The sequence below is a fragment of the Pectobacterium aquaticum genome (genome assembly GCF_003382565.3).
GTDB lineage: Bacteria > Pseudomonadota > Gammaproteobacteria > Enterobacterales > Enterobacteriaceae > Pectobacterium > Pectobacterium aquaticum.
Genome location: NZ_CP086253.1, coordinates 1265525 through 1496210 on the forward strand (window position 1 = coordinate 1265525; position 230686 = coordinate 1496210).

The window sequence follows — 230686 nt, forward strand, 5'->3', positions numbered from 1 at the left end:
AATGTTCCCGGATCGGTGCTGGCAGCAAATAGTGATGTGAGTGCGACGGTCACCACGCACGATGCCGTGGGCAATGTCACCATCGCCAACACCAGTCACGCTTACGATGTGGACACCGTTGCACCAACAGCCTCTATCAGTATCGACAATGTCACGCCGGATAACATCATTAACGCCAGTGAATCCGGTCAGACGATTGCGGTGACAGGTCAGGTGGGTAATGAAGTCAATGCGGGCGATACGATTACTGTCAACGTCGGTACCGAGACGTACCAGACCACGGTGAATGCCGATGGTAAAACCTGGAGCGTGAATGTTCCTGGTTCTGTTTTAGCCGCGAATGGCGATATCTCGGCGACCGTGACCACGCGCGATACCGTGGGCAATGTCACTACCGCCAATACCAGTCACACTTACGGTGTGGACACCGTTGCACCAACAGCCTCTATCAGTATCGACAATGTCACGCCGGATAACATCATTAACGCGACCGAATCCGGTCAGACCATTGCGGTGACGGGTAAAGTTGATAACGACGTCAAAGCGGGCGATGCGGTTATGGTCAAGGTCGGTACCGAGACCTACCAGACGACCGTCAATAGCGATGGTAAAACCTGGAGCGTGAATGTTCCTGGTTCTGTTTTAGCCGCGAATGGCGATATCTCGGCCACGGTCACCACGCGTGATACCGTGGGCAATGTCACCATCGCCAACACCAGCCACGCTTACGATGTGGACACCGTTGCGCCTATGGCGTCGATTACCATCGATAACGTCACGTCGGATAACATCATTAACGCGACCGAATCCGGTCAGACCATCGCCGTGACGGGTAAAGTTGATAACGACGTCAAAGCGGGTGATGCGGTTACGGTCAACGTCGGTACCGAGACGTACCAGACGACCGTCAATGCCGATGGCAAGACCTGGAGCGTGAATGTTCCGGGATCGGTGCTGGCCGCAAATAGTGATGTGAGCGCGACCGTGACCACGCGTGATACCGTGGGTAACGTCACCACCGCCAATACCAGTCACACATACGGCGTCGATACGGTTGCGCCGGTGGCGTCGATTACCATCGATAACGTTACGTCCGATAACGTGATTAACGCCAGTGAATCCGGCCAGACGATTGCGGTGACGGGTCAGGTCGGCAATGAAGTTAAAGCGGGCGATGCGATTACCGTCAACGTCGGCACCGAGACCTACCAGACGACCGTCAATACTGATGGCAAAACCTGGAGCGTGAATGTTCCTGGTTCTGTTTTAGCCGTGAATAGTGATATCTCGGCAACGGTCACCACGCGCGATACCGTGGGTAACGTCACCACCGCCAATACCAGTCACACATACGGCGTCGATACGGTTGCGCCGGTGGCGTCGATTACCATTGATAACGTTACGTCGGATAACATCATTAACGCGACTGAATCCGGCCAGACCATCGCCGTGACGGGTAAAGTTGATAACGACGTGAAAGCGGGCGATGCGGTTACGGTCAAGGTCGGTACTGAAACGTACCAGACGACGGTGAATGCCGATGGCAAAACCTGGAGCGTCAATGTTCCGGGATCGGTGCTAGCAGCCAATAGCGATGTGAGCGCGACCGTGACCACGCGTGATACCGTGGGTAACGTCACCATCGCCAACACCAGTCACGCTTACGATGTGGACACCGTTGCACCAACAGCCTCTATCAGTATCGACAATGTCACGCCGGATAACATCATTAACGCCAGTGAATCCGGTCAGACCATCGCCGTGACGGGTAAAGTTGATAACGACGTCAAAGCGGGTGATGCGGTTACGGTCAAGGTCGGTACTGAAACGTACCAGACGACGGTGAATACCGATGGCAAGACCTGGAGTGTGAATGTTCCTGGTTCTGTTTTAGCCGCGAATGGTGATATCTCGGCGACCGTGACCACCCGCGATACCGCAGGTAATGTCACCACGGCGAACACCAGCCACGCTTACGATGTGGACACCGTTGCACCGGTGGCGTCGATTACCATCGATAACGTCACGTCGGATAACATCATTAACGCCAGTGAATCCGGTCAGACCCTTGCGGTGACGGGTCAGGTGGGCAATGAAGTTAACGCAGGCGATGCCGTTACGATTAAAGTCGGCACCGAGACGTACCAGACCACGGTGAATACCGATGGCAAAACCTGGAGCGTGAATGTTCCTGGTTCTGTTTTAGCCGCGAATGGTGATATCTCGGCGACCGTGACCACGCGCGATGCCGTGGGCAATGTCACCATCGCCAACACCAGTCACGCTTACGATGTGGACACCGTTGCACCAACAGCCTCTATCAGTATCGATAATGTCACGCCGGATAACATCATTAACGCGACCGAATCCGGCCAGACGATTGCGGTGACGGGTCAGGTCGGCAATGAAGTTAAAGCGGGCGATGCGATTACCGTCAACGTCGGCACCGAGACCTACCAGACGACCGTCAATACTGATGGCAAAACCTGGAGCGTGAATGTTCCTGGTTCTGTTTTAGCCGCGAATGGTGATATCTCGGCGACCGTGACCACGCGTGATACCGTGGGCAATGTCACCACCGCCAATACTTCTCACACTTACGGTGTGGACACCGTTGCACCAACAGCCTCTATCAGTATCGATAACGTCACGTCCGATAACGTGATTAACGCGGCCGAGTTCGGCCAGACGATTGCGGTGACGGGTAAAGTTGATAACGACGTCAAAGCGGGCGATGCGGTTATGGTCAAGGTCGGTACCGAGACCTACCAGACGACGGTGAATACCGATGGCAAGACCTGGAGTGTGAATGTGCCGGGATCGGTGCTGGCCGCGAATAGCGATATCTCGGCCACGGTCACCACGCGTGATACCGTGGGCAATGTCACCACCGCCAATACTTCTCACACTTACGGTGTGGACACCGTTGCACCAACAGCCTCTATCAGTATCGACAATGTCACGCCGGATAACATCATTAACGCGACCGAATCCGGTCAGACCATCGCCGTGACGGGTAAAGTTGATAACGACGTCAAAGCGGGTGATGCGGTTACGGTCAACGTCGGTACCGAGACGTACCAGACGACGGTGAATGCCGATGGCAAAACCTGGAGCGTGAATGTTCCTGGTTCTGTTTTAGCCGCTAATGGTGATATCTCGGCGACCGTGACCACGCGTGATACCGCAGGTAATGTCACCACGGCGAACACCAGCCACGCTTACGATGTGGACACCGTTGCACCGGTGGCGTCGATTACCATCGATAACGTCACGTCGGATAACATCATTAACGCCAGTGAATCCGGTCAGACCCTTGCGGTGACGGGTCAGGTGGGCAATGAAGTTAACGCAGGCGATGCCGTTACGGTTACCGTCGGTACCGAGACGTACCAGACGACGGTGAATGCCGATGGCAAAACCTGGAGCGTCAATGTTCCCGGTTCTGTTTTAGCCGCGAATGGCGATATCTCGGCGACCGTGACCACGCGCGATACCGTGGGTAACGTCACTACCGCCAATACTTCTCACACTTACGGTGTGGACACCGTTGCACCGGTGGCGTCGATTACCATCGATAACGTCACGTCGGATAACGTGATCAATGCCAGCGAGTCCGGCCAGACCATCGCCGTGACGGGTAAAGTTGATAACGACGTGAAAGCGGGTGATGCGGTTACGGTCAAGGTCGGTACTGAAACGTACCAGACGACGGTGAATACTGATGGCAAAACCTGGAGCGTGAATGTTCTGGGATCGGTGCTGGCCGCAAATAGTGATGTGAGCGCGACCGTGACCACGCGTGATACCGTGGGTAACGTCACCACCGCCAATACCAGTCACACATACGGCGTCGATACGGTTGCGCCGGTGGCGTCGATTACCATCGATAACGTCACGTCGGATAACATCATTAACGCCGGTGAATCCGGCCAGACCATCGCGGTCACTGGTCAGGTGGGTAATGAAGTGAAAGCTGGTGATGCGATCACCGTTACGGTTGGCTCCGAGACTTATCAGACGACGGTGAATACCGATGGCAAGACCTGGAGCGTGAATGTTCCCGGTTCTGTTTTAGCCGTGAATGGTGATATCTCGGCGACGGTCACCACGCGTGATACCGCAGGTAATGTCACCACCGCCAATACTTCTCACACTTACGGTGTGGACACCGTTGCACCGGTGGCGTCGATTACCATCGATAACGTCACGTCGGATAACATCATTAACGCGACCGAATCCGGCCAGACCATCGCCGTGACGGGTAAAGTTGATAACGACGTCAAAGCGGGTGATGCCGTTACGATTAAAGTCGGCACCGAGACCTACCAGACGACCGTCAATACCGATGGCAAAACCTGGAGCGTGAATGTTCCTGGTTCTGTTTTAGCCGCGAATGGTGATATCTCGGCGACCGTGACCACGCGTGACACCGTGGGCAATGTCACCACGGCGAACATCAGTCACGCTTACGATGTGGACACCGTTGCACCAACAGCCTCTATCAGTATCGACAATGTCACGCCGGATAACATCATTAACGCCAGTGAATCCGGTCAGACGATTGCGGTGACAGGTCAGGTGGGTAATGAAGTCAATGCGGGCGATACGATTACTGTCAACGTCGGTACCGAGACGTACCAGACCACGGTGAATGCCGATGGTAAAACCTGGAGCGTGAATGTTCCTGGTTCTGTTTTAGCCGCGAATGGCGATATCTCGGCGACGGTCACCACGCGCGATACCGTGGGCAATGTCACCACCGCCAATACTTCTCACACTTACGGTGTGGACACCGTTGCACCAACAGCCTCTATCAGTATCGACAATGTCACGCCGGATAACATCATTAACGCCAGTGAATCCGGCCAGACCATCGCCGTGACGGGTAAAGTTGATAACGACGTCAAAGCGGGCGATGCGGTTACGGTCAAGGTCGGTACTGAAACGTACCAGACGACGGTGAATACCGATGGCAAGACCTGGAGTGTGAATGTTCCTGGTTCTGTTTTAGCCGCGAATGGTGATATCTCGGCGACCGTGACCACCCGCGATACCGCAGGTAATGTCACCACGGCGAACACCAGCCACGCTTACGATGTGGACACCGTTGCACCGGTGGCGTCGATTACCATCGATAACGTCACGTCGGATAACATCATTAACGCCAGTGAATCCGGTCAGACCATCGCCGTGACGGGTAAAGTTGATAACGACGTCAAAGCGGGCGATGCCGTTACGGTTACCGTCGGCACCGAGACCTACCAGACCACGGTGAATGCCGACGGTAAAACCTGGAGCGTGAATGTTCCCGGATCGGTGCTGGCAGCAAATAGTGATGTGAGTGCGACGGTCACCACGCACGATGCCGTGGGCAATGTCACCATCGCCAACACCAGTCACGCTTACGATGTGGACACCGTTGCACCAACAGCCTCTATCAGTATCGACAATGTCACGCCGGATAACATCATTAACGCCAGTGAATCCGGCCAGACCATCGCGGTCACTGGTCAGGTGGGTAATGAAGTGAAAGCTGGTGATGCGATCACCGTTACGGTTGGCTCCGAGACTTATCAGACGACGGTGAATGCCGATGGCAAAACCTGGAGCGTGAATGTGCCGGGTTCTGTTTTAGCCGCGAATGGTGATATCTCGGCGACCGTGACCACCCGCGATACCGCAGGTAATGTCACCACGGCGAACACCAGCCACGCTTACGATGTGGACACCGTTGCACCGGTGGCGTCGATTACCATCGATAACGTCACGTCGGATAACATCATTAACGCCAGTGAATCCGGTCAGACCATCGCCGTGACGGGTAAAGTTGATAACGACGTCAAAGCGGGCGATGCCGTTACGGTTACCGTCGGCACCGAGACCTACCAGACCACGGTGAATGCCGATGGCAAAACCTGGAGCGTGAATGTGCCGGGTTCTGTTTTAGCCGCGAATGGTGATATCTCGGCGACCGTGACCACGCGCGATGCCGTGGGTAACGTCACCATCGCCAATACCAGTCACACATACGGCGTCGATACGGTTGCGCCGGTGGCGTCGATCGCTATCGACAATGTCACGCCGGATAACATCATTAACGCCAGTGAATCCGGTCAGACCATTGCGGTGACAGGTCAGGTCGGCAATGAAGTTAACGCAGGCGATGCCGTTACGATTAAAGTCGGCACCGAGACCTATCAGACGACGGTGAATGCCGATGGCAAAACCTGGAGCGTGAATGTTCCAGGTTCTGTTTTAGCCGCGAATGTCGATATCTCGGCGACGGTCACCACGCACGATACCGTGGGTAACGTCACCACCGCCAATACCAGTCACACTTACGGTGTGGACACCGTTGCACCAACAGCCTCTATCAGTATCGACAATGTCACGCCGGATAACATCATTAACGCGACCGAATCCGGTCAGACCATCGCCGTGACGGGTAAAGTTGATAACGACGTCAAAGCGGGTGATGCGGTTACGGTTAAAGTCGGTACCGAGACTTACCAAACGACGGTGAATACCGATGGTAAAACCTGGAGCGTGAATGTTCCTGGTTCTGTTTTAGCCGCGAATGGCGATATCTCGGCGACCGTGACCACGCGCGATACCGTGGGTAACGTCACCACCGCCAACACCAGTCACACTTATGGTGTGGACACCGTTGCGCCTATGGCGTCGATTACCATCGATAACGTTACGTCCGATAACGTGATTAACGCCAGTGAATCCGGCCAGACGATTGCGGTGACGGGTCAGGTCGGCAATGAAGTTAAAGCGGGCGATGCGATTACCGTCAACGTCGGCACCGAGACCTACCAGACGACCGTCAATACTGATGGCAAAACCTGGAGCGTGAATGTTCTGGGATCGGTGCTGGCCGCAAATAGCGATGTGAGTGCGACTGTCACCACGCGCGATACCGTGGGCAATGTCACCACCGCCAATACTTCTCACACTTACGGTGTGGACACCGTTGCACCAACAGCCTCTATCAGTATCGATAATGTCACGTCGGATAACATCATTAACGCTACCGAATCCGGCCAGACCATCGCCGTGACGGGTAAAGTTGATAACGACGTCAAAGCGGGCGATGCCGTTACGGTTACCGTCGGCACCGAGACCTACCAGACCACGGTGAATGCCGATGGCAAAACCTGGAGCGTGAATGTGCCGGGTTCTGTTTTAGCCGCGAATGGTGATATCTCGGCGACCGTGACCACGCGCGATGCCGTGGGTAACGTCACCATCGCCAACACCAGCCACGCTTACGATGTGGACACCGTTGCGCCTATGGCGTCGATTACCATCGATAACGTCACGTCCGATAACGTGATTAACGCCAGTGAATCCGGCCAGACCATCGCCGTGACGGGTAAAGTTGATAACGACGTGAAAGCGGGTGATGCGGTTACGGTCAAGGTCGGTACTGAAACGTACCAGACGACGGTGAATACCGATGGCAAGACCTGGAGCGTGAATGTTCCCGGTTCTGTTTTAGCCGCGAATGGTGATATCTCGGCAACGGTCACCACGCGTGACACCGTGGGCAATGTCACTACCGCCAATACCAGTCACACTTACGGTGTGGACACCTTTGCACCAACAGCCTCTATCAGTATCGACAATGTCACGTCCGATAACGTGATTAACGCGACCGAATCCGGCCAGACCATTGCGGTGACCGGTAAAGTCGGCAATGAAGTTAAAGCGGGCGACGCGATCACGGTTAAAGTCGGTACTGAGACCTACCAGACGACCGTCAATACCGATGGCAAAACCTGGAGCGTGAATGTGCCGGGATCGGTACTGGCCGCCAATAGTGATGTGAGCGCCACCGTGACCACCCGCGATACCGCAGGTAATGTCACCATCGCCAACACCAGTCACGCTTACGATGTGGACACCGTTGCGCCTATGGCGTCGATTACCATCGATAACGTTACGTCCGATAACGTGATTAACGCCAGTGAATCCGGCCAGACCATCGCCGTGACGGGTAAAGTTGATAACGACGTCAAAGCGGGTGATGCCGTTACGATTAAAGTCGGCACCGAGACCTACCAGACGACGGTGAATACCGACGGTAAAACCTGGAGCGTGAATGTTCCGGGATCGGTGCTGGCCGCAAACAGTGATGTGAGTGCGACGGTCACCACGCGTGATACGGCGGGTAACGTCACCATCGCCAACACCAGTCACGCTTACGATGTGGACACCGTTGCACCAACAGCCTCTATCAGTATCGACAATGTCACGCCGGATAACATCATTAACGCCAGTGAATCCGGCCAGACCATCGCGGTCACTGGTCAGGTGGGTAATGAAGTGAAAGCTGGTGATGCGATCACCGTTACGGTTGGCTCCGAGACTTATCAGACGACGGTGAATGCCGATGGCAAAACCTGGAGCGTGAATGTTCCTGGTTCTGTTTTAGCCGCTAATGGTGATATCTCGGCGACCGTGACCACGCGTGATACCGTGGGCAATGTCACCACCGCCAATACTTCTCACACTTACGGTGTGGACACCGTTGCACCAACAGCCTCTATCAGTATCGATAATGTCACGTCGGATAACATCATTAACGCCAGTGAATCCGGCCAGACCATCGCCGTGACGGGTAAAGTTGATAACGACGTCAATGCGGGCGATGCGGTTACGGTGAAAGTCGGTACCGAGACCTATCAGACGACGGTGAATGCCGATGGCAAAACCTGGAGCGTGAATGTGCCGGGATCGGTGCTGGCCGCAAATAGTGATGTGAGCGCGACCGTGACCACGCGTGATACCGTGGGTAACGTCACCACCGCCAATACCAGTCACACATACGGCGTCGATACGGTTGCGCCGGTGGCGTCGATTACCATTGATAACGTTACGTCGGATAACATCATTAACGCGACCGAATCCGGTCAGACGATTGCGGTGACCGGTAAAGTCGATAACGACGTGAAAGCCGGTGATGCGATCACGGTGAAAGTCGGTACCGAGACCTACCAGACCACGGTGAATGCCGACGGTAAAACCTGGAGCGTGAATGTTCCTGGTTCTGTTTTAGCCGTGAATAGTGATATCTCGGCAACGGTCACCACGCGCGATACCGTGGGTAACGTCACCACCGCCAATACTTCTCACGCTTACGATGTGGACACCGTTGCACCAACAGCCTCTATCAGTATCGACAATGTCACGCCGGATAACATCATTAACGCCAGTGAATCCGGTCAGACGATTGCGGTGACAGGTCAGGTGGGTAATGAAGTCAATGCGGGCGATGCGATTACAGTAAAAGTCGGTACCGAGACCTACCAGACGACGGTGAATGCCGATGGCAAAACCTGGAGCGTGAATGTTCCGGGATCGGTGCTGGCCGCAAATAGCGATGTGAGTGCCACGGTCACCACGCGTGATACCGCAGGTAATGTCACCACGGCGAACACCAGCCACGCTTACGATGTGGACACCGTTGCGCCTATGGCGTCGATTACCATCGATAACGTCACGTCCGATAACGTGATTAACGCCAGTGAATCCGGTCAGACCATTGCGGTCACCGGTCAGGTCGGCAATGAAGTTAACGCAGGCGATGCCGTTACGATTAAAGTCGGCACCGAGACCTATCAGACGACGGTGAATGCCGATGGCAAAACCTGGAGCGTGAATGTTCCGGGATCGGTGCTGGCCGCCAATAGTGATATCTCGGCAACGGTCACCACGCGTGATGCCGTGGGTAACGTCACCACCGCCAATACTTCTCACACTTACGGTGTGGACACCGTTGCACCAACAGCCTCTATCAGTATCGACAATGTCACGCCGGATAACATCATTAACGCCAGTGAATCCGGCCAGACCATCGCCGTGACGGGTAAAGTTGATAACGACGTCAAAGCGGGTGATGCGGTTACGGTTAAAGTCGGTACCGAGACTTACCAAACGACGGTGAATACCGATGGTAAAACCTGGAGCGTGAATGTTCCTGGTTCTGTTTTAGCCGCGAATGGCGATATCTCGGCGACCGTGACCACGCGCGATACCGTGGGTAACGTCACCACCGCCAACACCAGTCACACTTATGGTGTCGATACGGTTGCACCAGACATTGATATTACGAATTTCGCGGATAACGATGGCTATGTCAGCCAAAGTGAGTCAGAAAACACCGTAGTTAGCGGCACGAGCAACGAGAAGAAGGTCGATCTGGTCTTTACCGACGTGAATGGTAAGTCGGTTACGCTGCATGACGTGCCCGTGACGAACGGAAAATGGCAGACGACTGTCGATCTAAGTACGTTAGCGGAAGGCAAGATTACCGCAGGGGCGACGGCAACCGATGCGGCAGGTAATCAGGCGCATGATAACAGTCAGGCTATCATGGATATTACGCCGCCAGCCGCACACAACAACACGGTGTCTGGTACGGAAGACACGCCGCTGCACATTGGCTGGAGCGATCTGGGTGTATCGAGCGATACCACAAGCATCGTGATTTCGTCTCTGCCGCCTGCTGCCGCTGGCACGCTCTATTTTAACGATAGCGGAAGTTGGAAAGCGGTCACTGCTGGACAATCCTTTACGGTTGGCAATACCGATCTGCGCTTTACGCCCGCGAATAATGTCTCAGGTGCAGCGCTGGGTGACATTGCTTATCGGCCTGTCGATAGCGCAGGGAACACGGGCGATACAGCCGTGTTGCACATTGGTATTACGCCAGTGGCGGATGCTCCGACGGTGACGCTTTCGGTGACATCCGGTGATACGACGCCAACATCGACGATTATTCAGGTAAACGGCGGCAGTAATAACCCGAACGGGTTTGATGTTCAGGATGGCAAAATCGTCAAAATTGGTTCGGATGTCCGCGTTTGGTTAAGCCCGGGGGATACGGCACCGAAATCGGATCATCCTACTGATCAAATCAAATATTACGGTAAAGATAATGGGAATGGTAACCCTAAAGGAACGGGTAACTATACCGATATCTTTGTGGTACACGATGGTAGCGGTTACTGGCAGGACGGCAATTGGCGTTCTCTCAATGCGGTTCAGGGGAATCTGGATACCATTTTTTCTGGGACAGATTCCGATTATGTCTTTATCCAAGGTACGAAAACGCAAGGATATGGTAGTACGGTTGGTACCAATAATAACGCTAGCAGCAATATCAATACGCTAGAGAATGTGTCGGTAACCTATAAAGGAACAACGTTACTTCAAGGTAGCAATCACCTTGATGGCATTATTTATGGCGATGGGACCGTAGTTGCTGCAAACAGTGGTCGTACGACGACGAAAACGTCTACGGAGGCTGGCGCGCAGACACATACGTTGGATGTGTCTGCGGCCCTGACCGACATCGATGGCAGTGAAACCCTGTCAGGGATTACGCTCACAGGGATCCCGCAGGGAACGGTGCTGACTGACCACATTAACAATGTGAAATACACCGTTGGCGACGATGGATCGTACCTCATCAAGAACACCAATAATGTTCAGACGCTGGCTGGCAAGATTACGCTCGACGTACCTGTTGATGCAGGTAAGTTCAACGTGGTTGCACAGGCAACATCGACAGAAATTGCCAACCACGATACGGCGACTGGCTACTCTACTGAAGGTATTGAGCAGTACGGGATGAGTGTCGGTACGATCGGCGATGACAACATGCTCGGTACACCTAGCCACGATGTGATGGTCGCGGATGTCTCTGGGTTGCAGATCATTGAAGGCAAGAATTACAACATTGCCTTTGTGGTCGATTCCTCCGGCAGTATGTCGTCAACGGATATCGAGAATACGCGTACATCCTTGAGCAACGTGTTCAAAAGTCTGATCAATAGTGCTAGCGGCGTAAACTCCGGTACGGTAAACGTTTTTCTGGCTGACTTTGATACGCAGGTGGGTAAAACCGTATCCGTAAACCTGAATGATCCCAATGCACTGGATAATTTGGCCGCCGTATTGAATTCAATGGTTGGCGGATCGGAGAAAGGCGGTGGAACCAACTATGAAGACGTGTTCAAAACGACGGCTAACTGGTTCCAAAGCGATGTGGTGAAAAAGAATGTGGGGAATAACCTGACGTATTTCATTACTGACGGCGAGCCAACGTTCTATCAGAAGAATGAAGCCGATGTCGTGAAAGTAAGTGACTGGAACCAAACGCTGAATATCGATAGTTTCGCCTACAAACCAGGGCAGTCCTACGCTATGGATGTCCGCGGTGCTGTGCGTGAAGTGATTGATAGTAAAGGGAACGTCTATCAATATGCCTTGAGCGATAACAGTAATAAAATTGTTGGGACGGTCATTGGGCAAGTACACGCGCAGGGGGATGGAACGTATCAAATATCCTCGTTGGGCGGCGTCGGTAATAACAGCAGCTATTGGGCGCAGGACTACCGCGGTAACTGGTACTGGGTTGATAATTCAGGCAACCGCGATGTTAGCAATACCAATGCGACTGAGGCTTTCAATTTGCTGAAGAAGCAGTCAGCGATTGAAGCGATCGGTATTGGTGCTGATTTAAATGGCGATACGCTGAAGCGCTATGACTCCGACGGTGTGGTTCAGGATCACATTGATCCTGCTAATCTTAATAAAGCGATTCTGGGCAGCAGCGAATCAATACCTGCGGGCAATGACCAACTGAGTGGCGGGTTGGGCAATGACATTCTGTTTGGCGATGTCGTGTCATTCCCTAATATCGACGGCAACGGAATCACCGCCTTGCAGAACTACATCGGCAAGCAGTTAGGTATGCAAACCGGTGTGCCGACAGCCAAAGCTATGCATAGCTATATTGCAACGCACAGCGCGGAATTTGATTTGTCATCGGCGAAAGATGGTAATGACATACTCAATGGCGGCGACGGAGATGATATTCTCTTCGGCCAGGGAGGAAACGACACCCTCTATGGTGGGGCGGGGAATGACCTGCTTTACGGCGGCAGCGGAGACGACATCCTGATTGGCGGCGCGGGGGGCGATACGCTCATCGGCGGAGCGGGTGCGGATACCTTTAAGTGGCAGGCTGGCGATATCGGCAACGATGTGATCAAAGACTTCAATGCTAAAGAAGGTGACCGGATTGATTTAAGCGATCTGGTTGGCGAACTGGAGGAAGGTACCGATATCAGCCGCTATATTCGCATCACCGATAATCATGGTTCACCGACGATTGAAGTGAGCACGGCGGGGAACTTTACGGCGGATAAAGGCGGAACGGTTGCAGTGTCGATTACGTTGGAACACTATAACGGTGCATTGCCGTCGCTTGAAAGTCTGGTCAGCAAGCCAGAACCGTCTAGCTGACTAAAAGGGGGGGCCTGCCCGGCTCCTTTCTTTATCAAAAACGTAAAAGGTCTCCGAACATGTTTTATATCCAGCGCGACAGTGATGGTCACCTGATGAAGGTAGAAAAGAGTCCTTTTCCTGAAATGAACGGCGAACTGTCCGATGATTCGCGTGAGGCGCAGGCCTGGTTCCGCAGTCATCAGGCCGCGATGTCCAGCCTCCAGCAACTGCGGCAAAGCGATCTGGAAATGGTGCGCGTGCTGGAGGATTTAATTCAGGTTTTGATTCAGAAAGGCGTGGTCAGCATTACTGATTTCCCTCAGGCGGCACAGCTGAAGTTGATCAACCGTGCGCAGGCGCGTGAAGCCTTGAATGGCGGGTTGAACAAGCTGATTGGCGACGACGAAGAGACGATGTTTTAATGACTTACTGTTTTAAAGACTCGCTGTTTTAAAGATTCACTGTTTTAAAAACATAACGCTTTAAAAACATGATGCTTTGAAGAAGAAATTATCCCTTAACGTCCCATTCAGCCGTTTCCGGCTTCTCACTATCGTAGTGAGAAGCCGGGGTCGTTAAACGCGGTTAGCCAAAATAACGCGGTTAGCCAAAATAATGTTACATCAGATTCTGACCGCTGGCACCGGTTCACCCAGCAGCCGTCCCATCGCGCCCTGTAATCCCATCTCCTGAAGCACTTTCAGCTCACCTGCGGTTTCAACACGTTCGGCGATAAGTGGCAGGGCAATACTGTTGGTGGCGCGATACAGCGCTTCGATAAACATTTGTTTATCGTCCTCCTGATCGATATTGCGGATGTAGCTGCCATCGACTTTCAGGTAAGCCAGACCCCATTGCGATAGGTTGCCGATCATATTAAAGCGCCCGCCAAAATGCTGTAGCCCCAGCGCACAGCCATGTTCATTCAGCAGCTTGATTAAGGCTTCCAACTGTGAGCTGTCTGGCAATTGGTTCTCATCCAGCTCCAGAATCAGTCGGCTGGCGACGTCAGGCTGATGCTTCAATGGGGCAAGCAGATCGGCGAGCAGATGAAGATTCAGAACCGTGGTGCCGGACAGGCTCAGCGCCAGATTGCCGTCGTGCTGGCGAAGATAGTCCAGCACTTCACGCAGCATCGTTTGATCCAGACGCGTATCCCAGCCAAAGCGTTGGATCCACGGCAGGAAGCGGCCTGCTGCGATACTGTTTCCTTGCTCATCCTGAATGCGCGCCAGTACCTTATGATGCAGCACCTGGCTGGGATCGTCACAGGCGACGACTGGTTGCAGGAAAAGCTGCAAGCGTTCCTGTTCCAAAATGGGATCGAGCAGGTTAAACCATCTATGGCGATCGGTTTCGACCTGTTCGGCACTGGCGGACGGTATGTCGTGAGGCGCGGTGCTATCGGTATTGCTTTCGGCTCGCGTGAGCACTTGATCGCCCTGAATAAACAGGGATTGCGCGGTGTCTCCGGTGCGGAAAGGCACCATGCCGAATTGGGCGACAGGGGAGACATCGGTTTCGCCTGTTAGATACAACGTTTCGATGTTGCGCGTCAGTTCGCCAATCAGCGCATAGGCTTCTTTATCGACCAGCCCTGGGCAGAACAGCGCAAATTCCCCACCGCGGATGCGTGCCAGAAGGCTCTCCGCATTCGTATGCTGCTTTTGCGTGTTACGCAGGATATGCCCGACAGAGGCTAATAGTGCATCGGTACGCTGGCCGCCCTGCCGCTGATTCATCCCCGCCAGATCCTGAACGCGAATCATGATAAGAAAACCGGGGGCGGTTTCTTCATCGGCGAGTTTATCGTTGAACTGCATGTCAAACGCGCGACGGTTATTCAATCCGGTTTGAGGATCCTGATAGGCTTCCTGACGTAAGCGCTCGCTCCGCTCCGCTTCCTCTTCGAACAGCGTTTTGAGCTTGCTGACCATCAGGTTCATCGCCTGTGCGACGCGGCGAAATTCGGGCGTATTGGGTAAATCTGGCTGGCTAAGGAATTCACGACGGGTAATCGCCAGCGACTGGTCGACGATATAATCGAGCGGACGTAGCTGGCGGCGCAGGAACAGCGCACCGAGGAACACGCCCAGCGTGCCACAGCCGAGCAGCCACAGGAAGGTGGCCGTGCTGCTGCGCCACAAACGGGTGACTGCGAACATCGGATGGCTGACGACTTCCACTTTTGCCGCCTGTTCCCAGCCGCGCATCACGATAGCTTCGCCCGCGCCGGGTTGCAGGTTCACCAACCGGACAAACCAGCGCGGGACGTCAGGGATATCCGGCGAGGCGGTACGTTCCAGCGTGACGTTGCCGGTTTTTAAATCCCGCACGCGAATACTGGAAAAATAGCCGCTGTCGAAAATCGAGCTGACCATCAGCTCTACCATCGCCGGATCATCAATATTTGGCGTCAGGGAAAGCCCCAATGCGGTGGCAGCATCCTGCGCGTGAGAGTGAAGCTGGTTATTGTACTGTTCACGCGAATTTTCCAGGCTGACGAAAAAACTCCCGCTGAAAATAATTAGCACAAACAGGCAGATGGCTATCAGTAGTTGTTTGTATAGAGACATAGCCTACCTTTACTCCTCAATTGAAAACCCTTCGGCACGCATTTTGGTTAATACATCCTGCCAGCGTGAAAGTCGTTTACTGTCGCCGACGCGTTTGTTGCTGCCGCTGGCACTCGGCAACCAGAGGCCTCCGCCATTAAAGGCGTACACCGGAACTAAATCAGTGCGCTCTGTCGCGGGTTGGATCTTGTCGGTCAGATTATCCAGCACCAGCGGAATCGAGGTTGGCGTGGGATAATAGGTCACTACCATATGCGCTTTATTCAGACGCAGGGCTTTAACATAGGTAATGCGTAATTTGTCCGCTGAGACGCCTAAATGGCGCAGCGTAAAATACTTGGCAAGCGCATAATCTTCGCAGTCTCCTGCACCTTTGCGCAGCGCTTCAATCGGCGTAGCCCAGTAATCTTCCTGATTCCAGACGACAATATCATCGCGAAACAGCATACGGTCATTGAAAAATTGGTTCACGCTACTCAGCAGCGCCTTTTCCTCTTTGTTGAGGGAATTGGCCAACAGCGTCTGCCATTCATCTATTCGGCGGCGAGCATCGGGCGTAGCCGGGCCATAAAGCTGCTCGGTTCGCTGATTAATGGTAATAAAATCCCAGTCCGCACGTAGGGAACCCGCCAGCAGAAACAGCAGACAGCTAATAAAGAAAAGCGTGTAACTGGAGAGTCTGAACCCGGGGAGCCGCACTGAGGTTTCTCTGTTTACTTTGCGAGATGCATGTGGAGGGTGAATTCGATGCAGAATAGCGTACTTTCATAGGTCTCAAAAGCAGTATAGTGGTGAAAAGGGGTGTTTGTCATAGGCGTGTAGAAAGCGCTGGCATAAAGCATGAGGTAGCAGAATGCGTTCAGATGTGATGGATGGAGAGAATCTTAATTTAGGGAAGCTGGTTTCCGAAACGCGAAATCCGGCAACGATGGCGCTGGATCAGCTCTCTACGCTGGAGATGATGCACGCGTTTAATCAGGAAGATCGGAAAGTGCCTGAAGCCATTGCGCGGGTTTTACCCGCGATTGCTGAGGCTGTCGATCTGGCGACGGCATCGTTGCAGGAGGGTGGGCGGCTGATTTATCTGGGCGCGGGGACCAGCGGCCGTTTGGGCGTGCTGGATGCCTCAGAGTGCCCGCCGACGTTTGGTGTGCCACACGGGCTGGTTATCGGGCTGATTGCTGGTGGGCCGGGCGCGTTACTTAAGGCAGTTGAAGGTGCGGAAGACGACCCTGCACTCGGTGAGGCGGATTTAAAAGCGCTGGATGTCACCGCTGCCGATATGGTTGTTGGCCTTGCGGCATCAGGCCGAACGCCGTATGTGATTGGCGCATTGCGCTATGCGCGTGACGTTGGCTGCCGGACGGCGGCGATCTCCTGTAATCCGCATTCACCCATTGCACTGGAAGCGCAGGTGGCGATTTCTCCGGTGGTTGGCCCGGAAGCGTTAACGGGGTCGACGCGGTTGAAGTCAGGAACGGCGCAAAAATTGGTCCTAAATATGATTTCTACTGGCGCAATGGTTAAGCTGGGGAAGGTGTACCAGAATTTGATGGTGGATGTGAAGGCAACCAACGTGAAGCTGTTAGACCGGGCTTGCCGCATCGTTGTTGAAGCAACGGGAGCCGAGCGGGAGCAAGCGCAGCAGGCGCTGGTGCAGGCGGATAATGAGGTTAAGCCTGCAATTCTGATGCTTCTGGCTAACATTGACGTGGTAGCGGCGCGTGAGCGCCTGAAACAGCACAACGGTTATCTGCGTGAAGCGCTAATTGGCGGATAAGATCATCTCGGGGTAAGTTGGGAGAAATGTTTTGAGTGATAAGCGAGAGCAACGCATTGTTTTTTTTGATCTGGATGGCACGTTGCATCAGCAGGACATGTTTGGCAGCTTTTTGCGTTTTTTACTTCGTCGGCTGCCGTTAAATCTCGTTCTGGTTGTCTCGCTATTACCGATTATCGGGCTGGGGCTACTGATTCGCGGTCGCGCGGCCCGATGGCCGATGAGTTGGCTGCTGTGGGCGATTACGTTTGGCCGTGATGAAGACGAATTGGTTCAACTGGAAAAGCAGTTTGTCAGCGCGTTTCGTCATGATGTCATCCCGTTTCCGCAGGTTCAGCAGCGGCTGAAAACCTATCTTGAAGACAGCGAGGCGCAGGTCTGGCTCGTGACCGGATCGCCGCAGCGGCTGGTGGAACAGGTCTATCATGATTCGCCTTTTCTGCCCGGCGTTCGCCTGATGGGAAGCCAGATTACGCGCCGCTACGGCGGCTGGGTATTAACGCTGCGCTGTCTCGGACATGAAAAAGTGACACAGATGGAGCAGCGTCTCGGTGCACCGCTCAAGCTCTACAGCGGTTACAGCGACAGCAAACAGGACAATCCACTGCTCTATTTCTGCGAACACCGCTGGCGAGTCACCCCCGAAGGTAGCCTGCAACAGCTGGAATGATTTTTTCACCCTTTCATCTGATTTTTCATCTCTTCATATAGATAGGTATAATGCGCCGCCAAAATATGAATGTTCGAGAGAGTAAACGTGGACAACCTGCGTAACGATGAATACTGGATGCGCTATGCATTAACGCTAGCTCAGCGTGCTCAGGATGAAGGCGAGGTGCCGGTTGGAGCGGTGCTGGTGCTGGATAATGAAGCGATCGGCGAGGGGTGGAACCGGCCGATTGGGCATCACGATCCTACCGCGCATGCTGAGATTATGGCGCTGCGGCAGGGAGGGCTGGTGTTGCAGAACTACCGCCTGCTAGAGACAACGCTGTATGTCACGCTGGAGCCGTGCATCATGTGTGCGGGTGCGATGATACACAGCCGTATTGGCCGTTTGGTTTACGGTGCGTCAGATGAGAAAACGGGGGCGGCGGGCTCGCTGGTGGACATTCTGCGCCACCCCGGCATGAATCATCAGATCGTGATTGAATCGGGCATTCTGGCTGATGAATGTTCTGCAACGCTCAGCGCGTTCTTCCGTCTGCGCCGTGAACAGCATAAAGCCCAGCGTGCCGCAGAAAAAAGCGAGAAAAACGCCGCGCAGGAGTAGCGGCGTTTTATGCAGGTTTATTCCGGCACCTTATTGATAGGAACCGCCGGATAGCCTTTCGCGATCTGGGTTTGTTGCTGCGCTTTGGTTTCTTTTTCTATCAGATAACCTTCCAGACTCACCATATAACGCCGAATGTTTTCCACGTAGTTATAGGCTTCGTGTCCGCGCGCGTAGCCGTAGGTGGTTTGCGTGTAATAGCGCTTCTGGCTTAGCATCGGCAGGCGCATCTTCACATCGACCCAACTGTCGGGGTTACCTTTCTGTTTTTCGGTCAATTTACGTGCATCAAGCAGATGGGCGTATCCCATATTGTAAGACGCCAGCGCAAACCAGATTTTTTCATCTTCTGGGATGGTGTCCGGCATTTTCTGCATCATGTGCGACATATATTGCGCACCGCCGCGAATACTTTGCTCAGGGTCGACTCGATCGGTGACGTTCAGGCTTTCTGCCGTGTTGCGCGTGAGCATCATCAACCCGCGCACGCCGGTAGGGGAGGTCGCCAGCGGGTTCCAGTGTGACTCCTGATAGGAGATGGCAGCCAGCAGCTTCCAGTCGATATCGGTGGCGTATTTTTCAAATAGCGGCCGCAGATCCGGCAGCGTTTCATCAATCGCGCTCAGGAACGTGGTGGTATCGACATAATCAAATTCGCCAACGTGGCCGAGATACTTCTCCTCCAAACGCGCGAGCGTACCGTCTTCGACAATCTGGCTGAAGAAATCCAGCAGCGCGGCGGACAGGCTGTCATCGTGTGAGCGTCGCATATACCAGGTAACCGGCTCTTCGTCGCTGAGATCGAAGGTGACGGCGAGCTGCGGATGAATTCGCTGCATTAAGCCGATGGTGACCGAATCACCCAGCGTATAGTCCAGTTTGCCGTCGGCAACCTGCTTCAGTAAGTCCTGCGTGCTCTGATCGGAAGCCGATTCCCAGCTTAGCTGCGGGTATTTTTCTGCTTTTAGATCGCGCAGGGTAGCGGCGTGGGCGGAACCGGATGTGACGACGAGGCGGCCTTGCAGTTTATCCAGCGTTTTTGGACGGGGTGAACCGAGGCGGTACACCATCTGTTGTGAAATGGAATAGTAGGTTGGGCCGGCACGGAAACGTTCCAGACGCTCGTGGTTGTAGATCAGCCCAGCTGCCAGCAGGTCGGCATCGTCACCGTCCAGATCGTCGAACAGTTCGTCAAGGTTCTTGCGTGACGAGACCACCAGCTTGACGCCGAGGTAATCGGCGAACCGTTTTGCCAGTTCATAGTCCAGACCTGTCGGGGATCCGTTGCTCACGGCATAAGTCAGCGGTGAGTTGATTGTGCTGATACGCAACTCACCGCGTGAGAGGATCTGCCTGAGCTGTACATCCTGACTACTGCGCCAGGGAATACTAGGCCATAGCGCTAACGCCAGCAGTAACGTGATAATCCCGATGAAAAAATAATTTAATTTTAACGGCTTCAAATAGTTATCTCTCGGCGGCCGTGTGGCCAGGCTGTCTGTAACGGCAGTTTTTTTATACGTCATTTCCCAGAGTGGGGGCATTTTGCTTAACAAACCGCCAGTGTGCAACTTTTATTGATTTGGTCACCGATTAATCATTCGCCGGACGCGAAGTGAAATTATCGCCACGCAAACGGTTTCGTCCGAGGGAAGGATTCTCTATAATATGCGTGTTTCCCCCCTGTTGTGCCCCATGGCTGTATCGCAGCCAGTGCATCGAAGACGAGAGAACTTTAGATTATGGAAATACTGCGTGGTTCACCTGCTTTATCGGCTTTTCGTATTAATAAATTGCTGGTCCGCTGCAAAGAGCACGTTTTGCCGGTCAGCGATATCTATGCTGAATACGTACATTTCGCCGATGTCAGCGCCCCGTTGAACAACGATGAACAGGCCAAACTGACACGTTTGCTGAAGTATGGTCCTTCTCTCGCGGAGCACGAGCCGCAAGGCCATCTGTTACTGGTCACGCCGCGCCCCGGCACCATTTCGCCGTGGTCTTCCAAAGCAACGGATATCGCCCATAACTGTGGGTTAAGCAAAGTACTGCGTCTGGAGCGTGGTCTGGCTTTCTATATTCATGCGCCGACGCTGAGCGATGAACAGTGGCAGCAACTGGGGGCACTGCTGCATGACCGGATGATGGAAAGCGTATTTAGCGACCTGAAACAGGCTGAAGCGCTGTTCTCTCATCATCAACCTGCTCCTTTCAAGCGTATCGAAATTCTGCTGCAAGGACGTCAGGCACTGGAAGAGGCGAACATCCGTCTGGGACTGGCATTGGCAGAAGATGAAATTGACTATCTGCTGGAAGCCTTCACCAAACTGGGCCGCAATCCTAACGATATCGAACTGTATATGTTCGCCCAGGCGAACTCTGAACACTGCCGCCACAAGATTTTCAACGCTGATTGGGTGATCGACGGCGTTACTCAGCCGAAGTCACTGTTCAAAATGATCAAAAACACCTTTGAACACACTCCCGATCACGTTCTCTCTGCCTATAAAGATAACGCCGCCGTCATGGAAGGTTCCGCCGTCGGCCGTTTCTACACCGATCCCAACGGGCAATATACTTACCATCAGGAAGATGCTCATATCCTGATGAAGGTTGAAACGCATAACCACCCAACCGCCATTTCACCGTGGCCGGGCGCAGCAACGGGATCCGGTGGTGAAATCCGTGACGAAGGCGCGACAGGCCGTGGCTCCAAGCCAAAAGCCGGTTTGGTGGGTTTCTCTGTATCGAACCTGCGCATTCCTGGCTTTGTCCAGCCGTGGGAAGAAGAAGAGTTCGGCAAGCCAGAGCGTATTGTCAGCGCGCTGGATATCATGACCGAAGGCCCATTGGGCGGCGCGGCATTCAATAACGAATTCGGCCGTCCTGCACTAACGGGCTATTTCCGTACGTATGAAGAGCGTGTTGATAGCCACAATGGCACAGAACTGCGTGGCTACCATAAACCGATCATGCTGGCGGGCGGCATTGGTAACATCCGCGCCGATCACGTCAAAAAAGGCGAAATTAGCGTCGGTGCCAAACTGATTGTACTGGGCGGACCGTCCATGAATATCGGTCTGGGCGGCGGTGCCGCCTCTTCTATGGCATCGGGTCAGTCTGATGCGGATCTGGATTTTGCTTCTGTACAGCGCGATAACCCAGAAATGGAGCGCCGCTGTCAGGAAGTGATCGACCGCTGCTGGCAATTGGGTGAAGCCAACCCGATTCTGTTCATCCACGATGTTGGCGCGGGCGGTCTGTCTAACGCCATGCCGGAACTGGTGAGCGACGGTGGCCGCGGCGGTCGCTTTGAACTGCGTGATATTCTGAACGACGAGCCGGGCATGAGCCCGCTGGAAGTCTGGTGTAATGAATCGCAGGAGCGCTACGTTCTGGCCGTTGCGCCAGAGCAGTTGGCACAGTTTGATGAAATTTGCCGCCGTGAACGTGCGCCTTATGCGGTGATTGGTGAGGCGACGGAAGAACTGCATCTGACGATGAACGATCGTCACTTCAACAACCAACCTATTGACTTACCGCTGGATGTGCTGCTGGGCAAAACGCCGAAGATGCTGCGTGACGTTGAGCGCAAGCAGGTAGAAGGCACGCCGCTACAGCGTGATGAAATCTATCTGGCAGAAGCGGTCGAGCGCGTGCTGCATTTGCCTGTTGTCGCCGAAAAAACCTTCCTGATCACCATTGGTGACCGCTCTGTGACTGGTATGGTGGCACGCGATCAGATGGTCGGTCCGTGGCAGGTGCCGGTGGCTGACTGTGCGGTGACCACCGCCAGCCTTGATAGCTATTACGGCGAGGCCATGTCTATCGGTGAACGTGCGCCCGTTGCGCTGCGTAACTTTGCGGCCTCCGCGCGTTTGGCGGTGGGTGAGGCGCTGACGAACATTGCGGCCACGCATATTGGCCCGCTGACTCGCGTGAAGCTGTCCGCTAACTGGATGGCAGCAGCAGGCCACCCAGGCGAAGATGCCGGCCTGTACGATGCGGTGAAAGCCGTGGGTGAGGAACTGTGCCCAGCGCTGGGTCTGACGATTCCGGTGGGTAAAGACTCTATGTCGATGAAAACCCGCTGGCAGGAAGAGGGCGAAGATCGCGCGGTAACCTCGCCGATGTCGCTGGTGATCTCTGCGTTTGCCCGTGTGGAAGACGTGCGTAACACGGTAACGCCACAGCTGCGTACCGGACAGGATAATGCGCTACTGCTCATCGATCTGGGTGCAGGCAATAAAGCACTGGGCGCGACAGCGCTGGCGCAGGTTTATCGTCAGTTGGGTCGTAAGACGGCAGATGTGCATAGCCCAGAGCAACTGGCAGGCTTCTTTAACGCCATACAGCAACTGGTCGCGGACAAAGCGCTTCTGGCCTACCACGACCGTTCAGACGGCGGCCTGCTGGTTACGCTGGCAGAGATGGCGTTTGCTGGCCATTGCGGCGTGACTGTTGATATCGCGTCTCAGGGCGAGGATACGCTGGCGACGCTGTTTAACGAAGAGCTTGGCGCAGTCATTCAGATTCCTGCTGCCCGTCGTGCGGAAGTGGAAGCGGTTCTGGCGCTGCACGGTTTGGCGGACTGCGTGCATTACCTCGGTCATGCTGAAGAAGGCACGCGTTTCACCATCAATCAGGGTGCAGAAGCGATCTATCAGGAAAACCGTTCAACGCTGCGTCGCTGGTGGGCTGAAACCAGCTGGCAGATGCAGCGCCTGCGTGATAACCCGCAGTGTGCCGATCAGGAACATATCGCCAGACAGGATGATAACGATCCTGGCTTGAACGTGTCGCTGACCTTCGATCCGAAGGACGATATCGCTGCACCTTATATCGCTAAGAATGTCCGCCCTAAAGTGGCGGTCCTGCGTGAGCAGGGTGTGAACTCTCATGTCGAAATGGCGGCGGCGTTCGATCGTGCGGGCTTTGATGCCATCGACATCCATATGAGTGACCTGCTGGCGAATCGCCGTAACTTGCAGGATTTCCAGGCGCTGGTGGCGTGTGGCGGCTTCTCTTATGGTGACGTGCTGGGCGCGGGTGAAGGCTGGGCTAAATCCATTCTGTTCAACTCTCGCGTACGTGATGAATTCGCTGAATTCTTCCTGCGTCCACATACGCTGGCACTAGGCGTATGTAACGGTTGCCAGATGATGTCCAACCTGCGTGAGCTGATTCCGGGCGCCGATCTCTGGCCGCGTTTTGTCCGCAATAAATCCGATCGCTTTGAAGCGCGCTTCAGCCTGGTCGAAGTGGAGAAAAGCCCGTCGCTGTTCATGAATGATATGGCCGGATCGCGCATGCCAATTGCCGTTTCACACGGTGAAGGTCAGGTTGAAGTTCGCGACGATGCCCATCTGGCGGCGATTGAAGAACACGGTCTGGTGGCGCTGCGTTATATCAACCACTACGGTCAGGTAACCGAGAACTATCCAGCTAACCCGAATGGTTCGCCAAACGGTATTACGGCAGTCACCAGCACCAGTGGTCGGGCAACCGTCATGATGCCACACCCTGAACGCGTGTTCCGTACCGTCAGTAACTCCTGGCACCCAGAAGAATGGGGCGAGGATGGTCCGTGGATGCGTATGTTCCGCAACGCGCGTAGACAGCTGGGCTAAGTTAAGGTCAGCCAGAGAAAGGGGCTGATGTTGGCAAATGTTAGGCTGAGGTCACTGATATTCTATGGTTATTCTCAGCAGCGTTGGTCAAATCAAAACCACTGCGCATAGGCAATTTAGATAAGCATAGCGCGGGCAATCCATGATTCCATTCTTATTTGAGGTGGAATCATGTTGCATATTTTAAGTTTTAAAAAAATTATGGTAATTCTCCTGCTTTGCATAGCGAAATTGCCAAGGTGATTTTTATCTATTTGAATAATCTGTATATATTGCACAAGGATAGGCAATATGGACAACCCGATTCAGTGGCTAGATCCGTTCAACGACGAATACCAAAATGGAATGGTTTACCGCAAATTTATTTTATGCGGCAAGTTGTATGGTGTCGGTTTTCAAGAACTATCAACTTCCGCTGATCTGGAAGCGAAGCAAATTAATTTACAGCATGCATTCCCCCGATTCGACTTCCCGCTTAACTCAGGGGTATGGGTGGTTTTGTTTGATGCCATTGATCCAATAACAGATGAGCTCCTTGGCTTTAGGCACGTTCAGCTCGAAGGATTAGCGGGAGGGCGTGTGCTGTTCAACGTTGCAAGTATAATTTATGACCATTATACTATTTGTAACGCAGGTGTTTATGTTTTCAGCGCAGCTGAAGACCGTGAACATGAACGGGGTACCGATCTGGCAGTCATTTATTCTCGTGCTCTCGGTCTTCAGGGGCACCGAAAAGGTATGCTATTCGGCAAGTTTGTTGGATGGAATGCATACACAGATGTTGATGCTGGAGGAAGAAGCTATGTCGTCACAACTGAAAGTTACTAATTTGCACAATGCTGCGGTAGAGCGTCTCTCGCTTGAAATGGCTAAGCACTTGCAGGCAGCTGTGGGACGAGATGTGAGAGACAAACTTGCATCCGGCGAAATTAAAATAGTTAATGGTCGCTATGTTGCTGTTGATGACAGCTTGAAGGTTAAACGAGCTTCCGTCTTTGGTGCCCAGCCAAAGAAAACCCAACATAAAGTCTGCTAAATGAAGCCCCGAAAGGGGTTTCTTTTTTGGTGCGTTGGTCAAGAAGATATCTTTTTTACGTCTGTTTTCTCAGTTTGTCGTTTTTTTGCGACGAACAAACTTTTCAGTGTCTCTAATTGGTGACGTTTAACTGTTTGATTTATATGAATGGTGTGATGATGTCATAAAGCTGTCTGTTTTTAGCGACATAAAGCGTCTCTTTTACGAGTATTTTCGTTATTTGTATTCTGGATTATGTCTTTCTTAGCGATGATTAAAATAAAAATCGTTAATAATCAGTATTTTGATTTTAATTTTTTAAAATTGGCATGCTAAATGCTATTAATAAGCGTTGCTCATTCAACTGGTTATGATTGCGTTGCTAACTGGCAAACATTTTCGCTCATAACATCTGGAATGATGCCAAAAGAAAGGGTGCCTATCGTCCACCAGACCGATAACAGGGCGTGAAAACGAACGTTATCAAGCATCGGGCGACACGTTGAGTGAGGCACCGCCTATTCAGTTACGCGGCCAGAGGGAGCGATTTTTCTGGCCGCGTGACGTTTCATACCCGCCGCCTCTCCCCCAGAGAATCTCCCTGATTGCTTTTTACGGCGCTACTTTTTACGACGTTACTTTTTTACGTCGTTACATGGATATTCATACCGTATTGCGAAGCGTTGCGCATGCCGCAAGGGAAAACATTGAAGTTTTATAAGACTCAGTTAGCATCAGAGCGGATTCGATAGGTAACGAGATGATTTCTTTGAAACGATGGCGTTTATTCCCGCGTTCCCTGCGGCAATTAGTAATTATGGCGTTCTTGTTGGTTTTGCTGCCGCTGTTGGTGTTGGCCTATCAGGCTTATCAAAGCCTGAACATGTTGAGCGAACAGGCGGCGGAGATTAACCGGACAACGCTGACGGATGCCCGGCGCAGTGAGGCAATGACCAGCGTCGCGCTGGCGATGGAGCGTAGCTACCGCCAATACTGCGTATTGGACGATCAGACGCTGGCGACGCTTTATCAGAATCAGCGTAAACAGTATTTGCAAATGCTGGATTCTCACGCGCAGGTCCTGCCCGATCCCCGTTATTACCAGACGCTGCGTCAACTCCTTACTCAGCTCGGCGAAATACGCTGCCATAATAGCGGCCCGGAACAAACGGCATCTAGCCTGCTGGAAGGGTTCTCCCGCGCTAACGGGCAGATGGTGCAGATGACGCGTGACGTCGTTTTCTCCCGTGGGCAGCAGCTTCAGCAGGCTATTTCTGAACGCGGTCAGTTCTTTGGCTGGCAGGCGCTGCTCTTGTTTCTGGTCAGCGTGCTGCTGGTGGTTCTCTTTACTCGGATGATTATCGGCCCCGTTAATGGCGTCGAACGAATGATTAACCGCCTGGGGGAAGGGCGCTCGCTGGGCAATACCAGTACCTTTAAAGGGCCACGTGAAATTCGGACGCTGGCGCAGCGCATTATCTGGCTGAGCGAGCGTCTGTCCTGGCTGGAGTCGCAGCGACATGAGTTTTTACGCCATATCTCCCACGAACTGAAAACACCGCTGGCTAGCCTGCGGGAAGGCACTGAATTGCTGGCCGATGAAGTGGTTGGTCCGCTGACTACCGATCAGAAAGAGGTCGTCGCTATTCTTGATAGCAGCAGCCGCCACCTGCTACAGCTGATCGATCAACTGCTGGACTATAATCGCAAGCTGGCGGATACGCCGACCGAGCTGGAGCGGGTTGAAATCGAAGAAATCGTTGATATTGTCGTGGCCTCTCACAGCTTGCCCGCCCGTGCCAAAATGATTTACACCGATGTGACGCTGGCCGTTGAGCACTGTTGGGCGGAAACGACGCTATTGATGCGAGTGATCGATAATCTCTATTCCAATGCGGTGCACTACGGTAAGGAATCCGGTAACATTTGGATTTATAGCCGTCAGATTGGCAATCGCGTTCAGATTGATGTTGCCAACAGTGGTACGCCCATTCCCGATGCCGAGCGGAGCATGATTTTTGAGCCCTTTTATCAGGGCAGCCATCAGCGCCGTGGCGCAGTCAAGGGGAGTGGGTTGGGATTGAGCATTGCGCGTGATTGCATTCGTCGTATGCGTGGTGAGCTTAGCTTAATTACCGTGGACTATGCTGATGTGTGTTTCCGCATTGAGCTGCCCTTATTGTCCGATAATGAATAAAGTCCGAGAATGAATAAATAATGAATGTAGGATTTATGAAGGGATGGCCGGCGAGTAGAGGATTTTTCCGTCTGTTGAAAGTGGTGGTCATGTCGTCACCGCTCGTTTTGGCCGCGTGTAATAGCCATGTGAGCAGCGGCTCGGCGTTGCTTGAGGCAGAGGCGATACCGCCGAAAGAGCAGGTTGCCGATTTCCGTATCGCGCCATGCGAGCATCTGTGGAAGATAGACGATCGTGAATCCATGAACAACGCGCTTTATTGGCTGCGGGCGATGGACTGCGCAGGGCGTTTGACGCCGTTCCAAGCCCGTGAAGAAGCTGGGCAGGTTGCGGCTGATAGCTGGGACAGCGTGTTTAAGCAAGGCATTCTGCTGGATAATGCTGGTATTACTCAGGCTGAACGCCGTCAGGTGCTGGAACTGATTAATTTATATCGTCTTGCTTTCCCAGCGGCGCTGCGCCCGCTGATGCAAACCTGGCGTGACAGACAAACGCTGTTTCTGGCGCTATCGGATGAACGCCTGCGCTATAAGCGTTTGCAGGAATCCAGCGACAAACAGCTAGATGCCCTGCGTGTCCAGCAAAGTCACCTGCAATATCAGTTAGAAACGACCACGCAGAAACTGGAAAATTTGACGGATATTGAGCGTCAACTGTCGTCTCGTAAGCAACTGTCGGGGGAAATGCCGGATAACTACGGCGATCGTCGCGGTAGCTCCGGTGTGAATAGCGGTAGTGCAAATAAAGACGGTTCGCGCAATTCGGCAACGAAGGAGTCAACAAGACAATGACAGCCCGAAAAACGGCGAGTTTGTTGCTCGTGGATGATGACCCCAGCCTGCTGAAACTCTTGGGCATGCGTCTGACCAGTGAAGGATTTAGCGTGATGACGGCGGAGAGCGGCCAGGAGGCGCTGCGGCTGTTAACACGCGAGACGTTCGATCTGGTGATCAGCGATCTTCGTATGGATGAAATGGATGGCATGGCGCTGTTTGCCGAAATACAGCGTTATCAGCCAGGGATGCCAGTGATCATTTTGACCGCTCACGGTTCCATTCCCGACGCGGTCGCGGCTACGCAGCAGGGCGTATTCAGCTTCCTGACGAAGCCCGTTGACCGCGATGCGCTCTACAAAGCGATAGACGAAGCGCTGGCATTGTCCGCCCCCGCAGGCGATGAAAGCTGGCGTGAAACCATCGTGACGCGCAGCCCGATTATGCTGCGTCTGCTGGAGCAGGCCAGAATGGTCGCGCAGTCGGACGTCAGCGTGCTGATTAACGGTCAGAGCGGGACTGGGAAAGAGGTGCTGGCTCAGGCGATTCATGCAGCAAGCCCGCGAGCAAAGAACGCCTTTATTGCGATTAACTGCGGCGCGCTGCCGGAGCCATTGCTAGAATCGGAGCTGTTCGGCCATGCGAAAGGAGCCTTTACCGGTGCGGTTAGCAGCCGTGAAGGGCTTTTTCAGGCAGCAGAAGGCGGCACGCTGTTTTTAGATGAAATCGGCGATATGCCGCTGTCCTTACAGGTTAAGCTGCTGCGTGTTCTGCAGGAGCGAAAAGTCCGCCCGCTGGGTAGCAACCGCGATTTGGACATTGATGTGCGGATTATTTCCGCCACACACCGTGATTTGCCGAAGGCGATGGAGAAGAGCGAATTCCGCGAAGATCTCTATTATCGGCTCAATGTGGTAAATATGAAGCTGCCAGCGCTGCATGAACGTGCCGAAGATATTCCGATGCTGGCAAACCATCTGCTGCGTGAATCCGCCAATCGCCACAAGCCTTTTGTGCGCACTTTCTCAACCGATGCAATGAAGCGCTTGATGACGGCAAGCTGGCCGGGTAACGTGCGTCAACTGGTGAATGTCATCGAACAGTGTGTGGCGCTGACCAGTGCACCGGTTATCAGCGATGCGCTGGTTGAGCAGGCGCTGGAAGGTGAAAACACTGCCCTGCCAACGTTTGTTGAAGCACGACATCAGTTTGAGCTTAACTATTTGCGAAAACTATTACAGATCGCAAAAGGTAACGTGACGCAGGCCGCGCGAATGGCCGGGCGTAACCGAACGGAATTTTATAAACTGTTGGGCCGCCACGAGCTGGATGCCAACGATTTTAAAGACTAGCGCTGAGAGAGCCGTGCGGGTGTAGATTGTCCGCCTGAGTTCTGACATGCTGTCCACTTGCTGATGCTCGGCTTTGGCCGCAACATAGATAACACAAAGGTTCCTCCATGAAGAAAATTGATGCGATTATTAAGCCGTTCAAACTGGACGATGTGCGTGAAGCGTTAGCTGAAGTGGGCATCACAGGGATGACGGTAACGGAAGTTAAAGGCTTTGGTCGTCAGAAAGGCCACACCGAGCTGTATCGTGGCGCAGAATACATGGTCGATTTTCTGCCAAAAGTAAAAATCGAAATTGTCGTGTCAGATGACATCGTTGATACCTGCGTGGAAACCATCACGCAGACCGCGCAGACGGGTAAAATCGGCGACGGTAAAATCTTCGTCTTTGATGTGGCGCGTGTTGTCCGTATCCGTACCGGTGAAGAAGACGAAGAAGCGATTTAATCGTTCGCTTCCCCGCCAATACCGCCTAGAAGCCAGCCTTTGTCAATCAGGCTGGCTTCATCACATTTACTTCCCTTTGGGCGCGGTAGGCACCCAACCCGCCAATACCTTGTCTGCGGTGTATTCTGCTGCTTCCGCATTGCTTAGCTGACGGCGCTGATCGTTTTTCTCTGCACCTGCGCCTTTGGATTTATACTCGAAAAAGCGCGAATCCTGTGGATAGAACCAGATTGTCGCACCTTGTTTATCTTTACCGGACATTTTGTCCCAGCCATAGATATGATCATCCATGCTGGTGTTCAGGAACACCGTTTGCCCGATGGCGTTAGGATTGGCATAGCGTCCATCTGGAAAGGTCGTTGTTGGGTGCCAAGGTCGACCCAGTCCATAACTTTTTGCGGGGACGTCTTTCTCTTTAATCACTCGGCTATTGGTAATGACCAATCCATATTTTTGCTTAATATCCGTGCTGGGTGCGGTGAGATAGCCAAGCGGCTGACCTTTCACATCGGTACGGTTGCGTGAGACAATGTCGCAATTGTCAAATAATGCAGTGCCGTCGCCAAAGATGAAGTCAACGGTTCCGCTGATTCGGCATTGTGAGAAGAAGCTGCGTCCGCCTTTCACATATAACGTGTCCTGGTACCCGACCAGGCTGACATCATGAAACCATGCACGATCGCTATTTTCGGCAACCAGCAGTGCAACGGCCTGCGAGTCTTTTAGTTTAGTTGGATCGTCGCTGGCTTTAGCCTGATTGGCGGGGTAATCGAAATCATTGCGGATGGTCAGCGAACGGGCACTGAAGTCAGGCGCATCGACTTTCACCGTGTTGCTGCCGTAAGTTCCCCATTTGCTGCCATCGGGTTTGAGCGTCCCGGCTGCGGTGTTTGCCGCGATCACGGTGCCGTTACGGCTTTCTCCCTTTAGATGAATGTTGGGGCGCGTAATCGTCAGGCGCTCATGGTAGACACCATTTTTCACATAGATAACAAATGGCGAACTGTCCGCCGGGGCGCTGGCAATCGCTTCAGTAATAGTTTTGTAGGCCTTGGCGTCCTCTGAGTTGGCGGAAACCAGCGCATTGTAGTCGGCTGCCTGTGCTAACGACAAAGGGGCGGAAATTAGCATGGCTAAGGTCAGCGTCTTGCAGAGGTGTGAAGTGTCTATCATGTCCATAGTCCTTTAATTGGTATAGGGAAGGGTACATCACGTGCGGCGGTGAAGTACACCGCGCGCGATTCGGTCTTATCGTTTTACCTGACTGATAACTACTTGTGTTTGCTGGCCGTTTTTTCTGCCAGCGACGCTAAAGCGGGTTCCTGCCGAATGGCATCAGCGACAATCCCTGCCACGGCGATAGCGCCTTTTTTCTGAAAATGGGTGGTATCTGGTTTGCTCAGGCTACCCGCCTGATCGCGATAAAAAGGGTATTGCTTAGGATCGATCACCAGCCAGTACTGTTTCCAGTGGTCGCTGTTGCCCTGATTCGCCAGCGCGATAGTGGCTGGCTCAACGTCCAGTAAAATTACCTTGTTATCTACTGCCGTATTCTTGATGGTCTGACTGTAATCGCCGATGAACGCGTAGCCGTTATCTGCATTTTGCTTGGTGAAGTGGCTATGTACCGCTGGCGTGCCATCTTTGCCTTCAGCTGTTTTCACTCGGGTGGTCGGGGTAAGCAGAACTGGTGTGAGTTTGTGCTGGCGGGCAAAAGTGATGTAGCGCTCCAGCGATGTCTGGAACGACATATCGGCTTTCCCCTGCGGGGCCTGCTTTTTCCCTGCGACATCGTTCGGGTAAGTACAGAGGTTAGCGACATCCGCCGGGCCACGTACCGCTTTCGCCCCGTTGCAGTTTTGATCGTTGTGTCCCATTTGGATAAACAGGAAATCACCTTCCTTCATCAGCGGCTGCATCTGGCGGAACCAGCCTTCGTAGAAATAGTCGCGTGAGCTACGGCCTGAACGTGCGCCATTGACGACTTTCACACCGCTATTTTTACTGAACTGTTGTTCAAAAACCTGTCCCCAGCCCATGCGAGGGAAGCGCCCCTTTTCATAGGTGGCGGCTGTCGAGTCGCCGACGATAAAGATTCGAGTTTGTGCTTGCTTAATCGCATCCAGATTCTGACGTGCAGCGCGATAATCCAGTGGTTCATAGTCGCCTTTGTCATTCAGGCCAACAATCGGGTGAAATGCGCTGTCAGTCAGCACGGTGTGGCCGGAGTAACCCGTATTGTTGTGATAATTGCGGTTATGGTTAATGACGCTGACGATTTTGGTGACGGCATCCTGCTGAGTCGCGGGGTAAGTCAGAGGATCGAAACGCTTGGGCGCACTGACGCCCACCTGTTTTAGCGCGTCATTAAAGCCTGCATGAAAATCGGCGTAGGCTTTTTTCCATGCGGCGGCGTCCAGCTTCGGTGATGCCGTGTCGTCCGTTAGCTGCTGTGGACCAATGTAGCCTGCTGCCACCGCAATATCTGAGGTAATGCGGTCAGTCAACGGGTTGATATTGGCAATATTCTCTTTACCGTCATGCAATGATGGGGCGACAGCAGACAGGCAAATTGCACGAGAAATATTATTTAGCAGGCAGTTATTGCCGCCAGATTCGACCGCTAAAAGACGTAACGGCGGTGTGAGGCCAGAGATATCAAGGTGATATTTTCCTTGCTCATCCGTCTGTGTCTGCCTCTTCTGTCCCTGCTGATCTCTGATAATGATGGTGGCAGGCAGATGAATATTCCGTACAGTGACATGACCGGATAAGCCGGTTTTTTCACCCAGCGTTGAACCGGACAGTAAGTTAACGCTGTCCGGTGCGGTGGTCTGGTGTGCCGCGGCGGGCGTTTTAGCGTGTACCAGTGTGAAAGGGGCGGAAAGTATCAGAGCTAAAGCTACACTTTCTGAAAAACGTTTTGCCATGGTCAGACATATCCCTTGTTGGTTAGTCGAAAACGGTTAATGAACCCAGGCGTTATCAAAGGAAGGTCGCTGTTTTTTTATCGCTCTTATCACGGCCTTTAGCGAGAACGTCGGGCTTTTATTGTGCACCCAAGCCGATTCAAGGGCGATGCCTAAACGAAGCTTGTTTGGTGAAATAACCATTCATTAAAAGTGAAATGTTATTTTAATAATGTCTTGTTTTTTGTGACCCACCTCTTTTTTAGCGGAGCACTGCCGTATTGGCATAGAGATTTGTGATCAATAAGCTGTTTTATACCCGTCATACTTCAAGCTGCTTGCGCGTTGGCCGCCCTTACTCACCCCAGTCACTTACCTGAGTAAGCTCCTGGGGATTCGTGCAGTTGCCGCCTTCACGCAACTTGAATTATTTAGGGTATGTTCTGGTGGTTTTCTGAAAGATGAAAAAAAGGCCGCAAAAGCGGCCTTTGGGTTTGATCCGTCACCAATAAGGGTTAGACGACTTTATGTGGACCAAAACATTCGTAATGCAGTTGCTCAGCGGGGATACCCATCGCCAGCAACTGCTGTGCGATAAACTGCATGAAAACCACAGGGCCGCACAGGTAATAGTGCATATCAGGCGTGGTTAATTCCTCTTTTAACGAGGCCAACTGCATTAGCCCGCTGTGATGATAATCTTCTCGCAAGCGATCGGCCTGCTGCGGTTCCCGATACCAAATGTGATGCTGGAACTGTGGTAGTGATTGGCCTGTTTGTTTGATTTCATCCGCAAACGCATGCGCTGTGCCATTTTCTGCTGCGTGCAGCCATAACACCTTCGCCTGATGATCCTGCTGCTTGAGCGTATGCAACATGCCCAGCATCGGGGTTTGCCCCACGCCGCCGGAAATCAGGGCAACCGGCGTAGCAGCGGGGATATCAAGGAAGAAATCGCCATGCGGCGCCGCCAGATGAATGATGTCGCCTTCACGCGCGGTATCATGCAGATAGCCGGAAACGGTGCCCTGTGCTTCGCGTTTAACCGCAATTCGGTAGGACTTTCCATTCGGCGCATGCGTCAGAGAGTATTGGCGAATCTCCTGATTGGCAAAACTGTCATGCTTGATGTAAACCGCCAGATATTGGCCCGGCTGAAAATCCGCAATAGGCTGGCCGTCGGTGGGTTCCAACGTGAAGCTGGTAATCACCGAGCTCTGCGGCTGCTTGTTCACAATACGGAAAGGTCGCACACCGCTCCAGCCGCCGTTTTTCGCTTCGGTGCTGCGGTAGATATCGCCTTCGCGCTGGATGAAGACATTCGCCAGCACGCCATAGGCTTTACCCCAGGCATCCAGTATGTCCTGACCGGGGCTAAACAGTTCATCCAGCGTGGCCAATAAATGATTACCGACGATCTGATACTGATCGGCCTGAATGTTAAAGCTGGCATGCTTCTGGGCGATGCGCTCAACCGCAGGCAGCAGCGCGGCCAGGTTTTCAATATTCGTTGCATAAGCACAAATGGCATTGAACAGCGCTTCACGCTGATCGCCATTGCGCTGGTTGCTCATGTTAAAAATATCTTTGAGCTCAGGGTTATGCGTAAACATGCGATCGTAAAAATGTGCGGTCAGTTTCGGGCCGGTTTCCGCCAGCAGAGGAATGGTTGACTTAACGATGGCGATAGTTTGGTTATCCAGCATGGTGACTCCTTATTTATTGGCATGACTTATAAGTTGTATTTTATATGCATCTTATTGAGTTTGTCCGCTGCTGTAAATTACCTTTTTGGTGGTAGGGGTTTTTAGGCGGAGCCAAAGGGAATAACATGAAGAAATAGCAGGTTGAGAATGAAGAAAAATCCGTTTACCACTGCGCAACAGATGTTTGCTGAAGCCTTGTGCTGCCTGTAGCTAATCGTTTGCGTAAAAACCTCTGTCAAGACCTATCTTCATTAGGGAAAAACGGTTTACACTATACGCCATTCGCCAAAAGGGTAGCCCAATTCCCAAATGGGCCATTAATTCCCAGTATATTTATGTTAGCTGAGTCAGGAGATCCGGATGTTAAAGCGTGAAATGAACATTGCCGATTATGATGCCGACCTGTGGCAAGCAATGGAGCAAGAAGTGGTGCGTCAGGAAGAGCACATTGAACTGATTGCGTCAGAAAACTACACCAGCCCACGCGTTATGCAGGCTCAAGGGTCTCAGCTGACGAACAAGTATGCTGAAGGTTATCCGGGCAAACGTTACTACGGTGGCTGTGAGTATGTTGATATCGTTGAGCAACTGGCGATCGACCGTGCGAAAGCGCTGTTCGGTGCAGATTATGCCAACGTGCAGCCGCACTCCGGCTCTCAGGCGAACTTTGCCGTTTACACCGCGCTGCTGCAGCCGGGCGACACCATTCTGGGTATGAACCTGGCACACGGTGGTCACCTGACGCACGGTTCTCCGGTTAACCTGTCGGGCAAACTGTATAACGTCATTCCTTACGGCATCGACGAAAGCGGCAAGATCGACTACGACGAAATGGCTGAACTGGCGCGTACGCATAAGCCAAAAATGATCGTTGGCGGTTTCTCCGCTTACTCTGGCGTGGTTGACTGGGCGAAGATGCGCGAAATCGCTGACAGCATCGGTGCTTACCTGTTTGTTGATATGGCGCACGTTGCCGGTCTGATTGCAGCCGATGTTTACCCTAACCCAGTTCCTCATGCCCACATCGTGACCACCACCACGCACAAAACGCTGGCTGGCCCACGCGGTGGCCTGATTCTGGCGAAAGGCGGCGACGAAGAGCTGTACAAAAAACTGAACTCAGCTGTTTTCCCTGGTGGTCAGGGCGGCCCGTTGATGCACGTTATCGCGGGTAAAGCGGTGGCGCTGAAAGAAGCAATGGAGCCTGAATTCAAGGTTTATCAGCAGCAGGTCGCGAAAAACGCCAAAGCAATGGTTGAAGTTTTCCTGTCGCGTGGTTTTAACGTCGTTTCTGGTGCAACCAGTAACCACCTGTTCCTGCTAGATCTGGTGAGCAAAAACCTGACCGGTAAAGAAGCGGATGCTGCGCTGGGCCGTGCAAATATCACCGTGAACAAAAACAGCGTGCCTAACGATCCGAAGAGCCCGTTTGTGACTTCTGGTATCCGTATCGGCACGCCAGCGGCAACCCGTCGCGGCTTTAAAGAAGCGGAAGTGCGTGAACTGGCTGGCTGGATCTGTGATGTGTTAGACAACATCAACGACGAAGCGACCATTGAACGTGTGAAACAGAAAGTTCTGGATATCTGCGCCCGCTTCCCAGTTTACGCATAATTCGGCATTTTCTCTGACATCACTGTCGGAACACTTCCCAAACGCCAGCCTGAGTGCTGGCGTTTTTTATGGCGGCCATCCTTGGCCGCCACCCTTACGGGCCGTCGCAAGCGACGTTGAAAAACGTTCCCTACGTTTTTTTATGGCGTGCCATCCTTGGCCGCCACCCTTACGGGCCGTCGCAAGCGACGTTGAAAAACGTTCCCTACGTTTTTTTATGGCGTGCCATCCTTGGCCGCCACCCTTACGGGCCGTCGCAAGCGACGTTGAAAAACGTTCCCTACGTTTTTTTATGGCGTGCCATCCTTGGCCGCCACCCTTACGGGCCGTCGCAAGCGACGTTGAAAAACGTTCCCTACGTTTTTTTATGGCGTGCCATCCCTTGCCGCCACCCTGCGGGCCATCGCAAGCGACGGTGAATAACGCATTGCACCGCCGTGTGCACTCTGACACAGTAACCGGCAAAAAAGAGTAGCCAACAAAAAAGTGCCGAAGCTAGGGGAGTTCGTCATCGAAAGGGAGGAATCATGGTTTTGCAATCGACGCGCTGGTTGGCGCTGAGCTATTTCACCTACTTTTTTTGCTATGGTGTTTTTTTGCCGTTTTGGGGCGGATGGCTGAAAGGCGAGGGGCTGTCCGCTGAGTCGATCGGCATGCTGTTGGGTGCGGGGCTGGTGGCGCGCTTTGTCGGCAGTCTGGTCATCACGCCCAGCGTGAAAGATCCGTCCAAATTGATTACGATGTTACGTGGGCTGGCGTTGCTGTCACTGGCGCTGGCCGTCGGTTTCTGGCTCGGGAATGCCTGGCTGTGGCTGATGATAGTGATGATCGGGTTTAACCTGTTTTTCGCACCGCTGGTGCCGCTGACCGATGCATTAGCCGCGACCTGGCAGCGGCAGGTCGTGATGGATTATGGCAAGGTGCGCGTCTGGGGCTCGATCGCGTTTGTTATCGCTTCTGCGGCGACGGGGGAACTGGTCGCTATCTGGGGACACCCCGCGATTCTGGCAATCCTCAGCGCGGGGTTGGTTGTGATGCTAGTAGGCATGCTGCTTCGCCCCAGCGTGATGCCGCAAGCGGCAACGTCGACAGCCCAATCGGTCAACGTCACACCGTGGAAAACGTTGCTGACCGAACCCGCGGTATGGCGTTTTCTGCTTTGTGTGTCCCTGTTACAGGGAGCACACGCAGCTTACTATGGTTTCAGCGTCATTTATTGGCAGGATTCGGGCTATTCCGCCTCGATTATCGGCTATCTCTGGTCGTTAGGCGTGGTTGCGGAGATTGTCATCTTCACTTTCAGCCAGCGCCTGTTCCGACGCTGGAGTGCGAGACAGCTTCTTTTGCTCTCGGCCTTATGCGGCGTGGTGCGCTGGGGCTTGATGGGCGCGACAGTGGCTCTGCCGTGGCTGATTGTGATACAGATATTGCACTGTGGAACCTTCACCGTCTGTCATCTGGCCGCTATGCGTTTTATCGCGGCACGCGGCGATGGGGACGTATTGCGGTTACAGGCGGTGTATTCCGCGTTGGCAATGGGCGGGAGTATTGCGGTGATGACGATGGTGTCCGGTTTCCTGTTCGAACACCTGCAGGGCAGCACGTTCTGGGTGATGGCGCTGCTGGCGGTTCCGGCCCTGTTTATTCGGCCTTCTGTCAGCCACCATACTGCTGTCGAAAAGGCGTAAGAAATGGCGTGTACTGTCAAGATAACGTAGTGTGGTAAAAATAATGTTACATTATAACGCTTTGAAACGGTGGTGCGGACAGATAACGTTGCTGATGCTAGGTTTGGCATTCGGCCAGCCCGTTTTCGCTCACCCACACAGTTTTATTGATATGCAGACGACAGTTGAGAGCCAGAACGACAACATCACCGGTTTACGTATGCTGTGGACGATGGATCCCATCACGTCTGCCGACCTGTTGTATGATGCAGGGAAGGCGAAGAAGGACTCTGAAGTCTGGAAAAAGCTGGCGGCGGAAGTGATGGCGAATGTGTTAGGGCAGCACTATTTCACCGATATTTATCGTGATGGTCAGCCCGTGAAATATGCGCCGATGCCAACCGAATATCACCTTTCCCGCAAAGGCAATCAGGCGGTACTGGAATTTGTGCTGCCGCTGGCGCATCCACAGCCGCTGGCGGGCAAGCCTTTGCTGATTTCTACTTACGATCCTACCTACTTTGTCGATATGTCCTACCAGAATGACAAGGCCGTTACGCTCGCTCCTGCGCTTGCTTCACGTTGTAAAACTTCGCTCGTCACGCCGGAACCTAACGCTGAACTGCAATCCTATGCGCTGTCGCTGGATAAGAACGATGCGCCGGATGAAGACATGGATCTGGGGAAACAGTTTGCACAGCGGGTGACGTTGCAATGTCAGTGAACCTCGGCTCACTGCCGCGTCAGCGTTCGTTGTTGAGCCGATTGCGCGATCTGTGGCCATTGTGGCTGTTCTTGGCGCTGCTGGCCTCGGCGCTGCATTACATCGTGGGATACTGGCCGCAAATTGTGCTGCAAAGCGCGATCTGGCAGAAATCGCTACATCAGCAGATGTCGCATCTGTTGCAGATGGTGGAACAGCAGCCGCATCAGGCGGGGCTGAGCCTGATGATGTTCAGTCTGGTCTATGGCGTGCTTCATGCTGTCGGGCCGGGGCACGGTAAAGTCGTTATTATGACCTATCTGGCGACGCATCCGTCGAAGCTGAAAAGCAGCCTGAAGTTGACGCTTGCCGCGTCGCTGGTTCAGGGGCTGATGGCAGTCGCGCTGGTGACCATGGTGTTAGGGATTTTGCAACTGTCGAGTCGAACGTTGCATAACAGTAGTTTCTGGATGGAAAAGGGGAGCTTCGTGCTCGTTGCGGGACTGGGGCTACTGCTCTGTTTCCGCGCGTTGAAACAGCTGTATATCGTCCTTGTTCGGCAGCCTAAGCCCGCGACGATTTTGCGCGTGACGCCTTTACACGTAGATTCTTTGAATGCAACCCAGCTTAACGTACCGACCGATAGACGTATGGCGCTTCGCCCGATGCCTATGCTTTCCTCTTCTCCTCATCAGCACGATGCCGACTGCGGCTGCGGGCACCGCCATCTCCCGAGCAATGAGGAACTTGAGCGCGATAGCAACTGGCGTACGCGGCTGATGATTGTGTTGGCGATGGGGATGCGCCCGTGCTCAGGTGCTATTCTGGTGCTGCTTTTCTCTAAAGTGATCGGCGTGTATTGGTGGGGAGTGGCCTCTGCGCTGGTAATGGCTGCCGGAACGGCGATCACAATCTCTGCGCTGGCCGTGTTGGTTTTTTACTGCCGTCGCGTGGTTGAGCGCTTAGGTGCAAACCGCGTATCACCCGTGTGGCAGCGTGCAACGTTTTCTCTTCTGGCTTTTGCTGGCGGGCTGATTTTAGTTGGCTCTGGCGTCCTGTTTTACCTCAGTGCACAGCCCGCGATGATGGGCGGCATTCGGCCCTTCTCCGGCTGATTTTTCCTTTTATTAACGCTGCGCTAAAAACCCATTGCTTCTGATAATCACGGCAGGATATCATTTAAATAATGATAACTATTATCATTTGTAACCATAATCGCAGAAGGGAATAAGAATGAAGAAATGGCTGTTTTCAGTCGTTGCTCTGTTGGGGCTGAGTGCGAGCGTTGTCGCCAGCGCTAACCCGATTGTTATTGAAGACGTTAGTGGCAGGAAGGTAGAAATCAAATCCGAAGTGAAGCGGATTATCTTAGGGGAAGGTCGACAGATTTATCTGCTGGCTGCCTTTGATACCGAGGCTCCGTTCCAGCGCGTAGTGGGCTGGCGTGACGATTTGCCGAAAGCCGATTACGACGGCTATTTGGCTTACGAAAAGCAATACCCAGAAATTAAAAAGCTGCCGACCTTTGGCGGAGCGAAAGACGGCACCTTCAACGTCGAGCAGGCATTGACGCTGAAGCCGGATTTGGTGTTGATGAATCTGGAATCAAAAGCGGCGACGGATGAAGGCAAGTTGATTGAGAAGCTCAGTTCGCTGGGCATTCCGGTGGTGTTCATCGATTTCCGCGAGAAGCCGTTTGAGAACGCAGAAAAAAGCATTCACATCATGGGCCAACTGGTTGGCAAACCACAGCGTGCGGAAGAGATTATTAAGTTCCGTCGTGAGCAGATTGAGCTTGTCACCGATCGGTTGAAGAACTATCAGGGTCCACGTCCGAAAGTGATGATCGACCGCGCGGGCGGCTATGATGAAGAGTGCTGCATGTCATTCGGTGATGAGAACTTTGGCCGCATGGTTGAAGCCGCTGGCGGTGATAACATTGCCAAGAACATCATCCCCGGCACCTTTGGTACGCTGAACCCCGAGCAGATTATCAGCTCTCGCCCGGATGTGGTGGTGGTGACCGGAGCTAACTGGAAAAACTACAACACGGCGAATGGCTGGGTTGGCGTTGGACCAGGTGCCGATCAGAAGGAAGCGCTGCAACGTTTGCAAAAACTAATGGAACGCTCAGCATTCAAAACGCTGCCAGTAGCGACCGATGGCAACGCCCATGCCATCTGGCATCAGTTCTATGACAGCCCGTATCAGTTTGTGGCGATTCAGGTATTAGCAAAATGGATGCACCCGGAGCTGTTTAAGGATATCGATCCTGATGCAACGTTCCGTACCTTCCATGAGAAGTTCCTGCCGCTGCCCTATCAGCCAGGTTACTGGGTCACGCTGCCAGCGAAGAAATAACACTGCCAGATAATAAAAAGCACTGGGCTCTATGGCTCAGTGCTTTTCTGTACTGATTTCATCATCCTGCAAGTAGCCTGTACATTGGCTGTGTTATTTGGAGGGCTAAACCTCTCTCCGCTCATCCCGAGCTTGATTTTTTGAGCATTCAAAGCGAACACGTTTTCCCTTTCTGTTTATCGAATGTCGAATTTTTAGATTTTTTAACTATCATTAATTTTACTTTAATAGCCAATAATCATTAGTACGAATTTATTAAATGACATTTGCGGTCAATACTATAAAGCTGCTTGCTTCTCTGGCGATAATGGATGTGGTGGCGATATCTCAGATTCTGGTTCGATATAACGTGTCGGAATAACCATTCCGTTCTTTACGCATATTTGAATCAGGAAAAATACGCGGTATAAAATTTAAAAACGGAGTGGCTATGAATATCACACAACGCTTGCTACTGATATTCTCGTTAATGTCCTTAGCGTTGATCTCGTTGGTCATCGTTACATTGTCATTATTATCAGGCTTTCAATCTCGTGCTGAATATGTTCAGGAAAATACGATCCCGAGTTTCAAATACATAAGTCAACTAGTCGAAAAAAGTAACTCATTGGTACTTTTTTTGTATCGTCACCAAACCATCTCAGAAAATGACAAGCTCAATGCCATTGAGCAGGATATAACGAAAACTTCTGAAGAAGTAAAAGCGCTTAATGATTATTACCTGAAAAATCTTTCGTCGAATGAAGAAGATACTCGGGTGTCAAATCAGGCAGCGGATATAATTGGAAAAATACAGTCGTCACTTCCCGCTTTTTTTGCTGCATCGCGCTCAAACCAAAAAGAAGACTCTCTTAAGCTTTTACAGGGAATGGGGGGGCCAGGGGAGGCTGTTCGCAATTTAATCGCAACTTATCGCGAACAGTTTAACCTTAATGTTCGAATCGGGGATGAGTTGCGTAAGCAGAATGTGGCCGCTTACGAGAAGTCATGGATCGGTCTATTATCGAGTTCGATATTGATTGTCTTATTGATCGGCTTTTTCGCGGTAAGAACGATTCTGGGCATTAGAAAAAGTCTGAACGCCATGAGCCAAACGATGGAAAACGTGAGCCATAGTCTTAACCTGACAATACAGGCAGATGAACGACGTAAAGATGAGGTAGGAAATACGGCCAGAGCCTTCAATAGCCTGATCCACCGAGTCTCATCTGCATTGGCTGCCGTGAGTGCATCGTCGCAGTCGGTAAGCAGTGCGGCGACGCAGATTGCGGCGGGGAATGAAGATTTGTCATCCCGAACTGAAGAACAGGCTGCTTCGCTGGAGCAAACGGCTGCGAGTATGACGGAACTTGCGGAAACGGTGCGTCAGAATGCGGAGAACACACAACAGGCGAGTCTGCTGGCGGGGAATGCTAGCCGGATTTCGATCAATAGCGCGGATTCCGTCAGCACCATGCTGAATACAATGGAACACATTCGTACTAGCTCAGGTAAGATCACCGACATCATTGCGCTTATCGAAGGCATTGCATTTCAGACCAACATTCTTGCCCTGAATGCGGCGGTAGAAGCGGCACGCGCTGGTGAACAAGGCCGCGGTTTCGCCGTGGTTGCGGGAGAAGTACGCACACTGGCACAGCGGTCATCTACGGCAGCGCGTGAAATCAAGGACTTAATTGATGCCTCAAATTCGCTGGTATCGGAAGGTGTGGATCAAGCGAGTGATGTAGGAAAAAATATGTCGGCGATGAAAGACGCCATCCAGCAGGTGACCGACTTAGTGAATGAAATCGCGGCGGCAACGGAAGAGCAAAGTAAGGGAATTAACTTAGTACATCAGGCAGTTAATCAGATGGATGATGTGACTCAGCAAAATGCTTCATTGGTGGAGGAGGCCTCTGCGGCGTCGCAATCGTTACAAGAACAAGCCAATACGTTGAGCCAATTGGTCGGACAATTCATTGTAGGACAGGAATCTTCCTTGGCGCACTCTTCAGCGCCTGTGCCACTAGGAATACTCGCGCCGCGTCTCTCGTCCGTGAAGAAAAAAAGTTCTGCTGCTCAGGATGAAGCGGACTGGCAACGCTTTTAATCCTTCACACTGCGTGCGCTATAAATGATAAGCACGGCTTTTGGGCATGGTGAATCGAGAGCTGTCTTATAAGTAAGATGAGAACAAGCGGAGACGGTGAGGGGACTCACCGTCTAGTCGTACAGAGAAAAGCTTAGATGGTCGGTTCGCTGACCAGCCCGTCGATAATCACCTGCGGCACGCCCTGCGAACAGCGCTCGATGCGTCCGCGTACGCCATAGACCGCTGACAGGCTTTCAGGGCTAATCACCTCGGCCGGTGCGCCATTGGCAATCAAATTACCGTTTTGCAGCATCAATACATGGTCGCCATGACGCAGCGCGATGTTGATGTCATGCACCACCACGACGGTGATGATGTTGCGCTTGCGCGTTTCCTTGCGTACCAAATCCATCACGTGGAACTGATAGTTCAGATCGAGTGCGCTAAGCGGTTCGTCCAACAGGAGCAGCGAAGGTTGACGGATCAGCGATTGTGCTAACCCCACCAGCTGTTTCTGTCCGCCGGAGAGCTGATCGAGATAGCTCAACGCCAGATGTTCAATGCCTAACTGACGCAGCAGGCTCATCACTTCATCCTGCTTTTCGGCGTTGTGCATGCCGCCGGACGCGCGCTGTGCGACGATAATCGATTCCAGCACGTGCAGGTGAACGCCTGCGGGCAGGGACTGCGGCAGATAAACGACTTTTTCCGCCCGCTGAGCGAATGGCAACGTCATCAGGTTGGTGTCATCCAACCACAGTTCACCTTCGGACGCGTTCAGACCTGCCATTGCACGCAATAGCGTTGATTTGCCGCTGCCGTTGGGGCCGAGCAGCACGGTAATTTTCCCGCGCGGCAGCTCTGGGACGGACAGATCGCGAATCACCTGACGCTTGGGGTAACCGGCGCGAAAGTGGGAAAGGCGTAATCCAGAAGCGGTTTGCTGGTTCATACGTTTCCTCTGTGGCGCAGGATGATACTCAGGAAGAAGGGAACGCCAACCAGTGATGTGACGATCCCGACTGGTATAATGACGCCGGGGATGAGGTTTTTCGAGGCAACGGATGCCATCGACAGCACCAGCGCGCCAGTTAACGCGCTGGCAGGCAGATAGAAACGGTGGTCTTCACCGAAAATCATACGTGCGATATGCGGAGCAACCAGACCGATAAAGCCGATGGGGCCAACAAACGCGACCGAAATGGCGGACAAAATACTGATGCGCAGCAGCGTCGCCAGACGCAGGCGGCGGACGTTAATGCCAAAACTCACGGCGCGATCTTCACCCAACCGCAGCGCGGTCAGTTTCCATGAGCTCATCAGCGAAATTGGCATCACGATGATGAGCACCAGCAGCAGGATGCCTAATTTTTCCCACGAGGCACGAGCCAGGCTGCCCATCGTCCAGAACACCAGACCTTGCAGCGTGTCTTCGTTGGCGATGAACTGGAGCATGGATACCAGCGCGTTGAAGGTGAACACCAGCGCGATACCGAACAGCACGACGCCGGAGGTCGCGACCTGCGTCCAGCGCGTAATGCCATCAAGCAGCAACGCTGCCAGCAGCGCAAAGATAAAGGCATTTGCGGAGATAAACCACTGAGCCGGAATACCGGGGATGCCGATACCGAGGACGATAGCCAGCGCAGCGCCGAATGCGGCGGCGGAAGAAACGCCGAGCGTAAACGGACTGGCCAGCGGGTTGTTCAGGATCGTTTGCATTTCTGCACCGGCCAGACCAAGTGACAGCCCGACCACGATAGCCATCAGTGCGTAAGGCAGACGAATATCCCAAACGATCACGCGCGTACCGGCATCGGCGCTGGCCGGATCGGTCAGCGTCTGCCAAAGCACATCAAGCGGCAGCCCTGAAGGCCCCATCGTGAAATCCAGCAACAACGAGCCGATGATGATCAACAGCAGTATCGCCATAACACCCACGCGGCGTCGAAGGATGCCGCGATAGTTGTCCATAATGGTGTTGGCATCTGCGGCAGTATTGCGGATACTCGGTTCAATGGTTGTACTCATGAAAAATTACTCACCTTGTTTCCAGGCAAAGATAAAGTCACTGTCAGGCAGCGAGGTAAAATTCTGAATGATATGGTGATACGTGTCATCAGGATTCAAGCTGGAAAACGCCTGAGGATAAATGTCCTTTGCCAGATATTCCATACCAACAATGTTGTAAGGATGGTTGTAGAAATGGTGGTAAACGCCGTAAACGTGTTTCGCCTGAACGGCTGGAATTTGGCTGATGCCAGTGCGGTTTAGCAGCGTAGTGGCCTGATGACGAACGTCTTCTACGCTGGCGCCATAGCCTAACGGCAGTACCTGACTGTTACCACGCTTAGAGCCTGTCATAATGTAGACGTCAGGTTTCATGCTGATAATTTTTTCCAGCGAGACAAAGCCTGACGCGCCTGGCAGTAAATCCGAACCAATATTTTTCGCGCCGACCGCTTCAATTAATCCGCCCCAGCCGCTGTTGCTGTGTGTGAAGCAGCAGGAGTCTGAGTTGCCAGCAATCGGTTCAATAAAGACGTTAGGTTTCGGGGTGATTGCAGCGGTTTTCTGCTGAATAGCATCGAAGTGTTGACGATAGAAATCGGTATACGCTTTGGCATTGGCTTCCCGGTTCAGCACTTTACCCAATAGGTCGATGCTGGGGGCGGTATCTTTAGCCGGATTCACTTCATAATCGACGAACAGTACCGGAATATTCAGCGCGCTGAGCTTGTCGATCACACCGCTTTCCGTCAGTGCTGCCTTGGCACGCAGCTGGGCAATCATCAAATCCGGCTGTTTTGACAGCACGCTTTCCAGATCGACGTTGCCTTTGTCACTGAAGCCCATATCCAGAATGCCAACGGACTGAGGCCATTTCCCTTTCAGCATATCCCAGGTTGCGGTGTCCTGTTTTTTCGCCAGATTGTTCCAGGCGACCAGACGCTGAAAGGGATTATCGCGATCAAGCAATGCCATCGTCATAATATCGCGCCCATCTTGCAGGATGATGCGCTGTGGCTCTTGTTTAATGGTGACACTTCTTCCGTCGAAATCAGTGACGGTAAGCGGATATTGGGTGGCATAGCTGAAAAGCGGGGTGGTGAGGAGTGCAGTCAGAAAGAGTGATCTTACTGATTTTCTTAACATGGTGGCGATCCTAATTCACGATTTATCGGTGTAATGAGTTTGATAATTATTATCGTATAAGGATAAACAATGCGTATACAGGATTCATATGTAAAGAAAAATAACAACTCCGGCCCAATGTCGTTTTTATGGGGGTGGGCCGGAGTGGGTCGGGATTAGCGTTTCAGCGCGTCGCTCAGTTCTTCACGGATGGTACCCAGAATAGATTTCACCACGCGCGGGTTACCTGCAACCAGATTGCCGGATGCCAGATAGTTATGGCCGCCAACGAAGTCTGTCACGATCCCGCCAGCTTCACGAACCAGCAGCTCGCCACCGGCAAAATCCCACGGCTTCAGGCCGATTTCAAAGAAACCGTCAACGCGACCTGCGGCCACATAGGCCAGATCCAGTGCAGCAGAACCCGTACGGCGGAAATCCGCACAGTGGGTGAACAGCGCGCCGATGACGTTGATATAGCTTTTGCTGTGTTGTTTTAATTTGAAAGGGAAACCTGTTGCCAGTACGGTGCCTTCCAGATCGCGGGCAGTGCTGCTGCGCAGACGGTAGCCGTTCAGCTGTGCACCTTGACCACGGGTCGCGGTAAACAGTTCATTACGCATAGGATCGTAAACGACGGCAACTTCGGTACGGCCTTTAATGCGGACCGCGATAGAAACAGCGAAGTGGGGTAAACGTTTGATGAAGTTGGTGGTGCCATCCAGAGGATCGATAACCCATTGTACTGCCGGATCTTCGCCAACTAGCTCGCCACATTCTTCACCAATAATGGTGTGCTGTGGGTAAGACTTACGGATGACTTCAACGATCAGACGTTCTGCATCCCGATCAACGTTGGTCACAAAATCGTTGCTGCCTTTCTGGCTAGCTTCGACGGCGTCTGGCGTTTCATAGTTTTTGGCAATTAAATTACCGGCTTTACGCGCAGCGCGTATAGCGATGTTGAGCATCGGATGCATGGTATCGGTCCACTGGAATGTTAAAGAACGGAAAGCGGCGCAGAGTATAGCAGGAGAAAAGTCAAATAGCGAAGTTTGTGTTAGAGTACGGCGGTTTCCTTTTCGCACGACTTCCTTTCGCACAATAGAGTACATATGTTAGACAATATTCGCATTGTTCTGGTTGAAACGTCGCACACTGGCAATATGGGGTCAGTGGCCAGGGCGATGAAAACCATGGGATTAAGCAAACTTTATTTGGTCAACCCATTGGTGAAGCCTGATTCGCAGGCAATTGCGTTGGCGGCAGGCGCCAGCGATGTTATCGGCAATGCCACCATTGTGGAGTCGTTCGATCAGGCGCTCGAAGGATGTGGTCTGGTCGTTGGCACCAGCGCACGGTCTCGAACCTTACCTTGGCCGATGCTGGAACCGCGTGAGTGCGGCGTTCGCAGCGCGCAGGAAGCGGAACACGCGCCGGTCGCGCTGGTGTTTGGGCGTGAACGCGTGGGGCTGACGAATGAAGAGCTTCAGAAATGCCATTATCACGTGGCGATTCCTGCGAACCCGGAATACAGCTCGCTCAATCTGGCGATGGCGGTACAGATCATTGCTTATGAAGTGCGCATCGCGCATTTGGATCGCTTACAAGCCGACCAGCCGGAACACGAAGAGTCACCGTACCCGCTGGTCGACGATCTGGAGCGGTTTTATCAGCATCTTGAACAGACGCTGCTGCAAACCGGATTTATCCGACCAGCACATCAAGGGCAGGTGATGAACAAACTGCGTCGCCTGTTTACCCGCGCCAGGCCTGAAAGTCAGGAACTGAATATCCTGCGTGGGATACTGAGCTCGGTACAAAAAACACACGACGAATAATACTTGAGTGTTTTACTCGGTTAAATAGTTGACTAAAACACTCAGGAATGTCAGACTCGCGATATGTTCTGCCAATACATGTTTTCATAATACATGTTTTATCTACAGGTACCACTATCATGAGACTGACATCCAAAGGCCGTTACGCCGTTACCGCCATGCTCGATGTGGCTCTGCACTCCCAGGAAGGACCGGTTCCATTGGCGGATATTTCTGAACGCCAGGGTATTTCGCTGTCTTATCTGGAGCAGCTGTTTTCACGCTTGCGTAAGAACGGACTGGTTGCCAGCGTTCGTGGCCCGGGCGGCGGTTACCTGCTGGGTAAAAATGCGAATGAAATCGCTGTTGGTATGGTTATTTCGGCCGTCGATGAATCCGTTGATGCAACGCGTTGCCAGGGGCGCGAAGGCTGCCAGGGTGGCGATCGCTGCCTGACGCACACGCTGTGGCGCGATCTGAGTGACCGTATTACCGACTTCCTGAATAACATCACGCTGGATGAGCTGGTGAACAATAAGGAAGTGCTGGATGTGGCGGATCGTCAGGATGCTGACACGCGCCGCACCGCCAATGGACGTATCCAGGAAACGATTAACGTTAACCTGCGCGCCTGATACACCTTCAACGTGACGAGCACCCTTACTCGTCACGTTTTGCCTTTCCGATAGCCGCATAATCCTGACCACATTACCCAATGTGGCGTTGGCGTTAGTCCGACTATCACGGCGTGTTCTGACGATAATGTGTTCCGACGATAAATTGTTCCGGCTATAACATCGTCAGATTTTTTGCATTGGCCCGAGAGGTTGCGGGTATAAACAGCCTGTCAATAAAACAAAACGCATTGTACGTTTTGAAGTGATGTACGGAGTTTATGAGCAATGAAGTTACCTATCTATCTCGACTACTCAGCTACCACGCCGGTTGACCCGCGCGTCGCTGAGAAAATGATGCAATGTTTGACGTTGGACGGTACGTTCGGTAATCCGGCTTCCCGTTCCCACCGTTTTGGCTGGCAGGCGGAAGAGGCGGTTGATATCGCCCGTAACCAAATTGCTGAGCTGGTCGGTGCCGACCCGCGTGAGATCGTCTTCACGTCAGGCGCGACCGAAGCCGATAACCTCGCAATTAAAGGTGTTGCCAACTTCTATCAGAAGAAGGGCAAGCACATCATCACCAGTAAGACCGAACACAAAGCCGTACTGGATACCTGCCGTCAGCTTGAACGCGAAGGCTTTGAGGTGACTTATCTGGCTCCGCAGCGTAACGGTATTATCGATCTGGCTGAACTCGAAGCGGCAATGCGTGAGGACACCATTCTGGTTTCCATCATGCACGTCAATAATGAAATCGGCGTTGTGCAGGATATCGCTGCTATCGGTGACATGTGCCGTAGTCGCGGTATTGTGTTCCATGTCGATGCCACGCAGAGCGTAGGCAAGCTGCCTATCGATCTCAACCAGTTAAAAGTGGATCTGATGTCTTTCTCCGGCCATAAAATTTATGGGCCGAAAGGGATCGGGGCACTGTATGTTCGTCGTAAACCCCGTATTCGTCTCGAAGCGCAGATGCACGGCGGCGGGCATGAGCGCGGTATGCGTTCTGGCACTTTGCCTGTGCACCAAATTGTCGGTATGGGTGAAGCCTACCGCATCGCAAAAGAAGAGATGACTGCAGAAATGGATCGCCTGCGTGCGCTGCGCGACCGTCTGTGGAACGGTATTAATGATATTGAAGAAGTCTACCTGAATGGTGATATCGAGCAGGGCGTGCCCACTATCCTGAACGTCAGCTTCAACTATGTTGAAGGTGAATCGCTGATTATGGCGCTCAAGGATCTGGCTGTGTCGTCCGGTTCTGCCTGTACGTCGGCCAGCCTGGAGCCCTCCTACGTGTTACGTGCGCTGGGCATGAATGATGAGCTGGCACATAGCTCGATCCGTTTCTCGCTGGGACGTTTTACCACCGAAGAAGAGATCGACTACACCATCGAGCTGGTGCGTAAATCCATCGGTCGTCTGCGCGATCTTTCTCCGCTGTGGGAAATGTTCAAGCAGGGCGTGGATATCAGCAGCATTGAGTGGGCGCATCATTAATTCACCAGAGCGGGGACGACTATCATGGCTTACAGCGAAAAAGTAATTGATCACTATGAAAACCCACGTAATGTGGGTTCGTTTGACAACGCCGATCCGTCTATCGGCAGCGGCATGGTCGGCGCGCCAGCGTGCGGCGATGTGATGAAGTTGCAGATAAAAGTCAACAATGAGGGTATCATCGAAGATGCCCGCTTCAAGACATACGGTTGTGGTTCTGCCATTGCCTCCAGCTCGCTGGTCACCGAGTGGGTAAAAGGCAAATCGCTGAATGAAGCTGAAGCGATTAAGAACACGCAGATTGCCGAAGAGCTTGAGCTACCGCCAGTGAAGATTCACTGCTCCATTCTGGCGGAAGACGCTATCAAGGCAGCGATTGCGGATTACAAAAGTAAACGCGATGCGCAGTAATCTCTGCGGCTGAACTCGTCGGGGCAGCGTTTCTTGCGGTGCCTGATTCCGTCGAGGTGGCGAACGATCGAGGTAACAGTATGTCGATTTCTCTGAGCGAAAGTGCGGCACAACGCGTGAGCGCTTTCATCGCAAACCGGGGCAAAGGCCTTGGGCTGCGTCTTGGCGTACGGACATCCGGCTGTTCCGGTATGGCGTATGTGCTGGAGTTTGTTGATGATTTGAACGACGGTGATACGGTCTTTGAAGACAAAGGCGTCAAAGTCATCGTGGACGGCAAAAGTCTGGTCTATCTTGACGGAACCGAATTGGATTTCGTCAAAGAAGGGCTGAACGAAGGCTTTAAGTTCAATAATCCGAACATTTCCGGCGAATGTGGTTGCGGCGAAAGTTTCAACGTCTGACCCCTCTTGGGTAGTGAACGTGCGATCGATTAATGGCCTGCGCTGCTACCCAAAACTCCCAGAGTACCACTATGGATTACTTTACGTTATTCGGGCTGCCCATTCGCTATGATGTGGATGGCGGCCTGCTTGCATCCCGTTTTCAGGATTTGCAGCGGCAGTTCCATCCTGATCGTTATGCTGCTAGCCCAGAGCGCGAGCGCCTGCTGGCGGTGCAGCAGGCGGCGACGATCAATAATGCCTATCAGGCGCTCAAGCATCCGCTGAAACGCGCGGAGTATATGCTGTCGCTGCACGGTTTTGATGTGAACAATGAACAGCATACGATGAAGGACACGGCATTCCTGATGGAACAGCTGGAACTGCGCGAAGAGTTGGAGGCGATCTCACAGCGATCCGATGCGGATGAGGCGCTGACGGCCTTCGCGGAGCGGTTGCAGGCAACGATCGTTAAGCGCCGTTCGCATATGCGTGATGAACTCGATAATGAGACGTGGACAGACGCCGCGGATACCGTGCGCAAGCTACGCTTTTTAGACAAGCTCCAGCAACAGGTTGAAGAACTCGAAGAACAATTGCTGGACAGATAACTGGTTAATCCGGCGGGAAACCCGATGGTGATTACCATACCGGTTTTTTCGTCAGCCAATTGATGGAAGCTCAATATGGCCTTATTACAAATTAGTGAGCCCGGTCTTAGCGCCGCACCGCACCAGCGCCGTCTGGCTGTCGGTATTGATTTAGGCACCACCCATTCTCTTGTTGCTACCGTACGCAGCGGCGAAGCGCAGACGCTGGCGGATAGCGATGGACGCGACCTGCTGCCGTCGGTTGTCCACTATCGTCACGATGGTCACAGCGTTGGCTGGCACGCGCGCGACAATGCTGCCTACGATCTGGAAAATACCGTCAGTTCAGTTAAGCGCCTGATGGGGCGTTCTCTGGACGACATTCAGCAGCGCTATCCGCATTTACCGTATCACTTTCATGACAACGATAACGGCCTGCCGCTGATTCAGACCTCGGCTGGCAATCTCAATCCTGTACAAGTCTCGGCGGATATTTTGTCCGCGCTGGCTGCGCGTGCGGAAGCGGCGTTAGGCGGCGTGCCGGATGGCGTGGTGATTACCGTTCCCGCCTATTTCGATGACGCACAGCGTCAGGGCACCAAAGATGCGGCACGTCTTGCTGGGCTGCACGTATTGCGCCTACTGAACGAGCCGACCGCGGCCGCGATTGCCTACGGGCTGGATTCCGGTAAAGAGGGCGTGATCGCCATTTACGATCTGGGCGGTGGAACCTTTGATATTTCCATTCTGCGCCTGAGCCGTGGCGTCTTTGAAGTGCTGGCAACGGGCGGCGACTCTGCATTGGGCGGTGATGATTTCGATCATCTGCTGGCGGAGTGGCTGCGTGAGCAGGCGGGTATTCACGATCGCGACGATCGCCAGTTGGATCATGCCTTTCGTGATGCGGCAGTGAAAGCCAAGATTGCGCTAAGCAGCGCCGAGACGGTACGCGTGGATGTCGCGGGCTGGCAGGGCGATATCACCCGTGAACAGCTTGATGCGCTGATTGCTCCTCTGGTGAAACGCACGCTGTTGTCCTGCCGTCGTACGTTGAAAGATGCAGGGCTGACGGCAGAAGACGTGCTGGAAGTCGTGATGGTGGGCGGATCGACGCGTGTTCCGCTGGTGCGCGGGCAGGTGGGAACGTTTTTTGGCCGCTCGCCGCTGACGTCGATCGATCCGGACAAGGTTGTAGCTATCGGCGCGGCGATCCAGGCGGATATTCTGGTGGGCAACAAGCCAGACAGCGACATGCTGCTGCTAGATGTGATCCCCTTGTCGCTGGGGCTGGAGACGATGGGTGGGCTGGTGGAAAAAATCATTCCGCGCAATACCACGATCCCGGTTGCCCGCGCACAGGAATTCACCACCTTCAAAGACGGCCAGAGCGGCATGATGATCCACGTCTTGCAGGGCGAACGCGAAATGGTGGCGGATTGCCGCTCGCTTGCGCGCTTCTCGCTGCGCGGCTTACCGCCGCTGCCTGCCGGTGGGGCTCACATTCGCGTGACCTTTCAGGTGGATGCGGATGGCCTGCTGAGCGTGACGGCGATGGAGAAATCGACGGGCGTTGAGGCATCCATTCAGGTGAAACCGTCATACGGCCTGAGCGATACAGAAATTGCCACGATGATCACCGACTCGATGCTGAATGCGAAGGAAGATGTCGGCGCGCGTCGTCTGGCAGAGCAAAAAGTGGAAGCGGCACGCGTGCTGGAAAGCTTGCAAAGTGCGCTGGTGGCGGACGCCGAGTTATTGAGCCATGAGGAAAAAGGCGTCATTGTCGCGGCATCCGAACACCTGCATACGATGATGCAGGGAAGCGATCCCGTGGCAATTGAAGCTGCGATTAAAACAGTCGATCAACAAACCCAGGAATTCGCCGCTCGTCGCATGGATGCCTCTATCCGTCGCGCGCTGGCAGGCCATTCTGTGGATGAGGTGTAACATGCCTAAAATAGTTTTTTTACCGCATCAGGATCTGTGCCCTGAAGGGGCGGTTTTGGAAGCGGAACGCGGTGAAAGCATTTTGGAAGTCGCCCTGCGTAACGGTATTGACGTTGAGCACGCCTGCGAGAAATCCTGTGCTTGCACCACTTGCCACTGCATCGTGCGCGAAGGCTTTGACTCGCTGGCAGAAAGTACAGAAGAAGAAGACGACATGCTGGATAAGGCCTGGGGTCTGGAGCCGGAAAGTCGTCTGGGCTGTCAGGCGCGTATCGCTGGGGACGATCTGGTTGTCGAGATCCCGCGCTATACGATCAACCACGCACGCGAGCATTGATCTGAATAAGGAGAAACCGCGATGGGATTAAAATGGACAGACAGCCGGGCTATCGGTGAAGCGCTTTACGACCAGTTTCCCGATCTCGATCCGAAAACCGTACGTTTCACGGACATGCACCAGTGGATCTGCGAATTGGATGAATTTGACGATCGACCGGACGCTTCCAATGAAAAAATTCTGGAAGCGATCCTGTTGGTCTGGTTAGATGAAGCAGAATAGAAAGATTACGGGCTGCCTTGGGTGGCCCGTTTTATTCTCGTGCCAAAATTCGTAACATTTGCATGTCATGATGCACCGTTTATTTATCTGCAAACTGAGTATTTATAAGCGAGAGCGTTTATATACCCTAAATAATTCGAGTTTCAGGAAGGCGGCAAACGAAGGAATCCCGATGAGCTTACTCAGGTAAGTGATTCGGGTGACTGAATGCAGCCAACGCATATGAAACTTGAAGTATGACGGGTATAAACACGCATTGATAAGCAGAATGTCTGCAAATATGAACATCACCTGCAAACATGAAACGTGGCAGGAATACCTATTATCGGAGAAGCACTATGACGAACAATACCATGCTGATTTCACTCTCCACTCAACCTGCTGACGCGCGCTGGGGAGAAAAAGCGACGCTGAGTGTGAATGAGCAGGGTTTTACCATTCATGCAGGGGCGTCCCTGAACGGTAAAGCTGCACTGGCGGTGATCCAACGTGCTGCCCGTAAAATTGATGGGCAGGGGATTAAACACGTTAAGTTAGCGGGTGAAGGCTGGGATCTGGCAAACAGCTGGGCATTCTGGCAGGGATATCGCGGGCCGAAAGGGCAAAGAACGGTTGAATGGGCGGAACTGAACGACGCCGACAAGAAAGAGCTGAACGCTCGCCTGAAGATTGTTGACTGGGTGCGTGACACCATCAACCTGCCTGCTGAAGATTTGGGGCCAGAGCAACTGGCGACCCGCGCAGTCGATCTGCTGTGTGATGTAGCCTGCGATGCCGTTAGTTACCGCATCACCAAAGGTGAAGATCTGCGTGAGCAGAATTATGCCGGTCTGCACACGGTGGGTCGTGGTTCTGAACGTCAGCCGGTGCTGCTGGCGCTGGACTATAACCCAACGGGCAATCCGGATGCGCCAGTGTTCGCTTGCCTGGTAGGTAAAGGTATTACGTTTGATACCGGCGGCTACAGCCTGAAACCCAGCAGCGCCATGGATTCCATGAAATCGGACATGGGCGGCGCGGCCACCCTGACGGGCGCACTGGCGCTGGCGGCGGCGCGTGGTTTGCAACAGCGCGTGAAGCTGTACCTGTGCTGCGCTGACAACATGGTGAGCGGCAATGCATTCCGACTGGGCGACATCATTCGCTACCGCAACGGTAAAACGGTTGAAGTCATGAACACCGACGCGGAAGGGCGTTTGGTGCTGGCGGATGGCCTGATCGATGCGTCGGAGCAGAACCCACAGTGGATCATCGACTGCGCAACGCTGACGGGCGCAGCAAAAACGGCGCTGGGCAATGACTATCACGCGCTGTTCAGCTTCGATGATGAGCTGGTGGCGGCATTGCAGGAAAGCGCGACAGAAGAAAACGAGCCGTTCTGGCGCTTGCCGTTGGAAGAGTTCCATCGCAGTCATCTGCCGTCCAGCTTTGCGGATCTGAACAATATTGCCAGTGGTGCACACACGGCTGGTGCCAGCACGGCAGCGGCTTTCCTGTCGCACTTTGTGAAAAATTACCAGCAGGGCTGGCTGCACATTGACTGTTCCGCGACGTACCGTAAAGGCGCGGTAGAGCAGTGGGCGACGGGCGCAACGGGGCTCGGCGTACGCACGCTGGCTAACCTCTTGCTGAGCAACGCCAAATAGTTGGTTCAGGTCTTAAAGCGTCGGTTTTTAACGTAATCATGTTGAGGAAAGTATGGAGTTTTCGCCACGTAATAAACTGGAAGAAGTGTTGATTCTGGCTGCAACGGAACCCGCGCATCGTCCTGAGTTTTTCAGTGAACTGATGGAAGCCACGGTGTTTGTGCTGGGCACTACCGATGACGGGGATGAATCCGGTGAGGTGGTGTTGCACGCGGGCAGTAATGTGAACATCCAACACTGGGAAAAAGACGATGGCTCATCCGCTATTCCTTTCTTCTCTTCTCTGGAAGCATTACAGAGCGTGATTACGGAAGAAGCGCCTTTTCTGGCGCTGCCGACGCGTTCGCTGTTTGAAATGACGCAGGGCGTCACGCTGTTCCTCAATCCTAAGCTGCCGTATGGCAAAGAGTTTTTGCCGCAGGAAATTGAACATATTCTGTCTGGCGAAGGTAACGGCTTTGTTCAGCAACGCGTTGTTGAAGAAGAGATGCAGGTCATACTGAGTCAGCCAGCCGAGATGCCCGCACAGATGATTGATTCTCTAACGCAGCTGTTTACCAAACATCGCCATGTAAAACGGGCGTTTTTGGCGCAGATTCAGGAGCCGGGTGAAGAGCAACCGCACCTGCTGATTGGTATTGATGCCGATCAGGATGAAGAAACTATCATCCGTGAAGCGGGCAGCGTCGCCAGTGACACATTACCGGACGAGCGTCCTGTCGACCTGTGTCTGGTGAAAGAAGGCGAGCCGGGCATCAGCCACTACATGATTAAGCATTCCACGCCGTTCTACGAGCGCAAGTGGGGGAGTTTCCTGAGGGAGTTTAAGGCCACCGGCAACGCCTGATACCCGTCATACTTCAAGCTGCTTGTGCGTTGGCTGCCCTTACTCACCCCAGTCACTTACCTGTGTAAGTTCCTGGGGATTCGTGCGGTTGCCGCGTTACAAGGCTATAAATGAGCCTTGCCCTAGCGGGCCAACGCATAGCGTTGTTCAAAACGTTAACGTTTTGCCACGCAACTCGAATTATTTAGGGTATATAAGTTTGATACAGGCAACGGCGGATTACGATTTTTCCGCTGTTGCCTGCAATAGCAGTAAATCGATCAGCATCACCAGATTCGATTCAAATGAGCTAATCTCACCGGCTTCCGCCGCATAGTGAACCGCATCATCGTAGAGCCGGAAGTGCAAATCGGCTAACTCGCCTAATGAATTCAACGACGCGCGGGTAAATGCGATCACCTTCATGCCAATGTTTTTGGCGATACGCGCCTTATCCAATACCTGCTCGGTTTCCCCACTGCGGGAGATGGCGATAAACACCTGATATTTCGGCGCGTTATTGAGAAAAATGCCTCGGCTATCTCCTAACCCAGAGGAGAAGGCATCTTTCCCCAGCACCTGGAGTTTCTTCGCCAAATATTCGGCAAACAGATGGGAAAACCCCGCGCCATAGAGGAAAAAGTGGCTTTCCTGCCGCAGGATAGCGCTGAAAGCGGCGCTATCCTGATGGCTAATGTAGGCAAACGTGCGCTGGTAATTGTCGATAAAATGCTGGAAAGCATCAGGAAGAGAAGCGTCATTGGGCGTAACGACAGGCGAGGGGGCAAGACGCGGATGATCCGTGAGCAGCGTTTTGCAGTGATAAATGAATTCACTGTAGCCGCTAAAGCCGATTTTCTGGCACAGCCGCATGATCGTCGCCGTGGAAACATAGGTTTTCTGCGCCAACTCCCGTACCGTGATTTTGCCTATCAGTGATGAATGTTCGGCGATAAAAGCCAGCACGCGGTATTCCGCGCGCGTCAGCACCTGACCGTGCTGCATTAAGGATGCCAGCCGATTATCCACCTACTACTCCTGACCAACAGGCGGCAAAACACCGAGCGGGATTAATCACGCGCAATAGGGACATCATCGCGGCTACCCCAATCGCTCCACGAACCATCGTACAGCGTCACATTCGGGACATTTAACTGCGTCAGCGCCAGTACGATGACAGAGGCCGTGACGCCGGAGCCGCAGCTGGCGACGATGGGACGAGTGAAATCCACGCCGTGCTTATGAAGAATGGTTGCCAGTTCTGCATTGGGTTTTAGCGCACCATGGCTCACTAAATCGGTCCACGGCACGTTCAGGCTGTTGGGAATATGGCCGCGATGCAGGCCGGGGCGTGGCTCATCCACTTCAGCATTAAAACGCGGAGCGGGGCGGGCATCGACAATCTGTTCTGATTTATCCCGACAGATGGAAAGCACGTCATCGCGTGAGCGAATGGCGTTTTCATCCAGTGTAGCGTGGAACGTGGTTGGCTTTGGTGTCACATCGCCCTGTTCCAGCGGTAGGTTCTGTGCTGTCCAGCCCGCTAGACCCCCGCTCAGGATTGAAAGGGATGTCGCACCGAAGGTGTGCAGCATCCACCACGCACGCGGCGCGGAGAAGAGGTTGCCTTCATCGTAAATCACCAAATGCTGCTGGTTATCGATCCCCAATTTGCCCATTGCGTGTGCGAAGTCTTCGCGCGTTGGCATCATATGTGGCAGGTCGGTGCTGTGATCGGATAGCGTTTCAATATCAAAAAAAACCGCGCCAGGCAGATGACCGGCGCGGTATTCAGCATGAATATCACGGGTGGCGTTGCCCGGAGGCAACATGCGGGCATCGATGAGCGTGATGCTGCTGTCATTCAGGTGGCTGGCAAGCCAGTCTGCGGAGACAAACCGTTCATGAGAAACGGGCAAATCAGAAGACGATGCTGACATAGATCCTCCACGTTGGGGCCGACGAATTCGACCCCGAATCTATCATTGATATGCAATGATAGATTCATTGTCAGCGATTTTCCCTCATCCGACAAGTCGCAGATTATTGGGCGATACCGTCTCTATATGCTTGTTTTAATTGCGGCCAGTAATCCTGATTGGCTTCAATCATCTCGTCCAGAATGGCTTTGGCGTGCTGCATGGTTGGCACGGTACGGTTCAGGGTAAATGCCTGCAAGGCCTTCTCGTAGCTGCCTTCCAGCGTGGCTTCAACCAGCAACTGTTCCGATGCCAACTGCTGCTCCAGCAAGGCGCGATGGAACTGCGGAACATTCCCCATTCGCACCGGCTCTGGCCCTTGTGCGGTGATATAAGCGGGCACTTCTACCATCGCATCGTAAGGCAGATTGGCGATAGCGCCTTGGTTTTCGACGATCACCAGATGGCGCTGGCGGAGATCGAACGCCAGCGAGCAGGCGACATCAACGATGAACGAACCGTGCACGCCAACGTGGAACGCATCCGACAGAATACCGGTTTCCTTGTAGCTGGCCGCTGCGGCAAACAGCTTCTTCTCACGCCCGTCCATCACTTCATTGGCGCGCGTGTAGTCAGGATCCTGATGCTCCACGATCTGATTCGGCATCAGGTAGTACTGCAAATACGGATTCGGCACGAATTCCGGGAAATGATCCATGATTGGTTTGATATTGCGCCAAGTTTTCACCCATGACGGATCGGCGTGCTGCGGATCGGTATCGGCGGCATCGGCGGTCAACAGGCCGTAGCGGGCGATATGCTGGCGCAGTTCCGGCATACGATCGACACCGTCGACCAGCACGCGGGTAAACCAGCCAAAGTGATTCAGCCCGAAATAGTCCACGGTGATGTCGTGACGATCGACGCCCAGCACGGCGGCGATATTACGCATCGCAGCAACCGGCATGTCGCAGATATTCAGCACGCGGGCGTTAGGACGCAGACGACGAACGCCTTCGGCAACAATCGCGGCAGGGTTGGAGTAATTGACGATCCACGCCTCTTTATGCGCATAGCGCTCAACCAGATCGATCAATTCGGCCATTGGCAGAATAGTACGCAGGCCGTAGGCCAGCCCGCCGGGGCCACAGGTTTCCTGCCCGACGACGCCGTGGCGTAATGGGATTTTTTCATCCTGCTCGCGCATTTTGTACTGGCCGACGCGCATCTGGGCAAAGACAAAGTGGGCGCCGCTAAACGCGGTCTCCGCGTCGGTTGTGACGGTAAAGACGATGCTGTCACTGTGGTCGCGAATCACCTTTTCCACCACCGGCGCGATGATGTCCTGCCGCGGGCCATCGATGTCATACAAACGAATCTCTGCCAGCGGGAAATCCGCGAGACGTACCATCAGACTCTTTACGATGCCTGGGGTATAGGTGCTGCCGCCACCGGCAATCGTCAGAATAAATGGGGGTTTCGTCATGGTGAGTCTCCTGTTAAAGCGCGTTTTCAACTGCTTCGCGTATCGTTTTGACGTGAAGTCCGTAAACCACCTGTACGTTGTTACCCTGTCGGATAACGGCTTTCGCACCGGTGTTCTTAAGCTGTTGTTCGTCTACCAAAGCGGGGTCGATGAGCGTGACCCGCAGGCGGGTGTAGCAGTTATCCACCACCTCGATATTAGGTTTGCCACCCAACCCGGCGATGATGGTGGCACCAACAAGTTGGGCATCGCCTTTCACCGCATCCTGCGTTTTTGTCGGATTCTCTGTCTTGGACTGATATTCGGTTTTGGAATAAAGCCGCGTCTCTTCCTCATCGATTTCACGCCCTGGTGTTGGCATGTCGAAGTACAGAATCAGGAAGCGGAAGACGAAGAAGTAAATCACCGACATAGTCAGCCCAACCACGATGTACATCGGCCAGTTGGATTTCTCGATGCCCAGCGGCAGGTTATAAAGCAAGAAGTCGATGACGCCGTTGGCACCAATCGCATGCACACCCATGATGGAGAACAGCATCATCCCTATGCCGGTGAGTACGGCGTGGGCGGCAAACAGCATCGGAGCGACGAACAGGAAGGAAAACTCCAGCGGTTCGGTGACGCCCAGTAAGAAAGAGGTAAAAGCGGCCGGAATCAGAATGGCTTTGGCGGCCAGCCGTTTTTCTGGCTTCGCTGTCACGTACATCGCCAACGCAGCAGCTGTCAGACCAAACATTTTACTGATACCGCGCGCATCCCAGACCACGGTAGAACTCAGCTGTTTGACGTCCTGACAGGCCATTTCAGCAAAATAGATGTTGCGTGCGCCCTGATACAGCTTGCCGCACACCTCTGCGGTTCCGCCCAGTTCGGTGTACAGGAACGGGGTATAGACCAGATGATGCAGCCCGGTGGGGATCAGCACGCGTTCGAGAAAGCCATATATCGCGATGCCAACAGGGCCAGCGCCTTTGATAGCGAAGGCTAGCCAGGTAATGCCGTGCTGAGCAAACGGCCACAGGGTGCTCATCGCAAAGCCCAGCGCAATCGCCAGCGGAATCACCAGAATGGCGACGAAGCAGTGGCCGGAATAGATCGCCATCACGCCGTTAAACTGTTTACTGGAATAGCGGTTATACAGATAGCCTGCGAATCCACCGATCAGGATACCAGCGAAAACGCCCATTTCGAGCACCTGAACGCCCAGCACCATGCCTTGCCCGGCGGGACGCATTTCTGCGGCAGGCACGAGCTTGCCCTGTAATTGCAGCGTGATGTTCATGGCATTAATGAAGATGATAAACATCACCAGACCAATCAGCGCAGCGTAGCCCTTATCGCGTTTCGCCAGCCCGATCGGGATCCCGACGGCGAACACCAGCGCCAAATTAGCCAGAATCGCCACGGCAGATTTGGAAACCAGTTGACCAAAATCCTGAATCAAGGGGTGATTAAGTAAAGGGACGTAGCCCGCTAAATTGCCGTTACCGAACACATTCCCAAATGCGATGAATAACCCGACAATCGGGAGTATCAGCACCGGCCCATACAGGGACTTGCCGAAATTTTGCAATGCATTGACCGCTCTTTTCATTATCAGCCCTCTTACTGGCCATTATGGTGGGTACAGCAGCAAGGCTAGCAGTGAATGACAAAGAGATTCCAGTTATCTTATTGTTTTAAAAACAAATAACCTATAACGTTACAAGTAACCTTCAGAACTGTGATCGCCGATGATTTGTTACATTCCGTACTGGGCGGTGGGAAACGAAAAAGCACGAGGCGTAATCGTTAATGAAGAGAGGGTGAGAGGTAATATTTTTTTTAATAAAATGTTATCTCCTTGGTAGGCAACAAAGGCCGCTACCCCTATAATTTGCGCCACTTTCACTGGCCGGGTATACAATTCTTATAATCCGGCTGTAATCTGACAGTTTAGTTAATGAGGTCAATATGACGATAGAACGTACCTTCTCCATCGTAAAACCTAATGCGGTTGCTAAAAATGCCATCGGTGCGATTTACGCACGCTTTGAAAGCGCAGGTTTTACCATTGTTGCCGCTAAAATGCTGCGTCTGAGCCGTGAGCAAGCGGAAGGTTTTTACGCTGAGCATAAAGGCAAGCCGTTCTTTGATGGCCTGGTCGAATTCATGATGTCTGGCCCGATCATGGTGCAGGCGCTGGAAGGTGAAAACGCTGTTCAACGTAACCGCGACATTATGGGTGCCACCAACCCGGCAAACGCACTGGCGGGAACGCTGCGTGCTGATTACGCGGACAGCTTCACGGCGAACGCGGTACACGGTTCTGACTCTATCGAATCTGCTCAGCGTGAAATTGCTTATTTCTTCAGCGATGACGAAATTTGCCCGCGCGCGTAATGTTGCGTGTGATAAACAGGTTAGCGCGTGTGATGTTGCTTCTTTTTCGTTGCGTTAGTGTGCAGTGTCGACGTAATGACACAGAAAAAAAGCGGTGATGGTAGCTTACCTGTTTTAAACTTTGTACAATGCTGCGCCCCAGATGAGCCTGCACTTATCCGGGGCGTTTCTTTGGTCATTACCATCGAATTCAACCTTCTTTTTAGCGCCATAACGTGTAATAACGAGGCCAGGATTGACAATGTCTAAGCAAATCGCGTCTGAAACCGTCTTGTCTGAAACGACGGCATCTAACACCACCGCATCTAACACTACCGTATCCGAGCAAACCGTGTCTGAATTCTCTCCGGCGTCCGCTGATGTCTCTCAATCCGTCAAAGTCAGTGCGGAAAAAATCAACCTGTTGGATCTTAACCGCCAGCAAATGCGTGACCTCTTCATGTCGATGGGAGAGAAACCGTTCCGCGCCGATCAGGTCATGAAGTGGATTTATCACTACTGCTGTGATGACTTCAACCAGATGACGGATATTAACAAAGTCTTCCGCAGCAAATTGCAGGAGATCGCTGAAATTCGCGCCCCTGAAGTAGTGGACGAGCAGCGCTCTTCCGACGGCACCATCAAGTGGGCGATTCTGGTGGGCGGTCAACGGGTTGAAACGGTTTATATTCCAGAAGAAGATCGCGCCACGCTGTGTGTATCGTCTCAGGTAGGCTGTGCGCTGGAGTGCAAATTCTGTTCAACGGCGCAGCAGGGCTTTAACCGTAACCTGCGCGTATCGGAAATCATCGGTCAGGTGTGGCGTGCGGCGAAGATCATCGGTGCGTTTAAAGTTACTGGTCAGCGCCCGATTACCAACGTCGTGATGATGGGCATGGGTGAACCGCTGCTGAACCTGACTAACGTGGTGCCAGCGATGGAAATCATGCTGGATGACTTCGGCTTTGGTTTATCTAAGCGCCGTGTGACGCTGTCCACGTCAGGCGTGGTGCCTGCGTTGGATAAACTGGGCGATATGATCGATGTTGCGCTGGCGATTTCTCTGCATGCGCCGACTGACGACATCCGCAACGACATCATGCCGATCAACAAAAAGTACAATATCGAGACGTTTCTGAGCGCGGTACGTCGCTATCTGGAAAAATCCAATGCGAATCAGGGACGTGTTACCGTTGAGTATGTGATGTTGGATCATATCAATGACGGCACCGAACACGCGCATCAACTGGCGGAATGCCTGAAAGATACGCCGTGCAAGATCAACCTGATTCCGTGGAACCCGTTCCCTGGCGCGCCGTATGGCCGCAGCTCAAACAGCCGCGTTGACCGTTTCTCCAAGGTACTGATGGAATATGGCTTCACGACGATCGTACGTAAGACTCGTGGGGATGACATTGATGCTGCCTGCGGTCAGTTGGCGGGTGAAGTCGTAGACAGAACCAAACGTACACTGAAGAAGAAAATGGCCGGTGAACCTATCGCGGTGAAAGCGGTCTGATAACAAATGGGCGCGGGTTAACGTGGAAGCGCTAACCCGACGTCGTCCGCTGAGCTAATTTGCAGGGCAAAAGTAAGCAAATTGCGAGGCGCGCCGCGTTGTTGTCAGGTCTGACTGCCACCCTGTTCATATTCAGGTAACCTCGCTGGTCAGGATGTCTGGCAAAGACGACAAGGCGAGGGCGCAGGGATGGCAAAGCCACTATCACAGGGCTTTTCTTTATTGCAGGGAATGTTTTTATCACAGGGAACGCATTGGCTGAGTAGCCTGTTCGCGGTGCTGTTGCTGGTGGGGTGTGTGAAATCGCCTCAGGAGACGACAAATCCGGCGGTCGCCCAAACCCGCTTGCAGTTGGGGTTGACCTATCTGGCGCGCAATAATCTGGATTCGGCTCGGCAGAATCTTGAGAAGGCGGTAGCGATTGCTCCGCAGGATTATCGAACACAATTGGGGATGGCGCTTTACGAGCAACGGATAGGTGAAAACCGTCTGGCTGAACAGCGTTATCAGCATGTGTTGAACATGGCGCCGGAAAATGGCAGCGTCATGAATAATTACGGTGCGTTTCTGTGTAGTTTAGGGCAGTATGTAGCGGCTCAGCGACAGTTTAGTGCGGCTGCACAACTTCCTGATTACAGTCAGGTTGCTGATGCGTTGGAAAATGCGGGATACTGCTTTTTCAATGCCGGACAGACTGAAGACGCGCGCAATTTATTGAGTCGGGCGCTGAAGTATGACCCGACGAAAGGCAGTGCCTTGCTGGCGGAAGCAAACCAACAGTTTGCTTCCGGGAAAAATGAGCAAGCGCGGCTGCTGCTTGATGTTTATCAGCATAGTCTTCCGGCCAGTGCCGAAAGCTTATGGTTACAGATTCGTTTCGCCGCGTTAGCGGGCCATGATGGCGATAAAGAACGTTATGGCAACGTGCTGGCGCGAAGTTTTCCACAATCTAAACAGTACCAGCATTTCTTAGCTAATGAATACTGAAGCCACCCAAGATAAAACAGAAGCAAAACTACCCGGCGAACGTCTGCGTGAGGCGCGTGAACGCCTTGGGCTCACTCAGCAAGCGATTGCTGAGCGTTTGTGCCTTAAAATCACCACCGTTCGCGATATTGAAGACGGTACGACGCCTGCCGATTTAGCGCCGACCTTTCTGCGCGGCTATATCCGCTCTTATGCCAGGCTGGTTCATTTACCCGAAGATGAACTGCTTCCCATCGTGGATAAGCAGACCATCCCTAAAACGATCTCCGTCTCGCCGATGCAGAGTTTTTCGCTGAAAAAAAGCCGCAAAAAGCGTGATGGCTGGTTGATGACAATCACCTGGCTGGTCGTACTGGTTGTTCTGGGGCTAACGGGCGCATGGTGGTGGCAAAACCATCAGGCTCAGCAGGCGGAAATCAACAGTATGGTCGATCACGCCAGTTCGATGCAGGCACAGACGGAAGGGCAGTCCGTTCCACTGGTGGACAACAGCGTAGCGCAGGAAACGGCGGCGACGGACTCTGCAGCGGCATCTTCTACGCCAGTTGATCTTTCTGCTACTGCCGCGGCGACACCTTCAATGCCTGCTTCTGCAACTGCACCGTCCAGCCAATCTTCTTCACACGCGAACGCCGCACAGCCACAGGCTGCGGGCAATGTTCTATTGGGTGCTGGGGCCATTGCACCCGCTGCGGGTACGGTAGCGCAAAGCAATCTGGTCTCTGCGCCTCATGCTGTGGTGATGACTTTCACGGCCGATTGCTGGCTGGAAGTGACGGATGCCAGCGGTAAGAAGCTGTTCAGCGGTATGCAGCGTAATGGCGGTACACTGAATCTGGATGGTCAGTCACCCTATAAACTTAAAATTGGTGCGCCTGCTGCGGTACAGATTCAATTTCAAGGTAAGCCAGTCGATTTAAGCCAATTTGTGCGTAGCAGTCAGGTTGCACGTCTGACGCTGACCGCAGAATAACGTGTTGTTCAGGTAAGACTGCAATGTTGGAGATGAAGTAATGCATAACGCTGCACCCATAACCCGCCGAAAATCAACACGGATTTACGTCGGCAAGGTGCCTGTTGGTGATGGTGCGCCGATTGCGGTGCAATCCATGACCAACACCCGAACCACCGACGTTGAGGCTACCGTTAACCAAATCAGAGCGTTGGAACGTGTTGGCGTCGATATCGTCCGCGTTTCTGTGCCAACCATGGACGCGGCTGAAGCTTTTAAGCTTATCAAACAGCAGGTGAATGTCCCGCTCGTCGCCGACATCCACTTTGACTACCGTATCGCGCTGAAAGTTGCGGAGTACGGCGTCGACTGTCTGCGCATCAACCCCGGCAATATTGGTAACGAAGAGCGCATTCGCTCGGTTGTCGACTGTGCGCGTGACAATAATATCCCGATCCGCATTGGTGTTAACGGTGGCTCGTTGGAAAAAGATTTGCAGGAAAAATACGGTGAGCCTACGCCGGAAGCGCTGCTGGAATCGGCAATGCGCCATGTCGATATTCTTGATCGCCTGAACTTCGATCAGTTTAAAGTCAGCGTCAAAGCGTCGGATGTTTTTCTCGCGGTGCAATCCTATCGTCTGCTTGCTGCGCGTATCGATCAACCGTTGCACCTCGGCATCACCGAAGCGGGTGGCGCACGTAGCGGTGCGGTGAAGTCGGCTATCGGCCTCGGTCTGCTGCTGTCTGAAGGTATTGGCGACACGCTGCGCATCTCGCTGGCGGCCGATCCGGTTGAAGAAGTGAAAGTTGGCTTCGATATCCTGAAGTCACTGCGCATTCGTGCGCGCGGAATCAACTTCATTGCTTGCCCGACCTGCTCTCGCCAGGAATTTGACGTGATCGGTACGGTGAACGCACTGGAGCAAAGACTCGAAGATCTTATCACGCCGATGGATGTCTCAATTATTGGCTGCGTGGTGAATGGCCCCGGTGAAGCGCTGGTGTCGACCATTGGCGTCACGGGTGGACACAATAAGAGCGGCTTCTATGAAGACGGCGTGCGGCAGAGAGAGCGCTTCGATAACGAACAGATGATCGATCAGTTAGAAGCCAAGATCCGCGCGAAAGCCTCCATGATGGACGAAAATCAGCGTATTACCGTCAATCTGGTAGATAAGTAACTCTGACGGCGTGACGGTCTGCCGTCACCCGCCTAATTCACGATTCCTGAACCCGATGGGGAGGCCCCGCATTGAAGATGCGACGACAATCCCTCTATAATCGGGTTTATTTTTTGAAAAACGCATAGAGAACTGACGTGGCAAAAAATATTCAAGCCATCCGTGGCATGAACGATTACCTGCCAGCCGAAACGGCATTGTGGCAGCGTATTGAAAACAGCCTGAAACAGGTGCTCAGCGGCTATGGCTACAGCGAAATCCGCACCCCGATTGTTGAGCAGACATCGCTGTTTAAACGCGCTATTGGTGAAGTAACCGATGTCGTCGAAAAAGAGATGTATACCTTTGACGATCGCAATGGCGAGAGTTTGACGCTGCGCCCTGAAAATACCGCATCTTGTGTTCGCGCCGGTATTGAGCACGGTATTCTCTATAATCAGGAACAGCGGCTGTGGTATGTCGGCCCAATGTTCCGCTACGAGCGTCCGCAGAAAGGGCGCTATCGTCAGTTCCATCAGTTGGGCTGTGAAGTGTTTGGTCTGCAAGGGCCGGATATTGATGCCGAACTGATCCTGATGACGGCCCGCTGGTGGCGTGTGCTGGGCATCGCCGATCATGTGAAGCTGGAACTGAACTCGATCGGTTCATTAGACGCGCGTGCGCGCTATCGCGAAGCGCTGGTGGCGTTCCTCGAACAGCATAAAGATCAGCTGGATGAAGACTGCCTGCGTCGGATGTACACCAACCCGCTGCGCGTTCTGGATACGAAAAATCCGCAGATTCAGGTGTTGCTGAATGACGCCCCGGTGCTGACGGACTACCTGGATGACGAATCGCGTGCACACTTTGAAGCGCTGGGTGAACTTTTAACGCAGTCCGGTATCCCATATACCGTTAATCCACGTCTGGTTCGCGGTTTGGATTACTATAACCGCACCGTATTTGAGTGGGTAACGACCAGTCTGGGCGCGCAGGGCACGGTCTGTGCCGGTGGGCGTTATGATGGTATGGTGGAACAACTGGGCGGGCACGCGACGCCAGCGGTTGGTTTTGCAATGGGTCTGGAGCGTCTGGTTCTGCTGGTGCAGTCTGTGAACCCGGATTTCAAAGCACAGCCGAATGTGGATGTTTATCTGATTTCTTCCGGTACAGGAACGCAGGTTGCGGCAATGCAGCTGGCGGAGAAATTACGTGACGCGCTGCCGCAGTTGAAACTGATGACCAACTACGGTGGTGGCAACTTTAAGAAGCAATTCGCCCGTGCTGATAAATGGGGCGCACGCGTTGCATTAGTATTAGGCGAAAATGAAGTGGCGGCTGGTCAGGTTGTGGTTAAAAACTTGAGCAATGGCGAGCAGGATACATTGGCACAGGCCGACGTCGCATCGCGGCTGGCAACGTTACTGGATTGAGGAGAGAGACACCGTGGAAGTCTATACCACAGAGAATGAACAGGTTGATGCACTACGTCGTTTCCTCGCGGAGAACGGAAAGGCGTTAGTTGTCGGTGTTGTGCTGGGCGTTGGCGCACTGGTTGGCTGGCGTTTCTGGCAAAGCCATCAAAATGACAGCGTGATGGCGGCATCGGCATCTTATCAGCAGGTGACGGAGCAATTGGCCGAAGGCAAAGTTGAAGCGATTGCTTCAACTGAGAAATTTACGGCTGAGAATAAAAACGCCTATGGTGCGCTGGCTTCTCTGGAACTGGCTCGTCATTATGTTGATCAGAAAGATTATGCTAAAGCAGCACAGCAGTTGGTACAGGCGCAGTCGCAGACTAAAGATGCCGACCTGCTGGCCGTGGTGAATCTGCGTCTGGCGCGGGTTCAGCTACAGGAAAACAAAGCGGATGACGCGCTAAAAACATTGGATGCCATCAAACTGGAAGGCTGGGCGTCACAGGTTGCGGAAGTGCGTGGTGATGTCCTCGTGAGCAAAGGGGATAAGCAGGCTGCGCGCGATGCCTACAACAAAGGGTTGTCTTCCAATCCATCGCAGGCACAGCAAGCGTTACTGCGTATGAAACTGAATAACCTGTCCAGCTAAGAGGAATTCCATGCAATTGCGTAAAACACTTTTGGTAGGACTGGTTTCTGTTGCCCTGCTGAGCGGATGCTCGCTGTTTAACAGCGAAGAAGATGTTGTCACTATGTCTCCACTGCCGCAGGTGGAAAACCAGTTCACGCCAACCAAGGTGTGGAACAGCTCGGTTGGGAGCGGGATTGGTGAGTTTTATTCCAATCTTCGCCCCGCATGGCAGGATAATCGCGTTTTTGCTGCCGATCGTCGTGGCACCGTGAAAGCGATGGATCTGAGTGACGGCAAAGAGATTTGGCGCGCGGATCTGTCAGAGAAGACCAATTTCTTCTCCCGCAATAATCCAGCGCTGCTGTCTGGCGGCGTAACGGTTTCTGGTAACCATGTCTATGTCGGAAGCGAAAGAGCGCAGGTTTATGCGCTGAATGCGGAAGATGGTACGCCAGTATGGCAGACCAAAGTGGCTGGCGAAGCGTTGTCTCGCCCTGTCGTCAGCGACGGTGTCGTGCTGATTCACACCAGCAACGGCATGTTGCAGGCATTGAATGAAGCAGATGGCGCAATCAAGTGGAGCGTCAACTTAGATATGCCGACGCTGTCTCTGCGCGGCGAATCTGCACCGATAACCGCATTTGGTGCGGCGATTGTGGGGGGGGATAACGGTCGTGTAAACGCCGTGATGATCAATCAGGGCCAGCTCATTTGGCAACAGCGTATTTCACAGCCGAGTGGCGCAACCGAAATCGATCGTCTGAACGATGTCGACACGACGCCAGTTGTCGCGGGCGAAGTGGTTTACGCGCTGGGTTACAATGGCAACATGACCGCGCTGGATCTGCGTTCTGGTCAGGTTCTGTGGAAGCGTGAACTGGGTTCAGTGCATGATTTCATCATTGATGGTGACCGCATCTATCTGGTCGATCAGGACGATCGCGTTGTTGCATTGAATACCAACGGCGGCGTGAGCCTGTGGCGTCAAAGCGATCTGTTGCACCGCAACTTAACGGCTCCAGTGCTGTATAATGGTTATCTGGTTGTCGGCGATACCGAAGGGTATCTGCACTGGTTGAATACGGCGGATGGTCGCTTTGTGGTGCAGCAAAAAGTGGATAGCTCGGGCTTCCTGAGCAAGCCTGTGGTTGCCAGCGATAAACTGCTGATTCAGGCGAAAAACGGTGATGTCTACGCGTTCACTCGTTAAATAACCCGTATTGATTTGGAGCACAGCGTTTTGGGGTGTGCTCGTATAACGGCTCCTGACATTATCAGGGGCCGTTTCGTCTTTTTATCGTCAGCGAGTATTTCGCTGTAACGTATTGAAATATAAGTAATGAGGTTGTAACAATGATACCTGTCGTCGCGCTGGTCGGGCGCCCGAATGTGGGGAAATCCACGCTATTTAACCGCTTAACGCGCACTCGTGATGCATTAGTGGCGGATTTTCCAGGGCTGACTCGTGACCGCAAGTATGGTCGTGCAGAAGTGGAAGGGCATGAGTTTATTATCGTCGATACCGGTGGCATCGACGGAACAGAAGACGGTGTGGAAACACGTATGGCGGGTCAATCGCTGGTCGCGATTGAAGAAGCGGATATCGTGCTGTTCATGGTGGATGCTCGCGCGGGGTTGATGCCTGCGGATGAAGGCATTGCCAAGCATTTGCGCAGCCGTAAAAAAACCACGGTGCTGGTCGCCAATAAAACCGATGGCCTTGACCCAGATACGGTTACGGCGGATTTCTACTCGCTCGGAATGGGCGAAGTGTACGCGATCGCGGCGTCTCATGGCCGTGGCGTGACGTCACTGCTGGAAACGGTTTTGCTGCCGTTCGTCCAGGATGAAATAGAAGAGCCGGTTGAGTTAACCGAAGAAGAAGAGAACGCGGCTTACTGGGCTGCTTTAGAAGCGGAAGATAAGGCCAGCGCAGAAGAAGCAGAAGACGATTTCAACCCTGAAGATTTGCCGATCAAACTGGCGATTGTCGGGCGTCCGAATGTGGGCAAATCCACGCTGACTAACCGTATTCTGGGTGAAGAGCGCGTGGTGGTGTATGACATGCCGGGTACGACGCGTGACAGTATCTACATCCCGATGGTGCGTGACGAACGTGAATACGTTCTGATTGATACTGCCGGGGTACGTAAACGCGGTAAAGTAACGGAAACGGTAGAAAAATTCTCCGTGATCAAGACGTTGCAGGCGATTGAAGATGCCAACGTAGTGCTGCTGGTTATTGATGCGCGCGAAGGCATTTCCGATCAGGATCTCTCGCTGTTGGGCTTTATCCTCAATAGTGGGCGCTCACTGGTGATTGTGGTGAACAAGTGGGATGGCATGTCGCAGGAAGCGCGTGAGCAGGTGAAAGAGACGCTGGATCTGCGCCTCGGCTTTATCGATTTTGCCCGCATTCACTTTATTTCTGCGCTACACGGTAGCGGCGTGGGTAACCTGTTTGAGTCGGTCACCGAAGCCTATTCGTGCGCGACTCGTCGCGTCAGTACGGCGATGTTGACCCGTATCATGCAAATGGCATCAGACGATCACCAGCCGCCGCTGGTGCGCGGTCGCCGCGTGAAGCTGAAATATGCGCACGCCGGTGGTTATAACCCGCCGATTGTGGTGATCCACGGGAATCAGGTGAAAGACCTGCCGGATTCCTACAAGCGCTACCTGATGAACTACTATCGTCGTTCGCTGGAAGTGATGGGCACGCCGATTCGTATTCAGTTTAAAGAAGGGGAAAATCCCTTTGCGGACAAGCGCAACACGCTGACGCCAAACCAGCTACGCAAGCGTAAGCGGCTGATGTCGCATCTTAAAAAAAGTAAGTGATTTATTAACGGGGCGAATAGCGATATTCGCCCCGTTTTATCAGAAAAGAAACCAATAATAACCAAGGAAAGCCATGTCTTGGGAAACCTGGAGTTTTGCGTTCAACGTCACGATGCCCAATTTGCTGATGTTGTTTATGGGTATCGCATTGCGCAAACTCAATCTGCTAAATGATGCGTTTTGTGATACGGCAATGCGGGTGGTGTTCAACGTTTCTCTTCCCTGTCTGCTGTTTTTTAGTGTTGCCAGTAATCAACAGTCTTTTGTAAGCCAGTGGCCGCTGGTGGTTTATGGCACAGTCGGAACATTGGCAACATTTCTGCTTCTGGAGCTTGCGGCGACGAGGCTAGTTAAGGATCCGAAAGAACGTGGCATCTTCGTACAAGGCGGGTTCCGGTCGAATACTGGCGTGATGGGGCTGGCTTTTGCCATGAGTGCCTATGGCGATGAAGGCATTGCTATCGGCTCGTTGTATTTGATGGTGACGGTCATTATGTTTAACGCGCTGTCTGTCATTACGCTGACGCGCAGCTTGCAGCGGCAATCGCCCGAACAGAAGATTCCGGTAAGCCAACTGCTGCGGGGGATTGTGACAAACCCGCTGATTATTGGTCTACTTCTGGGGGCTGCCTATGGACAAAGCCAACTGCCGATGCCGGGCGTGATTAAACAAACGGGCGGTTTTATTTCCGCCATGGCGCTGCCGCTGGCGTTACTCTGTGCTGGTGCCAGTCTGGAATGGCGTAGTATGTTCCGTTCGTCCAATGTTGCCGTGCTTTCTTCTGTGGCGAAGGTATTCGTTGTGCCTGGGTTACTCACGCTGGGCGGATGGCTTGTTGGTTTCCGCGGTGTTGAGCTGGGAATCATTTTTCTGTTTTCTTCAACGCCCACCGCAGCTGGCAGCTATGCGATGACGCGGGCGATGGGCGGAAACGCGACGCTTGCGGCTAATATCATTGGGCTGACAACGGTAGGGGCCTTCTTTATGATTGCGCTGGGGCTCTACTTTTTACGTTCACTGGGCGTGATTTAGCGTCTGACCATCATGCGTTATTGGTAGCAACATGGAGGAAAAAATGGATGCGCTTTGTCCTGGCTGTCACCACGTGATGCTGTGGCAGCCTGATGGTTCGTTTTTATGTGAGGACTGCCAATTACATTATCTGCGTGAGGCTGTTTGCCCTGAATGTAAGCACTCGCTACAGGAACTGAAAGCCTGCGGTGCGGTGGATTATTTTTGCCAGCAGCACGGGATGATTTCCAAACGGCGAGTCGTGTTCAGCTACGCACCTGTCGATTAAATCCATTATTACTTAATCAATGGTTACTCCTGTACGCCATTGCGCCACAGCTCAGTTAGCTCCGGTGGCGCACGGTCTTCGGGGATCAGCAGGATGACATCGGTATAGTGATTCTGTTGCGGTTGGCTGTAGCTGATGTGGATACGGTAATAGAATTGGTCGCCGTGCCCTGGGCCGTCGGGTTCGCCGGGTTCGCGAGCCTGAGGAAAGGCATGACGGATCGCGTTACAAACCCGCTCCCGTTCGGATGGCGGTACGCTGGCGAGCGCGAAGCGTCGCGGCCCCGCCAGCTTTGGGATAAAGGCAAATCCCCCTTCACGCGCCAGCTCAATGATGGCATCGTCGTTGAGTGCCGGCAGCGTTTTCATAAGAACGCCTGCCGGATCTCTACCCCGACTGTTTCCCACGACTGCCGGACGATATCGGCAACGGTGTGGTTAAAACGTTTAGCGGCATGTTGAAGGGTGTAGCGTGCGAAAATTTCGAAATCCGCATTTTGCGGCAGCGTTTTATCACACAGCGTGTCGTACCAGATGCGACCCGCTTTTTCCCATGAATAGCCGCCCAATGCGATGGCTGTCAGATAGAATGCTCGGTTGGGGATGCCTGAATTCAAGTGTACGCCGCCGTTGTCTTCGCGCGTGTTCACATACTCGTTCATGTGATAGGGCTGGGGGTCGATACCGAGCAACTCATCGTCATACGCCGTGCCCGGATGTGACATCGACCGCAGCCCCATGCCGTGAATACCGTCAGCCAGAAGCTCGGCACCGATAAGCCAATCGGCCTGCTCTGTGGTTTGCCCCAAATGATACTGCTTGACCATGGAGCCAAAGACATCGGACAGCGATTCATTGAGCGCACCGGACTGGCGGAAATAGATCAGCCCCGCTTCGTTTTCGGTGATGCCGTGAGTGAGTTCATGTGCGACCACATCAAGCGCAATCGTGAAGCGATTAAAGATTTTGCCGTCGCCATCTCCAAACACCATCTGCTGCCCGTTCCAGAAGGCATTCTGGTAATCCTGACCGTAATGGACTGTGCCAGCCAGCGGCAGCCCTTCGGCGTCCAGTGAGTTACGTTGAAAAATCTTCCAGAAGAAGTCGTAAGTGACGCCTAGGTAGCTGTAGGCCTCATCGACGGCGATATCGCCGTTGCTGGGTTGACCTTCAGCGCGCACCAGCTTGCCGGGCAATTGTTGTTGCTGTTCGGCATCATGAATGCTGCGATTTGCCTGCCCGGCGGGTAATTTCTCATGGGGTTCCGGGCGCGGATGGTGGCTGACCATTAATGACTGAACGTGCATCAGCGTCTGTTGCGCGCAGTGGCGCTGTTCGTCTGTGCCGTTTGCGATAATGCGATGCAAAATGTAAGGGGGGATCACGCTACAAATCGGTCTGGACTTCATACCTCATCTCCTTGAAAACGCTCATCAGGGGTAACACAGACGATCAACAAAGCTCACTGTTTTTTATCCACTTCCTTTCACCACGTGGAGGCTGATAACCCATGCAGTGAAAACGGTGAATGTATACCCTAAATAATTCGAGTTGCAGGAAGGCGGCGACGCAGGGAGTCCCCGGGAGCTTACATCAGTAAGTGACTGGGGTGAGCGAGGAAAGCCAACGCACATGCAGCTTGAAGTATAACGGGTATTAAGTTAGTGAGCTGGGAATGAGTATAGTTCAGATGCCGGGGGTAAGAATGGGGGAACGCTGTTTTTTTAGGACCAATCCCCATTCACGTATTTTATGCTGTTCGCGTTATTTTGGCGTCGGGGATGAGGATTTTCGCCGCTTTTTCGCGGATTCTGGATTCGGAGCTCGCGTCGTGACCTGGCTTTCTACCCAGCCGTCCTGCAAACGGGTTTTCAGCGTTTCGCCGAGGGAAATTTGCGCAACGTTTTTCAGCACTTTACCATCCGGGGCGGTGGTGATGTTATAGCCACGTGCCAGCGTCGCCAGCGGGCTAACGCCTTCCAGCCGCGAACAGGCGATGCCTAGCTTTTGCTTGTTCTGATTCAACTGACGTTCTACAGCGCTTTGCATCTGATAGCTAAGCTGCTGCAAACGCTGCTGCGCACGATGAATGCGGGTTTGCGGCTGCTGTTGCATCAGACGCTGTTGTAAGCGTTCACTTCGGCGCGAGGTCTGCCGAAGCTGCTGCTGCATGGCGTCATCCAGCCGTTGGCGCAGTTTAACCAGCTGTGCCTGCTGGCGCGCCAGTCGCAGCTGCGGATGTTGCTGCTGCAAACGGTGGTGCAGACGGGTAAAGTCCCGATTGCGCTGGGCAAGGTAATAATCCATCGCCATTTCCAGACGCTGGCGCTGGGACTGTATCTGGCGCAATAGCTCCAGTTGGTTACGACTCACTAACTCGGCAGCGGCCGACGGCGTGGGGGCACGCAGGTCACCGACGAAATCGGCGATGGTGACATCGGTTTCATGGCCGACGGCGCTGACGATAGGAATGCGGCTGGCGAAGATAGCGCGGGCGACCCGTTCGTCATTAAAGCTCCACAGATCTTCCAGCGAACCGCCGCCGCGCCCGACGATTAATACGTCACACTCATCCCGCTGGTTAGCCAGTTCGATGGCGCGAACAATCTGTAGCGGTGCTTCTGCGCCTTGCACCGACGTGGGGTATACGATCACCGGCAGCGACGGATCGCGGCGCTGCAACACCTGCAGAATATCGTGCAGGGCGGCACCGCTGGCTGACGTAATCACACCGACTTGTTTGGCGGGAGAGGGCAGAACCTGCTTAAACTGTTGGTCGAACAGCCCTTCGGCGGCGAGACGCTGCTTGAGCTGCTCAAACTGCTGCTGTAGCAGGCCATCGCCAGCGGGCTGCATGCTTTCTGCTAGTAGCTGATAGTCGCCGCGGGGTTCATATAGCGTGATGCTCGCCCGAATCAGCACTTGCTGACCGTTTTGCGGGCGGAACGTCACTTTGCGGTTGCTGGTGCGGAACATCGCACAGCGCACCTGCGCACGTTCGTCTTTTAGCGTGAAATACCAGTGGCCGGATGAGGGCTGAGAGAGGTTGGAGATTTCGCCGGAGAGCCAAATCTGGCCCATTTCCATTTCCAACAGTTGTCTAACCGTCTGATTCAGGCGGCTAACGGTAAAAATTGCAGAGGAGGGAAATTGAGACATTGTGAGCCAGATCAAATTTTAAAACAGTCACTTAATTGATCGATACTACCTACCTGAAACAGGTAATCAAGCATTTTAGTAAAATAATGCTGGAGGCAACCGATTACGCTCTGTATAATGCCACGGCAATATTTTATCTATTCTTACATCCACCTTGGTGAGATATTGCCCATGCTACGTATCGCTAAAGAAGCACTGACGTTTGATGACGTCCTCCTGGTTCCTGCTCATTCTACTGTTCTGCCTAACACTGCCGATCTGTCCACGCAGTTGACGAAAAACATCCGCCTGAATATTCCTATGCTGTCCGCAGCGATGGATACCGTTACCGAATCCGGCCTGGCTATTGCGCTGGCGCAGGAAGGCGGTCTGGGCTTTATTCACAAAAATATGTCCATTGAGCGTCAGGCTGAAGAAGTTAGCCGCGTGAAAAAACACGAAAGCGGCGTGGTGGTTGATCCACAAACCGTGACGCCAGAAACCACTCTGCGTGAAATGAAAGCGCTGACCGAGCGCAACGGCTTCGCTGGCTATCCTGTTGTGGCAAAAGACAACGAACTGGTCGGTATCATCACCGGTCGTGACGTGCGTTTTGTTACCGATTTGGAAAAACCGGTTAGCGCATTCATGACGCCAAAAGAACGTCTGGTCACGGTCAAAGAAGGCGAAGCGCGTGATGTCGTGCTGCAAAAAATGCACGAAAAACGCGTTGAAAAAGCGCTGGTGATTGATGACCAATTCCACCTGATCGGTATGATCACGGTAAAAGATTTCCAGAAAGCAGAACGTAAACCGAACGCGTGTAAAGACGCACACGGTCGTCTGCGCGTAGGCGCGGCAGTTGGCGCAGGTGCAGGTAATGAAGAGCGTGTTGATGCCCTGGTTGCTGCGGGTGTTGACGTTCTGCTGATCGACTCCTCACACGGCCATTCCGAAGGCGTATTGCAGCGCATTCGTGAAACACGTGCTAAATACCCGAACCTCGACATCATCGGCGGCAATGTGGCAACGGGCGCAGGTGCAAAAGCGCTGGTTGAAGCGGGTGTTAGTGCAGTGAAAGTGGGTATCGGCCCTGGCTCTATCTGTACGACCCGTATCGTGACGGGCGTGGGTGTACCGCAGATTACGGCTATCTCTGATGCGGTTGAAGCGCTGGAAGGCACAGGAATTCCTGTCATTGCCGATGGCGGTATCCGCTTCTCCGGCGACATCGCTAAAGCCATCGCAGCAGGCGCGGCGTGTGTCATGGTCGGTTCGATGCTGGCGGGTACGGAAGAATCCCCAGGTGAAATCGAACTGTATCAAGGCCGTTCATTCAAATCTTATCGTGGTATGGGTTCACTGGGCGCAATGTCCAAAGGCTCATCAGACCGTTACTTCCAGACCGATAATGCCGCCGACAAACTGGTGCCGGAAGGTATCGAAGGCCGCGTAGCCTATAAAGGCCGCCTGAAAGAGATCGTTCACCAGCAGATGGGCGGCTTGCGCTCCTGTATGGGCCTGACCGGTTGCGCGACTATCGATGCACTGCGCACGCAGGCTGAGTTTGTACGCATCAGCGGTGCTGGCATTCAGGAAAGTCACGTTCACGACGTTACCATTACTAAAGAGTCACCGAACTACCGTATGGGTTCATAAGGTGATTTAACGCAATAAACCCTGTACTATTTCGCGCCGCTCTGCCTTTACATAAGGCTGGGCGGTTAGCTGGGTTTACTTTTCGCTTTTGTCTTTTGCTTTTTGGAACATGCTCCTCATGACTCAAAACATTCATCAACACCGCATTCTTATTCTGGATTTCGGCTCACAGTACACGCAACTGGTTGCACGTCGCGTGCGTGAACTGGGCGTTTATTGTGAACTGTGGGCATGGGATGTCACGGAAGCACAGATTCGTGGGTTTAATCCGAACGGGATCATCCTGTCCGGCGGCCCAGAAAGCACCACCGAGTTTGGCAGCCCGCGTGCGCCAGAATACGTTTTTAATGCTGGCGTACCGGTATTAGGTGTGTGCTATGGCATGCAGACGATGGCGATGCAGTTGGGGGGCCACGTTGAGGGTTCCAACGAGCGTGAGTTTGGTTATGCGCAGGTAGAAGTGAAAACGGATAGCGCGCTGGTGCGTGATATTCAGGATGCGTTGAGCGCCGCTGGCGCACCGCTGCTGGATGTCTGGATGAGCCACGGCGACAAAGTAACGGCGATCCCAGAAGGGTTTGAAACCGTTGCCAGCACCGATACCTGCCCGTTTGCCATCATGGCGAACGAAGAGAAACGTTTTTACGGCGTGCAGTTCCACCCAGAAGTGACGCACACCCGTCAGGGCCAGCGCATGCTGGAGCGTTTTGTTCTTGATATCTGCCAGTGTGAAGCGCTGTGGACGCCAGCCAAGATTATCGACGATGCGGTGAACCGTATTCGTGAGCAGGTAGGCAACGATCACGTGATTCTGGGTCTGTCTGGCGGCGTGGATTCTTCCGTTACTGCGATGCTGCTGCACCGTGCGATTGGCGATCGTCTGACCTGCGTGTTTGTCGATAACGGCCTGCTGCGCCTGAACGAAGCCGATCAGGTGCTGGAAATGTTCGGCGATCAGTTTGGTCTGAACATTGTTCACGTGGCGGCGGAAGAGCGCTTCCTGAGCGAACTGGCGGGTGAAGATGAGCCGGAAGCCAAGCGTAAAATCATTGGTCGCGTGTTCGTTGAAGTGTTCGATGAAGAAGCCAGCAAGCAAGAACAAGTGAAATGGCTGGCGCAAGGCACCATCTATCCAGACGTGATCGAATCCGCGGCGTCTGCCACTGGCAAAGCCCACGTGATCAAGTCACACCACAACGTGGGTGGCCTGCCGAAAGAGATGAAGCTGGGTCTGGTTGAGCCGCTGAAAGAGCTGTTCAAAGACGAAGTACGCAAGATCGGTCTGGAACTGGGTCTGCCGTACAACATGCTGTACCGTCATCCGTTCCCGGGCCCAGGTCTGGGCGTGCGCGTGCTGGGTGAAGTGAAGAAAGAATACTGCGACCTGCTGCGTCGTGCGGATGCGATCTTCATCGAAGAGCTGCACAAAGCCGATCTGTACAACAAGGTCAGCCAGGCATTCACCGTCTTCCTGCCGGTTCGTTCCGTGGGCGTGATGGGCGATGGCCGTAAATACGATTGGGTTGTCGCGCTGCGCGCGGTAGAAACCATCGACTTTATGACCGCGCACTGGGCACACCTGCCATACGACTTCTTAGGCCGCGTCTCCAACCGCATCATCAACGAAGTCGACGGCATCTCCCGCGTCGTTTATGACGTATCGGGTAAGCCACCGGCCACGATTGAATGGGAATGATCTCGCGTCCGTAATAGCCGGCACTGACAGGCATTAAACATAGCTAAGCCCGCGTAATTTCGGGCTTTTTTTATGTTTGGTAATGATTGGCAAATTTTGGCATCACCAAGCACCACGTTTGTATGGCATGGTAGAGGGTACGACCTAATCCGAGCGGCTGAATGAAGCAAAGAACGTGATCGAAGCGGGGAAGGGATCAGCAAAATCCGGTGATTATTGGTAAGATTAAAATCTTTCTTCAGACTCTGCCATTTTTTCCAGTATCACGATCTTTGTTATTGATACGAAAAGCGACTGAAATAAGGTATAAAGCCGCATGAAAATCCCAAGCAGACTCCAACCTCTGGTCGACGATGGTCTGATCGACGTTGTGCTCCAACGCCTGAAAAGCGGCAAGGAAGCGGATGTTTACACTGTTTTATGTGGTGACAACATTCAGTGTGCCAAAGTTTACAAAGAAGCAATGCAACGTAGCTTTAAACAGGCAGTGCAGTACCAGGAAGGGCGTAAATTCCGTAATACGCGTAATGCCCGTGCAATGCAAAAAAACTCAAAATTTGGACGCAAGCAACAAGAAGAATCCTGGCAAACGGCGGAAGTCGATGCATTGTTCCGTCTTGCTAATGCCGGTGTTCGCGTACCACAACCCTATATTTGCATTGGTGGTGTGTTATTGATGGAGCTGGTCACTGATGGTGAAGGCGCTGTTGCTCCACGCCTTAGCGATGTGGCTCTGACGGAAGAAAGCGCAATTGCTGATTTCGATACCATGATCCGCAATATCGTTCGCATGTTGTGTGCAGGCATTGTACATGGTGATTTATCGGAGTTTAACGTGCTGCTTGATGCGCAAGGACCGGTAATTATCGATTTGCCACAAGCAGTGGACGCCGCCGCCAACAACCTTGCTGAATCAATGTTTGCACGTGATGTTAATAACATCACCGCTTACTACGGTCAGTTCGCGCCACAATTATTGCAAACACGGTATGCTAAAGAAATCTGGATGTTATATGAAGACGGAAAATTAACACCAGAAACAGCGCTAACCGGTCTCTTCGTCGAAACGACGCATGAAGTGGATATGGGTTCAGTGATTGATGAAATCATTGCAGCTGAAGATGAGTTCTACGAACGTCAGCGGGCAAGAAAGGAACGCGCTGATGAATAATTGTTGGAGCAACATAAGTCGTTGATGGCATTTTCAGGGATACAGTGAAAACTGAATTCGGGTTATCCACCTAACGCCATTTATAGCCCATTTTGAATGGCGGCGGTTTCTTACTAAAGACACCCGCCACCTAAGATGCAATTAATCTACCTGTTGCGAAATACGATTAAGCTTAGCGATCTGCTCGCGTGACAATACGAGGTCTGCTGCCGCAAAATTCTCTCGGAGGTGTGTCGCAGATGATGTTCCAGCGATGACCAAAATGTTAGGAGAGCGCTGCAGTAGCCATGCTAATGCAACCTGCTTTGGTGTCGCTCCGGCTTCGTTAGCCACTTGCGAAAGGATCGACGATTGCAGCGGCGAAAACCCACCCAGTGGGAAGAAGGGAACATAGGCCACCCCTTGTGCTGCCAGAGCATCAATGAATTCATCGTCGTCACGCTTGACCAAATTATATTGATTCTGAACACACACGATTGTCGTTATCGACTTGGCTTCGGCGAATTGCGTGGGTGAGACATTACTCAGGCCAATGTGACGAATCAGGCCTTGGCGCTGAAATTCAACAAGCGTTTCCACTGATTCGGCTACCGATCGATCGTCCGGCCCTTGTACGCCGCCCAGTCGCAGATTGACAACATCGAGCGTTTCCAGACCGAGGCTGGTGAGATTCTCATACACGGCACGTTTGAGCCCATTCGGCGTAAGATCGGGTACCCAAGATGCATTGCCACCACGCACGAAACCGACTTTGGTAACGATCGTCAGGCCACCGGAATAAGGTGACAACGCTTCGTGGATGAGTTGGTTGGAGACGCTCGGACCATAGAATTCGGCTGTGTCGATGTGATTGGCACCCAGAGCGATCACTTCGCGCAGTACTGCCAGAGCGGCGTCCTTGTCGCGTGGTGGACCCCAGACGTGCGGGCCGGGTAATTGCATGGTGCCATAGCCCATTCGCTTCAGATTCAACGATGTGCCGATAGGGGTAAACGTGCCACCAAGGTGAGATGTGTTCATGAAGTTATCCTAATGTGCGTTGGTGAGTTTTATTGTGAAAGAACGATGATCTTGCCCCGTGCGTGACCGTAGATCTGGCGATCCCAGGCTTCGTCAAAGCGATCGAAGGGAACGGCACGGTCAATGATCACTTTCAAGTTTCGGTTAGCGATCGTTGTGACGAGATCGTCTAGGCGATCGGCGAAGGGCTTGGCGTAGAAGATACTGGCTGTTACTCCATGTGCCCGTGCCTCTTCCTCGTTGGGCGGCATGACAGTGGAAACAAGACGGCCTCCCGTGCGGAGGACTTTGTAGGATCGGCTTTGAGTCTCGCCGCCTACGAGGTCGAGAACCATATCGACATTTGTTGCTAGGCTGGTGAAGTCCTGCGAGCGATAATCAATGACCTCGTCGGCTCCCAGACCTAGAGCAAGAGTAAGGCCACTGCCAGACGCGGTCGCAATGACGTGCGCTCCAGCCATGTGGGCGAACTGGACAGCAAAGCTGCCAACGCCGCCTGCGCCAGCATGGATCAGTACCGTCTCACGAGCTGTCAACTTGCCACAGGAGAATAGGGCGTGCCATGCGGTGCTCCCAGCCGTCGGAATCGCACAGCCCTGCGCGGCCGATAGGTTTTCTGGTAGCGGCACGCATGCGCTGGCGGGCGCGACCGCAAAATCGGCAAGACCGCCTCCTGAACCAGCATCAACCCAGGCAATCACTCTGTCGCCGATGTTCCATTGTGTAACATCAGCTCCTACGCACTCAATCGTCCCAGCGAAATCTGTACCGAGCGTGATGGGTATAGTGATATCGAAGAACTGGCGGGCAACCCCTGACGCCACGAGTATATCAAGAGGATTGACGGCAGTTGCCTCCACACGCACAAGCACGTCGTTTTGACCGATATCAGGCATGGGGATGTCTTCTCTGCGAGGCGCTTCTGTGAAACTGTGAATGCGTATGGCTTTCATATGCGATTTCCAACGTTGGGAAAAGGAGGTATCGGTGATATATTTGCGCACCGAGTGCAAGTAAATATATTGCACTAAGTGCAAATATTCAAGTCCCAGATGTGCGAGAGCCCTACCATGGAACACGAGTTGAAACGCAAAGACGGCGTGCGCGAAAAGAAGCGCCGCGAGATGTACCACCGCATCACTGAAGTAGGCCTGAAGTTGTTCGCAGAGAACGGCTATGAAGCCACGACGCTTGATGCGATTGCCGAAGCATCGGGCATCGCCCGAAGAACCTTCTTTAACTACTTCTGCTCTAAGGAAGAAATCATCTTGGCTTGGCAAAATGCGCTGCCGGGTGAGCTACATGCGGAGATACTGCAGCAGGGTGTGGCAGCATCGCCAATCGCGACCATTCAAGCGGCGCTGGTTAGTCAGACGGTAAATATGCGTCCGGATGTCGCGGTATTGATTGGCAGAATTGTGCAGTCGACCGAACAGCTCCAATTGGGCAATCAGGCTAAATTTCTGCGAATGGAGCAAGCAGCCTATGAGGCCCTGTGCGAGCTGTGGCCAGATGTTGCCAGCCGATTCGGCTTACGCCTTGCAGCCATGATTGGTGTCGGGGCAATGCGGCTTTCGATCGACGTATGGGTTGCCGAAGGATGTCAGAGGTCACTAGTTGAGCACCTTGAGGCGAATTTTGCTTGTCTTAAAACCGAACTGGGCGTTTGCTGAGTGCTAGGATAGCTCAGAGCAAAAAGCCTATTAAACCCGCGTAACTGCGGGTTTTTTTACGCCTGACTACGTGATTGTGCTATTTCGCCCACTCCGCCACGCGCTTCAACAACACGGTGTAATGCTGTCAGGAATGCCGCGATGCCACCTTCCTCATAAATATCCTCTAGTGCTGTCTGGAGGTATATTTCTGCGTATTCAGGGCTTTCTCGTAGTTCCGCAACCATTGCATCATCGTGGCTAATGGCTTTTTCGAATGTAGTGGATTGGGTGATGATTGTCATGATGTTACCTCGTTTGATAATCCCACCAGTATTGACTGTTTTATATAACTAGTTATTTTTCATTATTTTTTCTTTGTGTCGATTTCGAGTAAGAGGCTTTATTACTACCGTCCTGATAGCGTTTTGCGGTGTACAAGATGGTCTCCTTGTAAGTCCTCAATCCATTGGGTTTGTAACTTAAAAACGACAACGTTGCAAAGTAGTTTCATTGGATTGGTGTTTCGGGATTAGACAGATTTAAGTGGTGACAAATTATCCAACCACAAACGGTGGCGCAATCTTTTTCTGTACGGTAAAATTACGTACAAAAGGAGGTCGCTATGACTACTACTGCTCGTTTAGATCTTCGGTTGAATGCTCACGATAAAGAACGCATCACTAAGGCTGCCGCATTACGTGGTATAGCTGTTTCTGCATTTGTGCGTGATGCGGTGTTGCGTGAAGCGGATACCGCCATTGCCGCAGATACCGCTGTTACGCTTTCTGAGCAAGAATCTCGCCGCTTTTTGGCTGCGTTGAATCAGCCGTTTTTGCCTAATGATCGTTTGCATAAAGCGATGGAAGAGGCTGCCAATTTGATGAAACGCTAACCTATGGCTCTGATATTTTCATTGTTGGACGGCCGCCGCCATGACCGTTCAAGTTTTTCTTGTGGTGTTTTGGCTCTTGATGACTATCTACAAAAGCGAGCCTCGCAACATCAGTGTGATGGAATCGCTACGACTCATATCCTGCTCGATGAGTCGCAGCCTACCTGTATTCTGGGCTACTGCTCATTGTCCGCAGCACACTTATATTTGCACGAACTCAGTGAAAATGACCGTAAGCGACTGCCTGGATATCCGGTGCCTGCTATGCGTATGGGACGTTTGGCGGTATCGACTGCTGAACAGAAGAAAGGTTACGGACAACTTTTGTTGGGGCATGCTGTGAATATGGCGTTGTCTGTGCGTGATACGATGGGCGTGCGAGTGCTGGTTGTTGATGCGAAAGATGCGCGGGCTGCTGCTTTTTATGAGGAGTACGGTTTCCGAAAAACAGCTAGCGAAGCGTTAACGTTGTATCTACCAATATCGAACGGCTAGGTGAGTGCAATTATCCCCACGGAATATGAAGTGACTCATACTGCTACTTCCTGGTATATAGGCCTGCCTGTAGAAATCTAATCCCCCGCGTTTCCCCTAAAACGCGATAGCGCTTTAGCGAGTCATAAGCTAACACCTTAAATGTGTGACTCATCGTCCGTGGTTTTACAAGCGACTAAAGGCGATCCTACCCACACGGAAATCAAAAGGGTTTTTGATAGGTGGAGGGGAATGGAATGAATCACACTGACTGGCACCCGGCGGATACTGATAGCCCAGCGCTATGGGCTATCAGTATGGAGAATCGAGCATTAATACTGAGTGTTAACGCTTTTCCTGTTGCTTCAAAATTCCCGCCTTAAGCACATCCACCTCTTCGCCGTTAATCGTAGCGGAAATGACCTGAAATTTCAGAACGCTGAACTGGTAAAAACCGGATTGGTGCATCGGTATGAGTGCAGATTTGCGGGACACGATGTATTGCTCTCCAATCGTTCTGGCATCGAGGCTATTTGCCCCAAACACAGGGAAAGCGAGCGTTTCTTCGGTGGATGCGCCCTCGCTGTTTTTGAATTGCAGCGTGGCGCGAAAATTGGCGACTTCGCCTAATTTATTCGTATTGATAGAGAAATTAAGCTCGTATTTATAGGGATTATTATTTCCACCGTATGGGCTAAATAACTATATGGACACCGACCCAGTGCTTAACCTAACTGCCAACTGGTAGTAAACTGGCCGCATGATTTTTTGACCGATTTTCACTGTGGGCATTCGCTCACATGCGTATCGATTCCGTTCCCTCTTTTCAGTGAGCTATCTGAGCTATGACGTACCTCAAATTTTTGGGGATTGGGTTTATTTGTGTACTGTTGCTGTCTTTTTGGCAGAGCTGGGCGCAGTCGACGCGTAACGGCGAAACGTTTAATGGGCAAAATTGGTGGTCTGCCAAACGTGATTCTTCCGGCTTGGCGCCGAACCCTGTGCAATTTCGCCAGACTGCTATCGTGCAGGTTTATGCTGCGCCGACTTATGGCTGGCGCGGGTTGGTAGCGGTACATCCGTGGATCATTTTCAAGAAAGCAGGGGAAACCCAATATCGGCGCTATGAAGTCGTGAGCTGGGGAAGCGAGAACGTCGTCCGTCTTAACCGTTCGGTAGCCGATGCGTATTGGTATGGCGCGAAACCGAAGCTGCTGGTGGAGCACCGTGGTGACAAGGCGGGAGCCATGATCCCGCAGATTGAGGCCGCGATAAAAAGTTATCCGTGGCCGAATACCTACCACGCCTGGCCGGGGCCGAACAGCAATACGTTTCTGGCGCACATTGGCCGTGAAGTGCCCGCGCTCAAGCTGGATATGCCCGCTAATGCCATTGGCAAAGATTACCGCCCGATCACGCGACCGGTTGGGCTGTCGCCGTCGGGAAGCGGTGTGCAGATCTCACTGCTGGGCGTGTTGGGGATCACGGTGGGCATTGAAGAGGGGATCGAGGCCAACATTCTGGGGTTGAACATGGGCGTGGATATGAACCCGCCCGCGCTGCGTTTACCCTTTGTTGGCCGCCTCGGCTATGAAAAAACGGGTAGCGAAGAAGGCTGAGGCTCGCGCTTCACCTTTACGCGCCGCATTGCCGCAGATGTGTCAGCAGATTGGCGACTTCAGGTTGCAACGTCGCGCCGGATTTCACGCCCAGCCAGAGCTGGCGTGAAGCCCACTCGTCGGTGAGGCTGATGGCGCGTAATCCGGTGCCGAGCACGCCTGGGCGAATCGCGCCCTCTGGCAAGACGCTGATCCCCAGTCCTGCTTCGATCATGCGACAAATGCCGTCAAAGCTGCTGACTTGCACCCGCAGGCGCAGCACTCTCCCCAGTTCATCCGAAGCGTCTTTCAGCTGTTTCAGCAACGAACTGCCTTTATTGAGGCCAACGTAGTCGTAGCATAATGTCTCGTCAAAGCTGACTTCTAGCCGTGCGGAAAGCGGATGCAGGGGGGGAACGAGTACGACAAGCTTGTCCTGACGATAAGGAATCTTCTCTACTCCCTGTGAGCCGACATTGTCCGCGAAGATGCCAATATCAGCTTCGCCCATCGCGAGTGCCGTCACCACGGTCTTACTGAGCTTTTCCTCCAGGTTAATACGAATGAGCGGTCGTGCCAGAAGGAATGACGCCAAATCCTGCGGAAGAAACTGAATAATCGCCGAGGTGTTCGCCCACATGTGTACGTGGCCGCGCACGCCAACGGCGTAGTCGTTCATTTCACTCGCCATACGCTCCACGTTGCTCAACACATTGCGCGCGTGATTCACCAATTCCTTTCCTGCGGGGGTTAACGTCAGGCCGCGCGGCATTCTAATAAACAGCGCACAGTCCACGGTGCGCTCCAGTTCGGCGATACGCTTGCTCAGGGCTGAAAGCGTAATGTGGAATTTTTCTGCGGCTTTGGTCAGGCTACCCGTTTGAGCAACCTGCAAAAAGATGCGGAGCGACTGGAGGTCAAAGTGCGTCGGGTTAATCATGGTGTATCGAGAGTCCTCAGCAGAGCTGGAAAACAGCACAAGAGCCGGCAGTTTGATTCCGCGCAGCATGTTGGCACATGTCTTATGTCAGGCTGTAATTTAGCACAGTGGATGGTTTTCCTGACAGGAAAGGGTCATTGAGTATTCAGGGATTATCAAAAGACCGCGTTACTTCTAGGATGTGAGAAATATCGTTCAGGATAGGACTTATCAATGTCACTTATCGATCATGTCGATCACCTTGTATTGACCTGCGTTGATTTTGCGGCGACCCGACATTTTTATGTTGATGTGTTGCAAATGCGGGAAGAAACGTTTGCGAATGGGCGCGTTGCTTTTCATTTTGGTCATCAAAAAATCAATGTGCACCTGCGCGGCGCCGAACATGAACCGAAAGCACATCTGCCCGTTCCGGGATCGCTCGACCTGTGCTTTGTTGCGTCGGTGCCGCTGGAGCAGGTTATGCACCATCTGGCGCGCTGCCGCTGGCCAATTAGCGAAGGACCGGTGATGCGAACCGGTGCAATGCAGCCAATCCGTTCTCTCTATCTGCGCGATCCCGATCTGAATTTGATCGAAATCGCGGAATATTTACCCTAAAGCCATTGTCGGTCTACCAGCCTGAAACGCGGTTCTCCAGATAGTCTTGTGATATATAGGTCATGCATTTTTTATGTTCAGTTTAATGATGTTCAGCGATATGTTGTTGTGTTTACTTTTGGGTATCGGGCTGGGAGTTTGTGGAGGCATGTTGGGGATTGGCGGTGGGCTGATCGCGATTCCTATTCTGGGCGTACTCTTCGGGATGGATCAACATCTGGCACAGGGAACCGCACTGGTGATGATCACGCCCAATGTGCTGATTGGTTTTTTGCGTTACCGCCAGCGTAACCGCATCGATACGCGGATTGCGCTGACCCTGTGCGTGTTTGCGTCGATATCTGCCTATTTTGCCGCACATATTGCCTCGTCGATTGATGTTCATCATCTCCAGAATGCCTTTGCCATCTTCCTGTTGGTGCTGGCGGCGTACTACATGTTTCAGTGGTACAACAAGCAGCGTAATCATGCCTCCGAAATTGTGTTGTCGGCAAAATACCTGCCGCTGCTCGGCGTGGCGAGCGGGTTTATGTCGGGCATTTTTACCGTCGGTGGTGGGTTGGTCGTCGTGCCGGTGCTGGTCACGCTGTTTGCCTTTGCGCAAACGCAGGCGCAGGGCATGGCGCTGATTCTCGTGGTGCCTGGCGCACTGGCGGCGCTGCTTTCCTACTCGCAGGCCGGGAACGTTGACTGGAGTATCGGCCTGCCGCTGGCGCTGGGCGGAATCTTCAGCGTGTCTTGGGGTGTCGCTCTGGCCCACAAGATGCCGGTTGCTTACCTGCGCGGGGCGTTTTGTCTGGTGCTTGTCGGTGTGGGAATCACCATGTTGGCGGTGAAATAACTGAGTGGTACGTCCTACTTATCGCTTTTAATTTCTACCTATTCAGCCTAAAGTTTTCAGCGCTTTCTCCGTTGATAAGTAGGAAGTGATGCGGTTAGCGTGAATGATTTCTCAGCGTCCTGACCGTTGCTGGAACGGCCCAAATGAATCAGGGTCGGCGTCCTCTCTGAAGCCCAATCTGAATAAGGCGTGATGTATGAGTCTCGTGAGCTATCTAGGAAAGCAAACTCTCGGTGTACTAGCGGGTTATAAGCAGGATGGCGTGGTCATCCATATTTGTGGCGTCTACCCCAATGCGGATAACAGTCTGCGCGTTTTTTTCCCACACGGTCATGAGTTTACCGTTGGCGATCTGGCAACGATTCACCTTGATAACCGCTCCGGGGTTGATGAATTTGATGCCAATATTCAGGTTTATCGCGCCTCTTACAAAGGACGTGTGATCGCCAGCGATGGCGATTGGATCGTGCTGGAACCGAGAGAGTGTCAGCTTCTGCACGGTTTCACGCCTGTGCTGGATATTCGCGAACCGGGCTATCAGTTCCCACAAGATGACCGCCTGTCGATGCCAGTGCCGCTGACGCCAATGGTCGATTTTCCACCGACGGAAAAGCAGGATTTCTCCAATAAGGTCGGTGTACTCATTACTATGGCCGCCGAACAGCCGCATACTACGGTGCTGGCGTTCCTGTCGTCCGTGGATAACGATATCTTCCTGATTACGTTCCCTGAAACCTTTAAATCTCAACTGCTCAAACGTAATCCGCACTGCTTTTTTGCGATGGATGAACGCAGCCATTATACCTTCGAGCGGGCCATTGAATGGAACTACACCATTATTGAAGGGGAAGCGTTTATTATCGCGCGTGATAATCCGCTCTATGAAAAAGTACGCCATGAATTCGTCACCAAGAACCCGTGGGAAATCGCCTTCTTCACACGTCCTGACGTTGAGGTTTACCATATTAAAAGTAAACAGCTCGTGTGCCCCGGTAATACCCAAACGCTTAGCTAAGCTATAAAGAAAACAGACGGGATAGCGCCGTGCTATCTCGTTTTATATTAATCAATCGCGGCTTACCGTGGCTGGCCGATCACCATACGGCCTGTGATTTTCCCGTCTTTCATTTCAGCGAAAATGGCGTTGATGTCTTTCAGTGGACGGCGCGTCCATGCGGCCGTGTTTCTGGGATAAGAGGGGACGGGCTACAGCGCTTTTTCTTTCTGTGCCAGAGCCCATTCCACTTTGCCTTTACCTGTGCTTTTGGCTTGATACAGCGCCACATCCACGCGTTTCATAAAGTGTTCCGTGGGTTCCTGAGGCTGTTTTTGGCCAGCACCAATACTGACGGAAAGATGATGCCTGTTTTTAATAATGATTTTGCTTGCATTTTTTAATACTTCTCTTGCCAGCGCCTCTGCCCGATCCTGTGTTCCAGAATACAGAATAATCGCGAACTCTTCGCCCCCGATTCGGGTCGCCACCACTTCGCTGTTATCGAAACGGGAAAGGATATGGCCGAATTTACTTAATACTTCGTCGCCTTTTATGTGTCCATATTTATCATTGATGACTTTAAAATTATCGATATCGATAATAAATAAATAGGGCGATTTCGTTTCGAGCTTTTTTAATTCATTAATAAAAAACCGACGATTAGGGAGTTGAGTGAGCTCATCGCTGAATGACTGTATTTTGGCTTCGATGTACTTATCGTTGATTTTATAGATCAGGTTATACACGCCAAACCCGACGCCAAACATACCAATGATTCTCAGTAAATCCTCAACGTAATATCCAATAAATTTAGTCTGATAAAAAAACTCATCCATGAAATCAAACGTGGCGGAGCATATCCATGCGTGTAGCGCGAGGCGAATGGATAAAGCCGAAGTATGGTTAAGTGATATTTTACTGGTACAGGATAAGATAAAAAAAAGAAAAATCAGTGCGATCGCATCGGTATAAGATCCAGGATTGTTGTGCAACTGCTCCTGAAAATCTCGATGCTTTAAGAACAGGACATTAAATATAACGATCAGTGCTGACAATAACAGGGCGAGCCTTATGGAATAAGACGACTTCTTATTTTTATCAATAAAATCATGATCATATTGTTTAAAAGGCATCGCTCACCTCCTCTTGTATCACTTTTTAATCCTATCATGAAACAGATAGAACAGATTCAGTATTATGCTAACTGATGGGGTACTCTAGAGAATGACTGACGTAAGGCGGGCAGATGCTGCAACAGCAGACGCCTGATTACTCAGGCGTCTTTACCGATTAAAAATCGGCTTTCAGTACCACGCGGTAGCGGGCTTTGCCGTCACGTACGTGCTGGATGGCATCATTGATTTTCGACATCGGGAACAGTTCCGTCTGCGGCTTCACGTTGGCACGTGCAGCGAGCTTCATCAGAGAACGCAGCTCATGCGGTGAACCGGTAGAAGAACCGGAAACGCTGCGATCCCCCGCGATAAGCGTGAAGGCTGGAACGCTGAATGGCTTCATCACCGCGCCGACGGTATGGAACTTCCCGTTATAGGCGAGCGCGTTGAAGTAGGGTTGCCATTCCAGATCAACACTCACGGTGTTGATGATGAGATCGAACTGGCCTGCTAGTGCGGTCAGCGCCTGCGGATCGCGGCTGTTGACGACCTTATCAGCACCCATCGCCAGCACTTCTTGCTCTTTGGCCGGGTTAGAACTGAACGCTGTGACTTCACAGCCCATCGCGTGCAGGAGCTTAATCGCGATGTGACCCAGCCCCCCGATACCGATCACGCCGACGCGGCTGGTTGCAGTGATATGGTGCATTAACAGTGGTTTGAACACGGTGATGCCGCCGCACAGCAACGGACCTGCCGATTCGATATCAATGGAGTCAGGAAGCGGGATAGCCCACTGCCAGTTCGCGCGAATCTTATTGGCAAAACCGCCTTTATTCAGAATCGTCGGCACGCTGCCTTGTTGGCAGTTGGTTTGGCTACCGCTGATACAGGCATCGCAGTGCCCACAGCTGTGAGCCGTCCAACCAATGCCGACGCGCTGACCCACCTTTAATCCTTTGCTTTTCGCCGCGTCACCCAACGCGTGTACACGGCCAATCACTTCATGCCCGGCAACCAGCGGATAGCTCGACATACCCCATTCGTTATCGATCATTGAGAGATCGGAATGGCACACGCCGCAGTAATCAACCACGACTTCGACGTCTTCCGCTTGCAGCTCACCCGCATCAAACTCATACAACTCCAGCGCTGCGCCTGCTTCCGGTGCGGCATAACTCTTTATCATCGTCATCACAATTTCCTCAGTATGGGTTTGATTAACCAGTCTAAAGGGTTATGGCGTTTTTCTCTATGTCACAACGTGCCTGTGGTTTTTCATTTTGTGTCAGGTGGGAGTCGCGCGGGCGATGGCTTGCTTTACTGGCGCCACTTACTTATCCTGCAAAGCGTAGTACATGACTCGGGGTGCCCTTCTTTGTGAAGGCTGAGAAATACCCGTACCACCTGATCTGGATAATATGATTATGTTATTTATTATGGGGTTATGACTGAATTTCCCTATTCACTTCCCTAACCATTCCCAATCTTAGGGAAGTGAGGTGGTACCTATCTCGCTCAACCCTCTGAAATAATCTGCAACAAAACACCAGAACCCGTGCTTTTCGTTTCCTGTCTTCCATCTGTGAGATAGCGTTGTTGCTATTGCTTGGCATAAGATAACACTCAGATAAATCAGACATAAAAAATCGTTCGGTATCAGAGCAGGATAATAAGAATGAAGTCAGGTGAGGTTATCAAAGCTGCGAAGCAATGGTTCAGGCTGAGCAACTATGATGTTTTACAGGAAATCACGTTAAACGACCTAAGTGATGAGTTGAGTCGCCGGGCAGTTTTGTTCCGTTATGATTCCACCAATGAACAAAGTCCACGCTATCAGCGCTATCTGGAAGAAGAAGCCAAGATACTGGCTGGCACTCCGCTATTAATCAGCTCAACCAAAACTATCCCCCCATCATCCAAAAAGAAAAATCCTCTGGCTGATGCCACATTACATGTTCAGCATATCACCGTTGGGGATATTAGCCGCTATGAGGCAGACTTACGGAAACTCAATTTACTCCAACGTAGCGATGCTTCGCCTGATGCACCATCAGTACCCGTATCAAGAGAACAGGGTAAACGGCGATTAACGGACATCGAACGACTGAATGATGATCACCCACTATACCTATGGCTAAACATCAAACGTCTGACTGATGATGAAGTTATCGAACATATCAAAATCATGCTCCCACAATGGCGTAAGGAGTATGGCATCACGGAACCAGAAATCGGTTTATTTCGCTTTGGCTTGAGCACGATTAAGAAAGTGATCTCCCTGAAAATTATTCCCATGCTGGATCTGATGTTATGGGCTAATCATCGAGGGGTAAAAATCTCTAATGAGCAAATGTCACGTCTACTCTATCCGAATGATTCAGAGGTGATTAGAGGAGGGGCGCAAATTAAGGATACCGATAAACCTTTTGCGGAAAAAGCACTGACTCGTGAGTTTGCGCGTTTGTTTAACCTCTATCTGAGTAAAGACAGCTACATGATGGATGTCAGAGTTGCTGACGCCATGAAGATGAACGAAAAAGAAGAAGAAAACTAACCTTTCTCACTATCTCTGGGAGCCTGCCATCAAGACAGGTTCCCTTATGCAAAACCAGCGACATTCGCACATTTTCATTTTCCCCAAAATCACATCCCTTCATTTCCTCGAAAGATGTTGTTTGCCAACGTCTGCATCTTGTCATTGCCATTTTTTCTAGAATTACTCCTGTCGAAACAAACGGGAGAAGACAATGAAAAATAACAATACAAATCAAAAAAGAACAACATCCTATGAGCAAAACGAAGTCACACCCAGAAGGCTTATCCGCCTCCCGGAAGTACTCAAAAGGGTAGGGTTAAGCAGGGCAAGAATGTATGGGCTGATAAATACAGGTCGTTTTCCTAAACAGGTCAGGATTGGGTTGAGATCGGTTGCCTTTATCGAAAGTGAGATAGAAGCGTGGATGGATAGCGTTATTGCTGCCCGTAATGAATCTCACTAATAATATTTTAATAACAACAAGAGGAAATAAAATGAATAATCAAGAAATGAAAAGTGATGTAGCCCCCTGAAACACCAGACAGTAGCTGTATCTCCAGATAAGAGATAGGCTTGAATATATGTCTAACACTAACGCCAATTTTAAGATGAACGGGATCCTTTTAGGGCAAGTAGTCCGTAAACGTAAGACTCCTCAGGAGAAAATCGCCATTATCCAGCAGACGATGGAGCCCGGCATGAATGTCTCCCATGTCGCCCGCCTGCATGGTATCCAGCCCAGCCTGCTGTTTAAGTGGAAGAAGCAATATCAGGAAGGCAGCCTCACCGCCGTAGCGGCCGGAGAAGAAGTTGTGCCAGCCTCTGAACTCACCGCAGCGCTGAAGCAGGTTCGGGAGCTTCAGCGCCTTCTGGGCAAGAAGACGATGGAAGTTGAGATCCTGAAAGAAGCCGTGGAGTACGGTCAGTCGCGAAAATGGATAGCGCACGCGCCCTTGTTGCCAAAGGATGGGGAATAGCTCTGGTCAGCCGCACCATGAGCGTGTCGCGTGCGCAACTGTCACTGCGGATTAAGCGTTCTGCCGACTGGCAGGACAGGCGCTGTAACCGGCGTAATGACGAAGCAGACGCAGAAATACTGTCGGGTATCCTCGATATCATCAGCGATATGCCGAGTTATGGCTATCGCCGCGTGTGGGGCATCCTGCGTAAGCAACGTCGTACTGAGGGGCTGCCGCCGGTCAATGCCAAACGGCTTTACAGGATCATGAACGAGCATAACCTGCTGTTACTGCATGACAAACCAGAGCGGCCGACGCGTGAACATAAAGGTAAAATCGCAGTTGCGGAAAGCGATATGCGCTGGTGTTCAGATGGCTTTGAGTTCGGCTGCGATAATGGTGAAAAACTGCGTGTAACGTTCGCGCTGGACTGCTGCGACCGCGAGGCCATAGACTGGGCAGCAAGCACGGGAGGCTATGACAGCTCGACCGTGCAGGATGTCATGCTGGGGTCGGTAGAAAAGCGCTTCGGCGATAAGTTGCCGGACACAGCGGTGCAGTGGCTGACGGACAACGGTTCCGCGTATACCGCGCATGAAACGCGGAGGTTCGCCAGAGAGCTGAATCTGGAGCCGTGTACAACAGCGGTGAGCAGCCCGCAGAGTAATGGCATGGCGGAACGGTTCGTGAAGACGATGAAGGAAGACTATATCGCGTTCATGCCAAAACCGGATGTGAGAACAGCGCTGCAAAACCTTGCAGCAGCATTCACGCATTACAATGAAAATCACCCGCACAGTGCGCTGGGATATCTCTCTCCACGAGAATACCGGCAACAGCGGGCATCGTTAACTTAAGATACAAAAGCTGTCCGTAGATGGCGGGTCAAGATCAATCAAGAAATGAAAAGTATCAAAGAGTCATCTACCAATATTTTTACTGCTATGGCGAAAAATCTTTATATCACAGGAATACGTATATATAAAGAACAAGAAGATTATGAGGTATTGGAAGCCATAATGTTAGATAGCGAGAGAACGGAATCATATCTTTCGCATGTTAAAGAATATCTGGCAAAACGCTTTGATGAACATATGGAAGAAGCGGGTAAAAGAGAAAGGCTTATCTATGTTGATATGGATAAAGTGATGTGTGAAATGAGATATGTTCATACTCAAGCATTACTTTTTAGTATGAGTTAACAACAGCGTATTCGGCCCCGAAAAGTGGCTAATAAAAAACACAATGAACTAAATAAGCATTTAACTATGAGGGTATAAATATGTCTAAAGAGAAGATAGGTATTAATAAATCAACCAAACTGTTCTATGACCTTGCATGTAGATCGTTTTCCGCAAGCTGGAATATGTTCATGGAAGTTAATGGCGATGGGGATGCTAATGATTATTTGGATGACCCGGATTTTATGAGTCCATTTATTATCCATGTTATTGACCATATCCAGAACAACTTTGAAAGATTCACTAAACAAGAGGGTAATAACGGTGATATTCATCAGGTTAACTTTGAAATGGTTGCTGCCATGTTAGTTGAATATTCAGACATCTTTAGAAAGTAAGAACTCATCTTGCCCCGCAAGGGGCTAACCAAAATATAAAAGGAAATATATGACAAATAAAATATCTGTAGTCGTAAGTATGCTGTGCGAAGGAACCCCGAAAATAATGAATACTATTCAAGAAAGCTTTGATGTGTTTGTTGCTCTTAGTGGGTATTCAGTAGAAGAAATGATAGAGAATAAGGGTTTGATTGATGCCTTAAATCGACATATCAATAACGATTTAGTTGATGAGTTAGATCTGGAATATGGCTCTGTTATTGTTAACATATTTTATAACAACTAAACATTATTACTAACCATTAACATAATAAAAGGATTAAAGATGAAAGAGATTGTATTAAATAAAAATGAAAAAGAACTAAACGAACTTATTGCCAACATCTTACAAGGATACTGTGATGAGATATATGGCATTTACGAAAAACATCCTGAAACAGCAATCGATATTTTGAAAGATGGTTTCATGTCAAGCGTGATATATGATGTTTTGATAACTCGTGAGATGAAGAAATACTCTATCAAAAATGATGTATCTGATATAAACAGAAGAGATTTAAAAGCCGCTATCTTGTATTGGCATCAAGAACACATCATTGAACTCGTTTCGAAAAATATAAATCAGGATGAAAATGAAGAGCCTGTTTATTGGAAGCTGAAAATGACAGTTGTTTGATCTTCAATATTATGAATATTCCCTCGAAAGAGGGAAATAACATGAATGATAAACTAAGGGTTATAATATGATTGATGAATTCCACGTAATGTTTATGTACAGAAAAATCCAAGCAGAAGCCGCTACTACTGATATGAAAACACTGAATCAACTGTTGAAGAAGTTCCGCAAATTGGTAGCGGAGCGGCGTGAAGAATACTATCAGGATATTGGTGCGAAAAAGGCTCAAAGATTGAGAGCCAAGAGATTACAACAGTTACTTGAGAAAATGGAGCGTGATCGTGTATCGCCGGAGGATCTTTATCACTGACACCTGACACCTGACACCTGACACCTGACACCTGACACCTGACACCTGACATTGTCACAGGTGTTAGCGACGACATCCATATTTCGCCCTCCATCGAAGTGTTCAGCACTGAAAACGGTACAATCATAACCGTGTCTAATACATAGAGGGTAGGAATGTGATCGCAGTGCTTTTTGAAGCAGATGTTATTCCCACACAACAAGAGCGTTATCTCCAGCTTGCTGCTGAATTGAAACCGCTATTAGCCGATATTGATGGTTTCATTTCTATCGAACGTTTCCAGAGTCTGACAACAGCGGGAAAGATACTGTCATTATCTTGGTGGAGGGATGAAGAGGCCGTATTGCTATGGAAACAAAATGTTTTGCATAAGGCGGCTCAGTCAGAGGGACGTCAATCTATCTTCTCGTTTTATCGCATCCGTATTGCCCATGTACTCAAAGACTATTCATCAGAAACCAGAGGTCAGGCCGATGTATGACATCCATGTTGTTTTAAAGAACACGCCGGGCGAACTGGCTGCACTGGGGATGGTATTAGGTCAAAACGGTATTGGCCTTGAGGGTGGTGGCGTATTTACTGTTGGAGAAAAAGCACATGCGCATTTTCTTGTTGAGAAGGGATATGCAGCCAAAGCTGTGCTTGAAAAAGCAGGATTACAGGTTGAAAGTGTATGCAGGCCATTGATCCGCAAACTAAAGCAAGAGCGCCCCGGTGAGTTAGGAGAGATCGCGGCAACACTGGCTAAAAATGGTATTAATATTCTGTGCCAATACAGTGACCATGCAAACCAACTGATCCTCTTGACCGATGATGATAGGCTTGCCAGTAAAGTAACGGAGAAATGGGCTGTAGCGCCTGAGTAACATGTTAAAACACGCTAATTCAACAGATAGCGGTGATGAACTGGAACATGCAATGGCAGCATTAGCTGCTGCCATGTCTGATCCTTCCCGCATAAAAATGCTCTGCGCATTGATGGATGGACGTGCATGGACAGCGACAGAGTTAAGTACGGTTGCTGATATAGCGGCATCAACTGCGAGTGCGCACCTGTCCCGACTTGTCAGTGAGGGATTGATTACCTGTCTTTCTCAGGGGCGTCATCGTTATTACCATCTGGCAGGAACAGACATTGCCGGGCTGATTGAGAATATTATGGGCGTGTCATGGCGTTCGGCTTCATCAGCTAAAATCAGCACGCCTTCCTCGTTACGGATTGCCCGGACGTGTTATGACCATCTTGCAGGTGAAATCGCTGTTCATATCTACGATTTTATGGTTGCCGAAGGCTGGGTAACTTCAGATGGCGTTTCACTGACGTTATCGGGACAAAAACAGTTCCGAGAGTTAGGTATTATGCTCAACCCCAAAACACGGCGTAAAGCATGTTGTGCTTGCCTTGATTGGAGTGAGCGGCGGTTTCATCTTGGTGGTGAGGCAGGTGCGGCCTTTTTTGTACATTGTGAGCAAAAAGGATGGCTAACCAGAATACCGGGATTTAGGGAAGTAACCATTACTTCCAGTGGAAAACTGGCGTTTAAAAAATTGTTCAAGTTGCATACGTAATATAATTTAAACAGCCATTTTCCTACGTCTTATATTCGATGCTCCAAAATCTGATGAAATACTGGAAAGCTGTTCAAGACTCTGCTCAACAGACCGTTGAAACTCAAGTGCTGCCTCTGTGCGCTGTTTTATTACCAGAGCAACAATCTCAGCGTCTGTTTTTTCTGAAATAGCTCTCTGGTAGATCATTCGCTCATGCATGATATCAAGATTACCGGATGATTTAGCGGCTGTTCTTGCAGTTGAGCTACTTATAGGATTGAGTTCAATGACAAAATTATCTATCAGTGATTGTCTCTTCTTATCCAGTCTGCGTAGCTCATTATAAGCAGACCTGTATTTATCTATTTGTGTTCCAAAAGGATATTCTTCACGCACTTTACGATAGCCTTCCAGATATTCATCCATCGATGGTTGTTCTTTAAGTTTTTCAATAGTATCAAAATATGCTAATAAATCGCTGTTGTCTAATTTTACATTTCTCATAAATACCTCGTTAATAATGTTTGTTATATTTATATGTTAAGGTATATAGGGAAAGTGTCAAATTGAGCAGGGCGTTAAATGAGATAAATATTATCCACTCATTGTACATCTCTGGTAATGCAACTACCTATATTAATTTATATAAATCCGACTCTCACGTATTCTGATAAATGGAGTGAGATTGTTTTTTAACTGAGTCTCTCCATATATCTATTCAACATCATTATAAGCTGGCTCTGTTGTTTCAGGAAAATGCAGCGTCAATGCTGGCCCCGTTTCCTTGTTGGAACCGCTATCAGGAGCTTTGGGCGGTTCAGAGGAATTTATTCCTTCTTATTTTTGTAGTTGGAAAGATTATAGTTATCTTGATACTTACCGTCACTGCTTCAGCCAACGCGTTTAATAGTTCATCAGATTTAGCTATAAGTCTACACTAAATTACTTATTTGGTAACTTAGTGTAGACCTATTAAGTCAGAGTAAGCTTCATATAATTTAATGATTTATTTAATTTTCAATTCTCAAGTTTTTCTCAAGTCCAATATTTTTTTGCTACAAGCGTTGTGAATAAAGGTGAAACGCTTTCACCTATTAATTCACGCGGCATAGGGGTTAAAAAAAGTTGAGTCATGTGTTCAGCTAAAATATTTAGAATATAAACCGTGCAGCGGTAAGAGAAATGGTTGAAGTGGCAATGATTGTTGCTGCTAACCACTTCGTTTGTTTTCCAATTTCTTCATGTAAATCGGATTTTTTTGCGTAATTTGATTTGATTACTGCGATATCTGTGCACAGGTCTGACATAGTATCTTCGAGTTTTTCATGAAGTTTTATTTCAAGTGAACCGGGTAGTTTTTTCATTTTTTTTCCTTGTTATTATTGTTTTATCAGGATACTGCTTTCAAAAGATTTGTGCCATCAGCTAAGTTTTTTCTTGCCACTTCATTTTCTTTCGTTCGTTTGTATACCTTTCGGGGTTTATCGATCTTGATACTATTTTTAGCATTAGGAACAGCATTATTCTTTTTCTTCTTACTAAAAATAAAGGCATCCGTGTAGATCTCTTTCGTTTCTGTTTCCAACGCTAAGTTTCGTCTTTCTTGCTTTGAGTAATCAGTATAGTTTTCTGGGTATTGTTCAAGCTCTGCATGAAGGCTTCTGGCATTACTTAAATGCTCTTTACGCTTCTCATCAAGTTGATGGCTTAGACCTTTGGCGAAAATGTTCGAGTTAATATACAGGTGACCATGATGCTCAACGAGTATTCCTTTCTGTTTTAGTTTTTTGAATATGTTTGACATATTACCGGATGCGATATTCAATGCTTTACAGAGTGATGACTGTGAAAGATTGATAAGATTTCCGAACTCCATGTATTCCAATATATAGGTCAATACGCGGAATTCATTCTTAGATATATCCAAATCAGAAAAAACACGAAAGTTGGAAGTGAAAGCAAAAACATAAGGCTGTGCAAATGAGATCGCTTTATCTTCATCTGTTGCGATGACTGTGGTCGATTTTATTTCTTTGTTTTGCAGTAAATGTCTTGCGATATCAATCTTTTGTTCCGTGGTTAATGTTTCAAATAGGCTAAGTAGTTCAGTGTCATTAGTATTCATAGTATTCTCTCTTATAGTTTTTATTATGTTATTTTTAATACTATGCAGAAAAATAAAAGTCAATAGTTAAACTATAAATAAAATAGAGATTTTATTATTATGCTATTGTTATATGTTAAAAAACCTATGTTCAAACATAGATCTCCCTATGTTCGAACATAGGGCGGATCTATGTGCGCACATAGGAGTTTGCTATGTTCGAACATAGCAAAAAAAGTTGTGAAGCCTTGATTTTATTGGGCTGGGACAGTGCTTATAATTAAATAATTAGTAAGAAGTTAAGAGAGTCCAGTTTTCCTTTTTCTTATATGCAGGGTGTTTTACGTGGGAATATGTGGTTTTCTTGATACTTATTTTCAGCGAAGTGATTGTTTCATACAATCACGAAGCGCTGCTGGTGTTTTAGGAAACTTGAAATTGTTTTTCTTATATTATATTGGCGGCTATCGCCGCAATTCTCTATGGATAAATCCATCATTAACAGGGGCAAGCCCTGTTCCAGCAATGTGATTGTTTTGGACAATCACTTAGTGCTGCTTATCTGAATATAGTTTTCCTATGTGTTTAAGAGCAAATGCTATAGCCTTGATGAATTTCTAGTTAATATACTGACAAAGGGCGAAGCCATGAGCGAAAGCTCATAAGAAAGGATTTGTTTTTCAATATGAAGTTTTAATTAATTATAGGATAAATCTGGTATATATAATATCTTAAAAACTAAACCGTACATGAAGTCATAATATTAATCATACTATTTCTGCTTTATCGGCTATCGCCGAAATTCTTTATGGATAAATCCATTTCTAACAGGGATGAACCCTGTTCCAGCAATGTGATTGTTTTGGACAATCACTAAGTGCTGCTTCTTTAAATATAGTTTTCCTATACGTTTAAGAGCAAATGCTATATGTTATCGCGGTAATACTATGTTTAAACATAGGATCAAATTATTAACTTGATGATAAAACGATCTGAAACAGACCTTTCCCTCTTTCATCATCAATCATCGAAAAACACATTATCAATATAAAGATATTTATATCAGAGTTAGGGCGTAGCCGTGCTTATGAAAACAGGTTCATCGTTTTCGATAGCACATGAGCGTTAGCTCATAGAGGGCGGTGATTTTCAAAAAAAGGTTTTTAGTGAAATGAAAAGGAAAGCTGTGCAATAAATAATATAAGCTGTAATCCTCAATTAATAATTTTATGAATGATAAAACCCCTCATGGCGATCATAAAAATCGCCCGGTTTCTATTAATCCTCTTAAGTATTATTTCTTACTTCTTGCAAAATGAAATTAAGTAAAAATCACTCTGTAGCCCTTGCGGTATAAGGCTTATAACGAAAATAGGCGACTGACTGTACGGTCAGCGTTCCTGACTCTATAGTCAGTATTCCTGACTGCACGGTGCGCTTTCCTGACTTTGCAGTCAGTTTCTATGTCATTTTTTAGCTTAAAAACGATAGCATTCTAAACTACTAACGTTAGGGAAATTTAGATCTTGAAAAAATAAAACAGAATCCGATGATCTCTGTGGTAATCACTTTACTCTGAAGAGAGTAATAAATTTGATTTTGATAATAGATATATAATAATATATTTATATAATCATAATAAAATAGGCATATATGATCACAATAGAAAAATTATATCTGGTAATGGCAGGGACCATTTTTATAAAAAAAGAATCTCAAGGTAAAAACATCGGTTTTTTAAAAGTATTAGTGACTGTTATAGCGATTTATTTATTTTCCTTAAATGGAGTTGCCTATGCGAAAACAGATAAGGTTCAGTCTAATCATGAATTTTTAAATTTTAAAATTTCTTTCGTTGATTCATGTGACGGATCTGATCCATCTAAACCAGTTTATATTACTGCATCTACCTCTGGTGGTGATATTACTCCAATTCAATTTGATATTAAAAATGAAACATCATCTATTAGCGCAGTTTCTGCCATTCTTTATCCGAAAAGGCATAATGGATTATCAGATACAGTTGATGTTTTACTGAACTACACCATTACAAGCATTGATGGGATTCAAAAGGTTGGAGATCAAAATAGTATTGTTTATGCTGAAGCTCCCATTACATCACAGATAATGCAAAGAATAAACATTACTACTGAAAAATCGAAACCTGTTTCAATAGTCAGTGGTATTCCTTGTTCTGGACGGTCCAAAGAAAATTGGCGTTATAAGTTGACATTAGAACGTTTGTAAATGCGGATAATAATCTGGAAATTGATTCCTGAACTCAGCCAAGTCAGCGAAGAAACTGTAAGGTCGCTGCTGCCATAACCTGAAACCTATAACGGTCAGAATCCCAAAACGCCCGTTAGTGTTCTGGATGATGTGGTAGGGTGAAAACCAATGCTCCAGATGAGTCCATATTGATGAATGCGCTTGTCCCTGAAGATAACTTCTTATCTGAATTAATACCTTTGGCGGTATGGTGCTTCACACAGATATGGGCTATCCAGTTGCGGAATACAAAGGTACAGACATCAGAATAGCTATAGAGCCGATAAACCTTGCCTCTATGCGAGATCTGACCGATGGCTATGTGGTAATGTTCAGGAACGGTGAGTTCGAGCATGAGATGGAGGGCGATCTCTATGAGGTGTTATCTCAAACTGTTGATAGGCTGAAGATCGCTGTTGCGGTGCTTGAAAATTAATAGATTCCGTATATGTTCAAAGTTGAATTTTGTCATGTTATTATCTTATAAAAAATTAAAGACTAAATGGATAACATTATGAGAGAATATATTTTCAATCTTTATTATTTTGCTACTGACAATTTAATAACACATGTTGCAGCAGTTATTTATACGCATAGCGGTACCGATGAGCAAAAAAGAAAGTATTTACTCTCAAAAGTTGGAACTGACTTATCTATAGCTAAATATGGTGATATACCAACAATACTTAAAGATAAAGAAAATGGTATATCAATAGAAAGAATAAATTCTTTAATGAGGCTTGATAACCTAACATATATTTTTTCTGATTTACTTAAAGGATACGATGAGAATTCTTTTTTTGTAATAACACCAATTCAGAATGGCAATATAAACTATCAGTTTAGATTAGAAGATGAACCTTTGCGGCAGCATCATATTGATAAGTTTTTAGGCTTAGATTCTTTATCGAATAATGATTACCTTACAAAATATTATGTAAACGAAAAGTTTAATTTAACTCAGCTGTTATTTGATGATCATTTTGTTCCTATTCATCTTTTATTCAATCATGGGCATTATATTGCTAGTATTAAATTATTGTTGTCATTTATAGATACTATTGCTTGGATCGATATAGGTGAACATCATAATTTTATTAAATGGGTTAATCTGTATGCAGATTTAACTACTTTGGGAATTACTGCTGGTGAGTTATGGGAATTAAGAAATTCTCTATTACATATGTCTAATCTAAATAACTTCGCCAAATAGTAGATCACTTGAAGGGAACTCAGTCCGAGTTGTGCGATCTGATCAATCGCCAAATCAAAACAAATCACCAACCGGACTGAGCGATGCCGATCATAGCAGCAATCCCTGATGAAGAACGACGACTAATGCGTAAAGAAGCCCAACAGACACATGATAAAAATTACTCCAGACGACTCATCGCCATACTGATGCTGCATCGGGGAATGACTGTCACCGACGTTGCCAGACTGCTTTGTGCGGCCCGCTCATCCGTTGGAAGGTGGATAAATTGGTTTACTTTACATGGTGTTGAAGGACTAAAGAGCCTCAAAGCCGGACGAGCACCGCGCTGGCCAGTCGCTGATATCCTGCATATGCTACCGCTTCTTATTCAACGCTCTCCTCAGGATTTTGGCTGGCTGCGCTCCCGCTGGAGCACCGAGTTGTTGGCACTTATCGTTAACCGGCTTTTTAACGTGGCGCTGCATCCTTCCACGTTGCATCGCTATCTGAGACGAGCGGGCATTGTCTGGCGCAGAGCCGCGCCAACACTGAAAATCAAAGACCCAGATTATGAGGAAAAACGACTCGCCATCGAACAAGCGGTCTCTCGGAAACAAACAGAGCATCCCGTGTTTTATCAGGATGAAGTAGATATCGACCTGAACCCGAAAATCGGCGCGGACTGGATGCTCAAAGGGCAACAGAAACGTATTACTACGCCGGGACAGAACCAAAAGTATTATCTGGCAGGGGCACTGCATTCGGATACGGGACGAGTTCATTACGTTGGCGGCAGTAAAAAGTGTTCTGATTTATTTATCAATCTGTTAGAGACATTACGGCGGACATATCGGCGAGCGAAAACCATTACGCTGGTCGTTGATAATTACATCATTCATAAAAGCCACAAGGTGAAAAAGTGGCTGGGAAAAAATACGAAGTTCCGGTTGTTGTTCCTGCCCACGTATTCGCCGTGGCTGAATCCAATCGAGTTGCTGTGGTTGTCGTTACACGAAACGATAACGCGTAACCATCAGTGCCGGTATATGTGGCAGTTACTGGAACAGGTAAAATTATTTATGAATGCCGCTTCACCGTTCCCCGGCAATCAGCATGGTCTGGCTAAAGTGGAGCGGTATTAGGCGAAGCTATTTAGAGTCTAAGAAAGTTAAGAAAGGCGATGTGCGAAGAATTAGCCTTACAATACAACAGCGAGGTTCATTCGAAACAAAAACTATCGGCGATACAACCTATTTTAATTTAATAGATTTTATTTATATTATCGAGGATGCGATGATTAAATGGGTTGAAACTTATAATGAAGATAACATTAAAATAATTACTTTCATTGAGCGCTATGATACGATAGTTAGAAATTCATAGATCTTGAGTCTATTGATTTTCATTCATTGAGAGACCTACTTGAGCATAGGTCTCTTACATATTTAAATGGACATTAACTAATCCAACAACCCACGCGAAACCTTACTCGCTGTCTGACTGAAATTATATCGGTCAACAACATTCCCTTTAAACCAGATTTCAAGGGAGTTTATATGAGCGGTGTTGCTGTTCTTCAGTAGGGCCAGACCGGGAACGTAGTTCGATATCTGACTCTCGCCTGACATACTGGAGTAGGACCACATTTCCTGACCATCATTGCTGGCGCGTGTTTGAGGTTCACCGAATGCAGCCAAGATTTCCTGCTGGGTAGTTTTCCCTTTAACGATTTTGGTTTTAACGGTTTGTTGGGTTTCGTTTTTCAGGGATTTATTACCATAAGTCGTGCAGGCGGAAAGAGGCAGGATCACCAGTGCCGCAATAAGCAGTTTCTTCATATTAACTCCGATAAAACATAACAATAAAAAGTAGTGTGAGCGAGATTAAAAATCGTGTTGGTCATAAACCACTACAAGCCTGTTTCATTGATTACTGACGAACATGTGCCTCCACAGAAAATGGAAAAGCATTAGGTGAACGAGTAATTGAGTAAATTAATTGATTATCACGTTATTCCATATGAAACCTTGCCTGTGTATTTCCCCTGATGTGCATAATTGCCATTTCTTCCCCACAAAACAGCCTGTAGCGTGTTTCTTACCATCTGAAAGGAGTAAGCCTGAAGTATGTGGCAAATCGCTTTGTGAGCCTCTGGTTAACTCTATCTATCAGCGTCAGGTATGGCAAGTAAAATGATCGGTATATCAGATCGATAATTAATTATTGATAGATAATAGCGATTAAAATCGATTTATCGATCGATATTTTAATTGTTTTAATCGATCGATATAAAACTAATGATAGTTAATATCTATCATTATTTCAGTTTTGATCGTTACAAACGATATGACGGCCAGCAGAAATAATTGAAAGCTATCAATTGGTTAATGAGGTGACTGTGCTCTTATGTATCTGTCAGAACAAGCTGTAACGGATACCGGTAAACAGTCGCCTCCCTTAAATGACAGCGTTTTTGATTATCAGGATGGATAAGCAGATGAAGAAGATTTTGCTCGTTGCTGGCACGGCACTGGTTCTGGCGGGATGTGGTGAGAAAGGCGATTTTGAAAAAGTGATTAATGCGAAAATTTCAAAATCAAAGGTGTGCTACTCACTGCAAAACAATGATTTTGCGTTCAACAAAGATTTTCCAGTAAAGGTTAATCATGGCTACCGTTCTGCTGGATACAATGCAGGTGATGAAATCCTTAAAGGGCTTGTTGAACAGGGGCTTCTCACTGTTTCACAACAGGCGAATGGCTTTAGCAGTGTTGATGTATTAGAGATAACAGACAAAGGACAAGAGGTTGATTTCTGGAATCGTGAGGAAGGTGCCTGTGTCGGTCATCGTGTTGTTGCTGAGATCACCAATTGGACTGAACCGAGTGATGGCGCTGGCGCTAAAATCACACAAGTGACCTATACGTGGAAGCTCGATGGCGTTCCGGGCTGGGTTGATAAAAATGCGTTCTCTGGCGTTAAGGGGATGGCTGAACCAGAAGAAGCCAAAATTGTTCTGGTCAAGACCAATAACGGCTGGAAAGCTAACTAAGAGGGTATTATGGAAAACAAAACTATCCAGTGCCCTTTTTGTCTAAGGGAAAGCCAGCGCGGTGTTCATGTCTGCACCGGCTGTATGGCGACTGTTTTATATGGAACCTATCCGCAGTGGTATGCGCTTTTGGTTATCTTCCTTTCCTTTGGCCTGTCAATTCTGATAGGTATGTCTACAGGCATAGCTGGGACTACTATCAGTCTGCCAATCATTGCGGCTGTTGGGTTTATTGTCGGGAAAATTATATTTTCTGATAATGTTGTTTTCAGGCGGAGGATGTAGAGCTTTCCAATTTTAATGAACCACACCTGCTGAAATGGTGGTGTGGTTATATTAAATCCATTGGTTTCAATTTAATTTTTTAAAAATGACTGACCTGATCTATTTTTCTGTTTTGGTGACTTTTATGGTGTCAATAAAATAGCATGCAAATTCTGGATTAAACCCACGCAGTATCCAACAAGCAAATAACTTATTTTTATAATCGCTTGTATAAGGCCAACAGTTTATCATTATATTTCTCTCTATAATAATTTTTTTCAATTCATTAAAGTATAATATATTTTTATATGGATCATTCCTATGAATGCATACGAGGCTCCATAAATTTTTAGGAACCAACTCTGGTTTAGCATAGGTCATTATTTCTTCATATATTGAAGAAGGTATATGGTATTTTTTCAAATACTTTGATATTATGCTTTTACTTAAAATCTCGGTGGAGTTAAATCTCCCTCCTCTTACTTTTTCTATACCATAGCGGTTCATGTACTCGATTGTTTTAATATTTTCAATTCTATATACATAATTAATGTCATCGGATGAAAAAATTGTTTTTTCAACCAATCTTATTGGTTTGTATTTTTTTGTCCAATCAGAACCTCTTTTACCTATATGGTCTAATGTTCTGTTTTCCAAATTTGAAGTAATTCCTATATAATAATTCCCACCATCAAGTTCCCAAACATATATAAAATAATTCCTAAAAACTTTCTGCCAGAACCCTACATTCCCCACACCATACAATCGTGCATATTCATTTGCTTTATTTTTAACTAAAGAGGGGAGTTCATCTTCGGATCTTATATTTATATAATATGATTCTTTTACTCTTAATGGCTTATGCTGTCTTGTCCATGAACATTTCCCTTGATAATGTTTACTAAGTGATCGGCTTAAAAATTTTGTTACTCCAACATAATAACAATTATCTTCCAGTTCCAGTGTATACATAGTATAGGTTTTAATTTGTTTTTTCATCGCTCGTGTCATTATTAATAAAGAGTCTATAAATATATCGAGGTGTGCGCATCAATACGGAAAAACACTGGCTATGTCAATCGGGTCACAAAGATATGCGGGCGTTTTTTTATAAGGATAGACAGTCATAAACCATTTGTTCATCTTATTAATAATCTGTTGTTTTTCTTCTGCAGAAATCACATTATCCATAATTTTCGCTTCATTTTAAATGTATATTTACTGTTATACTATCTTTTCTCACTTATGCCAATGAATTATTTCTGTGAAATTGACATTTCATGATTAATTCATTATCTCCATATAAAGAAGATAAAAGGAGATGGGGAATGCATTTAGAAATAAGAATCGGTGATAAAAGGTTAATGGAGCCAGAATTTAAAATATTTACTAGGCCGTGTCCCTTAACTTAACAACCGTTTTAAAAATAACCTGATCGCTCCCAGTTTTAGCATACTCAGGTAGTTTCTGGCTGTTTTCTCCGAGCGGGTGGCAATACGGCGATTTTCTTTAAGTATCGCAAAGCAGCGCTCCACGACATTGCGTTTTTTGTACAGGCGCGTGTCGAGGGGGCGACGTCCGTCCTGACTGGCCTTCTCATTCGATTTAAACGGAATAACCGCTTTTATTCCTTTCATTTTCAAATGAATGCGAAGGTTTTTACCTGAATAACCCTTATCCGCCAGCACCGCTTTCGGACGTGATTTCAGGTGCCCGCTTTTTCGGATAATCCCGACCCGGTTGAGCAACCTTTCCGCGTATCGGCTTTCGTGGGCCTGTCCACCGCTCAGGCAAAAACTCAGTGGTAATCCTGTGCCATCTGTCGCCAGATGGATTTTGGTGCCAAAGCCGCCGCGAGAGCGACCCAGCCCATGGTCCTCGCATTCATCGGGATGTTTTTTTTCGCACCCGCGGCCGCTTTCAGGGCGCGAACGTTACTGCCATCCAGCGCGATAACATCCCAGTCAATCAGCGCTTTTTCATCCAGAATCTGGAGTAATTTATTGAAAATGCTGTTCATTATTCCGGCTTTAGACCACCGATTGAAGCGGTTGTAAATGGTTTTCCATTGACCATAACGCTCAGGTAAATCCCGCCAGGGTGCGCCAGAGCAAAGCACCCAAAATATGCCATTCATGACATGTCTGTGCGCAAAATAAGGACGCCCGCCTCGGGAAGAGCCTCTTTCAGGTGGCAGCATGGGAGAAATCAACGCCCAGGCGTCATCGGGAAAATCGTAACGAGCCAAATTAAAGGACTTTTTGTGGTGAAATCATGTCCCTGATTGTACAAAAAATAGTTACGGGACACACCCTAGTAACGATAATAAAACTTTGTTCTTTATCGCAATGAAAGTAGATGTCTATACAGAAGAGATGATAAAAAAAGAGATAAGTAATGATAAATTTAAAATTGAAATACAAGATGGATTAATTGGTCTGACTATAACTGATATGGTTTTCAGTTTCGATGTTAGAGAATTTTTACGGAACTACTTAATTAATCATGTTAGCGAACAGTTTTTAGTAGCTTTTGCTTTTCTTGACGAAGGTGATAAAATAAAAAAAGAAAACGTAAAAGCTATAAGGATGAAACATAGGTGAAAATTGAGGTAGTAAACGATAGTTTGTTTGATGCGTTTTTATATGATAAGTATCAGATAGTGTCAACAAATTCTGCTACTGATGAATATAAGCAAGATAGGTCATTGGATTATAAACGGCTGATTAAAACACTAAATGAAGACATTGACACTTTTCTTCCCTCAATAGATAAAACCATTCCTCTCATTTTCTACAGTTTATCAGCATGGACAAAGATGAAATCAAGAGCTAATGTTTTTATCCAAGATCCTAACCTGAAAACATTCTTAGGTAAGTTAACGACTTCATATCAAGCAGGAACAGAAAGTATTTATATCAGTAAGAACCTGTATGAAGATCAAAAGAAAGATAAAGAAGTTAATGAGCATGAAGTTTATAAATATCTATTGGCATCAGATTGTACACATGAAGAAGTTACAAACCTCATTATCTTACATGAGATAGGCCATGCTATCCATCATCAGTTGGAAAAAAGAGACGATTGCTTACTTGAACCAACAACAGCGGAAGCATCGTTCCTGAATCCGTTTGTTCAATTCAACGGAGAGTGTGTTGGAGGGATACCAACCGTAACCGCTATAGCTTACAAAGCGATAACAGAAGGGATTGCCGATCTATATAGCTGTATTCTTATAGATAGATTCTATGACTGTTCTCGCTCTGATGTGATTATTAATGCTTTGTATCAATACAGAGCCTCGCATAAAAATGAAAATTATTATTCAGATCGGAGTATTGAAAGTTACTTGAACCAATGAATCGGACGTGGCTTTAAAAACTTTGATGAAGCCTATAAATATATGTCGGCAACTATAGCTTATAATGCTGTGAAATATATTGGAGAAAACTTGCGTGATGGTAAACCTGAGTTGGGTCGTTTTTTAGGTGTGATTAATAAATTACATAGTTTAAATCACAACAGGTTAGATAAAACTGTCGAGACTATAAAGAACATTTATCCGTTCATGGATCATGTGATTTTTTATGCGGATAAAAAGAATCCTTTTAGCTACCATCCGGAACTGTTTGCCGAGGGTTGTAAGGCAGGAGATAAATGGATAAAGAAAAGAGCTAAAAATAATTCAAAAAAAGATAAAAGACATTAAAATAAATATTTCATTTAAAGACTCTGGATTTATGCAAGGGAATACTGATAGACGAAATCGAAAATAGAGTTAAGTTTAAAGAAAATCATTCAATTTTGTTATTATTTTTTCTATACCGAATAAACCGCAAGATGCTAGTTTTAGGTTTATTTGGTATAGAAATCAAAAACATGTTGAATCTGAATAAACCCCCATAGTAAAATAATAAATATTTTTCCTGAAGGTATATGGTGAATAGCATGTCATTGAGTGAAGTTGAAGAAACATGTTTATTTAGGTACAGGCATTTCAATAAAAACACTGCGAAAGAGATTCTTAATAAAGAAATATGGCATTCTGACGTTAAAAACTTGAATGATCCTTTTGAGTTTCCCATTATTTTAGATTGGAGTGAAATTGATAAAAAAGATAAAGTGTTATTAACAAAGTATGCGATGCATTTTGACTTTTTACCGATAGAGGAAATTGCGTATTACTGTTTTCATGATAAGTTGGATTTATTACATTCTATAATAGATAATAATCTTCGCAGTGCTAGCCTTGCAATGAAAGAATATTATGAATCTTTGTATGTCTGTTGCTTTAGTAAATCATTAAGAGACCCATTAATGTGGTCTCATTACTCGGATGGAATGAAAGGGCTTTGTATTGCTTATGATAAAAATATATTGAAAAAAACCAGTGAATATAAAAATCTCAAACCTGTCGTTTATAATAAAAAACCTATTGAGTTTTTATTTAAAGATTTCAGAGCCGATAAAGTTAGTGATGAGTTTAAATATTATGATGAAGTCCATAAGGAAAATAGAATAGCAGAACCTAGATTGATTAGACTGAATACATTTGAACATCTGTATCAAAAGCATGAACGCTGGGCCTATGAAGGTGAGGTTAGAAATATTGTGGACCTTGATATTCCTCGTTCTAAAAGAAAGGATGGTGCTTTAATAAAATATCCTTCCGATGCAATTAAGGCAATTTTAGTTGGTTGTAAGATGAAGAGGGTTCATCTTAAAATGGTTGGTAAGTATTGTATTCTAAATAGACTTCCTTTATACAAAGTGTCACCTAATAAAATAGATTATAGTATACTTATTGAGCCTTTATTCCAACCGTAATTGGCCTTTTAAGCTGGAAGTTTGTGGTACAAGATATTGGATACAATGTGATATGGACATTGTTCTTCCTATTCGCCTGTCTGCTGGCTTACCTCGATTGTGCTGGGAGTAAAACATATTCTGGTTATTCGGCATCGTCATCTGTACCGCAGTCGGATTATTTTAAGACGACCAAAGAATATGAGATGCAATCACAAATTGACTACGATATTGCTGTGAAAGGGCGGAGTGTACTATCTGACCCCAATCTGAGCATTGTTGAGCAACAGCGTTATCGAGATGCACTTTCGAAAAAAAAACCATTATCAGTAAAAGCGTATGGACTATATACATATTGTTGCATGATTTTTTATATTAACCATATGCTTATGGATGAGTCAATATTATATTCAATATATATTGGCTCTATTTCATTCAGGAGTTTGTGTTGTTAATTTTCTAAATTATTAGGGAGGTTTAGAGCATTTAAAAGATGGTAAGTAGAATCTTCAATAATTGGTGAGGAAAATAATAAACTATTTTCGTATCCAAACATATCGATAGATATTTCCCTAAATAAAGTCGTTAAGTCAAAAAGTAAATTCGATATATTATTTGGGGTTATATTTATATCATAATATAAAGAATTCCTGTCAACATTAGCCTCCCTGTGTGCGATTAGCTTGTTTCTTATTTCTTTAATTCCTTTGACTAATTTTTTGTGTTTTTTTAATCGATTGTCGATTTTTTCAATAATTTGATACTGATTGTTTTTTTCTAATATTTCCTTAAAGTGTCTAATCGAATAAATTTTCGGTTTTTTATCTGATGTGTTCTCGAAAAAACAGGCTATCTCAATAAACATCAATTTATACATACCACTAATTGTTGTTATGAAAAAATGTTTATATAGATTATTCTGAGTGGTTTCTTGCAATGCGTGATAATTTGTTTTCCCTTCAACACTAATAGATAAAGCTTTATACACTTGAAAGAAAGCTTTAGCTGAAGTTAAGTTGTCAATCATTATGTTGAAATGCTCTTCTAATTCATTGTTTTTTATGCACATTATCTTTCCTTTTGAAATATTCACCATAAATAGATAGTAAACTATTTATTATATCCTTTATATTCTTGCTATCCACATGATAGTTATTCCCACTAATAACTTCGTCGTCTAGTTTTGTGACACCAAGAGTGAATGACCTTTTTTTAATATTAACATCCCGTTTTTTTTCAAAATGCTTAGTTCTATTGCATAGCTCATTTATGATTTTATATTCTTCTTTTGCGTATATTTTAGAATGAAGGATTTGTTCTTGACTCCAGTTTTCAACAGGGAGTTGAATATAAGATTCATGTCCGTCGGAATATATCCATTCTCTAAGGTGGTTTAAAATAAATATAATGAAAAAAAGTGTCTCGTCATTGGGGGTTTTATTAAATGATTCAGTTTTATTTTTCAGTAACGTATATAAATCATTCGGGGTTTCTATGTCAAAGAACTCACTCATTGTAGTACCTATAAATGGAGTGTGATACTAATGTTATTGTAATCGACCTATAGACGCGAAACGTATGGGAGCAATATGATTTCTACTATTTTAACATTAATTAAAATATAATAAGTAAACTTGGCATCTGTATTTAATTAAATAAAATATCATCATTTCTTGATAATGGCTACAGTGGGTTTTCGTTTCAATATAACAATTAGTTATATGATCGGATGCATTGAGTTGATTTTTTAAAATAACTCATAACCTCTCTGTATCATTACAGTCATTATCTGTCTTTATAAACATTATGCGGTCTCAATTTAGGTACTGATTTTTTCCTATTCGCCGCTAAATAGCTTTGCGCATTGATGCTTCACTTCTTATCGTGCGAGGCCGCTGCTGGCGGGGTGCGTAATCTTCAGTAAGTGTAGCGCTATTATGCAAAGCTATTTAGTGTTGGGATGTAGTCAAGATCGTCATCAGGCTGGACTGCCTTAACCGGACGACTTGGAAAACGCCTGATCTCATCTGGTGTGGGACTATAAGTGTCACTGTTAAATCTGGCTCGTTTTTCAAACTCAGCGCGTGAAACATAGATGCCTCGAACCTCATCAAACACATAGTTTTCGGCAATACGCTTATCGTGGTCAGCATCAACGGAAACAGGAGCTGGTTTCTTCTTGGCCCAGACAAATTTTTCTCTTATATATTCCATTACCAGTAAAGTGAAACGCTTGAACACACCACTCTGACGAGGTTTAACCTGCTTTCTATTACTTTTAACAGGAGCGCGTTTGATAGCTCTGGCCGTTAAAGAGGATGGGGTTTTCAATTTAGTGCGTGTATGAGGTGCAGGGGTAACCAGAACAGGCTGTTGCTCTTCGGATGATGATGACTGCGAACCTGTTTCAGAGAACTCTGTTCGAGGTTGTATCTCAGGTAAGACGATTTCAACAGGCTCAGGAAGCTCGGACACGGTGAAACTTCTGAGGTCAACAACGATCTGAAGATCCAAATCTTTGAAGGGGAGATGTGATTTGCGTGATCCAAATCTGTGCATTATTGAACGACGGTGTTATAGAAAAGTAATTAATAAGAAATGAGGTTGTTTGATATCTGTAATGAACGTAAGAACGAAAAACTCTTGTTCTTACGTTTGCTAAAACAGTAAAAGTTGAGCTTAAGATTTTATATTTAATATAAACCATTTATCATCACCCTTCTCCAAGGCAGCCACCTTCTACAGTTCGGGGATTATACGTTCCCCATTTCATTTCAAAATTATATTCTGATAAAAAATTTATCAGAGCGATGATATGCTCCTGTGTAAGATTATCTATGATAAGATTCTTATCTCTATTGACATCATTAACCTCTATCCAGTACATTTATTATCCTTATTTTATTGATTAATAACAATGTTTAACATAGAAAGGACGAAAGTCAATGCCAGATTATAGAAAAAAATTAAATCTTCTAACGAGTAATGGACAAAGAGTATTTGTTCTTCAATGCAATAAATCAGAGAAAAAATCTGTAATTAAACGATATCATAATAATGGTAGTTTTAGCTGGTTGTCAGATCATGTAGCTGCAAAGCATCCGGATGGAAAGCCTAAAATACTTCACGTTCCTATTCCTGCTGAAGGTATTTATCAAATATATGGTCAGCCCGAATTAAGTGGGTTATATTGTGTTTATTCAAGTGTGAAGGGGCAGTTTTACTATTCAAAAATAAGTGAAGATGAAAAAATAATTTTAATAAATAGAAATAATAATGGCATTAGTTTTAGAGATACATTACTTACAATGAATAAGGACCCTCTTTTCTAACTCAATATGATAGCGAAACTGAATATCTTTATTAGCCAGTTTTTTCTGTATCTCATTATAAGCGATATATATATTGAAGAATTGAATTTTCTGGTGTGTTAGGAGGGATTATGGATAAAATTGCGTTTGTTAAAACAGGCTGGGCTACTTCTTATGATGGGGATCAGGTAGTAGGACGGCATGAGCATATAGAATCATATGATGAGGCTCATGAAAAATTTAACTTCAAACCATCAAAGGACGGACGATTTTATGCTTATATCCCACCTATGGGTGAGTATAAAGTACCGCCTAAACCTGATGTTAGTTCAAAGTGGCTAATAATATTTGTTGCAGCAAAAAACGGTAATGGACCATTAACCGTTGTTGGGTGGTACCGGAATGCACAATTTCACAATGATTACATCAGTCGGCCTGAATATGATCTGGATGAACTTGAATTAGATGTTCATGGTGGGAAATATAGTTATTGTATATCTACATGTGAAGCGTTTTTGATACCTAATCATCTCCGGGATATATCTATATCAGGGAAGCACTTCAAACGTTCACCAATTATTTATGTTAGAGGTGGTAAAAAAAATGATGCATGGAGACTTAGTTTGCTAGATTAGCTGAGTCAATTGTTTCAAAAAAAATTGACTATTCCGAGCTTAATTCACCCAATGTTTCGTTTCCTGACAAAGAGCATAGGGAACAGGGCAAGATCATGAACATTTTATAAACAAATTCAGAACGCTTTGACCTGCAGACCGAGTTGTGATCTTATACTCCCTTTTCCTGGGAGCCATCCATGCAGCTCGATGCCTTTTCTGAGTTCTTTTCCGAACTTCACGACCCGCGCCAATCCGCGAAAATATCCTATCCACTCTTCGACATTCTGTTCCTGACAGTTTGCGCTGTCATCGGTGGCTGCGAGGGCTGGGAAGATATTGAAGATTTCGGGCAAGCGCATAGTCGCTGGTTCCAGGATAAAGGATTGTTTCCAAATGGCTTACCCGTTCACGATACCATTGCTAGAGTGATGTCCAGCCTAGCTCCCGAGCAGTTTCAGGCCTGCTTCCTCAAGTGGATGCAAGCAGTCAACTCTCGTGCCAAGGGGGAGCTGATCGCCATTGATGGCAAGGTTCTGCGTAGTTCCTATAACCGGGACGACCGACAATCGACCATCCATATGGTCAGTGCATTTGCCAGCGCCAACAGCATGGTGCTCGGGCAAGTAAAAACAGACGAAAAATCCAATGAAATTAAAGCGATCCCTGAATTGCTGGCATTGCTCGATATGACGGGTTGCCTGATTTCGATTGATGCGATGGGTTGCCAGACTGAGATTGCCGCCCAGATTGTGGACAAGGGTGGCGACTATCTGTTGGCCGTCAAAGGCAATCAAGAAACCCTGCATCGCGCCGTTCGCAAGTCCCTTGCCCCTCTGATACGGGAAGGCAGTCATCAAGCCAAGATCGAACAATCACGAGGCCGGACAGAGCTCCGAGAATACCATGTGATGCCAGCAGGCGACATGGTAAAACAATTTTCTAGCTGGAAGGGCTTGAGCACGCTGGGCGTGGCGATTGGCTACCGCCGTGATAGCAAGGGCAACGAATCACTGGAATATCGCTATTACATCAGTTCAGCTGCGTTGACCGAAGAACAATTGGCCAAAGCCGTGCGCGGTCATTGGGGAATAGAAAATCAACTGCACTGGGTACTGGACGTCACGATGAAAGAAGATGCGTGCTCTATCTATCGTGGAGAAGCGGCTCAGATATTGGCAACAGTGAGGCATATGGCGCTGAATATGCTGCGAGCGGAGAAAGGCAAAACAGCCAGCATCAGACGCAAACAAAAGATAGCCGCGATGAATAGCGACTATCTGGAGCAAGTCATTGTGGCTGGAATTACAGCAGCGAGTGAAAAATGAACACTCATGCTCTCACCCTGGCATAGGGAAAAGGTTGAAAAAGCTGCTATTGAAAAAGCGTTTGAGGTTCTAAGTAAAAAATACGATGTTATTGATAGGCAGAAAGATGCTTGTGGTTATGACCTTTTAATTACTGATAAAATAACTAATGAACAACTTCTTGTAGAAGTTAAAGGAACTAGTAATGATAGGATGCATTTTTTTATGACAAGAAAAGAACTAGAGTTGAGCCATGATCCACGCTGGAGGTTATTTATGGTTAGCGATGCTTTGAATAGCAAAAAATACTCATTAATGAATAAATATGAGGTTAATAAAGTTTTCGATCTATCTCCCTTGGCGTGGGAAGGAACAACAAAAAATTAATAATTTATAGTAACATTGTGATTGTATATGTCATTTTTTTAAGTATATTAATATAAGTTACTTAATCTACTTTATAACCCGGCGGTTTCAACATTAGTGCAGGCGGTTTCCTGTCAGTCGCTAGCGTTGGTATGTAGTCAAGGTTACTATCAGGCTGTGATGCCTTAACCGGACGACTTGGAAAACGCCTTATCTCCTCCGTGGTTGGTTTGTAGTCATTACTGTTGAATCTGAGACGTTTTTCATACTCAGCGCGTGGCACATAGATGCCCTGAACCTCATCAAAGACATAGTTTTCAGCTATACGTTTATCGTGATCCGCATCAACGGAAACAGGAGCTGGTTTCTTCTTGGCCCAGACAAATTTTTCTCTTATATATCCTACTACCAGCAAAGTGAAGCGTTTAAAAATACCATCTGGACGGGGTTTAATCTGCCTTCTCTTACTTTTAACAGGAGCGCGTTTAACCGCTCTGGCTGTTGATGGGGATTTCAATTTGGTGCGTGTATGAGGCGCAGGGGCAACCAGAACAGGCTTTTGGTCTTCTGATGATGCTGACTGTGAACCTGTCTCAGAGAACTCTGTTCGAGGTTGTATTTCAGGTAAGACGATTTCAACAGGTTCAGGAAGCTGCGACACAGTAAAGCTTCTGAGGTCAACAACGATCTGAAGATCCAACTCTTTGAAGACACTATATGTGGTCTGTGCTTCCTGTTTCATCTCATCACGAACAGCCTGTTCAGCAGCACGTTTTTCCTGAACGCTTCGACTGTTCCACTTGGCACGATGAACACGCTGCATTGCCGGGCGGCTGGTTGCTGTTGCTTTGGCAAGCCATAGAGCTTTTTCTTCTGCATCCAAGGTAATAGCAGCATGTTCGAGTGCTTCATTATGTTGAGCCTCAATAGAACGATGATAAATACGTTCATTACTGCCAGCAGCAGTAAGATAGCGATTAGCAAGAGCAGACCACGCTTCACGCCACAGTATTACGTTTTTCTTGTCGTTCCAGCTTCTTTCTTTTTTACCAAAGCCATCAGCGGTGATCGGTTTTAATGTCAACATCACATGTGCATGGGGGTTTTGACCATCCAAATCGTGGAAGGCGATATCGGCAATCATTCCTTTATCAACGAAATTCTTCTGGCAGTATTCAACGACCAGTTTTATCTTTTCTTCATTATTCAGTTCACAGGGAATAGCCACATCAAAATAACGGGCTGTTTGACCGTCTTTCTGACGCTCAACCCTTTCCACTTCGTTCCACAATGCTGTCGAGCTTTCAACAATATGAGCAGGTGCGGAAACAGGTGCTAATATCAGATGATGGAATAAATCTGTTCGGTGGCTGAAATCGTAGGTATTGCCTGTGCGATCATCTGTTATTCTGCAACGTGCATGATAGGCTGCCTTCCTACAGGAAGACATACCCTCAGAACGTTTCACAATTTTAAACTCCAGATGAAATATCGCCATTAACTTATAGAACCTCAATATAAAATAAAACCAAAATATAAAACGCAACGATAACTATGCTGCCGTTAGTTTTTCGCAAGAAAAACTTCGGGATTGACGTTGACGTTGTTTCCGAAGGAAACGGTGTTAGCCTGCGGCAGGCAACCGTCGGTAGACCCCACACACTGCGTAGCAGTGTATAAGTGGGCATTGTTTTCTTAAAAAAAGAAACAATGTAAAAGCCTCTAATTAATTAATACGAAATATATTAATGCCTGTAAAACAAAACGCCGAATTAAGCGGCGCAATCTGGATAAACGGGCGAAGTATTCCGCGATATTAAAGTGATGGGTTTTTAAATGGCGTCCGAAGGACAAGGAGAGTGTTAATTTATCCCGCCGTAAGGTGGGAAAGCTCTAAAACAAGAAAATAGGTAAGTTTATCGGTGGTTTTCCTTGTTGCACAATTCACAGGTTAACTATGGAAATCAGGGTTAAATTTTAACAAGTGAAATGAAAAGCACTAATAAACAAAAATAAGTAACGCGGAGAGGTCGGGGTTTTAAGTACGAAGTTATTTTTCATACCCTGTTTGTAAACTTCGTTTTTGACCTGCTTTTATTCATTTTTCGATATCTGGTATAATCTGTTTAAGGTGAGTGAGCGCTAGCTAAAAACCATAATTGGATATATCTAAAATTAACAGGCAAGCCCTGTTCAGCATAGTGATTGTTGTAAACACTCACAAAGTGCTGCTTTTGACATAAATAAACATATCGAATAAAAAAATTAGCTATCACAAGAAGAGATGAAAGAGCGGATTACTAAAGTCCAAAATGCTGGAACGCCGTGGCTTATTTCATATACCGGCAGGCATTTGATATTTTGGGGTTGATTTTAGAGGTGAAAATTAGTTAGAGTTTATACAGTGATAGTGTGTATGGATATTTCTGATGACGATAGCTAAAGATAGTTTGAGTGGGGAAATTGTTCATGGAAACGATCTCAGAGGGATGGATGCATTTTATGTAAAGACAACTCAATATGAATGTCCTTATGAACAATGTCGGATCAAGGCAACGCCTTGTAGTTATACACCAGATAAAAAAAGACAGTCATATTTTAGATATGATAATGATCATAAAAATGGTTGTGGTATTCATGATCCAAAATATAATGATAAGCATAGTTCTAATGGTGAAAAGACGGAAAACTCGCCTCCTGCTCCTGTGATTTCACTGCTAAAACTCAGTGTTCCAGAAAGAAAAAAAAGTGATAGCCTTTCCAGAGGAGAGTATACAGCTCGCAATGAAGCTCAAGGTAATCACGAACATCCTGTCTCGTCGTCCAGTATCAAACCAATAGTTGATTATTATATTAGTAATATCAATCGTGATGAGTATCTTTCAATACCTCCATATGGAAAAAGAAGCTATAAAACTACATTTCAGCAGATACTTTTCAAGGATAGAATTCGTTATATAAAACCAGCTATATATTTTGGGAAAGTTCAATCCAATCTAACTGTAGACCGCAATTCAGATAAATATATCTTGAATTTTTTGGCTAGAGATAAACAAACAAAGCAGCCTTTTAGGCTGGAAATTGATGTGTCTGGATGGAATGATAGCCAAAAAGATGTTTTTTATAAGGAATTGGAAAAGCAAAGATCAAAAGCTGAAATATACCGTAAAGGGCTTAAAACTAACAAGACAGCAGAAAGGTTTTTAACCATATTTTTTTGGGGGGTGCCTGATGTAGATGACAGATTTTTATTTAAAACGGATCATTTTAAATTAGTGTATGTTATTTTTTTAGGTAAAATTGATGTCTCATATAACGATACTAATTACATTATTGAACCTGTGGTTGATAATATCTGTATCGGAAATGAATGCAAACCATTTGTTCTGGTTAATAATTCTCTGCCAGAGCCAGAGCCAGAGCCAGAGCCAGAGCCAGAGCCAGAGCCAGAGCCAGAGCCAGAGCCAGAGCCAGAGCCAGAGCCAGAGCCAGAGCCAGAGCCAGAGCCAGAGCCAGAGCCAGAGCCAGAGCCAGAGCCAGAGCCAGAGCCAGAGCCAGAGCCAGAGCCAGAGCCAGAGCCAGAGCCAGAGCCAGAGCCAGAGCCAGAGCCAGAGCCAGAGCCAGAGCCAGAGCCAGAGCCAGAGCCAGAGCCAGAGCCAGAGCCAGAGCCAGAGCCAGAGCCAGAGCCAGAGCCAGAGCCAGAGCCAGAGCCAGAGCCAGAGCCAGAGCCAGAGCCAGTTATAAAAAAAGCAAACACTTTAACAAGGAGTATCAATAGAGTGTTGAGATTATCTACCATAATAATGGGTATTTGGCGGCGATGATATTTATGGCTGGAGAACTATTATTGCCTTAAATAATAGCTCTCCAAGTTTTGACAAAAGTAAATTTATATAATAAAGGGATGTGACATATAAAAATAAAAAGGAGATAACAACATGTTGCCATTTACCAACGATATTTTTAGATCATTAATGAATGTTCTAAAAAAACATAATATATCAGCATATGAAATAAGAGATTTACTCGACCGAACATTGCTGTTCTATGCAAGAACACGAGATGATGTAGAACAATTAATAGATCTTGGCGTTGATATTAATCATCAAGATAAGCTTGGGCATACTGCGCTATTTCATGTCAGTTCAGAAGAAGTGATTAATGCCTTAATTGAACACGGAATAGATGTAGACAGAAAAGATAATGAAGGTCGTCATGTTTTAGCAACTTATGGATTTTTTAATTATCATGATACTTTTCTGAAGTATGCGGATAGATTTAAAGAGAAGCATATTATTATTGACTCTCTATATTGTAATCAATTGGAAAACATACCATCTGCATTGAAATTACTTCACGATAATGGATTTAAAATAACGTTGAGTAGATTTGTTGAGATTGAGCATGATCCTGAAAAAGAAAGCTCAGATCATTTCATTCAGTATAAAAAAAAGTATACTAATGTATTGGATGCATTAAAAGAATATTGTTATTTATCTACTTTTCATGAGCTTCAGCAGGATTTTATTTGTAGAGTATATGGTAATGATAAAGTGAAACTGTTGAGCTATAGAGACTTTCGTGAAATTATTGAAAGTATGTGATTTTTTCCCCTGACTCATCAGGGGAATATTTTAGGATTTTCGTCTTTTAGGTGTAGACTTCAATTTTACACTTTCCAAGTGCTCATGCTCAAGAGCGTTTGCTCTTGATTTAGCCTCAATAAATCCTTCAAGGTCTTCACCTATGAGAAAATGACCTGCGTCGTGATCAAAAATTTCAAAACTTACCCTGAGTGTTTTTCCTTTTTCATCAACGGTGATTTTTTTGACAGGCTCATAACGTTTGCTTGTTGTCATAGAATATCCTTTCTATATAAAGAGTGCTCTGCCTAAAAATTATACTCCATTAATACTATTTTTGCAATTTTCCATTTTAATAAAAATAAAGTAAATAATAATAGCAGTGAAAAAAGGAATAACAATGAATCCTGATAAACTTGATGACACTGCATTAGTCTTAATGTGAGTTAATGCAATGATGTCGGTATTAATATCCATCTTATGATTTTTTAAATAAAATCATCTTCCTGTATTGATAATTATCAAAAATGTGTTAAAGGATAATATATAAAAAACAAGGAGGTGTAATGTATAAAAATAATGATGAAGCCATCGATTGGGAAGCTAAAAGGCTTCTTGATGATGGAATCTATACCGATACGGAACAAGCCTATTTAGAAGCAGAAAAGATAGTAATCAATATTAGGGAGCAAGCAAAGCAGCGCCAGATAAAGCAACAATTTAAATTGAAGATTAAGTCAATCAAGAAAAAAATTGGTAATGGTTATGATTATGCGGATGTCCCTTATGCCAACAAGAAAAAACATTGGGGAGAACATAAATGACCAGAAAGGATATAAAACAACAAATTGCTTCAGCACAGGAACGCTTATACTTCTTGGAAGCTAAAAAGAAACAGCAAACGAAAAAAGAAAACACCCGCCAGAAAATTATTTTCGGTGCAGAGGTTGCCAAAGTCTTAGGATGTGATATTGGTTATGTAGATAAAGAATTAGTCTTTGGGGTTCTGCTTAACATATCTAATCTATCTGAGCGTGATATTGAAGGGTATAGAGCACAGGGCCAAGTCTATATCGAAAATGTTATAAATAAATCCAAATGTTAATTATTTTTTTCACGTCCGAACGGTGAACCGGCCTAAAACTTGTTTTTAGGTCGGTGAGCTGTTGAGCAAGCCCTAGAGGGCGCGGTAGCTTATCTAGGGTATTAGGCGTGGCAGAATATGGGAGGGTGTAATTAAAATTGTGTAATTGCCTGTTTTTGATATGTTCACTCCAACAGCGGAGACAGGCAAAGTATGGACGAAAAGAAACTTAAAGCCCTTGCGGCTGAACTGGCTAAAGGCCTTAAAACGCAGGCAGACCTCAATGCGTTTTCACGTATGCTGACGAAACTCACCGTCGAAACGGCGCTCAATGCCGAACTCACCGACCATCTCGGATACGAGAAAAACGCCCCTAAATCAGGCTCCAATACCCGTAACGGCTACTCGTCAAAAACGCTGCTTTGCGATGACGGCGAGATTGAACTCAGCACGCCGCGTGACCGCGAAAATACCTTTGAGCCGCAACTGATAAAGAAAAATCAGACACGTATCACCCAGATGGACAGCCAGATTTTATCCCTGTATGCCAAAGGCATGACGACCCGTGAAATCGTCGCTACGTTCCGGGAAATGTACGATGCGGATGTGTCACCCACACTGATATCCAAAGTCACTGATGCAGTTAAAGAGCAGGTGACCGCCTGAGCGCTCACCTTTAATAGGGTGGCAGTTACACAGAATTACGTACACCCTCGAATATGGCTGTCTACTCTGAGCGAGCAGCAGACGTTTTTCACATAAAGTGATGCCGAATAATTTCTAAAGTGAATAATGTGTTTTGTCTGGACACTTACACCGTCATCGATTTTTGGGAGGGATGACCACAAACAGCCCAATCTGAGCAATACACTAATAATTCGTATTAATTATGCCCCTTAATTGGGGGCACATTTAGATATCATCTATTAATCCTTTAAGTAAACCATTTTCTCCGGTCGAACTGTACTGAGCAACAGTTCTTTCTTTGAGCCAATCAGCTAACACCGTAGGCACGTCATTATCAACTACGATTATTTGGCACGGAATTTTTTTATTTTCGGCTAGGTTACAAAGTTCGATTAAGGCACTGAAGACCAATTCATATTTCTTAGGATCAGATGTTCCTTCTATTACATCCTCTTTCGCGTCAGTACCAGAAAGATACTGTTGCTTCGTATTCTTCCCCAAATATTTACCCACAGTATCTAATAACAAAAACTTAGGGTGATTGATATTATTGAATATAGAGTATTTAAGTATGGATGTCATATATCCAATTGTAATCAATGTCCTAAGACCTCCAGAGGTGATTTTGAAATAATCCCTACCTCTTACAACTGCAGAATATGTAGTTGAATGTATGGAGATGCCAGTCCTATTTTTAATATTAACATGCTCAAGGAACTCACTGAGATTATCCCCTAAATTAGATAAAACCCCAGTAATGTCAGGTGCTTCACTACGCATTCTTTCCAGTTCATCTTGCAGTTTTATCAGATTATCTTTCAGCCTGCTCTGCGCATTAAGAATTTCTTCTTGATGATTTCTTATTCTTAAACTCGATACTAAATTAGCTCTTCTATTCTTCAGGTCATTTGCTTCTTTTAAGAATGCATCTCGCTGAGTTAAGAATGGAGTTATCATATCCTTTGTTTCAGTATCAATCATAGATGCCGATTTATTCAAATCTTCTTCAAGAGAAACTCTGACCTTATTCAGCACAACTTGCTCATCGGCAAGAGAAAATATCAGTTCTTCAATTGATTTAACTCTTCGAATTAGAGAGCTTAATTCTTCATCAAGTTTTTCGGGTTTTGATCTGTTCAAGCTATCTACATCTTTAATATTAATAACATTATCACAAATAGGGCAATTACATTTCAATTCATTAATCTTTCCAATCTTTGAATTGGCCAAGTGTATCGCTTGTATTTTGGATATGTCATTTTTATAATCGTTTTTTAGACGAATATACTGTTCTTGCTTGGTTGATAGTTCCGATAATTTTTTAATGGTTAATTTAAGTTTAAGATTAAACTCAGTATGAAATGCTTTAAGTTCCTTGTATGTTTCAGAATTCGAAGTCATGTTCTGATTAAGAGTATTAATAGCCTCAGTAATTTCTTCAAGTGAAATATCACAAGAATTTATTTCATCATCAATTGATGAAACTGACTCATAACCAGTTTCACGTAAAAAATCAGACACATTTTCATATTTTTTTGATAGCTTATTTAGCTGAGTATTCTTATCGGATATTTGAGATTCTAAATCAGAAATATCAGCATCAAAGACATTAAATATATATTTAAATACTTCCTTAACATGAGCATATCTTGTCCATTCGGTTAAATGTAGTAGAGATTTACTACCCATGTCGTCTTGATCTACATAACAGAATCTCATTAAATCCCTAAAACTTAACCGCCTGAATTTTGAACTATCTTGTGTAGGTGATACTTTAAGTTTGAGTTTTGGGAAGTTTAATAAATCCATTAAGTAATCTGAAAAGAAACCATCCGGGCCGGGTTTTGAATTAAATTTTGGTGCGAATTTTTTCGGTACATGATTTGATATATCATGAAAATGACAATTATAAGTGTCAATTAACTCATTAGGATTGAATATATTCCGCACTATTGTGCAAGCTTCATCATTAATTGTTAGCTCTAAGGCTGCATATTCAAGAGAAGTTAGCATTTCATCGGCAAGTTCAATGTTACCACTACCGAGCAAATAATTTACAAATTCCAAAATACTGGATTTTCCTGTATCAGAATCTCCATGAATGACGTTCAACCCATCTTCAAAACTCACGGAATAATTTTTCCGGCTTCCCACCAAGATTAATCTATCAATCCGTAGATAAGATGTCATTCTGCCTCCGTGAAAACATTATTTAGAATTTTATAAAGTTTACTAGCGCTTAATGATTTTAAAGAGGAAACTCCATCAATATATAAATGTATCTGATCATAATATCCACCTACTAACGACTCTGCAAAACTCAATCCAGACTCTGATAATTCCAAAAAGGTAACATCTTCAATCTTTTTTACAGTTAAGAAACCTAGAGCTGACATATTAATTAATATTTCTTTAATTTTTTCTTTCGAGAACAGGATATCAACATTGATTGACATGCTTTTTATTGTATATATTTGAGTTATATCAATTGAAGGCGCTTTTTTACCCGCTAATATCATGACCCTCTCTATCTTTGATGGGTTTTTTATTAGATACATAAAAATCTTGGCTTTGTCTATATCCAAAGTTGGTTTACCAAGTTTGTTCTTCCCTAGTAAATGTAAGATCTTTGAGAAAATAGCCAAATTTAAGGATAGCTCTTCATCCAAGGGAATATATGGTAATGCATTCATTTCTTACCCTTAAGAATACTCAGAGATTCCACTGTTGTATCCGCTGACCAAATAACATCTCTATTCAATTTATTAGCTAACTGATGAAGCATTCCTTTCTTGTGCAAACTATCTAAATTAGATAAAACAGTTGATAGTTCTTTTTTATCTTCTTGATCAATTTTACTATGTATTGATGCAACTAACTGATCTGAGGACAATCGATTGGATAATGCTAATTGGTATTGTGTTTGATAGAGACTTTTAATTTGTCTGTAAATTTTACCCAATAGATTTCTGTCATAATCACTTGTAAATAAATTACGTGCCAATTCAGCATTATAATAATATTCTTTGGCGTGATTAGTAAAATCATTATGCACATCGGCAAGCATTAACTTTAAAACAAAAAACTCATTGTCATATTGGTTTTCGTCAATAAACTCTGCCTGTGTAAGTCGATCAGACTCTTCGTTGGAAATCTCAATTATGAATTTTTTGACCACAGCATATACATTGTTTTCAATGCTTTCTGGTTTGCAAATTGATTGATGATCTTCATTCACTGCAATGTAGTCTTTTTCTTGAATATGCAATGGCAATGCACTTTGTTTCTTAACTATATTATCGTTAGTGCCATAAACAAATTTTGCCTTAGGCAGATTATTAGCATTAAGCCAATCGCGATTTAAAGCATCTGTCTCATTGCTAAAGACACTTAAGTCTGAAATTTGAATATTCTTAGTAACTAAAGATGACATGATATTTGCAATGGTCGAGCCAAAATGAGGAACAGCTAAAGAAATGAACCCCTTAATGTTTCTTGAACGCTCGTAGTTGATCAGTTTGAGGATACAAGACTTTGCAATCAAGCCCCCCATACTATGCGCTATAATTATGATGTTATTGTACTGACCTAAATGTAAGTCCATCTCTGTAACTAAAAGTTGAGATATTTCACTTACAGGAAGGTTAATTTCTCTCTTCTTAGTATTATTGAAAAGTCTTCGTAACATTCCTGTTTTATTACCGAATAAATTGGTAAAATTAGTGAAGTATTCAAAACAAGCAATATCGTAATTTTCCAACTCGATATCACCGCAGAGCAAAATAGGAAACGAAATAGACTTATTAAATGACCACGTATCGCTTCCACCTTTAAGTCCATGTATAAAAAGAACTAAGCTATCTGTGCCATTTTTTCTTTTCCACTCTAACATGCTCATCTGTTCTAATCCCTTAAGAATTCTTTAACTTTCTCCATTTTCCTACTTAACCTGACTAAAATCAATGCTCTACAACAAGTCTATCGGAAAAATAAAACTAAGAAATTCAGTTGGTTAAAATGATGTTTCCTTAAGGTTAGGTTCAGTAAAGTGGCCTACTTCTCAATAATGAATACATTGTAAAGCAAGCAAAGTTCGCATTTGGCACAGAACAGCCTGTCCGATAAAGTGACTCCCCATTGCACCAAATACAACAGGGAGTCATATAATTAGATAGCAAAGTCTTCCAGCGTTTTACCACTTTCCAGTGCTGAGGCGATAGTTTTGGGTGTACGGCCCTGACCTGTCCATAGCTTTTCATTGCCATTTTCATCGGTATATTTGTATTTAGCCGGACGAGGAGCACGTTTAGATTTTGCTGACTTGGTGGCAGAAACAGAACCAAGCAGTTCAGCCGGATCAATACCATCTTCTAACAGTTTGGCTCGAAGAGCTTCAATTTTTGCCAGACGTTCAGCCTGTTCTTGTTGAACTTTGGTTTCTTCTTCACGGCGCTCTTCAACAATAACAGTGAGTTTTTCCAGCATTTCTTCCAGTGTCGCCAGATCGGTTTCTCGTGCCTGAGCACGCAGGGTACGGATGTTATTTAATACTTTGAGAGCTTCACTCATTGTTTTTCCCCGATAGATTGATTTAAGTGATGTGTCAAAATTTGACAACAGACAGTGATGATCATATATCAGTATTATCAATGAGTAAATAATAAAATATTATCAATGTAATGGTAGTGGATATCAGGTTTGTTTTAAATTGGATATTCATTCGTTGGGAATTATATAATAAGTTTGGTTTAACAGGTGTTGTGTTTCTATAGCAGTAATGGCCTAAGTATCATTTGTCTGGTAATTTATGAAAAAGGAGTGGCAATGTATTATTCAATAAGAAAAAATCGCTCCAACAATCTGAGCATTATTTCGTTTAAAAAGCCATTTTTTAAACTCATAGAAAATGAAGATGGTTGGGTTATCAGAGTTTTTATTTATATATTATTGCATAAGATAAAATTATTTAAACCTAATGCTGTTTTTGATTTTGATTCTGAAGATAAGATCAACGATCTTATAAAGAAAAATGGCGAATATCATTTTAATGATTCGGTTTGTCATCTTATCAGTGAGGCTTTTATTGATGGGCTAAGACATTCAACGGTAAAAGATAGTGATGTGATTTTTAGTGCTATCAGATTGTTTTAAGGAAATAATGAAAAAGAAGAAATCAAAGAAAAATCCGCTTCAGGATACGGCAGTGTTAAGTCGAATTGCTCAACGGGCATCACAGAATGCGATTAAAGAAGCGTTCACGGCAGGAATAGCTATCCACTATATTTTAGAGGGGAAACTGATAAAAGCGTATCCTGATGGAAGAAAAGAATGTGTCAAAGAGCTAGGTATGAACCCTATTCTTCTTCGTGAATTATTAGAGTGAAAATGAGTGAGTTTTTTAAAGGAAAGTGTATGAATGAAAATGAATTAAGTGGAATATCAGTAAAAAAGAGAACGAAATGGACAGATGCTGTGAAAGATTTAAGGCACAGTGGCTTAATAAGTAAGGTCAATATTCCGAATTTATCCCAATTAGGAAAAATAGAGGTAGTTAAACTAAAAGACCTCGTGGATAAATTATTTCATGAAGGATACCAGCCTCGGAAAGTTATCTTTTTAAACAAAGACAGGTTTTTTGTTGCGCAAGATTTTTCTACAGGGGAAGATCTTTATTCTTTACCTAAAGGGACGAAAGTGTCGTATGCATACCGTATGCAGCATCCTGATGGAAGGACATATCCCGTTCCTTATGTGGGATACAAATATGCGCTTTTGCTTTTTTACAGAAATTATCTTGATGGAAAAACTTGCCCAAACTCATTGGGAATAACTGACGATTTATTTAATACAATGGTACGCTCAGCAAAAAGTATATGTGAAAAACATTCAAGCCTGTATCGAGTGATTAATGATGTTCGAGAGGAAGATCTTCAAAGTTATGATGATACCATGTTAATGCATTCAAGCAAGCCCGATGTAAGAAAAATAAAACCTTAGTTGTGATATATTTCTCTCGCGTCAGCCGTTCGTCAGTTAACACGTTATTTACGAGTTGCTGTCTATTGTCTTACTCAATGTAATTGTTTATTTTTTATTAATGGCTGCAAAATAAAAAAACGAAATTATTTTAATTAAATGTAAGGAGATAACAATGACCAGAAGTTCTAAATTTATAGGGTATAATGCTATGTCAAAAGGCCTTGATTTTATATATGAGAAAAACAATCAACCATTTGGTATTCGTTTTTGGTATGATAGTGATCTTGAAAGAACGAAGACTTACTTATACAGAGATGAAAGAACACATAAATATACTAATGCGGAAATGGGAACGTCAGAAGTAGAACTCCATATGGAGGTAACATCGATTCCTTTCCTTCGTGAGTTCTTTGAAGTAAATGATAATAAGGAATTAGATAAATTAAAGAAAGACATACATGATATTGTTTATTCTCATCTTAGGGATGGACTATCATTAATTGAAGACTTGGGTTTTGAAAAATACGAGAAGCCAGATGTAGTATCAAAACCTACAGGTAGGAAATATAGATAATTTTCATAATATATCATTTTATATTTAAAGGGTTGGTTTTTTATTAATAAGTTTATTAGTTTAAATATTTTACTTATCCTTTTCATTCTATAGTATCATATTATCCATACTTCAAATTGCACATGTACTGATTACATCCACTTATCTGAATCGTTTATCAACTAAGGTAAGTGGTAGGTTATTTTTCTTACTGCCTTTCTGATGAAAATAATTAATAATATAATTCCCTTGCATCATCCGTTCATCAGTTAACCCACTAATTACATACCGCTATCTATTGTCTGACCCAAGTTAATGGTTTATCTGTTTTTCATCGTTTGGATGAAAAGGAGTTAAACATGGTGCTATTAAAAAACAGAAAATATACAAAAGGGTTCTCTCTGCTTGAACTGCTTTTAGTTTTAGGTGTTATTGCTGGGTTGATTGTTAGTGCGTTTATTGTTTACCCCAAGGTTCAGGCAGCACAGCGTGTAGAAGCCGAAGTGAAAAATATTGCAGCAATACAAGCGGGAGTCAAGTCAGTATATGCATCAACGAATTCTTATTCTGGTGTGGTTAATGGTTCTATGTATAAAGCTGGGATATTTCCAGACAACATGGTAAAGAGGTTCGCTCTTGGGTTTTATATTGTAAATTCGTGGAGAGGGAATGTTGTCTTGGCATCTGACGATACAGGTCCAGCAGGGACACCCGGAAGTGCATTTACTATAACTTATAATGGAGTGCCTGCGGCTGAATGTGCCAGATTGATTTCTGCTACAGCAGCAAGTTTTTATATAGTGCAAGTGGGTTCAGTAATGGTTAAAGATACTGATGGGAATATCAATACCAGCGACGTGTCTGATGCCTGTAGTTTGAGTGAGAATAACATATTAATATTTACATCGTTATAGATACAGATTGTTTTTGCAAAAAAACATGAAAGATAATGAAAGCCATTTATTCTTTTTATTTTATTAATCCTTTGTCGATATCTTGACCGCTTTTTTAATTTTGCTAATTAACATGTATGTAAATAAAAAAGGACGGTGAGAAATGAAAATAATAAATAAAAAAGGGTTTTCCCTATTGGAAGTCGCATTGGTTTTAGGTATCGGTACGGCAATGGCTTTCATTAAGTTTCAGGATATGAAAAGCGATCAAGAGAAAGTAATGGCCTCTGCTGTTGGTCAGCAAATGAAACAGATGGGAGAGGCGGTTAATCGTTATATCAGTATCCGTTATGACAAACTTTCAACATTAACTTTAAGCAGCAGCCAGAGCAGCGATCCGGGTCCAAGAACCTGTTCTGCTAATGGTTGTGAAATCACCTATCAAACGCTAATCAATGAGGGCTTATTACCTGTTAGCTATACCGGAATAAATGCGCAGAAATCCTCTTATACGATACTGTTAAAACGCTCTGGCATTGCGCCTAACTACGTTATTAATGGCCTTGTTACTACGACGCAGCCTTGGTCAGAAGGGAACAGTGTTCGCTATGACTTATTAGGCCGTGCTATGCAGGCGGCTGGCATTGATAGTGGTATGACGCAATCCGCTACGGTGGCATCGGGTACGGCTGGTCAATGGACTGAGAGCCAAAATAATTATAATGGGATAAATGCGGCAGGATTGCTGGCCTACCGTGTTGGATATGACAGCTCTATGTATTCAGTTTATCTACGTCGTGATGGAACATTACCAATGACGGGTGATTTGAATATGGGAGGCCAGAGTATCAACAACGCCAAAGACATCACCGCATCGGGTGACGTGAACGCGACCTCATTTAATGGCACCTATGGGCGTTTTGCCAAGAACGTCAATGTGTCTGAGGATTTAAATGTTATTGGGTTTTCCACATTTGGTAAGAACGTATCGATGAACAGCCAGCTTACGGTAAAAAATGGTATCAACTCTGAAAACTACATTTCAGCAAAAACCCAGAGCAGCAAACTTCAGATTGGTGGTGGTGGCACCAGCGATCCGAATATGCTCCTGCTGAACGTATCAGGCGGTGCGGGTGATGGCTATCTTTCCCTGAATGGAGATAACAACTCCTCTGTTAAACTGGATATTTGGGGTAGCCAAAGAGTGAGAGGCGACCTCACATTATCGGGTTCAAATGATGGAAAAACGATAGGAGCGATTTCTGCATCAGGAAATATTACAGGTAAATATTTGCAGTCGACTTCAATATCAATTGCGGGTGAGGTTTGTTCGCCTGATGGTCTGATAAGCAGAGATCAGACTGGCGCGATATTGTCCTGCCAGAATGGGGAATGGAAAGGAACAGGTGGCGGGAGTATCACCCGAACAGCCACTGACAGTTTACGTTTTCAGTCCACGGGGGATTTTAATTATCTCAATGTTTCTCTTGCTACATTATTTAATCACAGGGATGGTTCTCACACGACATCAGCCAATTTTAATGTGTACGTTAACAGCACGTTGATAGGTAAAATGACGACATACATTTATGTCGAAAAAGGCGGTAGCAGAGGTCATTATTGGGGATATCAGAAAACAGGTGTGGATGCTCAGATGTTTAAATATCCTGTTAACCAAGGAGATGTTATTTCTGTTGAGTTGGATAGTGCCTATCTTGCTATAAAAACAGACATAATAGTTTCTTTGTCCCAGTGAGAAAGCTTTATTAAACTATTTTTGTGGCTTAATAGGAAATAATATCTTATCCTAAATAAAAATTTCGTTAATAACGTCTATTTATCGTTCTGATACGGGTTTCCGTATTGAACCATCTATAAAAAACGCCCAACATTCAGCCCTCAAAAGGAATGTTTTACTGTCAAAGGAAAATGACAATGCCGGGTGCTGCCCGTCTTAATGATATCGGAAGTGGTCATGACTGCTTCCCTGAAACCCCGATAATCGAAGGCAGTCCTGACGTGATTATTAATGGTCAGCCTGCGGCTCGCAAAGGGGATACCGTTCTGCTTCACGGTTGTCCCTGTCCCAATGCACCACATGGTGTTCATTCCCGAAAAATCGCCGAAGGTTCATCGACCGTCATTATTAACGGTAAAAATGCTGCGCGTATTGGGGATGGTATCAATTGTGGCGGCGTCATCACGTCCGGCAGTGGCAACGTCATTATTGGTGATACGCCCCATCGTTCTCCCGTTCAGGACTGCGCTAAACAGGCAGCATTAACCCGTGCGCCATTGCTGGCATTAACACCAATGCTGGCTGTAGAGCCTGTTTTTGCCAAATCCTGCTTACGTGGCGCGGGTTGTACCGATGCGGGAAAGGAAGAAGAGCCACAGGGCAACATCGGGGAAATGAGTTTTTATGTCGCGGAGCCTGTTGGTGAGTCGAGCACTTTGGCTGATAAACCGGGTGAAGTGAAACAGTATGCGCAGGCAGCGAAAAAGAAAAATACGTCTTCTGCTGTTTCTCCTCCTCAGTCATTTGCCGGAAAAAACGAACCGTTACCCAAGACCCCGCCCGATGGGATTAACAAGCCTCAGATACCCCCGATGGAGCCGTGGTATAAAACGGTTTTTGATCTGTTAGTGGGTAAAGCGGATGCGGCAATGTTGCCGCCACCTCAACAAGTGGTAATGGCAGGTACGGCAGCACAGGCGGGTGCGATCGCTGCTGCGGGTGGCGCTGTAGCTCAGGCCAATCAGGATGCAGCAAAGGCACTGACACATCAGATGAAACGCCTTTCTGGGCCATCAATCTGGCAAGGTCAGTTGCAGATGGCGCAAAGTTTCCTGCTGATGGGAGCGTTGATTCAACACCATCTGAAAGGTGAAAAAGCAGATTTACTGACACCTGAGAAATTGCTTGAGGCAGCTAATAAGCAGGGAACCGTCCCCAGTCGTGTTCGTTATCAGTGGATGGAAGATGAGGAAACAGGCAGGCTGAAGGCGGTTGGCTACCACACCAGTATGGAAAGCGGGCGCGATCAGGTTCGTGTCAGATTACTGAAACATGATTTCCCCAATAACCGCTACGAGTTCTGGGAAGAGGGCGCAACAGGGCCAACTATTTTATGGACGCCGGATAATCCGGGTATCGAATTACCCACGGATACGGCACACGGTGAACAGCCTGTTATTCCGTCAGCCATACCGGGACTTGAAATTCCAGAGATGGATGATGTCAGTATTCTTGTGACACCAATGCCGGACGAGAAGGATTTTCGGGATTACATTCTGGTGTTCCCTGAGAATGCGTTTCCGCCGATTTATGTTTATCTGAGTAAGCCTCCGGTTGAGTTTTTAGAAGTCGATCTTTACAGTGATTTTGAAGGCAGATCACGGCAGGGGGAATATCAAGTTGACCATATGCCTTCGGCTGCAGCCGTAAAAGCTCACTACAAACGTTTGCATCCAGAGCTTGGACCAAAGGAGCTGAAAAAACTGTCTAAAAGGGTTGCTGCCATTGCTGTCCCTACTGGCGTCCATCAAAAAAATAGTGAAACATACGGTGGTCGAAATACGCCAGAAAAAGTCGAAGCAGATAGTCATGATCTTCGCTCTGCGACTGACAGTAACTTTGATGCGGAAAAGCAGGCACTTAAAGAACATGGCGCAACGGAAGAACAATTAGAAGAAGCAAGAGCAAAATTGCACCAACTAAATGAAAGTGTGGGGTTGTACAAAAAATGACTGTTAATGTTGAAGCATTATTTAATCGAATAGGTAAAACCTACCAAGAGATCTTTGATGAAGGATTGATCCCTTATAAAACTAAGCCTAAAGGGGATTCAGGCGATCCTGTATTAGATTTAGATATGGTCAAAGAATCTGTTTACTTAGCTTTTCATCGCTCATCGAGAAAATTGTTTTGTGTGACACTTACACTCTTTGATGAAGACAGGCCAACACAGCAATTCCCAAATGAGCTTCCTCTTCCTTTTAAGAAGGAAATGAGCGTCGACTGGATGCATGAAAAATTCGGCATTCCAGAGAAAACCATCCCTTCCAAGGTTATTGGAGGTCTTCAGTTTGGAATGAAGGAAAAGTATAAGTTAGATGGTTTTCATATACCGTTAGTGATGCAGATAGCTTATACCGAGAAAAATACTGTTGAATCAATAACAGTTATGCCAACAGAAGAAATGGCGTGGTGATTACGGAATTTACATGCCAATATTGAAATAGCAGCACAACAACCTGTGTGCTGCTCAACTTACCACACAATTAAAGCTGTTCTACTGGAATCACTTCTGGCGTATGAAAAGTGCGGAATAACAGATCAAGTCGTTCCCAAAGAACGAAGATCAAAATCTCTTTTGCCTTGGGTTCATCCAGTTCAACAACGGCGTAAATTAATGCCCGACACTGATCGATGATTTCTTCCAGTTCCAGCGGTGTGCTATCGAACATGATAAGCCTCCGCTGCTGGATATGGCAAAAAAGTAGTAGCCAGATGCAGATTTTCAGGAAGGGAATAGGTAAACTGACAGACAGCCATAGCGTTAGTCCTTGTAACGTTGAGGTTAGCCCTTGTTTGGTATTGTAAGTACCTTGCAGGGGCGAAACGGGTTCATAGGTAGTCCTGTATACAGGCGTGAACCTTTCGGCTGCAATTTAAGGCTAGGAATGATGCTAGTCAATTCAATTAGTTAGCGCGATATAAGAAAACCCACAACAGGTAATTACCCAGTTTTCAGATCCGCACAATCAGAACTGCGTGAACCGTTGGATGACACAGAGGCTAATGTGGAGATGAGCTTATGTATGGTGAGTGCTATTGAGAACAATTCTGTTAACAACATCAATCAATTGCGAAGGCGATTCACACCAGTAATCTACCTTATGTTGAGATAATTCCTCGTCTGAACCATAACCCCATTTCGCACCGATGGCTAACAACCCGTTCTCATGAGCACTGATAACATCATCTCTTCTGTCTCCAACCATAATTGTATTTTTTATGTCAAGATCGTATTTATGGATAAGGTTTGATAAAAGTAGACTTTTATCATCCATACTGCCATCTTCAGACGTACCCGTAATATCGGTAAATAGCGAACATAGCTTCAAATTAGCTAATATAGATTTTGCAAAACGCTGTCTTTTCGATGTTGCGATAAATAGCTGATGGCCTTCATTTTTTAACCTATCAAGATCAGAATGAATTCCTTCGTAGAGGGTGCTATCGTAGAGTCCATACAGAGCATAATGCTCTCGATATATTTTCACGGTTTCTGAGATTCTGTTATCCCCATAAGGCGCAGGGCAAGATCATGAACGTTTTTTGCACAATTCGACGTCAACATTGACCTGACGAGTCGACTATGATCTTATGCTCCTCTTTTGAGGAGTGACCATGAATTTAGATACCATCAAAGCGCATTTCAGTATCATCCGCGATGAACGACAAAGCGCAAAAGTGGATTACCCACTGTTTGATATTTTGTTTGCTTCAATCTGCGCAGTGATAGCGGGAGGCCAGGGCTGGACTGACATTCGTGAGTACGTTCTCGGCCATCATGACTGGTTCCTTAAACAGGGCTTATTTGAAAAAGGTGTGCCCGTTGATGATACCTTTGCTCGCCTAATTTCAAATATTGAGCCCGCTGAATTCCGCGATTGTTTTCTCGCCTGGATGAAAGCCGTGCACAAGTTAACCTGTGGTGAAGTCGTCGCTATTGATGGCAAGACTTTGCGCGGCTCTTATGACAGAGACGACAGGCAAAGCACCATCCATATGGTAAGTGCCTATGCCAGCGCCAACCAACTCGTATTGGGCCAGCTTAAAACTGATGCTAAAAGCAATGAAATCACCGCGATACCCGCGCTGATTCAGATGTTGGACTTGCGAGGTGCCATCGTGACAATTGATGCGATGGCCTGTCAGACCAAGATTGCCAAGGCGATTACGAGCAAAGGTGGCGACTACTTATTGGCAGTTAAGGGCAATCAAGGCAAGTTAGCGGCAGCGATACAGGCCGCTTTTACCCCACATCGGCGCGCGCCAATTGACAGGGGCATATCTCAAGTTGAGAAGCAGAAAAGCCGAGTGGAGGCACGCACTTACCATGTACTGGATGCCAGTGATATGGTTGGGGATTTCTCTGCCTGGCTCGGGCTAACCAGCATAGTCATGGTCGAAAGTTACCGCGCAGCAAAAGGCAAAGCGCCAGAGTTGGAGTACCGCTACTACATCAGTTCAGCCAAACTAACCCCAGAGCAGGCCGGAGATGCGATACGGGCCCATTGGGGTATCGAGTCCATGCATTGGATTTTAGATGTCAGTATGCGAGAGGATGCTTGCCAGATTTACCGAGAAAACGCCGCAGAAAACTTGGCAGGGTTAAGGCACATGGCGCTGAACATGCTCAGAGCCGAGCCAACGAAGATTAGCGTACCGATGAAACAAAAACGCTGCATGATGAAACCCGTGTTCTTGGAGCAAGTTCTTATGGCTGGATTAACGTCAATGGTTAAATGTTGATCACTCATGCGGACGCCCTGCCATAAGGCGTAAGTAAAGTGTGCATAATCGTATTCATAGGTGGGCCAATCAGCGCCGAAATATCAATAGAATCATCAATGATATGTCCTTGCTGGCGTATAGCATAAACCAAACTTGTTCTAATACCCGGTAATGAATCAATAATAGTTCCATCCAGATCAAAAATAATGTTCATCCTAATACCTTATTTTTAATAGGAAAATGAGTATAGTAAGTGGTGTTTTTTGGCACCACCGAACGGGATTGTTAACCAATCAAAGCCTTCGCTTTTGCTCTGATGAGTTCTAACTCGTCGATTGTTACTTTACCTTTCTTTGTTGCCTTACGGTTACGCCAGTCTACACAAGTAACCTGATCGGCGAGAGCCACGCTTTCACGGTCTCCAGATAATTCGACTTCAAAGTTATATCCTTTGCGTTGTGTTGTGCAGGGGACGCATAAGCACATTCCGGTCAAATTATTATAAGGAAAAGGGCTAAGAACAACAGCGGGGCGATGTCCTCCCTGTTCATGCCCCACTACTGGATCAAAATCTAACCAGATCAAATCGCCGGAATCAGGAACAAAACGAGAAACCATTTAAAGCAGCTCCTTGCCTACGGGTGCACCAAAATCAACTTTCTCATGGACATGTTCAGGCGTCATCCCTTCGAGCAACTCATCCAGAGTAAATTGGTATTTGGGCTTTTTCTTGGGGATCAGAGCAATCTCTGTTTCCCTGATCTCCATATCAAAGCTATCGTTAAACGTCATATCAAACGCTTGCATAACAGATGAGGAAAGACGTATTGCAGGTGAGTTTCCCCATTTTTTAACCGGGACATCGATCATAAAAAATCCTCATTGAATTGAATGTGTCTACAATGTAGAGCATTTAAATGTCAGTGTCAATCTACATTGTAGATACATAGCAAGATCTGATATTTCTTCAAGACCATCGGGTTTAAAGAGTTGGTCCGGTAGGCGTTTAAGAGATTGGACGACGCTTAGCTAAATATGAGCAAAATGAAATTCCTTGGTGTGGTAAAGAGCTATTTTGTCTTTTAGTTCTTCAATCTTTATGTTTACTCTAATGAGATAGCACGGGGATCGACTCCGCTGACTATTTTTACTCATTATTTTTTATTTTAAATTATTGCTATTTACTTGCAGGAAACCACTTTGAAAATAAATAAATATTTTAAAATTAAAATAGCGACGATTTGACAGGTTTAAATAAATATATTAATTAATGGTTATCATTTTTAATGAAAAAGTGGGGTGGTTATGATTTTAATGGGAGTTTGTTTGGTTATAACAACAATTTATTCAGTTATTATAACAAGAATAATGTCTGGAAGCTCAGAAGATGCGGATAAAAACATCAAGGTAAGACGTTCATCCTATCTTGATGGTCCATCATCAGGAGTTCTTTAATTTCCCGACAACAATTGCGCCACGAGTAACAGAAAATCCCGTATCACCGAGACATTTTTTGTTGCCGTTACTGAGAATTGCATGATTCTGTTCTGACGTACCGAGATTCAGAGGAAGAATGTTCACAACCTCATACCCTTCTTCATCGAGTTTATTATAAGTATCTTCAAGTGCTTTGGAAAACTGATCATAATCTGCGAGTCTTGAAGTTGGCAACTCAACAGATTTTGTTTTTTTCCACCAGAAATATCCTTCTGTAACTTGATCTTCATATTTACCAATACCAGCGTAAAACCATCGAGTAACAAATTTTTTCATAATTTAAAATTCCTTTTTATCACATTAGTTTTTTCTGCTTTACGAAATTTTTTGTTTGCTGGCACTTTGTTATACGGATTTTCCAGCAGGGGTAGTCCGAAATTTATAGTGTCAAATTATGTTCTGAGAAGAATAAAAAAGCCAGAAGGAATAAAATTTTTAGCAAAATAACAGGCCATCCGTGGCCTTTCGCTATTTATCCCTTCTGCGCAAACTCAAACGGTCTGACCATCCCGTTGCGGTTAACATCCAGAAAATCTGCCCACCATTGCAGCATCAGGCGACGTTGCTCAAGATGTTTAGCCTTATGAGTATAGGCAGCGCGAACGTTGTTCTTTTCCATGTGGCTCATTTGAAGCTCTACCACATCTTCAGGCCAGATGCCCGATTCAATCAACGCACTACACGCCAGCGTTCGAAAGCCGTGGCCGCACAGATCGGTTTTGGTGTCATAGCCCATTTTGCGCAGTGCCTTGTTGATGGTGTTTTCACTCATCGGCTTTATCGTGTCATAACAATAGATAGGTGTTTGTTATTTATAGAAATATTTTGTGGGATAGCAATAAAGAATGAATGAGAAGGATATGGAAAATTTAACTCGAAAGATCTATAGGAAACCCTTACGGTGCTCCCTATAGATTATGCGACATAACGTTTTACAATACGTTTGGTTTCACCAAGTGAACCATTCTGACGTATCTCTTTGATCAGCGAAGAGGTCAATTCTTGCTGAAAAGCCTCTACTGCCTTGAGGCGTGCAAGCGCTACATCAGACAGCGCTCTGGTTCTGGGCTTTAACTTCAATGACATACAATCCCTCCTCTGCCAAGTCACTCCGATAATGAAAGTTTACACCATCTGCATGTTTTTTCAACAATGCATCATAGATAATCGCCAAGCCCTGACGAAGAGGAACATTAAAAATTATTCTTACATCTCGCTGACGGGAAAAATCTTTAATTACCTCACCAATGCCTTGAAGAAGAAATATTTCACGTTCTTCTTCTGTATATCTCATGTCAGTATACGTGTCAAATTGAGATCTTTTTTCAGCATTTTTTAAAGCCATAATATCATAAAACTCTACCATGTAGGTTTTGTTTAAAATATCCGGTTCAGGATAGATAGATTCAAAATGGTGGTAGAGTTCTTTTATCAGCTTTTTAAAATCGACAAGATATGTGGCCTCCTTCTCATCGCTCTTACACACCTTAACGCTGTAGCGAAACTCTTCATCAACTGGCGTTTCTATTTCTAATATTTCAATGGTCGAAATCATTCCAATGATTCCATTAAATAATTATTTTTATACGTGAATAATAATTAAAACTAATTACACCAAGTCATTCTTGACCTTTTAAAACCTATTTCTTCTGAGTAAACTAAAGCTGTCTAACCGTATCGTTTCTGTTAGCATCAAGAAAGTCAACCTGCTATTGCAACATCAGTTAACGATGTTCAAAATATTTTATAGACGGTGCTAACGATAGGTTTCACTTGTCGTTCAACACATCTTCCGGCCAGATACTTGATTCAGTTAACATAAAAATCGGTTTTGGTGTCATAGTCCATTTTGCGCAGTGCCTTGTTGATGAATTTTTCATACAGTTACTGCACATCCGCAAGTTTAGGCTGTGCCTCCTGCCATTCCTTTGGCTTCTTGTTGATGATATTTTTCTCAAACCACTGAAACCAAACAGGCCAAGCCTTATCGACCTTTTTCTGAAAGGCTTTTGGTTGGTAAGTTGCCAGAATCTTTGACATTACCATACTGAGGCTATGACCTAACATCAGGTCTACAATAATGGGATCAATCCCCGCCTCGTTGCTCATCATTGATGCCGTGCTACGTCTCAGGTCGTGAGTTGTAAAATCATTTCCGACGGTTTCGCGTAGTCTGACAGCGGAATGAGACATCGTGGTATGTCCGATATGTGTCCATATCTGTTTGCTAAGGTTATGCTTTGTCCAAGACCATTCTTCTAACAGACTGATCAGGTAGTCAGGAAGAGGGTATACACGCTCCTGTTTTGTTTTGGTGCGTTCTGCGGGTAAGGTCCATGTCTTAGCCTTTAAATCTATTTCAGGCCATACCAGCTTTGCTGATTCTGATTTGCGAGTACCAAAGACCATAATAAAACGCATCGCTGCATGGGAAGGGGTGTTACCCAAGGAATGCCAGAGTATGCGGTATTGTTCTACGTGTAGATGGTTATCACGCATTTTGCCAACAACAGCAGCAACCTGCTTTCTGTCGTGGATCTCTGACAATTTTTGCGGAACGTAGACAGGTTGTCCCGGCTGTTGCCCTTGTATGCCATGCACCTGAAAGGCATATAACATCACCATTTTGATGATCTGGCACATACGATGAGAAGCGTTGCTGACCCCCATAGCCAAAATATGAGAATAGACATGGTGGTAAGTAAGCTGCTCAGGGTCTACGTTATGCAGGGCTTTACCATGTTTATTCCAGATCGCCTGTCTTCCCGGTTTTGACGGTTTAGCGCATTTTACTTCCAGCCACTCCTGAACCAGACCATCCATAGTGGTGGGTTTTCCGGTGAGTGTTTTGCTGGGCGCAAAGCCTTGTCTGGTTTTTTGTACCTGTTGCAAATGCCATTTTCTGGCATCTTCCAGACTGTAGGCTGGATAGGTGCCTAAAGTAACATCGTTGCTACCCACAATATAACGCCAGCTTTTTGTTATCACGCCTGATGGATTTCTTCGGGCAGCAAAGTACAATCCTGTTAATCCGTTGTTGAAGACGATTTCTTTCTTCATTGTCTTACCATCGGGGATGGTGAAACGCTGGATGTCAGTTTTGGTTTTGAGCATTGGCATTATCCGGTTTTTTTCACTTCCCTAGTATGTACCTAAATAGCACCAAGATGAATTGAAATATTATGAGACATAGTGAACTTTTATATTATTGTTTTAACTTGATTTATAGACTTCACTAAACGTCCTGAGATGCTAACTTTTTATTTGATCTGGATAATGCCAGCGTAGGGAAGTCACGGTATGCCCACTGGTTGCCGCCTTCTTCCACGCCGGTTGGGAGACCTATGAACACGCGACCCGCCGACTTTTCTGCCGCTCAGGCAGTAACATCACTTACTCAATTCCGTTCTGCGTCGCCGACAATGGTGGTCGATCCCGAAGAAGCCGCGCAGTTCAGCGTGGTGGCCGATGCACTGCTGATTAATGGCGGAACGCTGGAACGCACGCGTGCCGAGGCGATGCGCGCGGAGGATCTGGCATGAAGCGTATCAATGCGTTGACGATTGCAGGCACCGATCCGAGCGGCGGTGCGGGTATTCAGGCGGATTTAAAAGCGTTTTCTGCGCTGGGCGCTTACGGCACCTCGGTCATTACCGCGCTGGTGGCGCAAAATACGCGCGGCGTGCAGTCCGTCTACCGGATTGAACCGGATTTTGTCGCAGCACAGCTGGATTCCGTACTGAGCGATGTGCGTATCGACAGCGCCAAGATTGGGATGCTGGCGCAGATCGATATTGTTGAAACCGTTGCCGAGCGTTTGCGTCACTACGTGGTGCCTTTCGTGGTGCTGGACACCGTGATGCTGGCGAAAAGTGGCGATCCGTTACTCGCGCCGGAAGCGGTGGAGTCGATCCGTCGTGAGCTGTTGCCGCTGGTTTCCCTGATTACGCCCAACCTGCCGGAAGCCGCCGCACTGCTCAATACATCACCGGCCACCAACGAACGGGAAATGCGCGAACAGGGTGAAGCGCTGCTGGCGATGGGCTGTCAGGCGGTGCTGATGAAAGGCGGTCACCTCAGTGAAGCGGAGAGCCCAGACTGGTTGTTCAGCCGGCAGGCTGAGCCACAGCGTTTTAGCTCTCCGCGTGTGAATACACGCCATACACACGGCACGGGCTGCACGCTCTCTGCCGCGCTGGCGGCACTGCGACCGCGTCATAATAGCTGGGGCGAAACGGTCAAGGTCGCGAAGGACTATTTACAGCAGGCATTACAGCAGGCCGACACGCTGGAGGTCGGGCACGGCATCGGCCCTGTTCATCACTTCCATCGCTGGTGGTAACACCATAAGTAAATTGACTTGTACTTTGCGTGACATATTTGCCAGTAATTTCAAACTGTGCCCTAAATAATTCGAGTTGCAGGAAGGCGGCGACACAGCGAATCCCCAGGAGCTTACATAAGTAAGTGACTGGGGTGAGCGAGGAAAGCCAACACACATGCAACTTGAAGTATGACGGGATAAATTAAGCGTATTCGGCATAGACAGTGCGGGGGCATCCGGTTACTTTGCTGTGAATTCTTGGCGTTAATGTGAAATAGGATGTGGGGATAACATATGGCAGGTTCTGCGCGCAGTGCGATGGCTGCCAAGGCGCTTCAGACGATACTCAATATCGGCCTGTTGGTGCTGGCAATTATTCTGGTGATTTTTTTAGTCAAGGAAACGTTCAATCTGGCGAAAGTGCTGTTGATCTCCAACGAGAAAGATTCCTCCTATCAACTGATAGAAGGCATTGTGATCTATTTCCTGTATTTTGAGTTCATTGCGCTGATCGTGAAGTATTTTCAGTCCGGCTATCACTTCCCGCTGCGCTATTTTATCTACATCGGCATCACGGCCATCATTCGCCTGATTATTGTCGATCACAAAAGCCCGTCGGATACGCTGGTGTATTCCGCAGCGATCCTGCTGCTGGTGGTGACGCTGTACCTAGCAAACAGTAATCGCCTTAAGCGAGAGTAGTAGAAACAGGAATAGTTGAAACGCGCCGCTATTCCAGCAGCGAGCATTGGGGCGGCAGCCGACAGTGAATCGCGGCGGGAAGCACCTCGATATGGAAGCGTTTGGCGGTGAGCGGCTCGCCGTCTAGATTAAACGTCATATCATCTGGGGCGGTGATCTCCAGCCAGGGCAGGGTAGCGGAAATCATGTTCTGGTTTTCGCTACCGGTAAACCAGGCCTGCAACATATTCGGCAGCAACTCGGTTGCCGACAGCACGCTCAGTTCCAGTAGCTCGTCGTTGACCAGCGCCTCTGGGCAAAGCTGCTGCCCGCCGCCAGCCTGGCGGCCATTTCCCACCGCGATAATCAGCGTATCTCCCGACCAGTGAAAATCCGGTCCGCGTATCTCACAGCGTTCAGCTTGAAGCATGTCCATGCGAAAGAGCGCGTGCAGCACGTATGAGGCACTCCCGAGAGCGGCCTTCATCTTGGCCGGTGTCTCGGTGGTGATGCGCGTGGCAAATCCGCCCGTTGCCATGTTGATGAAATAATGACTGTCGTTCACCTTGGCGATATCAATGGCGGTGGCGCGGCCTTTGATCGCCAGCGTTAGTGCGTTGTGCATCTCCATTGGAATCTGACAGCTGGTGGCGAAATCGTTGGCTGTACCCAGCGGCACAATTCCCAGACACGGACGCACCGCTTCCGGCTGTACCGCTAATGCGGCGGCAACTTCATTGACGGTACCGTCTCCGCCAGCGGCGATCACGTTATCCGCGTTGAGCTGAATCGCCTCTTCCACATAGCGTTTGGCATCGCCGTATTCCCAGGTCACGCGGACATGCAGCGTATAGCCGTCCTTGCGTAGCTCACCAATGGCCTCGCGAAGTTCTTCATTACCCGCGCTTTTCCCATTCAGAATCAGCAGCGTCACCGGATTTTTTTCCATGGCCTATTTCTCCTAAACAGGATAGTGGAATTAATAATAGTCACTAAATCGGTAGGTAGAAATCAGAAGAGTCAGGGAATGTTTGCGGTAGGGAAATGGGGGGCGTGAGAAAAAGAAAAGCCAGCTCAAGGGAGATTGAGCTGGCCAAGGAGGTGGTTCCTAGTAGTATCACTACGCTTATTTTTCGTTCTATGTTTTCTCAGCGATGCAATACTAACCACAAGACTAGCTAATTGATGTGATCTGTTTCTAATATTCGTTAAAAAACCCTGAGCTTTGTAACGATACCTTTGGGGGGACGCGCTTATTCGTAGCGGGGAAGCGGCAGTGATAGTGGGCATTTGGGGTTACAAGCGGGGTAGCCGGATGGTTGAGACATCCGGCGATATTACCGATTTATTCCGCGTTAGGATTACGCGTGGTGGTGCCTGGCAGATTGCGTAGCAGCAGTGCGTAATCCAGCGAGACATCGTCCGGTACGGGCAAATAGACGATATGGCCATTACCCGGCGCGACATCGGTCGGTTGCCCTTTGGCATTCTGCATGGTGTCGATGGTGAATTGAATATTGCCGTTTGGCGTCATCATCTCCACGCTGTCGCCGCAGGAAAATTTGTTCTTCACATTGACTTCCGCCAGCCCATCGCGGCGCACGCCGGTGAATTCACCGACAAACTGCTGACGATCGGAAACGGAGTAGCCGTAGTCGTAGTTCTGGTAATCTTCATGCACGTGGCGACGCAGGAAGCCTTCGGTATAGCCACGATGCGCCAGACCTTCCAGCGTTTCCAGCAGCGTCGAATCGAACGGTTTCCCCGCGACAGCATCGTCAATGGCACGGCGATAAACCTGTGCGGTACGGGCGCAATAATAGAATGACTTGGTGCGACCTTCAATTTTCAGCGAATGCACCTGCATTTGCGTCAGGCGTTCAACGTGCTGAATGGCACGCAGATCGCGGGAGTTCATGATGTAGGTGCCGTGCTCGTCTTCAAATGCGCTCATGTACTCGCCGGGGCGCAGGTTTTCTTCCAGCATAAAGACTTTGTCGGTCGGTTCGCCGATGCCCAGCGCGGGTTCAACGTTTTTCACCGCAATAGGTTCATGCTGATGGACGATATTCCCGACGTCGTCCTCTTTGCCTTCCTGAACCTTATATTCCCAGCGGCAGGCGTTGGTGCAGGTGCCCTGATTCGGATCGCGCTTGTTGATGTAGCCGGACAGCAGGCAGCGACCGGAATAGGCCATGCACAGTGCGCCGTGAACGAAGATCTCCAGTTCCATATCCGGGACGTTCTGGCGGATCTCTGCAATCTCTTCCAGCGACAGTTCGCGAGACAGAATCACACGGGTCAGCCCCATTTGCTGCCAGAATTTCACCGTCGCCCAGTTGACCGCATTGGCCTGAACGGAAAGGTGAATATCTATCTGTGGGAAGTTTTCCCGCACCAGCATAATCAGGCCCGGATCGGACATGATCAGCGCATCTGGCCCCATTTCGATCACGGGTTGCAGATCGCGTAGGAAGGTTTTCAGTTTGGCATTGTGCGGCGCGATGTTAACGACGACATAAAATTTCTTGCCCAGCTCATGCGCTTCGTTAATGGCTTGCGCCAGCGTCTGATGGTTGAATTCGTTATTGCGCACGCGCAGGCTGTAGCGGGGTTGACCGGCATAAATCGCGTCCGCGCCATAGGCAAAGGCGTAGCGCATATTTTTCAGCGTACCGGCCGGAGAAAGCAGTTCCGGTTTAAACATGGTATCTCTCGATTCTGATCACAAGTCAGGCTGCTCCACGGCGGGAGCAGTAAAGGCGGGGGGATTCTAGCGCTAATAGGGGGAAATTACAGTAGACGACACACGAAATGTGGGGCCCTTGTTTGACGTAAATCAATCGTGTGACGTAAATCAGTTTTTTGACCTAAATAAAGAATGGCCTGCCATTAACGTAACAGGCCAAGACGCAGCATTAACGCGTGGCGATACGGGATTTTCCGAACGTTTCGCGGTTGTGGAGCTGATATAAATCGACCTGTGGGCCAGCCGGCACAATCTGCGTCGGGTTCAGCCAGGCAATACCGTAATAGCCTGCTTTGATGTGGTCGATATTGACCGTCTCCGCGACGCCCGGCCACTGGTACAGTTCGCGCAGGTAGTTCGACAGGTTCGGGTAGTCGGCAATGCGCTTCAGGTTACATTTGAACGCGCCGTGGTAGGCTACGTCAAAACGTACCAGCGTGACAAACAGGCGCCAGTCTGCCTCGGTCAGCGTGTCGCCCAGCATATAGCGATGGCTAACCAGATGATTGTCCAGTTCGTCCAGCGTGGTGAAGAGCGTGGTGACGGCATCGTTATAGTGTTCCTGCGTTTTGGCGAACCCAGTTTTATATACGCCGTTGTTGACGTTGTGGTACACGGTTTCGTTCCAGCGGTCGATCTCGCTGCGCCGTTCTGACGGGTAGAAATCGAGGCGATTGCCGGTCAGATCGTTAAATTCGCTGTTCAGCATGCGGATAATGTCCGCCGATTCGTTATTCACGATGCGGCCTTCTACCCGATCCCACAGCACAGGCACTGACACCTTTCCGGTATAGTCGGGCACGCTGGCGGTGTAGAGCTGGTGCAGGTAGTGAATCTCACCCACATGTTCGCCAGCATCCTGTGGCGTGGCAAATTCCCAGCCGTTATCGGCGATACGCGGGTTGGCAACCGAGAGGGAAATAATGTTCTCCAGCCCTTTCAGTTTGCGGAAAATCAGCGTGCGCGATGCCCACGGGCAGAGGTAGGAAACAAAAAGCTGATAACGACCGGCTTCTGGCACCAGCTCGGTTTGCCGAAATTTGGTTTCTTCGCGGTGGAACGCCCCGTTTTTGATCTCTTCCGCCGCGACATCGCCATTAACCCATTTGCCGTTCACTAAGCCTGACATCGTTTTTCCCTTATCTGTTCTGTTGCAGGTGACCCAAGTCCCGCACGCTGTGCGGGGTGATACCCGTTATTATTGTAGGTCTAAAAGGGTAACAGCCTTGGGAAAAGAGAAAATGACAAAATTTTCATTAAGTCAGACAGTATTTTTGACCAGCATGGGAAGGGACTGGGGAGCTAGAGCCTAATACCAGTCACTTAAGCATGGATTTACTCGCACAGTCCCTGTGCTCGCCCTGACGGGCTGCCACAAGCGGCATTTAAAATGCGTTTGCATTTTATAGGGGAAACACGGTGAGGAGGTTCCCGCAGGGATGCCTCACACCGTGGTCGCCCCGGTATCTCGATCCTTAAACGATCAACATTAGGCTAACGCTTAGCCGCCAGCAGGCCGTATAGGGCAGAGTCGGACACCTCGCCGTCGACGATCCAACGCTGTTTCAATAGCCCTTCCTGCGTGAATCCCAGTCGTTCCAGCGAGCGGGCTGAAGCCACATTGCGGGGATCGATTTCGGCTTCCAGTCGGCTGAGTCCCGCCGTTTCAAAGGCAAAATCCCGCAGCGCAGAGAGCGCCTCCGTCATATAGCCTTTGCCTTGCGCACTCGCCGCCAGACAGTAGCCGATTTCGGCGCGTGTAGACTCAATCTCAAGGTTGAACAGCACGCAGGTGCCGATCAGCTCGCCGCTTTCTTTAACTTCCAGACCCAGCTTCATATATTGACCGGCGCACAGCGCGCTCCAATATTCGTCAATCGCGTCGTGCGCCTGTTCGATGTGTTGCCAGGGCGGATGATTCCAGAAGCGCATCACAACTGGGTCGGACATAAAGGCGAACAGCGCAGGCGCATCATCACGATAGAGCGGGCGCAACAGCAGGCGAGGGGTCTCGATTTTGGTGGTTTCGGAAAATAGCGCAGTCATATTCTTGTTTATCCTTCGTGATGGAAACGCAGCGAATTACACCTCATTGCAGGGCGCGGCTTCCCAGCGATAGCCGATGCCGTATACCGTGCGGATAAATGAGGTCTCTTCGTCCAGTTGTTCCAGCTTGCGACGCAGGTTTTTGATGTGGCTATCGATGGTGCGGTCGGTCACGACGCGATAATCGTCGTAGAGCTTATCCAGCAGCGCCTCGCGGGAAAATACCTTACCCGGTTCGGTGGAGAGCGTCTTGAGCAGGCGAAATTCCGCCGGCGTGAGATCGAGATTCTGCCCCAGATAGCTGGCCTGAAAGCCGCTTTTATCAATCAACAGGGCCGTTTCGGTTTTCTCGGCGGCTTTCAGCCCGTCATTTTGCCAGTCGCAGCGGCGCAGCAGCGTTCTGACGCGCACGACCACTTCGCGCGGGCTGAAGGGCTTACAAATGTAGTCATCGGCACCAATTTCCAGACCCAGCAGGCGATCGATCTCTTCGCTACGGGCGGTGACCATAATAATCGGCACGTTGGAAAATTGGCGGATAGTGCGGCAAAGCGTCAGGCCGTCGCAGCCCGGCAGCATTAAATCCAGCAAAATGAGTGAAGGAGAATGCTGCCGCACCCACTCGACGACATCGTTGCCGTTGGGCAGCCAGTGCGTGGCATAGTCCGCTGCCTGAAGGTAATCCACCAGCAGTTGCCCCAATTTGGGCTCATCTTCGACGATTAGAATCGGTGACGCCATAGCGAAATCGGGTGCGGTTGTCATAGCTCTGCTTATTTTGGGTGTCGTGAGTGGCGCTTAATCCGGGTGGTGCGATGGAAGCTCAATGGTAATCATCACTCCCCCTAACGGCGAATGTTCAGCATACAGCCGTCCGCTATGTGCCTCAACGATATTATTGCAGATCGCCAGCCCCAGCCCAGAGCCGCCGCTGGCGCGGTTGCGCGAACTTTCTGCACGGTAAAAACGCTCGAAAATCAGCGTGAGCTGCTCGTCGGTCACGCCGGGGGCGCTGTCCTGCCAGATAATCGCCCAGCGTTTATGCTGCTGAACCACCGTAATGGTCAACTGACCTTGTTCATCCGTGTAGCGCAGGCTGTTTTCCAGCAAATTGTTAAATAGCTGACTTAGCCGGTCTGGGTCACCAAAGACGCTAGCCTGCGTAGGTAAATCAGTGGTGAGCGTAATCTGTTTTTTCTGGAAACGTTCATGAAACGCGGCGATAGCAATATGCAGAATTTGCACCATGTCAACAGACGCCTTGCGGTAGGCCAGCGCCCCACGATCGGACAGCGTAAGCTGATGCAGATCGTCCACCAGTTTGGTCAGTGTTGTGACCTCCGACTGGAGCGAATGCAGTGAATTCGAGTCGGGTTTACGTACGCCATCCTGCAAGGCTTCCAGCTCGCCACGCAGCACCGCCAGCGGCGTGCGTAATTCGTGGGATACGTCGGCCATAAACGCGCGACGGGACTGCTCGTTTTTCTCCAGCGTGATGGCAAGCTGGTTGAAATCCTGTGCCAGCCTGCCCAGTTCGTCGTGCGAGCTTGCCGTCACGCGCGTACTGAAATCCCCTGATGCCAAACTGTGCATGCCGTTGACCAGCCGCTTGACGGGCGCGAGCAGTCCACGTGCGGTGAGCCAGGTAGCGATAATCGCGAGCAGCGTCGAGAGGGCGACAATCAGCCAACTGGTGCGCTGTTGCTGCCTGTCGAAACTGATGTCGGCGTTACGGGTCAGGCGTTCAACGGGCGAGGCGACAATCCAGCCGACCGTTTGGTTTTGCACCTCAATCGGCTGCCAGGTGCCTTCGTTCGTGATGGGGGCTGGAGAACCGAACAGCTTGCGTTTACCGATATCGAGCACCCAAAGACGGACTCGCCATCCCTGCATGCTGTTGTCGGTGTCGTTGTTTTGGTCCAGCGAGTGCAGCATCTTGAACACCATACGCTCATTGTTGCGCAGGAATGACCAGTCGCCGTGCAACTGATACTGCTCTGCCAACGCATCGCGTAGCTGCATGACCCGCTGCTCGTTGCCGCGCTTAATGTAGTCGATAAAGCCACGCTCGAAGCTGGCGCGCACGCCCCAGTGCATAGTAATCAGCACCAGCATGCAGGTGGCGAAAATCGCGAGGAATAGTTTGGCGGTGATTCCGAATTTCATGACGACCTCACGATTGATGCGGCAGCGTTGACTGCTTGACGCTGTCCATTGGCACGCGATTAAAAATCAACACGGGCAGGGCGATGATAACGATCATGCTGAGATAGGTGTAAATAAACACCGTATGTGTTTCCGTGCCTCCCGCCGCCATGTGCGGCTGAGAAAACATCCCCAGCAAAATGCCTGCGATGCTGACGCCGAGGCTGGTGGACAACTGCATGGTCATCGACAGCAGGCTATTGCCGCCGCTGGCGAGCGTATCCGGCAGATCCTTCAACGTCAGCGTGTTCATGGTGGAGAAGCGAACGGCGTTCACCGTGCCGAGGAAGAACAGCACAATCGGGATCATCCAGATCCATTTCATTAGCGCAACCAGTGCAAACAGCGCCGTGATCAGCGCCAGCAACAGCGTGGAGGTAATCAGCACGCGGCGGTAGCCGAATCGGTTGACGACCTGCACCACGATCCGCTTCATTCCCATGCTGCCTAGCACCATTGGCACCATCATCAGCCCGGCGTGGAACGGAGAAAACCCCATTCCCAACTGTAAAAACAGCGGCGTCATAAACGGCAACATGCCGCTGCCGATGCGGGCCAATAGCCCGCCTGTCAGGCCGATAGAAAAGGTGGATGTGTCGAACAGATGCAGGTTAAACAGCGCCCGTTTGTTGTGACGGGCGTGCAGCCAATAGCTCAATAGTGCGATCAGCCCGACGGCGATCAGGGCGAAAATGGCAATTGGCGGAATGCCCAGACTGCGGTTGCCGTCCAGTGCCAATGTTAGCGTTGCCATCCCAACGGCAAGCCAGAGGAAGCCGCTGATGTCGAAGCGTTGGGTACGCATGGTGTAATTGGGCATCAGGAACCAGGTTGCCAGCGCGCCGATAATGCCGACTGGCAGGTTGATGAGGAAAATCCAGTGCCAGCTGGCATATTCCACCAGAAAGCCGCCGAGCGCGGGCCCCATTAGTGGGCCAATCTGGCCGGGCAGCGTCACGAAGGTCATCGCCGCCATATACTGATCGCGCGGAACAATCTTCATCACTGTCAGGCGGCCTACCGGCACCATCATCGCACCGCCGATCCCCTGAATAACGCGCGAGGCCAGCAGCTCATTCAGCGTTTCCGACCGAGCGCACAGCAGCGATCCGAGCGTAAACAGCAGAATCGCGGTGAAAAAAATGTTCTTCACGCCGATGCGGTCCGCCAGCCACCCGCTGGCGGGCAGCATCACCGCCGCGGTCAGCACATAGGAAACAATCACCGAATGCATATGCAGCGGGCTTTCATTCAGACTCGCCGCCATCGAAGGCAGCGCGGTATTCACGATGGTGGTATCCAACGTCTGCATAAAGAAGCCAAAGGCAACAATCCAGAGCTGCCAGCGGACGGAGGCGGAATTCATCACGTTTCAGATTCCCCCTGATTAAGTGATAAATGGATAGCTGGTGAATACATATGCCGACACCCGATTGTGTAACTTGTTCTTTTGGCGAGGTTTCGTGCGCTGAGTATTTCCCTTGGCGTAAATTATGCTGAGGGAAAGGCAGACTCTCGGATAAGCGGCATGGATGCCGCGCAAGCCGATGCCGCGTCGGGAACGCGTCAGCGGCGGTCCGCAAAGAGGATGCTTTTCCCGAAGGCACCGCACAGCGGCATAATTTCCCGCCAAAAAAGCCAGGGTTCCAAGGGCGACGGCAATTGAGCCGCCCTTGGTCGGGCGCGTTCGGGGTGCTATTAGAAAAACGGTGAAGCTTGAGCGCACGAAATATCCCCATAAATAGCATATTAATTAGATAGCTAACGTTAATCCTATTCCGTCACGATAGTGACAAATCCTTCTCCGGTGCTTTGCGCCGAATATTCCTCAGCTTGTCGAAAAACAGATACACCACCGGGGTGGTATACAGCGTGAGGATTTGGCTCATCACCAGCCCGCCGACAATCGTGATGCCGAGCGGTTGGCGCAGCTCGGCACCATCACCGCTGGTCAACACCAGCGGCAGTGCGCCAAACAGCGCGGCTAATGTGGTCATCATAATCGGGCGGAAACGCAGCAGGCAGGCCTGAAAAATGGCGTCCTGTGCGCTCAACCCGCCGCTGCGCTGTGCCACCAGCGCAAAATCCACCATCATGATCGCGTTCTTCTTCACGATCCCAATCAGCAGCATGATGCCAATCAGTGCCACCAGACTAAACGGTGCGCCGAACCACTCTAGTGCCAGCAGCGCGCCCACGCCTGCCGAGGGCAGGGTAGACAGAATCGTCAGCGGGTGCACATAGCTTTCATACAGCACGCCCAGCACGATATACACGGTGATAATCGCTGCCAGAATCAGTAGCAGTTGGGAAGACTGCGACTGCTGGAACGCCTGTGCGGTACCGGAGAACTGACCGCGTACCGCTGACGGCACGCCCAGCGACGTCATGGTTCTTTCTATCGCTGCCGTCGCGCTGGAAAGATCGGTGCCTTCCGGCAGGTTAAAAGAGATCGTCGAGGCGGCGGACAGCCCCTGATGGTTCACCGACAGCGGTGCATTGATCGGCTTCCAACTGGCGAAATAAGAGAGCGGGATGGGCTTACCTTCGTTATTGATCACGAACATCTTGTTCAGTGAACTGACATCCTGCGTGTAGGCGTCGTCCACTTCCATTACTACCTTATATTGGTTTAACGGCTGGTAAATGGTCGAAATCTGGCGCTGTCCGAAGGCGTTATTGAGCAGTGCGTTAGCGGCAGAAACGCTGATGCCGAGCTGCGCCATCGCATCGCGATCGTAGGTGAGCGCCATTTCCGCCCCTTTATCCTGCTGATCGGAGTTCACGTCGGCCAGCTCAGGCAGTTTGCTGAAAGCGGTTCGAATCTTGGGTTCCCAGATGCGCAGCTCGCTTAGATCGTCAGACAGCAGCGTGTACTGGTATCCGGCGCTCGCTTCCCGCCCGCCGATACGAATATCCTGCACCGGCATTAAAAACAGGTTGGCGCCGGGTTCTTTTGCCAGCTTGACGCGCAGGCGACTGATCACCTGCTGTGCCGATACATCACGTTCGGACAGCGGCTTCAGTGAGATAAACATCGACCCGCTGTTAGTGCGCGATCCGCCAGTAAACCCGTTCACGTTATCCACCGCAGGATCGCTGCTGACAATGGTCATGAAATTCTGGAGTTTCACCGTCATGGCCTGAAAAGAAATGCTCTGATCGGCCTGAATGAAGCCCATCAACCTGCCCGTGTCCTGCTCTGGGAAGAAGGTCTTCGGGATGCTGATGTACAGCCAGACGTTGAGTGCGATGGTGCCCAGCAGGAGCAACAACACCCAACGCGCATGGTTGAGCACCCACTTCAACGAACGCCCGTAGCCTTGCTGCATGGCGAGCAATACACGATTAAAACCACGGGTGCGCGGCTGGCTACGCTTGGGAACGGCACGTAGCAGGCGGGCGCACAGCATCGGCGTCAGCGTCAGCGAGATCAGCAGCGAAATCATGATCGCTACCGACAGCGTGACGGCGAATTCGCGGAATAACCGCCCTGGCAAGCCATCCATCAGCAGCAGCGGAATGAACACCGCCACCAGCGACAGACTCATCGATAAGACGGTGAACCCCACTTCGCGCACGCCCTGAAGCGACGCCTGTAGCGGCTTCATGCCGGCTTCGATGTGGCGGGAAATATTCTCCAGCACCACGATGGCGTCATCCACCACGAAACCGGTGGCGATGGTGAGCGCCATCAACGACAGGTTATTCAGGCTAAAGCCGCACAGGTACATCGCCGCAAAGGTGCCGATCAGCGACACAGGGACGGCCAGTGCCGGAATGGCGGTTGCGCGGCCGGAACGCAGAAACAGGAAGACGACTAAAATAACCAGCGCGACGGCGATAATCAGCGATTGCTCGACTTCCGCCAGTGAGGCGCGAATGGTAGGGGAACGATCCTGCGCAACATCCAGCTGTATTTCTGCTGGCAGGCTGGCACGCAGTTCCGGCATCTCAGCGCGGATATTGTCTACCGTGGTAATAATGTTGGCATCCGGCGCGCGGCGAATCATCACCAGAATCGCAGGCTTCGCGTTCGCCATCCCCGCGTTACGGGCGTTCTGCACCGAATCTTCTACCGTGGCGACGTCGCTCAGGCGGACGGCAGCGCCGTTTTTGTAATGGATAATCAGCGGCGCGTAGGCATCGGCGGTTTTGAGTTCATCGTTGGTTTGTATCTGCCAGCTTTTCTGGCTGTTTTCCACGTTCCCCAGCGGCTGGCGCACGTTCGCCTGCGCGATGGCCTGCCGTACCTCATCGAGGGAAATGCCTTGATTAAACAGCGCCACCGGATTCAGCGCGACGCGCACGGCGGGCAGCGAACTCCCGCCGATGGAGACATCGCCAACGCCTTCCATCTGCGAAATTTTCTGCGACAGCTGGGTAGAAGCAAAGTCGTACAGTTGTCCCTGACTGTAGGTGTCCGAGGTCAGCGTCAGAATCATGACGGGGGCGTCGGACGGATTGACTTTGCGGTAGGTCGGGCGGCTGGACATGCCGGACGGCAACAGATTCTGTGCCGCGTTAATGGCTGCCTGTACATCACGCGCCGCGCCGTTGATATCCCTGTCGAGATTAAATACCAGAATGACGCGCGTACTGCCGAGCGAGCTGGTGGAGGTCATTTCGCTGACGCCCGCGATCCTGCCTAGTGCCCGCTCCAGTGGTGTGGCGACGGCAGAGGCCATGGTTTCCGGCGAGGCACCGGGCAGCGAGGCGCTGACCGAGATCACTGGGAAATCCACCTGCGGCAGCGGCGACACCGGCAGCAGGCGGAAACCTAATACGCCACAGAGCGCGATGGCCAGCGTCAGCAGCAGGGTGGCGACGGGGCGGTGGATGAACAGGGCGAAGAACTTCACTCGGTTTCTTCCTCCTGACGCGCTAAAAGGCGGAATCGCGTCGCCAGACGATCAAACAGCAGGTAGATCACCGGTGTGGTAAACAGCGTCAGGATTTGGCTCATGATCAGGCCGCCGACCATACAGATCCCCAGCGGCTGGCGCAGTTCTGCGCCGACGCCGGTGCTCAGCATCAGCGGCAGCGCACTCAGCAGCGCCGCCATAGTGGTCATCAAAATCGGCCGGAAACGCAGCAGACAGGCCTGATAAATCGCGTCATACGGTTTCATGCCCTGTTCTCGCTCCGCCGCCAGCGCGAAGTCGATCATCATGATGGCGTTCTTCTTCACGATCCCAATGAGCAAAATGATCCCGATAATGGCGATCACATCCAGCTCGTTCCCCGCCATCATGAGCGCCAGCAGTGCGCCGACGCCCGCCGTTGGCAGCGTAGACAAGATGGTGATCGGGTGAATAAAGCTCTCGTATAGCACGCCAAGCACAATGTACATCGCGACAATCGCCGCCACGATGAGCCACACAGTGCTGCTCAGTGCCGACTGGAACGCCAGCGTACTGCCCTGAAAACGAGTGATAATATCCGCAGGCAGATTCATCTGCTGCTCGGCCTGCGTGATGGCATCAACCGCTTCGCCCAGCGCATAGCCTTTAGCGACGTTGAAGGAGATTGTCGTCGACGGGAACTGGTCGATATGGTTGATTGCCAACGGCCCCTGACGCTCCTCAATGGTAGCAATACTGCTGAGCGGAATGGTCCCGCCGTCGCTGCTGATGAGGCGCACGTCGTTCAGCGCGTCCAGACCGGTGTTGTTGGTCGTATCGTGCTCCAGCACCACGCGATACTGGCTGGCCTGCGTATAGATGGTGGAAACCAGTCGCTGACCAAAGGCGTTGTACAGCGCGCTATCGACCTGTGACATCGTAATACCCAGACGGCTTGCGCTGTCGCGGTTCACGTTGACGTAGGCGACCGCTGCGCCGTCTTGCCAGTCGCTGCTGACATCCTCTAGCTGCGGCAGTTTTTTCAACTCGGTCATCAGCTTTGGCACCCACTCGCTCAGCTCGTCCAGCGACATCGCCTGCAAGGTAAACTGGTATTGCGTGCGGCTAATCTGGGTGTCGATGGTGAGATCCTGCACTGGTTGCAGATACAGCTGAATACCGGGGATCTGGGCGGTTTGCTGTTGTAAGCGACTGATGATCTCTGGAATACGTTCGCTGCGTTCACTGAGCGGTTTCAGGTTGATTTGCAGTCGGCCGCTATTTAGCGCGGCATTCGTGCCGTCAACGCCGATGAACGAGGACACGCTCTCCACCGTCGGATCTTTCATGATGATGGATGCAACGCGCTGCTGGCGGTCGGCCATATTGCTGAACGAGACCGTCTGTGGAGCCTGCACGGTGCCCTGAATGATGCCGTTATCCTGTATCGGGAAGAAGCCTTTCGGGATCCAGATATAGAGCAAAACTGTTAGCAGCAACGTACCGAGTGCGACGCTGAGTGTCAGCCACGGATGATTCAGCACCTTGCGCAGCCAGACGCCGTAGGCATCAATCAGGCGAGTGAAGAAACGTTCGCTGGCGCGGGTAAAGCGGTTCTGTTTACGCAGCGACTGATGACTCAGCATTCGTGCGCACATCATGGGCGTCAGCGTGAGCGACACGACGGCGGAAATCAGGATAGACACCGCCAGCGTGACGGCAAATTCGCGGAACAGGCGTCCGACGATATCGCCCATAAATAGCAGCGGGATCAGCACCGCGATGAGCGAGAAGGTCAGGGAAATAATGGTGAAGCCGATTTCCCCCGCGCCTTTCAGCGCCGCGTTAAGCGGTTTTTCCCCTTTTTCGATATAGCGGGCGATGTTTTCAATTACCACGATGGCATCGTCCACCACGAAACCGGTGGCGATGGTGAGCGCCATGAGTGTCAGGTTATTGATGGAGAAACCGAGAAAATACATCGCGGCAAAGGTGCCAATCAGCGACAGCGGCACGGCAATGCTGGGGATCAGCGTGGCGACGGCGTTACGCAAGAACAGGTAAATCACCATCACGACCAGCGCGATCGCCAACAGCAGCTCGAACTGGACGTCTTTCACCGAGGCGCGAATGCTGGTGGTGCGGTCGGTCAGCGTGGTGACTTCGACAGAGTTCGGCAGGCTGGCTTTCAACGCGGGCAGCATCTTACTAATGCTGTCCGTGGTCGTGATGACGTTGGCACCCGGCTGGCGCTGAACGTTAATAATGATCGCCTGCTGCCGATTCGCCCAGGCACCGAGATGAATGTTCTCGGCGGCCTGCTCAATCGTTGCGACATCCTGAAGCCGCACCGGCGCGCCATTTTTCCATGCAACAATCAGCTTGCGGTAATCATCAACGGACTTCATCTGATCGTTGGCGGAGAGCGTGACCGAGCGCGTCGGACCATCCAGACTCCCCTTGGCGGAATTCACGTTGGCGGCAGTAATGGCGGTGCGGATCGTTTCGCTGGTCAAACCGTACGCTGCCAGCGCAGGGGCGTTCAGCCTGACCCGCACTGCCGGACGTTGGCCACCAGCGAGTGACACCAGACCGACGCCTGCCACCTGCGAGATTTTCTGCGCGATGCGGTTGTCCACCATGTCCTGCACCTGCGTCATCGACATAGCGCTGGAGGTGACGGCCAGCGTCATAATCGGCGGATCCGCCGGATTCACCTTGCTGTAGGTTGGCGGGTAGGGCAGATCGTTAGGCAGCAGGTTGCTGGCCGCATTGATGGCGGCCTGTACATCCTGTTCGGCGACGTCCAGCGATAGCTCAAGCTGGAATTGCAGCGTAATGACGGATGCGCCGCCTGCGCTTTGCGTCGACATCTGTTTCAGACCAGACATCTGGCCGAACTGCCGCTCCAGCGGCGCGGTAATCGCCGAGGTCACCACATCAGGGCTGGCACCGGGATACAGGGTAATGACCTGAATCGTCGGATAATCGACTTCGGGCAACGCGGACACCGGTAGCGCCCGATAGCCGATAATACCGGCGAGCAGAATGGCGATCATCAGCAGCGTTGTGGCAACCGGACGCAAAATAAACAGGCGTGACGGCCCACCGCCGCTGGCTGGAACGGTATCCTGCATCAGGATTTCTCCCCAGCGATGGCGGGCGTTTTCTCCGTTAGCGCTGAGGGAATGACTTCCACTTTCGCGCCTTCGGTCAGGCGATCTATGCCGTCAGTCACAACCTGAACATTGGCGTCCAGCCCGGCGGTCACCACAACCAACTGGCCGTACTGAATGCTGGTGGTCACCTGACGCTTACTCACTTCATTTTTATCATTCAGAATCCAGACGAAGCGGCCTTCATTGCCCATTTGTACGGCGGCGGACGGCGCGACAACGGCATTTTTCAGCGTGTCGACCTTCATGCGGATATTCACAAACTGGTTCGGAAACAGCGCATCGTCCAGATTGTCAAAACGCGCCTTGAGCTTGATCGTGCCCGTGGTGGTGTCGATCTGGTTGTCCATGCTCAGCAGGATGCCCTGCGAGAGTTTCTTTTGATTAGCACGATCCCAGGCTTCTACCACGGGCGGCTGACCTGATTTCTGCGCACTCAGAATCGTGGAGATTTCCGCTTCCGGTACGGTAAAGACCACATTGATAGGGTAGGTCTGCGTAATCACGACAATCCCATTAGTGTCGCCGCTGGTGATGTAATTCCCCACATCGACCTGCTTTAAGCCGATCCGACCGCTGATTGGCGCGGTGATTTTGCTGTAATTCAACTGGAGCTGGGCGCTGGCGACGGCACCTTCATCGGCTTTTAGCGTGCCTTCCGCCTGACGAACGGCGGCGGTCTGCGCATCCAGCTCCTGACGGGAGATCAGGTTGGTTTTCACCAACTGCTGATAGCGCGCTAAATCCTGTTGGGCATTAGCCAGCACGGCCCGATCTTTTGCCAACTGTCCCTGAGCCTGCGTCAGCTCAACCTGAAAAGGACGCGGGTCGATTTCTGCCAGTAAGTCGCCAGCCTTAACCTGTTGCCCTTCCTGAAAGTGGATCGCCATCAACTGACCGTTCACCCGGCTGCGCAGCGTCACGGTATTAGCCGCTGTCACGGTGCCTAAGCCGGACAGATAATAGGGCACGGAAGCGGATTGCGTCATCGCCGCCTGCACAGGGGCCAGCGTGCGCATAGCGGCACGGCGTCCACCGCCATTGCTGTTGCTTCCCGAATGTGACGTACGGGCGGCGTGCTGTTCACTTGTGCCAGGGGCGGCAGGCGGTGTCTGGGTAAAATGGCGCCAGATCAGCACGGCAATAGCGATAACGGCGGCAAGTACCAGCAGGCCTCGGATACGTTTGGCATTCATAGTGATGGATTACTCTCTCCAGGTTGCGCGGGAAGCACGGCGTAGCCGCATACTTCACGCTGCATGTGCGTTGGCTGTCATACCCAGCACGTTAGTAGACCAATGGCCTTATTTTACTAGTTTAAACAAGGGATGCCGGACAAAAATGAAGGAATTATGGAAGATATGTCAGGGTTTGTAGGAAAAAAATCCGGCAGCACAAGGCCGCCGGATAGCGATGAAAACTTTATAACGTGATGAAGGATTACAGCACCAGACCGGCGATAGCAGCGGAAAGGATGCTCACCAGCGTAGAACCGTAAACCAGCTTCAGGCCGAAACGGGAAACCACGTTGCCCTGTTGTTCGTTCAGGCCTTTAATCGCACCGGCAATAATACCGATGGACGAGAAGTTGGCGAAGGACACCAGGAACACAGACAGGATGCCCACGCTGCGTGGAGACAGTTCGCCTGCTACTTTTTGCAGTTCCAGCATTGCCACAAATTCGTTAGAAACCAGTTTGGTTGCCATGATGCTACCAACCTGAAGGGCTTCGTGAGACGGAATACCCATGATCCAGGCGAACGGATAGAACACGTAGCCGAGGACTTCCTGGAAGCTGATGCCAAAAATGGCGCTGAAAATCGCGTTGACCGCGGCAATCAGTGCAATGAAGCCGATCAACATGGCCGCAACGATAACGGCCACTTTGAAACCAGCCAGAATGTATTCGCCCAGCATTTCAAAGAAGCTCTGATTTTCATGCAGAGCACCCAACTGCAATTCCGGCTCTTCACCGACTTTGTAAGGGTTAATCAGCGACAGCACGATGAAGGTACTGAACATGTTCAGAATCAGCGCGGCAACGACGAATTTGGCATCCAGCATAGACATGTACGCACCGACGATAGACATCGAAACGGTCGACATGGCGGTCGCGGACATGGTGTACATGCGTTTTTCGGACATCTTGCCCAGAATGTCTTTGTAGGCAATGAAGTTTTCTGACTGGCCGAGAATCAGTGAACTGACTGCGTTAAAGGATTCCAGTTTACCCATGCCGTTCACTTTGGACAGGACCGTACCAATCGCGCGGATGATGATGGGCAGGACTTTAATGTGTTGCAGGATACCGATCAGCGCGGAGATGAAGACGATAGGGCAGAGCACTTTAAAGAAGAAGGAAATCAGGTTCTTCTCACTGTTAACCATGTCACCGAATACGAAGTCCGTCCCTTGACCTGCAAATCCGAGTAGTTTGTCGAACAGCGCGGCGACCCCTTTGACTGCGCCTAACCCAATGTCGGAGTACAGGAAGAAATACGCGAGCAAAATTTCGATGACGAGTAGCTGAATAATAAAACGAATACGAATACTTTTACGATCGCGGCAGACGAGTAGCGCCAGCGCCGCAACAACAACCAGCGCCAGAATAAATTGCGCGATATGGGACAGGGACATATGTGCTCCAAATATGAGGCAGGCCAAATTTTTCACGTCATTTTATGTAACGTGTGCATTAAAAATGAGAGGGATAACGCAAAAAAAACAATTATAACGTGGGATTTTACCTAAATTACATGCTGCGTCTCGTTATTTGCGTCTTTCTGTTCATTCATTATTCTTATTCCAAACAGAAAGTGGCACTGCCCTACTATTCGTTGGCGAATGCCACACGGCGGGTACTGTCGGCAGAAGATATCGAGCTGCTGAATCGTGCGAGTCGTTATTAGGAAATTGCCTTCTGCGCAGGTGTTTCTTCATTACACTTTTATATGCATATATGTGGGGGTAGAAATTACATGCGGACGTGAAGATGGTTTCGTGCGCTACAAATGTTGTGAATGTATGAGGGGCTTGTTGTTATCCGGCGTAAAAAATTATGCTGAGGAGATAGCAGGCTTAGGATGAGCCGCATGGATGCGGCGAAAGCTTGCGCCACGTCGGGAACGTGTCGCAAGCGGTCCGTTAAGCCTGATACCGACGAAGGAACCGCGTAGCGGCATAATTTCCGCCAAAAGCCTAGGGGTCACGGGGCGAGTGGCGTTTGAGCCGCCCCGTGTCGGGCGCGTGCTACGAGGTAGCATGAAAATGACGGTATTATCGCGCACGAAACCGCCCTAATAGTGGCATAAAAGTGACTACCTAAAACCGCTACCGCGCTTCTGCACCATCATCCTCAAACCAGGCGGCTAACTCGCGGCGCAGGTTATCCGACTGGGTGCCGAAGATGGCTTGCACCTGATGGCCGACGATGATCACGCCGATAGCGCCCAGTTTTTGCAGACTGTCGCTGTTAACCAGCCGCAGGCTGTGAACCTCGACCCGCAGGCGGGTGATGCAGGCATCCAGACTGACGATATTTTCTTTGCCGCCAAAGGCGGTTACCAACTGCTGCAAGTTTTCTTTGTCTAGCGGTGAAGCGATTTCAATCTCGGTAATTTGCTTACCCAACATTGATGCGAACAATTTCCGAAAATTGTGAATCTTGCCCATCGTAGTCACCTCTTCGTTTGTTTATCAGCGTGCGTATGATAATGCCGTTCACGTAACATGACTGTTAGGCGACACACGGTGATGAGGTTCCGTAGGAACGTCTGCACTGTGCTCGCCCGGTATCGTAATGCTTAGCCAACAAGCATGAGCCTTACTGTAGCGCGCGGCGTAGGACCCGGCAGCCGTAGCCTGACAGGTCGAGCGCCCCTGAAAGTGTGCTGCCCGTCGTCATTTCCTCGTAGGTGGCAGGCAGCGCGATCTGTTGCGGTGTTGCTGTGTAGTTCTGTACGAAGATGAACTCGCTTTCTCCGTCATCGCGACGATGAGCGACAATGCCGTAGGGCAGGTCGGTCGGCAGCGCACGCGGTAGATCCAGCATCTGTATCAGCGTGGTGAAGAAATCACGCTGGAAGGCGAGATCGTTGCGCGATGCGATGTAATAGGTCTGCCCTTTGCCGTAATCATTGACTGTAACGGCCGGACGACCCGCGTAGAAATCGCTGTCATAGATTGCCAGCGCCCGCGCGCCTTCCAGATGAATTAGCTCGCACAGGTGAGTGACCTGATAAGGGCCGACCAGACGTTGCTCGTTGCCGTCCAGACCGCTGATGCTGTTGCTTTCATGATCGTACAGCCCATCGATTTCTTCTGCCCAGATCCCCATGATCGGACGCAGCGGGCCAGGGAAACCGTTTTGGTGACACAGATCGGTTTCGTTGACGATGCCAGACCAGTAGGTGGTGACGAAGCGACCGCCTTGTTTGACGAAGGCATCGACACGTTCGGCAAAGCCATCGCGTACCATGTAGAGCATCGGTGCGATCACGAGCTGATAACCGCTGAGATCGACATCGGCGTTGATGATATCCACCGCCACGCCCTGTTCCCAGAACGTACGATAATGCTCGGTGACGGTTTTCTCATAGAACAGCCCCGCGTTGCGCGGCCCTTGGGCGTTATCCATTGCCCAGCGGCTTTCCCAGTCGAAAATGATGGCGACTTTAGCGTCAACACGACTGCCCGCTACCGGTGCGAGTTTGTTGAGTATGTCACCCAATTCCTGCACTTCACGCCCAACGCGGGTGTCGATATGTCCGACATGATCGACCACGGCACCGTGGAATTTCTCAACGGAACCGCGGCTCTTACGCCACTGGAAATACTGCACGGAGTCTGACCCGTGCGCGACGGCCTGAAGTGAAGACAGGATATGCATGCCCGGCTTTTTCAGTTTGCTGATCGGCTGCCAGTTGGTCAGGCTCGGCGTTGACTCCATCAGGTAGAACGGTTTTCCACCTTTCAGCGTACGCATCAGATCGTGATACATCGCGGTGTAGGCGCCCAGCGTGCAGTCATCTTCCGCGTTATGCCACAGCGGGTAGCTGTCCCAGGAGACGAAGTCGATCACCTTCGCCAACTGCCAGTAGTCGTAATCATAGAAGTATTCCATGAAGTTCGTCGTTGTTGGCAGAGACGGATTTTCGGCTTTTAGCGGTGCAATTTCTGCGGCACAAAAATCGCTGACCTGTGAGGTGTTAAAGCGTTTCCAGTCCAGATTCAGACCGTGGATGGATACTTCACCGATGGGCGACGGGGGCTCTAACTGTGACCAGTCGGTGTAGGTGTGGCTCCAGAAGGTGCTCCACCACGCTTTATTCAGTGCGTCTATCGTGCCGTAGCGCGCTTTCAGCCAGTTCTGGAAAGTGCTGCGGCAGGTATCGCAGTGGCACTCGCCGCTGTATTCGTTGGAAATATGCCAGCCGATCACCGCAGGATGGTGCGAGTAACGCTTTGCCAACTGGGTGTTGATTTGTTTTACTTTCTCGCGATAGTTCGGCGAGCTCAGGCAGTGGTTATGGCGACCGCCGTGCAGCGCCCGCACGCGGTTGCTGCCCACGCGCAGTACGTCTGGGTATTTCTGCGATAGCCAGGCTGGGCGAGCCCCGCTCGGCGTTGCCAGAAAAACGAAGATACCGTTGGCATACAGCGTGTCGAGGATGCCATCCAGCCAGCCAAATTCGTAGCGACCTTCTTCCGGCTCAATCCCAGACCAGCTGAAAATACCCACGGACATGACGTTGCACTGGGTCTGCTTCATCATCTCAATGTCTTTTTCCAGCACCTCTGGGTCGTCCAGCCATTGGTCAGGGTTATAGTCTGCGCCGTGCAGCAGAACAGGCACTTTGCTGCTTAGCGGGGGGAATTTGAACATCGTTCTCTCCTAAACGGGTTGTCACGCTCTGAATACGGTTTGCGTGTTCGAGATAGCTGGCAATGTGCTTATGCGGCGATGATGGGTAGATCGTAAAGACGCTGTGAATACATCCCTGTACGCTCGGGTTGCGCCATCCCTGGCGCAAACGCTTTACTCTTCTACCCCATTATCGCCGCTCTTGTTCAGTTAAACGGGTTGTCACGTTCTGAATACGGTTTACGACTTACTTAAACGCTTTGATGGAAGGCAGTACGTTGCCTTTGCAGTCGAACAGCGCCTGATTTTCCCGCGCGTTGCCTTCTTTCCATTCGTCGTTGTTGTATTTCATACCCGCTTTCGTGGCCCAGGTTGCGCCGGGGGTAGGCAGCCAGATGGGCTCCCAATAGAAGACGCCTTTACCACGCTGATTGGGGACGTTGATGACGCTTTGCATCAAATCGTGCAGGTAATTAGCCTGACCCTGAACGGAAGCGGGGTAGCCGCCTGCATCCAACTCTTTTTGCTGGAAGCTGTTTTCCGCGTTATCGCAGTTTTCCAACGTGTAAGCATAGGCGGCTTCAACCACGATGATGTCTTTATTGTAGCGTTTGGTGACGTCGTTCATGTTGTACTGCAACGCGCTGATGGGGCCGTTCCAGTAGGTGTAGAACGAGGCACCGATGACATCAAACGGGACATTACGTTTGACGATTTCATCGAACCACCAGATAAAGGTGTCGTTTTTGGTACCTTCTGCCAGATGCAGCATGATCTTGACGTCATTCCCGCCCTGTACATCTTTCACACCCTGAATACCGGCTTTCAGCAGCGCTGCGAGGCGATCGAATTCGCCGCCGCCCTGACCCCAACTTTTTCCTTCCGGCCACAGCATCCCGCCGTTCAGTTCGTTACCGATCTGCACCATATCCGGCATGACGCCCGCTTTCTGGAATTCGCTAATGGTGGCTTTGGTGTAGTCATGTACAGCAGTCGTGAGCTGCGCTGCATTTAGGCCAGACCAGGCTTTGGGCTTGTTCTGGTGGGCCGGATCGGTCCAGAAATCGCTGTAGTGGAAATCCAGCAGCACTTTCATTCCGTTCGCTTTGGCGCGTTTAGCCAGCGCCAGCGTGGTCGCCAGATCGTTGTTACCGCCGCCGTAACCGTTGCCCGCTGCATCTTTCGGATCGTTCCAGATGCGCAGACGGATATAGTTAATGCCGTTCTCTTTCAGGATCAGCATGGCATCTTTCTGTTTGCCGTTCTCGTCATAAAATTTTCCGCCGTGCTTTTCCACCTCGTTCAGCATGGAAATATCCGCGCCTTTAATGAAATCGGCAGGGACGTTCGTCAACTTATTGATCGTCACATTCTCTGCGGCATACAGGGTTTGCGGCAGGGAGAAGGTCAACAGGCCAGTTGCCAGCATGGCGGCCATCAGTACGCGTTTTTTCATTTTCATTTTACGTTCCTGGAATAGGTACAGATGTTGAGTTATTACCCTTTGGTTCCGCCTGAGGTCAGGCCGGAGACAAAGTACTTTTGCAATGAAAGATAAAGAATGGCGACCGGTACCGCGATCAGCACGGCTCCCGCGGCGTAGGTGGTGTAGCTGGCGCCCATCTTCTGTGAGACCAGGTTGTATAGCCCGATGGGCAGCGTGTACTGATCCGGCGTGCGCAGGATGGTGCTGGAGAGAATGAAATCACCCAGCGGACCGGTAAACGAGAACAAGGCGATCACCGCGATGATCGGCTTGGACAGCGGCATAATGATCTCGATAAAGATGCGGAAGTTACCCGCGCCGTCCATACGCGCGGACTCATCCAGATCTTTCGGAATGGCATCCAGATAGCCTTTCATCAGATAGGTATTCATCGGGATCATGCCGCCGACGTAAACCAGCACCAGCGCAATATGGCTGTTCACCAGCCCCAGCATCTGCGCTAGTACGAAGATGGCGATCAGCGCGGAGAACTGCGGAATCATCTGCAAGAGTAGAAACAACATCAGCCCATTCTGGCGGCCGCGAAAGCGGAAACGAGAGAAGGAATACGCGGTGAAGCTGACGCTGACGAGCGTCAGAATCATGGTCAGGAAGCTGATTTTCATCGAGTTCCAGTACCATGCCGCGTAGTCAATCTGGCCGTTAAACAGCTCCTCATAGTGAATAAAGGAGAAGTTATCTGGGATGATCGAGGTGTTGAGCAGGCTGTTGCCGGGGTTCAGTGACGCGCCAACCGTCCAGATCAGTGGATAAATAATGATGATTGCCACGATCGTCAGCAGCAGGTAGGTCAGGCCGAGTTTGATAAAATTCTGGCGTTTAACGCTGTGTTTTTTCATCTGCGCGCTTTCCTATGCCATGTTGTCTTGTTTGAAGGAATTGGTGGCGCGGAACTGCCACAGCGCGACGCCCACGACAAAAATCGACAGCAGAATGGTGATGCTGGCTGCGATCGCATATTGGGAAGAAGACATGGTTAGCTTATAAATCCAGGACACCAGAATATCCGTCCCGCCCGCGTTGGAGCCGATCACCGCCGGTCCGCCGTTGTTGAACAGATAGATGATGTTGAAATTATTAAAGTTGAACGTGTACTGCGTGATGATGATCGGTGCAATGGAGTAGAGCACCAGCGGCAGCGTGATGGTGGTCAGCTTGTACCAACTGCTGGCGCCGTCAATGGTTGCGGCTTCGTACAAATCGTCAGGAATCGCCTGCAATACGCCGGTGGTCATGGCGAATACAAACGGGAAGCCTAACCAGGTTTGCATCAAAATCAGTGCGGTCTTGGTCCAGAACGGATCGGTCATCCACGCTTTAGGCTCAATCCCTAATGCAGCCAGAATGCCGTTATTAATCACGCCAAACGTTTCGTTAAACATCCCCGCGAAAACCAGAATAGTGACGAAACCCGGCACTGCCCATGGCAGGATCAGAATGGTGCGGATCAGCGGCTTGAAACGCAGGCCTTTCTGGTTCACCACAATCGCCAGCAGGATGCCTACGGCGCACTGAAGTGTGGTCGCAATCAGCGTCCAAATCACCGTCCATTGCAGCACGTCAAAGAATGTCGAACGCCAGAGATCGAGCCGGAAGATGTTGATAAAATTCGTCATCCCCACCCAGTCGACCAGCTTGGCGGGCGGCGTGTGATAGAGGTTGTAATTGGTAAAGGCGATGGAAAAACCGAAAATAATCGGAAAAACCACGACAAAGACCAGCAAGATGAAGCCGGGCGTAATCATCAGATAAGGGAAGCCTTCGCTCAGCAGCATCTGATATTGCTTCTTCACGCTATTCAACGGCAGGCCTTTATCGCGTCTGGCACCGCACACGTAAGCATCGCGCAGGCTCAAATAGTAAACGCCGATGCCAAAGGCGGCGACGATCACGCTGATAATGCCTTTTGCCAGCAGAAAAATAGAGTGATCGCGCGGCAGCTCAGTGCCCAGCGTGATGAGCCCCCAGGCGCCGTTCCGCAGGAAATCATGGAATATGCCGATGAAGCAGACCATGACGATAAAGAAAAGTGCGCCTTTGACGAACTGGCGATTATAAATCTGTCCGAGTCCGGGGACGATCGCCAGCAATACAGCCGTTCTGGCGTGGCGACATCCTCTCTCTTGTGGCGTAAGGCCGCTGGCGTTGACGGTCACATCTACCTCCATTTTCTTAAAAACATGGGCATCCCTCATATCCCGAAATCGATTGGGGATGACAAGGGAGCCCATGTTGACCCACGGTGGTACGGGGGATTACTGGTTACTGTGGTTAGCTTCGATCTGCATTTTGATAATCTTCACGGCAGATTCCAGCGCCGCTTTGGTGTCCTGCTTGCCCGTCACGCTCAGTTGCAGCGCGCTGTTTGCTGGCGTCCAGACTTCCTGCATTTCTGGTACGCTCGGCATAGGAACGGCATAGCCAGACTGGATCGCGACAGCACGGGATTTTTCGTCATCCTTAATCAGCGGATCGTCAACCAGCGCCGCGATCGGTGGGATTTCGCCAGTTAACTGGAAGCGAATTTTGGCGTACTCAGGTTGATTGATGAACTCAATGAATTTCTGCGCTAGCGCTTTGTTTTTAGAGTAGGTGGAGATGCTGTAGCCTTTCACGCCCAGCAGCGAACGTGGATGCTCGCCGTTTGGCAACAGCGGCAGTGGGGCGACGCCATAGTTTACGCCCGCGTTTTTGTACGGTTGGAACGCCCACGGACCGGTAATCACGGCAGCGGCTTTTTTCTCGGTAAACAGGGAGTCGATGGCGTTAGCGCCGGTTTCACCGACGATGCCCGGCGGGAACAGGCCATCGGCGTAGAATTTCTTGATGTAGTTGACGGCATCGATGGTGGCTTGTTTATCCAGACCGATGTCTTTTACGTTCGGTGAACCGTTGCTGTTCTGCCCGAAAATGTAGCCACCCATCCCAGCGATGACACCATAGGCGTAATAAATTTCGTCAAATTTCGCCAGCAGGCCATAGCGGCCTTCGGCACGTTGCTGTTTGGAGAAGGTGAACAGGTCGTCGAATTTTTCCGGCGGCTGTGGCATCAGGTCTTTGTTGTACACCAGCACGGTGGTTTCAACCGCTTTCGGCACGCCATACAGCTTACCGTTATAGGTTTGTGCTTCCATTGCTGGTTTGGTGAAACTCGACAGGAACGTCTGATCCAGCTTCAGTTCGCTGATCAATCCCTGAACCACGGCGGTACCCACCTGATCGTGTGGCATCACGATTACATCCGGGCCGATTCCTGCTGGGCCATCCAGACGGAGTTTCTCAATCTGCTGTGCGTAGGGCGTTTCCAGCACGTTGATTTTGACATTATTCTGTTTTTCAAAGGCTTTGATCGCCTCGGCGATGCCGTCGGATTTCTTGATATCTTCCCATACCAGAAGTTCTTTGTCGGCTGCCAGCGCTGATTTGCTGAGTACACCGGTGATACCCAGTGAAATCATAATGACGGTGGTCAGTGTTTTCATTTTCATCATTAGTCCTCAAAGCCCTGGTGGGCCCATCATGGTCAGAAATTGTCGCGTACTTTCCCGTTTTCACCGTTTTTGCTGTCCCTGTGCGATGTGGGTGTAACGTTACATCACACGGCAAGGAATGAGGCATCTAACAGTACACGTGGTTTGGCGATCGTCGCGGTGTGGTGCTTGACGCTTTATTAGGCGTTTTCCACAAACTAGGATAACGGTTACACCAATGGCGATTACATTAAGCAGAGTGCGCCACGTCTGCCAGCGAAACATGTAAAGGCTGTGATCTTATGCACAAAAGTAACCCCCTGTTTGTGCAAACGGTTACACCATGCTGTTATATTGCAATTATGACCAGCGTGCAGGTAAACCTGGCCGGATGCTAATGCATTTGGAAGGGCTACCGAGCCATTTTGAGTCGACGACCACTGGGCCGTTGTGACTCAGCGCTTATATCCTGAAAAGCAAAATTATCAAGAGGTTACCGTTATGGCGTCGATCCAGTTGGATAGAGTGAGTAAGCATTTTGGCAAAACGATTACGCTTCACGATGTGAATCTGACGATTGCGGATGGAGAGTTCGCCGTTTTTGTTGGGCCGTCTGGCTGTGGTAAGTCGACGTTGCTGAGAATGATTGCCGGGCTGGAAGATGTCACGGGCGGTGAAATCATGATTGATGAGGCAGTGGTGAATGATGTTGCCCCCGCTCACCGTGGCGTGGCGATGGTGTTCCAGTCTTATGCGCTGTACCCGCACATGACCGTCGCTGAGAATATGGGCTACGGCCTGCGCGTGAATGGCGTTCCGAAAGACCAGATTAAGCACCAAATCGAGATGGTGGCGAAGACGCTGCAACTGTCTCACCTGCTGGAGCGTAAACCTAAAGAGCTATCGGGTGGGCAGCGCCAGCGTGTAGCGATAGGGCGCGCCATCGTGCGTAACCCGAAAGTGTTCCTGTTTGATGAACCGCTGTCGAACCTGGATGCAGAGCTGCGTGTGGATATGCGATTGCACATTGCCAAACTGCATCAGGAATTGAAAACGACGATGATCTACGTGACGCACGATCAGGTCGAAGCTATGACGCTGGCCGACAAAATTGTGGTCATGAACTACGGCAAAGTCGAGCAGGTTGGATCGCCGATGGAGCTTTATTATCATCCGGTTAACCAGTTTGTTGCGGGTTTTATCGGCTCGCCAAAAATGAACTTCCTGCCTGCGCAGGTCATCGATTGGACGCCGGATAGCCTGACGGTGAATGTTGCCGAGCAGTTGCAGCTTGAGCTGCCGATTCGCACTGGCGAACTGACCGTTGGCAGCACGGTCACGCTGGGGCTGCGGCCGGAACACGTGTCACCGGAAGGTGAGGGGATTCGCCTGTCATTCGGCTGCGAAGTCGTCGAACGTTTAGGTAACAGTACCTACCTGTTCGGCCAATGCTGTGGCATCGATAACTTCAAACTTCTGCTGGCGGGCGACAGTGCCTTCAAGCCTTATGAACATATTGAGGTCTTCTTCTCCCCGAATAACTGTCTGGTGTTCAACGCCGATGGCTTGCGTATCAGCGCGTAGTAAGCGACTGCATCGCTGAATCTCAATAGCCAAAATCCCTTCTAAACATAAACAGCGCCCGCTAAGGGCGCTCAACCTTAATTGCTGCTGATAAAATCATCTGTCTCTCAATATTCCGCTGTTTTGGGTATGCCTGGCGTAAAAAATTGTGCTGAGGTGGGCTTGGCCGTCGGATGAGCCGCATGGATGCGGCGAAAGGCAGTGCCGCGTCGGGAACGCGTCACTGCCGGTCCGAATATCGGCCACGAACGCCGAAGGCATCGCGTAGCGACGCAATTAACGCCGAAAAGCCAGTGGTCAAGGCGCTGCGGCGATTGAGCGCGCCTTGTCGGGCGTGTGATGAAATCACAGATTTGCTCGGTAGTTAACACGCACGAAATTTTCGCACTACCACACAGGATGCAGTGAACATTTTACAGCGGATACTATCCGCAACAGAAAAAGGCTCTCGGTAGAAAGCCTTTTGGGAAACGCCCGATGGGAATGATGGACCCACCGAGCTGAGGGTTAGTGCGGTATTACCACCAGGCTTCTGCCTGAATACCGAAGTTCACGGCATTGCTGCGATCGTCGTTGAAGGTGTTGCGGTTTTCATTTCCACGGTTTTGGTAAGACACGAAGAAGCGCAGTTCTGGGCGTGTCATCATGGGAATATCGGCGGTGAAAGCGTGTGCTAGCGTGTATTTCTCACCACTGTATTTGGTTTCTGTACCCGCTTTCCAGCTATCTTTTTTCTGATACGCACCCACTTCCAGATAGGTTTTCTGGTTCTTGGTCCAGACATACTGGCCGCGACCTACCGCAGACAATAATTCTGTGCTGTCGCGCCAGCGGCTGATTTCATCAGCTTTACCGTAGGTCAGAACATGGCTAAGAGAAATATTATCAGTGATTGGTAGGTCACCGGTCTGAATGACGCGGTAGCCTTTGGCGCTGTCGTTGATGCTCCAGACGTCATACCAGCCGCCGCCCTGATCGACCATGTTGTGCGCCAGCCCTTTGTCGGCATATTGCAGCACCAGTTTCTGGTTAGATTTGAGGCCGGAGAAGTAGTGGCTGAGCTCGCCGGTGATCATCATCGAATTTTTAGGATCGAATTTTTGCCCTTCCGCGAGGAAGATATTTTTCTGTGTGTCCGCTTCATTTGGCATCGCGTAGGAGATACCGAACTCCGTCCACGCGCCGTCCCACGGCTTCCAGCCTGCATAGCGTGCGTCCAGATAGTTGATATTCAGATCGTCGTAGGTATCTGTTCTGCTTTGACATTCCTGACTGTTAATGCTGTTGCTACAGTCGACGTTCATGTTTTCAGCATCGGCACGGATCCAGGCAAAAGAGAACGCGCCTTCGCCCGCTTTGACGTTTTCGATCCCGGCACCCGCACCGGAGATATTCCAGTATTTGGTATCGATGATGTGCAAGTCATGACGCTGATAGTAGCGTTTCCCCGCCCAGACCGTGGCATCCGGCAGTCCAGGTACAAAGCCTTTTGCCTGAAGGTTTAACTGGCGCAAACCAAACTCGGCATCGTCATTTTTTGTCGTTTCATTATCGTTCGAGCCATTGGAGAACATGGAAATCATGCTATCGAAGTAAAACGTTTTCCCATTTTCGTTATACAGCTGCTGCCCTAATTGGATTTCGCCGTAGGTGTCATCTTCGTTACCTAATCTTCCCACATAACTTTTATCGGCTGCCTGTTGTTTTCCGTGGTTTGATGCACCCACGCCAGAACGGAAGTATCCTGAAAAATCAACAGAATAAGAAGGGGTTGCCAGCATTGCCAAACTCAGCGCAATGGATGTTGTCAGCAGTTTTCTTTTCATAATATACCTTTCGCTTATTCGGGTAAGAATGTGGATGTTCCAAATAACATGACGTGAACGGAGGTAAAACGTTTCCACTCATGGCGAAGGATTATGGGGGAATAAAATGGCGCGGGACATGATTGTTCTCACAAAACACAAAAGAGTTACACCATTATTTACACTAATGTAACGATGTTACAGGTGGTATTTTGATTGTTTATCAGTACTGGAGCGGTGTTATTTGCTGCGTAATGATGTGTAACTGGTTACACGTTTTTCTGGTGCGTCTAAAATGCAGCATAAAATTTTTTTATGTCAGAATCGGTGGCGTTACATAAAAGGAGTGATGCGATGCCGAGTAGGAAACATTTTTGGAATAGAGGGAAAGGAGGTTAGTTAAAAGGAAAGCGCAAACAAGGGGGGAGGTCAGAAGGCAATGATGTCGCTACCTGCCTGATGCAAATGAGTATTGCGTCAGGCAGCGACGTTGGTGAAAGGTGACTACTTCTTACGGGCCGGGGGACTCACCGAATGGCGGCGTACCAGCGTCGGGCTAAACATATTCGTGGTTTCACTGAGCTGTTTACCGTGAGATAGCGCGATGGCTAATTCTGCGGCCTGAATTGCCATGGCGGAAACCGGATAGTGCACAGTTGTCAGGCGAGGGCGGAGGTAGCGGGCGATCAATACGTCATCAAACCCGATCACTGACATATCCTGCGGTACGCTGATGCTGTTATCGCTCAGGACGGAAAGCGCGCCTGCGGCCATGGAATCGTTGTAACACACGACTGCTGTCATGTTGCCGCCCCGACTCAGCAGCTCCATCATGGCAGATTCGCCGCCCACTTCGTCCGGTGAGGCGCGGGCTATGAGGCGTTCATCCCGTGCGATGCCGTGCTCTTGCAGCGCATCCACATAGCCTTGCAGGCGGTCGGCGGAGTCGGAAATTTGGTGATTAGAGCAGAGAAAACCGATCCGCTGATGCCCTTCCTGAATTAAATGGCGCGTTGCCAGCCAGGAGCCATAGCGATCGTCGAGTGCAACGCAGCGGTTTTCATAACCGGGTAACGTGCGGTTAATGAGCACCATGTCAGGAATGTGGCTCATTAGCGCCGCCAGTTCCTCATCTGAAAGCATTTTTGCATGCACGATCAGCCCCGCGCAGCGGTGGCGAATTAGCTGCTCAATGGCTTTCTTTTCCTGCTCGGCATTGTGATAGCCGTTACCAATCAGCAGAAAGTTGCCAGTTGCCTGGGCAATTTGTTCGACAGATTTCACCATCGTTCCGAAAAAGGGATCGGACACATCCGCAACAACCAGCCCCATGGTCTCTGCACTTTGATGCGCGAGCGCTCTGGCATTGGCGTTCGGATGATATTGCAGCTCCGCCATGGCCTTGTGTACGGCTTCCCTGGAGGCGGTACTGGCTTTGGGCGAGTTATTAATTACACGCGAAACCGTAGCGACTGATACACCTGATAGACGAGCAACATCCTTTATTGTGGCCATTGGCATTCCTGAGCGGTCAAATGCGTGGTGAGGCGTACCGCAGCCTAACGCACACGTTAAAAGAAAAAATCGATGACTTATATTTATAAATGTACAGGTTTTTGGCGGATGTTACCTATTCGACTACCTTTCCTTTTTGATCCAGACCGTACTTATGTGATCGCTATCAACAATCATCGGTCATTTCTCTCTTCCAAAATACCATTTCGGGGTTTAAATTTAGGGTAACCGATTACACTTATGTGGTGGCTAAACGATAGCTGACTATCTTTCTTTAGCATTATTACAGCTATTTTATCCATGCCATAGTGTGAAACTGATTACATTAAGGGGTTTTTCTGGCTGAGTTTACGGACTGAGCTGATGCCTCTTCCAGATCTCTGACGGACTGTTAGCGCCATACAATGGGTTGCGGATGGTGCCGCGGTTGTACCGAATTTGTGTTTTGTATTGAGGAATAGCTTATGCAGTTTGAGCCGACTGAACATCCGCATCGCCGTTTTAACCCGCTGAAAGGCGAGTGGATTCTGGTTTCTCCGCATCGTGCCAAGCGCCCCTGGCAAGGGCAGCAGGATGAACCGGATCGCGCCACGCCGCCGCCTTACGATCCGACCTGCTATCTGTGTGCGGGTAATAAACGTATTACTGGCGATATCAACCCGCACTATCAGGGCACCTTTGTTTTTACGAATGACTTTTCGGCTTTGATGGAGGACACGCCGGAGGCACCGTCGGGCGATGATGAGCTTTTCCGCGTGCAGCAAGCCCGTGGCGTCAGCCGTGTCATCTGTTTTTCTCCCGATCACAGTAAAAGTCTGCCGCAGCTTTCGCTGCCCGCGCTGAAAGCGGTGATCGATACGTGGAGCGATCAGACTGAAGAACTGGGCAAGCGGTATCCGTGGGTTCAGGTCTTTGAGAATAAAGGGACGATGATGGGGTGCTCTAATCCCCATCCGCACGGGCAGGTTTGGGCTAACGATTTTCTGCCGAACGAAGTACAGCGTGAGGATGAGCAGCAGCGAGACTATTTCTCCCGTCACGGTTCGCCGCTACTGCTGGACTACGTTCGCCGCGAGCAGGCTGATGGCTCGCGCATCGTGGTGGAAACGGAGCACTGGTTGGCGGTTGTCCCTTACTGGGCGTCGTGGCCGTTTGAGACGCTGGTGCTGCCCAAATTTGCGGTGCAGCGATTGCCGCAGCTCAATGACGTTCAGCGTGACGATCTGGCGCTGATGCTGAAAAAGTTGACCAGCCGTTATGACAACCTGTTCCAGTGTTCCTTCCCCTATTCGATGGGGTGGCATGGTGCGCCGTTCAAGGGGGATGACATCGCACATTGGCAACTGCATGCCCATTTTTATCCCCCGTTATTACGTTCCGCCAGCGTGCGCAAATTTATGGTCGGCTATGAAATGCTGGCTGAGGCGCAGCGTGATCTGACGGCAGAGCAGGCCGCTGAACGTTTACGCAGCGTGAGTGATATCCATTTTCGTGAGCAAATTTGAGGTCATTTTATGAGCCGTATTGATTCTCTACGTCAGTTAACCGAGTCTGTTTTTGTCCGATTATTTGGCTATGCGCCGCACGCCGCTGTTCAGGCACCCGGCCGAGTCAACCTGATTGGTGAGCACACCGACTATAACGATGGTTTTGTCTTGCCTTGTGCTATCGATTACCAGACGGTGGTCAGCGCGGCGGTACGTCAGGATGGTATCGTGCGGGTGGTCGCAGTGGACTTTGACAGCCAGCAGGATGAATTCGATCTCGCCACAGAGATCGTGCCTCACCCAGACTACACTTGGGCGAACTATATCCGTGGAACGGTGAAATTTTTGCTGGCGCGTGGCCTGCCGCTCACTGGCATGGATATGGTGGTTTCCGGTAACGTGCCGTCTGGCGCAGGGCTAAGTTCATCGGCCTCGCTGGAAGTGGCTATCGGGCAGACGTTCAAGGAGCTGAATAATCTGGACATCAGCCAGTTGGATGTGGCCTTGAACGGTCAGCAGGCAGAAAACCATTTTGTTGGCTGTAGCTGCGGCATTATGGATCAGTTTATTTCCGCTCAAGGGCGTGTTGGTCAGGCGCTGTTGATCGACTGCCGCTCTCTGGAAGGGCGTTCTGTGCGTATGCTCGACGGCGTTGATGTGCTGATCGTGAATTCTAACGTGCGCCGTGGGCTGGTGGACAGCGAATACAACACGCGACGCCAGCAGTGTGAAGCTGCGGCGCGTCATTTTAACGTTAAGGCGCTGCGTGATGTTTCCCTCGCACAGTTTGAAGCGGGAATCGAGGGGCTGGATCCGGTAGCGGTGCGCCGTGCACGCCATGTTATTACCGAGAACCGCCGTACGCTGGAAGCGGCCGATGCGCTGGCGCGTCAAGATGCACACCGTTTGTTTACGCTGATGGCAGAATCGCATGTCTCCATGCGCGACGACTTTGAAATTACCGTGCCGCCGATCGATGCGCTGGTGGAGCTGATTCAGGAGTATGTCGGTGAGCGAGGCGGTGTGCGTATGACCGGTGGCGGTTTCGGTGGCTGCATTGTCGCCCTTATCCCCTCGGCGCTGACAGACGAAGTCAAACAGGTGATTGAACGGGAATATCCGGCGCGTACCGGCCTTCAGCCGTCCATCTATTTGTGTCAGGCATCCGGCGGTGCGGGTCGCGTGAGTTAAGTTCAGGCTGGAAAAGGTGAGGGAAACCTCACCTTTTCCATTTATTGCCTAGCCTGTGGGGAAATAAAAATATTAACGTCGCGGTTAAGCTGGCGCAGAGCTAACTCTATCGTTTCAACTTTTGATGAATGTTCAACATCCAAAAGGCGATCAATTTGCGGACCTTTTTGGCCTAAGCGTCTGGCAAGTTCAGCTTTACGCGTTCCTGTTTCAATCATTGCATTATGTAATGCAGCCTTCATCGTCACTAATACTGGGATCGTGACAACGTGCTCTCCTGCTATTGGTGCGCTAGCGTAAGGAACTGGACGGCGTTCTTCAATTTCGATGGCTATGGCGGTAACAATTCCGTCAACAGATTCCAGAAGGGCTGAGTCAACGGAGTCACCAACCGAATTCATTAATGGCAAATCGCGGCAAGAAACCACGTATTGTCCGGTTGCTTCGTCGAGTTCCAGTTTTACGGGATAGTTGAACATACTTTTACCTCTAAATGGGGTTTCCCCCGATGTAACGAGAATCGCACTTACATAGATTATAGTGGTATCGACTTAATCATATTAGTGGTTCTTCTAACCAATTCGCTGAATTTACAGAAATTTTGGTATATGAGATAGCCAAATTGGCTGGTAAGCCTTAAGTATCATAGCCCCAAATCTTTCATGATTTTCTTACGAAGAGGCTCAGGTATTTCTTTTGCGCCATGAAAAGGCAAAACGGATGCTTTTCCGTTTAATTTAACTTTAAGGTGACTTCCACCTCCTGATGCTTTAGTCAATTCTGCTCCTTGTTGCAGAAGCCAGCGTCTGAATTCAGAATATTTCATTTGGCATCCCGCCACGTTGCTCAGTTTTTACCCTATAACCACACTAACTTATTTGTATAAAATGACAACTTATATGTTAACTAATGAATCATTAATGTTAAATCTAGCCCTTTTATCAAGGCAGCAGGAACAGCGTTGCCAGTCCTAGGAAGATAAAGAAGCCGCCAGTATCGGTAATGGCCGTAATCATTACGCTGGAGCCGATGGCCGGGTCGCGGCCGAATTTCATCATGACCAACGGGATAGTGACGCCCATTAGCGCGGCGAGCAGCAAGTTCAGCAGAATCGCCAGCATCATCACGCCACCCATCGCGGCGTTACCATAGAGCAGGAAGGTCACCACGCCCATAATCGTGCCCCATATCACGCCGTTTACCAGCGCAACGCCTAATTCTTTCAGCAGTAGGTACGTTTTTTTGCCATGTTCAAGCTGATGCAACGCCAGTGCGCGCACAATCATGGTGATCGTCTGGTTACCCGTATTTCCGCCGATGCCGGCGACAATCGGCATGAGCGTCGCCAACGCCACCAAATGGGATAACGTGTGCTCAAACAGGCCGATGACCCGCGAGGCGATGAGTGCCGTACACAGATTGATGGCCAGCCACGCCCAGCGATTGCGAAATGATTTATACACCGGCGCGTAAACGTCTTCAGAAGACGTTAAGCCCCCCGAACGCCGCAGATTGCTGTCGCTTTCTCGATTCACGACGTCGAGGATATCCTCAATCGTCAGGCGTCCCATGAGTTTCCCTTTGCTATCAACCACGGCGCTGGAAATTAAATCGTAACGCTCAAAAGCCCCTGCGGCGTCTTCAACTTTATCTTCAGGCTGGAACCGCAACGGCTGATCGTCCATGACGTCAGTAACCAGAGCATGAGGCGAATGAAGCAGAATGTTGGCCAGCGATAGCTCACCGATCAGCGTGTTTTTGCGATCGGTAACAAACAGCTTATCGGTGGAATTGGGGATCTTTTTGCGATAGCGCAGATAGCGCTGTACGGCCGCGAGCGTGACATCAGCGCGCACGGTGATGAGTTTGAAATCCATCATGTGGCCGAGGCAGTCTTCATCATAATTGATGGCGGCGCGTAGCTGTGCGCGCTGCTTGGGCTCAAGCGAAGTCAGTATCCTGCCTAGCAGATGACGGGGGACGAGGCGAGACAGCTGAGCCTGTTCATCAACATCCAGTATCCGAACCGCTCTCAGGATTTCTTTGTCCTGCATATCGCCGATCAGATCGTCAGAAATGCTGTCAGAGGCCTCAATCAACACGCGGCCGCGCTTCTCTATAGGGATCAGTCGCCAGAGCGCCAGCCGTTCATCCTGCGGTAAAGATTCCAGCAAGTCGGCAAGGTCAGCGGCATGCAGCCCGATGATGAGCTCGCTGATTTCTGCGGTTTGATCGATCAGGATGCTTTTTTCACGCAGCCTGATGTTGTTATTTAATGCCGCGTTGTCGCCTGACGCCGTCTCATCACGTTCCGTAACGCGCGGTTGCCGGTTGATAATGTCTTCAACCAGTTCTTTGTTTTCCAACAGCAGAAGGGAGATCTGGCGGCGGAGGTCGGTAAGTTTTTTTACACTCGACATCATGTTTCATGCTCGATCTGTTTTTATCTGTGTTTTATTAAACGTAGCGCAAAATCAGTAGATTAAGAATAGGATTACTGACGAATCGCCGTTTGAACGGTGTGCGATAGTGTACCCAGACGTATTTTTTATGAAAAAAATTATCTAACGGATTATTAAATCGCTTGCTACTTAGTTTTTGACGATATAGAGTCCGTTCCAGAAACGTAACCGGTACCGATGGCAGAGACGATGAACGACAACGCTTACAAACTGGATGGACAACTGTGCTTCGCACTGTATTCAGCTAATCTGGCGATGAATAAACTGTATCGTCGTTTGCTGTCTGAACTGAATCTGACCTATCCCCAATATCTGGTGATGCTGGTGCTGTGGGAGCGTGATGGTTTGACGGTGTCTGAGTTGGGTGAGCGTCTGTATCTCGATTCTGCTACGCTAACGCCGTTGCTCAAGCGGTTACAAAGCGCAGGCTTAGTGGTTCGTAACCGAGGAACAGAAGATGAGCGTCAGGTGCTGGTCGGGTTAACCGAAGCAGGGCGAGCACTTCAGCAGCAGGCACGAGCGATTCCTGAAAGCGTGTTTTGCGCGACGGAATGCCACCTTGACCAGTTGCAGACGATCAAAAAAGATTTAGAGACGCTGCGTAAGAATCTGATTGGGCATCTTTGAAGATACTCGCGGTTGCCTTGTGCATCCGCAGTCCGTCAGACAGCGTTATATTTGTTAAGTAGTATGTTTTTACGTGGTTTTATTTATGTATATAAGTAGTATGCGATTTAATTTTTCGCTATGTAATTGAAGCCTAGGCGGCGTAGAGACCGCCTTAGGCCATACCCTAACTATCTGGAGTCACATTATGTCTATTGAAAAAGTATTATACGTTGCTCATGCTCAAGCTACTGGTGGTCGTGATGGTCGTGCGGTGTCTTCCGATAAAGCGGTTGATATTAAATTGACGACCCCACGTGAGCTGGGCGGTGCAGGCGCTGAAGGGACGAACCCAGAGCAACTGTTCGCTGCGGGCTATTCTGCCTGTTTCCTTGGCGCGATGAAGTTTGTCGGCGCGCGTGACAAAATCGCTGTCCCTGCTGATACCACGGTAAACGGTAGCGTAGGTATCGGTGCCATCCCGACAGGATTTGGTATCGAAGTCGAACTGAAAATTTCCCTGCCGGGCCTGGATCGCGCCGTGGCTGAAGATTTGGTGCAGAAAGCCCATATCGTTTGCCCATACTCCAATGCCACGCGTGGCAACATCGACGTGACCTTGACTATCGTCTAAGCCCGGCTTGAAGCACGTTCATGATTGATGAACACGATTGATTGATGAGCGTAATTGATTAATAAAAACGGTGGCTGCGAAGATTCGCACTGCCGTTTTTTTATGACGGATATCCTCGTCCGTCACCCTTCGGGCCGTTGCTGCGCAACGTTGAAAAACGCTCCCGACGTTTTTTTATTGGTACGGCATCATCTCAATAGGCAACGGGCGTGAATGACGGGCACGGGAATACGAAGGCAACAAAGCCTGATGAAGAAAAAAAAGAATATAAGGAACGGGTTGGCTAAGCGCTACTCTTTCTGATTGACGAGTACGTTGGCAGGAAGCCGTAATTGTTCAGCACGCTGCTGCTGCTTGTCTTGGTGATGACCAAACGCAGTGATGGTGGAGTAGGCAAAACGGCCTAAAAGAATAATGAAGCTGATGAGCAAAACGGCACGGGCGATCCGAGAGCCACTTCGTTGCGGGCGTATCGATAATCGTCGTTTGTGGGTAAGCGTGGACATTACCAGTTAATCCTCTGTGAAAGCGAACATTCGCTGTTGTTTATTTAGGCACAAGCAGTAGGGGAGGTCAATCGACCTCAGTGAAAAAGATGATGGTCGATCCGGTTTTCGCACGTTCGGTGCAAGGAGACAGGGAGGTATAAACCCGCGTGAAGAGAAAAGGGTATAAAAGGGATAAAGGGATAAAGGGAATCAGTAAAAAACCCGCTCAAACAAAAACGAATAAGCGGGTTGTGTGGTGCAAGGGATTACGCCGTGGTATTGACGTTACGCCCAATCGCCGGATTTGCTGGCAGAGGGGGTAATGCCTGCAAAATACCAGCTGCAACAGCTTCTTGGTTATCGAGCGCTTTTTTCATCACTAGTGTACTGGCCTCACTGCTGGTACGCATGTTGCTGAGATCGGTAGCGAGTGATGCAATCTGTGATACATCCATTTTACTCTCCTTAATACTGAGTTGGATTGATATCCGGCATGAAAGGAAACGCATCTTTCCGCCGAGGTTGCATGATGTTGGCGAAAATTCACGCCAGCCATCATTTTGGTATCGGCCCCATCTCTGTAAACTTTATGTTAACCGGATCTCACCGGCCAGCCAAGTTACACCATTTCTCGCTACTTTACTGTTCGGCGTAGGCTCGATTTTCCACGTAACGTTTTCATCAATCAGGCTTTCTCTTCCTCAATCATCAGCTTCCAACCGGTGACGTCCTGCCAATATTCTTGTTCCCGTTCCAAATCCAGCTGTACCAGCGTGTTATTGGTAAAGAAGTCACGGGGGAACGTCAGCGTCCAGTAGTTATCATCGGTATGCAGCCGTAACGATTCCGGCGTTGTCGTTGCCTGACGCTGGTTATTCAACAGCGTGGCAAGGCGCAAGAGCTGCATCATGGGCAAATACTGTTTCTTTTTGAACAGGTTCAACCGCGGCAACTCTTCCAACTTGATCACTTTACGGTGCAATCGCACGATTAGGGACAGCACAAGCTGCTGTTCCTGATTGAAACCGGGCAGGTTGGTGTTTTGCAGAATGTAAGCGGAATGGCGATGCATGCCGCTATGGTTAATGCCCAATCCAACTTCATGCAGCATGGAAGCCCAGTTCAAAATAGCCTCAAGCTGTGGATGCACCAGATTAGGATTTTGCTCTGCCCATTGCGCATAAAGCTGCTGCGTGGTTTCCCGCACGCGTCGCGCCTGCTCACGGTCGATATTGTAATGGGTCGCCAGGCTCTGCGCGGTACGGATACGAATATCCTGGTGGCGGAATCGACCTTCCATTTCGTACAGCACGCCTTCGCGCAATGCGCCATCGGACAGGCGTAGTTCTTTGATCGCCAGCGCATCGAAAATACCGCACAGAATAGCCAGACCGGGCACCAGCACCGACTGACGGTCTTCGGACAGACCCGGCAGACTCAGCGCTTTGAAGTGCTTAAACTGCAAGATCTGCGTGCGTAGCATTTCCAGTCGCTCGGGCGTAATCAGGCCGTCTTTCTCTCCCATCTCCACCAGAATTTCATGCGTGGCTTTGATCGTTCCAGACGCACCGAGGGCGAATTTCCAGCCGTATATGCGGTATTCCCAGGACAGCGTCTCCAGCTTTTGCGCTGCGGCCAGCCGAGCGCGCTTGAAGTTGGCTTCGCTAATTTCACCATTCGGGAAAAACTGCTGGGCGAAGCTGACGCACCCCATACGACGGCTTTCCACCAGCATTGGCTCGAAATCTTCACCGATAACCAGCTCTGTAGAACCGCCGCCGATATCGATGACCAGCTTGCGGCCTTTTTCCGGCTGCGTATGTTCCACACCCATAAAAATCAGACGGGCTTCTTCATGGCCGGAAATGATCTCTATCGGATAGGGAATGATATCCGCCGCGCGGCGCAAAAATTCCTGCGCGTTAGCTGCCTGACGCAGCGCGTGCGTTCCGACGATGGACACGTTCATGGCTGGGAAGCCTTGCAGGCGTTCAGCAAACAGCGCCAGACAGTTCAGGCCGCGTTGAATCGCTTCTTCGCTGAGCATGTTTTTGCTGTCCAGCCCGTCGGCCAGATGCACCCGCTGTTTTAAACGTCCCAATACCTGAAGCGCACCGTTTACCACGCGTGCGATCACCATGTGAAAACTATTGGAGCCCAGGTCGATAGCCGCGAACTCTTGCGGCTTTATCTCGGTTTTTTCATTGTTCGTTAACGGCATTATTCAGGCTTATCTCCAGGTTGCTCCAACGCCTTGATGTAGTCGTAAATGGCATTTTGCGCGCGTACTTTACGCTTGTTGCCGCGTGAGACATAGCGGTTGCTCGATTCTTTATCAATGACACGGGCTTTCACCGTATCGCTGAACAGAATATCCAACGTCTCCAGCACGCGGTTTTTCAAAATGGGATCCAGAATTTCCACTGCGACTTCAATGCGATAATCAATATTGCGTGTCATCCAGTCTGCGGAAGAGAGGTAGACTTTCTTGTCCCCGCCGTTGTTGAAGACATACACCCGATCGTGTTCCAGATAGCGGTCAAGAATACTGATGACCTGAATATTTTCGCTGATCCCTGGTAAATTAGGGATCAGCGAACACATGCCGCGTACCAGCAGATTAATTTTCACGCCCGCAGCGGAAGCCTTATACAGCTTTTCCGCCAGCCCTTTATCCACCAGATTATTTACCTTAAGCGTAATGCCTGCATCACGATCCGCCAGCGCGTTTTCGATCTCGGTATCGATCAGTTGGTAAAGCTTGTCGCGGGAGTTTTGCGGTGACACCAGCAGGTGCTCGAAGCTGACTGGGCGGTAGGGGTTTTCAATGAAGTTGAAGACGCGACGGACTTCGTTGGTAATACGTTCGTCGGCAGTTAACAGCGAGTAATCCGTATACAGGCGGGCAGTTTTCTCGTTGAAGTTACCGGTGCCGATGTGCGCGTAACGCACGATGTTTTCCCCTTCGCGGCGGGAAATCAGGAACAGTTTGGCGTGAATCTTCAGCCCAGGCACCGAGAAAATGACGTGCACGCCAGCTTCCGTCAGGCGCTTAGCCCAATGGATGTTTGCCTCTTCGTCAAAACGTGCCTGTAGCTCGACCACGACCGTCACTTTCTTACCGTTGTGCGCCGCATGGATCATTGAGGTAATGATGCGTGAGTCTTTGGCGACACGGTAAATATTGATTTTGATGGACAGCACATTAGGGTCGAAAGAGGCTTGTCGCAGCAGTTCCAATACGTGCTCGAAGGTGTGGTACGGGTAATAGAGCAGAACGTCGCGCTCACGGATCGCATCAAACCCATTGCGAAAATGGTTGAATCCGGTGTGCCGCAGGCGGGGCAAGGGCTTGTTGACCAGATTGGCGCGTCCGACGTTCGGGAAAGAAATAAAGTCTTTGAAATTATGATAACGCCCGCCGGGGATAACGGAGTCAAAAGAAGAGATCCCCAGTTTCTCCTGTAGCATCGCAACCATGGCGTCCGGCATGTCGCGCTGATACACAAATCTTACCGGCTCGGCGGTTAAGCGCTGCTTCAGGCTGGAAGACATCAATTCCAACAGGCTGGATTCCATTTCCGTCACCAGATCGTATTCTGCATCGCGCGTCATCTTCATGGAGTACGCGTTCAGCGCATCGTAATCAAAGAAGCCCTTGAAGATATCATCCAGACAGTAACGCAGAATGTTATCGATGAGGATCATGGTCTTACGGCGGCGCGGCGCTTCCGCTGGCAGGTTGACGAAGCGCGGTATTTTATCCGAAGGAATTTCCAGCAGGGCATAACTGATTTCATCGCCACGAATAATTTCGACGGCAAGATAGGTATAGTTATCCTTCAGGAACTCCACCAGATTGGTTTCGTTAAAGATGAGTATTGGCGTGATGTGCGGGCGCAGATATTGCCGGAAGTAGTCCCTCAGCCACTCTTGCTGATTAGGGGAAACCTGACGCTCATTGACCAGAAAAATCTGGTTACGCGCCATCTCCAGCAGCAGTTCGTTGTACAAACTATCGAAAATTTGATCGGTTTTTAGTACGCGCGCCTGAATTTTACCTAAAAGGTGTCGCAGATTGCCGTCCAGACCTTGTTCTTCGTTAATCAGAATGCGTCTTTTCAAATCGGCAAAACGGACTTTATAAAATTCATCAAGGTTGCTGGAGTAAATGCCAAGAAAGCGCATGCGTTCGATTAACGGATTGCTTTTATCTGCTGCTTCCTGAAGTACTCGTTCATTAAAGGATAACCAACTTAATTCTTTCTCTATGTAGAGTTTGTCCTGACCCATTGTCACTCCGCTCAACTCATGTACTGAAGGTTCATCCAATATTCATACCCTTCCTCTGTGGGTATAGGGTACAACAACATTATGGCGTGTTGATGACGATAAAATCTAATTCATAGACAGACTTACCATTGTCATATTATGGGCGTAAAGGCAACATATGCTACCCGCAATACGTTAGCAACACGACTCTGGCGGCTTCACTCTAACGGCGAGAATAATGGTAAACACAGGCAACACATCACAGTATCGGGATCGTCGGCGAGCGTGGATCGATCGTTTGGTTCACCGCATTGTTGCGGGCAGTGGGCTGCTGGTGCTGGCTATGCTGTTATTAATCTTCTTCTATCTCCTGTATGTGGTGACGCCACTGTTCCTTTCCCCCACCGTTAACGGGCAAAAAACGGTGCCACGCCACAGTGCGGAACCGTCGCTGGTGCTGGGGCTTAGCGACAACGGGCAAATCGGGTTTCGCATCGACAGTCAGGGCTATGGCGAGTTTATTCCGTTTGCGGAAAACCAGCCTATGTCGCGTATTCAGTTGGTGCCTGCGCTGAGTTTGCTGGCGCAGAGTCAGGGCGAGCGACAAATTTATGCCCTGAGTCAGCCTGATGGCCGTCTGATTTTCGTTCAGCCCGTATTATCGCGTACAGAAAACCGTGCTCCAGTCTGGGATTATCCGCTGGGTGAGCAGGCGTATTCGCTTGGGTTACCCGCGCAGCCGCTGCGTCATCTGGCAGTGACTGCGGTGGGTGAAAAGCATGTCGTTGTGGCGGCGATCGGGCAAGAAAATACCTTGATTATTGCCGATGTTGATAAAAATGGCGTGCGACAACGGGCGCAGATTACGCTTCCGGTGGGTACTATTAACCAACTGCTGCTGACGCCAGACGGGCAGCAAGTGTATTTGCTCAGCGGTAAGACATTAACGCTATGGCAGGTGGGGTCGAACGCGCTGAAGCTGCGGGAAGAGCGCCAGTTGCAGTTGGCGGAACCGCTGCATCTGGCGTTGTTGTCCGGTGGACGATCATTGCTGATACAGGCCGCTGACGGGCGGATTAGCCAATGGTTTGACGTCCCTGGCGAAAAGGGCGCCACACTGACGGAGATTCGCGAGTTTCCGCACGTTGTGGGCGAATCGGTGTTGTTGGCAACGGAGGCGCAGCGACGAGTCTTTGCCACATTGAATGCACAGGGTGATTTGTCGCTGTTTGCCAGTAAACAGTCTCATGCGCTGCTGACGCAGACGCTACCGGCCCATGCACAAACGCTGGCGTTTTCGCCGCGCGGTTCAGCTTTGCTGGTTGAAACGGCGCAGGGCTGGCATCGCTATCAGGTTGATAACCCGTATCCCGATATTGGCTGGCGCGGGCTGTGGCAAAAGCTGTGGTACGAGAACTACCCAGAGCCTGCCTATATCTGGCAATCTACGTCGGCGGATGACAGCTATCAGGCCAAATTCAGCATGATGCCGCTGATGCTGGGCACGATGAAAGCCGCGATTTACGCTATGATGTTTGCCACGCCGCTGGCGCTGTCCGCCGCGATTTATACCGCCTGCTTTATGTCGCCGACGCTGCGACGCTGGATTAAACCCACGCTGGAAATCATGGGCGCGTTGCCGACGGTGGTCGTCGGTTTGATTGCGGCCATCTGGCTGGCCCCGCATTTTGCGACTTATCTGTCCGCGATTCTGGTCATGCCGATTTTATGGATGCTGGCCGTGCTCTGCTGCGGCTGGCTGATTGAATGCCTGCCGACGCGCTGGCGCACCCGTTTTCCAGCAGGCTGGGACGTGCTATTCCTCATCCCCACGATCTTGCTGACATTTGTGGCCGGATGCTGGCTTGCGCCACATATCGAAATCGCAGTATTGGGGCAGCCGCTATATCAGTGGTTAGGCGATGATTTTGTCCAACGTAATACGCTGGTAGCGGGTGTTGCCCTTGGCTTCGCGCTGATCCCGCTGATTTTTTCGCTAGCGGAAGATGCGCTGTTCAGCGTACCGGCTCGTTTAAGTCAGGGATCGTTAGCGCTGGGGGCGACGGCGTGGCAAACCCTGTGGCGTGTCGTGCTGCCGTCCGCCAGTGCTGGGGTTTTCGCCGCGCTGATGCTGAGTTTTGGCCGCGCCGTAGGGGAAACCATGATAGTACTCATGGCGACGGGCAACACACCGATTATGGATGAAGGCCTGCTTCAGGGCCTGCGTTCGCTGGCGGCGAATATCGCTATTGAAATGCCGGAAGCGGTGACGAACAGCGGTCACTATCGGGTGCTGTTCTTAACGGCATTAACGCTGTTTGTTTTCACGTTCATCGTGAATACGCTGGCTGAAACTATCCGACAGCGCTTACGCCAACGTTACCGTGATGAAGGAGAAAACGCGTGAAGCGCTGGTTCCGTTCGGGAAGGCCCTGGGTGTGGCTGACCGCATCGTCAATTTCCATTAGCCTGCTGGCGATGCTGGCAATTATCGTACTGCTTGCTGGGCAGGGCATGCGCTACCTGTGGCCACAGCCCGTCTGGCTGCTGACGTTACCGCCAGCACAAGGGACGCAACGTGCGTTGATAGGGGAGATTTATGCCGAGCAGACGCTTTCGCGTCAGCAACTGGAACAGGCTGATTTAACCTCTGCGTCTGGGGACGCTGAAACACGCTATTTAATCAAAATTGGCCAGCGTGAAATTCATGGGCAGAGCTTTCGCACGCTGCTGTCGCGCGACATTGTCCGCTTTGATAAACCCGCCGACATTCTGGTGTTGAAGCGGACGAACAATGGCACTGCCTATGGTTATCTGGCTGGCATGCTGGAGGGCGAGCAGCCGCTGGTGGCAACGGATCTCCCCGCCACCTTACAGCATCGCGTTGAGCAGGTGCAGGGGTTGCTCGCGAAGATGCAGGCCATCCGTATGGGGGAGATGGCGAAGATCAACCAGCAGTTTGAGACGCTGCGGCTGGAAGAGAAAAAGCGGCAGCAGGCCAAGACGCTGGATAATCAGGCGTTAGCCCGCCTTCAGGCTGAACGTATTGAACTGCAACGCCGCTTCGATGCGCTGTCGCGCCAGCTAACCTCACTCAATATGGACATTAATCGCGATACCGTGCAGCTACGCGACGCGAACGGTAGCGTCCATCTTATCCCGCTCAGGGACATCGAACAGGCCTGGTTCCCTAATGCGATGAACCTGTGGGAAAAAGTCAGCCACTGGGGCGAGCAGGCGAAATTCATGCTGGTACACTATTCGCTGGACAGCAACAGCGCGGGCCACCTTTTCCCCGCCATTTTTGGCACGGTGCTGATGGTGGTGCTGATGTCTATTGTCGTGATGCCGTTGGGGGTGATCGCTGCGGTTTATCTGCATGAGTACGCGGGGAAAAACAGCTTAACGCGCTGGGTGCGGATTGCCGTGGTCAATCTGGCTGGGGTGCCTTCCATTGTTTATGGCGTATTCGGGTTAGGCTTTTTTGTTTATCTCATCGGTGGCACGCTGGATCAACTGTTCTATTCTGAAGCGTTGCCGAATCCGACGTTTGGGACGCCGGGGCTGCTGTGGGCGTCGCTGACGCTGGCACTGCTGACGCTGCCGGTGGTGATTGTGGCAACGGAGGAAGGGCTGTCGCGCATCCCAATGTCCGTGCGCCACGGTTCATTAGCGCTGGGAGCGACCAAAGCCGAAACGCTGTGGCATGTTGTGCTGCCGATGGCGGTTCCCGCGATGATGACGGGCTTGATCCTCGCTGTAGCGCGTGCCGCGGGGGAAACCGCGCCGCTGATGTTGGTCGGCGTAGTGAAGTCGGTGCCAGTTTTACCGGTGGATGACATTTTCCCTTATCTGCATCTTGAGCGAAAATTTATGCATCTGGGATTTCAAATCTACGATCTGGCGTTCCAAAGCCCAGATGTGGAAGCGGCAAGGCCGCTGGTGTACATCACCGCACTGCTGCTGGTGTTGATTGTCGTTGGGTTGAACCTTGCGGCGATTGGGATTCGCCATGTTCTGCGTGAGAAATATCGTTCGTTATCACTCTGAAAGTAGGATGAAGTTATGGGATTTATGACACAAAAGGAGATGGCACCGCTGCCTGATATTCATCAACTGAGTGATGAGCAGACGACGTTGACCGTGGAACATCTGAATCTTTACTATGGCGACAAGCAGGCACTGAACGATATTTCGATTCGTATTCCGAAGAATCAGGTGACGGCGCTGATTGGGCCGTCGGGCTGTGGTAAATCCACGCTGTTACGCTGCTTTAATCGTATGAACGATCTGGTGGATGACTGCCGTACCGAAGGTGATATCAGGCTGAATGGGATGCTTATCAACGACCCACAGCTTGATGTTGCCACGTTGCGCCGTCGGGTGGGGATGGTTTTTCAACGCCCGAATCCGTTTCCCAAGTCGATCTATGAAAATGTGATTTATGGCCTGAGGTTGCAGGGGCTACGCGATCGCCGTTTTCTGGATGATGCCGTTGAGCGTGCGCTACGTGCGGCGGCGCTTTGGCATGAGGTAAAGGATCGTCTGAGCGACAACGCGCTGACGCTATCCAGCGGGCAGCAGCAGCGCTTGGTGATCGCCCGGGCGATCGCCATTGAACCGGAAGTGTTGTTGCTGGATGAGCCGACCTCCGCGCTCGATCCCATTTCGACGCTGGTTGTCGAGGAACTGATGGGAACGCTAAAGCAGCATTTCACGCTGGTGCTGGTGACGCACAACATGCAGCAGGCGGCTCGCGTGTCGGATTACACCGCGTTTATCAATCAGGGCAAACTGATCGAATACAATCGTACGGACGATCTATTTACCTCTCCGACACAACGTCGCACAGAGGATTATATTACTGGGCGTTTTGGTTAGAACCGTACTTAAATAATAGAACGCAATATCATTTCTATGCATATAATTTTATTATAAATGATATTGCGAATATTTTTAAACTTTCCATAAAAATAAATAACTGATTAATTATTCTTTTTTAAATCTAAAATTTTTTTTTTGTGATTTTTTTACTGAAAAAAATGAAATTTTGATTCATAGTTTATATGCAGCGATTGGCTGTATTTAAATGGAATTACTCAGGATGAGAAAGAAAATATATATTGGCGTTGCATTTAGTATGTTGGTTAGTATGATGTTTCCGGCTTATTCTCAGGCTCAGGAAGAGCCAGTGGCGGAAGTCATTACAGCATTTGACTCTCCCCTTCTGGAGCATCCAGTATCTGCAAATGAATCCTCTTCTCAGGACTATAAGCCTCTTCGTGCGCCAGCGCCTGCATTGAGTTCTGTCTATGTCTATGCTGTGGCATCAACACAGAATGGTGGAGCCTGGGAATATATTGGCCCAAATAAACTTGCGACAACTCAGGATCATGGCGGAGCGCAACTGCGAATTGCAGTGCTGGAAGTGGGCTATGGTAATAACCGCTTTGGTTGGGTGAATGGTACGCAAAAGAGTCCCTATCAGGTTAATGGCGTCTGTGTCGTCGGTGGTTATTATACCGAGTCATGCCCTGCAGGTTCGACTTATGTGGGATGGATGGCTTATTTCAATGGCGATGGCATGCAGTCAGGTCCTTTCCGCTATCAATCTACTTCGATTAATGCACCTTTTAGAACGCTTAGCACTTCACTGAATATTCGATAACACCGCATTCTCAGCAGGTTCTCTTAAAAGAGGACCTGCTTTTCATTATGCCTTCACGCTAATCGGCATGTAACTAAGTTGTGCTAGCTTATCTAATACTGATTTCTGCTGTTCTGCATGTAAGTGCTCGCCGCGTGATAGCGAACCGCTTATCCCATTTTTTAGCATTTGGATAAAATTGATTTTCTGGTTGGGATCGGCGGGGGCGACATCGTCAATTGGAGGATGCAAAATGAGCAGCGCCGCCATACCGATTTCCAGACTTTCTTCAAATGACATATCGCCGGAGGCGGTGAGATCTTTTGTCGCGTCAATCGCTTCCTGTGGTGTCATATTGGAAAAATCATAACGTTTGCTTGACTGGATCGTTGAGGGGGTATTGGCAGCAACAGAATTGACGCTTGATTTTGACGTGTTGCCAGCGAGTGAAAATACGTTTTCCGCAGGTTCTTTACGGTTCACCGAGGGGGCTGAGTAGTTAGCGATACCATTAAGGCTTGTAATGCTCATTATGGAAGTTCCTTTCCTGTGAGAGTGAAATTTAATAGTAGAGCGTTGTTATGCAGTGCAATCGTGTGAATATAGAATAAAGTTTACCTTAGTTAATGTATTTGTCTTCTTTTTATTCAGGAAACAATGAGTTATTTTTTTAACTCATTGTTTTTGTTTTGTTATTTAAATAACATCTCTTTTTGATTTCTAATTAGTGGTTTTAATTATTATATTGTTTAATTGTTTCGATTAAATATAACCCGTATTTACGACAAGCCTGATGGGATGTCTATGGTATCATCAAACCATAAAAAAATTATGGATACCGTTCATCAATTGTCCGTGCCATTTGAAAAATTGATGATAAAATGCGCGCAAATTTTTTAACTCTGGCAAGTGGTGGGTAAGATGAAATTCAGTACCATGAACGAAGGCGAAATTATTACCGAGCTGTGCCGGAGAATAAAAGACGCCAGAATTCAACAACGTTTATCGCAGGTCGATCTTGCTGAACGGGCAGGGCTGGGAATCGCAACGATCAAGCGTGCGGAAATGGGCGAATCCATTACGCTAAGCAGCCTGCTCTCCATTCTGCGCGGATTAAATCGTTTACATCAGATTGAAGGCGTGCTCTTCGATGCGGAAGTGGAATCCTTCCATGCGCAGATCAGCGGTGAGAAAAAACAGACGCCGCTGCGTATCAGAAAGAAAGCCGCCACGTTTCCTGCCAAAACGCTCACCAAGCATGAAAATATCAAAAAGCCGGCTAACAGCACCGTGGACTGGTACATCGCAGCGGCTGAAAACAACATTGTCTGGTCGCTGCCTGAAAGCGATAAAAAATAAAGGGCTAATGCGAAACCATACGCATTAACCCATGATTGTCGCGTTAATCTGCCGAGCATTTAATGCGACAAGGCGTATCCCCTGCTATTTCTTACTCACACAGCACAACTTTAATCGCCAATCCCCCGCGAGACGTTTCACGGTACTTGGCGTTCATGTCTTTGCCGGTTTCATACATGGTTTCAATGACCTTATCCAGTGATACGCGTGGCTCGCTGGTGCGGCGCATCGCCATTCTGGCGGCGTTGATCGCCTTCACGGAGGCAATAGCGTTGCGTTCAATGCACGGTACCTGAACCTGACCCGCGACTGGGTCGCATGTCAGCCCCAGATTATGCTCCATACCAATTTCCGCCGCGATGCATACCTGTTCAGGGCTCGCGCCAAGTAGTTCAGCCAGACCTGCTGCGGCCATCGAACAGGCCACGCCGACTTCTCCCTGACAGCCCACTTCTGCACCGGAAATCGAGGCGTTCATTTTGTAGAGCATGCCGATAGCGCCGGATGCCAGAAAGTAGCGTAGGTAAGATTCTGGGGTGACCGGTTGAACGTAACGATCGTAATAGGCCAGCACGGCAGGAATAATGCCACACGCACCGTTCGTTGGTGCGGTGACGACGCGTCCGCCAGCCGCATTTTCTTCCGACACGGCCATCGCGAACATGTTCACCCAGTCCATCGCATCCATCGGGTCGTTAGAAAAACGATCGTTGATGAACAGCAGGCGATGCAGCGCTGATGCCCGGCGCGGAACGCGCAATGGGCCGGGCAATACGCCTTCCGTATTCATGCCGCGATGCATGCAGTCCTGCATGGTTTTCCATACGTCGGCAAAATAGTGCTCAAGCGCTTCCCGACCATGCATCGCAATCTCGTTTTTCAGGACGATAGCGGATAAAGACAGGCAGTGATCGTGACAGTGTTGCAACAGTTTCTGGGCAGAAAAGAACGGGTAGGGCGCACTTTCTTCGGCCAGATTGGGTTTGCCGAAATTTTCCTGATCGACGACGAATCCGCCTCCGATGGAGTAATACGTTTTGCTATAGACCAACTCTTGCTGGTTATAGGCGCGAATGATCATGCCGTTTTCATGCAGCGGCAGATTCTCTGGTTGGAAACGCAGGGAGGATTCCAGCGGGAAGCTGACCTCATACTGACCGTTAAGCATCGGCAGACGCTGAGTGTCTTTCACTTGTTGAATAAACGCCGGAATACTATCGATATTTACGCTATCTGGCAGGTTACCCGCGAGCCCCATAATGATGGCGATATCGGTGTGGTGTCCTTTCCCCGTCAGGGAAAGTGAGCCGTAAATATCAACGACAATACGTGTCACCGATGAGATAAGCGCGCGGTTCACCAGATCGTCAGTGAACATTTTACCCGCTTTCATCGGGCCGACGGTATGAGAACTGGACGGGCCGATGCCGATTTTGAAGATATCAAATACGCTGACCATAGCGATTTCCTTGAAAAAAAACGCCGGATACCCGTCATACTTCAAGCCGCATGTGCGTTGGTTTCCCTCACTCACCCCAGTCACTTACTTGAGTAAGCTCCTGGGGATTGATGAACCTCATTTATGAGGTTCACCCTTCGGGTCAGTGCTAGCACTGTTCAAATCGGTCTAAGACCGATTTGTCGTGTGGTTACCGCCTACCTGCAACTCGAATTATTTAGGGTATGACTAGAAAACAACGTGCCGGCGTTAAATTAGGGTGGGGGGATTACAGCAGTTCGCTCAGGCTGTAAACGATAGCGGAAATCGCGATCAGTCCCATCAGGGTGACAAAGACGTTGCTGATCTGGCCGCTGTATTTCTTCATTGCTGGGACTTTCTGGATGGCGTACATCGGCATCAGGAACAGCAGGCACGCGATAATTGGGCCGCCCAACGTTTCGATCATGCCCAGAATGCTTGGGTTCAGCGTCGCAACAATCCAAGTGGTGACCAGCATGAACAGCGCAGTGATGCGATTCAATTTGGTGTTGGAAATGGTTTTTCCTCTGCTACGCAGGGATTTCACGATCATGCCGTTAAAACCTTCGCCTGCACCCAGATAGTGACCTAGGAACGATTTAGAGATGGCGATGGTGGCAATAACCGGCGCTAAATAGCCGATTACCGGGTTGTTAAAGTGGTTTGCCAGATAGGACAGAATAGAAATGTTCTGTGTTTTCGCTTCCATCAGCTCAGTCGGAGACAGGCTCAGTACACAGCTGAAGACGAAGAACATCACGGTCAGCACCATCATGATGTGGCTGTAAGACAGAATGCGTGAGCATTTTTGCTCGGCGTCATCACCATATTCTTTACGTTTTGCAACGGCGAAAGAGGAGATGATTGGCGAGTGGTTGAAGGAGAAAACCATCACCGGAATAGCCAGCCATAATGTCGCCAACAGGCCGTTGCCCGTGACGCTGGAACTCAAAGAAATGTTTTCAAAAACAGAGGTGTTCCAGTTTGGAATTAAATACAGCGCCAGCAACATCAGTACGGCAACAAACGGGTAAACCAGAATGCTCATGGCCTTAACGATCATCGCTTCACCGAAGCGGACAATAAACATTAATCCGAGGATCAATATTAATGACAGCAGGGCACGTGGCGGAGAAGGCAAATGCAATTGGTGGGTAATAAAGCTATCTACCGTATTGGTGATGGCGACGCTATAAACTAATAGGATCGGATAAATAGCGAAAAAATAAAGCAAAGTGATTAATTTACCTGCGCCAACGCCGAAATGTTCTTCAACGACTTCGGTAATATCTTCGCCACCTTTCTTGCCGGATAATACAAAACGGCATAAAGCACGGTGAGAATAATATGTCATCGGGAAGGCAATCAGAGCCATGATAATTAACGGAATTAACCCACCAATACCGGCATTGATAGGTAAAAATAACACGCCAGCGCCGATAGCCGTGCCATACAGGCCCAGCATCCAGACCGTGTCGCTTTTACGCCATCCTGAAGCCTGTTCTAACACCTGGCTGCTATCTTGAATGGTGCTCATATACTGATCTCTCCTCGGTGAATATATTAATACTCTGTTACAAGAGTATTGCCACATGATGTGGATTATAAAAATTACAGTATCGGCAAGTTGCCGTTACGGAGTTTAAAAAACGAACGAGACATGTTGATAATTATGTCAGTAGGTCAATACTGTTTTGTGGCGGCATTCTATATCGTTGTGGTCAGCGAATAATATTGAGGCGATCACAGAAATGAATTGACGGGAAATATTTTAATAAATTTCTATGCAAATTAAAATATCAATCTTGATACTTTAATTTAAATATTTTTAATGGTTCATTATTGATGCTTTATTTAATTGCTGAGTGATGAAAAATGAACAATAAATAAAATAAAGGAAAGATGAAATAATAAACGCAAATTTGCTGATGTCACGCGTAATGATGGTTTTTCTCTTTTGCGGATGTATCGATGGTGCAGTTTCTGCTGTTGTATCGTATCACAACCTGATGTGTTGTTATCCGATGAAAGTGAGCCGGCAGATTGTAACCTGCCGGTTCACGGCCACCGATCTGTCAGGCGGTGAGTTTTTTTTCTGCCCATGCCAGACCGCTGTGGTATTCCTCTGGTAAGAGAGGTGCCAGCAATTGCAGCGTGTGTTGCAATTGTACGGTGTCCGACGACGGTAGATTGAGGTGTCCAACTTTACGGCCAGGACGAACGTCTTTCTCATACCAGTGCAGGTGCACCAGCGGCAGCGCCAGCCAGTCGGTATTTACATCAGTGCCGATTAGGTTGACCATCACCGACGGCGTTTCGACCACTGGTACCGGCAGCGGCAGATCCAGAATGGCGCGCAAATGTAGCTCAAACTGGCTGATGGACGCACCATTTTGTGTCCAGTGTCCGCTATTGTGCACGCGTGGAGCCAGCTCGTTAATGAGCAAGTGATCGCCGACGATAAAGCATTCCATCGCCATCACGCCCACATAACCCAGCGCATTCATTATTGCGGACAGCATCTGCTCTGCCTGCTGTTGCAACTGCGGATCGGGCTGAGGGAAAGCCACGCTGGTACGCAGAATGCCATCCTGATGCAGGTTATGAGTGAGCGGGTAGAACACACATTTGCCGTGCGTATTGCGGGCCCCCACCAGCGAGACTTCGCCAGAAAAGTTAATGCCTTGCTCAACGATGCATTCGCCGTAGCAGTCAGCGGGCAGCGTCTGCTGTTCGCCATCGCGCAAGCGCCACTGCCCACGGCCGTCGTAACCGCCGACGCGACGTTTAACGATAGCGAGTTCACCCAATGAGGCAAAGACGTGTGGCCATTCATCGGCACTAACCAGCAACTGCCAAGGTGCGGTTGCCAGATTCAACGAATCCAGCAGCTGCTTTTGCGTCAGGCGATCGGCCAGACGCGGGAAAATATCGCGGTTTGCAAACGCCGTGTGCTCGGCTAACTCGCGCGTGAGGGCGGTTTCCGGCCAGCGTTCGATCTCGGCGGTAATGACACTGTTATGAAACGGAACCGATTCCGGTTCTGCATCCAGACCCACTGGGTAAACCGCAATACCTAGCGGTTCACCAGCCTGACGCAGCATTCTGCCCAACTGACCATTGCCTAATACGCAGACCGGTTTCATGCCTCCTCCCGCGGATCGGGATGAGAGAGCACATCATCGGTTTGCGCCTGACGCCAGTCTGCCAGTCGGGTGGCGATGCCATTGTCATGCAGGGCAAGAATTTGTGCGGCCAGCAGAGCCGCATTCGCTGCGCCCGCTTTGCCAATAGCCAATGTGCCGACCGGGATGCCGCGCGGCATCTGGACGATGGAATACAGGCTGTCTACCCCGCTCAGCGTTGAGCTTTGTACCGGCACGCCAAGCACGGGAACCAGCGTTTTTGCTGCCAGCATACCCGGCAGGTGTGCTGCGCCGCCTGCGCCCGCGATAATCACATCAAAACCGTTCTGTGCCGCCTGCTCAGCGAAGCTGAACAGTTTATCCGGCGTCCGGTGTGCAGAAACGACTTCGGTATGAAAAGGAATGTTCAGCGTGGTGAGGATTTCCGCAGCAAACTGCATGGTGGCCCAGTCACTCTTTGAACCCATGACGATGGCAATTTTAGCCGGGGCAACGTTGGATGACATGCCTGTAACGCTCCTGTAGTTGTACCTATAATTGTACGTGTTCGTGACGCGTTCGCGTCGGCCAGACAGGGAGGGTCTGACGTTGAGGGCGTAGAGCATATCACGCCATTATGGCGAGGAAAACGGTTGCGTATGCGCAAATTCTGGGGGAGTAAGGCGAGAGACCGTTAAGTCAATGTCAGGAAACGCATTAAAATGGGAAGGAAATCAGTTCGATATTTTGTGGTGTGACCTTAATCATCGACCCTTCTTCATGCCAGGCTCCGAGAACGGCGCGACGACCAGAAGATTCACCGAGATCGACCTGATGAATGGCCGGGCGGTGCGTGTGGCCGTGGATCATCGTTTCCACTTGATAATGCCGTAGGCGTTCAAGTACGGCGTCGTGATTGACATCCATAATCTGCTGCGATTTTTTCTGGTTTTCCTGCTGGCTGGTCGCCCGCATCTTCGCTGCAATGCGCATACGTAGCGACAGCGGCAATAGCAGGAAGAGTCTCTGAATAAATGGGTTATGTACCCGACGGCGGAATTGCTGGTAATGCCGATCGTCAGTGCACAACGTATCACCATGCAGAATGAGAATCTTTTGGCCGTAGAGATCGAGCACCGTTTCCGTCGGCAGCAGCGTCATTCCGCTTTGCTTGGCGAAACGCTTACCGATCAGGAAATCACGGTTACCGTGCACGAAATAGCAGGGAATGCCGCGCTGATGTAAGGCATACAGCTCCGCTGCGACAGTCGCATGCAGCGGTTGGAGATCGTCGTCACCAATCCAGGCATCGAACAGGTCGCCAAGAATGTACAGCGCATCTGCATCAATCGCATCATGGCGTAAAAAACGCAGAAAACCGGCGGTAATCGCCGGTTCATGAATACTTAAATGCAGATCGGCAATGAACAGCGTTGCCATGCAGGTCGGATTATTCGCTGACCGTTACGTGGGTAATTACCACGTCTTCTTTCGGTACGTCCTGATGCATGCCGCTGCGGCCGGTAGCCACGCCTTTGATTTTATCAACAACGTCCATGCCTTCGGTGACTTCAGCGAATACGCAGTAGCCCCAGCCATCGGCACGCTCTGAACGGAAGTTCAGGAAATCGTTATCAACGAGGTTGATAAAGAACTGGGCAGTTGCCGAGTGCGGATCGTTGGTACGCGCCATCGCCAGCGTGCCACGGGTATTTTTCAGACCGTTGTTGGCTTCATTTTTGATTGTCGCATTGGTTTCTTTCTGATCCATGCCGGGAGCGAAGCCGCCGCCCTGAATCATAAAACCATTAATCACGCGGTGAAAAATCGTGTTGTCATAAAAACCGCTGCGACAGTAGTTCAGGAAGTTTTCTACGGTAACCGGCGCTTTGTCTGCAAACGTATTAATAACGATATCGCCGTGGTTGGTATGAAGCGTAATCATAATAATGAACCCTAGATAGCCTTAGTGATTAAGAGTGCTGTTCACAAAATGCGGTGAACAACAAGAGCGCTGTTATAGCATAACTGGTCGATTGAGTCAGTACTTCGCGCTTACTGCACCGCTGTTAGCGGTTGGATGGATGAGAAAATCGTATAAAAAGGTTTACTACTCTGATTTTGGTAGGCGTCAAATAATATGTGCGCTTAAGAATGGTGCGCAATAAGGTGTTAATCAGGCAATAGGGACTTTTAAAAACAAATAAATTGATTAAAAATTAAAATAATAGTTAATTAATTTGAATGAGATTTTTGTTGCCCCAGATCAATGTTTTGCGTAATCAACGTGTTCTTTTTTTGTGGCTCAGATTAATCTGAGAGTAATTCTTATTCTTCATAAATAACTCTAAAGAGATAGGTGAACTATGCTGGGTATTCTGGATAGTGTTAATCGTTTATTAGACAAACCGGATTTTGGCAAACTGTTTTTGCGCGTATCTTTCAGCATTTTGATGCTGTTTCATGGCTGGCATAAGGTACACGGTGGAATCGGTGCCATTGAAGGCATGCTGACCTCGGCAGGGCTCCCTGCTTTTGTTGGTTACGGTGTCTATGTCGGAGAAGTCATCACCCCTATTCTGATGATTCTCGGGATTCTTACACGTCCTTCTGCGCTGATCTTCTCCTTTACCATGGTCGTCGCAACCTTACTGGTTCACCCTGAAGGTTTTGTCACGCTGGCCAAAACCGGCGCCTGGGGTGTTGAAGGCACGGCGGTGTTCTTCTTTGCGGGTATCGCGATTGCCCTGCTCGGTAGCGGAAAATACTCTGTGATGTCCAATCCGCGCTGGCGTTAATGGTTTTTTGTCGGCGGATTGCTTTTGTCAGTCACCGTCAATGATGTGAAATGGCCCGGATTTTCCGGGCCATTTCATTTTTATCCTTTCTCGCTGATTCCCTCTTCTTATTAACCTTGCAATACAGTAGGGTTCAGGTTTCAATACGCCGTTGGGTGTTAACCCTGAATGCATTGATGTTGCTGACGCTAACTGCGGCTGTGAAAACCATTTCTTTGAAACCATTTTTTTGTGAAAACCATTTTTTATAAAAACACTGGAACGCCCTGATGCTAAAGATTTTTAATACGCTGAGTCGCCAAAAAGAGGAATTTAAACCTATCCACGCCGGTCAGGTGGGAATGTATGTGTGTGGCATCACCGTTTATGACCTGTGTCATATCGGTCACGGGCGTACTTTCGTGGCGTTTGATGTGGTGGCGCGGTATTTGCGGTATCTGGGATATTCACTGAAATATGTGCGTAATGTCACCGATATTGACGACAAAATTATTAAACGTGCTGCCGAAAATGGGGAAACCAGTGACCAACTGACGACCCGCATGATCGCAGAGATGCACGCCGATTTTGATGCGTTGAATATTCTGCGTCCGGATGCTGAGCCGCGTGCGACGCACCATATTGCCGACATCATCGAAATGGTGGAAGCGCTGATCGCCCGTCGCCACGCCTATGTCGCGAGTAATGGTGATGTGATGTTCTCCGTTGATACCGCGCCGGGTTACGGCGTGCTGTCTCGTCAGGATTTGGATCAGTTGCAGGCTGGCGCGCGCGTTGAAATTACCGAAGTGAAGCGTAACCCGATGGATTTCGTGCTGTGGAAAATGTCCAAGCCGGGTGAACCGCACTGGTCCTCTCCGTGGGGAGAAGGGCGCCCTGGCTGGCACATCGAATGTTCTGCCATGAACTGCAAACAGCTGGGCACGCATTTTGATATTCACGGCGGCGGCTCAGATTTGATGTTCCCGCACCACGAAAACGAGATCGCGCAGTCCAGCTGTGCACACGACGGCTCGTATGTGAATTACTGGATGCATTCCGGCATGGTGATGGTTGACCGCGAAAAGATGTCAAAGTCGCTCAACAATTTCTTCACCGTACGCGATGTGTTGGCGTATTACGACCCAGAAACCGTGCGTTACTTTCTGATGTCTGGCCACTACCGTAGCCAGTTGAACTACAGCGAAGACAACCTGAAGCAGGCGCGTGCAGCGTTGGAACGTTTGTATACGGCGCTGCGTGGAACGGATCTCAGCATTGCGGCGCACGGCGGTGACGAGTTTGAAGCCCGTTTCCGTGAGGCGATGGACGACGATTTCAACACGCCGGAAGCCTATTCGGTACTGTTTGATATGGCGCGTGAAGTTAACCGCCTGAAAACGGAAGATGTACAAGCGGCGAATCAGTTGGCATCGGCACTGCGTAAACTGTCTGGCGTGCTTGGCCTGCTGGAGCAGGATCCTGAGCAGTTTCTGCAAAATGGCACACAGGTGGATGACGAGGAAGTGAAAGAAATCGAAGCGTTAATCCAGCAGCGTAAAGATGCGCGTGCGGCGAAAGACTGGGCGCTGGCGGATCAGGCTCGCGATCGCTTGAATGAAATGGGTATCGTGCTGGAAGATGGCCCGCAGGGAACGATCTGGCGCCGTAAGTAGAGTTTTCTTCCTGTAACACGCTTTCAGTAAATAAAAAGCCCGCGACATGAATCGCGGGCTTTTTTTCGCCGAGAACGATGACGTAAAGGTTATTCGGCGACTTTTACCGTCTCGCCGTTGAACCGAACGGTTTGCCCTGCAACGATTTTGCAGCGTTTTCGGGTTTCCGTCTGGCCGTCAACGGTCACGTCGCCTGCGGCGATAGACAATTTGGCTGCTGCGCCACTTTCACTCCAGCCCAGCAGTTTCAAGAGATCGCACAGTTCAACGTGCGGATGTTTTTCAAGATTAAAGGTTGCCATAAATTCCTGCTTATCGGTGTTTGACTCGCCAATTATTCGGCGTGGTCATGATACTCTTCGCACGCCTGTAGCGTGTTTTGAATCAGTGTGGCAACGGTCATTGGGCCGACGCCGCCCGGTACAGGGCTGATGTAAGATGCGCTTTCCTGCGCCGTTTCAAATTCCACATCGCCGACCACTTTGCCGCTTTCCAAACGGTTGATACCCACGTCCAGTACAATCGCGCCCGGCTTAATCCATTCGCCGGGGATGAAGCCCGGTTTACCCACCGCGACAACCAGCAGGTCGGCGTTTTCAACATGGTGGCGTAGATTTTTGGTGAAACGGTGCGTGACGGTAGTCGTACAGCCAGCCAGCAGCAGTTCCAGACTCATCGGACGGCCAACGATATTGGACGCGCCGACCACAACGGCATTCAGCCCGAAGGTGTCGATATTATAACGCTCCAACAGCGTGATGATGCCGCGTGGCGTACAGGCTCGCAGCATGGGCGCGCGCTGGCACAGACGACCCACGTTGTAAGGATGGAAGCCATCCACATCCTTACTTGGCGCGATGCGTTCAATCACCTTGGTATTATCGATGCCTTCCGGCAGCGGAAGCTGAACCAGAATACCGTCAATCGTCCGATCGGCGTTGAGCTGGTCGATAAGCGTCAACAGCTCTGATTCCGTTGTGGTGATGGGTAAATCATAAGAGCGGGAAATAAAGCCGACTTCTTCACACACCTTGCGCTTGCTGGCGACATAAATCTGTGACGCAGGATTCTCGCCGACCAGTACAACAGCCAGACCCGGTGCACGTTTTCCTTCTGCCAAACGCTGCGTGACTCGTGCGGCAACTTCGTCTTTAACCTGCTGCGCAATCGTTTTACCATCAATAATCTTTGCTGCCATCTGAGAAGAGACCCATCAATTTGAAATAGGGGGAGATGGCCGCTATTTTGTCAGAAGCTGCGTGCGCTGTCAGGTATTGCATCAATATTAATTATTTCTAGATTGAAACTGAGAGCGCTATTCACTCACCGCGAACCGGTAAAAAAACAGGCTGACGTATCTGTGAAATTTATTTCATCGGAAATGAGATATAACGTCATGATTTAAAGAAACAAATATTTATTCATCATCTATATTTACTTTGCAGGCTGTGAGTAGCGATACAACAAATGCACCGTACTTGCTTCGGTGTCACGTGCGCTTGTCTGCAATTTGGGGTTAATTGACCGACAAAAGGGTGACACAGCAACTGATATTCGGGGGATGCAAAAATGGATGTAGAAACGCGGATGATTGAGCTTATCGTTAAATCTGGCGAAACACGTTCCTGCGCAATGGAAGCACTGAGATCTGCTCGCCGAGGGGAGTGGGATCACGTCGATGAATTATTAAAAATGGCGGCGGTGGCGCTGAACCGAGCGCAGTTGATCCAGACTGGATTTATTGGCAACCAGAGTAAGGAAAAAGCCAATATCGAACTTATCGTGGTGCACGCGCAGGATCATCTGATGAATGCGATGCTGTGCCGTGAGCTGGCTGAAGAGATTATTGAACTCAGAAAAGAGGTCTCTGGCGTCAATCTCCACATGCGCTAGCCGCATCGCGGAGCAAAGGGAAAAGCCATTCAGTTTTACGCTGAGTGGCTTTGCTGCTTCTACCCGCCGCTGATTTTCAGCGTAGCTTAATGAGCGATTGACCGTTTCACATGGACATCATTCATGACACCACTCTTCGTACACGTAGATGTTAAAAGGAAACTTTAATGGCCTCATTTCATTCCTTGTGGTGGCAAGAGAACGTCGTTTTACCAAAGCGGCGGCGAAGCTCGGGCTTTCCCAGTCGGCACTAAGCCATTCGATTAGCGGCACTTATCGGGCTCGGTCTGGCCTATGTACCGGAAGATTCGGTACGAGATGACATTGCCAGCGGGCGCCTGATGCGGGTACTAACGGAATGGTGTCCGCCGTTCCCTGGTTACTACCTGTATTATCCCAGCAGCAAACAGCATACCACTGCCTTCTCACTGTTTGTGGAAGTGCTGCGCTACCCGCGTTAGGATTGAGTTCTTGGGCTGTAAGTCAGGCGATTAAAAAGCGTTTGAGATAATCGGTTCCACCGACAAATTTTGAATATTCAAGGAAATGAAATGTGTTCTGATAATAATGACGCGCTTTTAGCGATTTTTTCTGGTGAGTTTAGCGTTAGCGACGATGTCTGGACGTTGGATGCCGTGCGGTGGGGTTTTGTTGAGAAGAAAAAGATTATCGCCAGCTTGAAAGGGAAAATGGGGAGCGGCCCGTTTAATGCAGAGATAGAGTTATTATGGCGGGAAGAACTCAAAGACTATTTCGGCAGAGGCGAAATTACCTATGATAATTTCCGCTCGGAATACAAAACTAATGGTTTCGCAATAAAAATAATGGCATCAGATATTTATGTAGAAGATGATGTTTGTGTTATTGACGATGCTGAATGGCTGGAAAATGGCTATCCATATTCATTTTATGGCGATCTAGAGCGGGTAGCGAACTGAAGTAAAGCGAACTGAAGTAAATAGCGGTTGTTTTCAACAGTGATCCCTATTCACATAACGTCTAAAGCGCTTGAGCCTCCATCCCTGCAATCACGAGTAAACTGAGTTTCACGGCGTTGCTGTCTCCGAACCTTGCTACCTCATATTCTGGTCGTGTAAGTAAGTACGGATGCCTTAGAACCCTTCTCCTGCCTCGATCTTGTGGGGCCCGTCAGCCTTATTCTGTGACGGACATAAACACTGTACATACCGTTACACAGCAACGCTCATCATCCAGGATAAGCCTGGTATATAATCCGAAAATACGGGGATAGATTTACTGTGGACATAAAAATTCACAAATTTCAAACAATAAATATCATGTAGTCTTACTTTATAATGAAAATCAAAAATACTCTCTGCCTACATATCCTGATGGCTACCCTCGCCATCCTGTTTCTTAGCGTTCCCCCGCTGGTGAAGAGCATTGATCCGGCGCTAACGTTCCAGCCTCTGATTAACACAATGGAAGGGACGACAAAGGAACAAAAGGAGAAAATAGCCACCATTTCCCATGCGTTACAGGGGAATGCGATTTTCTTTCTCGGGGCTTCTGAGGTCTCGACCTCTGAAGACGAACATTACGCAGTATATAATTACTTTAATAATCAGTTACATCGTCCGGTCGTGGCCTATGGCGATAGCTATGTCGATAGTGTCACACATTTTTTACTGCTCTCACGCTTTAAAAACGAGCTTAATGCTAACAGTAAGGTTGTTTTGCTGCTGGCACCGGATAGCTTTTATTCAGACGGTATTCCCCCTGCTATTTTTGCCAACAATTTCCCTGCGTCTATTTTTGATCCGCTGATGAAAGATGATCAGACGCGTCCCTTTTTGGTCAATTACTTACAACATATCGATAAAGAAGAGATAAGCCATTTAACGTTCGGACAAATGAAGGTCTATGGTTGGGATCCACAAATTATCTGGCAGGAAGTGAGTTATCAATTTGCTAATTTCTGCGAGCTGATAAAAAACGACTGGCTGGCGATGTTACGTATTGTTCCTCAGCCCACGCAACCGTGGCCTCAGCAACCCGCCTCCAGCATGATTCCAGACTGGAATCGCGAGTTGGCGCAGGCTCATGTGCTGAACCAGTCCCGTCAGCAAAGTGCAGAGACATTGTGGATGGATAAAGCTGTGTTTGCAGACGATCAAACGCCGGAAGAGTGGGATAACGCACCGATTGTTCCGGCGCAGATGGAGGCCTTAAGGGCGACGGTCAAGCTGCTGAAAGCGCGCAACGTCCAGTTTGTGGTCATTGTCGATCCGATTAATCCGTGGGCGATTAATAATTCCGAGAAATTCCAACCAGTGGATAGCCAAATCAGGTCGATGCTGGAAGAAAATCAGGTGCGCTATTTTGATATGTATGCGCAGCCTTATCAGAACGGTTGGAATTGGGATCGCCTGCATCCAACTGAACCGGCATGGGTCGCCATGGATCAATTTATTGCAGAGAGTTTTAAATGATGAAAACTGCCATTCGCCTTTTTTTCCTTTATCTCTTTCTGGCAGTCACCCTCGTCGCGTGGACCTCTGTTGATGAAAGCATGAGTTTAAAAGTGCATTTTGAATATCAAAAATTCTGAAGGATGAATGATGTACAGCTCCGGAATGTTTTTTTTCCTTCTGTTTTCATCAGCATTACTGTTTGCGCTGGTTAATCGCGTATTCCGTTATCGGCTGACGTATTTATCCGCCTTTTCCGTATTGGCGGTATTCGGCTGGGGGTATATTTTCCAGGGGGATTACATTGTTCCCGTGGCCGTGTTCCTGAGCTTTTATGTTCTCGTCACCTTAAAAGAGAAAGGTTGGTTAAAAACCTGGCAAGCGGTCAGCCTGACGCTGCTGCCGCTGTTCTTGGTGAAATTACACCTCAACAACCACTGGGGCATGATCGGCCTGTCCTTTATGACCTTCCGCGCCATAGATGTGCTGCTTTATCGCAGCAAAAAGGATGGTCGGAATATCTTGCACTACTTCTGCTACCTCTTTATGCCTTTTATTATTCTGGCTGGCCCGATGTATCGCTGGCGGACATGGGTGAATGACATTAATAAGCCGGTCTTCATTATTACCCGTGAGCAGTTTTTAGTGGCGATGGAGCAAATTTTCACCGGTATTATCCAGAAGTTCCTATTCGCCATGCTGATCAATAATCTGGTTATTGAGTCGTGGAGCCAGCGCCCGTTTACGTTAAGTGTGGGTGTCGTGATGTCGCTGGCTTACAGCGCTTACCTTTACTTTGATTTTGCTGGCTACAGCAATATGGCTATCGGGGCAGGGCGCTTGTTTGGTCTGAACATCCCAGCGAACTTCAATATGCCTATTCTGGCGAAAAACCCGCAGGACTTCTGGCGGCGCTTCCACATCAGCCTGTCTGAATGGCTGAGGGATGTAGTCTTTATGCCAATCTATATGAATCTGATGAAGCTCGACTTTTTCCGACAGAACAAAACACTGGCGCAGAATATTGGCATCTTCTGCACCCTGTTTTGTATGGGGGCATGGAACGGGCTCGAACGACACTATGTTATCAGCGGCGCGCTGTTTGGCGCCATTTCGGTTGCTCACAACATGCTGCAGTGGTCAGCCAAACGCAGTCCGGCACTGAGCAATTATCTACACCATCCGGTTATTGTGTTCATCGGTCGCATTCTGACGCTGGCAAGCGCCGCGGCCTCCCTCTACATCTTTAGCGGAATGTCCCCACTATGAACCTTCACTCAGAGCTTCAGGAACTGCAAGATTTCCTCCGGGCGGCATTACTCGACCCCGCGAACCCAGATCAGTTGGCGATTAGCGGCAGCGATGACGCGATGACCTGGCAACAGCTATCCGTCGCTGTGACAGACTGGTCGCGTCGTTATCAGCACTATCAGCAGCCTGATGGCGCGCTGGTCGTGTTATATGGTCATCAGCAGGCCGAGTTTGCCGTGGCAATCTATAGCTGCCTGCTGCACAATATTCCGTATATCCCGGTGGATTGCATCTATCCGCAGGAGCGGCTCAACGAGATTTGCCATCTGGCGAGTGCACCTTATTATTACGATGTGGCGACCAGACAGTTCATTGCTACCGGTGAAGCGGGGCAGGCGTTGATCGAGCAAGATCTCGCCTATATCATGTTCACCTCCGGCAGCACTGGAAAGCCTAAAGGCGTACAGATCGGGCGTGAAAGCCTGTGGCACTTCATGAAGTGGGTGCGCCAGGATTTTTCACTGCCAGACGTGCCGGTGCTGATGAACCATGCCGTGTTCAGCTTCGATCTCTCTCTGATTCCGCTGCTGGCGAATCTGGCTACAGGGGGGCACATCGTTCTGAATGCGAAAGAGGATATCGCGGCAGAAAATTGGCTTGATCGCCTGAAAGATAACCGCGTTTCCGTCTGGGTTTCAACGCCCTCTTTCGCCTACCAGAGGTTGCTGTCTCCCCAGTTCAACAGTGAATATTTACCTGAGCTCAACGTCTTCGTGTTCATTGGCGAAGTGCTAAACAAAGCGCTGGTAAAACAGTTACGCCGCCGCTTCCCACACGCCAAAATTCTCAACTCCTATGGCCCAACGGAAGCCACTATCGCGACCACCGTCATCGAAATCACCGATGAAATCCTGCACAGTGAAAACGATCTGCTGCCGGTCGGCGTGATGATGCCGGACTCCAGAATGGAAATTACCGCTGAAGGTGAGCTGATCATTTGGGGCAAAAATGTGATGCGTGGCTATTTGGGGCTCGCGAAAGAGAATGCGGAGAAATTGCTGCATCGGGAGAGCGAAGCGTTCCGGGGCTATAGAACCGGCGACCTAGGCTACGAAAATGGGCTACTGTACTGTCAGGGTCGCAACGATAGCCAGATCAAACTGAATGGCTATCGTATTGAAATCAATGAGATTGAAAATCGTCTGCTGGCGATATCCGACATCAGCGAAGCGGTAGTTCTGCCGCTGATGAAATCGGGCGGTGGTGTTCTGCGCATCGCCGCGTTCTGCGTGACGAACTTAGCGCCAGAAGCGATTAAAACATCGCTCTCGAAGGTGATTCCGCCCTACATGGTGCCTTCCCAAATTATTATCAAAGATGCGTTGCCGCTTAATCCTAACGGCAAAATCGACCGTAAGCTGCTGGACACCCATGCCCGCACGATCTAATTACTCAGGAAAAATGATGGAACAAGAAATACTCGCGCTGTTTGAAAAGATCTTATCCCGTAAAGTGGGCTTTAACGATGAGCTGATTGAGTCCGATATTCTCGACTCTATTCTGGCGGTCGACTTGGTGCTGGAAGTGCAGGACGTTTACGGCTGTGTGATTCCACCAACCGAAGTTGCCACCGTTCTGAAGACCCCGGCGGAGCTGGCCCGCTACATTGAAGAAAACCGCGGCTAAGCCTGAAACGGCGACGGTTTTGCACGATTCAAAGACCCTGGATGCGTTTATCCGGGGTTTTTTATGGGTTTTTATTAAGGTCTATTATCTATTGATGAAAAATAGGGAGGAGTGATTCTCTATTCAAACCCTCCTAATTATTAAAATTGTATCCGTGGTGTTGAATATTTGTTGCCGATATTATCTGAAAAGATCTTTCAGCAATGGATAATACACGGAGACGTAAAATGGACTCATTCACTTTAGAAGATCGCTTTGATTATCAGCCTTTAACCCATTCCCAAGGTGAAACCTGTCATTTTGGTGTGCGTATTGAGCCTAAACAGTCAGGCGTGCATATTGGTGAATTATCGCCTACCTGGCTGCGTACATTAGTAGAGAATGAACAATTAGTGGTACTGAGAGGCTTTGATAGCTTTACGAGTGCAGAAAATTTAACAACATACTGCGCAGCCATTGGTGACATTATGCAATGGCCGTTTGGTGCCGTGTTGGAGCTGGTTGAACAACCCGATGCTACCGACCATATCTTTGCTAACAACTATGTTCCCTTGCACTGGGACGGCATGTACCTTAAAACCGTGCCCGAACTACAAGTCTTTCAATGCGTCTCAGCTGTTGGCGAAGGGCAGGGTGGGCGAACCACGTTTTCGAGTACCACCACGGCGTTACGTCTGGCGTCACCCGAAACCAAAGCGCTGTGGCAGCGTGCCACAGGTCAGTATCAGCGCGCCGTCGAGCTATACAGCAGCACCGCGCAGGCTCCTATTATCGAGCAACACCCTTACCGCACTCATCCCGTCATTCGTTTTTGTGAGCCACCGATTGCTGGCGATAAAGCGTTTTTGAACCCATCGACTTATCATTTTTCAGGCATTGAACCTGAAGAGCAAGAGCAATTACTCAGCAGCTTGCAGCATGCCTTATATGATCCACGGGTTCAGTATGCTCACCAATGGCAAAGCGGCGACATTGTCATTGCAGATAACTACTCGTTATTACATGGCCGTGAATCTTATGCCAGCCAGAGTGGCCGTCATCTGCGCCGAGTGCATATCCATGCTAAACAGCCGCTGACTAACCCACATTTGGTGCAGCCGTCATGAAACTACAGCATGTTGATCTCATGATTATCGGCGCTGGGCCTGTCGGTCTGGCCTGTGCCTATCTTGCTCAGCTGTCAGGTTTAAGCACCGTCATTATCGACAAATCACAAGGGCCGTTAACGGTAGGCCGCGCTGATGCGCTAAACGCCCGTAGCTTGCAGCTGTTTGAAATCATCGGTTTATTCGATGAGCTTTATCCCTTAGGCAAAACCTGCAATACCAGCTCAGTCTGGTCAAAAGGCAAATTTATTTCACGCCAATCTACCTGGTGGGAGGCTTTACAAGGCTGTTTCCACAAGCATTTTTTAATGATTGGCCAGGCTTATGTGGAACAAGCACTCGATGATAAGCTCACCGCGCTAAATAGCGCCGTGCGCCGTAATACTTCTGTGGAAGATATTGTGCTGGAGGACTACGGCTGTCTCACCACGCTCACCAGCGGTGAGACCGTTCGTTCTCGGTATTTGATTGGTGCAGATGGCTCACGATCGTTTGTGCGCCAACACTTTGCTATCCCGTTTGAGATCACGCGGCCACAAATTACCTGGGCCGTGATTGATGGTGAAATAGAAACTGATTTCCCAAAAGTACCTGAAATTATTGTTTTCCAGGCAGAAACCGCGGATGTCGCCTGGATACCACGTGAAGGTAAGATTGATCGTTTTTATATCCAGATGGAGAGTGAGGACTTCACGCAACAGCAGGCGATAGATAAAATTAACCATGCTCTGCAACCACACCGTCTGCGCTTCAAGTCTATTGAGTGGTATTCACAATTCTCGGTTAAAGAGTCTGTAGCAGAACACTACATCCTTGAAAATAAATTATTTATCGCTGGCGATGCGAGTCACATTCACTCGGTGAATGGTGGGCAAGGGTTAAATACGGGGTTGGCCGATGCCTTTAACCTCATCTGGAAAATGGCGATGATTACTCATCATCATGCGCCCCAAACGCTATTACAGACTTACGAAACAGAGCGAAAAGCGGTCGCGCTGGAGGTCGTAAAAACGTCAGCGGAACTCGTACGTTCAACCAAAACCTCAGATACCGGTACCCATGCTGATGATTACGTCAAGATTGTCGAAAAACGCGCGGGTTACATCACGGGTATGGGCGTTCGCTATGGAACCGACGGGCGTGTTGGCGAAAGGCTGCATGATTTCATGTGGAGGGATTCTCAATCTGGTCAGACAGGCAGAATTTACTCACAGCTAAATTATCGTCATTACAGTTTGCTCATCATTGGCACGGCAACTGCTCCTGCATCACTGCCTGATATCGTCAATGTTCTGCACGTTGAGACGGGAAGTAGCCCCTATTCCGATCAATACCTGTTAGTTCGGCCAGATGGCTATATAGCAGCCACTGCTCCTCTCGACCAACCTTCCGCGATCGGTCATTACTTCAGTGACTGGCGAGTTCAATAGCATAAACATTGTCGGCTCAGTGAAATTGCACTGGGCTGGTTTCACTTTGTCGGGTAGAGTGAAAACCGAGATTTTTCGCTAATTCACTGAATTTCAGGCATAAAAAAAGACGTCGGTTGACGTCTGTTTACTGCGAAATGGTACGCCCTACAGGGCTCGAACCTGTGACCTACGGCTTAGAAGGCCGTTGCTCTATCCAACTGAGCTAAGGGCGCATTTCAAAAAAGAAATGGCTGTTGCTTGTCACAACAGTGGGCTGGATTATACCCACACGCCCCAATGAGTCAACGGGTTGGCGCTGGATTTACGCTATACGGTGAATCCCTGTACAACTTTGGTGACTGTCGCTTTCTCTGGTGTGACTTTTTTGCACAATTGCGAGCCTCGTCCACATGAACTACACATAGCAATGAAAATTTCAGTTTTATCTGCTAGATGCTTCCAGTAATTCTTTTCAAGTTATGATCGGGCGTATTCTGCATCCTGCGCTATTGGTACACTATGCCCGCATTCGTTGGGTTTTGGATGAATGTGGGCTGCTTTCACGTGCTGGGTTTGTCGCTCGGTTACTTGTGGATCCGCTATTTTGTCGAACTTTGGAACTTTTTGATTTATGAACATTCTTTCATCCGCATTCTTGCGCGTTTGTCTGCTGGCAATGTTGATGCTGCCTGTTGGATATGCATCGGCGGCGAGTGCGGATTCTGATCCTGTCCCACAGCCTGCGCAGACCGATGCGCTCGTAAAAATTAATGTTGATGCTGAGTTGATCAAGCTGCAAAAACAGTTAGATAACATTAAGCAGCAGGTTTCAGGTATAAATAACGACAGCAAATTTGGCGCGTTGAATGACACAACGCAGGAACTGATGAATAGCGCCAACGAGCTTGCTAATGCGGTGGCACCGCAGCGGGCTCAAATTCAGGCTCAGTTAGATGTATTAGGGCCCGCGCCAGAACCCGGCTCCATTATTAATGAAACCAATGAAGTGACGCGTAAGCGCAACAGCCTGAATGCGCAAAAAGCAAAAATGGACGCGCAGATTGAACAGGTTCAGGCTTTACGCACCAGCGTGGCTAATTTGTCGGCGCAAATCGTTACCTTGCGACGTAGTGCGCTAAAAACGCAGTTGGCATTGAATTCCGGCAGTATTCTGGGGGGCCGTTTCTGGGCCCCCCTCGTCACACCGCTGGCCGAGGATGTTCGTCGTCTGAGTGCCTTTCAGGCGCAATTAAGCGACGCTTTTATTGTGTCTTGGGAGCCCGACTGGCGTTATGGTTCTGCATTTCTGATTCTGATTGCAATCGCTATGAGTTCGGCAGGGCGTCGGTATCTGGAGAAATGTCTCGCCTGGGCAGGAATTCACTGGCTGCCAGAAGGGCGGTTGCGGCGGAGTTTTTTAGCCACGGCGTCGGTTATCTCAACCGTGGTTACGATCGGTATTGCAGCGAATTTGATTGACTTTACCTTTACGCGTCATGCTGAGGCTTCGGAACGCGTGGTGTCATTTCTTGATGCGCTGGTGAGACAGGCAATTTTCTGCTCAATGATCGCTGGATTGGGGCGAGCATTCCTTTCGAATCAGCGCCCTTCATGGCGTTTGCCCGCGATTGCTAATCCCGTAGCAAAAGCCATGAAGCCGTTCCCTGTAGTTGCTGCCGGTATTATTTTGATCTTCGGTTTTATTGAACAAGTGACGGCAACGGTAGGGACATCGGTCGCGGCAACCATTATGGTGAATGGCTTATCTGCACTGTTCTTAGCTTTTACTGCAGGGACGATCACGCTGAAAAGCGATCAAATTCGCCGGCAGATGGTGCATTCAGGGGAACAGCCGGAAGCGCGTTCGACATTATCTGGCGTTATTCATCTTGCCGTATTGGCGACGGCATTCTCTATTCTGGTTTCGCTGATTATCGGTTATATCTCACTGGCTCGTTTCCTGGCGTTCGAACTTGTGTGGATTGGTATGGTGTTCTCCTGCCTGTATTTGTTCTCAACGTTTATTACCGATATCTGCGAAAGCCTCTTTTCTCCTAATAATGCCAGCGGCAAGCGAATGAAAAATTCGCTCAATCTTGACGATCGACATCTGGCTCAGGCCACCTTGATCCTGTCGGCTGGTGGTAAAGTCTTTTTAATTTTGATGGCGGCCGTCGCCTTACTGAACGGGACGTTTGGCACCACTACGCCGCTGGAACTGGTGCAAAAAGCCGTTGAAATCTGGGGCGGAAAAGGGCTGGAAACGCTGAGCATCGTGCCGGCGCATCTGGTCAATGCCGTGCTCTTTTTGGTGGTGGGGGTTTATGTTTTACGTTCCTCAAAACGCTGGTTGGAAGATGAGTTCCTTCCTAAAACGACGTTAGAACGTGGAATCCGTGCGTCGCTGGTGACGCTGTTCAGCAACATCGGCTATATCCTGATTATCCTGCTGACGTTAGCGACATTAGGGATTGAATGGAACAAGTTGGCATGGATTGTCAGTGCGCTGTCGGTGGGGATCGGTTTTGGATTACAGGAGATCGTGAAGAACTTTATCTCCGGCCTGATTTTATTGACGGAACGCCCGGTGAAAGTCGGCGACTCAGTCAGTATCAGCGGCGTTGAAGGGGATATTCGGCGGATTAATGTGCGTGCGACGGAAATTCAGCTTGGGGATCGTTCGACGGTGATCGTGCCGAACTCTCAGTTCATTTCGCAGAATGTACGCAATATTACGATGGGGAACCCGTTTGGGGTTGCCACGCTGGCGCTGACGTTCCCGCTGGATATCGATCCTGAAGAAGTCCGGACACTGTTACTAGATGCTTACATCAGCCATGAGGCGATTCTGGAAACACCTGCACCGTCAGTGAAGTTCAGCCAGTTGAACCCAACGGGCATGGTGCTGAGCGTCACGGGCTATGTCAGTAGCCCGAGAATGGTATCGGAAGCGAAGAGCGATCTGTTGTTTGAGATCATCAAGCGGCTACGGGCATCCAACATTCCGCTGGCCGTACCGCAGAAGATGGTGCTGGAAAATTCAGGGTTTGCGCTGCCTGACGGCATTTCGGGTGAGGATAAATAATGTGCTCAGCCATCCGTTATCCGGCAGTGAACGGGTAACGGATGAACATCGAAGCCGTGCTTACAGGATGTGAAGTGCGGCTATCTTTCCTGTTGTTTAATCATATCGAGATAGATTTCACGCAACCGCTGAGTCATTTTTCCGGGCTTGCCGTCGCCGATTGTTTTTCCATCCAGCATCACGACGGGGAGAATGAGCATGGTGGCTGAACTGACAAAAATCTCTTTGGCGTGATACGCCTCTTCCGGCGTAAAAAAGCGTTCTTCCAGCACAATGCCATCCTTTTCTGCCAGCTTGAGCAGCGACTGACGTGTAATGCCGTGCAGAATAGCGTTGCTCAGTGGGCGGGTCACAACCGTATTGTCATGCAGGACGATGTAGCAGTTGCAGGAGCTGCCTTCGGTAATGAAACCTTCTTCAACAAAGAAAGCATCGTCGGCTTGGTTGGCATGGGCATACTCTTTTGCCAGGCTGGCGGCGAGCAGGCTGACGGTTTTGATGTCCCGACGCTGCCAGCGAATATCCTCGGTGGTGACAACGTGCAGGCCGGTTGTGGCCTTCGGATTGCCGACCAGCGAACGTGCCTGAGTGAATAACACCAGCGTGGATTTGACGTCGGCAGAAGGGAAATAGAAGTCACGATCGCCGGTATTGCCGCGGCTAAGTTGTAAATAGATCGCGCCTTCTTTCAGATCGTTTTTATTGATCAGCTCATCGTGAATGGTTTTGAGCGCCTCGGGTGTGACGGGCAACGTGAGTGAGAGCTCGCGGCAGGAGCGTTGCAGGCGAGTAATATGATCGGGGAAATCAACCAGCTTGCCATCGATGACCGCCGTCACTTCATAGACGGCATCGGCAAACAGGAAACCACGGTCAAATACAGAAATTTTTGCTTCATTTTCTTCCAGATACTGTCCATCAACATAAACAAGACGTTGCATCACAACACTCCTTAATAGTTGCTCAATGCAGGTTAACACGCGTTATCCCCACAATAATGCGTTGGGCGGTAATATTTCGCTACCGTTATAGTGCAGCCCGTTAGTGCGATCGCGCTGTAAGAGCAGCGGGCCATCCAAATCGATCACGGCGGCACCTTGCGCCACGACAAAAGCGGGTGCCATCGAGAGTGAGGTACTCACCATGCAGCCGACCATGATTTCTAATCCTTGCGCCTGTGCGTAGTTGCGCAGGCGCAGAGCTTCAGTTAGTCCGCCAGTTTTATCCAGCTTGATATTGATCATGTCATAGCGGCCGACCAGAGCGGCCAACGACTGACTGTCATGGCAGGATTCGTCGGCACAGACAGGAATCGGGCGGGGCAAGTCTGCCAGCAGATCGTCTTTGCCTGCTGGGAAAGGTTGCTCGATCATCGTGACGCCGAGCGCCGTGAGTTCAGGAACCAGCCTCAGATAACGTTCGGTATCCCATCCTTCATTCGCGTCCACAATCAGGCGAGCTAATGGCGCGCCTTCGCGCACGGCAGCAACTCTGGCCAGATCGTCTGCATCAGCCAGCTTTAGTTTGAGAAGAGGGCGAGTAGCATGATGTATTGCGGCGTGGCGCATACGGTCTGGCGTATCCAGAGATAGCGTATAGGCCGTCTCCAACACCGTAGGCGAAGGGAGATTCAAACGCTGCCAAATGCGCTGTTGGTGCTGTTTGCACTCCAGATCCCAGAATGCGCAATCGAGCGCATTGCGCGCTGCGCCTGCAGGTAAGATGGTTTGCAGCGTCTCCCGATCTAAGCCGTTACGGATGTCGCTGTGCAGTGAGGCAATCTGTGCCATCACGCTGTCGAGGGATTCGCCGTAGCGTGAATAAGGAACGCATTCGCCGTAGCCTGTCACGTTGCCGTACTGGAGTGCCACCACAACGATATCAGCCTGACGTTTGCTGCCGCGTGAAATGGTAAAGGCGCCTTCTATTGGCCAACTCTCGGTGAAATATCGCATCTCAGTCATAAGCTAATTCTCGGATTAACTATCTTGTGCCTCACTGGCATCAGTGCCTTAGTTACAAGGCCTGAGCGGGTCATCAAGTGTAATGCTTCTTTCGGTGCGTATTCTCCATTTTTCGCGATCTTAGCCAGAAATTGATGAGGCTTAATTCCAGGCTGGAAAAATTTATGAGCACGGTATCGACAGAGCGAATTATCTGAGATAGCTTGAATAAGCTCATCATACTTCAGGTCGCCTGTACCCCTGTGGTTAACGAAAGTTGTCGTCAACAAAACGGGGTTACTGTGATTTGAATGATGTTGAGTAGAGGGCCTTTTTACAGGCACTGCGTCGCTCGGACGGTCCGGGCGCTCACGTTAATTCGAGGATGTTATGGCTGATTTACCTTCTCCGCGCCGTTTTACGCGCATCGATCGTCTTCCCCCGTATGTATTTAATATTACTGCTGAATTAAAAATGGCTGCGCGTCGTCGCGGCGAAGATATTATTGATTTCAGCATGGGTAACCCTGACGGCCCGACACCTCCTCATATCGTGGAAAAACTCTGTACGGTTGCACAACGCGAAGATACTCACGGATATTCGACATCCCGAGGTATTCCGCGCCTACGCCGTGCCATCTCCCGCTGGTACGCCGATCGCTATGAGGTTGATATCGATCCTGAAAGCGAAGCGATCGTCACGATTGGTTCCAAAGAGGGGCTGGCGCACCTGATGCTGGCAACGTTGGATCATGGCGATACGGTGCTGGTGCCTAATCCCAGTTATCCAATTCACATTTATGGTGCGGTGATTGCCGGGGCGCAGGTGCGTTCTGTGCCGCTGGTAGAAGGCGTTGATTTCTTCAATGAATTAGAACGTGCGATCCGCGAGAGTATTCCTAAGCCGAAAATGATGATTCTCGGTTTTCCGTCGAACCCGACAGCGCAGTGTGTCGAGCTGGATTTCTTTGAGCGCGTTGTGGCGTTGGCGAAACAGTACGGCGTGTTGGTGATCCACGATCTGGCTTATGCCGATATCGTGTATGACGGCTGGAAAGCGCCGTCGATCATGCAAGTTCCTGGGGCGAAGGACATCGCAGTAGAGTTCTTCACGCTATCAAAAAGCTACAATATGGCGGGTTGGCGCATCGGCTTTATGATCGGCAACCCAGAGCTGGTTAACGCGTTGGCGCGGATTAAGAGCTACCACGATTACGGCACGTTTACGCCGTTGCAGGTGGCAGCGATTGCTGCGTTGGAAGGCGATCAGCAATGTGTACGGGATATTGCCGAGCAGTATCGCCAGCGCCGTAACGTTTTGGTGCGTGGTTTGCACGAGGCTGGCTGGATGGTTGATGAGCCGAAAGCGTCAATGTACGTTTGGGCGAAAATTCCTGAAGCCTATGCGCATATGGGGTCGTTGGAGTTTGCCAAGCGACTGCTGTCGGAAGCGAAGGTTTGCGTCTCCCCCGGTATTGGCTTTGGCGATTATGGCGATACCCATGTTCGGTTCGCCTTAATTGAGAATCAGGATCGTATTCGGCAAGCGGTGCGCGGTATTAAAGCTATGTTCCGTGCTGACGGTCTCTTACCGACCACCAAATCCTTATCCGGCAAGGGTACAGCTGCCTGACGGTGATTTCTTGATAACTGCGGCTCCCAGTCGGCTGACTGGGAGCTCATAAACATGCCGTGACAGCAGCTTATCATTTGCTAGAATGCCTACCGTTAATCTCAATCAGGATGAGTTTGTCATGTCATTATCTCTGTCTAAAATTTCTGCATTAACGCTGCTTTGCGTCACGCTGGCTGGGTGCCAACAAACAGGAACGTCTGCCCAAAAAGGAACGTCTGCCCAAAAAGGAACGGTAGCAGGTCAGTCTTCTGCGGTAACGGTTTCTCCTAACGATCAAATGAATCAACTGGCGTCGCTGGTTGCGGCCACCCGCTATCTCAAATTGAAGTGTAACCGCAGCGATCTGCCCGATGATGTGACGATTGCTAATGTCGCATTGGCTGTAGCGAAACAACGAGGCTGGAATATCGCGAGCTATCAGGCTTTACCGCAGCGCAGTGAAAGCCTGTATCAAGGGTTATTGAAAGACAGTACGCCAAAAGAGGCGCAGTGTTCGGAATTTAACCGTACGCTGACGCCGTTTATTGACGCCATTCGCAGCCGGGGCTAAGGCGTAGCGTTTCCACTTTCATCGTCGGCGGAACGTTCATTCTCGTTGAATTTTCCGCCTGGCCAATCTTCCAGTGCTTCTAGAATAAACACTTCACCCTCTACGCTGAAAATGGACACATCCTGCTGGACCTGCTCTAGGGTCAGTCCTTCTACTGGCGAATCCCCTTCACGGAATTGCAGACCGTTGAGCGTGATGCTGCGCTTGGCTTCATCCGACGTATAGACGTGCGCGCTGTAGGTCAGCGGTGGAATCTCACCATGGCTGACGGCGGGTAACGGCAGTGTGGTCCTTTTCTCTGCGGGAACAGGCGTATCGGTATGGGTCGCTTCTTGATGAGGCGGAATCGCAGGAATCGTTGGCGTTTGTTCCTCTGCCGCAGGCAAGGTAGCCGCTTGAGCTGCTAAAGTGGTTGTCGGAGACGTGAGGCTCCCCCATCGCTGGTGGCTGAACCAGCCGAGTGTGATAAACAGTAGAGCATAAATAGCCATCAGATAACCGGGCATTGGGTATCTGGCAAGCAGCGCTGGCTGTGAGTGTGTCGGTGCGTCCGGTGCGTTATCCACGCGCTCATCCTTAATTATTTAGGGGGCTTAGGTCGTGTAGCATCACATCATAAACCAAAGTCGGGTGCGTAGGATGGTGCCGTCTGCCTTATTTTGCAAAAAATAGAAAGAGCCAGAAAACTGAATCTCTCGGTTATGTGACAGTTCCTCCATTTTGATTAAAAACTATTACAGTCATAATAATCACAGATGGAATCTTGATGCGGGTCGCAAAAAAAACGTGTGAATTTGCTTTAATGAAACCATGTTTTACCATTGTAGGTATTGCGTTTCTTTTTTGTGCTCGATAATCAATCAGTGTGGGGAGGCATCATCATTTAATGAACAGTCCCGAGCGTTAAAGAAGCAGTACTATTATGTGGTTTTTACTACAGATAGTGCCCTGCTTTTTTATCAATAAGGGACGAGCCAATCTGCCACGACATTAAAAATAAAAGTACTTTTAAAGTATGCGATTAATATTGCAGGATTTTGTGCGGATTTATTTTTCTATTTTAATAATTTAAAAATACTGAGGGATAACATGTTTAGAACGGTTATTGTGACTGGTCGTTTACGCACCTGTGCGGTAGCTATTGCCCTTTCTGGGCTCGTGCTTTCCGGGTGTGATAATAGCCAGCAGCCAGTGGAAGAAGCGGCTCCGCCAGATTTGCAGGTGAAAACAGCACCGTTTGGCTGGGCTGCGCAATATCATAATACGGATGGTAAATTTTATGCGACGACGGGGGGCGAGGGCGCGCATGAAAATAGCATTTATGTCGTCACCAGTCGTCAGGAATTAAAAGACGCATTAAATAATATCCGCAGCCCCCGTTATATCGCCGGTGATGCCGATGCGGAATTGAAGGCAAAATTAGAACCAAAAATTATCTACTGGCAAGGCACTATTCGTGGTGATGATTTAGGTAATGGACGCTATGCCAATGCTGAGGATTATAAAACCAAACCGAATAAAACAACGTTTGATTTTGATTTATACGTCAAAGCGTTCGATCAGAATTATATGGCACAGTTGAAAGCGACGGCGGATGCCGGTGGAAGCGATGCAGCGACGGCCAGCACACAACTTAACCTGTTGAAAAAACAGAATGGCCAACGTTCGCAGTATGCCAACAACCAGAAGGCGCAGATTCAATTTCAGGTACCGCCGAATACCACGATTTTAGGTGTAGGTAGCGAAGCAAAATTGGTGGAAGGCTATTTATCCCTCAATACCCTGAGCCACACGTTCGGCAAAACGGATAACAGCAACATCATTATCCGTAATATTACGTTTCAGGCACCGCGTGACTTTGCTCCAGCCTGGGATGCGGGCGACGGTGATAAAGGTAACTGGAATGCGCGTTATGATTCCGTGTCGATTAATGCCAGTAAAAATGTCTGGATCGATCACTGCACGTTTACGGACGGTGACTATCCAGATCATTTAGAGCCAGTGTTATTTGGCAAGCCTATCCAGCGCCACGACGGCTTACTGGATATCGAAGACGGTGCTGACTACCTGACGATTTCCTACAACATTTTCTCCCAACATGACAAAACGGTATTAATTGGCTCTGGCGATGGTGATAAGGGGGAATACCGAATCACCTTTGAAGGCAATTTATGGGACAACAGCGTGCAGCGTTCGCCGCGTGTACGCTTTGGTCAGGTGCATTTGCTCAATAACTACCATCGTGGGGCAACGGATACGAATTACCCCATTCTGTATGCCATTGGAATGGGCTTCGATTCATCCATTCTTTCCGAAAGTAACGTCTTTAATTTCCAGGGCGGCGGGGCGGATGAAACTCTGAGCATCGGTGCCTACAAGGGAAGCAAATTTAAAGACAACGGCTCCTGGTTCAATGGCAATCCGGCAAGCAATTTGAATCAAATCGCAGTAGATAAATGTGTCGCATTGCAAGAAGCCGAGAAGGCCGCAGCTACAAACTCTGGGAAAGCCGTACCGGCGTGGGCGCTGGAAACCTGCACCAATGAACTGGAATGGAGCCCGCCTTATGCGTATAGCGCTGGGAAATCCATCGCCGCCGTTGAGAAATACGTCCTGGAGAATGCCGGCGCGGGGAAACTGGATATTGCTCTGCCGTAGATCGTCTGATTCAACCCGTTATTTTTTTATTTGATTTTTATCTGTAAACCCTCTGCCGATGTGTTTCGCCTTGTGGCAAGGCTCCTGCCACGTGGGAAATTCATCGAGCGAAATAATAGTAAAAATACAGGAAATGCTATGACTGACTTTTTACCTCGTACTCGTCTTACGCTCTGCGCGACATTAGTCCTGAGCGGCCTGATTGCCGGATGCAGCGATAATGACTCAACGCCCGATGTTGGTGTTGATCGTTCCGCCGCACCACAAAATCTTAAAGTGCCGACGTTGGCTTATGATGACAGTAGCGTGGTACTTGCCTGGGAAAAACCAACCAAACCTACTGCTGGCATTAAGGATTACCGCGTCTACATGAATGGAACCTTACTGGGCGGAACCATTGATAACCAGAACACCCACTCGCCGGCCAAGCCCTATATCGATAACTTCTACAATTCGATTGATACTGATAACTGGCATGTCCGCGTCAGTTTCCATAATTTCAAGGTGGCTAATCTGTCGCCGGAAACGGAATACCGCTTCACGGTGCGTGCGCTTTATGACGACGGCAAAGAATCTGTTGATAGCGAAACCGTCGTGCAGAAAACGACGGCGACGCCAGCTTCACTGAATGTGACCAACTACGGTGCGAAAGGCGATGGCTTAACCAACGACACGGTGGCCATTCAGAAGGCGATTGATGACTGTACGCCAACTGCGTATCCGAAAGGGTGTAAAGTCGTGGTTGAAGGGGGAACGTTTAAAACGGGGGCGCTGTTCCTGCACAGCGATATGACGTTCGAAGTCGCGAAAGGCGCCACATTGCTGGGGTCGGCAAGCGGTGACGATTATCCGCTCGCCCGCGGCTACTATCTCTACCCTTATAGCTCACCTAAGTTGCCGAAGCGTCCGCCTTCCCTGATTAACGTTCTGGAAGCGGACGATCAGGGCAGCAGCCATGCAGGCACCTTTAAAAATATTCGTATCGTCGGGCAAGGCACGATTGATGGCAACGGCTGGACGCGCGGTATTAAAGCCGGTGACGCAAACATTACTGAAACTGATGAGTTAAATAACACGTTACCGCTCTATCGTGCGAGTAAAGCCACCAATGTCAGCAGTGACGGTATTCTGGCAAAAGACCAAACGGCAAAAGCCGTTGCTGAAGGAATGCTACTGGATGAGGCGTACAAAAACCGACGCTCTAGCCTGATGACGCTGCGTGGTGTGAGCAACATGTACTTGGAGGGGCTGACGATTCTGAACCCAGCTTACCACGGTGTGATGGTGCTGGAATCCGAGAATGTGGCAATGAATGCGCTGGTACACACGACGTATGATGCCAATAATGCGGATGGTATTGAATTCGGTAACAGCCAAAACGTCATGGTATTCAATAACTTTTTTGACACAGGTGATGACAGCGTAAACTTTGCAGCGGGATACGGTGCCGAAGTCGCCACGCTGGGGCAAAAAGCGCAGAGCGGTGCTTGGATCTTCAATAACTACTTCCGCCGTGGGCATGGCGCGGTGGTCACGGGGAGCCATACCGGTGCCTGGATTGAAAAAATTGTTGCTGAAGATAACGTAATGAATAAGACGGATGTTGGCCTACGCATGAAGAGTCGGCCCTATTATGGTGGTGGCTCGCGTGACGTGGTATTCCGTAATAACGCGATGCGTGATATTGTCAACGAGCCGTTTGTGTTTACGATTAAATATAAAGCGGACGTGAACGATACCCAGCCTGCCGCTGAGCCCGCACAGTTCCGTGATGTGACCGTTTCCAACGTCACCGTTGACGGTACAGCGAAGAAAAACAGCATTCTGGTCGATGGAATGACCGTGGCTGAAATGGCTGATGCGTATAAGTTCTCTTTTAGACGTGATGCCTATCACCAAGGCTTGCATTTTGAGAATGTAAAATTCAAAAATGTAAAAGCCACGGACATTACGTTCCTGAAGAACAGTGAATTTAAAAATGTCATTTTTGAGAATGTACCGGGAGCCTGGAATTTCGGTCATATTGAAAATATCAGGCTCGAAGACCGTGTAAATAAGGATGCCGCGCTGACGACCAGCGGTGATGAAACTATCACCCGGGAAGCCGCAACGGAATAAGGCATTTTCCCCACGCTAATCGGCGTGGGGAGTATTATGGATGATTACCTATGGCTCGATTGCAAGTTTTCAAAGATTCGTCTTTTAATTCGTTGGTTGCCACTTTTCGGTCACTACCTGCTCCACTGATCCGACGTATCGTATTGGGGCTGATTTTGTTGCTGATTTGTCAGCAGTTGGCCGTATTGACATGGCGCGTTCTCCTACCTGAAGACTCACGCTTTGCTGGCGTGTCGGTTGCGCCTGCCCAAGCGAAAGAAAAACCCACTACGCTGGGTGATTTTACCTTATTCGGCCATGCCCCCGATGCCGATGCCTCTGTGGTTAACGACGCTGCATTATCCGGCGATATTCCGCTGACCTCGTTAAACATCAGCTTGACTGGGGTGTTGGCGAGTGGCGACGCCAAGCGGTCGATTGCCATTATCGCTAAAGATAGTCAGCAATACAGTCGCAACGTCGGCGATGCCATTCCAGGCTATGAAGCCAAAATTGTGACTATCTCTGCCGATCGTGTCGTGCTCCAGTATCAGGGGCGCTACGAGGCATTGCATTTGTATCAGGAAGACTTATCTCAGGAAAGAAAGGCGACTGATACGCCGTCGTCTTCTGGCGCATTTAATCAGGTGAAAGATGAGATACAAAAAGATCCCTTCTCGGCGCAGGACTACCTGACTATTTCTCCCGTCACGGAAGAAGAAGTCCTGAAAGGATATCAGTTAAACCCCGGCAAAAATCCCGATCTTTTCTACCGCGCAGGCTTGCAGGATAACGATCTCGCTGTGTCATTAAACGGCATGGATTTACGCGATGCGGATCAGGCACAGCAGGCGATGGCGCAACTGGCAGGGATGAGCAAATTTAATTTGACCGTCGTACGTGATGGTCAACAGCAGGATATATATCTGGCACTGGATGGAGACCACTAATTTGTTTAGCAAGGGACAGGGATTTTTTAAGCGTCAGGTTTTTTCGAAGAATAAAAACCAGTGGCTTGATCATTTACGCCGCAAGAGCATGTTGTTGCTCAGCGGGAGTGTTTTGTTGATGGCGTCATCGTTGGCGTGGAGCGCCGAATTTTCCGCCAGTTTTAAAGGCACGGATATTCAGGAGTTTATTAATACCGTCAGTAAGAATCTGAATAAGACGGTTATTATCGATCCGTCGGTCAGCGGAACGATTACCGTACGCAGTTATGACATGATGAACGAAGAACAGTATTACCAGTTCTTCCTAAGTGTGCTGGATGTCTATGGATTCACTGTGATTCCGATGGATAACCACGTCTTGAAAATTATTCGCTCGAAGGATGCGAAATCGACGTCTATGCCGCTGGCCACTGATGAACAGCCTGGTATTGGCGATGAAGTGGTGACGCGTGTTGTACCCGTCAACAACGTCGCCGCACGTGATTTGGCACCGCTGCTGCGCCAGTTGAATGACAACGCCGGTGCCGGGAGTGTGGTGCATTACGAACCGTCGAACGTGTTGCTGATGACCGGCCGCGCGGGGGTGATCCAACGGCTGATGACGATTGTCGAACGGGTTGATCAGACGGGCGATCGGAATGTGACCAGCATACCGCTGTCTTATGCCTCCTCAACGGAAGTGGTTAAGATGGTGAATGAATTGAACAAGATGGATGAGAAATCTGCTTTGCCCGGCATGTTGACCGCCAACGTAGTGGCTGACGAGCGAACCAACTCGGTGCTGGTGCGCGGCGAGCCGAATTCACGCCAGCGTGTGATTGATATGATCAAACAGCTCGATCGTCAGCAGGCGGTGCAGGGCAACACCAAAGTTATCTACCTCAAATACGCCAAGGCTGCCGATCTGGTCGAAGTGCTCACCGGTGTCGGCGACAGTATCCAAACCGATCAGCAAAATGCGTTGCCTGCTCTGCGTAAAGACATCTCGATTAAGGCACATGAGCAAACCAACTCCCTGATTGTGAATGCGGCACCGGACATCATGCGCGATCTGGAACAGGTGATTGCCCAGTTGGATATCCGCCGTCCACAGGTCTTGGTCGAAGCGATTATCGCGGAAGTACAAGATGCTGATGGGATGAATCTCGGTGTGCAGTGGGCCAATAAAAATGCAGGGGTAACACAGTTCACCAATACAGGATTACCGATCACGACAATGATGGCGGGGGCAGAACAGTACCGACGTAATGGTACGCCTGGTACGGCAGCAACAAATGCGCTTGGTAGCTTCAACGGGATTGCCGCAGGTTTCTATCAGGGTAACTGGAGCATGCTGATGACCGCGCTGTCCAGCAACAGTAAGAACGACATTCTGGCGACGCCCAGCATCGTGACGCTGGATAATATGGAAGCAACGTTTAACGTTGGTCAGGAAGTGCCCGTATTGGCGGGTTCGCAGACGACATCCGGCGATAACGTTTTCCAAACGGTGGAACGTAAAACGGTCGGTATCAAGCTGAAGGTGAAACCTCAAATCAACGAAGGTGACTCCGTTCTGCTAGAAATTGAGCAGGAAGTCTCCAGCGTGGCAGATGCGGCCTCCAGCAGCAGTACAGAATTGGGGGCAACATTCAATACGCGTACCGTCAATAACGCGGTGTTGGTCAGCAGCGGCGAAACCGTGGTAGTGGGTGGCTTGCTGGATAAAAGTACCAATGAGTCGGCAAGTAAAGTGCCTTTGTTGGGCGATATTCCCGTGCTGGGACACCTGTTCCGTTCCAACAGTCAGGAAACGAAAAAGCGTAACCTGATGCTGTTTATCCGTCCTTCCATTATTCGCGATCGCAGCCAATACCAGAGTGCTTCTGCTGGTAAGTATCATTCGTTCAATGCTGAAGAAGAGAAACAGCGAAATGTGAACGGCAGCGAAGGAGGGCTTTTGAATAACGACTTACTGCGCTTGCAGGAAGGCGGAAACGCCTACACGTTCCGTCAGGTGCAGTCCTCCATAGTGGCGTTTTATCCGGCGGGCGGGAAATGAGTGACGTTGCCTCCCAGATGATAGAGCTACGCCCCATACTGCCTTTTGCCTATGCGCGATCGCAGCAAATTCTGCTGTTGCAGAGGGAAAATGATGCGAGCCTGCAGACGATTTGCGTCGCGCAAACGCCGCCAGCCGCTTTGCTGGAAGCCCGTCGGATTGCGGGCTGTTCGCTCAAGATTGAGCGCGTTACGGATGAAGAATTTGAGCGGCAATTAGTCATTAGCTATCAGCGCGACTCGGAAGAAGCACGTCGTATGATGGAGGACATCGGTAATGAGATGGACTTCTATACGCTGGTGGAGGAATTGCCAGACAGCGACGATCTGCTTGATGCCGACGACGATGCGCCGATTATCCGCCTCATCAACGCCATGCTGACCGAAGCGATTAAGAATAAAGCGTCAGATATTCATATCGAAACGTATGAGCGTTATTTGCTGATCCGCTTCCGCGTTGACGGCGTATTGCGTGAAATTTTGCGTCCACAGCGTAAGCTGGCTTCGCTGCTGGTGTCGCGTATCAAAGTGATGGCAAAGCTGGATATTGCCGAAAAGCGTGTCCCGCAGGATGGACGTATGGCGCTGCGAGTGGGAGGGCGGGCGATTGACGTTCGTGTCTCCACGCTGCCGTCGAACTACGGTGAGCGCGTCGTGCTGCGTTTGCTGGATAAAAACAGCGTTAAGCTCGATCTTGAACTACTGGGGATGTCGGAACGCAATCGACAACTGCTGGACAGCCTGATCCATCGTCCCCATGGGATTATTCTGGTGACCGGCCCGACAGGATCGGGGAAGAGTACCACGCTTTACGCCGCGCTCAGCCGCCTGAATGCCTCGGAACGTAACATCATGACGGTGGAAGATCCCATCGAGTATGAACTGGAAGGTATCGGGCAAACGCAGGTCAATACCAAGGTGGATATGACGTTTGCCCGCGGGCTACGTGCCATTCTGCGTCAGGATCCGGACGTCGTGCTGGTGGGGGAAATTCGTGATGGTGAAACGGCACAGATTGCCGTGCAGGCGTCGCTGACCGGTCACCTCGTGTTATCCACGCTGCATACCAATAGTGCGCTGGGTGCACTGTCCCGTTTGCAGGATATGGGCGTCGAGCCATTCCTGTTGTCAACCTCTCTGCTGGGCGTACTCGCGCAGCGTCTGGTCAGGACGCTGTGTTCTGACTGTAGCCAACCACAGCCGGTCGATCCGGTTCAGGCTGAACAGATGGGGATCGCGCCTGGTACGCTACTGCATAATCCCGTTGGCTGTCCGCAGTGTAGCTTTACTGGCTACCGGGGACGTATCGGCATTCATGAGTTGGTGCTGATCAATGACGACGTCCGCGCTGCGATCCATCGCAGTGACGGTGAAATGGCGATTGCGCAGATTTTGGGGAGGAGTCGAACCACCATCCGTCAGGACGGGTTGGACAAGGTACTGGCGGGGCTCACAACTTGGGAAGAAGTGATCCGCGTAACCAAAGAGGAATGATATGGCACAGTACCACTATCAGGCGCTGGATGCGCAGGGGAAAAAATGCCGTGGCGCTCAGGAGGCCGACTCTGCCAGACAGGCGCGTCAGCTATTGCGGGAGCGTGGGCTGGTGCCACTGTCGGTTGATGAAAACCGAGGCGACCAGCAGAAATCCGGTTCTACAGGATTCTCCCTCCGTCGCAAAATTCGGATCAGCACCTCAGATTTGGCGCTACTGACTCGCCAGTTAGCCACGCTGGTGGCCGCGTCGTTGCCGCTGGAAGAAGCGCTGGATGCGGTGGCGAAACAGAGCGAAAAGCCGCAACTGAGCCAACTGATGGCGGCGGTGCGCAGCAAAGTCATGGAAGGTCACTCGCTGGCCGATGCCATGAAATGCTTCCCCGGCAGCTTTGAACGGCTGTATTGCGCGATGGTCGCCGCAGGCGAGACGTCCGGTCATCTTGATGCCGTGTTGAACCGGCTAGCGGACTACACCGAGCAGCGCCAGCAGATGCGCAGCCGCATCCAGCAGGCAATGATTTATCCGTGTGTGTTAACCGTGGTCGCGATTGCGGTGGTCAGCATTTTGCTGTCCGTCGTGGTGCCGAAAGTTGTCGAGCAATTTATTCATATGAAACAAGCGCTGCCGCTGTCAACCCGCGTGTTGATGGGGATGAGCGATGCCGTGCGCACGTTTGGACCGTGGATGCTACTGGCATTGCTGGCGGGGTTTATGGCATTCCGAGTGATGCTGCGGCAGGAAAAGCGGCGCATCAGTTTTCATCGCCGCTTGCTGCATTTACCGCTGATCGGCCGCATAGCGCGCGGCTTAAATACGGCACGCTACGCGCGGACGCTCAGTATTCTTAACGCCAGTGCGGTGCCGCTGTTACAGGCGATGCGCATTAGCGGCGATGTGATGAGCAATGACTATGCCCGCCATCGGCTTTCTCTAGCGACGGATGCGGTGCGAGAGGGGGTTAGCCTGCACAAAGCGCTGGAACAGACGGCGCTCTTTCCCCCCATGATGCGCCATATGATCGCTAGCGGTGAACGCAGCGGTGAGTTGGACAGCATGCTGGAGCGGGCGGCGGATAATCAGGATCGGGAATTCAGTTCGCAGATGACGCTGGCGCTGGGGCTATTTGAGCCTCTGCTGGTGGTCAGCATGGCGGCGGTGGTGTTGTTTATCGTACTCGCGATTTTACAACCGATTCTGCAACTGAATACGTTAATGAGTTCGTAAGAGAACCAACAATTGAATGAGGAAAAGTCAGGATGCAACAGTCTCAGCGTGGTTGTGGACAAAATAGTTATGGTCAGAGCGGTTATCGTCAGCGTGGTTTTACCCTGTTGGAAATTATGGTGGTCATCGTCATTCTCGGCGTACTGGCGAGCTTGGTCGTGCCTAATCTGATGGGAAATAAGGAAAAGGCGGATCGACAAAAAGCCGTCAGCGATATTGTGTCTCTGGAAAGCGCACTCGACATGTACAAGCTGGATAACAACCGCTATCCGTCCACAGAGCAGGGGCTGAAGGCGTTGGTGACGAAGCCGACGGTACAACCGGAACCGCGTAACTACCCAGCCGATGGCTATATTCGTC

Annotated in this window: 203 protein-coding genes, 1 tRNA gene and 8 pseudogenes (2 of these 212 cut by a window edge); 125 read left to right on the top strand and 87 right to left on the bottom strand. The window is 49.5% G+C overall.

Features of this window, described 5'->3' with window-relative positions; all coding sequences use genetic code 11:
* Both DMB82_RS05945 and DMB82_RS05950 read left to right on the top strand, forming a co-directional pair.
* Positions 1–13326, top strand: the 3' portion of a protein-coding gene (locus DMB82_RS05945) for an Ig-like domain-containing protein (RefSeq protein WP_228400066.1). 2856 nt of this gene lie to the left of the window's left edge; 13326 of the gene's 16182 nt are visible here — the last part of the coding sequence; its start codon lies off the left edge, out of view; it ends in the stop codon at positions 13324–13326.
* A 59-nt stretch (positions 13327–13385) separates the two neighbouring features.
* Entirely contained in the window at positions 13386–13730 is a 345-nt protein-coding gene (locus DMB82_RS05950) for a hypothetical protein (protein ID WP_014916239.1), read from the top strand.
* Between the two features lie 201 nt (positions 13731–13931).
* Here DMB82_RS05950 and lapD read toward each other — a convergent pair whose 3' ends face one another.
* Both lapD and lapG read right to left on the bottom strand, forming a co-directional pair.
* Positions 13932–15884, bottom strand: a complete 1953-nt coding sequence (gene lapD, locus DMB82_RS05955; protein ID WP_116164581.1) for a cyclic di-GMP receptor LapD — start codon at positions 15882–15884, stop codon at positions 13932–13934.
* Positions 15885–15893: 9 nt separating this feature from the next.
* Entirely contained in the window at positions 15894–16583 is a 690-nt protein-coding gene (lapG, locus tag DMB82_RS05960; protein WP_116164583.1) for a cysteine protease LapG, read from the bottom strand.
* Between the two features lie 154 nt (positions 16584–16737).
* Here lapG and murQ point away from each other — a divergent pair, with 154 nt between their 5' ends.
* The 3 genes from murQ (at position 16738) to tadA (ending at position 18937) form a co-directional block, all read left to right on the top strand.
* On the top strand, positions 16738–17664 hold the full coding sequence (murQ, locus tag DMB82_RS05965) for an N-acetylmuramic acid 6-phosphate etherase (RefSeq protein ID WP_116164585.1): 927 nt from the start codon (positions 16738–16740) through the stop codon (positions 17662–17664).
* A 31-nt stretch (positions 17665–17695) separates the two neighbouring features.
* The gene (gene yfhb, locus DMB82_RS05970) at positions 17696–18334 is read left to right on the top strand and encodes a phosphatidylglycerophosphatase C (RefSeq protein WP_116164587.1); all 639 of its coding nucleotides are present in this window, start codon (positions 17696–17698) and stop codon (positions 18332–18334) included.
* Between the two features lie 69 nt (positions 18335–18403).
* Positions 18404–18937 (top strand): tRNA adenosine(34) deaminase TadA, encoded by a 534-nt coding sequence (gene tadA, locus DMB82_RS05975; RefSeq protein WP_116164589.1) that lies wholly within the window; start codon positions 18404–18406, stop codon positions 18935–18937.
* A gap of 17 nt (positions 18938–18954) precedes the next feature.
* On the opposite strand, the gene mltF is transcribed toward tadA, so the two are convergent.
* Positions 18955–20481, bottom strand: coding sequence for a membrane-bound lytic murein transglycosylase MltF (mltF, locus tag DMB82_RS05980; RefSeq protein ID WP_420849734.1), 1527 nt, complete (start codon positions 20479–20481; stop codon positions 18955–18957).
* A gap of 198 nt (positions 20482–20679) precedes the next feature.
* Here mltF and purL point away from each other — a divergent pair, with 198 nt between their 5' ends.
* From purL to glnB, 7 genes are all read left to right on the top strand, one after another.
* Complete coding sequence (gene purL, locus DMB82_RS05985) at positions 20680–24567, top strand: phosphoribosylformylglycinamidine synthase (protein ID WP_116164591.1); 3888 nt, start codon at positions 20680–20682, stop codon at positions 24565–24567.
* Between the two features lie 291 nt (positions 24568–24858).
* The gene (locus DMB82_RS05990) at positions 24859–25395 is read left to right on the top strand and encodes a hypothetical protein (RefSeq protein ID WP_102119355.1); all 537 of its coding nucleotides are present in this window, start codon (positions 24859–24861) and stop codon (positions 25393–25395) included.
* Entirely contained in the window at positions 25370–25603 is a 234-nt protein-coding gene (locus DMB82_RS05995; protein ID WP_102119356.1) for a hypothetical protein, read from the top strand. The genes DMB82_RS05990 and DMB82_RS05995 overlap by 26 nt, the downstream gene beginning before the upstream one ends.
* A 739-nt stretch (positions 25604–26342) precedes the next feature.
* Entirely contained in the window at positions 26343–27779 is a 1437-nt protein-coding gene (locus tag DMB82_RS06000; RefSeq protein ID WP_102119357.1) for a sensor histidine kinase, read from the top strand.
* 20 nt (positions 27780–27799) lie between these two features.
* A complete protein-coding gene (gene qseG / locus DMB82_RS06005) occupies positions 27800–28570 on the top strand; it encodes a two-component system QseEF-associated lipoprotein QseG (RefSeq protein WP_226888934.1) in 771 nt (256 codons plus the stop codon).
* On the top strand, positions 28567–29904 hold the full coding sequence (glrR, locus tag DMB82_RS06010; protein ID WP_102119358.1) for a two-component system response regulator GlrR: 1338 nt from the start codon (positions 28567–28569) through the stop codon (positions 29902–29904). The genes qseG and glrR overlap by 4 nt, the downstream gene beginning before the upstream one ends.
* 107 nt (positions 29905–30011) lie before the next feature.
* A complete protein-coding gene (gene glnB, locus DMB82_RS06015; RefSeq protein ID WP_005970202.1) occupies positions 30012–30350 on the top strand; it encodes a nitrogen regulatory protein P-II in 339 nt (112 codons plus the stop codon).
* A gap of 66 nt (positions 30351–30416) precedes the next feature.
* Here the strand turns inward: glnB and pemA are convergent, their stop codons facing one another.
* From pemA to hmpA, 3 genes are all read right to left on the bottom strand, one after another.
* Positions 30417–31523: a pectinesterase PemA gene (gene pemA, locus DMB82_RS06020; RefSeq protein WP_102119359.1), complete on the bottom strand. Its 1107-nt coding sequence runs from the start codon at positions 31521–31523 to the stop codon at positions 30417–30419.
* 98 nt (positions 31524–31621) lie between these two features.
* The gene (gene paeY, locus DMB82_RS06025; protein WP_116164593.1) at positions 31622–33280 is read right to left on the bottom strand and encodes a pectin acetylesterase PaeY; all 1659 of its coding nucleotides are present in this window, start codon (positions 33278–33280) and stop codon (positions 31622–31624) included.
* Positions 33281–33774: 494 nt separating this feature from the next.
* Positions 33775–34965, bottom strand: coding sequence for an NO-inducible flavohemoprotein (gene hmpA, locus DMB82_RS06030; protein ID WP_102119361.1), 1191 nt, complete (start codon positions 34963–34965; stop codon positions 33775–33777).
* Positions 34966–35325: 360 nt separating this feature from the next.
* On the opposite strand from hmpA, the gene glyA reads away from it, so the two are divergent.
* The 7 genes from glyA to DMB82_RS06065 all read left to right on the top strand — a co-directional run bounded on the left by glyA (position 35326) and on the right by DMB82_RS06065 (position 43402).
* Positions 35326–36579: a serine hydroxymethyltransferase gene (glyA, locus tag DMB82_RS06035; protein WP_010301142.1), complete on the top strand. Its 1254-nt coding sequence runs from the start codon at positions 35326–35328 to the stop codon at positions 36577–36579.
* 68 nt (positions 36580–36647) lie between these two features.
* On the top strand, positions 36648–36998 hold the full coding sequence (locus DMB82_RS06040; RefSeq protein WP_228400051.1) for a hypothetical protein: 351 nt from the start codon (positions 36648–36650) through the stop codon (positions 36996–36998).
* A 108-nt stretch (positions 36999–37106) separates the two neighbouring features.
* On the top strand, positions 37107–38267 hold the full coding sequence (locus DMB82_RS06045) for a 3-phenylpropionate MFS transporter (protein WP_116164595.1): 1161 nt from the start codon (positions 37107–37109) through the stop codon (positions 38265–38267).
* A 43-nt stretch (positions 38268–38310) separates the two neighbouring features.
* A complete protein-coding gene (locus DMB82_RS06050; RefSeq protein ID WP_116164597.1) occupies positions 38311–38970 on the top strand; it encodes a DUF1007 family protein in 660 nt (219 codons plus the stop codon).
* On the top strand, positions 38961–40064 hold the full coding sequence (locus tag DMB82_RS06055; protein ID WP_116164599.1) for a nickel/cobalt transporter: 1104 nt from the start codon (positions 38961–38963) through the stop codon (positions 40062–40064). Before DMB82_RS06050 ends, DMB82_RS06055 begins: the two co-directional genes overlap by 10 nt.
* Before the next feature lie 118 nt (positions 40065–40182).
* Positions 40183–41310, top strand: a complete 1128-nt coding sequence (locus DMB82_RS06060; RefSeq protein WP_010301130.1) for an ABC transporter substrate-binding protein — start codon at positions 40183–40185, stop codon at positions 41308–41310.
* A gap of 430 nt (positions 41311–41740) precedes the next feature.
* Positions 41741–43402, top strand: coding sequence for a methyl-accepting chemotaxis protein (locus DMB82_RS06065; RefSeq protein ID WP_116164601.1), 1662 nt, complete (start codon positions 41741–41743; stop codon positions 43400–43402).
* 133 nt (positions 43403–43535) lie between these two features.
* Here DMB82_RS06065 and DMB82_RS06070 read toward each other — a convergent pair whose 3' ends face one another.
* The 4 genes from DMB82_RS06070 to suhB form a co-directional block, all read right to left on the bottom strand.
* Positions 43536–44336, bottom strand: coding sequence for an ABC transporter ATP-binding protein (locus DMB82_RS06070; protein ID WP_102119452.1), 801 nt, complete (start codon positions 44334–44336; stop codon positions 43536–43538).
* A complete protein-coding gene (locus DMB82_RS06075; RefSeq protein ID WP_116164603.1) occupies positions 44333–45415 on the bottom strand; it encodes a FecCD family ABC transporter permease in 1083 nt (360 codons plus the stop codon). Before DMB82_RS06075 ends, DMB82_RS06070 begins: the two co-directional genes overlap by 4 nt.
* Before the next feature lie 6 nt (positions 45416–45421).
* Positions 45422–46540 carry an ABC transporter substrate-binding protein gene (locus DMB82_RS06080; RefSeq protein ID WP_102119450.1) on the bottom strand — a complete coding sequence of 373 codons (1119 nt, stop codon included), beginning with the start codon at positions 46538–46540 and terminating at the stop codon, positions 45422–45424.
* Positions 46541–46695: 155 nt separating this feature from the next.
* Positions 46696–47499, bottom strand: a complete 804-nt coding sequence (suhB, locus tag DMB82_RS06085; RefSeq protein WP_010307860.1) for an inositol-1-monophosphatase — start codon at positions 47497–47499, stop codon at positions 46696–46698.
* A gap of 135 nt (positions 47500–47634) precedes the next feature.
* Between suhB and trmJ the strand changes: the two genes are divergently transcribed.
* The 11 genes from trmJ to sseB all read left to right on the top strand — a co-directional run bounded on the left by trmJ (position 47635) and on the right by sseB (position 56839).
* Positions 47635–48360, top strand: coding sequence for a tRNA (cytosine(32)/uridine(32)-2'-O)-methyltransferase TrmJ (gene trmJ / locus DMB82_RS06090; protein ID WP_116164605.1), 726 nt, complete (start codon positions 47635–47637; stop codon positions 48358–48360).
* A 119-nt stretch (positions 48361–48479) separates the two neighbouring features.
* Positions 48480–48974: a Fe-S cluster assembly transcriptional regulator IscR gene (iscR, locus tag DMB82_RS06095; protein WP_010280087.1), complete on the top strand. Its 495-nt coding sequence runs from the start codon at positions 48480–48482 to the stop codon at positions 48972–48974.
* Positions 48975–49241: 267 nt separating this feature from the next.
* Complete coding sequence (locus DMB82_RS06100; protein ID WP_039463830.1) at positions 49242–50456, top strand: IscS subfamily cysteine desulfurase; 1215 nt, start codon at positions 49242–49244, stop codon at positions 50454–50456.
* A 24-nt stretch (positions 50457–50480) separates the two neighbouring features.
* On the top strand, positions 50481–50867 hold the full coding sequence (iscU, locus tag DMB82_RS06105; RefSeq protein ID WP_005970177.1) for a Fe-S cluster assembly scaffold IscU: 387 nt from the start codon (positions 50481–50483) through the stop codon (positions 50865–50867).
* An 80-nt stretch (positions 50868–50947) separates the two neighbouring features.
* Positions 50948–51271: an iron-sulfur cluster assembly protein IscA gene (gene iscA / locus DMB82_RS06110; protein WP_010307854.1), complete on the top strand. Its 324-nt coding sequence runs from the start codon at positions 50948–50950 to the stop codon at positions 51269–51271.
* 71 nt (positions 51272–51342) lie between these two features.
* A complete protein-coding gene (gene hscB / locus DMB82_RS06115) occupies positions 51343–51861 on the top strand; it encodes a co-chaperone HscB (RefSeq protein WP_102119448.1) in 519 nt (172 codons plus the stop codon).
* Positions 51862–51936: 75 nt separating this feature from the next.
* Positions 51937–53787: a Fe-S protein assembly chaperone HscA gene (gene hscA, locus DMB82_RS06120; protein WP_116164607.1), complete on the top strand. Its 1851-nt coding sequence runs from the start codon at positions 51937–51939 to the stop codon at positions 53785–53787.
* 1 nt (position 53788) lies between these two features.
* Complete coding sequence (gene fdx, locus DMB82_RS06125) at positions 53789–54124, top strand: ISC system 2Fe-2S type ferredoxin (RefSeq protein WP_005970171.1); 336 nt, start codon at positions 53789–53791, stop codon at positions 54122–54124.
* Between the two features lie 21 nt (positions 54125–54145).
* The gene (iscX, locus tag DMB82_RS06130) at positions 54146–54346 is read left to right on the top strand and encodes a Fe-S cluster assembly protein IscX (protein WP_010280073.1); all 201 of its coding nucleotides are present in this window, start codon (positions 54146–54148) and stop codon (positions 54344–54346) included.
* Between the two features lie 338 nt (positions 54347–54684).
* Entirely contained in the window at positions 54685–55992 is a 1308-nt protein-coding gene (gene pepB / locus DMB82_RS06135; RefSeq protein WP_116164609.1) for an aminopeptidase PepB, read from the top strand.
* Positions 55993–56044: 52 nt separating this feature from the next.
* Complete coding sequence (sseB, locus tag DMB82_RS06140) at positions 56045–56839, top strand: enhanced serine sensitivity protein SseB (RefSeq protein ID WP_116164611.1); 795 nt, start codon at positions 56045–56047, stop codon at positions 56837–56839.
* 219 nt (positions 56840–57058) lie between these two features.
* On the opposite strand, the gene DMB82_RS06145 is transcribed toward sseB, so the two are convergent.
* From DMB82_RS06145 to DMB82_RS06160, 4 genes are all read right to left on the bottom strand, one after another.
* Positions 57059–57847, bottom strand: a complete 789-nt coding sequence (locus tag DMB82_RS06145) for a MurR/RpiR family transcriptional regulator (protein ID WP_102119236.1) — start codon at positions 57845–57847, stop codon at positions 57059–57061.
* Between the two features lie 41 nt (positions 57848–57888).
* Positions 57889–58758 (bottom strand): 3-mercaptopyruvate sulfurtransferase, encoded by an 870-nt coding sequence (gene sseA / locus DMB82_RS06150; RefSeq protein WP_116164613.1) that lies wholly within the window; start codon positions 58756–58758, stop codon positions 57889–57891.
* A gap of 103 nt (positions 58759–58861) precedes the next feature.
* The gene (locus DMB82_RS06155) at positions 58862–60223 is read right to left on the bottom strand and encodes a 6-phospho-alpha-glucosidase (protein ID WP_116164615.1); all 1362 of its coding nucleotides are present in this window, start codon (positions 60221–60223) and stop codon (positions 58862–58864) included.
* A 13-nt stretch (positions 60224–60236) separates the two neighbouring features.
* Complete coding sequence (locus tag DMB82_RS06160) at positions 60237–61817, bottom strand: PTS transporter subunit EIIC (protein WP_116164617.1); 1581 nt, start codon at positions 61815–61817, stop codon at positions 60237–60239.
* Between the two features lie 359 nt (positions 61818–62176).
* Here DMB82_RS06160 and ndk point away from each other — a divergent pair, with 359 nt between their 5' ends.
* The 11 genes from ndk to DMB82_RS06215 all read left to right on the top strand — a co-directional run bounded on the left by ndk (position 62177) and on the right by DMB82_RS06215 (position 73395).
* The gene (gene ndk, locus DMB82_RS06165) at positions 62177–62605 is read left to right on the top strand and encodes a nucleoside-diphosphate kinase (RefSeq protein WP_014698955.1); all 429 of its coding nucleotides are present in this window, start codon (positions 62177–62179) and stop codon (positions 62603–62605) included.
* Between the two features lie 241 nt (positions 62606–62846).
* Positions 62847–64103, top strand: a complete 1257-nt coding sequence (rlmN, locus tag DMB82_RS06170) for a dual-specificity RNA methyltransferase RlmN (RefSeq protein WP_228400052.1) — start codon at positions 62847–62849, stop codon at positions 64101–64103.
* A 231-nt stretch (positions 64104–64334) separates the two neighbouring features.
* On the top strand, positions 64335–65090 hold the full coding sequence (pilW, locus tag DMB82_RS06175) for a type IV pilus biogenesis/stability protein PilW (protein ID WP_102119237.1): 756 nt from the start codon (positions 64335–64337) through the stop codon (positions 65088–65090).
* Positions 65080–66063: a cytoskeleton protein RodZ gene (gene rodZ / locus DMB82_RS06180; RefSeq protein ID WP_102119231.1), complete on the top strand. Its 984-nt coding sequence runs from the start codon at positions 65080–65082 to the stop codon at positions 66061–66063. Before pilW ends, rodZ begins: the two co-directional genes overlap by 11 nt.
* Before the next feature lie 40 nt (positions 66064–66103).
* On the top strand, positions 66104–67225 hold the full coding sequence (gene ispG, locus DMB82_RS06185) for a flavodoxin-dependent (E)-4-hydroxy-3-methylbut-2-enyl-diphosphate synthase (RefSeq protein WP_116164619.1): 1122 nt from the start codon (positions 66104–66106) through the stop codon (positions 67223–67225).
* Between the two features lie 137 nt (positions 67226–67362).
* Complete coding sequence (hisS, locus tag DMB82_RS06190; protein WP_116164621.1) at positions 67363–68637, top strand: histidine--tRNA ligase; 1275 nt, start codon at positions 67363–67365, stop codon at positions 68635–68637.
* A gap of 13 nt (positions 68638–68650) precedes the next feature.
* Positions 68651–69271: a YfgM family protein gene (locus tag DMB82_RS06195; protein ID WP_102119228.1), complete on the top strand. Its 621-nt coding sequence runs from the start codon at positions 68651–68653 to the stop codon at positions 69269–69271.
* 10 nt (positions 69272–69281) lie between these two features.
* The gene (gene bamB, locus DMB82_RS06200; protein WP_102119227.1) at positions 69282–70463 is read left to right on the top strand and encodes an outer membrane protein assembly factor BamB; all 1182 of its coding nucleotides are present in this window, start codon (positions 69282–69284) and stop codon (positions 70461–70463) included.
* A 143-nt stretch (positions 70464–70606) separates the two neighbouring features.
* A complete protein-coding gene (der, locus tag DMB82_RS06205; protein WP_102119226.1) occupies positions 70607–72094 on the top strand; it encodes a ribosome biogenesis GTPase Der in 1488 nt (495 codons plus the stop codon).
* Positions 72095–72167: 73 nt separating this feature from the next.
* Complete coding sequence (locus DMB82_RS06210) at positions 72168–73127, top strand: AEC family transporter (protein ID WP_116156087.1); 960 nt, start codon at positions 72168–72170, stop codon at positions 73125–73127.
* A 43-nt stretch (positions 73128–73170) separates the two neighbouring features.
* Entirely contained in the window at positions 73171–73395 is a 225-nt protein-coding gene (locus DMB82_RS06215; protein WP_102119224.1) for a zinc ribbon domain-containing protein, read from the top strand.
* Positions 73396–73418: 23 nt separating this feature from the next.
* Here DMB82_RS06215 and DMB82_RS06220 read toward each other — a convergent pair whose 3' ends face one another.
* The 3 genes from DMB82_RS06220 to xseA form a co-directional block, all read right to left on the bottom strand.
* Entirely contained in the window at positions 73419–73763 is a 345-nt protein-coding gene (locus tag DMB82_RS06220) for a protealysin inhibitor emfourin (protein WP_102119223.1), read from the bottom strand.
* Positions 73760–74803 (bottom strand): M4 family metallopeptidase, encoded by a 1044-nt coding sequence (locus tag DMB82_RS06225; RefSeq protein WP_116164623.1) that lies wholly within the window; start codon positions 74801–74803, stop codon positions 73760–73762. Before DMB82_RS06225 ends, DMB82_RS06220 begins: the two co-directional genes overlap by 4 nt.
* Positions 74804–75158: 355 nt before the next feature.
* Positions 75159–76553: an exodeoxyribonuclease VII large subunit gene (xseA, locus tag DMB82_RS06230; RefSeq protein WP_102119221.1), complete on the bottom strand. Its 1395-nt coding sequence runs from the start codon at positions 76551–76553 to the stop codon at positions 75159–75161.
* Positions 76554–76724: 171 nt separating this feature from the next.
* Here xseA and guaB point away from each other — a divergent pair, with 171 nt between their 5' ends.
* The 3 genes from guaB to DMB82_RS06245 all read left to right on the top strand — a co-directional run bounded on the left by guaB (position 76725) and on the right by DMB82_RS06245 (position 81058).
* Positions 76725–78191 (top strand): IMP dehydrogenase, encoded by a 1467-nt coding sequence (gene guaB, locus DMB82_RS06235; RefSeq protein WP_145962349.1) that lies wholly within the window; start codon positions 76725–76727, stop codon positions 78189–78191.
* Between the two features lie 118 nt (positions 78192–78309).
* Positions 78310–79887: a glutamine-hydrolyzing GMP synthase gene (gene guaA / locus DMB82_RS06240; protein ID WP_102119219.1), complete on the top strand. Its 1578-nt coding sequence runs from the start codon at positions 78310–78312 to the stop codon at positions 79885–79887.
* Positions 79888–80203: 316 nt separating this feature from the next.
* Positions 80204–81058 carry a PA4780 family RIO1-like protein kinase gene (locus tag DMB82_RS06245; protein WP_102119218.1) on the top strand — a complete coding sequence of 285 codons (855 nt, stop codon included), beginning with the start codon at positions 80204–80206 and terminating at the stop codon, positions 81056–81058.
* Between the two features lie 141 nt (positions 81059–81199).
* Here the strand turns inward: DMB82_RS06245 and DMB82_RS06250 are convergent, their stop codons facing one another.
* Together DMB82_RS06250 and DMB82_RS06255 are read right to left on the bottom strand one after the other, a co-directional pair.
* Complete coding sequence (locus DMB82_RS06250; protein WP_102119217.1) at positions 81200–82078, bottom strand: aldo/keto reductase family oxidoreductase; 879 nt, start codon at positions 82076–82078, stop codon at positions 81200–81202.
* Positions 82079–82107: 29 nt separating this feature from the next.
* Positions 82108–82974 carry an NADP-dependent oxidoreductase gene (locus DMB82_RS06255; protein ID WP_228400053.1) on the bottom strand — a complete coding sequence of 289 codons (867 nt, stop codon included), beginning with the start codon at positions 82972–82974 and terminating at the stop codon, positions 82108–82110.
* A 174-nt stretch (positions 82975–83148) separates the two neighbouring features.
* Here DMB82_RS06255 and DMB82_RS06260 point away from each other — a divergent pair, with 174 nt between their 5' ends.
* Positions 83149–83751 (top strand): TetR/AcrR family transcriptional regulator, encoded by a 603-nt coding sequence (locus DMB82_RS06260; protein ID WP_102119215.1) that lies wholly within the window; start codon positions 83149–83151, stop codon positions 83749–83751.
* A gap of 74 nt (positions 83752–83825) precedes the next feature.
* Here DMB82_RS06260 and DMB82_RS06265 read toward each other — a convergent pair.
* Positions 83826–84035 (bottom strand): annotated as a pseudogene (locus DMB82_RS06265) (DNA-binding protein); the annotation flags it as partial.
* 320 nt (positions 84036–84355) lie between these two features.
* Here DMB82_RS06265 and DMB82_RS06270 point away from each other — a divergent pair.
* Both DMB82_RS06270 and DMB82_RS06275 read left to right on the top strand, forming a co-directional pair.
* Positions 84356–84625 carry a type II toxin-antitoxin system TacA family antitoxin gene (locus DMB82_RS06270; protein ID WP_095995182.1) on the top strand — a complete coding sequence of 90 codons (270 nt, stop codon included), beginning with the start codon at positions 84356–84358 and terminating at the stop codon, positions 84623–84625.
* A 3-nt stretch (positions 84626–84628) separates the two neighbouring features.
* The gene (locus tag DMB82_RS06275; protein WP_116156088.1) at positions 84629–85120 is read left to right on the top strand and encodes a GNAT family N-acetyltransferase; all 492 of its coding nucleotides are present in this window, start codon (positions 84629–84631) and stop codon (positions 85118–85120) included.
* A 324-nt stretch (positions 85121–85444) separates the two neighbouring features.
* Here the strand turns inward: DMB82_RS06275 and DMB82_RS06280 are convergent, their stop codons facing one another.
* The gene (locus tag DMB82_RS06280) at positions 85445–85594 is read right to left on the bottom strand and encodes a hypothetical protein (protein WP_226888177.1); all 150 of its coding nucleotides are present in this window, start codon (positions 85592–85594) and stop codon (positions 85445–85447) included.
* 350 nt (positions 85595–85944) lie between these two features.
* Between DMB82_RS06280 and DMB82_RS06285 the strand changes: the two genes are divergently transcribed.
* Positions 85945–86718, top strand: a complete 774-nt coding sequence (locus tag DMB82_RS06285) for a DUF3750 domain-containing protein (protein WP_102119212.1) — start codon at positions 85945–85947, stop codon at positions 86716–86718.
* A gap of 16 nt (positions 86719–86734) precedes the next feature.
* Here DMB82_RS06285 and DMB82_RS06290 read toward each other — a convergent pair whose 3' ends face one another.
* Positions 86735–87637: a LysR family transcriptional regulator gene (locus DMB82_RS06290; protein ID WP_116164631.1), complete on the bottom strand. Its 903-nt coding sequence runs from the start codon at positions 87635–87637 to the stop codon at positions 86735–86737.
* A gap of 213 nt (positions 87638–87850) precedes the next feature.
* Between DMB82_RS06290 and DMB82_RS06295 the strand changes: the two genes are divergently transcribed.
* The 3 genes from DMB82_RS06295 (at position 87851) to DMB82_RS06305 (ending at position 90093) form a co-directional block, all read left to right on the top strand.
* A complete protein-coding gene (locus DMB82_RS06295) occupies positions 87851–88237 on the top strand; it encodes a VOC family protein (RefSeq protein ID WP_116156091.1) in 387 nt (128 codons plus the stop codon).
* A 73-nt stretch (positions 88238–88310) separates the two neighbouring features.
* On the top strand, positions 88311–89078 hold the full coding sequence (locus DMB82_RS06300; RefSeq protein WP_167469182.1) for a sulfite exporter TauE/SafE family protein: 768 nt from the start codon (positions 88311–88313) through the stop codon (positions 89076–89078).
* Between the two features lie 196 nt (positions 89079–89274).
* Positions 89275–90093: a hypothetical protein gene (locus tag DMB82_RS06305; protein ID WP_102119209.1), complete on the top strand. Its 819-nt coding sequence runs from the start codon at positions 89275–89277 to the stop codon at positions 90091–90093.
* 191 nt (positions 90094–90284) lie between these two features.
* Here DMB82_RS06305 and DMB82_RS06310 read toward each other — a convergent pair whose 3' ends face one another.
* Both DMB82_RS06310 and ahr read right to left on the bottom strand, forming a co-directional pair.
* Complete coding sequence (locus tag DMB82_RS06310) at positions 90285–91208, bottom strand: GGDEF domain-containing protein (RefSeq protein WP_102119208.1); 924 nt, start codon at positions 91206–91208, stop codon at positions 90285–90287.
* A gap of 157 nt (positions 91209–91365) precedes the next feature.
* Positions 91366–92385 carry an NADPH-dependent aldehyde reductase Ahr gene (gene ahr / locus DMB82_RS06315; RefSeq protein WP_102119207.1) on the bottom strand — a complete coding sequence of 340 codons (1020 nt, stop codon included), beginning with the start codon at positions 92383–92385 and terminating at the stop codon, positions 91366–91368.
* A gap of 483 nt (positions 92386–92868) precedes the next feature.
* Here ahr and DMB82_RS06320 point away from each other — a divergent pair, with 483 nt between their 5' ends.
* The 11 genes from DMB82_RS06320 (at position 92869) to DMB82_RS06370 (ending at position 98822) form a co-directional block, all read left to right on the top strand.
* Positions 92869–93747 (top strand): DUF6387 family protein, encoded by an 879-nt coding sequence (locus DMB82_RS06320; RefSeq protein WP_038908712.1) that lies wholly within the window; start codon positions 92869–92871, stop codon positions 93745–93747.
* Between the two features lie 193 nt (positions 93748–93940).
* Positions 93941–94192, top strand: a complete 252-nt coding sequence (locus DMB82_RS06325; RefSeq protein WP_116164627.1) for a helix-turn-helix transcriptional regulator — start codon at positions 93941–93943, stop codon at positions 94190–94192.
* A gap of 145 nt (positions 94193–94337) precedes the next feature.
* Positions 94338–95545, top strand: a protein-coding gene (locus tag DMB82_RS06330) for an IS3 family transposase (protein ID WP_228400067.1) whose coding sequence is annotated in 2 segments (ribosomal slippage) — positions 94338–94659 and positions 94659–95545 — 1209 coding nt in all. Because the reading frame shifts where the segments join, the coding sequence is not laid out codon by codon here.
* A 45-nt stretch (positions 95546–95590) separates the two neighbouring features.
* Positions 95591–95890, top strand: a complete 300-nt coding sequence (locus DMB82_RS06335) for a hypothetical protein (protein WP_116164877.1) — start codon at positions 95591–95593, stop codon at positions 95888–95890.
* 80 nt (positions 95891–95970) lie between these two features.
* Positions 95971–96267, top strand: a complete 297-nt coding sequence (locus tag DMB82_RS06340; protein ID WP_116164875.1) for a hypothetical protein — start codon at positions 95971–95973, stop codon at positions 96265–96267.
* Positions 96268–96316: 49 nt separating this feature from the next.
* The gene (locus DMB82_RS06345) at positions 96317–96553 is read left to right on the top strand and encodes a hypothetical protein (RefSeq protein ID WP_116164873.1); all 237 of its coding nucleotides are present in this window, start codon (positions 96317–96319) and stop codon (positions 96551–96553) included.
* A 39-nt stretch (positions 96554–96592) separates the two neighbouring features.
* Positions 96593–96943 carry a hypothetical protein gene (locus tag DMB82_RS06350; RefSeq protein WP_116164871.1) on the top strand — a complete coding sequence of 117 codons (351 nt, stop codon included), beginning with the start codon at positions 96593–96595 and terminating at the stop codon, positions 96941–96943.
* A 67-nt stretch (positions 96944–97010) separates the two neighbouring features.
* The gene (locus tag DMB82_RS06355) at positions 97011–97253 is read left to right on the top strand and encodes an H-NS family histone-like protein (RefSeq protein WP_116164869.1); all 243 of its coding nucleotides are present in this window, start codon (positions 97011–97013) and stop codon (positions 97251–97253) included.
* A gap of 157 nt (positions 97254–97410) precedes the next feature.
* Entirely contained in the window at positions 97411–97734 is a 324-nt protein-coding gene (locus DMB82_RS06360; RefSeq protein WP_116164867.1) for an antibiotic biosynthesis monooxygenase family protein, read from the top strand.
* The gene (locus tag DMB82_RS06365) at positions 97727–98119 is read left to right on the top strand and encodes an amino acid-binding protein (protein WP_116164865.1); all 393 of its coding nucleotides are present in this window, start codon (positions 97727–97729) and stop codon (positions 98117–98119) included. The genes DMB82_RS06360 and DMB82_RS06365 overlap by 8 nt, the downstream gene beginning before the upstream one ends.
* 1 nt (position 98120) lies before the next feature.
* Positions 98121–98822, top strand: coding sequence for an ArsR/SmtB family transcription factor (locus DMB82_RS06370; RefSeq protein WP_116164863.1), 702 nt, complete (start codon positions 98121–98123; stop codon positions 98820–98822).
* A 6-nt stretch (positions 98823–98828) separates the two neighbouring features.
* On the opposite strand, the gene DMB82_RS06375 is transcribed toward DMB82_RS06370, so the two are convergent.
* From DMB82_RS06375 to DMB82_RS06385, 3 genes are all read right to left on the bottom strand, one after another.
* Positions 98829–99308, bottom strand: a complete 480-nt coding sequence (locus tag DMB82_RS06375) for a DUF4756 family protein (protein WP_116164861.1) — start codon at positions 99306–99308, stop codon at positions 98829–98831.
* Between the two features lie 647 nt (positions 99309–99955).
* Positions 99956–100168 carry a hypothetical protein gene (locus DMB82_RS06380; RefSeq protein WP_116164859.1) on the bottom strand — a complete coding sequence of 71 codons (213 nt, stop codon included), beginning with the start codon at positions 100166–100168 and terminating at the stop codon, positions 99956–99958.
* A 26-nt stretch (positions 100169–100194) separates the two neighbouring features.
* Entirely contained in the window at positions 100195–100929 is a 735-nt protein-coding gene (locus DMB82_RS06385) for a helix-turn-helix domain-containing protein (protein ID WP_116164857.1), read from the bottom strand.
* A 1632-nt stretch (positions 100930–102561) separates the two neighbouring features.
* On the opposite strand from DMB82_RS06385, the gene DMB82_RS06390 reads away from it, so the two are divergent.
* From DMB82_RS06390 to DMB82_RS06405, 4 genes are all read left to right on the top strand, one after another.
* Positions 102562–103155 carry a hypothetical protein gene (locus DMB82_RS06390; RefSeq protein ID WP_116164855.1) on the top strand — a complete coding sequence of 198 codons (594 nt, stop codon included), beginning with the start codon at positions 102562–102564 and terminating at the stop codon, positions 103153–103155.
* 247 nt (positions 103156–103402) lie between these two features.
* The gene (locus tag DMB82_RS06395) at positions 103403–103612 is read left to right on the top strand and encodes a hypothetical protein (RefSeq protein WP_228400054.1); all 210 of its coding nucleotides are present in this window, start codon (positions 103403–103405) and stop codon (positions 103610–103612) included.
* Positions 103613–103690: 78 nt separating this feature from the next.
* Positions 103691–104389: a hypothetical protein gene (locus DMB82_RS06400; protein ID WP_116164853.1), complete on the top strand. Its 699-nt coding sequence runs from the start codon at positions 103691–103693 to the stop codon at positions 104387–104389.
* A gap of 83 nt (positions 104390–104472) precedes the next feature.
* Positions 104473–105513: an IS630 family transposase gene (locus DMB82_RS06405; RefSeq protein ID WP_228399992.1), complete on the top strand. Its 1041-nt coding sequence runs from the start codon at positions 104473–104475 to the stop codon at positions 105511–105513.
* Between the two features lie 318 nt (positions 105514–105831).
* Here DMB82_RS06405 and DMB82_RS06410 read toward each other — a convergent pair whose 3' ends face one another.
* Positions 105832–106209 carry a hypothetical protein gene (locus DMB82_RS06410; protein ID WP_116164293.1) on the bottom strand — a complete coding sequence of 126 codons (378 nt, stop codon included), beginning with the start codon at positions 106207–106209 and terminating at the stop codon, positions 105832–105834.
* A gap of 659 nt (positions 106210–106868) precedes the next feature.
* Between DMB82_RS06410 and DMB82_RS06415 the strand changes: the two genes are divergently transcribed.
* Both DMB82_RS06415 and DMB82_RS06420 read left to right on the top strand, forming a co-directional pair.
* Positions 106869–107423 (top strand): membrane lipoprotein lipid attachment site-containing protein, encoded by a 555-nt coding sequence (locus tag DMB82_RS06415; RefSeq protein ID WP_116164295.1) that lies wholly within the window; start codon positions 106869–106871, stop codon positions 107421–107423.
* A 9-nt stretch (positions 107424–107432) separates the two neighbouring features.
* Positions 107433–107708, top strand: a complete 276-nt coding sequence (locus DMB82_RS06420) for a hypothetical protein (RefSeq protein ID WP_116164297.1) — start codon at positions 107433–107435, stop codon at positions 107706–107708.
* 99 nt (positions 107709–107807) lie between these two features.
* On the opposite strand, the gene DMB82_RS06425 is transcribed toward DMB82_RS06420, so the two are convergent.
* Together DMB82_RS06425 and DMB82_RS06430 are read right to left on the bottom strand one after the other, a co-directional pair.
* Complete coding sequence (locus DMB82_RS06425) at positions 107808–108686, bottom strand: GIY-YIG nuclease family protein (RefSeq protein WP_167469175.1); 879 nt, start codon at positions 108684–108686, stop codon at positions 107808–107810.
* Between the two features lie 404 nt (positions 108687–109090).
* Positions 109091–109935, bottom strand: a protein-coding gene (locus DMB82_RS06430) for an IS5 family transposase (RefSeq protein ID WP_102119033.1) whose coding sequence is annotated in 2 segments (ribosomal slippage) — positions 109091–109590 and positions 109590–109935 — 846 coding nt in all. Because the reading frame shifts where the segments join, the coding sequence is not laid out codon by codon here.
* A gap of 85 nt (positions 109936–110020) precedes the next feature.
* On the opposite strand from DMB82_RS06430, the gene DMB82_RS06435 reads away from it, so the two are divergent.
* From DMB82_RS06435 to DMB82_RS06450, 4 genes are all read left to right on the top strand, one after another.
* Positions 110021–110290 (top strand): hypothetical protein, encoded by a 270-nt coding sequence (locus tag DMB82_RS06435; RefSeq protein WP_116165062.1) that lies wholly within the window; start codon positions 110021–110023, stop codon positions 110288–110290.
* Positions 110287–111048 (top strand): hypothetical protein, encoded by a 762-nt coding sequence (locus DMB82_RS06440; protein WP_116165060.1) that lies wholly within the window; start codon positions 110287–110289, stop codon positions 111046–111048. Before DMB82_RS06435 ends, DMB82_RS06440 begins: the two co-directional genes overlap by 4 nt.
* Positions 111049–111090: 42 nt before the next feature.
* Positions 111091–111396, top strand: coding sequence for a hypothetical protein (locus tag DMB82_RS06445; RefSeq protein ID WP_116165058.1), 306 nt, complete (start codon positions 111091–111093; stop codon positions 111394–111396).
* 239 nt (positions 111397–111635) lie between these two features.
* A complete protein-coding gene (locus DMB82_RS06450) occupies positions 111636–112514 on the top strand; it encodes a DUF2971 domain-containing protein (protein WP_167469191.1) in 879 nt (292 codons plus the stop codon).
* Positions 112515–112944: 430 nt separating this feature from the next.
* On the opposite strand, the gene DMB82_RS06455 is transcribed toward DMB82_RS06450, so the two are convergent.
* The 3 genes and pseudogenes from DMB82_RS06455 to DMB82_RS06465 all read right to left on the bottom strand — a co-directional run.
* Positions 112945–113562, bottom strand: a complete 618-nt coding sequence (locus DMB82_RS06455) for an AbiU2 domain-containing protein (RefSeq protein ID WP_116165054.1) — start codon at positions 113560–113562, stop codon at positions 112945–112947.
* Positions 113543–114007, bottom strand: coding sequence for a hypothetical protein (locus tag DMB82_RS06460; RefSeq protein ID WP_116165052.1), 465 nt, complete (start codon positions 114005–114007; stop codon positions 113543–113545). The genes DMB82_RS06455 and DMB82_RS06460 overlap by 20 nt, the downstream gene beginning before the upstream one ends.
* A 421-nt stretch (positions 114008–114428) precedes the next feature.
* Positions 114429–115016, bottom strand: a pseudogene (locus DMB82_RS06465) (MobQ family relaxase); the annotation flags it as partial.
* Positions 115017–115438: 422 nt separating this feature from the next.
* Between DMB82_RS06465 and DMB82_RS06470 the strand changes: the two are divergent.
* The 4 genes from DMB82_RS06470 to DMB82_RS06485 all read left to right on the top strand — a co-directional run bounded on the left by DMB82_RS06470 (position 115439) and on the right by DMB82_RS06485 (position 118112).
* Positions 115439–115825 (top strand): hypothetical protein, encoded by a 387-nt coding sequence (locus DMB82_RS06470; RefSeq protein WP_116165050.1) that lies wholly within the window; start codon positions 115439–115441, stop codon positions 115823–115825.
* Between the two features lie 110 nt (positions 115826–115935).
* Positions 115936–116439, top strand: a complete 504-nt coding sequence (locus DMB82_RS06475) for a hypothetical protein (RefSeq protein ID WP_116165048.1) — start codon at positions 115936–115938, stop codon at positions 116437–116439.
* 179 nt (positions 116440–116618) lie between these two features.
* Positions 116619–117746 carry an ISAs1 family transposase gene (locus tag DMB82_RS06480; RefSeq protein WP_116164942.1) on the top strand — a complete coding sequence of 376 codons (1128 nt, stop codon included), beginning with the start codon at positions 116619–116621 and terminating at the stop codon, positions 117744–117746.
* Positions 117747–117752: 6 nt separating this feature from the next.
* On the top strand, positions 117753–118112 hold the full coding sequence (locus DMB82_RS06485) for a protein NO VEIN domain-containing protein (RefSeq protein WP_116164501.1): 360 nt from the start codon (positions 117753–117755) through the stop codon (positions 118110–118112).
* Positions 118113–118173: 61 nt separating this feature from the next.
* Here DMB82_RS06485 and mobQ read toward each other — a convergent pair whose 3' ends face one another.
* Complete coding sequence (mobQ, locus tag DMB82_RS06490; RefSeq protein WP_116164499.1) at positions 118174–119589, bottom strand: MobQ family relaxase; 1416 nt, start codon at positions 119587–119589, stop codon at positions 118174–118176.
* A gap of 931 nt (positions 119590–120520) precedes the next feature.
* On the opposite strand from mobQ, the gene DMB82_RS06495 reads away from it, so the two are divergent.
* Positions 120521–121915, top strand: coding sequence for a hypothetical protein (locus DMB82_RS06495; protein ID WP_228400055.1), 1395 nt, complete (start codon positions 120521–120523; stop codon positions 121913–121915).
* A 114-nt stretch (positions 121916–122029) separates the two neighbouring features.
* Positions 122030–122695, top strand: coding sequence for a hypothetical protein (locus DMB82_RS06500; RefSeq protein WP_116164495.1), 666 nt, complete (start codon positions 122030–122032; stop codon positions 122693–122695).
* A 30-nt stretch (positions 122696–122725) separates the two neighbouring features.
* Here DMB82_RS06500 and DMB82_RS06505 read toward each other — a convergent pair whose 3' ends face one another.
* Positions 122726–122950 carry a hypothetical protein gene (locus DMB82_RS06505; RefSeq protein ID WP_116164493.1) on the bottom strand — a complete coding sequence of 75 codons (225 nt, stop codon included), beginning with the start codon at positions 122948–122950 and terminating at the stop codon, positions 122726–122728.
* Between the two features lie 290 nt (positions 122951–123240).
* Between DMB82_RS06505 and DMB82_RS06510 the strand changes: the two genes are divergently transcribed.
* From DMB82_RS06510 to DMB82_RS06520, 3 genes and pseudogenes are all read left to right on the top strand, one after another.
* A complete protein-coding gene (locus DMB82_RS06510; RefSeq protein WP_116164491.1) occupies positions 123241–123498 on the top strand; it encodes a hypothetical protein in 258 nt (85 codons plus the stop codon).
* Positions 123495–123779 (top strand): conjugal transfer protein TraD, encoded by a 285-nt coding sequence (locus DMB82_RS06515; protein WP_116164489.1) that lies wholly within the window; start codon positions 123495–123497, stop codon positions 123777–123779. Before DMB82_RS06510 ends, DMB82_RS06515 begins: the two co-directional genes overlap by 4 nt.
* 192 nt (positions 123780–123971) lie before the next feature.
* Positions 123972–124418: pseudogene (locus DMB82_RS06520) on the top strand (transposase); the annotation flags it as partial.
* A gap of 252 nt (positions 124419–124670) precedes the next feature.
* On the opposite strand, the gene DMB82_RS06525 reads toward DMB82_RS06520, so the two are convergent.
* From DMB82_RS06525 to DMB82_RS06540, 4 genes are all read right to left on the bottom strand, one after another.
* Positions 124671–126635: an AAA family ATPase gene (locus DMB82_RS06525; protein ID WP_116164487.1), complete on the bottom strand. Its 1965-nt coding sequence runs from the start codon at positions 126633–126635 to the stop codon at positions 124671–124673.
* Complete coding sequence (locus DMB82_RS06530; protein ID WP_116164485.1) at positions 126632–127138, bottom strand: ABC-three component system middle component 4; 507 nt, start codon at positions 127136–127138, stop codon at positions 126632–126634. The genes DMB82_RS06525 and DMB82_RS06530 overlap by 4 nt, the downstream gene beginning before the upstream one ends.
* A complete protein-coding gene (locus tag DMB82_RS06535; protein ID WP_116164483.1) occupies positions 127135–128343 on the bottom strand; it encodes an ABC-three component system protein in 1209 nt (402 codons plus the stop codon). The genes DMB82_RS06530 and DMB82_RS06535 overlap by 4 nt, the downstream gene beginning before the upstream one ends.
* Before the next feature lie 269 nt (positions 128344–128612).
* Positions 128613–129014 (bottom strand): H-NS family histone-like protein, encoded by a 402-nt coding sequence (locus tag DMB82_RS06540; protein WP_116164481.1) that lies wholly within the window; start codon positions 129012–129014, stop codon positions 128613–128615.
* Between the two features lie 255 nt (positions 129015–129269).
* Between DMB82_RS06540 and DMB82_RS06545 the strand changes: the two genes are divergently transcribed.
* From DMB82_RS06545 to DMB82_RS06580, 8 genes and pseudogenes are all read left to right on the top strand, one after another.
* A complete protein-coding gene (locus DMB82_RS06545; RefSeq protein ID WP_102119174.1) occupies positions 129270–129596 on the top strand; it encodes a protein kinase family protein in 327 nt (108 codons plus the stop codon).
* A 7-nt stretch (positions 129597–129603) separates the two neighbouring features.
* The gene (locus DMB82_RS06550) at positions 129604–129828 is read left to right on the top strand and encodes a hypothetical protein (RefSeq protein ID WP_102119173.1); all 225 of its coding nucleotides are present in this window, start codon (positions 129604–129606) and stop codon (positions 129826–129828) included.
* 29 nt (positions 129829–129857) lie between these two features.
* Positions 129858–130442, top strand: a complete 585-nt coding sequence (locus tag DMB82_RS06555; RefSeq protein WP_102119172.1) for a hypothetical protein — start codon at positions 129858–129860, stop codon at positions 130440–130442.
* 154 nt (positions 130443–130596) lie between these two features.
* Positions 130597–130998, top strand: a complete 402-nt coding sequence (locus DMB82_RS06560; RefSeq protein ID WP_102119171.1) for a hypothetical protein — start codon at positions 130597–130599, stop codon at positions 130996–130998.
* A 338-nt stretch (positions 130999–131336) separates the two neighbouring features.
* Entirely contained in the window at positions 131337–131891 is a 555-nt protein-coding gene (locus DMB82_RS06565) for a type 4 pilus major pilin (protein ID WP_102119170.1), read from the top strand.
* A 142-nt stretch (positions 131892–132033) separates the two neighbouring features.
* Positions 132034–133626, top strand: coding sequence for a shufflon system plasmid conjugative transfer pilus tip adhesin PilV (gene pilV, locus DMB82_RS06570; RefSeq protein ID WP_102119169.1), 1593 nt, complete (start codon positions 132034–132036; stop codon positions 133624–133626).
* A gap of 179 nt (positions 133627–133805) precedes the next feature.
* A pseudogene (locus DMB82_RS06575) lies at positions 133806–135215 on the top strand (S-type pyocin domain-containing protein); the annotation flags it as partial.
* 401 nt (positions 135216–135616) lie between these two features.
* Positions 135617–136084 (top strand): DUF6392 family protein, encoded by a 468-nt coding sequence (locus DMB82_RS06580; protein WP_107333216.1) that lies wholly within the window; start codon positions 135617–135619, stop codon positions 136082–136084.
* Between the two features lie 70 nt (positions 136085–136154).
* Here the strand turns inward: DMB82_RS06580 and DMB82_RS06585 are convergent, their stop codons facing one another.
* Both DMB82_RS06585 and DMB82_RS06590 read right to left on the bottom strand, forming a co-directional pair.
* Positions 136155–136340, bottom strand: a complete 186-nt coding sequence (locus tag DMB82_RS06585; protein WP_107333215.1) for a hypothetical protein — start codon at positions 136338–136340, stop codon at positions 136155–136157.
* Positions 136341–136688: 348 nt separating this feature from the next.
* Positions 136689–137159 carry an HAD hydrolase-like protein gene (locus tag DMB82_RS06590; RefSeq protein WP_228400056.1) on the bottom strand — a complete coding sequence of 157 codons (471 nt, stop codon included), beginning with the start codon at positions 137157–137159 and terminating at the stop codon, positions 136689–136691.
* Positions 137160–137286: 127 nt separating this feature from the next.
* On the opposite strand from DMB82_RS06590, the gene DMB82_RS06595 reads away from it, so the two are divergent.
* On the top strand, positions 137287–138414 hold the full coding sequence (locus DMB82_RS06595; protein WP_102119602.1) for an ISAs1 family transposase: 1128 nt from the start codon (positions 137287–137289) through the stop codon (positions 138412–138414).
* 4 nt (positions 138415–138418) lie between these two features.
* On the opposite strand, the gene DMB82_RS06600 is transcribed toward DMB82_RS06595, so the two are convergent.
* The 7 genes and pseudogenes from DMB82_RS06600 to DMB82_RS06630 all read right to left on the bottom strand — a co-directional run bounded on the left by DMB82_RS06600 (position 138419) and on the right by DMB82_RS06630 (position 143007).
* Positions 138419–138610 carry an HAD hydrolase-like protein gene (locus DMB82_RS06600; RefSeq protein ID WP_116163615.1) on the bottom strand — a complete coding sequence of 64 codons (192 nt, stop codon included), beginning with the start codon at positions 138608–138610 and terminating at the stop codon, positions 138419–138421.
* 71 nt (positions 138611–138681) lie between these two features.
* Positions 138682–139014 carry an endoribonuclease MazF gene (gene mazF / locus DMB82_RS06605; RefSeq protein WP_102119239.1) on the bottom strand — a complete coding sequence of 111 codons (333 nt, stop codon included), beginning with the start codon at positions 139012–139014 and terminating at the stop codon, positions 138682–138684.
* Complete coding sequence (locus tag DMB82_RS06610) at positions 139015–139266, bottom strand: AbrB/MazE/SpoVT family DNA-binding domain-containing protein (protein WP_038925224.1); 252 nt, start codon at positions 139264–139266, stop codon at positions 139015–139017. It lies immediately after the preceding gene.
* A 570-nt stretch (positions 139267–139836) separates the two neighbouring features.
* Positions 139837–140169 carry a hypothetical protein gene (locus tag DMB82_RS06615; RefSeq protein WP_102119240.1) on the bottom strand — a complete coding sequence of 111 codons (333 nt, stop codon included), beginning with the start codon at positions 140167–140169 and terminating at the stop codon, positions 139837–139839.
* Positions 140170–140365: 196 nt separating this feature from the next.
* Positions 140366–140686: pseudogene (locus DMB82_RS06620) on the bottom strand (tyrosine-type recombinase/integrase); the annotation flags it as partial.
* 252 nt (positions 140687–140938) lie between these two features.
* Positions 140939–141448 (bottom strand): hypothetical protein, encoded by a 510-nt coding sequence (locus tag DMB82_RS06625; RefSeq protein ID WP_116163616.1) that lies wholly within the window; start codon positions 141446–141448, stop codon positions 140939–140941.
* A 329-nt stretch (positions 141449–141777) separates the two neighbouring features.
* Positions 141778–143007, bottom strand: coding sequence for a tyrosine-type recombinase/integrase (locus DMB82_RS06630; protein WP_167469159.1), 1230 nt, complete (start codon positions 143005–143007; stop codon positions 141778–141780).
* A 230-nt stretch (positions 143008–143237) separates the two neighbouring features.
* Between DMB82_RS06630 and DMB82_RS06635 the strand changes: the two are divergent.
* The 3 genes and pseudogenes from DMB82_RS06635 to psiE form a co-directional block, all read left to right on the top strand.
* Positions 143238–143420: pseudogene (locus DMB82_RS06635) on the top strand (hydroxyethylthiazole kinase); the annotation flags it as partial.
* Positions 143421–143431: 11 nt separating this feature from the next.
* On the top strand, positions 143432–144235 hold the full coding sequence (thiD, locus tag DMB82_RS06640; protein WP_102118922.1) for a bifunctional hydroxymethylpyrimidine kinase/phosphomethylpyrimidine kinase: 804 nt from the start codon (positions 143432–143434) through the stop codon (positions 144233–144235).
* A gap of 276 nt (positions 144236–144511) precedes the next feature.
* Positions 144512–144919: a phosphate-starvation-inducible protein PsiE gene (psiE, locus tag DMB82_RS06645; protein ID WP_116156461.1), complete on the top strand. Its 408-nt coding sequence runs from the start codon at positions 144512–144514 to the stop codon at positions 144917–144919.
* Between the two features lie 28 nt (positions 144920–144947).
* Here the strand turns inward: psiE and yegS are convergent, their stop codons facing one another.
* From yegS to DMB82_RS06730, 17 genes are all read right to left on the bottom strand, one after another.
* Positions 144948–145847: a lipid kinase YegS gene (gene yegS, locus DMB82_RS06650; RefSeq protein ID WP_116163620.1), complete on the bottom strand. Its 900-nt coding sequence runs from the start codon at positions 145845–145847 to the stop codon at positions 144948–144950.
* Positions 145848–146243: 396 nt separating this feature from the next.
* Positions 146244–147605, bottom strand: coding sequence for a prephenate-dependent tRNA uridine(34) hydroxylase TrhP (gene trhP, locus DMB82_RS06655; RefSeq protein WP_102118918.1), 1362 nt, complete (start codon positions 147603–147605; stop codon positions 146244–146246).
* Positions 147606–147816: 211 nt separating this feature from the next.
* The gene (locus DMB82_RS06660; protein WP_102118917.1) at positions 147817–148776 is read right to left on the bottom strand and encodes a glutathione S-transferase family protein; all 960 of its coding nucleotides are present in this window, start codon (positions 148774–148776) and stop codon (positions 147817–147819) included.
* 365 nt (positions 148777–149141) lie between these two features.
* On the bottom strand, positions 149142–149693 hold the full coding sequence (locus DMB82_RS06665; protein ID WP_102118916.1) for a GNAT family N-acetyltransferase: 552 nt from the start codon (positions 149691–149693) through the stop codon (positions 149142–149144).
* Positions 149694–149729: 36 nt separating this feature from the next.
* A complete protein-coding gene (gene baeR / locus DMB82_RS06670) occupies positions 149730–150458 on the bottom strand; it encodes an envelope stress response regulator BaeR (protein WP_102118915.1) in 729 nt (242 codons plus the stop codon).
* 33 nt (positions 150459–150491) lie between these two features.
* Positions 150492–151859: an envelope stress sensor histidine kinase BaeS gene (baeS, locus tag DMB82_RS06675; RefSeq protein ID WP_102118914.1), complete on the bottom strand. Its 1368-nt coding sequence runs from the start codon at positions 151857–151859 to the stop codon at positions 150492–150494.
* Between the two features lie 7 nt (positions 151860–151866).
* The gene (gene mdtD, locus DMB82_RS06680; RefSeq protein ID WP_208644329.1) at positions 151867–153264 is read right to left on the bottom strand and encodes an MFS transporter; all 1398 of its coding nucleotides are present in this window, start codon (positions 153262–153264) and stop codon (positions 151867–151869) included.
* 415 nt (positions 153265–153679) lie between these two features.
* Positions 153680–156760: a multidrug efflux RND transporter permease subunit MdtC gene (mdtC, locus tag DMB82_RS06685; protein ID WP_102118912.1), complete on the bottom strand. Its 3081-nt coding sequence runs from the start codon at positions 156758–156760 to the stop codon at positions 153680–153682.
* Positions 156757–159879, bottom strand: coding sequence for an MdtB/MuxB family multidrug efflux RND transporter permease subunit (locus tag DMB82_RS06690; RefSeq protein WP_116156457.1), 3123 nt, complete (start codon positions 159877–159879; stop codon positions 156757–156759). The genes mdtC and DMB82_RS06690 overlap by 4 nt, the downstream gene beginning before the upstream one ends.
* Positions 159879–161114: an MdtA/MuxA family multidrug efflux RND transporter periplasmic adaptor subunit gene (locus DMB82_RS06695; RefSeq protein WP_116163624.1), complete on the bottom strand. Its 1236-nt coding sequence runs from the start codon at positions 161112–161114 to the stop codon at positions 159879–159881. Before DMB82_RS06695 ends, DMB82_RS06690 begins: the two co-directional genes overlap by 1 nt.
* A 244-nt stretch (positions 161115–161358) precedes the next feature.
* On the bottom strand, positions 161359–162549 hold the full coding sequence (locus DMB82_RS06700; protein ID WP_102118925.1) for a NupC/NupG family nucleoside CNT transporter: 1191 nt from the start codon (positions 162547–162549) through the stop codon (positions 161359–161361).
* Positions 162550–163248: 699 nt separating this feature from the next.
* Entirely contained in the window at positions 163249–163590 is a 342-nt protein-coding gene (locus DMB82_RS06705; protein ID WP_010301002.1) for a glucose PTS transporter subunit EIIB, read from the bottom strand.
* Positions 163591–163741: 151 nt separating this feature from the next.
* Positions 163742–165802 carry a beta-galactosidase gene (locus DMB82_RS06710; protein ID WP_116163626.1) on the bottom strand — a complete coding sequence of 687 codons (2061 nt, stop codon included), beginning with the start codon at positions 165800–165802 and terminating at the stop codon, positions 163742–163744.
* A gap of 226 nt (positions 165803–166028) precedes the next feature.
* A complete protein-coding gene (locus tag DMB82_RS06715; protein WP_116163628.1) occupies positions 166029–167243 on the bottom strand; it encodes a glycoside hydrolase family 53 protein in 1215 nt (404 codons plus the stop codon).
* Positions 167244–167278: 35 nt separating this feature from the next.
* On the bottom strand, positions 167279–168127 hold the full coding sequence (locus DMB82_RS06720) for a sugar ABC transporter permease (RefSeq protein WP_010300995.1): 849 nt from the start codon (positions 168125–168127) through the stop codon (positions 167279–167281).
* Positions 168128–168139: 12 nt separating this feature from the next.
* Positions 168140–169456, bottom strand: coding sequence for a sugar ABC transporter permease (locus DMB82_RS06725; protein ID WP_102118905.1), 1317 nt, complete (start codon positions 169454–169456; stop codon positions 168140–168142).
* An 87-nt stretch (positions 169457–169543) separates the two neighbouring features.
* Entirely contained in the window at positions 169544–170776 is a 1233-nt protein-coding gene (locus tag DMB82_RS06730) for an extracellular solute-binding protein (RefSeq protein WP_116163670.1), read from the bottom strand.
* A gap of 483 nt (positions 170777–171259) precedes the next feature.
* Here DMB82_RS06730 and DMB82_RS06735 point away from each other — a divergent pair, with 483 nt between their 5' ends.
* Entirely contained in the window at positions 171260–172342 is a 1083-nt protein-coding gene (locus DMB82_RS06735; protein ID WP_116163630.1) for an ABC transporter ATP-binding protein, read from the top strand.
* Between the two features lie 518 nt (positions 172343–172860).
* Here DMB82_RS06735 and DMB82_RS06740 read toward each other — a convergent pair.
* Both DMB82_RS06740 and galR read right to left on the bottom strand, forming a co-directional pair.
* A complete protein-coding gene (locus DMB82_RS06740; RefSeq protein ID WP_116163632.1) occupies positions 172861–174168 on the bottom strand; it encodes a maltoporin in 1308 nt (435 codons plus the stop codon).
* 483 nt (positions 174169–174651) lie between these two features.
* Positions 174652–175662: an HTH-type transcriptional regulator GalR gene (gene galR, locus DMB82_RS06745; RefSeq protein ID WP_029368336.1), complete on the bottom strand. Its 1011-nt coding sequence runs from the start codon at positions 175660–175662 to the stop codon at positions 174652–174654.
* Between the two features lie 464 nt (positions 175663–176126).
* Here galR and galT point away from each other — a divergent pair, with 464 nt between their 5' ends.
* Together galT and galK are read left to right on the top strand one after the other, a co-directional pair.
* Positions 176127–177167, top strand: a complete 1041-nt coding sequence (gene galT, locus DMB82_RS06750) for a galactose-1-phosphate uridylyltransferase (RefSeq protein WP_102118902.1) — start codon at positions 176127–176129, stop codon at positions 177165–177167.
* 9 nt (positions 177168–177176) lie between these two features.
* On the top strand, positions 177177–178340 hold the full coding sequence (gene galK / locus DMB82_RS06755) for a galactokinase (RefSeq protein ID WP_102118901.1): 1164 nt from the start codon (positions 177177–177179) through the stop codon (positions 178338–178340).
* A 41-nt stretch (positions 178341–178381) separates the two neighbouring features.
* Here galK and DMB82_RS06760 read toward each other — a convergent pair whose 3' ends face one another.
* The 3 genes from DMB82_RS06760 to mgtE all read right to left on the bottom strand — a co-directional run bounded on the left by DMB82_RS06760 (position 178382) and on the right by mgtE (position 180760).
* Complete coding sequence (locus DMB82_RS06760; RefSeq protein WP_116163634.1) at positions 178382–178819, bottom strand: type II toxin-antitoxin system HicB family antitoxin; 438 nt, start codon at positions 178817–178819, stop codon at positions 178382–178384.
* A 164-nt stretch (positions 178820–178983) separates the two neighbouring features.
* Complete coding sequence (locus DMB82_RS06765) at positions 178984–179166, bottom strand: type II toxin-antitoxin system HicA family toxin (RefSeq protein WP_039515475.1); 183 nt, start codon at positions 179164–179166, stop codon at positions 178984–178986.
* Between the two features lie 115 nt (positions 179167–179281).
* Positions 179282–180760 (bottom strand): magnesium transporter, encoded by a 1479-nt coding sequence (gene mgtE, locus DMB82_RS06770; protein WP_116163636.1) that lies wholly within the window; start codon positions 180758–180760, stop codon positions 179282–179284.
* A 219-nt stretch (positions 180761–180979) separates the two neighbouring features.
* Here mgtE and DMB82_RS06775 point away from each other — a divergent pair, with 219 nt between their 5' ends.
* Together DMB82_RS06775 and DMB82_RS06780 are read left to right on the top strand one after the other, a co-directional pair.
* Positions 180980–181429 (top strand): MarR family winged helix-turn-helix transcriptional regulator, encoded by a 450-nt coding sequence (locus tag DMB82_RS06775; protein WP_102118898.1) that lies wholly within the window; start codon positions 180980–180982, stop codon positions 181427–181429.
* 187 nt (positions 181430–181616) lie between these two features.
* Complete coding sequence (locus DMB82_RS06780) at positions 181617–182042, top strand: organic hydroperoxide resistance protein (protein WP_039486432.1); 426 nt, start codon at positions 181617–181619, stop codon at positions 182040–182042.
* Between the two features lie 290 nt (positions 182043–182332).
* On the opposite strand, the gene DMB82_RS06785 is transcribed toward DMB82_RS06780, so the two are convergent.
* From DMB82_RS06785 to ppk1, 4 genes are all read right to left on the bottom strand, one after another.
* Positions 182333–182548 carry a YfgG family protein gene (locus DMB82_RS06785; protein ID WP_102118897.1) on the bottom strand — a complete coding sequence of 72 codons (216 nt, stop codon included), beginning with the start codon at positions 182546–182548 and terminating at the stop codon, positions 182333–182335.
* 248 nt (positions 182549–182796) lie between these two features.
* Positions 182797–182985, bottom strand: coding sequence for a YjfB family protein (locus DMB82_RS06790; RefSeq protein ID WP_102118896.1), 189 nt, complete (start codon positions 182983–182985; stop codon positions 182797–182799).
* 230 nt (positions 182986–183215) lie between these two features.
* Positions 183216–184751, bottom strand: coding sequence for an exopolyphosphatase (gene ppx, locus DMB82_RS06795; protein WP_116163638.1), 1536 nt, complete (start codon positions 184749–184751; stop codon positions 183216–183218).
* Positions 184751–186823, bottom strand: coding sequence for a polyphosphate kinase 1 (gene ppk1 / locus DMB82_RS06800; protein WP_102118894.1), 2073 nt, complete (start codon positions 186821–186823; stop codon positions 184751–184753). The genes ppx and ppk1 overlap by 1 nt, the downstream gene beginning before the upstream one ends.
* 217 nt (positions 186824–187040) lie before the next feature.
* Here ppk1 and DMB82_RS06805 point away from each other — a divergent pair, with 217 nt between their 5' ends.
* The 4 genes from DMB82_RS06805 to DMB82_RS06820 all read left to right on the top strand — a co-directional run bounded on the left by DMB82_RS06805 (position 187041) and on the right by DMB82_RS06820 (position 192470).
* Positions 187041–189209 (top strand): ABC transporter permease subunit, encoded by a 2169-nt coding sequence (locus DMB82_RS06805; protein ID WP_116163640.1) that lies wholly within the window; start codon positions 187041–187043, stop codon positions 189207–189209.
* Positions 189206–190852 carry a phosphate ABC transporter permease PstA gene (gene pstA, locus DMB82_RS06810; protein ID WP_102118892.1) on the top strand — a complete coding sequence of 549 codons (1647 nt, stop codon included), beginning with the start codon at positions 189206–189208 and terminating at the stop codon, positions 190850–190852. Before DMB82_RS06805 ends, pstA begins: the two co-directional genes overlap by 4 nt.
* Positions 190853–190867: 15 nt before the next feature.
* Positions 190868–191683 (top strand): phosphate ABC transporter ATP-binding protein PstB, encoded by an 816-nt coding sequence (gene pstB, locus DMB82_RS06815; RefSeq protein ID WP_116163642.1) that lies wholly within the window; start codon positions 190868–190870, stop codon positions 191681–191683.
* A 223-nt stretch (positions 191684–191906) separates the two neighbouring features.
* Positions 191907–192470 carry a YolA family protein gene (locus tag DMB82_RS06820; protein ID WP_102118891.1) on the top strand — a complete coding sequence of 188 codons (564 nt, stop codon included), beginning with the start codon at positions 191907–191909 and terminating at the stop codon, positions 192468–192470.
* Between the two features lie 45 nt (positions 192471–192515).
* On the opposite strand, the gene DMB82_RS06825 is transcribed toward DMB82_RS06820, so the two are convergent.
* Positions 192516–192980, bottom strand: coding sequence for a hypothetical protein (locus DMB82_RS06825; RefSeq protein ID WP_039471096.1), 465 nt, complete (start codon positions 192978–192980; stop codon positions 192516–192518).
* Positions 192981–193370: 390 nt separating this feature from the next.
* On the opposite strand from DMB82_RS06825, the gene DMB82_RS06830 reads away from it, so the two are divergent.
* Positions 193371–193808: a helix-turn-helix domain-containing protein gene (locus tag DMB82_RS06830; RefSeq protein WP_102118890.1), complete on the top strand. Its 438-nt coding sequence runs from the start codon at positions 193371–193373 to the stop codon at positions 193806–193808.
* A gap of 91 nt (positions 193809–193899) precedes the next feature.
* On the opposite strand, the gene DMB82_RS06835 is transcribed toward DMB82_RS06830, so the two are convergent.
* The 6 genes from DMB82_RS06835 to ppiB form a co-directional block, all read right to left on the bottom strand.
* Positions 193900–195267, bottom strand: coding sequence for an L-serine ammonia-lyase (locus DMB82_RS06835; protein WP_116163644.1), 1368 nt, complete (start codon positions 195265–195267; stop codon positions 193900–193902).
* A gap of 268 nt (positions 195268–195535) precedes the next feature.
* Positions 195536–196825 (bottom strand): HAAAP family serine/threonine permease, encoded by a 1290-nt coding sequence (locus DMB82_RS06840; protein ID WP_102118888.1) that lies wholly within the window; start codon positions 196823–196825, stop codon positions 195536–195538.
* A gap of 538 nt (positions 196826–197363) precedes the next feature.
* On the bottom strand, positions 197364–198434 hold the full coding sequence (gene purK / locus DMB82_RS06845; RefSeq protein WP_116163646.1) for a 5-(carboxyamino)imidazole ribonucleotide synthase: 1071 nt from the start codon (positions 198432–198434) through the stop codon (positions 197364–197366).
* On the bottom strand, positions 198431–198940 hold the full coding sequence (gene purE, locus DMB82_RS06850) for a 5-(carboxyamino)imidazole ribonucleotide mutase (protein ID WP_014916138.1): 510 nt from the start codon (positions 198938–198940) through the stop codon (positions 198431–198433). The genes purK and purE overlap by 4 nt, the downstream gene beginning before the upstream one ends.
* 190 nt (positions 198941–199130) lie before the next feature.
* A complete protein-coding gene (gene lpxH, locus DMB82_RS06855; protein ID WP_116163648.1) occupies positions 199131–199853 on the bottom strand; it encodes a UDP-2,3-diacylglucosamine diphosphatase in 723 nt (240 codons plus the stop codon).
* Between the two features lie 10 nt (positions 199854–199863).
* Positions 199864–200358, bottom strand: coding sequence for a peptidylprolyl isomerase B (gene ppiB / locus DMB82_RS06860; RefSeq protein ID WP_010280320.1), 495 nt, complete (start codon positions 200356–200358; stop codon positions 199864–199866).
* Between the two features lie 421 nt (positions 200359–200779).
* Between ppiB and DMB82_RS06865 the strand changes: the two genes are divergently transcribed.
* Positions 200780–201211, top strand: a complete 432-nt coding sequence (locus tag DMB82_RS06865) for a DoxX family protein (protein WP_102118884.1) — start codon at positions 200780–200782, stop codon at positions 201209–201211.
* A 269-nt stretch (positions 201212–201480) separates the two neighbouring features.
* Complete coding sequence (cysS, locus tag DMB82_RS06870; RefSeq protein WP_102118883.1) at positions 201481–202866, top strand: cysteine--tRNA ligase; 1386 nt, start codon at positions 201481–201483, stop codon at positions 202864–202866.
* An 89-nt stretch (positions 202867–202955) separates the two neighbouring features.
* Here the strand turns inward: cysS and ybcJ are convergent, their stop codons facing one another.
* Both ybcJ and folD read right to left on the bottom strand, forming a co-directional pair.
* Positions 202956–203168: a ribosome-associated protein YbcJ gene (gene ybcJ, locus DMB82_RS06875; RefSeq protein ID WP_102118882.1), complete on the bottom strand. Its 213-nt coding sequence runs from the start codon at positions 203166–203168 to the stop codon at positions 202956–202958.
* A 32-nt stretch (positions 203169–203200) separates the two neighbouring features.
* Entirely contained in the window at positions 203201–204064 is an 864-nt protein-coding gene (gene folD, locus DMB82_RS06880) for a bifunctional methylenetetrahydrofolate dehydrogenase/methenyltetrahydrofolate cyclohydrolase FolD (RefSeq protein WP_102118881.1), read from the bottom strand.
* Between the two features lie 371 nt (positions 204065–204435).
* Here folD and DMB82_RS06885 point away from each other — a divergent pair, with 371 nt between their 5' ends.
* From DMB82_RS06885 to DMB82_RS06925, 10 genes and pseudogenes are all read left to right on the top strand, one after another.
* Positions 204436–204759: a PTS sugar transporter subunit IIA gene (locus DMB82_RS06885; RefSeq protein WP_010280285.1), complete on the top strand. Its 324-nt coding sequence runs from the start codon at positions 204436–204438 to the stop codon at positions 204757–204759.
* A gap of 148 nt (positions 204760–204907) precedes the next feature.
* Positions 204908–205030, top strand: a pseudogene (locus tag DMB82_RS20775) (LysR family transcriptional regulator); the annotation flags it as partial.
* Positions 205026–205220: pseudogene (locus DMB82_RS06890) on the top strand (LysR substrate-binding domain-containing protein); the annotation flags it as partial. The pseudogenes DMB82_RS20775 and DMB82_RS06890, both read left to right, overlap by 5 nt.
* 90 nt (positions 205221–205310) lie before the next feature.
* Complete coding sequence (locus DMB82_RS06895) at positions 205311–205697, top strand: hypothetical protein (protein WP_102118879.1); 387 nt, start codon at positions 205311–205313, stop codon at positions 205695–205697.
* Positions 205698–206075: 378 nt separating this feature from the next.
* Positions 206076–207212: a D-alanyl-lipoteichoic acid biosynthesis protein DltD gene (locus tag DMB82_RS06900; RefSeq protein WP_116163650.1), complete on the top strand. Its 1137-nt coding sequence runs from the start codon at positions 206076–206078 to the stop codon at positions 207210–207212.
* 129 nt (positions 207213–207341) lie between these two features.
* Entirely contained in the window at positions 207342–208460 is a 1119-nt protein-coding gene (locus DMB82_RS06905; RefSeq protein ID WP_102118877.1) for a membrane-bound O-acyltransferase family protein, read from the top strand.
* Complete coding sequence (locus DMB82_RS06910; RefSeq protein WP_116163652.1) at positions 208457–209890, top strand: AMP-binding protein; 1434 nt, start codon at positions 208457–208459, stop codon at positions 209888–209890. The genes DMB82_RS06905 and DMB82_RS06910 overlap by 4 nt, the downstream gene beginning before the upstream one ends.
* A gap of 16 nt (positions 209891–209906) precedes the next feature.
* The gene (locus tag DMB82_RS06915; RefSeq protein WP_005970017.1) at positions 209907–210128 is read left to right on the top strand and encodes an acyl carrier protein; all 222 of its coding nucleotides are present in this window, start codon (positions 209907–209909) and stop codon (positions 210126–210128) included.
* Between the two features lie 227 nt (positions 210129–210355).
* Entirely contained in the window at positions 210356–211234 is an 879-nt protein-coding gene (locus DMB82_RS06920) for a TauD/TfdA family dioxygenase (RefSeq protein ID WP_116156143.1), read from the top strand.
* A complete protein-coding gene (locus tag DMB82_RS06925) occupies positions 211231–212664 on the top strand; it encodes an FAD-binding protein (protein WP_116163654.1) in 1434 nt (477 codons plus the stop codon). Before DMB82_RS06920 ends, DMB82_RS06925 begins: the two co-directional genes overlap by 4 nt.
* A gap of 138 nt (positions 212665–212802) precedes the next feature.
* On the opposite strand, the gene DMB82_RS06930 is transcribed toward DMB82_RS06925, so the two are convergent.
* Positions 212803–212879 (bottom strand) — tRNA-Arg (locus DMB82_RS06930).
* Positions 212880–213277: 398 nt separating this feature from the next.
* Here DMB82_RS06930 and DMB82_RS06935 point away from each other — a divergent pair.
* The gene (locus tag DMB82_RS06935; protein WP_102119260.1) at positions 213278–215731 is read left to right on the top strand and encodes a DUF3772 domain-containing protein; all 2454 of its coding nucleotides are present in this window, start codon (positions 213278–213280) and stop codon (positions 215729–215731) included.
* An 80-nt stretch (positions 215732–215811) separates the two neighbouring features.
* On the opposite strand, the gene DMB82_RS06940 is transcribed toward DMB82_RS06935, so the two are convergent.
* Together DMB82_RS06940 and dgcA are read right to left on the bottom strand one after the other, a co-directional pair.
* Entirely contained in the window at positions 215812–216672 is an 861-nt protein-coding gene (locus DMB82_RS06940; RefSeq protein ID WP_116156165.1) for a D-amino-acid transaminase, read from the bottom strand.
* Positions 216673–216714: 42 nt separating this feature from the next.
* A complete protein-coding gene (gene dgcA, locus DMB82_RS06945; protein WP_116163656.1) occupies positions 216715–217695 on the bottom strand; it encodes an N-acetyl-D-Glu racemase DgcA in 981 nt (326 codons plus the stop codon).
* 369 nt (positions 217696–218064) lie between these two features.
* Here dgcA and alaC point away from each other — a divergent pair, with 369 nt between their 5' ends.
* Both alaC and gspS read left to right on the top strand, forming a co-directional pair.
* A complete protein-coding gene (alaC, locus tag DMB82_RS06950; RefSeq protein WP_116163658.1) occupies positions 218065–219306 on the top strand; it encodes an alanine transaminase in 1242 nt (413 codons plus the stop codon).
* A 121-nt stretch (positions 219307–219427) separates the two neighbouring features.
* Positions 219428–219859 carry a type II secretion system pilot lipoprotein GspS gene (gene gspS, locus DMB82_RS06955; RefSeq protein ID WP_116163660.1) on the top strand — a complete coding sequence of 144 codons (432 nt, stop codon included), beginning with the start codon at positions 219428–219430 and terminating at the stop codon, positions 219857–219859.
* Here gspS and gspB read toward each other — a convergent pair.
* Entirely contained in the window at positions 219856–220425 is a 570-nt protein-coding gene (gene gspB, locus DMB82_RS06960) for a type II secretion system assembly factor GspB (protein WP_116163662.1), read from the bottom strand. The genes gspS and gspB overlap by 4 nt on opposite strands.
* Before the next feature lie 523 nt (positions 220426–220948).
* Between gspB and DMB82_RS06965 the strand changes: the two genes are divergently transcribed.
* The 7 genes from DMB82_RS06965 to gspG all read left to right on the top strand — a co-directional run.
* Positions 220949–222517: a pectate lyase family protein gene (locus DMB82_RS06965; RefSeq protein WP_116163664.1), complete on the top strand. Its 1569-nt coding sequence runs from the start codon at positions 220949–220951 to the stop codon at positions 222515–222517.
* 138 nt (positions 222518–222655) lie between these two features.
* Positions 222656–224635, top strand: coding sequence for a glycosyl hydrolase family 28 protein (locus tag DMB82_RS06970; RefSeq protein WP_116163666.1), 1980 nt, complete (start codon positions 222656–222658; stop codon positions 224633–224635).
* A gap of 50 nt (positions 224636–224685) precedes the next feature.
* Positions 224686–225564, top strand: a complete 879-nt coding sequence (gene gspC / locus DMB82_RS06975) for a type II secretion system protein GspC (RefSeq protein ID WP_102119268.1) — start codon at positions 224686–224688, stop codon at positions 225562–225564.
* Between the two features lie 88 nt (positions 225565–225652).
* Positions 225653–227605, top strand: coding sequence for a type II secretion system secretin GspD (gene gspD / locus DMB82_RS06980; RefSeq protein ID WP_167469163.1), 1953 nt, complete (start codon positions 225653–225655; stop codon positions 227603–227605).
* Positions 227602–229098, top strand: a complete 1497-nt coding sequence (gspE, locus tag DMB82_RS06985; protein WP_102119270.1) for a type II secretion system ATPase GspE — start codon at positions 227602–227604, stop codon at positions 229096–229098. Before gspD ends, gspE begins: the two co-directional genes overlap by 4 nt.
* Position 229099: 1 nt before the next feature.
* The gene (gene gspF, locus DMB82_RS06990; protein ID WP_102119271.1) at positions 229100–230326 is read left to right on the top strand and encodes a type II secretion system inner membrane protein GspF; all 1227 of its coding nucleotides are present in this window, start codon (positions 229100–229102) and stop codon (positions 230324–230326) included.
* Positions 230327–230358: 32 nt separating this feature from the next.
* On the top strand, positions 230359–230686 hold the 5' portion of the coding sequence (gene gspG / locus DMB82_RS06995) for a type II secretion system major pseudopilin GspG (protein ID WP_048329249.1). Its footprint extends 143 nt past the window's final position; 328 of the gene's 471 nt are visible here — the first part of the coding sequence; the start codon lies at positions 230359–230361; its stop codon lies beyond the right edge, outside the window.

What these genes read in the sequence shown, in the direction of transcription:
- DMB82_RS06600 (WP_116163615.1), bottom strand. Translation starts at nt 138,610, where the DNA reads ATGAACATTATTTTTGATCTGGATGGAACTATTATTGATTCATTACCG.
- hscB (WP_102119448.1), top strand. Translation starts at nt 51,343, where the DNA reads ATGGATTACTTTACGTTATTCGGGCTGCCCATTCGCTATGATGTGGAT.
- mobQ (WP_116164499.1), bottom strand. Translation starts at nt 119,589, where the DNA reads ATGGCGATATTTCATCTGGAGTTTAAAATTGTGAAACGTTCTGAGGGT.
- cysS (WP_102118883.1), top strand. Translation starts at nt 201,481, where the DNA reads ATGCTAAAGATTTTTAATACGCTGAGTCGCCAAAAAGAGGAATTTAAA.
- mltF (WP_420849734.1), bottom strand. Translation starts at nt 20,481, where the DNA reads ATGCCCCCACTCTGGGAAATGACGTATAAAAAAACTGCCGTTACAGAC.
- DMB82_RS06505 (WP_116164493.1), bottom strand. Translation starts at nt 122,950, where the DNA reads ATGACAACAAGCAAACGTTATGAGCCTGTCAAAAAAATCACCGTTGAT.
- bamB (WP_102119227.1), top strand. Translation starts at nt 69,282, where the DNA reads ATGCAATTGCGTAAAACACTTTTGGTAGGACTGGTTTCTGTTGCCCTG.
- ndk (WP_014698955.1), top strand. Translation starts at nt 62,177, where the DNA reads ATGACGATAGAACGTACCTTCTCCATCGTAAAACCTAATGCGGTTGCT.
- DMB82_RS06935 (WP_102119260.1), top strand. Translation starts at nt 213,278, where the DNA reads ATGAACATTCTTTCATCCGCATTCTTGCGCGTTTGTCTGCTGGCAATG.
- DMB82_RS06340 (WP_116164875.1), top strand. Translation starts at nt 95,971, where the DNA reads ATGTCTAAAGAGAAGATAGGTATTAATAAATCAACCAAACTGTTCTAT.
- purE (WP_014916138.1), bottom strand. Translation starts at nt 198,940, where the DNA reads ATGTCATCCAACGTTGCCCCGGCTAAAATTGCCATCGTCATGGGTTCA.
- iscA (WP_010307854.1), top strand. Translation starts at nt 50,948, where the DNA reads ATGTCGATTTCTCTGAGCGAAAGTGCGGCACAACGCGTGAGCGCTTTC.
- thiD (WP_102118922.1), top strand. Translation starts at nt 143,432, where the DNA reads ATGAAGCGTATCAATGCGTTGACGATTGCAGGCACCGATCCGAGCGGC.
- DMB82_RS06540 (WP_116164481.1), bottom strand. Translation starts at nt 129,014, where the DNA reads ATGAGTGAAGCTCTCAAAGTATTAAATAACATCCGTACCCTGCGTGCT.
- DMB82_RS06270 (WP_095995182.1), top strand. Translation starts at nt 84,356, where the DNA reads ATGACTACTACTGCTCGTTTAGATCTTCGGTTGAATGCTCACGATAAA.
- DMB82_RS06790 (WP_102118896.1), bottom strand. Translation starts at nt 182,985, where the DNA reads ATGGATGTATCACAGATTGCATCACTCGCTACCGATCTCAGCAACATG.
- DMB82_RS06780 (WP_039486432.1), top strand. Translation starts at nt 181,617, where the DNA reads ATGTCTATTGAAAAAGTATTATACGTTGCTCATGCTCAAGCTACTGGT.
- DMB82_RS06510 (WP_116164491.1), top strand. Translation starts at nt 123,241, where the DNA reads ATGTATAAAAATAATGATGAAGCCATCGATTGGGAAGCTAAAAGGCTT.
- DMB82_RS06370 (WP_116164863.1), top strand. Translation starts at nt 98,121, where the DNA reads ATGTTAAAACACGCTAATTCAACAGATAGCGGTGATGAACTGGAACAT.
- DMB82_RS06660 (WP_102118917.1), bottom strand. Translation starts at nt 148,776, where the DNA reads ATGTCAGGCTTAGTGAACGGCAAATGGGTTAATGGCGATGTCGCGGCG.
- DMB82_RS06365 (WP_116164865.1), top strand. Translation starts at nt 97,727, where the DNA reads ATGTATGACATCCATGTTGTTTTAAAGAACACGCCGGGCGAACTGGCT.
- sseB (WP_116164611.1), top strand. Translation starts at nt 56,045, where the DNA reads ATGGAGTTTTCGCCACGTAATAAACTGGAAGAAGTGTTGATTCTGGCT.
- psiE (WP_116156461.1), top strand. Translation starts at nt 144,512, where the DNA reads ATGGCAGGTTCTGCGCGCAGTGCGATGGCTGCCAAGGCGCTTCAGACG.
- DMB82_RS06805 (WP_116163640.1), top strand. Translation starts at nt 187,041, where the DNA reads ATGGTAAACACAGGCAACACATCACAGTATCGGGATCGTCGGCGAGCG.
- DMB82_RS06155 (WP_116164615.1), bottom strand. Translation starts at nt 60,223, where the DNA reads ATGACGAAACCCCCATTTATTCTGACGATTGCCGGTGGCGGCAGCACC.
- DMB82_RS06550 (WP_102119173.1), top strand. Translation starts at nt 129,604, where the DNA reads ATGAAAAAGAAGAAATCAAAGAAAAATCCGCTTCAGGATACGGCAGTG.
- DMB82_RS06255 (WP_228400053.1), bottom strand. Translation starts at nt 82,974, where the DNA reads ATGCCTGATATCGGTCAAAACGACGTGCTTGTGCGTGTGGAGGCAACT.
- DMB82_RS06725 (WP_102118905.1), bottom strand. Translation starts at nt 169,456, where the DNA reads ATGGAGGTAGATGTGACCGTCAACGCCAGCGGCCTTACGCCACAAGAG.
- DMB82_RS06735 (WP_116163630.1), top strand. Translation starts at nt 171,260, where the DNA reads ATGGCGTCGATCCAGTTGGATAGAGTGAGTAAGCATTTTGGCAAAACG.
- iscR (WP_010280087.1), top strand. Translation starts at nt 48,480, where the DNA reads ATGAGACTGACATCCAAAGGCCGTTACGCCGTTACCGCCATGCTCGAT.
- rlmN (WP_228400052.1), top strand. Translation starts at nt 62,847, where the DNA reads ATGTCTAAGCAAATCGCGTCTGAAACCGTCTTGTCTGAAACGACGGCA.
- DMB82_RS06345 (WP_116164873.1), top strand. Translation starts at nt 96,317, where the DNA reads ATGACAAATAAAATATCTGTAGTCGTAAGTATGCTGTGCGAAGGAACC.
- mgtE (WP_116163636.1), bottom strand. Translation starts at nt 180,760, where the DNA reads ATGTCGAGTGTAAAAAAACTTACCGACCTCCGCCGCCAGATCTCCCTT.
- DMB82_RS06715 (WP_116163628.1), bottom strand. Translation starts at nt 167,243, where the DNA reads ATGAAAATGAAAAAACGCGTACTGATGGCCGCCATGCTGGCAACTGGC.
- DMB82_RS06335 (WP_116164877.1), top strand. Translation starts at nt 95,591, where the DNA reads ATGAAAAGTATCAAAGAGTCATCTACCAATATTTTTACTGCTATGGCG.
- DMB82_RS06535 (WP_116164483.1), bottom strand. Translation starts at nt 128,343, where the DNA reads ATGAGCATGTTAGAGTGGAAAAGAAAAAATGGCACAGATAGCTTAGTT.
- DMB82_RS06100 (WP_039463830.1), top strand. Translation starts at nt 49,242, where the DNA reads ATGAAGTTACCTATCTATCTCGACTACTCAGCTACCACGCCGGTTGAC.
- yegS (WP_116163620.1), bottom strand. Translation starts at nt 145,847, where the DNA reads ATGGAAAAAAATCCGGTGACGCTGCTGATTCTGAATGGGAAAAGCGCG.
- DMB82_RS06275 (WP_116156088.1), top strand. Translation starts at nt 84,629, where the DNA reads ATGGCTCTGATATTTTCATTGTTGGACGGCCGCCGCCATGACCGTTCA.
- DMB82_RS06395 (WP_228400054.1), top strand. Translation starts at nt 103,403, where the DNA reads ATGGGCTATCCAGTTGCGGAATACAAAGGTACAGACATCAGAATAGCT.
- mazF (WP_102119239.1), bottom strand. Translation starts at nt 139,014, where the DNA reads ATGGTTTCTCGTTTTGTTCCTGATTCCGGCGATTTGATCTGGTTAGAT.
- DMB82_RS06385 (WP_116164857.1), bottom strand. Translation starts at nt 100,929, where the DNA reads ATGAATACTAATGACACTGAACTACTTAGCCTATTTGAAACATTAACC.
- glrR (WP_102119358.1), top strand. Translation starts at nt 28,567, where the DNA reads ATGACAGCCCGAAAAACGGCGAGTTTGTTGCTCGTGGATGATGACCCC.
- DMB82_RS06390 (WP_116164855.1), top strand. Translation starts at nt 102,562, where the DNA reads ATGATCACAATAGAAAAATTATATCTGGTAATGGCAGGGACCATTTTT.
- DMB82_RS06410 (WP_116164293.1), bottom strand. Translation starts at nt 106,209, where the DNA reads ATGAAGAAACTGCTTATTGCGGCACTGGTGATCCTGCCTCTTTCCGCC.
- DMB82_RS06405 (WP_228399992.1), top strand. Translation starts at nt 104,473, where the DNA reads ATGCCGATCATAGCAGCAATCCCTGATGAAGAACGACGACTAATGCGT.
- DMB82_RS06220 (WP_102119223.1), bottom strand. Translation starts at nt 73,763, where the DNA reads ATGAAAACGCTGCCGGCACTCAACGACGATGCCATCATTGAGCTGGCG.
- tadA (WP_116164589.1), top strand. Translation starts at nt 18,404, where the DNA reads ATGTTCGAGAGAGTAAACGTGGACAACCTGCGTAACGATGAATACTGG.
- ppx (WP_116163638.1), bottom strand. Translation starts at nt 184,751, where the DNA reads ATGCCGTTAACGAACAATGAAAAAACCGAGATAAAGCCGCAAGAGTTC.
- alaC (WP_116163658.1), top strand. Translation starts at nt 218,065, where the DNA reads ATGGCTGATTTACCTTCTCCGCGCCGTTTTACGCGCATCGATCGTCTT.
- DMB82_RS06885 (WP_010280285.1), top strand. Translation starts at nt 204,436, where the DNA reads ATGGATGTAGAAACGCGGATGATTGAGCTTATCGTTAAATCTGGCGAA.
- DMB82_RS06925 (WP_116163654.1), top strand. Translation starts at nt 211,231, where the DNA reads ATGAAACTACAGCATGTTGATCTCATGATTATCGGCGCTGGGCCTGTC.
- galR (WP_029368336.1), bottom strand. Translation starts at nt 175,662, where the DNA reads ATGGCCACAATAAAGGATGTTGCTCGTCTATCAGGTGTATCAGTCGCT.
- gspF (WP_102119271.1), top strand. Translation starts at nt 229,100, where the DNA reads ATGGCACAGTACCACTATCAGGCGCTGGATGCGCAGGGGAAAAAATGC.
- DMB82_RS06765 (WP_039515475.1), bottom strand. Translation starts at nt 179,166, where the DNA reads ATGAAATATTCTGAATTCAGACGCTGGCTTCTGCAACAAGGAGCAGAA.
- gspD (WP_167469163.1), top strand. Translation starts at nt 225,653, where the DNA reads ATGTTGTTGCTCAGCGGGAGTGTTTTGTTGATGGCGTCATCGTTGGCG.
- DMB82_RS06545 (WP_102119174.1), top strand. Translation starts at nt 129,270, where the DNA reads ATGTATTATTCAATAAGAAAAAATCGCTCCAACAATCTGAGCATTATT.
- DMB82_RS06785 (WP_102118897.1), bottom strand. Translation starts at nt 182,548, where the DNA reads ATGTCCACGCTTACCCACAAACGACGATTATCGATACGCCCGCAACGA.
- DMB82_RS06920 (WP_116156143.1), top strand. Translation starts at nt 210,356, where the DNA reads ATGGACTCATTCACTTTAGAAGATCGCTTTGATTATCAGCCTTTAACC.
- DMB82_RS06060 (WP_010301130.1), top strand. Translation starts at nt 40,183, where the DNA reads ATGAAGAAATGGCTGTTTTCAGTCGTTGCTCTGTTGGGGCTGAGTGCG.
- DMB82_RS06000 (WP_102119357.1), top strand. Translation starts at nt 26,343, where the DNA reads ATGATTTCTTTGAAACGATGGCGTTTATTCCCGCGTTCCCTGCGGCAA.
- DMB82_RS06730 (WP_116163670.1), bottom strand. Translation starts at nt 170,776, where the DNA reads ATGAAAATGAAAACACTGACCACCGTCATTATGATTTCACTGGGTATC.
- DMB82_RS06740 (WP_116163632.1), bottom strand. Translation starts at nt 174,168, where the DNA reads ATGAAAAGAAAACTGCTGACAACATCCATTGCGCTGAGTTTGGCAATG.
- DMB82_RS06460 (WP_116165052.1), bottom strand. Translation starts at nt 114,007, where the DNA reads ATGAGTGAGTTCTTTGACATAGAAACCCCGAATGATTTATATACGTTA.
- DMB82_RS06525 (WP_116164487.1), bottom strand. Translation starts at nt 126,635, where the DNA reads ATGACATCTTATCTACGGATTGATAGATTAATCTTGGTGGGAAGCCGG.
- baeR (WP_102118915.1), bottom strand. Translation starts at nt 150,458, where the DNA reads ATGACAACCGCACCCGATTTCGCTATGGCGTCACCGATTCTAATCGTC.
- folD (WP_102118881.1), bottom strand. Translation starts at nt 204,064, where the DNA reads ATGGCAGCAAAGATTATTGATGGTAAAACGATTGCGCAGCAGGTTAAA.
- DMB82_RS06595 (WP_102119602.1), top strand. Translation starts at nt 137,287, where the DNA reads ATGAATTTAGATACCATCAAAGCGCATTTCAGTATCATCCGCGATGAA.
- pepB (WP_116164609.1), top strand. Translation starts at nt 54,685, where the DNA reads ATGACGAACAATACCATGCTGATTTCACTCTCCACTCAACCTGCTGAC.
- mdtD (WP_208644329.1), bottom strand. Translation starts at nt 153,264, where the DNA reads ATGAATTCCGCCTCCGTCCGCTGGCAGCTCTGGATTGTTGCCTTTGGC.
- DMB82_RS06290 (WP_116164631.1), bottom strand. Translation starts at nt 87,637, where the DNA reads ATGATTAACCCGACGCACTTTGACCTCCAGTCGCTCCGCATCTTTTTG.
- xseA (WP_102119221.1), bottom strand. Translation starts at nt 76,553, where the DNA reads ATGTCTCAATTTCCCTCCTCTGCAATTTTTACCGTTAGCCGCCTGAAT.
- DMB82_RS06835 (WP_116163644.1), bottom strand. Translation starts at nt 195,267, where the DNA reads ATGGTCAGCGTATTTGATATCTTCAAAATCGGCATCGGCCCGTCCAGT.
- DMB82_RS06400 (WP_116164853.1), top strand. Translation starts at nt 103,691, where the DNA reads ATGAGAGAATATATTTTCAATCTTTATTATTTTGCTACTGACAATTTA.
- DMB82_RS06075 (WP_116164603.1), bottom strand. Translation starts at nt 45,415, where the DNA reads ATGAGTACAACCATTGAACCGAGTATCCGCAATACTGCCGCAGATGCC.
- iscU (WP_005970177.1), top strand. Translation starts at nt 50,481, where the DNA reads ATGGCTTACAGCGAAAAAGTAATTGATCACTATGAAAACCCACGTAAT.
- DMB82_RS06695 (WP_116163624.1), bottom strand. Translation starts at nt 161,114, where the DNA reads ATGAATGCCAAACGTATCCGAGGCCTGCTGGTACTTGCCGCCGTTATC.
- glyA (WP_010301142.1), top strand. Translation starts at nt 35,326, where the DNA reads ATGTTAAAGCGTGAAATGAACATTGCCGATTATGATGCCGACCTGTGG.
- DMB82_RS06260 (WP_102119215.1), top strand. Translation starts at nt 83,149, where the DNA reads ATGGAACACGAGTTGAAACGCAAAGACGGCGTGCGCGAAAAGAAGCGC.
- DMB82_RS06500 (WP_116164495.1), top strand. Translation starts at nt 122,030, where the DNA reads ATGTTGCCATTTACCAACGATATTTTTAGATCATTAATGAATGTTCTA.
- DMB82_RS06450 (WP_167469191.1), top strand. Translation starts at nt 111,636, where the DNA reads ATGTCATTGAGTGAAGTTGAAGAAACATGTTTATTTAGGTACAGGCAT.
- galT (WP_102118902.1), top strand. Translation starts at nt 176,127, where the DNA reads ATGCAGTTTGAGCCGACTGAACATCCGCATCGCCGTTTTAACCCGCTG.
- DMB82_RS06705 (WP_010301002.1), bottom strand. Translation starts at nt 163,590, where the DNA reads ATGGGCAAGATTCACAATTTTCGGAAATTGTTCGCATCAATGTTGGGT.
- DMB82_RS06965 (WP_116163664.1), top strand. Translation starts at nt 220,949, where the DNA reads ATGTTTAGAACGGTTATTGTGACTGGTCGTTTACGCACCTGTGCGGTA.
- DMB82_RS06865 (WP_102118884.1), top strand. Translation starts at nt 200,780, where the DNA reads ATGCTGGGTATTCTGGATAGTGTTAATCGTTTATTAGACAAACCGGAT.
- DMB82_RS05990 (WP_102119355.1), top strand. Translation starts at nt 24,859, where the DNA reads ATGGACAACCCGATTCAGTGGCTAGATCCGTTCAACGACGAATACCAA.
- DMB82_RS06375 (WP_116164861.1), bottom strand. Translation starts at nt 99,308, where the DNA reads ATGAGAAATGTAAAATTAGACAACAGCGATTTATTAGCATATTTTGAT.
- DMB82_RS06455 (WP_116165054.1), bottom strand. Translation starts at nt 113,562, where the DNA reads ATGTGCATAAAAAACAATGAATTAGAAGAGCATTTCAACATAATGATT.
- DMB82_RS06905 (WP_102118877.1), top strand. Translation starts at nt 207,342, where the DNA reads ATGTACAGCTCCGGAATGTTTTTTTTCCTTCTGTTTTCATCAGCATTA.
- DMB82_RS06305 (WP_102119209.1), top strand. Translation starts at nt 89,275, where the DNA reads ATGAGTCTCGTGAGCTATCTAGGAAAGCAAACTCTCGGTGTACTAGCG.
- pilV (WP_102119169.1), top strand. Translation starts at nt 132,034, where the DNA reads ATGAAAATAATAAATAAAAAAGGGTTTTCCCTATTGGAAGTCGCATTG.
- lpxH (WP_116163648.1), bottom strand. Translation starts at nt 199,853, where the DNA reads ATGGCAACGCTGTTCATTGCCGATCTGCATTTAAGTATTCATGAACCG.
- DMB82_RS06210 (WP_116156087.1), top strand. Translation starts at nt 72,168, where the DNA reads ATGTCTTGGGAAACCTGGAGTTTTGCGTTCAACGTCACGATGCCCAAT.
- glnB (WP_005970202.1), top strand. Translation starts at nt 30,012, where the DNA reads ATGAAGAAAATTGATGCGATTATTAAGCCGTTCAAACTGGACGATGTG.
- DMB82_RS06245 (WP_102119218.1), top strand. Translation starts at nt 80,204, where the DNA reads ATGAAAATCCCAAGCAGACTCCAACCTCTGGTCGACGATGGTCTGATC.
- hscA (WP_116164607.1), top strand. Translation starts at nt 51,937, where the DNA reads ATGGCCTTATTACAAATTAGTGAGCCCGGTCTTAGCGCCGCACCGCAC.
- suhB (WP_010307860.1), bottom strand. Translation starts at nt 47,499, where the DNA reads ATGCATCCGATGCTCAACATCGCTATACGCGCTGCGCGTAAAGCCGGT.
- DMB82_RS06080 (WP_102119450.1), bottom strand. Translation starts at nt 46,540, where the DNA reads ATGTTAAGAAAATCAGTAAGATCACTCTTTCTGACTGCACTCCTCACC.
- murQ (WP_116164585.1), top strand. Translation starts at nt 16,738, where the DNA reads ATGCGTTCAGATGTGATGGATGGAGAGAATCTTAATTTAGGGAAGCTG.
- gspS (WP_116163660.1), top strand. Translation starts at nt 219,428, where the DNA reads ATGTCATTATCTCTGTCTAAAATTTCTGCATTAACGCTGCTTTGCGTC.
- DMB82_RS05950 (WP_014916239.1), top strand. Translation starts at nt 13,386, where the DNA reads ATGTTTTATATCCAGCGCGACAGTGATGGTCACCTGATGAAGGTAGAA.
- ppiB (WP_010280320.1), bottom strand. Translation starts at nt 200,358, where the DNA reads ATGATTACGCTTCATACCAACCACGGCGATATCGTTATTAATACGTTT.
- DMB82_RS06910 (WP_116163652.1), top strand. Translation starts at nt 208,457, where the DNA reads ATGAACCTTCACTCAGAGCTTCAGGAACTGCAAGATTTCCTCCGGGCG.
- DMB82_RS06040 (WP_228400051.1), top strand. Translation starts at nt 36,648, where the DNA reads ATGGCGGCCATCCTTGGCCGCCACCCTTACGGGCCGTCGCAAGCGACG.
- DMB82_RS06445 (WP_116165058.1), top strand. Translation starts at nt 111,091, where the DNA reads ATGTCGGCAACTATAGCTTATAATGCTGTGAAATATATTGGAGAAAAC.
- DMB82_RS06495 (WP_228400055.1), top strand. Translation starts at nt 120,521, where the DNA reads ATGACGATAGCTAAAGATAGTTTGAGTGGGGAAATTGTTCATGGAAAC.
- DMB82_RS06320 (WP_038908712.1), top strand. Translation starts at nt 92,869, where the DNA reads ATGAAGTCAGGTGAGGTTATCAAAGCTGCGAAGCAATGGTTCAGGCTG.
- pilW (WP_102119237.1), top strand. Translation starts at nt 64,335, where the DNA reads ATGTTTTTATCACAGGGAACGCATTGGCTGAGTAGCCTGTTCGCGGTG.
- DMB82_RS06840 (WP_102118888.1), bottom strand. Translation starts at nt 196,825, where the DNA reads ATGAGCACCATTCAAGATAGCAGCCAGGTGTTAGAACAGGCTTCAGGA.
- DMB82_RS06425 (WP_167469175.1), bottom strand. Translation starts at nt 108,686, where the DNA reads ATGAAAAAACAAATTAAAACCTATACTATGTATACACTGGAACTGGAA.
- DMB82_RS06915 (WP_005970017.1), top strand. Translation starts at nt 209,907, where the DNA reads ATGGAACAAGAAATACTCGCGCTGTTTGAAAAGATCTTATCCCGTAAA.
- DMB82_RS06760 (WP_116163634.1), bottom strand. Translation starts at nt 178,819, where the DNA reads ATGTTCAACTATCCCGTAAAACTGGAACTCGACGAAGCAACCGGACAA.
- DMB82_RS06285 (WP_102119212.1), top strand. Translation starts at nt 85,945, where the DNA reads ATGACGTACCTCAAATTTTTGGGGATTGGGTTTATTTGTGTACTGTTG.
- DMB82_RS06775 (WP_102118898.1), top strand. Translation starts at nt 180,980, where the DNA reads ATGGCAGAGACGATGAACGACAACGCTTACAAACTGGATGGACAACTG.
- DMB82_RS06295 (WP_116156091.1), top strand. Translation starts at nt 87,851, where the DNA reads ATGTCACTTATCGATCATGTCGATCACCTTGTATTGACCTGCGTTGAT.
- guaA (WP_102119219.1), top strand. Translation starts at nt 78,310, where the DNA reads ATGACTCAAAACATTCATCAACACCGCATTCTTATTCTGGATTTCGGC.
- DMB82_RS06475 (WP_116165048.1), top strand. Translation starts at nt 115,936, where the DNA reads ATGGATAAAATTGCGTTTGTTAAAACAGGCTGGGCTACTTCTTATGAT.
- DMB82_RS06215 (WP_102119224.1), top strand. Translation starts at nt 73,171, where the DNA reads ATGGATGCGCTTTGTCCTGGCTGTCACCACGTGATGCTGTGGCAGCCT.
- DMB82_RS06160 (WP_116164617.1), bottom strand. Translation starts at nt 61,817, where the DNA reads ATGAAAAGAGCGGTCAATGCATTGCAAAATTTCGGCAAGTCCCTGTAT.
- DMB82_RS06045 (WP_116164595.1), top strand. Translation starts at nt 37,107, where the DNA reads ATGGTTTTGCAATCGACGCGCTGGTTGGCGCTGAGCTATTTCACCTAC.
- DMB82_RS06970 (WP_116163666.1), top strand. Translation starts at nt 222,656, where the DNA reads ATGACTGACTTTTTACCTCGTACTCGTCTTACGCTCTGCGCGACATTA.
- DMB82_RS06380 (WP_116164859.1), bottom strand. Translation starts at nt 100,168, where the DNA reads ATGAAAAAACTACCCGGTTCACTTGAAATAAAACTTCATGAAAAACTC.
- DMB82_RS05995 (WP_102119356.1), top strand. Translation starts at nt 25,370, where the DNA reads ATGTCGTCACAACTGAAAGTTACTAATTTGCACAATGCTGCGGTAGAG.
- rodZ (WP_102119231.1), top strand. Translation starts at nt 65,080, where the DNA reads ATGAATACTGAAGCCACCCAAGATAAAACAGAAGCAAAACTACCCGGC.
- DMB82_RS06485 (WP_116164501.1), top strand. Translation starts at nt 117,753, where the DNA reads ATGCTCTCACCCTGGCATAGGGAAAAGGTTGAAAAAGCTGCTATTGAA.
- pstB (WP_116163642.1), top strand. Translation starts at nt 190,868, where the DNA reads ATGGGATTTATGACACAAAAGGAGATGGCACCGCTGCCTGATATTCAT.
- galK (WP_102118901.1), top strand. Translation starts at nt 177,177, where the DNA reads ATGAGCCGTATTGATTCTCTACGTCAGTTAACCGAGTCTGTTTTTGTC.
- DMB82_RS06470 (WP_116165050.1), top strand. Translation starts at nt 115,439, where the DNA reads ATGCCAGATTATAGAAAAAAATTAAATCTTCTAACGAGTAATGGACAA.
- DMB82_RS06710 (WP_116163626.1), bottom strand. Translation starts at nt 165,802, where the DNA reads ATGTTCAAATTCCCCCCGCTAAGCAGCAAAGTGCCTGTTCTGCTGCAC.
- lapD (WP_116164581.1), bottom strand. Translation starts at nt 15,884, where the DNA reads ATGTCTCTATACAAACAACTACTGATAGCCATCTGCCTGTTTGTGCTA.
- trhP (WP_102118918.1), bottom strand. Translation starts at nt 147,605, where the DNA reads ATGTTTAAACCGGAACTGCTTTCTCCGGCCGGTACGCTGAAAAATATG.
- DMB82_RS06350 (WP_116164871.1), top strand. Translation starts at nt 96,593, where the DNA reads ATGAAAGAGATTGTATTAAATAAAAATGAAAAAGAACTAAACGAACTT.
- DMB82_RS06565 (WP_102119170.1), top strand. Translation starts at nt 131,337, where the DNA reads ATGGTGCTATTAAAAAACAGAAAATATACAAAAGGGTTCTCTCTGCTT.
- DMB82_RS06615 (WP_102119240.1), bottom strand. Translation starts at nt 140,169, where the DNA reads ATGAAAAAATTTGTTACTCGATGGTTTTACGCTGGTATTGGTAAATAT.
- sseA (WP_116164613.1), bottom strand. Translation starts at nt 58,758, where the DNA reads ATGTCAGCATCGTCTTCTGATTTGCCCGTTTCTCATGAACGGTTTGTC.
- DMB82_RS06250 (WP_102119217.1), bottom strand. Translation starts at nt 82,078, where the DNA reads ATGAACACATCTCACCTTGGTGGCACGTTTACCCCTATCGGCACATCG.
- DMB82_RS06420 (WP_116164297.1), top strand. Translation starts at nt 107,433, where the DNA reads ATGGAAAACAAAACTATCCAGTGCCCTTTTTGTCTAAGGGAAAGCCAG.
- DMB82_RS06690 (WP_116156457.1), bottom strand. Translation starts at nt 159,879, where the DNA reads ATGCAGGATACCGTTCCAGCCAGCGGCGGTGGGCCGTCACGCCTGTTT.
- pemA (WP_102119359.1), bottom strand. Translation starts at nt 31,523, where the DNA reads ATGATAGACACTTCACACCTCTGCAAGACGCTGACCTTAGCCATGCTA.
- ppk1 (WP_102118894.1), bottom strand. Translation starts at nt 186,823, where the DNA reads ATGGGTCAGGACAAACTCTACATAGAGAAAGAATTAAGTTGGTTATCC.
- ahr (WP_102119207.1), bottom strand. Translation starts at nt 92,385, where the DNA reads ATGACGATGATAAAGAGTTATGCCGCACCGGAAGCAGGCGCAGCGCTG.
- paeY (WP_116164593.1), bottom strand. Translation starts at nt 33,280, where the DNA reads ATGGCAAAACGTTTTTCAGAAAGTGTAGCTTTAGCTCTGATACTTTCC.
- DMB82_RS06720 (WP_010300995.1), bottom strand. Translation starts at nt 168,127, where the DNA reads ATGAAAAAACACAGCGTTAAACGCCAGAATTTTATCAAACTCGGCCTG.
- DMB82_RS06070 (WP_102119452.1), bottom strand. Translation starts at nt 44,336, where the DNA reads ATGAACCAGCAAACCGCTTCTGGATTACGCCTTTCCCACTTTCGCGCC.
- guaB (WP_145962349.1), top strand. Translation starts at nt 76,725, where the DNA reads ATGCTACGTATCGCTAAAGAAGCACTGACGTTTGATGACGTCCTCCTG.
- DMB82_RS06585 (WP_107333215.1), bottom strand. Translation starts at nt 136,340, where the DNA reads ATGTTCGATAGCACACCGCTGGAACTGGAAGAAATCATCGATCAGTGT.
- trmJ (WP_116164605.1), top strand. Translation starts at nt 47,635, where the DNA reads ATGTTAGACAATATTCGCATTGTTCTGGTTGAAACGTCGCACACTGGC.
- DMB82_RS06610 (WP_038925224.1), bottom strand. Translation starts at nt 139,266, where the DNA reads ATGATCGATGTCCCGGTTAAAAAATGGGGAAACTCACCTGCAATACGT.
- hmpA (WP_102119361.1), bottom strand. Translation starts at nt 34,965, where the DNA reads ATGCTGGATAACCAAACTATCGCCATCGTTAAGTCAACCATTCCTCTG.
- gspE (WP_102119270.1), top strand. Translation starts at nt 227,602, where the DNA reads ATGAGTGACGTTGCCTCCCAGATGATAGAGCTACGCCCCATACTGCCT.
- DMB82_RS06580 (WP_107333216.1), top strand. Translation starts at nt 135,617, where the DNA reads ATGACTGTTAATGTTGAAGCATTATTTAATCGAATAGGTAAAACCTAC.
- DMB82_RS06480 (WP_116164942.1), top strand. Translation starts at nt 116,619, where the DNA reads ATGCAGCTCGATGCCTTTTCTGAGTTCTTTTCCGAACTTCACGACCCG.
- DMB82_RS06625 (WP_116163616.1), bottom strand. Translation starts at nt 141,448, where the DNA reads ATGATTTCGACCATTGAAATATTAGAAATAGAAACGCCAGTTGATGAA.
- fdx (WP_005970171.1), top strand. Translation starts at nt 53,789, where the DNA reads ATGCCTAAAATAGTTTTTTTACCGCATCAGGATCTGTGCCCTGAAGGG.
- purL (WP_116164591.1), top strand. Translation starts at nt 20,680, where the DNA reads ATGGAAATACTGCGTGGTTCACCTGCTTTATCGGCTTTTCGTATTAAT.
- DMB82_RS06555 (WP_102119172.1), top strand. Translation starts at nt 129,858, where the DNA reads ATGAATGAAAATGAATTAAGTGGAATATCAGTAAAAAAGAGAACGAAA.
- purK (WP_116163646.1), bottom strand. Translation starts at nt 198,434, where the DNA reads ATGAAACCGGTCTGCGTATTAGGCAATGGTCAGTTGGGCAGAATGCTG.
- DMB82_RS06325 (WP_116164627.1), top strand. Translation starts at nt 93,941, where the DNA reads ATGAAAAATAACAATACAAATCAAAAAAGAACAACATCCTATGAGCAA.
- qseG (WP_226888934.1), top strand. Translation starts at nt 27,800, where the DNA reads ATGAATGTAGGATTTATGAAGGGATGGCCGGCGAGTAGAGGATTTTTC.
- DMB82_RS06940 (WP_116156165.1), bottom strand. Translation starts at nt 216,672, where the DNA reads ATGCAACGTCTTGTTTATGTTGATGGACAGTATCTGGAAGAAAATGAA.
- DMB82_RS06825 (WP_039471096.1), bottom strand. Translation starts at nt 192,980, where the DNA reads ATGAGCATTACAAGCCTTAATGGTATCGCTAACTACTCAGCCCCCTCG.
- DMB82_RS06415 (WP_116164295.1), top strand. Translation starts at nt 106,869, where the DNA reads ATGAAGAAGATTTTGCTCGTTGCTGGCACGGCACTGGTTCTGGCGGGA.
- DMB82_RS06820 (WP_102118891.1), top strand. Translation starts at nt 191,907, where the DNA reads ATGAGAAAGAAAATATATATTGGCGTTGCATTTAGTATGTTGGTTAGT.
- DMB82_RS06830 (WP_102118890.1), top strand. Translation starts at nt 193,371, where the DNA reads ATGAAATTCAGTACCATGAACGAAGGCGAAATTATTACCGAGCTGTGC.
- der (WP_102119226.1), top strand. Translation starts at nt 70,607, where the DNA reads ATGATACCTGTCGTCGCGCTGGTCGGGCGCCCGAATGTGGGGAAATCC.
- DMB82_RS06050 (WP_116164597.1), top strand. Translation starts at nt 38,311, where the DNA reads ATGTTACATTATAACGCTTTGAAACGGTGGTGCGGACAGATAACGTTG.
- DMB82_RS06665 (WP_102118916.1), bottom strand. Translation starts at nt 149,693, where the DNA reads ATGACTGCGCTATTTTCCGAAACCACCAAAATCGAGACCCCTCGCCTG.
- dgcA (WP_116163656.1), bottom strand. Translation starts at nt 217,695, where the DNA reads ATGACTGAGATGCGATATTTCACCGAGAGTTGGCCAATAGAAGGCGCC.
- baeS (WP_102118914.1), bottom strand. Translation starts at nt 151,859, where the DNA reads ATGAAATTCGGAATCACCGCCAAACTATTCCTCGCGATTTTCGCCACC.
- ybcJ (WP_102118882.1), bottom strand. Translation starts at nt 203,168, where the DNA reads ATGGCAACCTTTAATCTTGAAAAACATCCGCACGTTGAACTGTGCGAT.
- DMB82_RS06310 (WP_102119208.1), bottom strand. Translation starts at nt 91,208, where the DNA reads ATGCCTTTTAAACAATATGATCATGATTTTATTGATAAAAATAAGAAG.
- DMB82_RS06530 (WP_116164485.1), bottom strand. Translation starts at nt 127,138, where the DNA reads ATGAATGCATTACCATATATTCCCTTGGATGAAGAGCTATCCTTAAAT.
- iscX (WP_010280073.1), top strand. Translation starts at nt 54,146, where the DNA reads ATGGGATTAAAATGGACAGACAGCCGGGCTATCGGTGAAGCGCTTTAC.
- DMB82_RS06560 (WP_102119171.1), top strand. Translation starts at nt 130,597, where the DNA reads ATGACCAGAAGTTCTAAATTTATAGGGTATAATGCTATGTCAAAAGGC.
- gspC (WP_102119268.1), top strand. Translation starts at nt 224,686, where the DNA reads ATGGCTCGATTGCAAGTTTTCAAAGATTCGTCTTTTAATTCGTTGGTT.
- DMB82_RS06065 (WP_116164601.1), top strand. Translation starts at nt 41,741, where the DNA reads ATGAATATCACACAACGCTTGCTACTGATATTCTCGTTAATGTCCTTA.
- DMB82_RS06630 (WP_167469159.1), bottom strand. Translation starts at nt 143,007, where the DNA reads ATGCTCAAAACCAAAACTGACATCCAGCGTTTCACCATCCCCGATGGT.
- DMB82_RS06055 (WP_116164599.1), top strand. Translation starts at nt 38,961, where the DNA reads ATGTCAGTGAACCTCGGCTCACTGCCGCGTCAGCGTTCGTTGTTGAGC.
- DMB82_RS06515 (WP_116164489.1), top strand. Translation starts at nt 123,495, where the DNA reads ATGACCAGAAAGGATATAAAACAACAAATTGCTTCAGCACAGGAACGC.
- DMB82_RS06900 (WP_116163650.1), top strand. Translation starts at nt 206,076, where the DNA reads ATGAAAATCAAAAATACTCTCTGCCTACATATCCTGATGGCTACCCTC.
- DMB82_RS06225 (WP_116164623.1), bottom strand. Translation starts at nt 74,803, where the DNA reads ATGAAGTCCAGACCGATTTGTAGCGTGATCCCCCCTTACATTTTGCAT.
- DMB82_RS06300 (WP_167469182.1), top strand. Translation starts at nt 88,311, where the DNA reads ATGTTCAGTTTAATGATGTTCAGCGATATGTTGTTGTGTTTACTTTTG.
- DMB82_RS06895 (WP_102118879.1), top strand. Translation starts at nt 205,311, where the DNA reads ATGTGTTCTGATAATAATGACGCGCTTTTAGCGATTTTTTCTGGTGAG.
- DMB82_RS06355 (WP_116164869.1), top strand. Translation starts at nt 97,011, where the DNA reads ATGATTGATGAATTCCACGTAATGTTTATGTACAGAAAAATCCAAGCA.
- ispG (WP_116164619.1), top strand. Translation starts at nt 66,104, where the DNA reads ATGCATAACGCTGCACCCATAACCCGCCGAAAATCAACACGGATTTAC.